We start from the raw sequence: 224,455 nt of genomic DNA, 5'->3' as shown, positions 1-224,455 counted from the left end.
GGTTTGGCGAGGCGATCTATCATGACATGTCCGGAGAGAGCCTGGCGGGATCGTCAGAACCGATGCTCTATCTGACGCTGGCGACGGTTCACAGCGCCACGGAACATGGAGAGATCACCTATTACCGCGCGCCGCTGAGCTGGACAGACATTCTGGCGGGCGACGACGTGGTTTCCTTGATCTACCGCTATGAGGCGATGGAGCAGATCGGCTTTTCAGTCTTCGCCGACGGCTCGCGGTCTCACAGCGAAAGCGCGGGCGGGGTCATGGACGCCAGCTTTCCATGCGCTGACCCTCAGCAGGCGGTCGAAATCTTGCGCGCGGTCTCCGCGGGCTAGCTCTGTGTCTCCCGCATCAGCTTGAGCGCGATGCGCGGGGCGTCCCACAGTGAGGGCAGCAGCATCAACGATACCGGCGCGCCGGTGATGACGATGAATTGCTGCAGCTTGCCCACGGCGCCCCCGCCATTGCCCGCGCTCACCAGCACGATGGCCATGGCCGCCATCACGAGACCCCAGAAGGCGCGCATGCCGCCTGACGGCTCGCCCTCTTTGCTGAGCGCGCTGGAGATGGCGAAGGTCATGGAATCGCCCGTTGTGGCGACGAACACCGTGGTCAGGATCAGAAACAGGATCGAGACCGGCAGGGCCAATGGCAGGCTCTGGGTGATGGCGAGCAGGGCGGCGGGCAGGTCAAAGCCTTCAAACGCGCCTGACACCGATCCCGGCTCCGCCAGTTCGAACGCCAGCCCGCTGCCGCCCAGAATGGTGAACCAGAAATGGGTGGCCAGAGGGGCGACCACCGACAGGGTCAGGATGATCGAGCGGATCGAGCGGCCGCGCGAGATGCGCGCGATGAAGATCGCCATCATCGGCCCATAGCCGATGAACCAGGCCCAGAAGAACAGGGTCCAGCCGTTCAGCCAGCCGCTCTCGCCAAACAGGCCCGCCCCGTCGCGTTGCAGGGCGATGGGGAAGAAGTTCAGCAGGTAATGCGCCATCCCCGACAGGAAGTGCCGGATGATGAAGCCGGTCGGGCCCGCCGCCAGAATGAAGACCAGCAAGAGGCCGGTCAGGATGATGTTGAATCGGCTGAGGATCTGGATGCCGCGAGACAGGCCCGTCAGGGCGGAGGTGATGTAGATTGACGCCAGGGCGATGATCACGCCGATCTGGGTCGGCAAACCTTCGGGAAAGCCGAACAGGTTGGACAGGCCGGCGCTGACCTGAAGCCCCAGAAAGCCGATCGGCCCGACGGTGCCCGCGATCACGCCGATCAGCGCGAAGGTGTCGGCCACACCGCCCAGCGGACCGACGGTGAGTTTACGGCCCAATACCGGGTAAAGCAGCGTCCGCGGCGCCAACGGCAAGCCCTTGGCTTGCTCGTAATACATCAGAAGGATCGCGCTCAGCGCGCCGAGGCTCGCCCAGGCGGGAAAGCCCCAGTGCAGGAAGCTTTGCGCCAGCGCCACATCCACCGCGGCTTCAGCGCTGGCGGATACATCGGCGTTCGGCGGCGGGGTCAGGAAATGCGCCAGCGGTTCCGCCGCCGCCCAGAACACGCCGCCCGCGCCCAAAAGCGTGCAGGCGATCATCGCTGACCATTGGAAATAGGGAAATTCGGGCGTGTCCCGACCGCCCAGCCGGATCTTGCCCGCAGGCGACAGGGCGATCGCCAAAGCAATCAGGAAGATCGCGGGCAGCAGGATCTGCCAGTACAGGCCGAAACCGCGGGCGACGAGGCTTGATCCCGCATCCACCCAGTTTGACAACGCGCCGAGGTCAAACACCGCCAGCGCGCAGAACCCGAGGCAAAATCCGGCGGTGGTGAAGAAGACGCCAAGGCGCGTCCCGCGCCAGGCGCGAGCCAGTTGATCGGTCATGGGAGAGCTCCTCGGGTTGCGTCGGCTTTGTAGGTCTTCGCGAATGCCCAAGGCCCGTCTGGCCCTCGACCGATTCTGGCTCGCGCCTTTCAGCGCGGTTGAGTTAGTCTTCGATGTCCGGCACGGCCACGGCGTGGAAGCCCGCGTCCACGTGCAGGATTTCACCGGTGCACGACTTGCCCAGATCACTGAGCAGGTACAGCGCGGAACCGGCGACGCCTTCCATGGTGGTGTCTTCCTTGAGCATGGACCAGTCCTTGCCGGTCTTCATCAAGGTGCGGCCGCCGGAAATGCCGGCCATGGCGAGGGTCCGCATCGGACCGGCGGAAATGGCGTTCACCCGAATGCCCTGCGGGCCGAGATCGCGGGCGATATAGCGGGTGGAGGCTTCCAGAGCGGCCTTGGCGACGCCCATCACATTGTAGTTCGGAACGACGCGTTCCGAGCCCAGATAGGTCAGCGACACCATGGCGCCGCCGCCTTCTTCCTTGGACGGCATCAAGGCGCTGGCGCGCTTGGCGGCGTCCACGAAGGAAAAGGCGGAAATGTCCATGGCGCGCTGGAAGCCCAGACGCGTGGTGTTGTGGGTGAAGCTGCCCTGAAGCTCGTCCTTGCCGGCGAAAGCGATGGCGTGAACGAGGAAGTCGAGCTTGCCCCATTTGTCTTCAAGTGTCTTGAAGCAGGCGTCCATGGACGCGTCATCACTGACGTCGGCGGTGACCATGAAGGGCTCGTCGCCGAGGCTCTCCACCAGCGGACGCACGCGCTTTTCGAGCGCTTCATCCTGATAGGAGAAGGCGAGCTCGGCGCCCTGGGCGTGCAATTGCTGGGCGATGCCCCAGGCGATGGAGTTCTTGTTGGCCACGCCCATGATCAGGCCGCGCTTGCCCTTCATCAACGTGCCGGTCGGAAACTCGGTCTCGGCCATGGCCGTCCCCTTCTTTGTGCGGTGGCGCCAGTGAATCAGGCGCAAACTGGATGGACGGCGCAGCGCATATCGGTGCGGTGCGCCCGGTGTCAGGGCTCGCTGATAGCGCACACCGGGCGGGGGTGTCGAGATTGACTGAAGCGTGATCGCCGTCACAGCGTTTTGGCGTTGGTTAAACTTTTGCCTTCATGTCAGACTATCAAAGGGTCGGCGATCAAGCGCCGAACGGGCGCCGATTGCGGATCAGGACTATTGAGGACACGTATGAAAGCCACTCCGACGCCACGCTCCGTGGCGATCCAGAAGCGCTGGAGCACTCTGGACTGGGCGAGCGTTTTCGCCGCCATCATCTACCCCGCCCTGGGCGTATTGGGTCTCATCACCGCCTTCACGCTCGGACTGGCTCTGAACGGGCTGACCCTGCACTGGTGGTATCCGGTTCTGGCGTTGTTCGTCGGCGCCGTGACGCTGGTGATCTGTAATTTCGGCATCGGCGTTCTGCACCGGGTCTGGCAGCACAAGGCGGGCGAGCTGAAAGCCCCCGCCCAGATCCTTACCGCGCTCAATTGCGTCATCGCCATGCAGGGGCGGCTGAAGGACTGGGTGAATTATCACAGCCAGCATCACCGCCTGTCCGACAAGGCCGGTGATCCGCACAACCCCCATGAAAGCAAGATGTGGGCGTGGATGGGCTGGTTGATCTTCCGCGATCCCAACGATCTTCAGCGCCCGACCGCCATGTGGCTCAAGGATCTCAAGACCGTGCAGATCCTCGACCGGCATTATTCGCTGATCACGCTTCTGGTGCACCTGGTGCTGCCGGCGGCCATTTATCTGACCGTCTGGGCGCTGGGCGGCTCGCTTCTGCTGACCTTCATCCTGCATGCGGCGGCGGTGACGGCGCGGGCGATCCAGTTCCACGCGACAATCCTCGGCGTGAACGTGTTTGGTCACCTCAAGACCCCGCGCTGGGCGGATTATCTGCTGGCGATCCTCACGGGCGGCGAAGCGTTTCACGATCACCACCATGACGAGCCGGTCAGTGCGCTGCACCTGCCCCGTCGTGGCCTGATGAACCGCCTGCTCGATTATAACGGCACGGTGTTGCTGGTGTTTGAGAAGTTGCGCTGGGCTAGCGATCTCAAGATTGCGCCGCAATTCAGCGTTCCGGCGCGGATTACCGCCGCCTGAGGCGGTCGTTAACGTCAGCTTCACGGGGAACACGGTCTGCTGATGCCTGCGGGTGCGGGGCGACCCTGCCCGCAGCGTCAGGAGGGGACAATGTCGCGCGAAACATCCATACTGTTTGTGTGCACGGGCAATATCTGTCGCTCACCCACAGCTGAAGCGGTCGCGAAGACGCTGGCGCAAAAGGCCGAGAAGAGTCTGGTGCTGGATTCCGCCGGCACGGGCGACTGGCATGTGGGCGAACGTCCAGACCCGCGCGCCGTTCAGGCGGCGCAAGCGCGCGGTTATGACCTGTCAGGCATGTCCGCACGGGCCGTCACCGATGATGATTTCATCCGCTTTGACCATCTGGTGGCCATGGATGAGGGCCATCGGCGCTGGCTGGCCGAGGCGCGCAGCAGCCGGCAACTCCCCGAAACCAAGATTTCCCTGCTGATGGACTGGTCGGTGGGTCTGGCGCGCACCTCCATCCCCGACCCCTATTACGGGGACGAAGCGGATTTCGAGCGCGTGCTCGACCTCATCGAAAAAGGCTGTCAGGGGCTGGTGTCGCGGGTTTAGCCCCCTAAAGCCCCATTTGCTTGACGGCGAGATCGCGCATGATCTCTTCGGAGCCGCCGCCAATGGCCATCACCTTCACTTCGCGATAGATACGCTCGATCGCGCAGCCGCGCAGATAGCCCGAGCCGCCCAGGATCTGCATGGCCTCATTGGCGCAGAACTCCGCGGTTTTCGACGCGAACACCTTGATTTTCGCCAGCTCCGAAGCGGGCATGGCGGCGCCGTTGTCGGTCGCCTCGTTCACCCGCCAGGCGAGCATTTGCAAGTAAGCGTCCAGCGCGTCGATCTTGCCTGACATGTCCGCGATCTTGTGGCGGATCGCCTGGTGCTTGATCAGCGGCTTGCCGAAGGTTTCGCGCTGTTGCGCATAGGTGATGGCGTCATCGAGGCACCGCTTCGCCATCCCCAGGCACCCCGCCGACAGGGTCAGGCGCTCATAGTTGAAATTGTCCATGATCGCCAGCAGACACAGGCCTTCCTGACCCAGCTGATAGCGTTCGGGGATGCGGCAGTCGTCAAAATGCAAGGTCGCGGTGTCCGAACACCACCAGCCCATCTTGTTGGTGATGGCGGTGCGGGTGAAGCCCGGCGCGTCTGCGGGGACGAGAAACAGCGAAATGCCGCCAAAGCCCTCGCCGCCCGTGCGCGCGCCGACCACGAACCAGCTCGCTTTCATGCCGCCGGTGATGAAGGTCTTCTCGCCATTGATCAGCCAGTCGTCGCCGTCCTTGCGGGCCTTGGTCTGAATACGAGAGAGGTCCGAGCCGCCTGAAGGCTCGGTCATGCCCAGCGCGCCGCCGGTTTTGCCCGAGATGATGCCGGGCAAGACTTCCGCTTTGATCTCGTCAGAGGCGAGGGTGTGGATCGGGCCGGTCATGATGCCGCGAGAGCCCAGCGAAGCGTTCACCCCGCCCACGCCCGCATAGCCCATCGCGATCCCCGCATCGACGCGCATCAGCGCATCTTCAAACCCGTTCCCGCCATAGGCTTCATCAATGCCGAAGCCGAACAGGCCCAGCGCGCCAGCCTTTTCATGCAACTCCCAGGGAAAATCGCCCGCCTCGTCCCAGGCATCGCCATAGGGTTCGATCTCGCGATTGATGAAGCCCTCAACGCTCTCGCGGAACGCCTTGCGTTCGGGCGTGTCAAAGGGCCGGGCGAGGGCGGATGTGGGGGCGCTGGACATGAGGATCTCCCGAACGTCTATTTTCCCCAATGGTAATATAGATGACGTATACGTCAAACATGATTGAAGCGTGCATCTTGGCGCTTTCCCTGAGGTGAGTTCCGCGTTACCTCCCGCGCCCATGAGCCTGATCACCCTGGCCGCGTTCGCCGGCGCCATCTTCATCCTGTTTCTCACCCCCGGACCGGGCAATATCGCCATGGTGGGCCGGACGCTGGATGCCGGGCCGGTCCATGGGGTGACCTATGGTCTGGGCATTCTGACGGGTGACATCTTCTGGCTGACGCTGGCGGTGTTCGGTCTCGCCGCCGCCGCAGAGGTCGCGGGCGAGTACGCGCAGTTTTTCTGGATCGCCAAGATCGTCGGCGCCGGCATCTTGCTGTGGTTCGCCTGGGGCGCCTTTCAGGGCTGGCGAAACCCGGCGCCGGCGGATGCGCCCCTGGCGCCGGTCAGCAAGCGGGGTCTGGCGATGACCTATGCGGCGGGCGTCGCTATGCCGCTCACGAACCCCAAGCCGATCATCTTCTATCTTACTTTCCTACCTGCGTTTTTTGACCTGACAGTCGTCGGCCCGCTCAGCTATCTGGCGATGATTGGCGTGATGGGCGCAATGTTCGTGCTGTTCGCGCTCGTCTATGTGGGGCTGGCGCACAAAGCCCGCGGCTGGCTCAAGGCGAAGGGCGTCAAACGCTGGGCGGACCTCGTCACGGCGGTGATCATGGCGGCTGTGGCGGTCTTGCTGCTGGTCCGGTAGAGCGGTCCTCAAAAAAGTCCACACCTGCAGTGCGTTCAGACATGGTGACAACGCCGCGAACGCGGTAAAAGTATGTCATGTCAGAGACACCGAATCAGGAATACGGCGCGGAGTCGATCAAGGTCCTCAAGGGCCTCGACGCCGTGCGCAAACGCCCCGGCATGTATATCGGCGACACCGATGACGGCTCGGGTCTGCATCACATGGTCTATGAGGTGGTGGATAACGCCATCGACGAGGCGCTGGCCGGGCATTGCTCGCAAGTGACCGTTTGCCTGCACGCCGACGGCTCCGCCAGCGTGACCGATGACGGCCGCGGCATTCCCACCCAGATCCACGCCGAAGAAGGCGTGTCCGCAGCCCAGGTCATCATGACCCAGCTGCACGCGGGCGGGAAATTCGACCAGAACTCCTACAAGGTCTCCGGCGGTCTGCACGGCGTGGGCGTGTCTGTGGTGAACGCGCTGTCGGACTGGCTCGACCTGACGATCTGGCGCAATGGCCGCGAGCACACCATGCGCTTTCGCCGCGGCGATCCTGAAAACGGTCAGGATCTGCGCGAAGTGGGCGATGCGGGCGGTAAAAAAGGCACCCAGGTGCGCTTCATGCCGTCTGAAGAGACCTTCTCCAATATTGATTTTGAGCGAAACCGGCTGCTGCATCGCTTGCGCGAGCTGGCCTTCCTCAATTCCGGCGTGAAAATCGTGCTGCGTGACGAACGCGACGCCGAACCGTTTGAAGAAGTGCTGGAATATGAGGGCGGCGTGGCCGCTTTCGTCAAACACCTCGACCGCACCAAGACCGCGATCTTCCCCGACCCGGTTCTGATCACCGGCGAGCGTGAAGGCGTCACCGTCGAGGCCGCGCTGGAGTGGAATGACAGCTATCACGAGAACGTTCTGTGCTTCACCAACAACATCCCCCAGCGCGATGGCGGCACGCACCTGGCGGGCTTCCGCGGCGCGCTGACGCGTGTGGTGAACCAGTATGCGGGCAATTCGGGCATTGCGACCAAAGCCAAGGTGTCCATCACCGGCGATGATGCGCGCGAGGGCCTGACCTGCGTTCTGTCGGTGAAAGTGCCGGATCCGAAATTCTCCTCGCAAACCAAGGACAAGCTGGTCTCGTCTGAAGTGCGTCCGGCGGTCGAAAGCGCGGTCTATGACACGCTGACCGAATGGTTTGAGGAACACCCCGCCGAAGCGCGCCAGATCGTGACGAAAATCGTCGAGGCCGCCTCCGCCCGTGAAGCCGCCCGCAAGGCGCGCGAGCTGACCCGGCGCAAATCCGCGCTCGACATCACGTCCTTGCCCGGAAAGCTGGCCGATTGCTCGCAAAAGGACCCGGCGAAATCCGAGCTGTTCATCGTGGAGGGGGATTCCGCCGGCGGCTCCGCCAAACAGGGCCGTCACCGCGAGAACCAGGCCGTGCTGCCGCTGCGCGGCAAGATCCTCAATGTGGAGCGCGCCCGCTTTGACAAGATGCTGTCATCTGATCAGGTCGGCACGCTGATCACGGCGCTGGGCACCGGCATCGGCCGCGACCAGATCGACTATGACAAGCTGCGCTACCACAAGGTCATCATCATGACCGACGCCGACGTGGACGGCGCACACATCCGGACGCTTTTGCTGACCTTCTTCTACCGGCAGATGCCAGAGCTGATCGAACGCGGTCATCTCTTCATCGCCCAGCCGCCGCTCTACAAGGTGATGCGCGGCAAGTCCGAACGCTACCTCACCGACCAGGCTGAAATGGACGCCTTCCTGATCGAGGAAGGCAGCTCCGAAGCGGTTCTGGAGCTGGCGACCGGCGAAAAAGTCTATGGTCAGGATCTGGCCGAACGGGTGAAGGCCGCGCGCGGCATCGCCCTGTCGCTTGATCGTCTCGCGGCGCGGGCGCCGAAATTCGCGTTGGAAGCCGCCGCCCTCACCGGCGCGCTGCATCCCGACGCCACGCAAGAGCAGGTGGACGCCGCCGCGCAACGTCTCGCCGCGCAGTCTGATGAAGGCGAAGACGGCTGGGTCGGCCAGCTTCTGCCCGAAGGCGGCATGGTGTTCAAACGCACCGTGCGTGATGTGGTGGAATCCATCACGCTGGACGACAAGATCCTCGCCAGCCCCGACGCCAAGCGCCTGTCTGATCGCGCCGACGCGATCGCGGCCGATTATCAGGGCCTCGCCATCTTCCGCCGCAAGGGCGAGGAGACCGAGATCTTCTCCCCGAACGCGCTCGTCAGCGCGGTGCAAGCCGCCGGCGCCAAGGGCCTGAAAATCCAGCGCTATAAAGGGCTGGGCGAGATGAACCCCGACCAGCTGTGGGAAACCACCCTCGACCCCGAAGCGCGCTCCCTGCTGCGCGTGTCCGTGACAGAGGCCGATGTGGCCGACGAGCTGTTCTCCAAGCTGATGGGCGACGTGGTCGAACCCCGCCGCGACTTCATCCAGGAATTCGCCCTGGAAGCAGAGGTGGATGCCTAGGCGTCTGCGTTCTACGATCTGATCAGAACCCCGGCCAGGCGCCCGCTTGGCCGGGGTTTTTGTTTTTGGGGCAGGGGTTCATGGGTCCCCGGGTCAAGCCCGAGGACCGAGAGGACGTCTCCGCTCACCCCAGCCCCTGCACCCACTCCGGCACGACCTCTGTTGCGGGGCCGTAATGGCGTTCGGAGAAGAAGTCGCTGATCTCGCCGGGCTCCAGCGTCAGCTCGACGGTGTGGGCGCCGTTGCGGCGGGCTTCACTGACAAAACCGGCGGCGGGATAGACCGTGCCCGACGTGCCGATGGCGACGAACAGGTCGCAGCGGGAAAGCGCCGCGTAAATCTGATCAAGGCCCAGCGGCATCTCGCCGAACCAGACCACATGGGGGCGCAGCCCGCCCGCCTTGGTGCAGGCGGGGCACAGGCGGTCGATCGCCATGTCCTCACGGTCGTAAAACAGGTGATCACACAGGCTGCAGCGGGTTCTGAGAAGTTCGCCATGCATGTGCAGCAGGCTCGCTGACCCCGCCTGCTCGTGCAGATCGTCGATATTCTGGGTGACCAGCAGGAAATCGGACCGCCCGTCCATCATCCAGTTCTGCTCAAGCTCGGCCAGCGCATGATGGGCGGCGTTGGCCTTTGCGTCAGACAGGTTTGCGCGGCGGGCGTTATAAAAGCCCAGCACGGTTTCAGGGTCGTCGGCGAAGGCTTCGGGGGTGGCGAGCTTCATGGGGTCGAACTTGGCCCACAGCCCGCCTTCATCGCGGAAAGTGCCAAGCCCGCTTTCCGCCGAAACGCCGGCGCCGGTGAGGATGACGATACGGTCAGAACGCGCCATTCGCGCCTCAAACGCTGGGGAAACGGTGTGTGAGCCAGCCCAGCATCAGCTCTGTGAGTTCCTGCGGGGCTTCATACTGGGTCCAGTGCCCGATCCCTTCGATCACATTCATGTCGAGATCCGAGCACAGCATGGGCATCCAGGCGGCGAGCTTGGGCGGCAGCATGTAATCGCACTCCGCCGCGATCATCTGGCAGGGCATCGACAGGCGGTGATCCACGCCGCCCAGGCGCTCCCAGTTCGCATCGAAATTGCGATACCAGTTCATCCCGCCGCGGAAGCCGGATCTGGCGTAGGCGTCCGCATAGATCTTGCGGGTCTCGGGCGGGACGACGCAATCGTCTTCGCTCTTGAGGCCGCCGCGCTCGACGAATTTATCAAAGCGTTTGGGCAGATGGGTGATGGAGGCGGGCAGTTTGTCGAGATCGGCGACCGGGGCCGGCGCACCGAAACTGAAGGCGAAGAAGTCCGCCTCGCGGCCCTTGAAATAGTCGTCCATCGCCTCGTCCTGAAAGGCGACGATGTAATGGTCTTCCCCGCCGCGCTCCTTGAAGACTTCGGAGGGCGGGACCGATCCGCGCGGCAGATGCGGCGTGTTCACGCCGATGGCGCCCAGAAAGCGTTCGGGGACGAGACAGGCCGCGTGCCACATCAGAATGCCGCCCCAGTCATGGCCGACCCAGACGGCCTTATCGATCCCCAGCGCATCCAGAAGCCCGGTGAAATCGCCCACCAGATGATCCACGCCATAGGCCTCGACCGGATGGGGGGCGTCGGACGCGCCGAACCCGCGATTATCCGCGGCGATGACGCGATAGCCGGCGTTCGCCAGATCCTCGATCTGCTGCGCCCAGCTCAGCGCCAGCTCCGGCCAGCCATGCATCAACAGCACCGGCACGCCGTCCTCGGGACCGGCCAGATGCACCGAGAGGTTCACCTCGCCCACATTGATCTTTTGCGCAGGCGGCATGGGCGGGTGAGTCATGATGTCCTCCGGGGCGAACTAGGCGGGCCGTATCCCCGCACGTTTTTGTTTTCGCTCGAAGTGTAAAAGGTCGAACAGGAAGACGGCCAGCCCCGACCAGATGAAAATGAAGGTGAACAGATAGGCGATGCTGAACGGCTCGCCATACACCAGCCCGACGATGAATTGCAGGGTGGGGGCGATGAATTGCAACACGCCGATGGTGGCGAAGGTCAGCCCGCGCGCCCCCAGCAGGAACAGGAGCAAGGGCGCCACGGTCATCGGGCCGGTCATCATCAGCAGAATCGTTTCATACGGACCGTCGAGGAAATGCCCGGCATTGGCCCCGCCCTGGATTTCAAGAAAGCTCAACACGAACACGGACGGGATGGCGATGATCACCGTTTCCCAGAACAGGCCGATGCGGGCGTCCACCTGGATCGTCTTGCGCACATAGCCATAGGCGGTGAACGAGCCCGCGAGCACCAGCGCCAGCCAGGGCAGCTCGCCCACGGTGATAACCTGATTGATGACGCCCAGCACTGCGAGCCCCACCGCCACGGCGCGCAAGGGTCCAAAGCGTTCGCGCGCCACGAAGACGCCCACCGCGACCACCATCAGGGGGTTGATAAAATAGCCCAGCGACACCTCCAGCACCCGGCCGGAATTGACCGCAAAGATAAAGAGCCACCAGTTCGCCGCGATCAGCAGCGAGGTCGCCAGCATGACCAGCAAGGTCTTGCGATCATTGAGCACCGCGAAGGCCGGCCCGATCCGCCGTCCCATATACAAGAGCAAGAGCAGGACCGGCGCCGACCAGATGGCCCGCCACAGCACGATCTCGCTGGGATTGGCGAAGGCCAGAAACTTGTAAAAGATCGGCGAGAGACCCCAGATGAAATAGCCCGACAGGGCCGCCGCGCCCGCGCGTTTGGGATCCAGGCGATCAGGGGTGAGGGGCGGAATGGACATCGTCTCTGTCTAGAGCCGCGCCTGCGCCCTGTCATTCCACTTCCTGCTCAGTTGTTGTTTCAGTCAGCAGGCTGCCGTGTCCGGGCCAGGGCATGGCCCAGCCGCCAGGCGACCCAGACGGCGCTCCACACATTGCCAAGGACCGGCAGCGGCAGGATGAAGGCCAGCGCGATCAGCTTGTTGGGTTCAAACACCCATATCAGGATCGCCAGCAGCACAAAGCCCAGATAGAGATCGATCAGGCTGACCACGCCCCAGGGCTCAGAGACCAGCCATCCAACCGCTTCTGACAGCGATTGTCCCGCCGTCATCGACGCCCAGACGATGGAGACGGCGAGCGCGATCGCGCCCAAAGCTGCGATAATCCGAAAGCCTGTGGTCATGTCCCGCTCCTGTGAATGCGTCACAAGGTAATACGGGACGGCGGGCGTTCTGGATTACCCGTCCACCTCGCAGCTGTTCACGCGTTCACGATGATTTTGCGGGAAGGCTCCGATCCAGCACTGGTCGAAGACCGAGCAATAACAGACCTGAATATCGGTCTGCCATCGGGCGGCGTTCAGCCGCTCCCAATACGCGCGATCGGGCGTGTCTTCGGGCGGCCGGGTGAAGGAGATGAATGTGTTCTCATCATTGGGCGCCAGCAATTGCGGCGCGACGGGACTGGTGAGCACCTGATTGGTATCAAAAATGCGCTGCATGATCTCGTTTCGACCCTCGGGATCATCGTCATGGCCGTCGACAAGGCTGGCGAAATAGGATTCGGGGCCGGGATAGGTCACGCCCTCATGGATGAAGTGCATCCAACGGATATCGACGGGACCGAGACCGCGATTTCCGATGATGAAGCTCAGCCGGTAGGCCTGCTCATCGCTGTCGTAATTGCCGTGGGCGACGGTGGGGATGGGCAGTACGCTGGCTTCCAGCTGGCGCTGCATGATCACGCCCTGGAACACGGCCACAAACAGCGAGGCGACCGAGATCATCGTGACGGCGATCGCCACGATGATCTCGATCACACGGATGCGGCTTGAGCGCATCGAAGCCTATTCCCGGTCGGCGTCGGCGATGTCGGGTTTGACCTTCGGCTCATAGGGGACATCGGCCGGGTGACGATAGATGTCCTCGTCCAGTTCGCCTTCCCATTTGGCCACCGCCGTCGCCACGGTGGCGTCGCCGGTGACGTTGAGCGCCGTGCGGGCCATGTCCATGATCCGGTCCACCGGCAGGATGAAGCCGACAATGATCGCCACCTGCTCGGGGCTGACGCCGAAGGTGTCGAGCACGATCGCCAGCAGGAAGAGAGACGCCGACGGGATGCCGGCCGCGCCGATGGAGACGATGGCGGCGGTGAAGGCGATCAGGATGTAATTGGCCAGCGTCAGGTCATAGCCGAAGGCCTGGGCGGTGAAGAGCGCCAAGATGCCCAGGTACAGCGCCGTGCCGTCCATATTGATGGTCGCGCCCAAGGGCAGGACCGAGCCCGCGATGGAGCGTTTGACGCCGAGGTTTTCGGTGGCGTTCGTGATGGTCACCGGCAGGGTCGCGCTGGAGGAGGCGGTGGAATAGGCCACCGCTATGGCGTCCAGCATGCCGCGCAGGAAGTTCATCACCGGCAGGTTCAGCACGAATCGGATAATGCCGCCATAGATCAGCACCGCATGGGTGAGAAGGCCCAGATAAACCGCCGCGATCAGGATCGCGATGGAGGCGAGGGCCTCAAGGCCTTGCGAGGCGACGGTGTGGCTGACGAGCGCAAACACGCCGAACGGCGCCACTTCCATCACCAGATGGGTGACTTTCAGGACCACATTGGCGGCCTGGGTGAACAGGTCGCCCACCAGCTTGCCGTCACGGCCGGCCATCAGGATGCCGATGCCGAGCAGCACGGCGAAGAAGATGATCGCCAGAACATCGCCGTCCGCCAGCGCGGCGACCGGGTTTTCCGGCACGATGCCCAGAAGGCGCTCGACCAGAGTCGGCGCTTCTCCGGACACCGGAACCGCGTCGGCGCCGCCCAGGTCCACGCCCTCGCCGGGCTTGAAGAGCAGGCCGAAGATGATGCCGATAATGTTGGCGAAGAAGGTAGTGGCGAAATAGAGCGCCATGGTCTTCAGACCGATGGAGCCCAGCTTTTTGGGATCGCCCAGCGCCACCACGCCCGACACCAGCGTGGTCAGGATCAGCGGAACGATGAGCATCCGGATCAGGCTGATGAACAGATCACCCACCGGCTTGACGAAAGTCTCCAGCCAAGAGGCGGCTGCAGGGCCGCCCATCACCTGGCTCAGAACGCCGCCGAAGATCACGCCGATCACCAACGCGCCAAGCACGCGCTGCCATAGCGCGATCTTAAACCAACCTCTCATACAGGCCCCTCCCCGGCGGCTCTCATATCAGAACCGCGCCAGCCTAAGCCCGGATGCGAACAGGTCAACGATCTGAGGCCGTAGGGTCTTCGATTGGTGTCAGGATTTGGGATGTGAAGCGGCCTGGCCGATGGCCTTGAGCCCGCCCATGCGCACGCCGTACACCAGCCAGATCACGCCGATGATCAAGAGCCAGGGCGAGACGGCGAAGGTCGGATTGATGCGCGAGACAATGACCAGAACAGCCGCCAGCACGATATGGCCGATCACCACCCGCCAACGCAGGTCGCGATAGCTTTCAGCCGTCCGGATGGTGGCTTCTGAAAACCAGCGCCAGGCCCGGTTCACGCCGCCGGAATCGCGGGCGCGGCGGGTGCTTTCTGACTGGTCGGGTTGATAGCTCATATTTTCAGGATACGGACTTGTTCGGGGTGTGTCAAAAGACCGCGATCGCCTGCGCTCCATAAAAAAACCCGCCGGCACGGCCTGTGACAGGCCGCCCGACGGGCTCAGGAGAGATCGTGAGTCTGGGACTTAGCCCAGCGCGCTTTCCGCGCGGATGATCGCGGCGGCGGCGTTGACCACGGACCCGATGCGGACGGCGGCCTGGATTTGTTCGGCGGTCAGGCCGGCCTTGCGCAGTTCATGTTCGTGCGCGTCGATGCACATGCCGCAGCCATTGATGGCGGACACAGCGAGCGACCACAGTTCGAAATCGGCTTTGTCGACGCCCGGATTGCCGATCACATTCATGCGCAGCTTGGCCGGCATGGTTTTGTAATCGCTGGCGGAAACCAGATGGTTGAAGCGGTAGAACACATTGTTCATGCCCATGATCGAGGCGGCGGCCTTGGCGGCGGTGACCGCCTCGGGCGACAGCTTGTCCTCGATCTCGCCAACAATGTCGGTCAGGGTTTCGCGCTCGCCCACGGCGTAGGCGGACGCCAGGAAGCAGCCATATTTTTTCTGGTCGTCGAGCACGGTTTCGCGGGCCAGGGAGCTGAGGTTCAGCTTGATGTCCTTGGCGTGTTCGGGCATGCGATTTTTCAGGGCGTCAAGGCTCATGGCGCGTCCTTTCATGATGAATGGCGGGTTTGGACCGGTCGTCCAGCAGGACGAAAGATCGCCCGGCGTTTGAAGGGGGGGACGAACGCAGGGCGGGGGACATTGGGACGACCGGTCCGGCTTTAGCCATGGCGGACCATGGATAAAGCAGGGCGGGCCGCCGTCGGACGGCTCCCCGAAGAGAGCCGTCCTTGAGCGATTTGATTACGCTGCGAGCGTGTCGCCGCCGGCCTGGCGGTTGCACGGGCACAGTTCGTCGGTCTGCAGGGCGTCCAGAACACGCAAGGTGTCTTCCGGGTTGCGGCCCACATTCAGGTTGGTCGCATACACGTGCTGGATCACGCCGTCCGGGTCGACGATGTAGGTGTAGCGGAACGCCACGCCTTCAGGCGAACGCACGCCCAGGCCGTCAACCAGAGAACCGGTGGTGTCAGCAAACTGCCACTGGTTCAGACCGTTCAGGTCCGGGTGCTCGCGGCGCCAGCCCAGCTTGGAGAATTCGTTGTCGGTGGAGCCGGTCATCACGACGGCGTCACGATCCGCAAATTCGTCTTCGAGGTTGGCGAAGGCCACAATCTCGGTCGGGCAGACGAAGGTGAAATCCTTCGGATAGAAGACGATGACTTTCCACTTGCCCGGGAAGGACTCCTGGTTGATCGCCTCGAAAGCCGACTCGCCGTTTTGCTCGTGCTCGTTGAATTTCGGCTTGACGCCGGTGACTTCGAATTCGGGGAGCTTGTCGCCAATGCCCAGCATAATTTCTCTCCTGCAGGTTTGAATCTTTTGGGTCGAGGGCGAATGATTGAGGGGGGCCGCCCTTCGACAAAACTGGATATGGACCTGAGCTATTGATAAATCCAATGGATTGTTCCTGTCGCTCCCATAGGATTTATCAATACAGCATCGCCTGATGCCTGTTTCATGCTGTTTTTCAGTGATTGATCGCTCTTTCAAATCCGAGCGCTTCAGGCGGGCCAGACCCTGCGCAAACCCGCAGAGATATTAGTATTATTGGTATTTCCTATGTCTCACCGTAATTAAATTGATTTGATATATGCCTCATCCTGGCGTGATACTGTGCTCAATCTAAGCGTTCTGATCCGGGAGGACATGACCATGGACGGACACGATATGAAAAATGCGGGCGGTTGCCCGTTCCACCACGGCGGCAACACCGCCATGGACAAGCCGGTCACCAAATGGTGGCCGAACGCGCTCAATCTCGACATTCTTCATCAGCGCGGCGCACGCACCAATCCGATGGACCCCGATTTCGAGTACAAGTCGGAAGTGGCGAAACTCGATTTCGATGCGGTGAAAGCCGACGTCAAAGCCCTGCTGCATGACAGTCAGGACTGGTGGCCGGCCGATTGGGGCCATTATGGCGGCCTGATGATCCGCCTCGCCTGGCACTCGGCGGGCTCTTACCGCCTGGCGGACGGCCGCGGCGGCGCCGGGTCTGGCAATATCCGTTTCGCCCCGCTCAATTCCTGGCCGGACAACGCCAGCCTCGACAAGGCGCGCCGCCTGTTATGGCCGGTGAAAAAGAAATACGGCAACAAGCTGTCCTGGGCTGACCTGATTATTCTGTCGGGCACCGTGGCCTATGAGGATATGGGGCTGAAGACCTTTGGCTTCGGCTATGGCCGTGAAGACATCTGGGGCCCCGAGACGGACGTCTATTGGGGTTCTGAGTCGCAGTTTCTCGCCAACAGCGAAGAGCGCTATGGCGATCTCGACGACACCTCCACGCTCGAAAACCCCCTTGCGGCGACGCATATGGGCCTGATCTACGTCAATCCGGAAGGCGTGAACGGTCAACCCGATCCGCTGAAAACCGCCGCCCAGGTGCGCGAGACCTTCAAGCGCATGGCGATGAATGACGAAGAGACCGCGGCTCTCACCTGCGGCGGCCACACTGTGGGCAAAGCGCATGGTCGCGGCGCGGTCGATCAGATCGGCGCAGAGCCTGAAGCCTGCGGCGTGGACTCCCAGGGCTTCGGCTGGGCCAATCCCGGCCTTGAAGGCAAGGCGACGAACGCCTTCACGTCAGGCATTGAAGGCGCCTGGACCCAGCATCCCACCCAGTGGGACATGGGCTATTTCGAGTATCTGTTTGACTATGACTGGGAACTGAAGAAATCCCCGGCCGGCGCCTGGCAATGGGAGCCGGTGAACATGCCGGAGGATATCAAGCCGGTCGACGCGTCCGACCCCTCCATTCGCCATAACCCCATTATGACCGATGCGGATATGGGCATGAAAATGGACCCGGTCTATAACGAGATCTGCCAGCGTTTCCGCAAGGATCCGGAGTATTTCGCCGACACGTTCGCGCGCGCCTGGTTCAAGCTGACCCACCGCGATATGGGACCCAAGGCGAATTATGTGGGCCCGGACGTGCCCGGCGAAGACCTGATCTGGCAGGACCCGATCCCCGAAGGGTCAACCGATTACGATGTGGACGCGGTGAAAGCGAAGATCGCCGCCAGTGACCTGACCCCGGCCGAGCTGATCGCCACGGCCTGGGACAGCGCCCGCACCTTCCGCGGCTCTGACAAGCGCGGCGGCGCCAATGGCGCCCGCATCCGGCTGGCGCCCCAGAAGGACTGGGACGGCAATGAGCCCCTGCGTCTGGCGCGGGTCCTCGCGGTGCTGGAGCCGATCGCGGCCCAGAGCGGCGCCTCCGTGGCCGATGTCATCGTGCTGGGCGGCGTTGTGGGTCTGGAAGCGGCGATCAAGCAGGCGGGCTCTGATGTTTCAGTGCCGTTCTCGCCGGGACGCGGCGATGCGGCCGATGAGATGACGGATGCGGAATCCTTTGAACCGCTCGAGCCGCTGGCGGACGGGTTCCGCAACTGGATGAAGGACCGCTACTCGGTCAGCGCCGAAGAGCTGTTGCTGGATCGCGCCCAGCTTCTGGGTCTGACAGCCAATGAAATGACGGTTCTGGTCGGCGGCTTGCGCGTGCTGGGCGTCAATCATGGCGGCTCGCGCCTCGGAGTCTTCACCGACCGGATCGGCGCGTTGACGACGGATTTCTTCGTCAATCTGACCGATATGAACCTCAGCTGGCATCCGGCGGAAGACGGGCTCTATGAGATCCGCAACCGCAAGACCGGGGAAGTCAAATGGGGCGCCACCAGCGCGGATCTGGTGTTCGGATCAAACTCGGTCCTGCGCGCCTATGCCGAGGTCTACGCCCAGGACGACAATAAGGAGAAGTTCGTCAAGGACTTCGTCGCCGCCTGGACCAAGGTCATGAACGCAGATCGTTTTGATCTGACCTGAGCCTTGATGGAGCGCTCCCTGAACCCAGGGGGCGCTCCAACTCTATCCCCGCATCCTCCCACATCGCTTTTAGACGATCAGGACGCCTTATGGTTGGCCATCTGCCTACGTTGCGACAACTCACCTTCCTGTCGGCGCTCGCCGAGCACGGCTCATTTTCCCGCGCCGCCGAAGCCGCCCATGTGACCCAGCCCACCCTGTCCGCCGGGATCAAGGAGCTGGAGACGATCCTGGGCGCGACCCTGGTCGAGCGCGGCGCGCGCGGCGCGGTGCTGACCCCGGCGGGCGAGGCGGCGGTGGCGCGGGCGCGCATTGTGCTGACCGAAGCGGAAGACCTGGTCCATGTGGCGCGGGCGGCGGGCGAGCCCTTGAGCGGGCCGTTCCGTCTGGGGGTGATCCCCACAATCGCGCCCTTCTTGCTGCCCAAGGTCCTGCCTAGCCTTCGCAAAGACTATCCCAAACTTGAACTTTTCCTGCGCGAAGACCTGACACACCGGCTGGTGGATGCGCTGAAAGACCGGCGTCTGGATGCGGCGCTGATCGCGCTGCCCTATGACGCGCCCGGCATCGAGACCACAGGCGTTCTGGAAGACGAGTTTCTGTTCGCTGCAACGCCGGACCATCCGCTGGCCCAGCGCGACACGCTCAGCCCCGAAATGCTGGCGGATGAACAGCTCTTGCTGCTCGAAGACGGTCATTGCCTGCGCGATCATGCGCTGGCGGTCTGCTCGGCCAGCCGTCCCGACACGAACGACGCCCGGTCTGACTTCGCAGCCACCTCGCTTCATACGCTCGTGCAGATGGTGAAATCGGGCCTAGGGGCCACGCTTCTGCCCAAGCTCGCGATTGATGCGGGGCTCGCGGACCGGCTCGACCTCGCCATCCGTCCCTTTGATCCGCCTGTCGCAGGGCGCGAGATCGGCGTCGCCTGGCGCAAGGGCAGCGCCCGCGAGCATGAAGCGCGCATGCTGGCCGATGCGGTGCGCGAGGCGCTGAAGGGTTAGGGAGAAAGCGCTGAATTCCCGGGCGAGCGAAGCGAAGACCCGGGACCTCCCTCCGCGTAAAGCGCCATATCCTGATGGAGGCCCCGGCTCGGCGCTGCGCTTGGCCGGGGTTTCAGCCTCTCAGGCATGGCATTCACCGGTTTATCGGGGGATGAGAGGGTTTGAATATTGTTTCTCCCTCTTCCCCGGCCTTCGCCGGGGAAGAGGGAATGGGAAGACAACAAAAAACCCCGGCGTTTCCGCCGGGGTTTTCGCATCCTCGCTCTGAAGCTGACCCTAATCCGGACGGCCCAGAATGATGGTGCCGTTGGTGCCGCCAAACCCGAAGGAATTGGACAGGACCGTGTTGAGCTCGGTCTGCTGCGTCTCGGTGACGATGGGCAGGTCGGCCAGCTCGGGATCCATCTCGTCGATATTGATGGAGGGGGCGATGAAGCCCTCTTTCATCATCAGAAGCGAATAGATGGCTTCCTGAACGCCCGCGGCGCCCAGCGAGTGACCGGTCATGGATTTGGTCGCCGACAGGGCCGGGACATCCTTCCCGAACACGCCGCGCAGACCTTCGGCCTCTTTCACGTCGCCGACGGGCGTCGAGGTGGCGTGCGGGTTGATGTAGTCGATCTTGCGACCCTTGGCCTCTTCCAGCGCGATCTGCATGCAGCGCGCCGCGCCTTCGCCAGACGGCTGGACCATGTCATGGCCGTCAGAAGTGGCGCCATAGCCGAGCACTTCGGCGTAGATGGTCGCGCCGCGCGCTTTCGCCCGCTCGTACTCTTCCAGCACCACAATGCCCGCGCCGCCTGCGATGACGAAGCCGTCGCGGTTCTTGTCAAAGGCGCGAGAGGCCACAGCCGGTGTGTCGTTATAGTTCGAGCTCATGGCGCCCATGGCGTCAAACAGGTTTGAAAGCGCCCAGTGCAGCTCTTCGCCGCCGCCGGCGAACATCACATCCTGCTTGCCCCATTGGATCTGCTCGGCGGCCGCGCCCATGCAGTGCAGCGACGTCGTGCAGGCCGAGCTGATCGAATAGTTCAGCCCTTTGATCTTGAACGGAGTGGCGAGCGTCGCCGAGCCGGTGGAGCACATGGCTTTGGGCACCGCGAACGGGCCGATGCGCTTGGGGCCCTTTTCGCGAGTGATGTCGGCGGCCTTCACGATCGCCTCAACAGAAGGGCCGCCGGTGCCCACGATCAGGCCGGTGCGCGGGTTGGAGACATCGCTGTCTTCGAGCCCCGCGTCCTCGATCGCCTGTTGCATGGACATGTACGCCCAGCCCGCGCCTTCGCCCATGAAGCGATAGGCGCGCTTATCCACATGCTCGGCCGGATTGGCGTTCGGGCGGGCATGGACCTGGCATTTGAAGTTCAGATCGGCGTATTCAGGGGCCGCAATGACGCCGCTCTTGCCCGCTTTCAGGCTGGCGGCGACTTCTGCGGCGTTGTCGCCGATGGATGAAACGATGCCGATACCGGTGACGACGACACGCCTCATGCTTTTTCTCCGCCGTTATTAAGCTCTTCAGGTCGGAACAGACCCACGCGCAGATCCTTTGCCGTGTAGATGGTCTGACCGTCCGCCTCTACGTGGCCATCGGCGATGCCCAGCACAAGGCGACGATTTATCACACGCTTGAGATCAATGACGTAACGCACATTCTTGACGCTGGGGGGGACCTGGCCGGTGAATTTCACCTCGCCCACGCCCAGGGCGCGGCCTTTGCCCGGCGCGCCGGTCCAGCCCAGGAAAAAGCCCACGAGCTGCCACATGGCGTCCAGACCCAGGCAGCCCGGCATCACCGGGTCGCCCTGGAAGTGGCAATCGAAGAACCACAGATCGGGGGTCACATCGAGCTCGGCCACCAAAAGGCCTTTGCCATGGGCGCCGCCATCGGAGGTGATCTCGGTGATGCGATCAAACATCAACATGGGCGGCAGCGGCAATTGCGCATTGCCCGGACCGAAGAGATCGCCTTTGCCGCAGGCGATCAGGTCATCATATGTGTAGCTGTTTTTCTGGTCTGTCATGGGGTCCGTCGTGCCGGCCCGGCGACGCATGCCGGGGGTCGGAAGTTGCGGCGAACGCGCCAGCGCTACGCGTGAAATGCGACGCGCCAGGCTGTCATCCTGGGTTCAGATCCGTCAGTCGGCCGAGGCGGGGTTTTCGAGATCCGCCGTCCGTCCGTCTGGTTCAGGCGAAGAGCGGTAGCATGACGCTTGCCCCCCCTCAAGCGCGGGGGTCGGCTCGGTCTCTTCAGGATAGACGCCCCAGAACGCCGCTGCAGGCGCCCATCCGCGGTGATCCTCGGCTTCCAGGCGGCACCAGCCAGCCCGGCACCGCTCCAGCCATAACACAGCCCCTGCTTCCACATCCGCGATCAGGGCGGAGCTTGAATCCGGGCGGGCCAGCAATTGCGTCGCGTCTTGCGCCCAGACCGAGCGTCGCCCGGTCAGGGTGCGGCGGTGCATCCAGACGTCTTCCCCTTCTGGATCGCGCACCCGCCGCCAGTCCGGCGTTTCGGCGACCACTTCCATGGGCAGTCCCTGGCGCTGATAGAGCCAGGCGACCGGATGGGCGAAGGACGGGCCGGCGCGGCCGCGCGTTTCATTGTATTTCAGCGATACGAAGCGCGGGACGGGAAGCCCCGAAAACGTGTCGCAGGTCTGCGCTCGGGCCGGGCCAGATCCCAAGCCTGCGCAAACAATGATGATCAAAGCAAAGAGCGTCCGCATGGGCGCGCCACATCCCAGCCAGAGTGAATCCGGGGTTAAATGTGAAGGCTCAGGATTAAGATTGTTTTTCAGTCGGGCTGGATATGGGCGTTCATCACACCCATTTGGCCAACAGACCGCAGCCATCGGAGATTCGCCATGATCCGCACCGCTCTCATCGCCAGCCTTGCGCTCGGCGCCAGCGCCCACGCGCAAAATGACAATCAGGTTTATGTGGAGACCAGCGATCTGGGATCGGGGATCTACATGCTCGCCACCAATCGCGCGGGCAATGTGGGCGTCAGCGTCGGCGAAGACGGCGTGTTCATGATCGACACCCAGATGCCGCAATTCGCCCCCGCGATCGACGCCGCGCAGCGCGCCGTATCCGGCGACCGGGCGGTGGATCTGGTGCTCAACACGCACCTTCACGGCGACCACGTGCTGGGCAACGCCTATTTCGCGGAACAGGGCGCGACCATCATGGCCCACCCCAGCGTGCGTGACGCGCTGATGAATCCGGTGACCGCCCAGCTGACGGGCGCGACGCCGGAGCCGCTGTCCGGCGCTTTCCTGCCGACGGTGGGCGTCAATGACGGTGATGTGGTCACGATCAACGGCCTGAGCGCGCGCTTGCACCACACCCCCGACGCCCATACCAATGGCGACATCTTCGTGGTGTTTGAGGATGCGAACGTCATCCATGCCGGCGATCTGCTGTTCTCGGGCTGGTTCCCCTATATCGACCTCGACAATGGCGGCACGGTGGACGGGTTCATCGCCGGCATGCAGGCCATTGTGGACGTGGCGGATACCGACACCCAGATCATTCCCGGCCATGGCCCGCTGTCGACGGAAGCCGATCTTGAAGCCAGCATCACCATGCTGACCCAAGCAAAGGCTGAAGTGGCGGCGCTGGTCGAGCAAGGCATGAATTTGCAGCAGGTTCAGGCCGCAGAGCCGCTGGCGGCCTTCCATGACGAGTGGAATTGGGCTTTCATCACCACCGAACGCATGGTCTGGACGCTGTACCGGGATATCACGGGTGAAACAGAGTAAAACTAGCACGGTCTGGATGCCTGAACCGCGCATCCTGACGCTCATCGTGATGATCGCCGGGGTGATGGGGCTGACCTTCGCCGCCTTGCTGGGGAGCTGGCTCTCCGGCATGGCGGTCGGGCTCGTTTTTGCGGGTGGCATCTATCTGTTTGTCGTGGTCAACGCGCGCCGCGCCGCCAAGACCCTGGCCCAGCATCATTCCGGCAAGCATCGCGGCCGACTGTGACGACTTGCCGCGCCTGCCCGGCATAGGGTAGGACAGAGGCAGAGTGTCTCAGGTACGTAGTCACGATGCTGATCAATCATGCTTCCACCCCCCGGCGCAGAGCCGATCTGACCCTGCTCAGCTTTCTGGCGGTCGGGGTTGTGGTTACGCTTTTGGTCGGGGTTCTGGGCCGCAGCGTCTGGCTGGCGATGCTGGTGGGCGTCGCGCCGAGCGTGCTTCTGGGCGCGCTCGCCTGGTTCCGGATCAGACGGGGCCGGTGCGGGGGGTGTCAGTTCTGCCCGATGCGCAAGCCGGGCAGCTGCGGGATGCCGGCAGAGTAACCGTCCGGGCCCGACCCGACAGACCATCATAGACGCAAATCCTCCCGATCAGCGGCTCGCCAGCCCCGGTGATCAGTTTGATCGCCTCCATCGCCATCATGGACCCGATCACCCCGGTCAGCGCGCCCACGACGCCCATCACCGCGCAATCCTCGGCGTCGGGCGGCGTTTCCGGCACCCAGCACTGATAGCACGGCGCGTCGGGTTTCTGATGCGGCGCGAAAACAGCGACCTGCCCCTCCCAGCGACCCACAGCGCCTGATACCAGCGGAATTCCGGCCGCGATCGCAGCTGTGTTGACGACGAATCGGGTGGCGAAGTCGTCGCAGCCGTCCAGCACCAGATCAGCGCCCTCCAGCAGGTCCGGCAGCGTGTTGACGGTTGCGCGTTCGCAGACCGCTTCCACGCTTACGCCGGGATCCAGCGCCGTCAGCACGTCGCGGGCGCGCTCGGCCTTCGCAGCGTCCACATCGTCTGTGCGAAACAGGATTTGTCGTTGCAGATTGCTCAGCGACACGGTGTCGGGATCGACTACCCGCAGATGACCGACGCCCGCCGCGGCCAGATAGAGCAAGGCTGGCGCGCCCAACCCGCCTGCGCCGATCACGGTGATGCGGGCGCGGGACAGCTTCTGCTGGCCCGGGCCGCCCAGTTCTTTCAGGACAATGTGTCGGGCATGTCGTTTGACGTCCACGGCCATGTCGGTCGACCTTGCTTGCAGGCGGCGGGCAGACCCTGTCTGCTCAGCTTGCGTTCACGAAGATGAGTGTAGCTCAGTGTGAACCGCCAACCATGGGGATGCACAGATGAAATACCAGATCGCCGCCGCCCTGGCCCTGATCGTGGCCGCCTGCGCCACCTCTGAAGGCTATCGCCAGCAGATGACCCAGCTGGTGGGGCGGACCCAGGATGTCTTGCTGGTGGAGTTCGGCTCCCCCGACAGCGTGGACAGCTTGAGCGATGGGGGCGAGGTGTGGAGCTATATGCGTGAAGAACAGCGCACCGATCCGGGCGGCTATCGCACCATCCCCAATGAACGCCGCGTGACATATATTGACGAGTATGGCGAACGCCGGACCCGTATCGAACGCTATGACGAGACTGAGTACGAGCCCGCCCGCAGCTGGTGGGTGGAGTGCGAAACCCGTTTCGTGATCGACCCTGAAGGCGTGGTGCGTGATTTCCGCTTTGTCGGCGATGCTTGCGTGGCCGAAGAGCTGTACTAGGCGGAGTCGTTTTCTCCTTTTCGGGGAAAATGTTGTAAGACTTCATGTCGGGGCGTACGCTTGTCTCTTCTGAGAGGAGACAAGATCATGATCAAGACACTGACGCCGGTGGCGGTCGCCCTGTGCGCGCTGGGAAGCGCCCAGGCCCAGCAGGTCGAGCGACCGTCCAGCTTTGAGGGCGCTTCGCTCAGCCAGATGATCGCAGCCTATGGCGATCCGGTCGCCGGCGGTCCTGTCGGCGATGGACGGGTCGCATTGACCTTTGAAGTGCTCTCTCTTGAAACACCTGGGGCCGTCTCGCGCATGCTTCGCGAAGAGCCTGCAGATCAGATGCGCGTCGCGCTTCACCTGGACGAGACCCTGGAATGGACCCGGGTTGGGCCGGACACGTCTGTCGTTCGCACCGCCTCTGTCATCCAAGCGCCGAGACACAGCGCCGGGTCGCGCCCTGCGTCAGACGGCAGCCGGGCTGCGGGCGGCGTGACCGGCGCCGCGCTCATGCGGACTTCGGGATCAACGCGGGCGCGCTTTATTGAAGTGCCTTGCGAAGTGAACGCGGTCGTCGATGCGCAGGGCCGTGTGGAAAGTGTCAGTACGCCTTACCAGCCGTGTGAATCCATCTGGCGGCGCTGAGGCGCGTCACTGGCGTTCATAGTCAAAGCAGGCCAAGGTCAAGCTCCCTTGAAGGAGCCTGACCGTGCTGACCCCTCGCCCCTCATTCACTCTCTCGCCGGACCAGCAAGCGGTCGTGGATTACGCCATCAATGGCGGCGCTCATCTGTTTCTGACGGGCCGGGCCGGCACGGGTAAAACCACCGTTACGCGCGCGATCCTGCAACGCCTCGGGCCGCAGGCCGCCGTGGTGGCGCCGACGGGCGTCGCGGCGATGAATGCGGGCGGGCAGACCCTTCACAGCTTCTTCCGCCTGCCGCCGCGCCTGATCACGCCGGGCGATATTCGCCGCCTGCGCAATGCACGCACGGTGAAAGCGCTGACCACTCTGGTGATCGACGAGATCTCCATGGTGCGCTCGGACATGATGCAGGCGGTGGATTTCTCGCTGCGTCTCAATCGCGACAGCGCCGAACCCTTTGGCGGGGTGCGCATCATCCTGGTGGGCGATCTGGCGCAATTGCCGCCGATTGCACAGGGCGAGGAAGGGGCGTTTCTGGAAGACACCTATGGCGGGCCGTTTTTCTTTCACGCGCCCGCTTTCCGCGACGCCGGCTTCACCATGGTGGAGCTGACCGAGGTCCATCGTCAGGCGGACCCAGAGTTTGTCGAAGTGCTCAATGCTGTGCGGGACGGCGAGCTGACCCCTGACCTGGCCGAGATTCTGAACGCGCGCGTGACGGGCCGGATCGGCCTTGAAGCGTCTGGCACCCATGTGGTGCTGACCCCGACCAATCAGGCCGCTTCCTCGATCAATCAGGCCCGGCTTGAGGGCTTGCGCGGCGAACCGCGGGGCTTTTCGGGCAAGGTGGAGGGTGAGTTTGATCCGCGCCTCTTCCCCACCGACGATCCGCTGGTTCTGAAAGTCGGCGCGCGCGTCATGATGATCCGCAATGATCCCGGCGGGCGGTATGTGAACGGCTCCATCGGTGAAGTGGTGGGCTTTTCGTCAGATGGCGTCAAAGTGCATGTGAACGACCAGTTCGTCACCATCGAGCCTGTGAGCTGGGAGCGGATCCGCTACGCTGCGGACGGCCAGTCCAGCAAGCTCAAGCGCGAAACCATCGGGTCTTATGTGCAGTATCCGCTCAGGCTCGCCTGGGCGATGACCATTCACAAGGCGCAGGGCCTGACGCTCGACAAGGTCTATCTCGACGTCTCGCGCCGCCTCTTCGCCCATGGGCAGGCCTATGTGGCGCTGTCGCGCGCGCGGACCCTTGAAGGGTTGGAATTGTCTCGGCCCTTGCAGCCTTCTGACATCATTACGGATCAGCGCCTGTTTGACGTCAAAGCCTTCTGTGATCCCGCCCCGCTGGGGATTGGCGGATGACGCCTGAGGCTGCGCAGCGCGCACTGGGCGTGGACGCCTGGGGCCTGAACCAACTTGTCGCGCAGGGCGAGTTCGCCGAAGCGCTGGATGATCGCAGCGCCAAACGCCTCGCCGAGCAGCGGGATCGGGTCCGGGCGCAGGCGCTCAAGGATCTGGCGCGCATGGACGGCCCGCATCTGGCGCCGTCCGGTTCGGACGCTCCGGTGATCACGGCGCCGGACGCGGTCGCCCTTCCCGAAGACTTTGATCGGCCTGCGGTGTTTCTGGACGCCTGCGTGCTCGCCAGCGCGGTGCGGCGGCATCTGGTCCTGGCGTTGGCGGAGGCCGGGTTTTTCTATCCGCGCTGGTCTGAAAAAGTGCTGTTTGAAACCGGTCACGCCCATGCGCGCATCGTGGACGGCAAGCCGGACCGCGACGGACCCGGCGAAGCGTCGCAACTGGTCATGGCGCTAGAGCATGCCTGGCCTGAAGCGATGGTCCCGACCGAAGAAGCGGATTTGATCAAGGTGACCGGCAAACTGCCCGACCCGGACGACGCCCATGTGATGCAGGCCGCCGCGGCCGGGCAGGCGCGGGTGATCCTGACGGAAAATATGAAGGACTTCCCCCGCGCGACCTTGAAACCGCTGGGGCTGTATGCCCGTCCGTCTGGTGAATTCATCGCCAGCCGGTTGGGACTCGCGCCCGAGGCGGCGACAGCTGCCGTATTGGGCGCGGCGCACCGGCTTGGGCTCAGCGCGCCGCGTTTCGGGCTGGCCTTGCAACGCGCAAGGCTAGGGTCGTTGGCGAAAAAGCTGGGCTTTTAGACGCCGGTCGAGCCGAACCCGCCGGCGCCACGAGCGGTTTCATCCAGCGTTTCGACCGGGTTCCAGCGGATCTGGGTGAACTGGCCGATCACCATTTGCGCGATGCGCTCGCCGCGCTGGACGATGAACGGCTCCTTGCCGTGATTGATCAGGTTGACGTGCAGTTCGCCGCGATAATCGGCGTCCACCGTGCCGGGCGTGTTGACGCAGGAAATGCCCTTCTTGGCCGCCAGGCCCGACCGGGGCCGGATCTGGGCTTCATAGCCCTCGGGCAAGGCGATGCAGATGCCGGTGGGGATGAGTTTCCACTCGCCAGGCTCGATCACCACGGGCGCGTCTGCGGGCACGGCGGCGGGCAGGTCGAGACCCGCGGAGCCGGAAGTCTGGTAGGCTGGCAGGTCCAGACCTTCAAAATGTTCCAGCGTTTTGACATTCAGCTTCATGACGACGCGCCTTGCTACACGATTAGTCCAGAACCTGACCCTGCTGGGCCATTTCCTCCAGGAGGGCGGCTTCGCGCTGCTCGATTGAGGACATGGACGCGTTGATGGCGTCTGCTTCTGCCTGTGTCACTTCCCCCTGGGGCAATTGGGCGATGTATTGAGCCGGGACGATTTCGCCATCGGCGGATTCTTGCTCGCCGATGTACGCCATGATGAGCAGGGCAGGCGGACGTCCATCCTGATCCAGGCGGATCATCAATGGAATCTGGTGATACCGCACCAATTCAAAATCATTGGGCTCGGGTACGATGCTCTCACGAAAGCAAACGATGGCGTCAGCGCCTTCAGGCATGTCAGGCCGCGCCATGAGTCCTGGCTGACTCGCGGCTTCAACGAGGTCAAACCCCTCCAGAAGGACGGGCGTATCGGACGGTTGGGCTGTGTTGACGGCAGAACAGTCCGCAAGGGCCTGAGGCGATGCGGCGAGCGCCAGTGCGACGGCTAGGACAGCTTTCATCTCATATCCCCTCTGACTTGGTTTTCGCGACCCTAGAGAGGATTATCAGCGGTATCAAATATAGTCTTCAGGCACAGCCGCGCTCACGCTGGCGCAGAGCTCCGGCGTGAGCGCGGGAGGCCTGAAGTCAGCTGTCTTGTTCGGCCTGGGCGCTTAAGAACGCATCCAGCGCTTGCTCGCTTTCGGCGAAGCCTTCAAGGGCGCCGATAATGCCGGTGCGCTCGTCATCGTTGAGCCCGCCCTGGGCCATCTGGACCCGGTATTGCGGCTCGGTCATCTCGCCGTTCTCGTCTTCCATGGCCGGCTGGAAACCGAGAATCAGCATTTGGGTCTCTTCGCCTTCCCCGTTGGAGATGAGAAGCGGCGTGGAATGATAGCGCACCAGCTCGAAATCATTGGGGCGAGGCACGATGCTGTCACGCTCGCAGGCGATGGCGTTTGCGCCCTCCGCCAGCGGCGGCGGATCCATCAAGCCGTCCAGGTCGGCGGCTTCGGTCACGGTGTAGCCGGCCATCGGAGCCGGCGGCTGGCCCGAGCCTTGCGGATAGATCGAGTAACAATCCGCCTGGGCGGCGGCGGCGCTGAACCCGGCAAGGGCGAGGGCGGTCAGTGCGGTTTTCATATCAGGTCCTGAGTTTGCTAAACGCCCCGACCCTAACAATCTGAGGGGGGCGATTTCAAACCCAGTCTGAAGTCTATGAAAGTGCTTGGTGAATTCTCTCAGCCAGTTTTTGGGCCAGCGCCGATTTGGCCGCCCGGGCGAAGGGTTCCTCTCCCTCCGGCGTGATCAGAAGGGCGGCGTTCTCTGCTCCGCCCATCACATCGCCTGACACGTCATTGGCGACAATCCAGTCACATCCTTTGCGCAGTCGCTTGGCGCGGGCGTGCTCGATGACGTCATGGGTTTCAGCCGCAAATCCCACCACCAGGCGCGGGCGTTGGTCCGGGCCGTATCGGGAGATGGTCTTCAGGATGTCCGGATTTTCGGCAAGCGGCAGGCTCGCCAGTGCGCCCTTGTCGAGTTTGAGCTTCTTGTCGGCGGCTTCCGCCGGACGCCAGTCCGCAACGGCGGCCACGGAGACGAACACGTCTGCGGGCAGATGCTCGTTCACCGCCGCGAGCATGTCGCGCGCGGTTTCGATGCGGACGGTCTGAAGGCCTGCGGGATCATTGAGCGCTGTCGGGCCCGAAATCAGCACCACCTCGAAGCCCTGATCACGCAGCGCCTCGGCGATGGCGTAGCCCTGCTGGCCGGAGGAGCGATTGGAGAGGAAGCGGACCGGGTCGATCGGCTCCAGCGTCGGGCCGGCGGTGACGATGGCCTTCATGATTTCAGCGCGGCCTCGATGGCGTCCGCGATCCGCACCGGTTCGGGCAGGCGGCCGGGACCAAATTCGCCACACGCCATTTCGCCGTCATCAGGCTCCATCACGGTGACGCCATAGCTCTCGAGGGTTTTGAGGTTGGCTTGCGTGGCGGGATGGGTCCACATGCGCACATTCATCGCCGGCGCCATCAGAACCGCCTTGTCGGTGGCCAGAAGCGTGGTGGTGGCTAGGTCATCAGCGATGCCCTGGGCGGCTTTGGCCATCAGATTGGCGGTGGCCGGGCAGACGACCACAAGATCAGCCGAGCGCGACAGCTCGATATGGCCCATCTCGGCCTCATCGGTCAGCGAGAACAGATCGCTATAGACCTTGTCCGCCGTCAGCGCGCCCACGCTCATCGGGGTGACGAACTGCTTGCCGGCTTCGGTCAGGATGGCGCGCGTCCTGATCGAGCGCCGCGCCAGCTCGCGGATCAGCTCGAGCGATTTATAGGCCGCGATGCCGCCGCCGATGATCAGAAGAATGCGTTTATCCGCCATGACATGCCTCGCGGGTGTTTCAGCTCAGGCTTACCCCGAACGGGCCGCCACGTCACCTTGGCTCAGATCACATCACCGCCAGCAGCACCGCAATCGCGGTTGAAGCCCCGGCGACGACGCTGAGCGCGGCAATCAGCCAGGTCGGGTTTGAGGGGCTTTGGGTGTCGCGTTCACGCAGGACCTTGGCGGTCTCGGTCAGCTCGTCCAGCGTGTCGGGCAGGCGCTTGAGGATGGTCTTGGCGCGGTCAAAGGATTCCATCAGATCCTCGATGCGGCCTTGCGGCCCCAGCTCGCGGCGCATGAAGCGCTCTACCGCGGGGCCAGAGGCCTGCCACATATTATGGTCGTCTGTCAGAAGACGACAGACGCCCTCGGCCTGCACCATGGTCTTTTGCAGCAGGACCAGCTGGGGCTGAAGGTGCATGTCATAAAGGTCGGTAACCTCGAACAATTGCATCAGCACCCGGCTCATCGGTGTTTCGCCGGCGCTCTTGCCGAAAATGGGTTCCGCCACAGCGCGCAGGGCGCTGGCGAAGTCATCGCGGGAATGATGGTCGGGCACATAGCCGGCGTCAAAATGCGCTTGCGCCGCGCCGTCATAGTCGCGCGTCAGGAAGCCGTGAAGGATGCGCGCCAGATAGCGCCGCTCGCCGCGCCCCAGCCGTCCGATTATGCCGAAATCCACCGCCCACAGAAGGCCGTCTTGGGTGACGAACAGGTTGCCGGCGTGCAGGTCGGCGTGAAACACGCCTTGCTCCAGCGCAGTGGACAGGAAGGCGTCAGTCAGATCGCCCGCCAGTTTCACCGTGTCCACCCCCGCCGCGCGCACCGCGTCCATATCGGTCAGCGGTATGGCGTCAATCCACTGGGTCGTCAGCACTTTCTTGGCGGTCAGCGGCCAGACCACTTCGGGGATGAAGAAATTCTGCGCCGCCACAGCCGCTTCGCTCAATTCATTGGCGGAGGCCGCTTCAAGCCGCAAATCCAGCTCGAGCACCAAAGAGCGCGCCACCGTCTCCACGAAAGCGCGCGGCTCCATGCGTTTGGACGCCGGGAACAGGCCTTCGGCGAGCTTGGAGCCCAGGCGCATGGCGGCGATGTCGCGCTTGATGCGCTCTGCGACGTCCGGGCGGAGGATTTTCACCGCCACATCGCGGCCCTCTATCGTTTTCGCCCTATGGACCTGCGCGATGGACGCGGCGGCGACGGGCTCGCCGAATTCCGAGAACAGCGCTTCGACGGGCTTGCCGAACTCGGCTTCCACCGTGGCGCGCGCCTGCTCAAGGCCGAACGGCTCCATCCGGTCTTGCAGCCGTGACAGGCCGCGCGCGAACTCCGCCCCGATCACATCCGCGCGGGTGGCGAGCACCTGCCCGAATTTCACATAGGACGGGCCCAGCTTTTCCAGCGCATGGGCCAGGCGTTCACCGGGATTTTTCGCCCGGTCGCGAATGGCGATCAGGCGTGCAAACTTTCCCAGCACCCGCGCAGGGGCTGGAAACGCCGACTGGTATTCAGCCGGAAAAATCGCGTCATGACGGGCCAAAGTCCAGGCGGCGCGCGTCAGGCGGAAGATATTTGAGAGCGTACCAAACACGGAAGTGAGGTTTAGGGCGATGAAGGGGGTTTGGCGAGGGGAAGCGGCGCCTTGCGCGCTGCGTCAAAGTGCTTGGGCGCGTTCAAACAGGTATTGGCGCACCGCCGGATCAGCGCTCAGCGCCATGGCGCGCTCATAGGCGCTCGCCGCCTCATGTCCGCGCCCGGCCTGCGCCAGCCAGTGCGCCTGCGCCGCCCAGAAAGGCTGATAGTCCGCCGTCTGATCCTTGAGTTCAAACAGCAAATCGAGTGCTCGCTCGGCGCCGAACGCCTCGCCATGAGCGCAAGCGCGCGCCGTCAGAGCGCCCAGGCTGGGTGTCTGGCTGATCAATCCGTCATAGAGCGCAGCGGCGGCCAACCAGTTCGTCTCTCCAGTCCAGCGGCGTTCGGCATGCACGGACTGGATCGAGGCCTCCAGCGCATAGCGGCCGGGCGAGGCCAGTTTGAGCGAGCGACGCAGGGCGGTTTCCGCTTGGGTGATTGAGCTTTCACACCAAAGCTGTGCGTTTTGTTCATAGAGGGCAATGAAGCGGCCTTCAGCATCTCGCCTCGCCTTGGAGCGCGCCTCGCAATGGGCGATCAGCGCATAGAGCCCCCAGACCTCGGCGACCTCCGGCGCCAGCTCAGTCAGCAGCTGGCTGAGATAGAGCGCCTCACCCGCGAGACCCCGGACCCGGCTTTCGCTCGCCCCGATTTCGTCCCAGCCGGTTCCATAGGCCGCGTAGATCGCGTTCAGCACGGGCGTGATGTGTTCGGTCAGCTGGTCCGCGCCGGGCTGTTCAAACCGGGCGCCGCGTTCCCGCAGCCTCGCCTTGCCGCGCGACAGGCGCTGACCCATGGCGGCGGGGCTGACGAGAAACGCTGCGCCGATCCGGGCCGCATCGAGACCCAGCACCGCTTGCAGCATCAGCGGCGTGTGAAGGGCGGGGTCAAGATCTCGGTGCGCGCAGGCCAGCATCAGCCCCAGGCGATCATCGGGCAGGGCGTCGGGATCCGCGCGTTCGGAGACCTCTTCAAGCAGGCGCTGGAGTTCGGGCTCGGCCCGGGCCTGAACGCCGCTTTGGCGGGCGCCGTCGATCAGTCGGCGATGGGCGGTTGTCAGGAGCCAGGCTTCAGGATGGTCCGGCAGGCCCGTGTCTGGCCAGGTGCGCAAGGCGCGCTCGAAGGCGTCAGACAGCGCGTCTTCGGCTCGGCCCAGATCGGCCCATCGCCGGGCGAGACGGGCCACAAGACGTCCATAGGAAGCACGCGCGACAGCGTCCGCCGTCGCGCGTGCTTCGTCATGCTCGATCCGCTGATCAGGCGTCGCCATAGGCCGGGACGGGACGAACCTCGATCTGGTCGCCGGGCAGGCGCGGGCATTTCGCCGCCCAGTCCAGCGCCGTCTCAAGGCTGTCCGCTTCGATCACATAGAACCCGCCCAGCTGCTCCTTGGTGTCGGCATAGGGACCGTCCTGCACGCCGTCATCGGTGATGCGTTTGGCGGTTTCAGCCACATCCAGCGGTTCGCCCGACACCATCAGGCCGGCTTGGACCAGCGCTTCAGAATACGCGCCATGCTTTTCAAACATGACCATTTGCTCGGCTTCGCTCAGCGCGTTCCACTGGCTTTCCGCGCCATAAATCAAAAGGGCGTATTTCATGACGGGGTCTCCGTGTTGTCGCTGATCAGTTGAAGGGGACGCACCTCGACGGCGCCATTGCGGGCCGCCGGGCAGCGTTCGGCCCAGCTAAGCGCATCCTCGACACTGTTCATATCGATCATAATGACGCCGCCCAGCTGTTCGGGCGAGTCTGAATAGGGGCCGTCGCTCAGTCGTCGGTGTTCGCCGGCGCGCCGCAACACGACGCCGGTCTCCGGCGCCTGCAGGCAGGCGCCCAGATGCGTATGGGGGTTGAGCGCGCCTGAATACGCTGTCCAGCTCGACCAGTAGGCCGCAGCCCCCGATCCCTGCCTGCGAGCGAAATCGCGCGCGGTTTCATAAATGAGGAGTGCAAACTGCATCGCTCCCTCCCTGTTCTCCCTGCCGACATGACAGGGATGATCCAAGGACGGTTGAGCCGTGCCCGTTTCGACAGGACGCGTGAAAAAAGTTGGAAAGGTCCGCCTAGACTTTCCAGCCCATATGGATCGCGGCGATGCCGCCGGACAGGTTCGTCACGCTGACGCGGGCGAACCCGGCCTCTTCCAGCTCGGCCGCGAAGGCGTCCTGATGGGGAAATTTGCGGATGGACTCCACCAGATACTGATAGCTGTCGCGGTCTTTCGCGATCCATTCGCCGATCTGTGGAATGGCGCCGAAGGACCAGGCGTCATAAAGCTTCTCGAGCGGGCGCGTGGTGGGGCGCGAAAATTCCAGACAGACAAAGCGTCCGCCGGGCTTGAGCACGCGGCGCATGTCTTTGAGCGCCTTGATCCGGTCGGTGACGTTGCGAATGCCGAAGCCGATGGTGACGGCGTCCGCGACACCGCTCTCAAAAGGCAGGCATTCCGCGTTCGCGGTGCACCAGTCGAGCCGGGCGCGGTCGCCGCGCTTGAGGCCCGCCAGCAGCATCTGTTCGTTGATGTCGGCGACTACGGCTTCGGCGTATTGGTCACTGCCGCGGCGTTCAGTCAGCGCGTCGGCGCGATCGAGCCAGGCGCGGGCGATGTCGCCGGTTCCGCCCGCCACATCGATCAGGCGCGCGCCGGGACGCGGTCCGGCCTTGGTCACGGTGATGTCTTTCCAGACCCGGTGAACCCCCAGGCTCATCAGATCATTCATCAGGTCGTATTTGCGCGCCGAACGGTCAAACACGTTGCGGACAAGGCCCTGCTTTTCGGTGCGGGCCACATCCTTGAAACCAAAGGAGACGGTGTCGTGATCTGAAGTCTGGGTCATGACGGGCAAGCTAGTGCGCACGGGCGCGGAACGCCAGTCTGAGATGCCGCGCCGTTTCGCCTCAACCCGGGGCGAGCGGCGTCACGGCCTGCTCTCCGGTCTTGTAGCTGTAAAGCGAGAAGCCGGCCTGACTGCGCCAGCCGCCCTCGGGCGCATAAAACGCCAGCAGCACGGGTTCGCGCGGCGGGGCGAAGGCTGAGATCCTGTAGGCGCAAGCGGTGGCGAGGGTCAGGCCGTCCACATCCCTGTCGGGGTCCGCCTGGGTCGCCAACACGCGCAGGCTGGCGCGAGTCTGGGCCAGATCATCACAGGCGCGGCTCAGATGCGGCCAGGCGCCGCGCCATTGGCTGTGCAGGGCCACAGGTTGCTCCAACAACGCGCTGTCATCGGGGGCGTAAATGCGCCAGCGGATGGTGTGGGGCAGACCCTGAACGAGCCGCACCTTCATCTCCGGGGCGTCCCGCGCCACCCGGCGAAAGGCGGTGGAGACTTCCTGCATCGGTTGCAGCTCGCCCCCGGTCTGGGCGGCGTCGATCTGCAGCGCCAGCTCAAACGCCAGGTCATCCGTCCAGGGGTGCGCGACGCGCCGGACATACTCGACCGGGGCGTCAATGGACGCCCGGCGTCGGACAAGCGCATCAAGCGCCGCCGTGACGATGGTGATCGCGTTTTCGACAGGCACAAGGCTCGCGCGCGCTGGGCTCATGGCCTATGTCCTCCCCCTCGAGGATTGTCTGTGCGGAAGAGTGTGATGCCGGAATTGCCTGAAGTCGAGACAGTGCGACGCGGCCTGACCCCCGCGATGGAGGGTCGCCGGATTCTGCGGGCCGAAGCGCGGCGCCCGGACTTGCGGTTCCCGTTTCCCGAACGCTTTGCAGAGCGCCTGACCGGAACTGTGGTGGAAAGGCTGGATCGGCGGTCAAAATATCTGCTGGCGCGGCTGGGCTCGGGCGAGACCTTGCTGATGCATCTGGGGATGTCGGGCCGGTTCTCGGTGACGGCAGACGATCTGAGCCGGCAGCCGGGTGATTTCGTCTACGCCGCGCCCGCCAATCCGACCCATGATCATGTGGTGTTTCACATCGAGGGCGGCGTGACGGTCACGTAAAACGATCCGCGCCGCTTCGGCTTCATGACGCTCTATGAAACCGACCAGGAAGACATCCAGCCCTATCTGAAGGACCTGGGGCCGGAGCCCTTGTCGAACGGGTTTTCAGAAGACCGGCTCAATGAAGCCTTCAAGACCCGGCGCAGCCCGGTCAAGGCGGGGCTTCTGGATCAGAGCGTCGTGGCGGGCCTGGGCAATATCTATGTCTGCGAGGCGTTGTGGCGGGCGAAGATCAGCCCCAGGCGGCTATGCAACTCCATACCCGGCGCCCGGGCCGCCCGTCTGGCGCCGGCGGTGCGCGACGTCATCGCCGAAGCGATCGAGGCGGGCGGCTCCACCTTGCGCGACTATGCCGGTGCCGACGGCGCCATGGGGTATTTCCAGCACCGGTTTGACGTCTATGGGCGCGAAGGCGAACCCTGTCATCGCTGTGAGGACAGCCGTGTCGAGCGCATCGTTCAGTCGGGCCGGTCGAGCTTTTTCTGTCCGTCCTGCCAGCGCTAGCCAGACCTGTTCTCAACATGAACTTTTGTTAACCATACCGGTTTGGGTTGAACCCCGTCCCCGGGCGTTTATCCCTTTGCGTCACGATCTGAATTAAAGAGAGGCATTTTATGCTGGACCGTATTCTCTGGGCGCTTCTGGCCCTGACTGTGTTCGCCACGCCGGCGGTTGCTCAAACCATGGACGTGGAGGAGGCCGAGCTCGGGCCGAGCATGTGGATGCTCGAGGATGAGGATAATGTCGCTTACATCATCGGCACCATTCACCTGCTCAAGCCTGAAACCGAATGGCGGACCACCTATTTCGAAGAGCTTCTGGCGAGCGTGGACCAGGTCTGGTTCGAAGCGGATGTGCACAGCGCTGAAGCGCAGGCCCAGATCCAGGCGCTTGTCCCGCAATTGGGCCTGAACCCCCAGGGCCAGACGCTGTCGTCCATGCTGAGTGATGAGGGCAAGGCCAATCTGGCGACCCTCGCCCAGCGGATGGGCGTGCCGGCGGAAGCCATGATGGCCTCACTGGATCCGTTGCAGCCTTGGCTCGCGAGCGTGTCTCTGGCGTCCTCCATGGCCATGGCTCAGGGGTATGATCCGCAATACGGCGTTGAAGTCGCGCTTCAGGCCATGATCGAGCCGATCACCGATGATGTGCGGTATTTCGAAACGGCGGAGCAGCAACTCGGCTTCCTGGCGGGTCTGCCGCAGGCCGTTCAGCTGCGCGATCTGGAAAGCTCGCTCGAGCAATCTGTCGAAGAGCCGTATTTGCTCGATGAGCTGGCCATGGCCTGGGAAGTCGGGGATATCGAGGCGATTGATCACATGATCAATGATCGCATGAAGTCGGACTCTCCTGAAATGTATCAAGCCCTGATCGTGAACCGGAATTACGATTGGGCAGAGCAGATCGACCAGATCATGATGGGCGATGAAGATGTCATGATCGCGGTCGGCGTCGGGCATTTGCCTGGCCCTGAGGGGTTGGCGGAAGTGCTGCGCAATCTGGGATATGGTGTCTGGCAAATCCAGTAAGCGGATGACGGCGCGGGGGTGACCCGCGCCTTGGCTTCCGCTAAGAGGGCGCCCGTTTTGCCGCATACCCTGCGCTGAAGAGCGTGTAACTGCATCGGAGGGCCGCATGGCCTACAATACGATCCAAGTAAAAACCGAAGGCCGTGTGGGCGTTATCACCCTGGACCGTCCGTCCGCCCTGAACGCGCTGTGTGACGAGCTGACCAATGAGCTCAAGGATGCGCTGGCTGCGTTCGAGCGCGATGAGGACATCGGTTGCGTGATCCTGACCGGCTCGGCCAAGGCGTTCGCCGCCGGCGCCGACATCAAGGAGCTGCAGGAGAAGGATTTCATCTCCCTGTACAAGCACGACCCCTTCGCAGAGTCGTGGGAGAGCGTGGCGCGCTTCAGAAAACCGATCATCGCGGCGGTGTCCGGCTATGCGCTGGGCGGCGGCTGCGAGATCGCGATGATGTGTGATTTCATCATCGCCTCTGAAACCGCCAAGTTCGGCCAGCCCGAGATCAATCTCGGCGTCATGCCGGGCGCGGGCGGCACCCAGCGTCTGCCGCGCGCCGTGGGCAAGGCCAAGGCCATGGACATGTGCCTGACCGGGCGCATGATGCCGGCCAAGGAAGCCGAGCGCGCGGGGCTGGTCAGCCGCGTCGTGCCGGCCGAAGAGCTGCTGGACGTGGCGATGGAGGCGGCCACCACGATCGCATCCAAATCCCTGCCTATCGCCATGATGACCAAAGAGGCCGTCAATACGGCGTTTGAAATGGGTCTGGCCGAAGGCGTTCGCTTTGAACGCCGCGTGTTCCAGTCCCAATTCGCCACCGAGGATCAGACCGAGGGCATGGCTGCGTTTGCTGACAAACGCGCTGCGCATTTCAAACACCGGTGATGAATTTTGGCGTATACCTGTTGACCGCACCTGCGGGGACCGGTATACGCCGCGCCTCATAGTTTTACCCGGCGGCCGGCTCTGGCCAGGCGCCCTTGATCATACGGATCTGGAGATCTTATGGCGAACACGTCCTCCGCCAAGAAAATGGCGCGCAAGATTGAGCGCCGCACCGCTCTGAACAAAGCCCGCCGCACTCGCATGCGCACGTATGTGAAGAAGCTGGACCTGGCCATCGCCACCGGCGACCAGGATCAGGCGCGCGCCGCGCTTCGCACGGCTGAGTCCGAACTGATGAAAGCGGTCAGCAAAGGCGTCATCCACAAGAACACCGGCGCTCGCAAGGTCTCGCGCCTTTCGGCTCGCGTGAAGTCTATGGCGGCGTCGTAAAACACGCTCCATACCCGGACTAAAAAAGAACGCTCGCACGAACCCGTGCGGGCGTTCTTTTTTGTTCTGCGTCATTTTGGTGCATCTGAAAACCTCCATATCTTTCAGTGAGGTAATTGCGATATTCCTGAGGCTGGCCTGTCTGTCGCTAGATCATGAAATCGCTGCGACGCAAGCCCTGAAAACAGCGAAATTTTTTTCAGATCGCCAAACGCCCGACCTGCTTTAGGAATCAACCTGTCAAGCGCGGAATCCGGAAAATGCGTGGGTTAATCATGTTGATTCGCTCGCTCGTGACGGTAACCTGAGGGTCTCGACGGAGCAGTCCCCACACGGACCAAAGGATGGTCGCTGAGCGCAGAAAGATGCGCGCTCGGTGCGGGAAAGCTGCGTTCAAAATTAAAGCCGTGACCCTGGGATTACCAGGGCGCGCAGAGTGAAATGAAGGTTGGGGCATATGGGGTATTCTCAAGATGCGACGGCACGACGTGACGGTGCGGCCATGATGGATTCCAGCTCGATCGTCGCCGTCTGGCGCGCAGTCCGCGCCCGCTTGCGTGAAGAGTGCGGAGATCTTGTCTACGCCGCCGAGATCGCGCGTCTTCGCGTGGAGCTGGATGCTGCGGGACGCGTCTGCGTGATCTGTCCGAACGAGTTCGGCCGTTCCTGGGTGGAAGACAATGTCGGCATGCGTCTGCGCGCCCTGTGGGCGACCGTAGCCGAGCAGGCCTGCGATATTCTGATCTGCACGGAAAAAACGCTCGCCACGCAGAAGTCGAATACCGTCAGCGTGGCCGCCCTGTCGGCGGGCGGCATGTCGGAAACCGCAGCCCTGCCGCTTGTGGAAGACACGGTGGAAGACAGCGACGCCAAACGCGAAGCGCGCTTCACCTTCGACACTTTCATGGTCGGTTCGGCGAACATGATGGCGGCGACCGCGGCCCGCGCCGTGGCCAGCGCCGATGCTCCGCCGTTCAATCCGGTCTTTTTCCATGGCGATTACGGGGTGGGCAAATCCCACCTTCTGGCTGCGATCGCGCACGCCGCCTCGCTGAGCGGCAAACGCAAGAAGGTGCTCTACCTGACAGCGGAAGAGTTCCTGAACGGCTTCCAGTCCGCGCTTCGGGCGCGTGATGTCCAGCCGTTCAAGGATCTGGTGCGTGATTGCGACATGCTGCTGATCGACGACGTGCACTTCATTTGCGGCAAGCCTCGCACCGAAGACGAGTTCCTGCAGACGGTCACATCCCTCATCAGCGCGGAAAAGCAGGTGGTGCTCGCCTCTCATTGCGCACCGTCCCAGCTCAGCGTGTCCGATGATCGTCTGCGCAATGTGATGGCGGGGGGATTCAATTGCCCGCTCCAGGGCCCGGATCTCGATCTGCGTCGCAAGATCCTCGATTGCAAGATCGCCCAGGCGCGCAATCATTGTCCGGATCTGGAAGTGCCGGAGACCGTGCGGGATTTCCTGGCGGCCCGGGTCACCAGTTCCGCGCGAGAGCTTGAAGGCGTTCTGAACAACATCATCGTGCGCACCGCCTATATGAACCGTCCCGTCACCATGGAGACGGTGGAGGAGGCGCTGGGCGAGCTGCCGGTGAAGGCCGAGCGCCGCATTACGGTGGACGACATCCAGAAAATGGCGGCGAGCTATTTCTCCATCACGGTGGATGACCTGATCTCCAAGCGCCGCACAAAAGCCGTGGTGCGCCCGCGCCATATCGCCATGTATCTGGCGAAAACCATGACGACGCGGTCGCTGCCGGACATTGGTCGGCGCTTTGGCGGGCGTGACCATTCCACCGTTATTCATGCGGTGAACAAGATCACCGAGACCCTCACATCGGACGCTGTTCTGGCTGAAGATGTCGAGGCGTTGCGGCGACGCCTGCGCGGTTAAGCAGTTCAATTGAAAAAACGACCGCAAGACCCCTTCTTGCGGTCGTTTTTTTTAGGCTATTGTGCTGCACCCAAATCAGGCGATTCTCGCCATGTGTTTTGAATTTTCTGTTCGAGGCGACATATGAAGCTCACCATCGAGCGCGCGATCCTGCTCAAGGCCCTTGGCCATGTTCAGGCCGTCGTTGAGCGCCGCAACACCATTCCGATCCTGTCCAACGTTCTGATCAACGCTTCTGACGGATTTGCCCGGTTCACCGCCACCGATCTTGATATGGAGATCGTGGAGGAAGCGGAAGCGCAGGTGGAGCGTGAAGGCTTGATCACTGCGCCAGCGCACACGCTTTATGAGATCGCCCGCAAATTGCCTGAAGGCAGTCAGGTGACCCTGGAGCTGGGCGGCGATGATCCGCGCATCCTGCTGTCAGCGGGACGGTCGCGCTTTAACCTGCCGATCCTGCCGCCGGGCGACTTCCCGGTGATGCCCAGCGAGGATCTGGCGGTCAGCTTCACCGCGCCCGCCAGCGAGATCGCCCGTCTGATCGACAAGACTCGGTTTGCGATCTCCACCGAAGAAACGCGGTATTACCTGAACGGCATCCATCTGCACGCCGCCGAGCGTGACGGTCGCAAGACCCTGCGCGCCGTGGCCACCGATGGCCATCGTCTGGCGCTGGCGGAAACCGATCTGCCGGACGGCGCCGCGGGCATGCCTGCCGTGATCGTGCCGCGCAAACCGATCCAGGAATTGCGCCGTCTGCTCGAGGATCTCGACGGTGATGTGGACGTGTCTGTCTCTGACGGCAAAATCCGCTTCCAGCTCGGCGCAGCGGTTCTGACCTCGAAACTGATCGACGGCACCTTCCCCGATTACGAGCGGGTGATCCCGCGCGGCAATGACAAAATCATGCGCGTGGACCGGGGGCCCTTCGCCCAGGCGGTGGACCGTGTGGCGACCATCAGCCAGGAAAAATCGCGGTCGGTGAAGCTTTCGCTCGCGCCCGGTCAGGTCACGCTCACGGTGAACAACCCTGAAAGCGGCGCCGCCAGTGAAGAACTGGTCGCCGACTATAGTGCGGATGAGATGACGATCGGCTTTAACGCCCGCTATCTGCTGGACGTGGCCAGCCAGATCGAAGGCGATGAAGCGATCTTCGAGCTGGCCGACTCCGGCTCGCCGACGCGCGTGACGGACTCTGGCGATACAGATGCGGAATATGTGCTGATGCCGCTGCGGGTGTGACCCTGGGCGGTTCTGACACCGGTGGGCCGGCCGTCACCCGGCTCAAGCTCACCGGATTTCGCAATTACGCCCGGCTCGATCTGAGCTTGGATGCGCGCCCGGTCGCCCTGTTCGGAGAGAACGGGTCTGGCAAGACCAATCTGGTTGAAGCGGTGTCCTTTCTGGGGCCGGGGCGCGGTTTGCGCGCCGCCGGGGCGGACGCCGTGCGCCGACGCACCACTGAAGGCGTCGATCCGCTTTGGGCGGTCTATGCCGAGGCGGTGACGCCGGAAGGTCCTGTGAGCCTGGCCACGGGCGCGGATCCCAACCAGCCGAGCCGTCGCCGGACCAGGCTCGACGGCGCGGCTGCGACCCAGACCGAGTTGGCGCGTTTGATCCCGATGCTGTGGCTGACCCCGCGCGAAGACCGGCTCTGGGCCGGGGCGCGATCTGACAGGCTGCGGTTTTTTGATCGGCTGGTGCTGGCTGCGGCGCCAGATCACGCCAGTTCGGCCAGCGCCTATGAGAAGTCCATGAAAGAGCGTCAGCGGCTTCTGGACCGCATGGCGGAGGGCGGTCGCGCCGATCCTGACTGGCTGAACGCGCTGGAAGCGGAAATGGCCGCCTCCGGCGTGGCGCTGGCGGCGGCGCGTCTGGATGCGCTGGCGCGGCTTCAGGACGAGATCGACACAAGGCCTGAGAGCCAATTTCCAAAAGCGGATCTGGCGCTCGACGGCGCGGTGGAGGCCCAGCTTGCTGAGGGGATGAAAGCCGGCGAGGCGGAAGACTGGTTCATGGCCGAATTGTCTCGGGTGCGTCCGCGCGACAGCGCGGCGGGCCGGGCGCTGACCGGTCCGCACCGCACTGAGCTGGAAGCCCGTCACCGCGCCAAGGATCAGCCCGCGTCCGATTGCTCGACGGGCGAACAAAAATCCATGGTTCTGGGTCTGGCCCTGGCGCAAGCGGCGGCGATCCGCCGGTTGTCAGGACGTGGTCCGGTGCTGATCTTTGACGAAGCCTGCGCGCATCTGGACGCCGCGCGCCGTGAAGGGCTGGCGGAGACTGTGCTCGATCTGGGCGTGCAGGCTTTCATGACCGGGGTGGAGCGCTCGTTGTTCTCCGCCTTTGGGAAAGGCGTTCAGGCGATTGAAGTGTCAGACGGCCACGCAGTTTGCGTGGATTGACTTGTCATCACGGCTGGATCGGAGTTCAACCTCTCTCATGAAAGGCGCAAAACCCGCACTCCAAACTCGGTCCCAGCAGACGCGCGACAAGCTGGTCGCTGCGCTTGAGCGATTATTGCGCGACAAGGCGTTTGAGAACATTTCCGTCGCCGAGATCGCCCGCGAGGCGGGCGTGTCCGTGGGCGCGGTCTACACAAGGTTTGAGAACAAGGACGCCTTCATCCCCGTCCTGTTCGAGCTCTACAAGGCGCGCCTCGACGATCACAAGTCGGAACAGTACGCCGAAGCGCAAAGCGATGATGATGAGAGCCTGCGCGGCGTGTTGCGCCGGACCTTGCGGGTGGGCGCGCAGTTCATGGCGCGCGAAGCGCATCTGATGCGGGCCGCGCATCTCTATGCGCATACACGCCCGGATCTGATCGGAGATGGCTGGGAGGCGATTTCCGAGGCGGGGCGCCAGTCTGTCGGCGCCTTGTATGATCATTTTGCATCCGAGATCACCCAGTCAGACCGGACGATAGCGGTTGAAACCCTGACCTATTTTCTCAATACGGCGTTGATCGAGGCGGGGCTCTATCCTGATCTCGGTCCGCCCGCGCCGCGGGGCCTGAGCCTTGAGGCGCTGGCGGAAGAGTTGGCGGATTTCGCCTGGGGGTATCTTACGGCGCCGCGCGACTGAGACGCTCGGCGGAGGGTTGGCTGAGATAGAGATACAGCCCGCCGACCACATCCGCCGCCACATGCACGACAATAGCCGGCCAGAGCGAGCCGGACAGCACGACCAGACCTGTCATGCCGATGGTGATGGGAATGATGCGGATCATCCCCGAGACGCCCTGATAGGTATGAAAGCCGATAAAGATGATCATGGAGGCGAGGGCGGCGATCCACAGCGGCAGGTAGAGCGCCAGCGCCCCCATCAGAAACCCGCGAAAGATGATCTCTTCATTCCAGCCCGCGCTGAAGGCCATCAGCTGGAACCGCCGGTGTTCGACCGGCGTGCGGGGCTGGATCATGTCGACGCCCTCCATGCCGGACAGGGCTTTGGCCATGGCTTCGCGACCTTCCTGAGTGCGCAGGGGGAGGAGCTGGCTCAGGAGAAACAGCGTCAGGGCGATCGCCGCCGCCCAGCTCAGCCAGCCGCGCCAGGCTTCAGGGCCGCTGAGGTTAGGCAAGATCAGGCCCAGTCCTGCCAGATCCCGACCCGACGCCATCCAGCACACAAGGCAGACACTGCCGAGCATCCACAGCATCAGGATGGTTTCAGTCATGGTCTTCAGCGTGTTCCGCGTTGCGCCGGCTTCGGTGCGACGTCGAGCGGCGCGTGTGCTGATTTCGGCGTAAATGAACGCGATCAGGATGGCTGCAAAGCCCGCACTCAGGGCGGGCTCCGCCGATATGGCCTCCCAGATTCCAGTCGTGGAGGGGAAAGGGGAAGACGGGGATGGCATGAGCATTCTCCAAACTGAATATGAATTCATATTCATATCTGACATGCTGACATGATTGTCAACTCAGAGCGTCCGAGTTGGGCAGGGATAGGGAGACTTTTACGAAATCAGCGAAGGCGCACGGCTAGCACTGCTAAGCGATCAGCGGATACTCGGTCTCGATCCGATAGAGATTGGGCGTATGGGGTTTGCGCGCCCAGCTTGAATACAAATGGAAGCGGTCCGCGGTGAAGGGTTCGGACTTGAACAGGCCCAGCCTTTGCTCAAAGCGCTGGATGCGGCCCACCTCAACATCCTTGTTGAGATAAGCGAGGGTCACATGGGGCAGATAGGCGCGCGTCTCCATCTTGATCCCGAGCGACAGGGCGGCTTTTCGGCAACGCCGAGCGAGATCGCTGAGGGCGGGATTTGGCGCGACGCCGAGCCAGAGTGCGCTGGGATCGCCGCCGCCAAACCGGCCTGCGCCCTGCAGGCGGAGCTCGAACGGCGCCAGATGGATTGTCCCGAGGGCGAGATCGAGCTCTTCAATGACGGGCTCGTCCAGCTCGCCATAATAGGCGAGGGTGATGTGCAGGTTTTCTCGCGGCCGCCAATTGGCGCCGGGCACGCCGGTCATCTCGGCGCAGGCTTGATCCAGGACGGTGTCAGGCAAGGGCAGGGCGGCGAAGATGCGAAGCGACATGGTCGCAGGGGGCATGGCCGAGCCGGATTCGTCAAGCATCTGCCCTGCATCAGGGATGAAATCCCTTTTAGAATAAGGGGTATTGGCGCATGTTCGCATCCGGTTTCACTTGAAACCTGAGCGCAAAACTCCGATATTCACACCGGACAGCGCGCAAAGGCGCGCAATAGTATCTCTGGTTGAGAAGGACATCATGAACCAGTTCTCGCACCCTGCTTACGGCGCACAGACGCTCGACACCTCTGTGGATGCCGGCCTGCGCAGCTTCATGCTGGGCGTTTACAACAAGATGGGCCTCGGCCTGCTGCTCTCTGCGGTCCTCGCCTTTGTGGCGGGCACGGTGGATCCGGTGACGGCGCTTGTGTTCAACTCGCCGCTGCGCCTGGTCGTGCAGTTCGGCCCGATCGCTTTGCTGTTCGGCTCCATGTTCTTCATGCGCAACCCCTCGCCCCTGGGCGCGGCGGTCCTCTACTGGGCTGTGGTCTCGCTGATCGGTACAGGCCTTGGCGTCTGGGTTCTGATGGCGACCTCGGGCATGACGGCGGAGACGCTGACCGGCTCCATCAACATCACCTTCGGCACGATCGCGCAGGCCTTCGTCATCACGGCGGCGGCCTTCTTCGGCCTGTCGCTTTATGGCTACACCACCAAGACGAACCTGCAGCCCATCGGCACCTTCCTGGTGATGGCGATGATCGGCGTGGTGCTGATCTCGCTGCTGAACGTGTTCTTCATGGAAAGCTCGGCCCTGCAATGGATCATCCAGTTCGCCATTCTGGGCCTGATGGCCGGCGTGGTGGCCTGGCAGACCCAGTCGCTGAAGCTGACCTATGTGGAAGCGCGCGGCGACCAGCGGTCCTTGAGCGTGCTGACCTATTACGGTGCTCTGAACCTCTACATCGCCTTCATCAACATGTTCCAGATCGTGCTGATGATGCTGGGCAACCGCGAATAAGCGGACCGGCGGATCGGACAGAGAAAAACCCCGGAGCCCTGCTCCGGGGTTTTTTGTGCCTGGTCCTCAGGAGCCGCTCCAGCTGAGCTTTTTGAGCTGGTTGTCGAACACCTTCAGCACGCTGGTCAGCTCATGGCCGCGCTTGAGAATGGCGCCGCCTGGCGCCACCACTTTCCACGCGCCCTGTTTGCGGGCGTCCGCGGGGGTTTTCACGATGCGGTAGATCGGGACCTCGGCGGCGTTCCTGAAAATCGAGAACTCCGCGCGATCCTTCAGCCCGTCAATCGCGTAGTCGCGCCATTCGCCGCCCGCCACCATCATCCCGTAAACTCTCAGGATCTGGTCCAGTTCAATGCGATGAAACATCACCCGGTCATCGCGGGGGCGGGGCGTGGGAAGGGGAGTTAATGCCATGTCTGCTCTGAATTACCCTTTAGTCCGGACCTTACGAAGTTTTCACAGTGCGCCGCAATCTCGCCTCATTTTCGTCCTTGCGCAGCCTAACCCCGTCAGCACTTTAAAGCTGTCGGCTGGCGCACACAAAGCCGCCTGATCTGGATTCACAGCCCCCCCAGCCCCCCGGGTCTGGAGGCTCGCGCCGGTCGACACCTTTCCCGTCTTGTTTGCGACTTGGAAATCTTCAGGCTTTGGTCACGGGAGCCTTGTAGAACACTGGTGTCAGGCGCTGAGGTAAGCTACGCCTGATACGCTCTTTTCCGCCGCCGCCGGGATGATAGTCCGCCCATGATCCGCGCCGATCGCCTGATCAAACGCTTTGCCGGCCATCTGGCCGTGGACGAGGTGTCGTTTCAGGTCGAGCGCGGCGAGGTGGTCGCGTTTCTCGGCCCTAACGGCGCCGGCAAATCCACAACCATGCGCATGCTGGCAGGCTGCCTGGAGCCTGACTCCGGTCAGGCGCTGATCGCCGATTTCGATTGTCATCTGAACCGGCGCACGGCGCAGAGCCATCTGGGTTATCTGCCTGAAGGCGCGCCTGCGTATCCGTCCATGACGGCGCGCGGCTTTGTCCGCTTCGGGTTGCGGGCGCGCGGCTATTCGGGCGCCAATCTCGACGAGGCGACCCGGGTTGCGCTGGACCGGGCGCGCCTGGGCGCCATGGCGGACAAACCGATCGGCGCCTTGTCCAAGGGCTATAAGCGCCGCGCTGCGCTGGCGGCGGCCATCGCCCATGATCCGCCCGTTCTGATCCTGGATGAACCCACCGACGGGCTCGACCCCAACCAGAAGGACGGCGTGCGCGCCCTGATCTCCGAGATGGCGCCCAAGAAGGCCATTCTGATCTCCACGCACCTGCTGGATGAGGTGGAGGCGATGTGTTCACGCGCCGTGGTGATCGCCGACGGCCGCATCAAGATGGATGGAACGCCCGCCGAGGTCGCGCGGATGGCGGGCGGCAGTCTCGAAAGCGCGTTCCGCGTGCTCACCCGCCCCCTGACAGACCCTGTGATCAGCGACGCTGCGGAGCCTCGCTCATGACGGGTCTGATCGCGGTCTATCGGCGTGAAGTGGCGGCGTATTTCGAGACGCCTCTGGCTTACGTGTTCCTGTCGGTCTTCGCCTTCGCGGCCCCCGCCTTCGCCTGGCGGGTGGGACGCTTGTTTGACACCGGCCGCGCCGATCTCAGCCCGCTTTTTGATTACATGCCCTGGCTGTTGCTTGTGTTGATGCCGGCGCTCGCCATGCGCGCCTGGGCGGAAGAACGTGACCGGGGCACGCTCGAGGTGCTGCTCGCCAGCCCGATCGCGCTTTATGAAATGGTGCTGGGCAAGTTTCTCGCCGCGCTCAGCGTCGCCTGTCTGGCCCTGATCCTGACCTTCCCCATGTGGGGAGCGATGAATTATCTCGGCAGTCCCGATAACGCCGCCATCGCCACCGCCTATCTGGGCGCGCTCTTGCTGGCGGGCGGGTATCTGGCGCTGGGACAGGCCCTTTCCGCCTCCACGCCCAATCAGGTGATCGCGTTCGTTCTGGGCGCCGGCGCGTGTTTTCTGGTGACGGTTTCGGGCGCGCCCTTCGTGCTGGACGCATTGTCCGCGCACCTGCCCGGCGCCGTGGCTGAGGCGCTGGCGGATCTGTCGGCGCTTGCGCGGTTTGACAGCCTGCGCCGGGGCGTGATCAGCCTGGCGGACATTCTCTACTTTCTCTCCCTGATGGGCCTTGGGCTCGGGCTCGCCATGGCGCTGATTGATGCGCGCCGGGGAGGCGGGCGATGAACCGCACGCGCTTCCTCTGGGCCATGATCGTCAGCCTGATCCTGGGCTTCGCCGGGTTGAACATGGCCTCTCGCATTCTGCTGGACGGCGCCCGGATCGACCTTACCGAACGCGGTCTCTATCAGCTCTCGGAAGGGACGCAGGACGTTCTCGACCGGCTGGACGAGCCGATGAGCCTTGATTTTTACTATTCGCGCGCGGACGCCGCGGGCTATCCCGAAGTGCGCGCTTATGGCGCGCGGGTGCGCGAGCTTTTGCGAACCCTGGCCGCACGCTCGGGCGGGGCCCTGCGCCTTGAAGAGATTGATCCCGCCCCGTTCTCGCCGGATGAAGACGCGGCCATCGCGTCCGGCTTGCAGCCGGTTCCGGTTGAGGGCGGCGGGCAGATCTTTTTTGGCCTGGTGGGCCGCAACGCGGTGGATGATGCGCGCATCATCGCTTTCTTCGACCCCCAGGACGAAGCCCGGCTGGAATACGAGATCGTGCGCCTGATCGCCGAGCTGGAACGCGCGCGCACGCCCCATCTGGCGATCATTTCCGACCTGCCCTTTGCGCCGGATCGCGAGGGTCGCAGCGGTAACCGCATCATCGACGAGCTGGGCGCGACCTATCAGCTGAGCTGGCTCGAGCCTGATTTTGACGCCATTCCAGACGACGCCGACGCCCTGTTGGTGATCCATCCGCCGATGATGAGCGAGACCCAGCTTTATCTGGTCGACCAGTTCATTCTGGCGCGGGGGCGGGCTCTGGTCGCGGTGGACCCGATGGCGCATCTGGCGCTCAAACCGGGGCCTGACGGCTTGCCTCCGCTGAACGCCCAGCGGGCGACCGATCTGGGGCGCCTGTTCGCCAGCTGGGGTGTGCTTTACGACCGCAACGCCGTGGCGATGGACGCTGAAACCGGGCTGCCCGTGCAGATCATAGAAGGCGGTCGCACGCGTATGCGCGCCTATCCGTTGTGGTTTTCGGTTCCGCCCTCGGGGCTGAACCAGACCTTGCCGAGCCTTGCGGGCTTGTCGCGCTCGGTCAATCTGGGCGCGCCGGGGGTCTTGGGTTTTGACGGCCAGTCCGAATTGAGCGCGACGCCGCTTCTGACCACCAGCGCCCAAGGAGCGCGTCTGGATGCGGACATCGCCGCGTCCAGCCCGTCGCCGGAAGAGCTGATGCGCGGTTTCGAGGCGGATCCGGATGCGCCCTTGCGGCTGGGCTTGCTGCTGGACGGAGTTTTGGCGACCGCATTTTCGGACGGGCCGCCCGCCGAAGACGGCGCACCGCTTAATCGAGCCCATCTTGATGAAAGCACGGGCCCCGGCGAAGTGATCGTGCTGGCCGATGTGGATCTGTTTGATCCCGCCTTTTTCCTGCGCGCCGATCCGGTGCAGGGCGAACAGGTGGTGGCGGACAATCTGGCGCTGGTGCTCAATCTGGTGGATCGGTTGGCGGGCGACCGCGCGCTGGTCTCGCTGCGGTCCCGGTCCAGTTCGAACCGTCCCATGACCCGGGTGGATGATCTGCGCACCCGGGCCGAGGCGCGCTATCTGACGCTTCAGGACACGCTTCAAGCCGAGCTGAGCGAGGCGGAAGGCCGGCTGGACGAGCTGACCCGTCTGGGTCGGGCTTCGGCGCTGGGCGGCGCAGGCAGCGATGACGCGGCCGAGGCGGACGCCCTACGCCTGCAGATTCTGGATGCGCGGGAACGCCTGCGGGAGATCGAGCGCGGGTTCCGGGTAGAGATCGATGCGCTGGAAAACCGGCTCTTGCTGTGGACCCTGTGGCTGCCGCCGCTGGTCGTTCTGGCGTTTGGCGTCATCGCGGCGCTCGTGCGCAGGAGGCGTCGCGCATGAGCGGTCACACCCCCCATAAACGCCGCGGCCTTCAGGCCCTGATCGCGCTGGTGCTGGCCTTGTCCTTACTGGGGCTGGGCGGCGTGGTAGTCTGGCGCGACGCTCGCATCGGACAGACGCCGGAGGTGTCCGGCCCGGTCGTTGAAGGCTGGGCTGCGCAAGCGAGCGCAGCGGCGCGTATCCAGATTGAAACCGCGGGCGCAAATTTCGTGATGGAAAAGCGCGGCGCGAGCTGGGTGATGGCGAGCCGCGGGGATTATCCCGTCCGCGCCGAACGCATCGCCGAGCTGGACGCCATGCTGCAAGGCTTGAGCTTTACCGAAGCCATGACCCGCGATGCGGACAAGTTTGACCGGCTTGGGCTGGGCGATCCTGAAACCGGCGGCGCCGGGGTGCGGATTACCGTCTCTGACGCTGAGGGGGGGCTGATCGCTGATCTGATCACCGGGCGCTTGCGCGACGAGGGCGGCGTTTATGTGCGGCGGCCCGGCGGCGCGCGCGCCTATGCGGCGTCCGGCCCGGTGATTGACCCGGCGCTGTTGGGTGATCCGGGGCGCTGGATGGGGCTTGAGTTCTGGAGCCATGAGGCGTCAGCGATTGCGCGCGCCGAGATCCAGCCTGAGTTCGGCTCGAGCTGGCGGGTGATGCGAGCCGGCGAGGCGCAGCGCTATTACGAGCTGCGCGAGCCGACAGGCTGGCGTCTGGTGACCGCCGGGGCCGCCAATGGCGTGGCGACGGCGGGCGCGCAATTGCGCTTTCGCGACGTCAAACCCGATCAGGAACTGGTGGGCGCCTATGTCTCCCGCCACGCCGCGGTGACGTTTTCGGGCCTCGCCTATGAAATGCTGTTCTTTGCCGAGGGTGAGGCGCGCTGGGTGACCATCGAGCTGGCGGCTTTGGCGGATGATGCCGCGCCGCGCGCCGATCATTTCAATGCGCAGGTCCAGGGTTGGGCGTTTCTGGTCAGCGAAGACGCCTATGAGCGCCTGACCCGCGGCCTTGATCAGGTGGCGGAGCCCACGAATTAACCCCTATTAACTTTTGACCGCTTCAGGCCTGCGCCACAGTGACCGCAGGACAATCGGTCGGGAGGCGTTGATGGGGTTCAAATACAGTCTGTTGGGGGCCGCCTTGTGCGTGCTGAGCGCGGGCGCGCAGGCGCAGGATGGCGTCTCTGACCGTCAGATCGAGGCGATGGCGCGGCTCGCGCCTTTGGCCGGCGATTGGGTGGTGACCGGACAAGTCATGGGCCCGGATGGCATGCAGGCGCTTGATCCAGGCGAGGCCCAAACCCGGTTCGTGTTCAATGATCGCGGCCTGGAGGAGAACGCCCATATCGATCTGGGCGCCGACGGATCCACCCATCTGCGCACCCTGTTCAGCTATGATCCCTATCGCGAGCTCTACCGTTTGAGCGTCATGGATGACGCCTACGGGCTGCTGGACATCTATGAGGGTGATTTCGATGACGAGGGGCGGCTGGTCGCCACCAATCTGCGACCCGACACGTCCTATCCCATTGAGGGCGGACAGCTTCATTTCAAGCTGGTCTATGATTTCACCCATGCGGACGGGCATGAATTCGACATTTATATGAGCGCGGATCGCGGCGAGAGCTGGTCGCTCTATTTCGATCAGGACTACGCCCCCGCCAACTAGGCGTCAGGGCAGCCGGGCGGCGGTGAGGATGCGGCCGCCCGGGCCATCCTGCACGAGCACCACGGCGTTGAGGCCCTCAGCGGGTTCAGGCAGCCCATAGGCTGCGTCTCCCCCGGTCCAGTCCGCCAGCTTCTCAACCGAGCGCACCATGTTGAAATGGGTCATGCGCAGGCCGGCGTTGCGGCCGCTTTCGATCTGGCGCTCTTCAATGCCCGGCATGTACTGCACCAGCCAGAGTTCGGCGGGCGTCGTGCGCGCGCCCTCAAGGGACAGGCTGTATGCGCCGTCTTCGGTTTCGCGGATCTCCGCTGTGGGCAGCGGCGCGCTGTCTTCAAGCGCCGCGGTGATGCGCGCGGGATCAAAGCGGAGCTGTTCGGGCGCGCCATTGATGACGAAGTGCGGGGTGTAGACCCGCATGGCCTCGCCGGCGTCCACATAGGCCTTCTGACGATCAACAAACTCCGGCATGGCGAACTGGTCCGCCCAGCCATAGGCGTCCCAGTAATTCACCCCCCAGGCCAGGGCGATCACGTCCTCGCGAGCGCCGAAATCCGCCAGCAGCTGATTGGCGGCGGGGCAGAGCGGGCAGCCTTGCGAGGTAAAGAGCTCCACCACGATCACCGCGTCCGGCGCCGCACGCACGGATGCGTCCGCCGCCGGTGCGGGCGGGGTGGAATGGGCCTGAAACAGAAGGGCCAGAACGGAGAACCAGGTCAGCATAAATGCTTACTACCCCATATCCCGCTCAGGTGATAATCACAGGGCCGTTATGGCCTGTTTCAGGCGTCCTGCTTTTCAGCTTCGCTGTCGCCGTCCTCGTCGGTCGCCTTGGCGTATTTCAGCGTCATGGGCACATTGGCCAGCACGAACAGGAAGAAGAGCGGGAAGGTGCCGAAGAAGCGGAAATTGACCCAGAAGCCTTCGGTCAGCTCCAGCCCCGCAAACCAGCGCATGGTTTCAGGCACGTCTGCGTCCACGATATGCCGCCACATCACTTCGTTCAGCAGCGCCAGGAAGGCGAAGAACAGCGCCCAGCGAATGCCCAGCATGACCCAGGCGTGGTCGGGCATGGAATAGATCGAGCCGAACAGGCGCTTCCAGACGTTAAAGCCGAGCGCGAAGCTGAACAGGATGGCGAAGCAGAAGATCAAGTTGATGATGGTGGGCTTGATGAAGATGAAGATCGGGTCTTGCAGATAGATCGTCATGCCGCCGAACAGGGTGACGATGACGAAGGTAACCGCCAGCATGGGCGGGAAGCGCTTTTGCGTGATCACCGCGTAGACCACGGCGGCGGCGGTCGCGATCATGAAAATGCCCGTCGCCCAGTAAATCGCCTGATCTTCTGCGAGGCGCTTGGCCACATTGTAGCTGATCATGAAGATCGCGGCGGGCCCCACATCCACCAGAAGCTTGGAGCCCTGGCCGATGGTCTTGCTGGAGGAGGTGTCGGGCGTGGCGTCTGACATGAAAATCTGTGTCCGCAATGGCGAGGGTGGAACTCTCTTACTGCCCTAATACGACGGTCAGTGAAAGTCGGATCGACTTAACCCAGCTGAATGGCGGCGAGCCCGAGCGCCAGAACGCCCGCCAGCACGATGCGTCGCCGTCCCAGCGGCTCTTTCAGGATCACCGCCGCCACGATGGCGCCGAACACTACGGATGTCTCCCGCAGCGCCGCCATCGGCGCGACCGGGGCGTTGGCGTAGGCGTAAAGCGCGAGGCCGTATGTGGTGATGTTGAAAAAGGACGCGAAAAATCCGCGCCGCAGCTCGGCGCGCGCGACGCCTAACACCTGATCGCCGCGCCGCACCCAGGCGGTCAGGCCCAGCGACAGGGCGCTGAGCACGAAGAACCAGGCCGCGTAGATCAGCGCGGACCCCGCCGCGCGCACGCCCGAGGCGTCATTGACCGTATAGCTCGCCGTCATCACGGCAGCCGAGAGCGCAAAGCCCAGCGCAGCCGCCTTGGGCGCGCCGCCCTTTTCAGGCCAGGCGAAGGCGATGATGGCGGCGGAGGCGACCGACAGGCCCAAAATCGCCAGCGGGCTCAAGGGCTCGCCCAGGATGAAAAACGCGAACAGGCCGGCGATGGCGGGCGCGGCGCCGCGCATGACCGGATAGACCAGATTCATCGATCCGCGTTGGAAGGCGGCGATCATCAGCATGTTGAACGCCCAGATGAGGCCTGCGCCCATCAGCAGGAACCGCCAGACCTCCCAGCCGGGAACCGGGAACAGAAACAGGACCGGGCTGAGCCAGAGCGCGGAAAACACCATCGAGACTGCCCGGAAGGTGAGCGTGTCGTCAGCTTGCTTGGTGAACAGCGCCATGCCGGCATGGGCCATGGCCGAGACAAGCGCAGCGAGCGCGGCGAGGGGCGGGATCGTCTCCATCACCCTCCGCTCATAGCGAGATCAGTCCGCGGCGTCCTCTATGGCGTGCATGTCATCATCGGACAGGCCGAAATGATGCCCGATCTCATGGACCAGCACATGGGTGATGATCTCTGACAGGGTCACATCGCCCCGCTCGCACCACTCAAACAGGATCGGCAGGCGATACAGGAAGACATAGTCAGGCCCGCCCACAGGGTCGAGCAGGGATTTCTGGGTCAGCTCCACCCCGTGATAGAGCCCGGTCAGCTCATACGGGCTCTCCATCGAAAAATGCTTCAGCGTCGCTGCGTCCGCAAAGTCTGGCGTCTGGATCACCACATTGCCGCACAGGGCCCGAAACTGTGCGGGCAAGCCGTCCCAGGCGCTCTGGGCGATCTCGAGGAAGAGGCTTTCATCGGGCGCGGTGAGGCGTGAGAGGTCGGCGGGTTTGAACATGGATGACAAATAGGATGATCGAGACCGGGTCGCCAGTGGCCGCAGGGCTTGTCATTGGAACATAAGTTGAACAAAATGCGCTGATGGCTGTTTCAGATCCCCTCCCGACCGCCCGCGCCAGCAATCCCGCAATCGATGACGCGCGCCTTCTGATGCGCGGCACGGCGCGTTTGCTGCTGGATCTCGGGATCACGGCCATCGCCGAGTTCACCCTGCCGTGCGGGCGCCGCGCGGATCTGGCGGGTCTTGGCCCCAAGGGCGAGATGGTGATCGTCGAGGTGAAATCCGGCGTGCAAGACTTTCGCACCGATGAAAAATGGCCTGATTATTTCGCCTGGTGCGACCGGTTCTACTTCGCGGTGTCTGAGCGTTTCCCTGCCGAGATGCTGCCCGAACAGACGGGCCTGATCATCGCTGATGGATTTGGCGGCGCCGTGGTGCGTGAAAGCCCGGTCGCCAAGCTCGCCCCCGCCCGGCGCAAGGCGTTGACCCTGAAATTCGCCCGCAACGCGGCTGAACGCGCGCTCAGGGCGATTTGAGCTGATCGCACCGCCAAGGCGCGCTAGCGTGCCCATTGGATGCGGGGGCGAAGCTATGGGTGTGATCTGGCTGGCGGGGCTGAGCGCGGGACTGGCGGTCGCTGGCGGGATGCTGGCGCACTGGGCTTGGCGCGTCTTGCTGGGCATGAAGCCAAAGATCATTCCGCGCCCGGTGTCTCCGCCGCCCGCTCTGGGTTTGCCGGCCTTTTCTGGCGTTCGGGCCCATGATTTTGTCTCTTCAAACGACCAGGGCGCGTTCGGCGAAGCGCTGACCACCCTGATGATGGCCTCGCAAGGCTGGACGGTATTGAACGGCAAGCCCGGCGCCGGACCCCAGGGGATAGATGGGATTTTCGTGCGTCCAGAGGGATCGCTCTGGCGCGCCTGCCTGATCGAGACCAAGACCAATCAGAGCCAGTATGCGACGCGCCAGATGGAGCGCAGCAAGCTGATGGGCAATCTCGACAGCCTGTATGTCACCAATTCCGACCCGGCTCTGGCGGCGCTGTATGAAGCGATCCATGACGGCTTGCGCGATAATGCGCCTTGGGTGTCGCTGGCGCTGTGGCGTCATCAATTGGGATCGGGGCTGACCCAGATCACGCCGCTGGACGGATCCGGCGCTCCGAACGGGCCGGTGCGCACCGTGAAATCCGATCTGATGATGCAGGGGCTTGCCTCTGGCTTGTCTGATATCGATCGCAAACGGCTCTATTGGGCAGGCGGGTCTAGCCGTTCGGCAGATCCAGCGACTCCAGAACAGTCTTGAACGCTTCCAGCCTTGGCCCCATCCGCGATTCGACCGCGTCACGAACCTGTGCGGAGGCCAGTTCGGGGCGGCCCGCTTGCAGAGGCGGAGCGGGATCGTATTCTAGGCTCAACTGTACCGCGCTGGCGTGGTCTTCGCCTGCGATTTCGCGCACCAGGCTCAGCGCGAAATCAATGCCCGCCGTCACGCCGCCGCCCGTGATGATGCGGCCGTCATGGACGACGCGGTCTTTCACAGGGATCGCGCCGAAGGCTTTGAGATGGTCGTGATAGCGCCAGTGCGTCGTGGCGCGCACACCGCGCAACAGACCCGCGGCGCCCAGAATGAAGGCGCCGGTGCAGACCGAGGTGACGTATTGCGCCTGCGCGGCCTGGCGACGGACAAAGTCCAGCATGGCGGCGTCCTGCATCACCGCGTCGACGCCATACCCGCCGGGAACGCACAACAGATCGAGATCGGGGGCGGTTTCGAGCGTGTGATTGGGCAGGATGAAGGGGCCGCAATCCGTGCGCACCGGCCCCTCGGACTTGGCGATCAAGGCGATCTCGGCATCCGGCAATCGGTTCAGGACCTGCAACGGCCCGGTGAAGTCGAGCTGGGTCAGATCGTCAAAAAGCAAGAACCCGACGGTCAGTCCCATGATCGACCTCCATCGCCGCTCGCCGTCGCGCTAGCGGGGCGCGCGTTTGGCGAGAATGCGCTGCAGGGTGCGGCGATGCATGTTCAGCCGACGCGCGGTCTCCGACACATTGTGATTGCACAGCTCGAAGACGCGCTGGATGTGCTCCCAGCGGACGCGATCCGCGCTCATGGGATTTTCCGGCGGGGCCGGCTTGGCGTCGGGCCGGGCGAGCAGGGCTTTCATGACGTCATCGGCGTCGGCGGGTTTGGCTAGATAATCCACGGCGCCTGATTTCACCGCCGCGACGGCGGTGGCGATATTGCCATATCCGGTCAGCATGATGACGCGGCAATCCTCGCGGGTTTCGTGCAGCGCCCGCACCACGTCCAGCCCGTCCCCGTCATCCAGACGCAAATCCACGACCGCGAAGGCGGGCGGATTATTGCGGGCGATGCTCATCGCCTCCGCCACGGTGCCGACGGCGTCGATCACGTCAAAACCGCGGCTCGACATCGCGCGCGCCAGGCGATTGCGAAGCGGCTCGTCATCGTCGACCAGCAGCAAGGTCTTGTCTTCGGGCAGGTCCAGTTCAGTGTGTTCGGTCACGGCCGAGGGGCTCCTTTAACCGGGTCGAGAAATCAGGCCCATGATTTAGCCCCATTCGCCCCCTGTCTGCAAAGGGCGCAATGAGATCAGAGCAGCTTTTACGGATCAGATTTAGGGCGATAAATCGGATGCGCCCACATCGCTCATCGGTTCGGCCTCCAGCGCTGCGCGCGGCAGGGTGAGAGACACGCGTGCGCCGCCGTCCATGGCATTGGTCAGGTCGACCGTGCCGCCAATGCGTTCGATCAAGGTGACGGCGATGAAGACCCCCAGCCCCAGCCCGCCATAGCCGGGCTGGCTGCGCCGCGTGGTCACATAGGGCTCGCCCAGCTTGGCGAGGATGTCGGGCGGAAAGCCCGGCCCGTCATCCTGAACGATGATATTGAGCTGGGTGTCGCTCCAGGCGCCGATGATCTGGACTTCGGTTTGGGCAAAATCCACAGCGTTTTCAATGAAGTTGCCAAGTCCGTATAACAGCTCGGTCTGACGTTTCAGGACGGGGGCGTCGGGATGCTCGGGGGTGGGCGCGAGCTTCACCACCACATGGGCGTCCAGCCCTTTGAGCGGTGCGGCGGCTTCCTCCATCAATTCACGCAAGCCGATGCGCTCGTGCATTTTGTCGGCGGTGTTGTGAGACGATTGCGACAGGCGTTGCAGGATGTCCCGGCACCGTTGCGCCTGGGAGATGATCAGGTCCGCATCCTCGCGCGAGAGATCATCCTGGGCGGCGCGCAGCATTTCTTTTGCGGTCAGCTGGATGGTGGCGAGCGGGGTGCCCAGCTCGTGCGCTGCGGCGGCGGCGAGCGCGCCCAGGGCCGACAAACGCTGTTCACGCGCCAGAACGCTCTGGGTGGCGGCGAGGGCGGCGCCCATGCGCTGGGCTTCAAACCCGACGCGCCAGGCGTAGACGGCGGTGAAGGCGATGGCGATCGCCAGCGCCACCCAGATCCCGGCCCGGTATGTGGAGGGCAGCACCACGGCCTCGGCGTCCGACCAGGGCAGAGGCAAATGCCAGATGCTCAGCGAGATCGAGCCGACGATGGCGATGGCGGCCAGCGTCAGCCACCAGCGACCGGGCAGGGCGGCGACGGCGATGACCACCGGCCCGACCAGCATGACCGAGAACGGATTGGTCAGACCGCCGGTCAGGGCCAGCAGGACCATCAGCTGGATCACGTCATAGGCCAGCTGCAGGAAAGCTTCCCAATCCTTGGCGAAGCGCTGGGTCGGCATGGCCAGCGACAACCAGGCGTTCACCCAGGCGCTGGCCGCGATCACGCCCAGACAGGCGCCCAGCGGCAAGTCAAACCCCAGCCCGTAATACACCACGATGACGGCCATGGTCTGGCCTGTCACCGCCAGCCAGCGCAGCAGGATCAAGGTCCGCAAGCGCACACGCCCGAACACCGGCGTCAGGTTCGGGTCAGCGTCAAGCTCTGACCAGTCAGGCTCAGTATTGGTGTCGCGCACGGTGTTGTTCTTCCCCAGATCGTCAGCCAAGCAGCTGATCCATGACCGCCCAACCCGTCAACGGGACGTTCTGACGCGCTGCGGCTCCGCCATCTCGCGGAAGGCGGGGTGTTCGCCCGCTTAGGCTGTATTCGGTCATCACTTATGCTGCACCGCCATAGCCAGGGCTCGCATCTGACACAAGAATGTCGTAGATCAATGGGATGGTTCGCGCTGCGCCAGCGCACAGCCACACACAGGATTCTTCATGGACTTGAAAAATCGACCGATCTGGCTTTTCCCGGTGATCGCCGCTGTTCTGGCCGGGCTGGCTGCGATTCTTCTTTTGACGCTCTCAGGCCAGAACCCGGCGCGATCCGGGTCGCCGGGCGCAGCGCCCGTGCGCATGTCTGGGGAAGCGGATATCGGCGGCGCGTTCACCCTGGTCGACCAGACCGGACAGACCGTGACCGACGCCGATTTCGCCGGTCGCCCGATGCTGATCTATTTTGGCTTCACCTATTGCCCGGACATCTGTCCGACCTCGCTGCAGGTCATGGCGGCGGCGCTGGACCGTTTGCCAGAGGCGCAGCGGGCGCAGTTTCAACCGCTTCTGATTACCGTCGATCCCGAACGCGATACGCCTGAAGCGCTGGCCTCCTACGTGGATTCGCCCGCCTTTCCCGAAGGGTTGACGGGGTTGACCGGCAGTGAAGACCAGGTCCGTGAAGCGGCGCGCGCCTACCGCGTTTATTATCGCCGTGTGGAAGATGACGGCACGCTGGCGGAGTACACCATGGACCATTCCTCGCTCATCTACTTGATGGGGCGCGAGGGAGAATTTGTTGAAGTCTTTCCACATCAAGCGACGCCGGATCAGATCGCGTCACGACTTCAACAGTTTTTAGAGAATAACCCGGCATAATTGCGATGAGCTGACAACGCTGCGGGCTCTGCCGAGCTCCCGGCGTGGAGGATAATGGCTATGCTTTACTCTTTTCTGGAAATGAGCCGGGCGGCGATGATGCCCTGGCGCGCCGCCGCCAATATGACCCGGCAGTCGCTGCGCTCTCCGCTCCATCCGGCCTTCGACACCCTGGCGGGCCGCACCACGGCCGCCGCTGCGGACCTGTTTGAAAGCCTGACGCGCTATTACGGCAAGCCCGAATGGGAGCTGAGCCCGGTTCTGGTCAATGACCAGCCTGTGGACGTCGTGACCGACACCGTCTGGAGCAAACCGTTTTGTTCGCTGCTTCATTTTAAGCGCGACCGGGCGGCGCTCGCGAAGGCGCGCGGCGTGAAGGTGACAGAACTCAAGGATCGCTCCGTCCTGATCGTGGCGCCCATGTCGGGCCATCACGCGACCTTGCTGCGCGGCACGGTCGAGGCCTTTTTGCCTGATCACGAGGTCTACATCACCGACTGGACGGATGCGCGCAGGGTTGCGGTCAATGACGGACGCTTCGATCTCGGTGATTACGTGCTCTATGTGCGCGAGATGATCACGGCGCTGGGCGACAACCCCCATGTGGTGGCGGTCTGTCAGCCTGGCCCGCCGACCCTGGCGGCGATTGCGCTGATGGCTGAGGATGAGGACCCGAAACGTCCGTCCTCGATGACCTTCATGGGCTCGCCCATTGATGCGCGAAAATCCCCCACCGTGCCCAATAAACTGGCTGAAGAGCGTCCGTATGAATGGTTCCGGGACAATCTGATCCAGACGGTGCCGGCCGTGTATCCGGGCGCGATGCGCCGGGTGTATCCGGGCTTCCTGCAGCTGACCGGCTTCATCAACATGAATTTCGAACGCCATGTGGACGCCCATTGGGACTTCTTCCAACACATGGTGGAGGGCGACGGCGACAGCGCCGACCGTCATCGTCAGTTCTATGATGAATACCTGTCCGTGATGGACCTGACCGAGGAATTCTACCTTCAGACCATCCACGAGGTCTTCCAGGCGCATACGCTGGCGCGGGGTGAGATGCATGTGGGCGAGCGTCTGGTGCGACCGGAAACGATCACCGATGTCGCGCTTCTGACGGTCGAGGGCGAGAACGACGATATTTCCGGCATCGGCCAGACCCAGGCGGCGCACACCCTGTGCTCGAACCTGCCTGAATCGCTGCGTCTGGACCATGTCCAGCCCGGCGTCGGTCATTACGGCGTCTTCAATGGCCGCCGGTTCCGCGAAGAGATCGCGCCGAAAATGAAAGCCTTCATGGCCGAGCATGACAAAGGGGCGTAACGCCCCTTTGTCCGCCTGAGGTTATTTCGGAGCCGGCGCGTCGCCGCCCTCATGGGTGATGCGCAAACCCAGGGTCTGCGCATCCGGAGCCGGATACGCCGCGAACGCCGCCGCGGACACGGGGGCTTCGGGGTTCATTTCAAGGGTCAGCACGCCGCCCGAGCTGATGAAGCGGTCCAGCGCCGGTCCAGCCTGATCCACAAGACCCGCGGGCAGTTGCGCGCCTGCGAACGCCAGTCCCATCCGTGACATCGCGCCAAGCTGAACGCGGGCCTGTTGCTCGCTGACGCCGGAGCTCTGGGCGATCTGGCTGGTGATGCGCTCCATCAGGGATTCGTCAGTCAGCTGCAGCCTGAATCGATGGATCATCAAGGGCGCCATCAGTTGAGCGGGATCCGGCGTCGCGCCGGGTTTGTCAGCCGTCAGACCCTCGGCTTGTTCCGCATAGGCGCTCAGGCCCGACACGTCCTGCTCAAAGCTGAGGGTGAGGCCGTCCACGAGGCGAATGATATTTTCGTCTTCCGTCCAGGCGCGGTCCGTCTCAGGGTCGTAACGGCTTTCCCCTGACGCGCTAAGCTCAAGCTGATCATAGCCCAGCATGTCAAAGCTACGGACGATATCAGCGCTTTGCGGATGACCGGGGGCCGGGCTCAGGGTCAGTGAAGGCAGGTTCAACTGCGAGGACAACACGCCGCTTCCCAGCGACTCCACGCTGGCGGTCAATTCGGGCAGGGTGATGGCGATCCCGCCCACTGAAACCAGCAGATCATTCAGGGTCAGCGTCTCATAAGGAGCCTGATCGGGCGACATCAGGCTGGCGCCGAAGGGCGAGCCCTCATCAAGACCGTCCAGTTTCACGCCCGAAACCTGCATCTCGCCCAGGCGCAGGGACAGGGGGCCGCCTTGTTCGTCACGACCATCCAGCGTCAGCGCGCTCAGCTGACCCGTTTGCAGGGTTTCACCCTCTTCAAAGCCTTCAAGCACCACCGCTCCAAGCGTCAGGGACAACGCGCTGGACGGCGTATCTTCAAATTGCATCGCCAGTTCGGCCATTTCGAACCGGGCGAAGCCGAACCCCGAGCGGTCTTCGTCCAGATCCCCAAGGCTGTCCTCACCGCGGAGCAGGTCTGCGATCTTGCGCGCCAGAGTTTCAGACGGTTCGACCAAGCTCAGAACGTGAGTGCTCAGTTCGCCGTCAGGCGCTTCGATCACGGCGTTTTGCAGTTCCAGGGCGGTGAAAAAGGGCTGGTCTTCCAGCCTTTGCGGACCGGTCAAAATCAGTTCGCTCGCCGTCAGGCGGCCATCTTCCAGCGTCATGGCGAAATCTGTGAAGATGTAGGCGCCGCGTTCAAACCGGCGTTCGGACCAGCTGGCGCGACCTTGCTCCTCGAGCCCGAAATCGGCCAGCGCGGACTGGGCCTGGGCTTCGCTGACGGGGCGCGTACGCGTTTCAGCGCGGTCGCCCTGACCCGCCTCGGGAGCGCAGGCCGCGAGGCCCAATCCCAGAGCGAGCACGACAGCGAGCGGGGCGCGGTGGGTCTGTAGGGCCATGATCCATCCTTTGGCGAAGCTTTGGTCCGGCGAGCCTATCGCAAGACCCGGCGCAAACCCAGAGACGTTGATGGCCGTGTCAGGTGGGAGCGTCAGAGGATTATTGTGCGCCGCCCAGACGGCCCAACAGGTCCGCAATCGGGTCACCATCTTCAGACGGCGTTTCTTCCGCCTCGTCTGGCTGAGGTGCGGCGTCTCCTGTCGGCTGGGTTTGCACAGGCGGGCTGAGCAGGTTGGCGATGGGGTCATCACGGCGCGGCGCATCCGCCAGCACGGCGTCCAGCCCCCGCGGCGGCACGGGCGCGGCGCTCATGAAGGCGGCGAAAACCCGGGCGGGTCCGGCGCCGCCCACGGCGTCCGTCGTGGCGGAATAATCGTCATTGCCCATCCAGACGACCGCGGTCAGTCCATCCATCCAGCCGGCGAACCAGGCGTCGCGATTGTCGTTGGTGGTGCCGGTCTTGCCGCGCACAAGCCGTCCGTCCACACGGGCGCTGCGGGCGGTGCCATAGCTGACTGCGGCGTCAAACAGCTGATCCATCTGTCGTAAAATACGATCCGCCAGCACCCTCTCGCCCTGCTGGGGTTGATGCTCGAACAGGATGTCGCCCTCAGCCGTGCGCACCGATAAAATCGCATAGGCGTCGGCGCTGCGGCCGCCATTCATGAAGGGCAGATAGGCCTGGCCCAGCTCCAGCGGCGTGACTTCATACGCGCCCAGCGACAGGGCGTGGGTGTTTTCAAGCGGGCTGTGAATGCCCATGCGGCGCGCGGTGCGCATCACCCAGCCCCGCCCCGTGGCTTCAGCCACCTGCACGGCGACGGCGTTGGACGAGCGGGCGAAGGCGCGCTCGAGGCTCATCTCGCCTTCATAGCGATCGCCATAGTTCTGGGGCGCCCAGTCGCCATAGGAGATGGGCGCATCGACAAAGACGTCTTCGGGGCTCAGACCGCCTTCAAAGGCGGCGGCGTAGACAAAGGGTTTAAAGGCGGAGCCGGGCTGACGCCGGGCGTTCACGGCGCGATTGAACGGCGCTTGCGCATAATCATGCCCGCCCACCATGGCGCGCACCCCGCCCTGGCTATCAAGCGCGATCAGCGCGCCTTCACTTGCGCCGCGGGCCCAATCGGGGTTTTCAAGCCCTTGCGTCAACGCGGTTTCAGCGGCGCGCTGGGCGTCTACATCCAGCGTGGTGCGGACGATCAGATCGCCCTGATGCCCCGGCGCCAGCTCGCGCACCTGGGTCATCACCCAGTCGGCGAACCAGCCCGCGCCGGGGCTGGAGCTGCCGCGCGAGACCCGGATCGGGGTGGAGGCGGCGTCGATGCGTTCGCTCTGGCTGATCCGTCCAGTGGCGTACATCAGATCCAGAACCACCGTGGCGCGCACCGATGCGCGTCGGGAATCGTTGGTCGGCGCGTACCGGGACGGCGCTTTCAGAAGCCCGGCCAGCAAGGCGGCTTCGCCAATGCTCAGATCGTCGGCGGGCTTGCTGAAGTAACGCCGGGATGCAGCCTCCGCCCCCCAGGCGCCAGCGCCGAAATAGACGCGGTTGAGATAGAGGGCGAGGATTTCGTCCTTGGTGAAACGATGCTCCAGCCAGAGCGCCAGCAGCACTTCCTGCGCCTTGCGCTCATAGGTGCGCTCGGAGCTGAGAAACAGGTTCTTGGCCAATTGCTGGGTGATGGTGGAGCCGCCCTGAACCACGCGGCCTGCGCGGATATTGGCCATAAGGGCGCGCGCCGTGCCGATCAGGTCTATGCCGAAATGGCTGTAAAAGCGCCGGTCCTCGACCGCCAGCACCGCGTCAGCGAGGTTTTGCGGCAAGGCGTCGGCGGTGATCACGGCGCTGGTGGACTGACCCCGGCGCGCAATGGTGCGGCCATCGCGATCCAGCAGAACGGTTTCACCCGTGTGCGGCGCGGGTTCTATGGCGCTGAGATCGGGCAGGGTGCGCGCCAGATGCACGACGACGCCTGTGGTCAGCAATCCGCCGGCGATCACCAGTATGGCGAGCACGCGCAACCAGACCGGCATGCGGCCTTTGCGGGATCGGGCGGGGCGGTGTGTGCGAGCCATGACAGCGTCCAGACTTGAGACCCCGCCTTGATGCCCGATGCGGCGTTAAGGCTGCGTGAACTATAAAAGCGCGAGGGCCGGGTTGCGTCTGCTTGGAAGGCGGGGGAAGCTTGTCATGCCCGGATCAGGCCGGGCGTGGAGGGGTTTCATCATGTCTATTCGCCGTCTTGTGAGTCTGAGCGCGTCGCTGGCCGTTCTGCTGGCCGTTTCGGGCTGCGCCATGATCCCGGAAGGCGATTCCGTGTGTACGGGCCAGGGCCCCAATTCAGGCAGCTGGCCCTATTGCGCGCCGTCAGAGCCCGGCGGACCGGGCCCGGCCGATGACCCGATTGACCCCACAGGGCGCGGCGTGCGCGGCTAAGCGCCGTCACGAAAACATCACTCTGAATTTGTGCGGCGCGGATTACAGTCCGCCTCCTGTGTTGGACATGGCGAGGGGATGACCATGAACCGTATTGCCGCTCTTGTGATCGCGCCGCTGCTGGCGAGCGCCTGTTCCCAATCGGATGCGCCGCAGACGGGCGCCGGGCCGGAAGCTGGAACCTCAGCCTGGACCACGCTGGACGGTCAGCCCCCGCAGGTGATCGCCCATCGCGGCGCGTCGGGTTTGCGTCCTGAACACAGCCAGGCCGCCTATCAGCTGGCGCTTGAACAGGGCGCGGATGTGATCGAGCCGGATCTGGTCATGTCGTCGGACGGCGTTCTGATCGTGCGCCATGATCCGTATCTGTCGCACTCCACCGATATCGCCAATCGGCCTGAATTCGCGGATCGCCGCAGCGTGATCCTGGGGCGCGAGGATTGGTGGGTTCCGACCTTCACCGCAGCGGAGCTCCGCACCCTGACGGCAAGCCAGACCATGGACGATCGCGACCAGTCCTATAACGGACAATACCCGGTTATGACGTTTGAGGATTTCCTGGACTTTGTGGCCGCCGAGCAAGAGCGTTGCGCCTGCGAGATCGCCATTGAGCCCGAGGTGAAACTGCCGGCGGAATTCACGGCGATGGGTCTTGATCCGCTCCCGGCATTGCTGGCGGCGCTCGAGGCGCATGATCTGAACCGGGCGGATGCGCCGGTGGTCATCCAGTCCTTTGACGCCCCGTTCCTGCAGCGCCTCAACGCTGTGTCAGAGCTTCCGCTCGCCATGCTGTATGCGGGTCCGGATGCGGAGGGCGCAAACGCCGGCGGGCTGAGCCTGGAGGAGATCGCCCAGTTCGCGGACGGCATTGGCGCCTACAAAACCCTGTTGCTCACGCCGACGGGCGACAGCACGGGCTTTGTCGAGCAGGCGCATGATCTGGGGCTTGAGGTCCATGTGTGGACCGTGCGCGATGATCGCGAGCCGCTGACCGGCGACACCGTGCAGGACGAGTTGCGTGCGCTGTATTCAGTCGGTGTCGACGGCGTCTTCACCGACTTCCCCGCAACGGCGGTCGCGGTGCGCGAAGAGATGGCGAACGAATAGCTGATCTGAAGCAGGTCCAGGCTCTGCGCCCCGGCCCGTCAGGGCCGCAAGGCCAAAGGCCGTTCGCAGCGTCAGCGAGGATAACAGCCCGCAGGGCTTGAGAAACAAACAGCCCGTCAGGGCCGCAAGCGCAAAGCGCGCCCGCAGCGAAGCGAGGATCAAAAGCCCGCAGGGCCTCGTAAAACTTCACAACAAAAAGCGCCCGCCGGATTGCTCCGGCGGGCGTTATCTTGTCGCTCAAGAAGAGGGGTAAGGCCTTAGCCTTGTTTCTTCTTGCCGCGCGGCTCGATGCCGCGACCGGTGGTGCGCTCGGCGATACGCGCGGACTTGCCGCGGCGATCACGCAGATAATACAGCTTGGCGCGACGCACTTTACCCTTGCGCTTGATCTCGATGGACTCGATCAGCGGAGAGTGCACCGGCCAGACGCGTTCCACGCCTTCGCCGAAGCTGATTTTACGCACGGTGAAGTTCTCGTTCAGACCGCCGCCGGAGCGCGCGATGCAGACGCCTTCGAAACGCTGAACCCGCTGGCGGTCGCCTTCGCGGATCCACACGTTCACGGTCAGCGTGTCACCCGGAGAGAACTCGGGGATTTTCTTGTCGCCGAGCACGCGGACGGCTTCTTCCTGCTCGAGCTGTTGGATCAGGTTCATGGCTCTTCTCCTTGACGCCGCTGATATCTCTTCCAGAGATCGGGTCGGCGCAGTCGCGTTATATCTTCGGCCTGTTCCTTACGCCACCGGGCGATCCGGCCATGATCGCCTGACAGCAAAACGTCGGGTATTTCACGCTCTTCCCATTCACGCGGTCGCGTATAATGGGGGTATTCGAGCAGATCACCCTCAAAACTCTCGTCTTCGGTGCTCTCGATCTTGCCAAGCACGCCGGGGATCAGCCGCACACAGGCCTCGATGAGGACCATGGCGGGGGCTTCCCCCCCGGCGAGCACGGCGTCGCCGACACTCACCTCGTCCATGCCGCGCGCTTCGATGACCCGTTGGTCGAGACCTTCGAAGCGGCCGCAAAAGACAATAACGCCCGGACCCGCCGACCACTCTCGCACCATGGCTTGAGTGAGCGGCTTGCCCCGAGGCGTCAGATAGATCAACGGCCGTCCCTCTCTGGGCAGACTGTCGATCGCCGCCGCCGATACGTCAGGGCGCAGCACCATTCCTGGGCCGCCGCCAGCCGGCGTGTCGTCAACGGAGGCGTGCTTATGACGGGAAAACGACCGGATGTCCACCGTCTCAAGCGCCCAGAGTCCGTTCTTTCTTGCAGTCTCGAGCAATGAGACCCCAAGCGGACCCGGAAAAGCGTCCGGATAGAGGGTGAGAACCGAAGCGTTAAACGTCATGGCGCGCGCTTATGGGGCGCCAAACCCTGTGACGCAAGGAGAGAAGGGAGTCAGGGGCAGGGATAGCCGCAAACTTATCCGCCCCCTCCCAAAGCTGAGCCATACTCTCATCCGTTCCTCCCATGACGGGCGGCCGGCGCGTTCAGGCTGGGAGGGGCGGGATGTCCCGAGGACAAGGCGTTTAACGCACGCTCTGGCCGAAAAGGCGGATCATCACCGAGCGGTCCAGGGCAGCGGCGTCTGATGAGACGGTGACTGCACCGGCGGCGCGACAGCGCAGAAGTCTCCGCGCGGTGATCCCGATAAAACATCTCCAGCGCGGGAGCCGGGTTTGGCTTCCAAGACTTATCGTTCACCTTCAAACGGCCCGCTCCCGCGCCACCCGTCATTTGGCTCACCCTTGCGTTTGCGCGCGGGGCTGGCGGTTTATGGGTCCCCGGGTCAAGCCCGAGGACCGAGATGTAGAGTAGAACCCTCTCGGCCTTCGGACTTGATCCGGAGGCCCATGCGGCGTTTCAGACCATGCCTTACTGCAGATCCGTGCGCCGGGCGCTGATCACGCGCCAGCTGCCGTCGGTTCGGGGATTGAGCAGCCAGACCGTGCCGGTGACGCGCGCGCCGTCGCCGGGGTTCAGTTCAGGATAGACGGTGCGCGCGGCGATCAGGGCGCGGTCGCCATTGGCGCTGAACACAGGGCGGCTCGGTTCGATGCGGACGGCTTTGGCTGCGCGCGGGGCTGAGGCGCGCACCCGTTCCGCCCCATACTGCTCGGCGAGCGCTTGGGCGCAGGGCGTGGCGCGTCGGGATTGATTGTCGGCGAGAAACGCTGACCACAACGCCGCATCGGCGTAGAGCCGGTCATCGCCGACTTCTTCATAGGCCGCCTCCCAGGCGCGCATTTCGCGTTCGGCTTGGCTCAGGCCGACATCGCGCTGCAGGGGGCTGTAGGCTCGCCAATAGGCGCTGCGCAGGGCCTGATCTGTCGCGCTAGAGCGCCAGGTCGGCGAAAATCCCATCTGCCGCACATAGGCCCACCGGTCAGAGCCCGCTTCGGGCCAAAGCCCGGTGCGCTGCGCCAGCTCGGCGCTGTCGCCGCTTTCAGCAGCCGCCCCCAGAATCGGACTCAGCACCGCTGTCGTCACCGCACAGTCGCGATCCGCCCGCCGATCCGGCGCGCTGGCGCAGGCTGTGAGGAACAGAAGTGTGAGGAGGGCGATCAGGCGGGGCATGGGGGCTTAGTCCTCGCCCTCGCGGCACAAAACAGGCAGGCGGGCCGGGTCAGGCATCTGAGTTGCGGGTTGCGCCCCTGAAGGTGAGAAGATCTGTGCACCCACATAAAGTTGCTCATTCATGCAGTATTCGTAGGGCGCCGGCGCCAGGCGCCAGTTTTGCAGCTCCTGATGCAATGCATGACTCAAGGTGCGCTCTGCGCGATCAACATCGGATAGGCAAGCTACATCGGGGTCATTGAGCGCCCCGTTACTGGTCGGGCGCGCTGCAAAGGTGCAGACCATGTGCGTTGCGCCATGCTCGGCTGCGCGCATGGGAAAGAGGATGTCCGTTTTCAGGAGCCATTGGCCCGGAAGGGCCTGCCAGCCCGCGCCATCTCGCTGGAAGGCTAGCCTGTCGGCGAGGTTATAGCTGGAAAATCTGGCTAGTCGTCGTGACGGCAAGTCAATCTGGGCCAATACTCTGTCGGCTTCAGCCTGCAATCCGTCATGACCTTCCGGGCATTGAGCCGTGATCTGCTCTGGCGCGCGTCTGGGATCATCGCGTTCGGAGACGCCGCGCAGGCCGCACTCAACGCTTTGTGGGTCCTGCGCAGCCAATGCCAGCGCGGCGAGCCAGATCATGGATATCCCCCTCTTTTAAAGAGAGGGTGCCCCAGCCTTTCTCGCTCATCAAGCGAGTTCGCGCTTATTGGTCTTTGTCTTCATCGCCTTCAATGGTTTCCGGCGGGTTGGCGACGAGTTTGCCGGCGGCGAGGTCCATATGCGGGACCGCCGCCTTGGTGAAGGGCAGAAACCAGACGCCGTCAGGGCCTGAGATTTCCAGAAGATCACCGGCGCCGAAATCCTGCACCGACTTCACCTTGCCAAGCGCTTCTCCCTCAAGGTCTTCCACATTCAGCCCGATCAGGTCTGAATAATAGAACTCGTCTTCCTCAAGCTCCGGCAGGGCGCTGCGCGGGGCGTGCAGGAGCGTGCCCTTCATCGCCTGCACCTGCTCGCGGGTGAGGTTTTCCTTCAGCCGGATCGTCACGGTGCCGTTGGGGCCGGGTTTGGCTTGCGTCGGGGTCAGGATCACCGCGCCGGATTTATCCAGGAACGGGCCATAGCTGCAGACTTGGGCAGCGTCGCCGAAGGGCTTGATCTTCACATCCCCGCGCACCCCATGGGCGCCCGCGACAGCGGCGATGACGACAAGCTCTTCTTCAGGTGCGGGCATGGCGGGATCCTTTTCTGGCGCTCTGTCTGCCCTGAAGAGCGCTCCAGCTCAAGACGGGCGCTGCGCGCGCTCTCTTTTCGGTTTAGCTGAAACCCCGGCCAAGCGCAGCGCAGAGCCGGGGTCTCCATCAGGATAAGGCGCTTTACGCGGAGGGAGGTCCCGGGTCTTCGCGATGCTCGCCCGGGAATTCAAACTCCCTACGGCATGCCGCCCTGAAAGGCTTCGGTCTCGCCCGAGCTGGCTTCATAGAGCGCGACAGCCCCGCCACAGCCGGGCTGAACGCATCGAAGCGCGGTCTCCACCTGATCAAGATGGGCGTGCTGGAGGGCGCGGCGGGCCAGCAATTCCTGCGCGGTGTAATAGCGCGCCGCGCTGCAGGTCTTGCAAAACGCCTCCAGCCGACTCTGCGGCGGCAGATCGTCAAGGCGAAGTTCGGTTTTCCAGGTCATCACCAGAAGTCCTCGGCATAGGGAATACGTGTGAAGGCGATCTTGCCGCCCGCATAGCCGCCCGGCGGCGGGGTCCAGACCCCTTGGGTGACAAGCGACTTGGCGTAGCGGCTGTTAAGCGAGTCGATGGCGTCCTGCAGCGCGTTGCGGCGGGCGCGGTCTTCAGCGTTATCCTCCACCAACCAGTCGGTCTGAGTGACGCCGGGATCATCGAGATCGCACAGATACATGCCCGCCCGCATGGGCCGCGCGCGGGGGTCAGAGCGTTGCGCCGCCGCCCAGAGCGCATCCAGCGCTTTCAGACAGTCGCGGTCGGTGCGGGCGCTGTGCAGGGGAAGCTCGCCGCTCCAGCCGCCGTCAATGTGGCGCAGCCACAGCCCCATGCGCCCGGCGGTGCGGCCATCGCGGCGCATGCGGCGGGCGGCCTTAACCGTCAAAAGCCGCGCGCAGTCATAGGCGCTGGGCCAGCTGCGATGGCTGGGCGGCAGGACGCGGCCATGGCCATACATGCGGCGCTGGGCGGCTTCGGCGTGGATGTCGTAACCGTGCAGCGCGTACCAGAAGCGCTCGCCCGCCACATTGCGCCACAGGGCGCGCATCTGTTTGGGCTGCAGCGCCCACAGCGCTTTCATGTCCGCCACGCCCGCCTTCAGAAGGCGCTTGCGCATGGACGAGCCGATGCCGGGCGCTTCCTCGATCGGGCGCTTGAGCAAGGGCCCCGGCAGGTCTTCAGGGCGCCAGATGGTCAAGCCGTCGGGCTTGCCCAGCTTGCAGGCCATTTTGGCGAGGAAGCGGTTGGGCGCCATGCCGATGGAGGCGGTGACCACGCCGTCGGTTTCCGCCGCGATGCGCGCCTTGATCGCGTCCGACACGCCTTCGGGGTCGGCGATGGCGCGGGCGTCGAGCTTGCAGGTCAACTCGTCGATGGATTTCACCGCCCCGATGGGCAGCACGGCCCGGATCTCGGCGAGCATCACGGCGTGCATGCGGCGATAGAGGTCGGGCTTTTGATCCACCAGGATCATGTCGGGCACGGCCTCGCGCGCCTCGCGCACGGTCATGACAGAGCTTGCGCCCTTCGCCTTGGCTTCTTTCGAGGCGGCGATGATGCAGGTATTGCGCGCGCCCTTCATGGGGATCACCCCGACGGGGCGCCCCCGCAGGCGCGGATCGGCGTATTGCTCGACGCTGGCGAAGAAGCTGTCAAAGTCGAGATAGAGCTGCTCGATGGTGTCGGGTTTGCGCATGTGTCTGTTCCGCAGGCGGCTGTCCGCTTTGGAACAAAGATAGAACAAATGCATTCAGGGAAAAACCCGAAAGAGTCACACCGGCGTCGAATGCGCTGACTCCAGATGTGAAAAACCCCGCCGCGTTTCCACGGCGGGGTTGATCAAATGCCTGGAAAAGAAAGTCCTATTCGGACTTTTCTTCTTCAGCCGGAGCGGCGGCGGCAGCGGCTTTGGCTTCTTCAGCTTCAGCGGCGGCGGCCTTCTTGGCTTCTTCCTTTTCGAGACGCTCGGCAGCGCGCTCTTTGGCTTTTTCGCCCGGCTCGGCTTTTTTCGGGTTGTTGCCGTGGGTCCACTCATAGACGCCGGCGTCTTTCAGGAAGCGCGCCACGCGATCGGTCGGCTGGGCGCCTTTCTTGATCCACTCGGCGGCTTTCTCGGTGTCCACAGCCACGCGGTTGTCGTGGTCTTTCGGGAGCATCGGGTTGTAGTGACCGATTTTCTCGATGAAGCGGCCATCGCGCGGCATGCGCGAGTCGGTGACGACGATGCGGTAGTACGGACGCTTCTTGGCGCCGCCACGGGCGAGACGAATTTTAACAGACATGGATGTGGTCCTTTAAGGTCATTTTTTCTTCGAGAGGCCGAGCGGAAGGCCGTCTGGCCCCAGTGGTCCGCCGATACCCGGCAATCCCTGGTCGCCTGGGCCGCCCAGCCCCGGCAGGTCGGCGCCCTTGGGCGCGTGTCCTTTGAGAAGATCAGAGGCCGCATCGCCGAGACCGGGGGGCATTCCGCCGCCCATGCCCGGCATGCCGCCGCCCATTCCGGGCATTCCAGGCATTCCGGGCATGCCGCCCTTTTTGCCCTTCTTGCCCATCTTCTTCATCATGTCCGCCATCTGGCGGTGCATTTTCAAAAGCTTGTTCACCTCCGGCACAGCGACGCCGGCGCCCATGGCGATGCGGCGCTTGCGGCTGGCTTTGAGGAGGTCAGGCTTGGCGCGCTCCTCGCGGGTCATCGACAGGATGATCGCTTCCTGGCGCTTCAGCGCCTTGTCGTCGAACCCGGCATTGGCCATCTGGGCCTTCGCCGCCTTGTTCATGCCCGGCAGGAAACCCATCATGCCGGAAATGCCGCCCATTTTCTGAAGCTGGCGCAGCTGGTCGGCCATGTCTTCAAGGTCGAACTTGCCCTTCGCCATTTTCTTGGCGAGGCGCTCGGCTTTCTCGTGATCGACCTCGGCGGCGGCTTTTTCCACCAGCGAGACGATGTCGCCGCGCCCCAAAATACGGCCCGCCAGGCGTTTCGCGTCGAACGCGTCCAGCCCGTCGACCTTTTCAGAGACGCCCAGGAACTTGATCGGCAGGCCGGTGACCCAGCGCATGGACAGCGCAGCGCCGCCGCGGCCATCGCCATCCATCCGGGTCAGCACCAGGCCGGTCAGCTTCAGACGCTCGTCAAAGCGCTTGGCGGTCTCCACCGCATCCTGACCGGTCAGGCTGTCAGCCACCAGAAGGGTTTCACGCGGCCGCGCCACATCGGCGATCTTGGCGGCTTCGCCCATCATCTCTTCATCGATGGAGGTGCGGCCCGCGGTATCCAGGATCACCACGTCATAGCCTTGCAGGCGACCCGCGCTCATGGCGCGCTTGGCGATCTCGACGGCGGACTGACCCTTGACGATGGGCAGGCAGGCAACGCCGGCCTTTTCCGCCATCTGCGCCAGCTGCTCCATCGCCGCCGGGCGGCGGGTGTCGAGCGAGGCGACGAGGACTTTTTTCTTCTCGCGCTCGGAAATGCGTTTGGCGAGCTTGGCGGTGGTGGTGGTTTTACCCGAGCCCTGAAGACCCGCCATCAGAATCGCCACGGGCGGCTCGCCGGTGAGGTTCAGGCCCTCGGGCTCGCCTTCGCCGCCAAGCAGCTCCACCAGACCGTCATGGACGATCTTGATGACTTGCTGGCCGGGGCTGACCGAGCGGATGACGTCTTCGCCGATCGCCTTTTCGCGGACCTTGGACGTGAAGTCCTTCACCGCAGGCAGGGCGACATCGGCTTCCAGAAGGGCGACGCGGATCTCGCGCAGGGCGGCGTCCACATCCTTTTCCGACAGCGCGCCGCGCCCGGTCAGGCTGTCAAAGACGCCGGAAAGCCGTTCTGAAAGTGAGTCGAACATGTGTTCGCCTGCCTCGTTTCGCTTCTGGTCACACCGATAAGGTGTGGATCAAGCGCGCACGCCGCAACCATCCCACTGGACGAGCCTTCGTCGAGCGGGAGACCTCGCCCGCCTCCGGGCGTTTTATCCTGATCATTGCAGGACGCCGTGTGCGGGTAAGGCAAGCGAGTGGCGCTTGCACTGAAGCGTGGGCGTTTACGCGGGGGGCGGGGAAGAGTCAAGGGAAAGCGGGATTCGCTGGCTTACTGGTTACTTTGTCGTCTCCAAGATTTCACTGCGCTCTCCGTATCAGACTCTGGGACTTCCCCACGCCAATGGTCCCAAAAATCGATAGTTGCGCTACTGGGCTTAAAGCGAGGCTCTGAGACCATAACCCTCGTAGGTAACAAGCTTGCATCCCCAACCACTAGAGCCTCGCCAATGTCGAGGACAGGCAAGAGGTCACCGAAACCTCCAAGGCTATCTGGCAGCAGTCTTCTGATGACAGACTGATCGTCTCCATTGGTTAGCCGCATAGCGATAACATTGTTGCACTGGCTAAGGACGGTTCGGTTAACCTCAGAGGGCCGCTGACTAATGACCACAAGGCCTACACCGTACTTGCGACCTTCCTTGGCAATACGCTCAAAAATACCGACAGAAATTTCGTCCACTGAGTCAGAGGAGGTTCGTTCGGGGATGTAGAGGTGTGCTTCGTCACAGAACAATGCAATTGGGTGGCGCTTTTCGGGACGGGTCCATTGACTGACTGTGAAGATCAGCCTTGCAACTAGGCTTACCATTAATGGCAGTATGTCGGACGGAACCTCAGAAAAATCGATAATTTTTATTCCCCCCTTATTGTCGGCTTGCGAGCCACGGCCGCCGACTAAGAGGTGCGTAACTTCAGTTAACCACGACAATTCCATGCAAGCTGCTGGGGGTTGAAAAAGGAACCCTAAGCGCCGGTCGCTTCGTTTGGCTTCGAACCTAGCAATAAGGCGACTTAGTTTGTCGAAGTATGGTCCTTGCTTTTCTTTGGTGCCGGCCCCTGGAACCATCTTCGTATTAAGATCAATCAGCGCTTGATGAACTGTATCGATGTCAAACGGAACTGGGCTATCGATCGTGAAGTTCGCTAAAATATCCGCATGATCTGTTGCGTCTAGGTTAGCCCTCTTCGCATCCGTGATGCAGCGAGTCATAAGCATCGATTGATTAGGCGCATTTTGGTCGGATCTATCTACGAATAATGAGACAAGCGCTTCATACCCAAGGAGCCAGTACGGCAAATGCAGCACACCATCAGCTAGTCCCCGATCTTGGCCAATGTCTCCTGGCCCAGCGATCCGAAAATGCCGAAATTCGTCGCTGGTTAGGGTTTGATATTCGCCGTGGATGTCAAACACGATCACATTAGCCTGCGGCAACTCTGCAATTTGGTCCAAGAGCCGTGCAGTTGTGTAAGACTTTCCCGATCCCGTGCTGCCAACGACAATGGCGTGTCGCTGAAACAATCGATTTCCGTTCAGATACGCTTGCGCACCCTCATCAAGAGCATATCGGCCAAGATCAAGTTGCGGGCCATCCCCAGAGACCTGTGAGATGACCTTCATGAAGTTCGTGAGGCGTTCTCCTTCAAGAGCAAAGCAATCAGCGTCAATTTCGGGAACGGTTTCGAGCGTTCGCTTAAAGACGTTTTCTTTAAGGCCGTCTTTGTCCGCTAGCGTCCCTATTAGAGCTACACGGACTAAATTGTTTTCTGGAGGCGCTGTGTCCGGATCATCAACTTGTTCAGTCTCTTCGAGTTCAAGGCCGGGTTTGCGTGTAATTTTTGAAACGATACCGATGAGGTGCTGGCCAGCTTTTGAGCTTCGGAGTGCTGCGAGTCGATTGACCTGAATTCTTTTTAGTCTTTCCAGCTCATCAACGCGCACCGTTACAGTCGCTGTGTCGACGGCTATGATCTTGCCGAGGCTCTCGTCATCATTGAAATCCAGAATGCTCATAAGTACCCCCTAGAAACCGACTAATTGATTGAGTTCGTATAAATCCCAATAATTTCCGCCGGACACTATGACCCCATCTGGATGGTCTCGATTATAGACTTTTGTTCCATCAACATCGTGTTCAAGCGCGAGATAATGCCGTCCAGCGTTGTTTCGGAGGAAATTCTTAGCTTCTGGCGTCAGAGTCCGCGCGGCCACCAGTATCGGCGCATCATGTACGCGGCATCGATTCTCCAGCTTCGGGTGTATGTGACTATCCCGGAATCCATACCCCAAACAAACAAATGCCGAGGCAGATTGAAGAACGCGATCCGCACCCTGGATGGCGCTACGGAAAGGCTCGTCGTGAGTCCGTTGGTACTTGCTTACGCCAGGAGTCACGATGAGTGGGGTGAGGCCTTCTGGGAGTTCACTCGTCATCGGGAGCGACAGAACGCCACCACTTGGGTCAATAAACCAATCTAACGAACCATGAACCTTCCAAATTGACACCGTTCGAGCTGGCTGGTTGCCCTGTTTGAATAGTAGGTTTTCAGCACCATCCGCCCGTCGAAGGTATCCTGGGAGGAAGCCTGTACTGTGGATGTACCCACCAGAATCAGAAGCGTATTCTGCCACTCGGTCATAATTGGTGGTTACTACGTGAATATTGCGATTAGTACTTCGAAAGAGGCCACGAAACAATGATCGAAGGGGGAAGATAGTTTCTGACTTGATGGCGGATTTCAATAGCTCATAGTCGTCTTGTGCAATGAAGTCCCACGTCGAACGGACGATCTTTACCACCAAAGATGGGGGAAGTTGTTTGCCATCAAGTGCGGCTTCCAAATGGTCTCCGTTGGCGAGTGCCGTTCTGACAAGCAGCCACGCGTCTCTCTCCTCGTCCCCCTCCGTGATTACAGAATCGCGAAGCCATGTAGCGAGGTCGCCCATACCGCGAATGCCATGGGGGATAGAAGCCCCACTGCCGAGTACGATCACTGGATTTTTCTGTACGCAATCTTGGCAGAGCCGAGCAAGAGTTTCTAGTTCCATGCGATCTCTCATTGGGGAAAGCGTGTGGAGGAATATTCTTTATAGGGGATTTCAAAGCAAGAGAGAGGAACTGGCACTCGATGAGTGGAAGGCCTCTTTTTATTCTTCCTGCCCTAAACGCGCACGCGCCGCCGCCTGACCTAACCGAAGGGATGGTCCCGCACCGCGCTCTCGCACGCCGCCAAGTCCGGATGGGGCTGGGCGGCGCGATAGAGCTGGTCCATGCGGGGCGGGCGCAGGAAACAGCCGTTTTTGTCAAAAAGCCCTGAATAGGACTGCCCCGTCTTGATCAGATACTGATCATAGTGAATGGTCAGACGATTGATCAGATAGAACTGGTCGCAGAGGGCGGCGAGTTCGAGAATGTCGTCGGGCTGCTCGCCTGTCACGATCCAGCGCAGATAGCGGAAGGTCACGCTGAACAGGGCATCGGGCGGGTCATCATACGGCCCCATGAAAACGCCGTCGGCGATGGCGATCTCACAATCAATGGCGGCGAGCTTGCCGCGATAGGCGGCCTGACGCGTGGCGTCAAAATCTGGATCTAGCGTCCCGCACGCCTCCAGTATGCGCTGCTCATGGGGTTCAAGACGGCTGCAGCCCGTCAGAACGAGAGCCAGAGCCATGCAGACGAGGATCATACGCATCTTTCCAGCCTTTCCTGCCCTCTAGCCAAACGGATGGTCCCGCACGGCGGTCTCGCACGCCGCCATGTCAGGGTGCGGCTGGGCGCGTTGGTAGAGCTGATCCATGCGCGGCGGGCGCAGGAAGCACCCCGCCGCGTCATAGCGTCCGGCATAAAGCTGGCCGGTCGCTTCCAGATGATGGGTGAAAATCAGCGACAGGTTGGCTTCGAGGGCTTGCTGGTCGAGAAGCCCGGCCAGTTCGGCGATGTCTGCGGGCTGTTCACCTGTGACGATCCAGCGAAGATAGCGATAGCTGACGCTGGTGATGGCGTTGGGCGGGTCGTCCGGCCCCATGAACACGCCATCGGCGACCGCAATCTCGCAGTCTATCGCGGCGAGGTCTCCGCGTTCTGCCGCCTGGACAGACCGCGTGTAATCGCGCTCCAGCGTGCCGCAGGCGTCCAGTATGCGCTGTTGATGCGGCTCCAGCGGGGCGCAGGCGACCAGAGCCAGCAGACCAAGCAGAGGTGAGAAAAACTCGCGCATTGGGCGAGTTTATGGGGCGCGCAAAATCCCGGCAAGGAGAAAGCTCTATTGCTGGAAAGCGGCGAATGCATCGCCGATGAAGGGCTCAAACCGTCGCCAGGCCTGCGAGCTCCCTGTGTAGATGGGAGCCCTGACCTGACGGAATGAGGCGGTTGCGACGCTGCGCCTGTTCTCTTCTGGCGTCAGGCACGCCGGCTCCCACGGCAGGTCGAGACTGTCCAGCAGACCGCGGATCAGCTTCTCAGGATTTTCGGTCAGCTGGTCATAATCCAGCTCATGAATTCTGCCGGGGAACAAGGCGCCCATCTGATCCATGAATGTCCGGTACAGCCGGTAATAGGCGACCGTATCCTCCAGATCATTACTGTAGCCTGTATGTTTTGACGTGAAGTATCGGGTGAAGTTCGACCAGCAAACGGCTTCGGCCTTGCGCCGGGTGTGAACAATCCTGGCGTGCGGCAGCGCGCTGCAAATCAGCGCGGTGAGAAGGAAGTTGTGGGGCGTTTTGTCTGTGACGCAGGCCAGACCCTGATCGTGTTCGCCAACAGCTTCGAGATACTGGGTTTGGAAGTCCAGCAACGCGTCCGGGCTTGCCGGGACCTGTCCTCTGGCCAGCTGCAACCCGAACTCAAGAGCATAGGGAAGTTCGCCGCCGTCGCTGACAGCTGAATGCGACGCCAGAATCTGCTCAACCAGGGTCGTGCCCGAGCGTGGCATTCCCAGAATGAATATGGGGGTCGGCTTGAGCGTCGTGTCGCGCGTAGCCGGCGCGAGCGCCGCCAGGTGTTTGGCCGCAGCGGTCAGCGCTTCAAACAGCGCCTGATCTTCAGCGATGTCATAGTTCGTGATGTCGCTGCGTGTCGCATTGCCTTTCACGTAATGGTCGAACGCCAGATTGTCCTTGCGCTGGTCGTCATAGGCTTTCGCCAGAGTGAAGTGCAGCTGACACCGACTGTCCAGGGAGAGGTCTGGCCGCCCCTCCAGCGTTTCAAGTCGGCTCAGCATTGGGTCATCCGCCGCGTATGCGCGCATCAGGCCGAGTGATCTGTAGGCGTCCACGAAATCGGGTTTCGCCGAAATGGCCTTCCGGAAGGCGGCCTCGGCAGCCTCGAAATCACCCAGCTTGAGATGAGCGTCGCCGAGCAGCTTGAATGCTCGGTGGTGTCGGGGCGCCAGTCTGACAGCCTGTTCGAGACTCTCCGCTGCTTCGCGCCACAGGCTGAGTTCATAGAGACTACTGCCCAGATTGAAGTGCGCTTCGCTCAAACCGGGGTTGATGCGGATCGCCTGGCGAAAGGTCTCTACGGACAGGGCGTATTCGCGCCGGGAGGCCTGAATGACGCCCAGATTGTTCAGCGCAGGGGCGTGTGGCGGCGTCAGGGTCAGGGCGTGCTGGTAAACAGGCTCCGCCTCATCGAAACGTTCAAGGTCAAACAAGGTGTTCGCCAGATTATACTGTGCAGGCGCAAAATCGGGATTCAGGCGAACGGCCTTGCGAAAGCTGTCCAGCGCCGCGTCCAACTGCCGGAGACGTTTCTGCGCATCCGCAAGCAAGACCCAGTAGAGGGGCGTTTTTGCGTATCGCGCTTGTTGCGCCAAGGCCCGTTTGACGACGTCCGCCGCCTGACCGGACGCCACCCCCGAAAAAAGGTCTGACAGTCCCGCGTCAGGTGCTTGAGATTGGTCAGGGGCTGGAGCCTCCTTCAGTTTTTGAAGGGCCCGCCGTGCGCGCGCATTGCCAGGATGAGAGTCCAGAATGGATTCATATATGCGCGCAGCGGTTTGCACATCGCCGCGTTTTTCGAAGGCTCGCGCTTGAGATATGGACCGGTTTACAGTCATCAAGACAACCATCTCAGATTGCGGCTTTCGCCATGGTCTATGAACACAACCAGATCGTGTGTGGTCTGTGAAGTCTTGGCGCCCATCTTCCATTCCGCCCCGTGATCCCCTACCTGTCTGCGCAGTGACCCCGCCATTGCCCGAAAGGCCTTTCATGCTGACGATTGCTTTCCAGATGGACCCGATCACCGGTGTCGATGTGAACGCGGACTCCACCTTCGACATTGCGCTGGAGGCGTTCGGGCGCGGCCATGAAATCTGGGTGTATGAGCCGAAGGATCTCAGCCTTGAGAACGGCAAGGTCCGCGCCATGGCGCAGCGGGTGAAAACGCTGGAGCGGGTGCAAGGCGCGCATGTGACTCTGTCAGAGCCTGAAGGGCTGGATCTGCATGGGGTGGACGCGATCTTCCTGCGTCAGGACCCGCCTTTTGACATGAGCTATATCACCACCACCCACATGCTTGAGCATGTCATGGACCAGGTGCTGGTGGTCAATGATCCGCGTCATGTGCGCGATGCGCCGGAAAAACTCTTCGTCACCCATTTTGAAGGTGTCATGCCGCCCACCCTGATCACGTCCTCGGAAAAGGATATCCGCGACTTCTTCGAGCGCCATAATCGCGACATCGTGGTCAAGCCGCTGTTCGGCAATGGCGGGGCGGGAGTGTTCCGCATTCGCGAGACGGCGGAGAACCTCGCCTCGCTGGTGGAATTGTTCCAGCAACTCAGCCGCGACCCCTTGATGGTCCAGGCCTTTGTTCCCGATGTCCGCAATGGCGACAAGCGCGTCATCCTGGTGGATGGCGAACCGGTGGGCGCGATCAACCGCGTGCCGGCCGAGGGCGAGGTGCGCGCCAACATGCATGTGGGCGGCAAGGCGGTGAAGTCCGACCTCACCGAGCGCGATCTTGAGATTTGCCGCATCATCGGCCCGGAGCTGAAACGCCGCGGCCTGGTCTTTGTCGGCATTGACGTGATCGGCGATTATCTGACCGAGATCAACGTCACCTCGCCGACCGGCATCCAGGAATTGCGCCGCTTTTCCGGCGTCGACGTGTCAGCGCTTTTGATCGACTGGGTGGAAGCCAAGCGGGCATGACGCCCGCTTCACTCAGATCAGTCGCGGCAGGGCGTCCGCCAGCGCGCGCACATCGTCTGGTGATGTGAAGACGCCCGGCGTCACGCGCACGCACGCCCCTTGGGCGACGCCTGTGCGATGGACGGTGAAGATCCGGTGCTCCTCCAGCAGGCGGCGCGCCAGGGTGATATTGTCTTCAGGGCTTGTTTGGCCGGGCGCTCTGAACGAGGTGATGGCGGCGTGCAGCCCCGGCTCATCAGGGGTGAGCACCTCAAACCCCGCCTCCCGCGCGGCGTCCACCCAGAGGCTGCGCAGATATCTCAGACGCGCCGCCTTGCGCGCCGGGCCAATGGCGGCGTGCAGATCGAGGGCTGCAGGAATGGCGAGAATGGCGGCGAAATTGGTCGTTCCGGTGTGGACGCGCGCCGACAGGTCGCCGGGGCCGCGCACGGCTTCGCCCATGAACGGATCAATATCCTCGATCCGGTCTTTGCGCACATACATCAGGCCGACGCCCAGCGGCGCGCCGATCCATTTGTGCAGGTTGAAGCCGATGAAATCAGCGCCAAGATCAGCGGCCTGAAAGTCGATCTGCCCCCAGGAATGGGCCGCATCCACAATCACATCCACCTGCCGGGCGCGCGCCATGGCGCAAATCTCAGACACCGGCAGGACCAGCCCGGTGCGATGGCTGAGATGGGTGAGCAGCATCAGGCGAACGTGCGGATTGGCGATCAGCGCCTGTTCATAGGCGTCGATCAGGCCCTGGCGCGTGGCGGGTTCGGGCAGGTTGATAGTCACAAGATCCGCGCCGCGCCGCTCGCGCAGCCAGCCCATGGCGGTCTGCATGGAGCCGTAATCGAGATCCGCGTACAGCACGCCATCGCCCGATGAGAGTTTGTTATAGCCGCCGATCAACGCTTGCAGCGCTTCGGTGGCGTTGCGAGTCAGGACGATTTCGTCCGCGTCACAGCCCAGAGTCCAGGCGATCTGGTCCTTGATGGCGCGCGCCTCGGCCCAGAATTCGCGCCGCGCATAATAGGAATTGCGGCGGTTCACGGTCTCCACATGCGCGAGATAGGCGCTTTGCACCGGCCGCGCCATCATCCCCCAATTGCCGTGTTCCAGGTGAATGATCTCATCAGTGACATCGTAGAGCCCGGATACTTCAGCCCAGAATGTTTCATCTTGCGCGGCGTCAAGCGGGTTGGCGCTGACAGCGGGCAAAGCGCGAGCTGCTCCGGTCAGAGACAAGCCGGCGGCGGCGGAGAAGATTGATCGGCGGGTCATAAGCGGCATCGGGAACTCGTCTCAGCTGGGAAACGCAACAGGGGCGCCGCATCAACGGCGCCCCTGTGCCTGTGCAGATTTGCAGTCCTAGAAATTGGCTTCCAGGCGCAGATAGTACTTGCCGCCGTCGGTGTCGTACGGGGCGTTGCGTGAGTAGATCAGGCCGCGATTGGCCTGGCGGCGCGATTCATCGGGATAGGCGTCGAAGATGTTTTCGGCCCCGACGCGCATGGCGAAGTTTTCGTTCAGCTCGACGCGAAGACCGAGATCCACGAAGATTTCCGCCCCGAAGTCCTGATAGATGACGTTGGCGCTGTCATCGGTGTCCGTCCATTCGCCATAATATCGGGCGCGAGCGTTCACGCTGTACCGGCCCAGAGCGTAATCGGCGCTGAGAACGGCGTTGTGCTGAGGCAGACCCTGCTCGAACACGGTGCGCGACACATCGTTGAACACGCCGCTGGCGGCTTCACCGGTGACCTCGGTCTCGTTGTAGTTATACGCGCCCGTCAGCGTGACGGCGCCTTCGCCCAGATCAAAGCCATAGCTCGCCACCAGATCGAGACCGCGGGTGCGGGTGTCAAACTGGTTCTGGAAGAAGGAGACGCGGGTGATGCTCTCTCCGCCCGGAACCCCGAGCGCCGCCAGCTGGGCCCGTTCGGCATCGGTCAGGGTGAAGCTGCCAAGCGTCGAAAAGCGGTCTTCCACGTCGATCTGATACAGATCGGCTGTCAGGGTGAAACCGCTGGCATGCTGGTAGGTCAGACCCAGCGAATAGTTCTGGGAGGTTTCAGCGTCCAGCGCCGTGATCTCAGGACCGGTTGCGCGGGCGTTGATGATGTCCGCCACCGGACCGACTGGGCTGAAACGCCCTGAGGTGACAAGGTTCAGCGTCGTGCTGTCCAGCCCTTGCGAGGTGCGTTCAGAGCGCAGCTGACCGGGGGTCGGGGCGCGGAAGCCGGTGGAGGTGGTGGCGCGGATCGCCAGAGCCTCGGTCAGCTCATACCGGCCTGACAGCTTGTAGTCAGTGGTGGAGCCGAACTCCGAGAAGTCTTCAAAACGCAGCGCCGCAGCCAGCGTCAGACGATCCGTGACAGGCGCTTCCAGATCGACATAACCGGCATAGCTGTCCTGAGAGAAGCTTCCCGCCTGCCGATCAGAATAACCCGGAAACCCGTTGGAGCCTGACGGCAGGCCGTCAACAGCGAGCGGACCGACGGCGTAGGACGCTTCGTCGCCGGCTTCGATTTCATACGTCTCTTCACGCGCTTCCACGCCGAAAGCGACGTTGACGGGTGCTGCGAAGGCGTCGACCGCCCAGCCATAGACGAAGTCGAGATTGAAATTGGTTTCCTGCTGGGCCAGCACGCCGGCGTTGAAGCTGGTCGGGCTTTGCGAACCCAGCGAAGCGTTGATGGTGTTGTAGATGAAGTAATCGACTTCATTGCGGCCGCGAGACGCGCTGAAATCCCAGCTCAGCCCGAAATCCAGGTCGCCGCGCAGACCGGCCACAACCTCATAGTCTTGATCCTCGGACCCGAACTGCGGGGAGAAACCGGCCGGGAAAATGGCGCTCAGATCATAAGCGGGGTCCAGCGGGCTGGTGCGGTAGGCGCTGGTGAAAGCCGGGTTGCGCCAGTTGAAGTCGCTGACGCCCTGGCCTTGAGTGAAGGTGGCGTGGCTGTAGCCTTCAACAAAGTCGGTGATCGGAGCGGCGGCGTTCAGGGCGAAGCGCACGACCTCACGTTCAGGCTGACCCCAGTTCTGCACCGGGTCGGCGACCTGAATGCCGGTCGCTTGTTCGAACGCGATGGCGTCCGGGCGCTGGCGCGACCGCGAGGTGCGCTCGGCGGTCACATGCTCAAGCGTCGCCGTGGCGAAGCCGCCGTCTCCCAGTTCAAAGCCCAGCTGGGCGCCGATCTGATATTCTTCGCCGTCCCCTTCGTAATACTGGGAGGCCTGGGCGAAGGCGCGCAGTCCAACCGTCTCGTCCAGGATCACATTGATCACGCCGGCGATCGCGTCAGAGCCATATTGCGCCGAGGCGCCGTCGCGCAGAACTTCAACCCGGCTCACCGCGAACGCAGGCAACGCGGCCATGTCTGTGGACTGGGCGCCGCGCGAGCCGAGCAAAGCCGCCCGGTGGCGACGCTTGCCATTGACCAGAACCAGGGTCTGGTCAGGTGACAGGGTGCGCAGACGCGCCGGGCGAATGAAAATGGCGCCGTCCGCCATCGGCAGGCGCTGGATGGAGAAGGCCGGGTTCAGAACGGCTAGGGAATCCATCAGTTCATCAGACACCACGCTGTCGAGGGCCACGCCGGAGATCACGTCTACGGGCGCCAGAGAATCCAGAGCTGTCCGGCCTTCACGGCGCGTGCCGGTCACGACGATGATGTCATCGCGTGCGGCGGCGCTGGTGTCCGCTTCGGATTGTGTCTGGGCGAAGGCTGGATGAGCCAGAGCTGCGGCGGCAGCGCCGGCAAGAAGCAGGATGCGCATGAATTGTCCCTCCAAAAACGCGTCGATGACGCTGCGGGACCCCATGCACCGCAACGCGTCCGCTCAAATGTGGTGGCGGCGTCGACCGTGAATGGTTAGGGGCGGCGTGTGACGGAACAGCGATGCTTCGGCGACAGATTGAAAAATTTATGTAATTATTTTATGCACTTATAGTCCGAGCTCGGATCAATCCCGCTATAATGAGCGATGGGGTTTTGACACCGGATTCATGATAGTAAGACACCACGTCAAGGAGGCGCGCCGCGATGATCGACACCGACACCCTGCACCTGCAATGGGCGCTCAGCTATCCGTTCCCGCGTCCGCAAACGCCCTTCATCTTTCTCGACGGCGCAACCTGGCCCTTGATGCAGACGAGCGGCGGGTTTGGCGACTGGATCATTGATCACGCCAAGGGACCTGTGCGCATGGCCGATGCGCTGGGCGAACAACGGCTCGCCGAGTTCGACCGCGGCGCCTATCACGCCGTTGCGGCGGTCGGTTCAAACGCCGCGCCGGCCCAGCTGCGCCGCAAGTTCCGCGATCATCTCGATGACGTCGCCATTCCCGTCATTCAGATCAACGTGCCGGACCATGTGGTCGCCTACGCCAACCGCATCGCGGTCTATGGCTCGATCCCGGCGACTTTGGTGGAGCGCCCCGGCGGCTCGGTTCGGGTCTGGGCGACGCTTCTGACGACGCGCGACTACGCCATCATGAACGGCACCGAAGACCGCGGCGAGATCTATGACGGCGTGCCGATCAGCCCGATCCATGTGCCCGAAGCGGTCGAGAATGCGTTTGAAGCCTATGCCTGCCTGACGGGCTCTCTGCCCTTGCGAGTCTCGGCTTTCCCGTCCGAAGGCTGCGGCTGGCCCGTGGGCGGCCAGTGGGAAGCGCAATCCGCCGCCATCCGCGCGCTGGGGCTGGATCTCAGCGTCGATCATTTCGTGCTGGAAAACACCGCGGATCCGGAATTGCGAGCGGCGCGTGATCTGGCGCTGTCCAAGGTGCGGTAGGAAGCGCCTGATGTCTTCCCCTCTTTCCCGGCCTCAAGCCGGGATCCAGAGTCGCCAACGCAGTGCTCCATGATCACTGGGTCCCCGCCTGCGCGGGGAAAGAGCGACCAACGTTTTACCTCACATGTCATTTCCCGGATAAACCGGTGAATGACAATCAGAGAGGATGAAAGCTGAAACCCGACCTCTCCCCCTGGAAAGGGGGAGAGGGATAAGATTGCTCGCCTACCTCTTCAGCCAGCCCTTGTTGACCACCACTTCGGCGATCTGGACGGCGTTGAGCGCTGCGCCCTTGCGCAGATTGTCGGACACGATCCACATGGCCAGGCCGTTCTCGACGGTGGGGTCGTTGCGGATGCGGCTGACGAAAGTGGCGAACTCGCCGACGCTTTCCACCGGGGTGACGAATTGCGGCTCGTCCTCGTCGGCGCGGTCGATCACCATCAGGCCCGGCGCTTCACGCAGCAGGTTGCGGGCGTCTTCTGCGCTGAGCTCGCGTTCCAGCTCCAGGTGGGCGGCGACGCAATGGCCGACAAAGACCGGCACGCGGGCGCAGGTGGCGAAGAGCTTGATCTTGGGATCAAGGATCTTCTTGGTCTCCACCGTCATCTTCCACTCTTCCTTGGTGGCGCCGTCCTCCATGAAGACGTCGATCTTCGGAATGACGTTGAAGGCGATCTGCTTGGGGAAGATCTCAGGCTCGATGGGGTCGTTGACGTAGATCGCCTTGGTCTGGTTCCACAGCTCGTCCATCGCCTCGCGGCCGCCGCCCGACGTGGACTGATAGGTCGAGCAATTGGCCCGGATGATCCCCGCCGCATCATGGATGGGTTTCAGCGCCACCACGGTCTGGATGGTGGAGCAGTTGGGATTGGCGATGATGTTCTTCTTCGGGCGCTCATTGAGCGTGTCCGGGTTCACTTCCGGCACCACCAGCGGCACATCCGGGTCCATGCGCCAGGCGCTGGAATTATCAATCACCAGCGCGCCGGCCTTGGCGATCTTGGGCGACATCTCGCGTGAGACATCTCCGCCCGCGCTCATCAACACGATATCCACGGTGGAAAAATCAAACGTGTCGGCGTCCTTGATGACGAGGGTCTTGTCGCCATAAGAGACTTCGCGGCCGACCGATTTACGGCTGGCCAGGGCATAGACGGTTTCGGCGGGGAAGAGGCGTTCTTCCAGAATGGTCAGCATTTCCTGACCGACAGCGCCCGTAGCGCCCAGAACGGCGACGTTGAGACCCATAATGCTTCCTCGATTTCAGCTGACGGTTGATTTATGTTTGGCTACATTCCCCTGATGGGTGGTTTTGCAGCTATTCTTGCTCTTGTTCAGACCGGTTTTACGGCGATCATGCTGGGTGTGCTGGTGTCCGTCGCCATCAGGTTCTGCATGGTGATGGACCGGTATGACCGGTCTGATGAAGAGCCTTAAAGAAAAACCCCCGGGGCCAGTCTGGCCCCGGGGGTTTTCACACCGGATAGACCAGACGTTTAGCCCAGGCTGGGGTCAATCTTCTTGCAGGCTTCCACAAGGCCCTTCACCGAATCCACCGAATGGTCGAACATCTCCTGCTCGTCCTTGTTCAGGGTGATTTCGACGATCTTCTCAACGCCATTGGCGCCGATCTGGATCGGCACGCCCACATACAGGCCGTCCACGCCGAACTGGCCGGTCAGGTGCGCGGCGCAGGGCAGGATGCGCTTTTTGTCGTTGAGATAGGATTTCGCCATGGCGATGGCGCTTTCCGCCGGGGCGTAGAAGGCCGAGCCATTGCCCAGAAGGCCGACGATCTCGCCGCCGCCCTTGCGGGTGCGGTCGACGATGGCGTCGATCTTCTCGTCGGTGGACCAGCCCATCTTGACCATGTCGGGAACCGGAACGCCGGCGATGGTGGAATAGCGGGTCAGCGGCACCATGGTGTCGCCATGTCCGCCCATCACGAAGGCGGTGACGTCTTCCACGGACACGTCAAACTCTTCGGCCAGGAACCAGCGGAAGCGCGCGGCGTCCAGAACGCCCGCCATGCCGACCACTTTGTTGTGCGGCAGGCCGGAGAACTCGCGCAGCGCCCAGACCATGGCGTCCAGCGGGTTGGTGATGCAGATCACGAAGGCGTTCGGGGCATGCTTCTTGATGCCTTCGCCGACCGATTTCATGACCTTGAGGTTGATTTCCAGCAGGTCGTCGCGGGACATGCCCGGCTTGCGCGGCACGCCGGCGGTGACGATGCACACATCCGCGCCTGCGATCGGGGTGTAGTCCTCAACCGAACCGCCGGTCAGATGGCTGTCCTTGCCGAAGACGGGGCTCGCCTCACACAGATCCAGCGCCTTGCCTTTGGCGGTGCCTTCGTTGAGGTCCATCAGGACCACGTCGCCCAGCTCTTCACGAGCAGCGATATGGGCCAGGGTGCCGCCGATCATGCCGGCGCCGATAAGGGCGATCTTTTTGCGAGCCATGGAAATACTCCTCAAGCCTTGCGAGGGGGCGCGCCTTTTGATGCAGGCGCGAAGACGGGTGTGCCTGATCTACTCCGCTCAGCGGCGAAGTGCAATGCACAGACGGGAGAAGACCGCTCACACGACCGTCAATCGCCCAGCCAGTGCATGAAACTGACATTGCGAATGCGGTCTCCGCCGATCTCTGCGCCGCCGATAAGGGCGGGCGCGTCCGGTTGCGGCGAGACGCTCGTGTGCAGATAGTCTGGCTGGATCTGACCTGAAATCAGGATCAGGCCGAGGATTTCATCCTGGGCGCGGAACTCAAACGCTCCGTCTGTCAGGGTCAGGCTGCTCGGGCGGATGCGGCGATTATCAAGCCAGTAGGTCTGGCCCAGCTCGTTCACGGCCGTTTCGCCATCAACCGGGTTCAGGCTCAGCCAGACCGGAATGTTGTCCGCCGCGGCGCCGGACTCCCGCCAGGCGTCAAAATCCATCCGGTGTCCGACAAACAGATGGTCCACATCCCATCCGCCGGCCGTCAGCCCGCCATTGGGCAGAAAGTAACCGCCAGGCTCAAAACTGACACTGACGTCAAACGAGGCCGTTTGGGCTGTTTCGGCGTCTGTGTCGGTGTTTGACGCAGCGGGCATGCGGGCTTCAGAGCATCCCGTCACCATTAGCGCGCTGGCGCTCAGGGCAAGCAATTCACGGATCATCATACGTCTCCCCAGACAATAATGACCAGTGTGCCCTGTTAACTGTGATGCGTCATTCAGATTGCGTATCCGTGTCTCCCGTCCGGCGTTCAGCGGCCAGATAGGCGTGCCCGCTCATCTCGAACAGACGCGAGACGGTGCGCTGGAACTCAAACGCGAAATCCCCTTCAGGATAGAGGTTCGCCGCTTCCACCGCCGCGCTCATGACCAGCTTGGTTTTGACCTCGTAGAGCGCGTCGATCAAGGTGACGAAACGCTTGGCCTGATCGCGTTTGTCCGGGGTCAGAAGCGGCGCCCGGTCGATCATCACCGTGTGGAAGGTTTCCGCCACCATCAGGTAATCCGCCGGGCCCAGCGGTTTGGCGCATAATTCTTCAAAGCTGAAGCGCGCCACGCCGGCGGCCTGGCGCGGGACCACCAATTCGCGACCCTGAACATCAAGAATGCAGGTCTGCACCTTGGCGCCGCGGGTCAGGCGCTTGAAGGCGGTGTCCATCGCTGAATCCGCTTCCGATCCCAGCGGGTGATAATAAACCGGCGCAGCTTCCAGCTGCTCCAGGCGATAATCGCGGCCGGAATCCAGCTCCTGAACGTCGAGCGTGTCCTTGATCAGGTCTATGAAAGGCTCAAACAGCTGACGGTTCAGACCGTTTTTATACAGATCGTCAGGGTGACGGTTTGAGGTGGCGACCATCACCACCCCTTCCGCGAACAGGCCTTCGAACAGACGGCCCAAGATCATCGCGTCGCCCACATCAGTGACCTGCAGTTCGTCAAAGCATAACAGCCGCGTCTGCTTGGCGAGCGCCTTGGCGACACGCGGCAAAGGATCGGAATCCTTTTTCTCGCGCTCATGGGTGATGCGCGCCTGGATCTCTTGCAGGAACTGGTGAAAGTGCACGCGGCGCTTTTTCGACACCGGGGCGGCGTCAAAAAACAGATCCATCATCAGGGATTTGCCGGTTCCCACGCCGCCATACAGGTACATCCCCTTGGGCGCGGGTTTGGATTTGCTGAAAAAGCTCGACTTGCCTTCATTCCACTCGGCCAGCGCCTCGCAGAGCGCTTGCAGGTGCTCAGCGATTTCGGCCTGGCCAGGGTCGGGTTGCAGTCGGCCTTCAGCCACCGCCTGTTTCAGGCTGTCCACAGGACCCATGGGTTAAAGGCTCCAGACCAAAGCCGCCGCGGCGATCAGCGCAAAGCTGATTGCGGCGGCGAGCCAGACACAAGCGGGACGTTTGAGGGTGCGCATGGGCGCTTCGATACCCCGATGCGCCCGTCCCGCCAAGATGGTCGCGGTCATAGCATTATGAGGTTGCAGAAGGATTGCGAGGCGATGACGGCGTGTTGTCAGCCGGTTTGCTGACCCCTCCAGCCTTCAAGCTCCGCCCGCCACGCATCGGGCAGCGGCTTCGGCCTGCGCGTCTGCCGGTCCACATAGACATGGACAAAGAAGCCTTCGGCGGCGGCGCTGTCCTCGCCGTGCTTGAAGATGGCGATTTCATAGCGCACCGAGCTGGAGCCGATGCGCGCCACGCGCACGCCCGCTTCCAGCTGATCGGGGAAGGCGGTGGCGGCGTGATAGCGGCAGCCGGTCTCCACCACCAGGCCAATGGTCTCGCCGTGCTCGATGTCCAACAGGCCCGCCCTCGCAAGCCGACGGTTCACCGCCGTATCAAAGAAGCCATAATAGACGACATTGTTGACGTGACCGTAGACGTCGTTGTCCGCCCACCGGGTCTCGATGGGTTCGAACTGGTTGAACTCCGCCCGCGTCGCCGGGGCCTGACGCTCTGCGCTCACAGGATTTCCTCATACATCGCCACGATGGAGGCGTAGGTCATCTCGCGCGGATTGTTGGGCAGCAGGCGATCATTGGCGGCCACGTCCTCGGCCATGGTCGGCACGTCATTATGGCTGATGCCGAGTTGCGAGAGGCGACGCTCAATGCCCACGGCCTCGGCGATGCGGTCCATCTCGTCGATCAGGCCGGTCGAGCCCGGCTTCAGGCCCAGATGCGCGGAAATCTCCGCATACTGATCCTCGGCGGAGGGTGCGTTATAGCGTAGCACCGGCGGCAGCACGACGGCGTTTGAAAGCCCGTGCGGCACATGGAACATGCCGCCCAGCGGATAGGCCATGGCGTGCACCCCGGCGCAGGGCGAGTTGGAGAAGGCCTGACCCGCCAGCATGGCGCCCAGTAGCATGTCGCCGCGCGCTTCGCGATCCGAGCCATCTTCACACGCGCGCAGGATCGAGCCGTGCAAGAGCTTGAGCGCGGTCAGCGCCAGCGCGTCCGACATCGGGTTTTTAGAGCGGCGATTGGTGAAAGCCTCGATCGCATGGACCATAGCGTCGATGCCGGTATAGGCGGTGGGGTGCTTGGGCAGGCCCAGCGTCAGATCGGGGTCCAGGATCGCCATGTCCGCATACAGAGGATCGGCTGCGATCCCACGTTTGGAGGTCGCGCCCGTGGTCAGAACCGCCACATTGGTCACTTCCGAACCGGTCCCGGCGGTGGTGGGCAGCAGGATCAGCGGCGGGCGAGACGCGCGCACCTGTTGCACGCCATACATGCCCGACAGCGATTGTTCGCCTGACAGCAGGACTGCGACGACTTTCGCCGTGTCCATCGGGCTGCCGCCGCCAAAGCCGATCACGGCCTCGGCGCCGAATTCCTGGCCTTCCTGCACCGCTTCAAACACCGTGCTTTCAGGCGGGTCGGCGACCACCTTGTCATAGACATGCACCTTGAGCCCGGCGTCTTTGAGCCCCGCCAGCGCCGCATCCGCCAGCCCGGCCTTCAAAACGCCCTGATCGGTGACGAACAGGATGCGTTTCGCGCCTTTCAGCGCCGGGGCGGCGGTTTCGGCCAGGCGCGCGCTTGAACCTGCTTCAAACAGGGTTTTGGGGACCGTGGTGAAGGTGAAAGCGGTGGTCATGGCGGTCGGCTCCTCCCGTATGCGGGCTCGGACTGCGCGGATGCGTCGCGTGTGATATGAACAGGGTCTCTTTCAGCAGACCCTTGAAACAGGCACAGTATGCCTGTTCTTTGCGCGCAGACCAGCCTGACCGGCCAGCCAGAGGAGGCGACGATGCTCGACGAAGTTTCCACATCGATACCGGATATGGGGCGCGCCTATTATGACCCCCTCGTGCAGGATTCAGGCAATGGCCTGACCGGGCCGGGCGGGGCGCTGCACCGCTACGCGATCCGTCCTGAAGGCTATCGTCTGGGCGATGAGGATTTCATCTCCGAGAGCTGGCAGCTCAAGCGCCAGCCTGACTACACTCCGGCCGAACACGCCCGCTGGCGGCTCCTGTTTGAGAACCAGCGCAAGATGCTGCCCGGTCGGGCCTGCAAGGACTTCATGGAGGGGTTCGAGCAACTAGAGCATCTGTTCAAGGACGGCATCCCGAGCTTTGACGACATCAACGCCATCCTGAAACCGGCCACGGGCTGGACGGTGGTGCCGGTGCCCGAGCTGATCCCGGACAATATCTTCTTCTGGCATCTGGAAAACCGCCGCTTCCCGGCGGGCGTCTTCATTCGCGGCGGTAATCCCAAGACCAAGAAGGTCAAGGACGCCAATCAGGGCCGTGCGCCGGAATTTGTCGAATACACCGCGGTGGAGGACGACCTCTTCTACCTGCAGGAGCCGGACACCTTCCACGACATCTTCGGCCATGTGCCGATGCTGATGAACCCGTTTTTCGCCGATTACATCCAGGCCTATGGCGCGGGCGGCCGTCGGGCGATCGAGTATAACCGGCTGAAGAATTTCGGCTCGGTCTACTGGTACACCGTCGAGTTCGGCCTGATCATGGAAGAGGGCGAATTGCGCGTTTACGGCGCCGGCATCTTGTCGAGCCCGGACGAGACCCTGTTCTCGCTGTACTCAGACAGCCCGCACCGGATCAAGATGGTGCCTGAGCGCGTCATGCGGACGGACTATGTGATCAGCGATTTTCAGGAAACCTACTTCGTCGTGGATTCCATCAAGGCGCTGTATGAAAGCACCGCCGGGCGCGACTTCACGCCAATCTACAAGAAGCTGCCCGCGGGCTTCACCTACGCGACCACTGCCGCCCTCGACACCGATGTGATCGTCACCGAAGGCACGCAGGAATACAAATTCTGCGGCGGCAAGGGCAAACCCCGCGCGGTGGCGCACATGGAAGCCATTCGTGAGGCGCATAAGCGGTAGGTAGTTTTCTGAATTCCCGGGCGAGCATGACGAGACCCGGGACCTCCCTCCGCTATAGGCGCCACATCGTGATGGAGGCCCCGGCTCTGCGCTTCGCTTGGCCGGGGTTTCAGCTTTTGCAGTCATGTCATTCACCGGTTCATCCGGGGGATGACAGGCATGAGAGGTTTAGACGTCTTTCTCTTTCCCGGCGCAGGCCGGGATCCAGAGATCATCAAGCGCTACGCATCCGGCTCTGGGCCCCGGCTTTCGCCGGGGAAGAGATGCGGGTTGAGCCGTGACCACAAGAAAGCCCCGGCGTTTTCACCGGGGCTTTCTTGTGGTCACGGCTGGCAGGCCCTACTCCATCGTCGGGATGATGAAGGCCTGGTCAGACACTTCGCCGGTGGGCCAGCGCTGGGTCACCGTCTTGATCTTGGTGAAGAAGCGCACGCCTTCCATGCCGTGCTGGTTGGCGTCGCCGAAGGAGGACCGCTTCCAGCCGCCGAAGGTGTGATAGGCCACCGGCACCGGGATCGGCACGTTCACGCCCACCATGCCCACATTGACCTTGGAGGCGAATTCCCGCGCCGCCAGGCCGTTGCGGGTGAAGATCGCCACGCCATTGCCGTACTGGTGTTCGCTGGGCAGCTTGGCGGCTTCCTCGAGGTCCTTGGCGCGCACGATCTGCAGCACCGGGCCGAAGATTTCTTCGCGATAGGTCTTCATGTCGGCGGTGACATGGTCAAACAGGGACGGGCCGATGAAATAGCCCTTCTCATGGCCTTGCAGTTTGAAGTTCCGGCCGTCGATGAGGAGCTTCGCGCCTTCGTCGACGCCCATCTGGATATAGCCTTCGACCTTGTCCTTGTGCGCCTGCGACACGACCGGGCCGTACTGGGCGTCGGGATCCGTGGAAGCGCCGGGGGTCAGCTTCTCGATCTCGGGGATCAGCTTTTCCAGCAAGCGATCGGCGGTGTCATCGCCCACGGGAACCGCGACGGGCAGCGCCATGCAACGCTCGCCGGCCGAGCCATAGGCTGAGCCCACAAGGTCTTGCACGACCTGATCCAGATCAGCGTCGGGCAGGATGATGCCGTGGTTCTTGGCGCCGCCCATGGCCTGCACGCGCTTGGCGTTAGCGGTGCCGCGCGAATAGACATACTGGGCGATATCGGAAGAGCCCACAAAGCTGACCGCCTTGATGTCGGGGTGATCGAGGATGGCGTCCACCGCTTCCTTGTCGCCATGGACCACATTCAGGATGCCGTCGGGCAGGCCCGCTTCGGTCATCAGTTCAGCCAGGCGCACCGGAACGGAGGGGTCTTTCTCGGACGGCTTGAGGATGAAGGCGTTGCCGCAGGCGATGGCTACGCCGAACATCCACATCGGGATCATGGCGGGGAAGTTGAACGGGGTGATCCCCGCCACCACGCCCAAAGCCTGACGCATGGAATAGACGTCGATGCCGGGGCCGGCGCCTTCGGTGTACTCGCCCTTCATCAGATGCGGCACGCCGCAGGCGAATTCGATCACTTCCAGGCCGCGCTGAATGTCGCCCTTGGCGTCGGCGACGACCTTGCCGTGTTCGGTGGACAGCAGGACCGCGAGCTCCTCCATGTTCTCTTCAAGCAGTTGCTTGAACTTGAACATGACGCGGGCGCGGCGCTGGGGGTTCACCGCAGCCCAGGCCGGTTGCGCCGCCTTGGCGATGGCGACCGCCTCGTCCATTTCCTTGACGCTGGCGAGCGCGACCTTGGCCTGGATCTCGCCTGTATTGGGATCATAGACATCGCCAAAGCGGTTTGAGCCGCCGGGCGCGGCCTTGCCATTGATGAAATGGTGAATATCGCGGTGTGCGGACATGAGGCTTCCTCCATCGGCCGGTCTTGGGTGGACGCCGGCGCGTGTGGTTATGATCTGGGCTGGGTTTAACGCCCGGCAGGGCGGCTTGTCGAGCGTCCAGCAGAGGATGTGAGCGCTAGCGGGTCGACAGGCTGGCGGGTTGTCCCTGGGCGGTCTCTCCACTCCAGCCCTCTTCGGCGAAAACGCCGGAGAACACTGTCGCGCCGCTCGGGTCGAACAGGCTCAGCGTGTGCGCCGTGTCAGAATAGCTCCAGAACGCCGTGGCGGACACGCCAGACGGGCAATTGGGCATGGCGGTCGCAAAGCCTGAAGCGTCACGTTGATCAAGATTGGTTTCCGGCAGGGGCGCGGCGGTCGCGTCCAGCAAGATCTCGCAGCTTTGCGACGCTGTTGACAGCGTATAGACGCCGCCCTCGGGCGGGGCCGCTTGCAGGAGCAGGCTGAGACTGATGAAGGCGAACAGCATGAAACGCTCCTGGTGCACAAAATCTGGCCGGATGGCTTGTGAATTCATCGTATCAGAGCCGCTGCCAGAGTCACCCGACAGGACCATAAAGGCGATGCGGGCCTGGAAGGTCCGTACCCGGATTACCTGGAGCTGGGGAACCAGGCCTGTGTGCGATTGGCCAGGGCGACCAGCGACAGCATGACCGGAACCTCCACCAGTACGCCCACGACGGTCGCCAGCGCCGCGCCGGAGTTCAGCCCGAAGAGCGAGATCGCCACCGCCACGGCGAGCTCAAAGAAGTTTGACGTGCCGATCAGCGCGCAGGGGGCGGCGATGTTGAACGGCACCCGCGCGACATAGGCCGCAGCGTAGGCCAGCGCGAAAATTCCATAAGACTGGATCAGCAATGGAACCGCGATCATGGCGATCACGACGGGTTGCGCGAGCAAGGTCTGTCCCTGAAAACCGAACAGGATCACCATTGTGGCGATCAGCCCTGAAATGGAGAGCGGCTTGACGCGGGCTGTGAAAGCGCGGACCGCCGCATCGCCTTCCATGGGCGGACGCTTTCGGGTCAGGACGTATCGCACCAGCGCGCCTGCGGTCAGGGGCGCGACCACATAAAGCCCGACGGAAAGCAGCAGCGTGCTCCAGGGCACGCTCACCTCGGTCACACCCAGCAACAGCGCGACGAGGGGGGCGAAGGCGAACACCATGATGACGTCATTGGCCGCGACCTGAACCAGGGTGTAGTTCGCGTCGCCTTTGGTCAGTTGCGACCAGACAAAGACCATCGCCGTGCAGGGCGCCGCGCCGAGAATGATCAGCCCGGCGATATAGGCCTGGGCGTCAGCAGGGTTGAGGAAGGGGGCGAACACAAACTCAAAGAACACCACTGCGAGGCCCGCCATGGTGAAGGGCTTGATCAGCCAGTTCACGACCAGCGTGATGGCGAGGCCTTTGGGGCGGTCGCCGATCTGACGCAAGCTCGCCAGATCAATATTCACCATCATCGGAAAGACCATCAGCCAGATCAGAACCGCCACCGGCAGATTCACATTGGCGATCTGGAGGCTGGCGAGCCAGGCGAATCCTTGCGGAAACACGACGCCGAGACTGACGCCGCACACGATGGCGCCGCCGACCCAGACTGACAGCCAGGCTTCGAAAAACCCGATACCGCCCGGTGCGGTCTCTGCCGGTGTCTGATCCATGCTCATGACGACGCGCCTTCATGAGCGGCGCACAGTATGGCGAGCCGGTCTTTGGGGTCAGCTGTCATGAGTCCGGCGGCCAGACAGGCCTGGATGCGGGATTTGAGCGCCTGGAACGTCGCTTCGAAGGCGGCTTCCGCCTGTGGACCATCCGGGGCGGTTGCGGGATCCGGCAAGCCCCAATGCGCTCTCACTGGCGCGCCGGGCCAGATCGGGCAGGCTTCAGAAGCGGCGCTGTCGCAAACCGTGATCACCACATCAATTTCGGGTGCATCTTCACCCTCAAATTCAGACCAGCTTTTGGAGCGCAATCCTTCAGCTTTGAGGCCGTGGCGGCGCAAGGTCGACAGCGCGTACGCGTTGGGGCTTCCCGTGGGTTTTGAGCCAGCGGAATACGCGGTAAGCTGTTCGCCGCTCAGTGACTCCCAGAGCGCCTCCGCCAGGATTGAGCGAGCGGAATTGCCGGTGCAGAGGACGAGAAGGTTCATCGCAGGATCCCGATTTGCGCGAAGCAGGAGAGGGTTTATGATCGATCCTCTTATATTTCAGGAATAGTTGAAGTGAAAGAGTCGACCTTGGCCTCAGAGATCGCCGCCAGCCAGTTCGCCGCCCTGGCGCATGAAACGCGCCTGATAGTCTTCCGTACCGTGATGAATGCGGGTCCAGAGGGCGTGTCAGCGGGTGATCTGGCGGTCAAGGCGCAAGTGACGCCCAGCAATCTGTCCGCCCATTTGACGGTTCTGGTATCTGCGGGCTTGCTGGATGTGCGTCGGGATGGACGGCGGCGATACTATTTCGCGGCGCTGTCGGCGGTGCGCGGTCTGCTCAATTTCCTGATCATGGAATGCTGCGACGGCAATCCGGACGTGTGCGACTTGCAGGTGTCTGAACTGACGGGCTTGCATAAAGAGGCCTGCTAGGCGTCCATGCCCAGATGACCGGGACGGACCTGACCCAAAGCCATGTGGTGGACCAGCTGATTGAAGAGCGGGCGGTGCGCCTGTCCGCCAATCCCTGGGCGTGGCCGCTGATCAAACGCGTCTTCTATCCCTTGCTGGGGTATCAAAGGGCGCGCTCGATCGCCGACGCCCTGGTCGAGAAATCGGGTCGCGAGGCGATGGACTGGGCGCAGGATTTCCTCAGCATGAGCGCCAGTGTGGACGGTCTCGATCATGTGCCCGAGACCGGCCCCTGCGTGATCACGGCGAACCATCCCGGCGGTATTTCAGATGGGATCGCCGTGTGGCAGGCGCTGAAAGCCCGCCGTCCGGACATGGTGTTTTTCGCCAACCGCGACGCGATCCGGGTCTGCGAAGGTCTGGCGGATGTGGTGATCCCGGTGGAGTGGCGCGAAGGCCACCGCAACCGCGAGAAGACCCGCGATACGCTCAAACGCGCCATCACCGCCTTTCAGGACGGGCGGTGCGTGGTGGTGTTTCCGGCGGGGCGGATGTCGATGTGGGATTGGCGCACCCTGTCGCTGCGCGATGATAGCTGGCAGCCCACCGCCGTTAGCCTGGCGCGCAAATTCAAGGCGCCGATCATCTCGCTGGGGGTGAAACAGCGCATGTCGCTGTGGTTTTACGGCCTGGGTCTGATCCACGAAGAACTGCGCCATATGACCGTGTTTCACGAACTTCTGGCCAAGAAAGGCGCGCACTACCGGTTGAATTTCGGAGCGCCGCTGGATCCGCTGACTCTGGCCGGTGACGAACAGGTGGCGAGCGAGACCTTGCGGCTGTGCAGCCAGGGGCTCGCCCGCACCGCCTGAAAATCCGTTCTCTTTTGGTCCAGTTGATCTAAACTCCCCCGCGAGGGAGACAGTCATGCGTGCAGATAGCTATCTCAAGCGTTTGATGGCGGACCTTGATCGTTGGGTTCAGGATGGGCTCATTGATGCGCAGACTGCGAAAGCGCTCGGTGATCATGCCCGTGCGCAATCCCCATCGACTCCGTCCTCTCCCATACTGGCCAGTCTGGCCGGGCTGGTCATCGGACTGGGCGTCATCACCGTAATAGCTGCGAACTGGTCTGCACTGACCGGTATCATACGGCTTGGGCTGGCCGCTTTTCTGATCAGCGCCGCCATGCTTGCAGCCGGTTACCTGCGCGATCGCGCACTGTATCTGGCGTCCAACATCACCGCCGCCATCGCCGTTTTGCTGGCGGGTGGGGGCGTGATTGTCATCGGCCAGCTCTATCACGCCAGTTCCACCAGCTCGGCGTTCCTGAGTCTGTGGACCCTGATCGGCCTGTTGATCACAGTGATGCTGCGCTCGCCCCTGGCGGGCGCGGGGACAGCGCTTCTGGCCTTGCTGTGGAGCCTGTTTCACTTTGGTGAAGCCGGTGAACTCACGCGCCTGCCTGAACCGATCTGGGTGATCCCCGTGCTGGTCGGTCTAGGCGCGCTGGGATGGACATGGCGATCCTTGGGTCTGCTCAATGTTGTGTTCCTGACGGTGATCGTCTGGGTCAGCTGGAATGTCGTTGAGCTGTTTCTGGATGAGTTCAGAGCAGAAGACGATATCCGGGTGGCCTATGCCCTGGCGGCTCTGTGGGCGGGTCTCGCCCTTGTTTCAGAGGCGCTCGCCCGCTCTAAAACGGTCTTCGCCTTGAGGAGTTTTGCGGGCTGGGCAAGCTGGGCCGCCATGGGGTTCTTGCTGGCCGGGCTGGGAACTGAGCGGGTGCTCAATAGTGACATCATGATGGTGATCGCTGCGTTCAGCCTGGCGATTTTCGCGGGTCTGACCGCGTACGGCGCGGCGCCCGGCCGACGCTGGCTACGCGGCGCCGGCGTGTTCGGTTTCATCGGCGCCGCGATCATCATCTTCACCTATTCCACAAACCTGGTCACGGCCGGTTTGACCCTGATTGTGTTCGGCGGCGCGTTGACCGCATTGTTGATCGTGACCAACCGAATGCTGGCGAAAGCCCGGGAGCCTGGATCATGATCAAGGTCTCTTTCCTTGCGCGCGCCGCGATTGGTCTGGCTGTGATCCTGGGGGGTCTGGGCTGGATGACCCTTACCCATGAAACGGCTCGGTCATCAGGGCGTGAAGTCATCCTGCAGACCAATCCGGTGGATCCGCGCGACGTGTTCTTTGGCCATTACGCCATCTTGAACTATCGCGACTTTGGTGATCGGGACGTGTCCGTGCCTAGGCGAGACCCGCGAGACTTTCAGACCGGCGAAACCGTTTATGTGGCGCTCAATCCCTCAGAGTTGTTCGCGATGCCCGGCGCTGTCTTCGCAACACGCGAAGCGGCGGCAGCGGCCGGCGCGCCGTTCCTGAAAGCGGAACTGGTCGAAGCCTACGCCCCTGAAGGCGAAGAGCCTGAGGTCTTTTGGGTCCGTTTTGACCTGCCTAGCCAGTATTTCGCCGACCCCGAAACGGCGATCGCTCTGCAGACCGACTTTCAAACGGCGAACGCGATGCAAGGTCGGCGGGATCGGTGGGAAACCTGCCGGGACCTCCAGCAAACCGCGCCTGACCGGTTCGAACAGTCCTGGATGTGCGAGGATTTTGACCTTGCCGATGAACCTCGGGCGGACATTCCAGAGTACGGGGTAATCCTGTCCGTCTCTGAAACGGGTGAGGCCGTGATCAAGGGGCTCTATCTGGATGGTCAGCGTCTGTATGACAGCCTGACCGGGCCCCGACTGACATTAGAGCGCGACGCCTAGATAAAAAAACGCCCCGATCATCAGACCGGGGCGTTTGATCATCAGCGATGGCGCAGGCCTTAGGCCTGACGTTCGACCATCAATTCCTTGATCTTGCCAATGGCCTTGGCCGGATTCAGGCCTTTCGGGCAGACATTGGTGCAGTTCATGATGGTGTGGCAGCGATAGAGCTTGAAGGGATCTTCAAGATCATCGAGACGCTCGCCGGTCGCTTCATCGCGGCTGTCGGCGATCCAGCGATAGGCCTGCAGCAAGGCGGCCGGTCCCAGATACTTGTCCGAGTTCCACCAGTAGGACGGGCAGGAAGTCGAGCATGAGGCGCACAGAATGCACTCATACAGACCATCAAGCTCTTCGCGGTCTTCCTGGCTCTGCTTCCATTCCTTCTCAGGTTCCGGCGTATCGGTCTTGAGGTAGGGATTGATGGATTCAAGCTGGGCGTAGAATTGCGTCAGATCCGGGATCAGGTCGCGGACCACCGGCTGGTGCGGCAGCGGGGCGATGGTGATGGCGCCCTTGTGCTCGTCGATGCCGTTGGTGCAGGCGATGGTGTTGCGCCCGCCGATATTCATGGCGCAGGAGCCGCAAATGCCCTCGCGGCAGGAGCGCCGGAAGGCCAAAGTGGTGTCGATCTCGTTCTTGATGAAGAACAAGGCGTCCAGGATCATCGGTCCGCACTTGGAGGTGTCGACGTAATACGTGTCCCAGGACGGATTTTCACCGGTCTCGGGATCGTAGCGATACACCTTGAAGGCGCGCAGGTTCTTCGGGTCGGCGTCGTCGGGCTTCGGCCACACCTTGCCCTTTTTCACCTGAGAATTTTTCGGCAGCGTCAGTTGGACCATGGGGTCGTTCCCGCTTTCTTGAAGCCTGTGAGCGTTGGCGGGGTCTTAGTAGACCCGCGCCTTCGGCTCGATATAGGCGATGTCGTTGGACAGGGTGTGTTCGTGAACCGGACGGTCATCAAGTTTGACCGAGCCGTCTTCATTGATCCACGCCAGGGTGTGCTTCATCCAGTTCTCATCGTCGCGATCCGGGAAGTCCTCTCGCGCATGGGCGCCGCGGCTTTCCGGACGCGCCGCCGCGGAATTCACCGTGACGGACGCCTGGGCGATGAGGTTTTCAAACTCCAGCGCTTCAACGAGATCGGTGTTCCAGATCATGGAGCGGTCATTGATGCGGATGTCGCTTGCGCCCTGATAGACGTCGGCGATGCGCTTGACGCCCTCATCCAGGATGTCCTGGGTGCGGAACACGGCGCAGTTTTCCTGCATGGCGCGCTGCATGTCGAGGCGCAGGGTCGCGGTCTTGGTGCCGCCATCGGCGTGACGCATCTTGTCAAAGCGCGCGAGCGTGTCGGCGCCGGCGTTTTCAGACAGCTCAGGCTGGCTGGCGCCGGCCTCCACCGTCTCGCCGCAGCGCAGACCGGCGGCGCGGCCGAACACCACGAGGTCGATCAGCGAGTTCGAGCCCAGACGGTTGGCGCCGTGAACGGACACGCAGGCCGCTTCGCCCACCGCCATCAGGCCTTTGACGACCTTGTCGGGATCGCCGCCGACCTTGGTCAGCACTTCGCCGTGATAATTGGTCGGGATGCCGCCCATATTATAGTGGACGGTCGGGATCACCGGGATCGGCTCCTTGGTCACGTCCACGCCTGCGAAGATCTTCGCGCTTTCTGAAATGCCCGGCAGACGCTGGGCCAGAATGGCGGGATCAAGGTGATCGAGGTGCAGGTGGATATGGTCGCCATGCTCGCCCACGCCGCGGCCTTCGCGGATCTCCATGGTCATGGAGCGCGAAACCACGTCACGGCTGGCGAGATCCTTGGCGCTGGGCGCATACCGCTCCATGAAGCGCTCGCCCTTGGAGTTGGTCAGATAGCCGCCCTCGCCGCGTGCGCCTTCGGTGATCAGGCAGCCCGCGCCGTAAATGCCGGTGGGGTGGAACTGGACGAACTCCATGTCCTGCAGCGGCAGGCCCGCGCGCAGGACCATGGCGTTGCCGTCGCCCGTGCAGGTGTGCGCGGAGGTGGCGGAGAAATAGGCCCGGCCATAACCGCCCGTCGCCAGAATGGTTTTCTGGGCGCGGAAGCGGTGCAGCGTGCCGTCGTCAAGTTTCCAGGCGGTGACGCCGACGCAGGCGCCGTCATCATCCATGATCAGGTCGAGCACGAAATACTCGATGAAGAACTCGGTCGCGTGGCGCAGGGACTGACCATACAGCGTGTGCAGGATGGCGTGACCGGTGCGGTCGGCGGCGGCGCAGGTGCGCTGCACCGGGCCTTCGCCGAAATTCTTGGTCATGCCGCCAAAGGCGCGCTGATAGATCTTGCCGTCTTCGGTGCGCGAGAAGGGCACGCCCCAGTGCTCAAGCTCGTACACGGCTTTCGGCGCGTGGCGGCACAGATATTCGATGGAATCCTGATCGCCCAGCCAGTCTGACCCCTTGACGGTGTCATACATGTGCCAGCGCCAGTCATCTTCACCCATATTGCCGAGCGAGGCGGAGATGCCGCCCTGGGCCGCAACGGTGTGCGAGCGGGTGGGAAACACTTTCGAGATGCAGGCGGTCTTCAGACCTTCCTGCGCCGCGCCGAGCGCCGCACGCAGGCCGGACCCGCCTGCGCCGACCACGACGACGTCGAAAGTGTGATCAATCCATTCATATGCGGACATTGATTATCGTCCTTCTTAACTTGCGATCGCCAGCACGGCGTAAAGGGCGGCGATCCACAGGCCGGCTGCGATCAGCGTGTTCGCGCTCAGCAGAAGGGCCTTGGTCACCGGTTTATGGATGTAGTCCTCGATCAACGTCTGGAGACCCAGGCGCATGTGATAGAATGTCGCAGTCAGGGTCAGAAGCGTCAGGATGGCGCCGAGGGGCGAGCCGATCCAGGCGCGAGCGGTTTCATAATCAGCGCTGGGCAGGCTGGCGATGGACCAGACGAACAGCGGGATCAGAACCACCAGCGCCAGGGCGGAGACGCGTTGGGCGATGAAGTGGCCGACGCCGGATTTGGCGGAGCCGAGACCGCGAGCGCGGGCGAGCGGGGTGCGAAAATCGCTCATCAGATAATCCCTCCAGCCAGGATCCAGATGCCCACCGTCACCACGATGGCGGCGACGATGATGATCATTGAGCGCTGATTGGAGCCTTTGGGGTCGAAACCCTTGCCCAGATCCCAGACCAGATGCCGGACGCCGTTAAACAGGTGATAGACCAGCGACAGGGTGAAGCCGAACAGGGCCAGCTTGACCAGAAGACCCACAGGGCCGGCCATCAGGTTTTCAAACACAGCGTAGGCGTCAGGCCCGGCGGCCAGAAGCACCAGCCAGACGGTGATCAGAATGGCGCCGATATAATTGATGGAGCCGCTGGCGCGGTGAAAAATCGAGGACGCCATGGTGGCGTGCCAGCGCCAGACTTGAAGATGCGGCGACAAGGGTCGTGGATCGACGGATTGATTGGCCATGGAAGGGCCCCCACTAATTTAAATCATTAGCCCCGTCAGCTCGGAACTCGGGCGTGACAATAATCCGCACCGGGTTAACGTCAACGCACACCAAAGTGTGGAATGCTGCTGTGTTTGCAAACGGTTCTTAGTTGCGCGCCCTGTGCGCGAACTGGACTTGCCCTGCAGGCCCGGCGATTGGGGAGAGAGCATGTCTGAAAACCACAGCGTTCTGATTACAGGCGCTTCCACTGGCATCGGTTATGCCAGCGCTAAATACTTGTCAGACAAGGGGTGGCGCGTTTTTGCAGGCGTGCGCAAGGCCGAAGACGCCGCGCGACTGAGCGCGGAACTGGGCGACAACGTGCATCCGGTGATCTGTGACGTCACCGATGCAGACATAATAAAATCAGCCGCTGAGCAGGTGCGGCAAGATTTGGCGGGGCAGACGCTCACCGGTCTCGTCAATAATGCCGGAATCGCGGTCGCCGGTCCGCTGCTGCATTTGCCGCCTGAAGAGATGACGCGCCAGATGGACGTCAACCTGACCGGGCAATTACGGGTCACCCAGGCCTTCGCACCGCTTCTCGGCGCTGAGAGGGGTTTCACCGGACAGCCGGGCCGGATCGTGAACATATCCTCGGTGGCGGGGTTTCACGCCATGCCGATCCTGACGCCCTACGCCTGCTCGAAGTTCGCGCTGGAAGCTTTCACCGAAGGCCTGCGCCGGGAGATGATGCTGTACGGGATCGACGTGGTCGCGATCAATCCAGGCCCCATCAAGACGCCGATCTGGGACAAGGCGCAGGAGCTGGATCCCGAGCAATATGGCCAGACCGATTTTATCAAGGCGATCCACCGGCTTTTGAAGTTCACGCTCAACAGCGCCGAGAACGGCCTGCCGCCCGAGCGGGTGGCCCAGGCGATCCATGCCGCGCTGACCGATAAAAAGCCCAAGCTCAACACGGTTGTGACCCCGACGCCGCTTCAAGGCCTGATGCTGAAGCTGATGCCCAGACGCATGGCGGACAAGATGATCACCTCGCAATTGGGCCTGAAGCGCTTGAACTGATCGCCAAGGAGCGACACTCTCCCTGTAACACTTCGGGGAGAGGTTTCACTCATGCGCCTTGTTTTAGCGTCTATCGCAGCGTTGGCCCTGGCCGCGCCGGCCTTCGCCACGCCGACAGAAGATTTCCGAGAGCTGATCGCGGACTATGAGGCGTTCACCGCCGAGCGTGATCTGGGCGCTCGGGCGCGGCAGGGTGATCTGGAGGCCGCCGCCTCCTGGCCGGATATGAGCCTTGAGGCGATTGAAGCCTGGGATTCGGGCATGGCCGGGTTCGATGAGCGGATCGACGCCATCGACCCTGCGGACCTGCCTGCGGACGAGCAGGCGAATTATGCTGTGCTCTCTTATGAGCTGGATAGTGCGGTCGCGGTTCCCTGGGCCACCACGGCGATGATCCCGTTCACCAATGATAGCGGGTTTCATACCAACGCCAGTTTTGCAGCGCTGACCACGCGCGTGCGCTCAGTGGAAGAAGCCGAAGCCTGGATCGCCAAGCTCAATGCCTTGCCCGACTATCTGGGCGAGCAGCAGGCCTGGCTCACGCGCGGGATCGAGACCGGCTTCACCCAGCCGCGCGCCATTCTGCAAGGCGTTGCGGACCAGATCGAGGCTCAGATCACGCCTGTCGGCGAGAGCGAGCTTCTGACGCCGATCCGCAATCTGCCTGAGACAATTCCGGCGTCTGAGCGCGAGCGCCTGATGGCGGAAGCGACCGAGGCGGTTGAAACCTCCGCCCTGCCGGCTCAACGCGATTTGCACGCCTTCTTCACCGAAACCTAGATGCCCGCCGCCCGCGACAGCCTGGGCGCGCGTGATCTGCCGGGCGGTGAAGACCTTTATCGGGCGCTTGTCCAACAGCACACCACGCTCGATCTGACGCCGGAAGAGGTGCATGCCCGCGGTCAGGCCGAAGTGGCCCGCATTCGCGCCGAGATGGATGCGGTGATCGCCGAGACAGGGTTTGAAGGCGACTTCGCCGAATTTCTCGACTTTCTGCGCACCGATCCGCAGTTTTACGCCCAGTCCGAGCGTGAGCTGATGATGGCGGCGTCCTATCTGGCCAAAAAGGCCGATGACGCCATGCCGGCCTTTTTCCACCATCTCCCGCGTCTGAGCTATGGCGTGCGGCCCGTCCCCGCAGCCATCGCGCCCAATTACACCACGGGCCGGTATTGGCCCGGGGATGCGGAGAGCGGCCAGGCGGGCGGCTATATGGTCAACACCTATCGGCTGGATCAGCGCCCGCTCTATGAATTGCCGGCTTTGACCGTGCACGAAGCTGTGCCGGGTCATCACCACCAGATCGCCATCGCGCAAGAACTTGAAAACGTGCCCGAGTTTCGAAAGCAGGGCTATATCACCGCGTTTGGTGAAGGCTGGGGACTCTACACCGAGTTTCTGGGCGTCGATATGGGCATGTATGAAACGCCCTATGAGCATTTCGGTCGTCTGACCTATGAGATGTGGCGCGCTTGCCGGCTCGTCGCTGACACCGGCATCCATTGGTATGGCTGGAGCCGGGATGAGGCTGAGGCGTGCTTTCTTGAGAACTCGGCGCTCGCACCGCTCAACATTACCAATGAAGTCAGCCGCTATATCAGCTGGCCCGGACAGGCTCTGGCCTACAAGACCGGCGAATTGCTGATCCGCGAACTGCGCTCGGACGCTGAAAGCCAGCTGGGCGAAGCCTTCGATCTTGCCGCCTTCCATGACCGCATTCTGGATGAAGGCGGCGTGCCGCTGGGCTATCTCGAAGACAAGATGCGCACCTGGATCTCGGATCAGGGGGCCTAGTCCGCCTCAGGGGGCGTTGTCGCTCGGGTCACCGGGCGCAACGCCCCTTACGCTTCCGGTTCATTCCGGATCTGGAGGCGGCCATGCATCACCCCAAAACCCATCCCCTGAAGGCGTCTGTCATCGAGGTGACGGACGCGTCCGAGTATGTCTCCGCGATCAAGACCGTGAACCGGGGCGAGGGATCGGCCATCGATGTGGTGGAGTCCTTTGCGCTGACGGCGTCCGCGCCGTCATTCACGCGGTCGGCCAAGCTCTATTCCAGCACGGGCGCCAGCATTGACGCCAAGGGCTATAGCGCTGTCGAAGTGGTGGGGGAGGGCGTCATTCTCACCCTCAGCCTGACCATCGAAGGGACTGGCTTCACCCAGGTTTTTCAAGGGCAGCTGACCGGCCTTGAGGGCGGACAGATCCATGACGCCCTGCTGGTCCAGGGCGGCGCTCTGAACGTGCCCAGCGGAGAAAGCTTCACCGTCACCGGGCAATTGGAGGCCGTCTCCAAGGGTGCGGTCGGGGTCGGCGGCGTGCTGAACGCGACGAACCCGCTGACAATCTCGAACGGCGGACTGGTCATCACCCAGACGGGTCAGCAGCCGTGCGCCATCACTCAGACCATCGTCGCCGATCAAGGCACGATCGTGGGCCTGAACCCGAACTCCACCCTGACCGTGGACGGACTCAGCCTCAGCGACGATTGTGTGATCGAAGCCGTGGACGCCAGCTCCACCATATTGTCGGCGACGCCGGTTCTGCTGGCGCCGGACAATCCTTCAAAAGTCGCACGCATGGTCGCGGTGAACGCCTCGAAGGTGACCTTGAAACCGGGCGGGGTCTATCAAGGCTGCGGCGTGACGCCAGGCGGCGGCGGTCAGGCGGTGCGCGTGGACACGCTCTCCAATGAGGGCGGGGTCGTCGAGCTGGGCGGGCATGGCGCGCTGAAATGCACGCAATTTGACCAGACGGACGGCCTGATTTCCATGACGCTGACCGATTGTCAGAGCGAGGGACCGACCCTGGTCGTGGATGAGGGCGGCGCTGTCACCGGCGGCGCGTTCATCATCAAGGGGCCGGGCGCGCGGGCGGACCCGCCGACCCAGACCGTCAAGCTGCCGCTCGTGGTGACCGTTTCGGGCAATAGCCTGCCTGACCAGCTTAACGCCATCGCCCAGCTCAAGGCCTTCCCCGCCAGCGTGACCGCGTCTTTGTCAGTTGAAGCTGAAAACGCGCTGGTGCTGACCCTGACGCCGACTTGATCCGCCAGTCTTTTGGGCGATCGCGCGGGCATTGCTAGGGCTGAAATTCCGTCAGCGCAGACTCATCCAGCGGGCCGCGTCCCAACCAGGCCAGCGCCTCTTCCACCGTGTGAAAAAAGCGGATGGAGAGACTGTCCTGTGACGCTGGAAAGAAGAGCGGCCAAAGCTCAAGCATCGGTTTGAGGCCGTCCGGGACACCGGCGAAGGCGGACTTGATCGCGTGTTCGGGCGAGCGTTCCTGCAAGGTGCGCTGACGCTCAATGGCATGATCCACCAGCGCGGTATGATCGATATCCATGGTCACATCAGGCTCAAACAGGGTCAGCAAGTCATAGCTGACAGGGAATTTGGGATTTCGGAATAGTCCCACCACCTTGTCCATATCCCCGCGAACCAGTCGCCCAGTGTTGTGAAACACGACCAGGCGCTGGGAGTGATCTATGCACGTCGAAAAAGGCATGGTCGTCTCGTCTGCTAGGGAGCGGCTCAATTGAACGCGTATAATTATATAACCTGAAGCGAGCAGGTTTGTATGCGGCGGCAACAAAAAACCCCGGCGGATCGCTCCGCCGGGGTTTGTCGTGCTCGCGATGTAAGATCGCTTACGCCATGGCGCGCTGGCGCAGGACGTAGTGCAGGATGCCGCCATTATTGACGTAATCGAGCTCGTTCTCGGTATCGATCCGGGCCAGCAGCTCGGTGGTTTTCTTCGACCCGTCAGCAAACGTGATCTCGAGGGTCACCTGGCTGCGCGGTTTGATGCCTTCAATGCCCTTCAGCGAGATGGTCTCCTTGCCGGTCAAGCCGAGGGACGACCAGCTTTCGCCGTTCTGGAACTGCAGCGGAACCACGCCCATGCCGACGAGGTTGGAGCGGTGGATGCGCTCGAAGCTCTCGCAGATCACGGCCTTGACGCCCAGAAGGCGGGTGCCTTTGGCCGCCCAGTCGCGCGACGAACCGGTGCCGTATTCCTTGCCGCCGAAGACCACCAGCGGGGTGTCCGCCTCGGCGTACTTCATGGCTGCGTCATAGATCGGCATTTCTTCGCCGGACGGCTGCAGCTTGGTGACGCCGCCTTCCACGCCCGGAACCATCTGGTTCTTGATGCGGATATTGGCGAAGGTGCCGCGCATCATCACATCGTGATTGCCGCGGCGCGCGCCATAGGAGTTGAATTCGCGCGGTTCGACGCCTTTTTCCTGCAGGTAGAGACCCGCCGGGCTATCGGCCTTGATCGAGCCGGCCGGGGAAATGTGGTCGGTGGTGATCGAGTCGCCGAACAGGCCCAGAATGCGGGCGCCGTCGATGTCTTTCGGCGGGGTCACTTCGGTGGTCATGCCGGTGAAGAAGGGCGGGTTGGCCACATAAGTGGATTCCGGCCAGTCATAGGTCAGGCCGCCAGACGTCTCGATGCCCTGCCACATGGCGTCGCCCTTGAAGACGTCGGCATAGCGCTTGGCGAACATGTCCGGGGTCACGGCAGAGCGCACCACGTCGGCGATCTCGGCGGAGGTCGGCCAGATGTCCTTGAGGTAGACCGGATTGCCGTCGGCGTCTTCGCCCAGCGGATCGGTCGCCACATTGATGTTCATGGTGCCGGCGATGGCGTAGGCGACCACCAGCGGCGGGCTGGCCAGATAGTTGGCGCGGACATCCGGGCTGACGCGGCCTTCAAAGTTGCGGTTGCCTGACAATACCGACGTGGCCACCAGATCGCCGTCCTTGATGGCTTTGGAGATCGGCGCCGGCAGCGGGCCGGAATTGCCGATGCAGGTGGTGCAGCCATAGCCCACCAGGTTAAAGCCCAGCGCGTCCAGATCGTCCTGGAGGTTGGCTTTCTCCAGATAGTCGGTGACGACCTGGGAGCCCGGCGCCAGCGAGGTTTTCACCCACGGCTTGACCTTCAGGCCCTTCTTGAGAGCGTTGCGCGCCACAAGACCGGCGCCCAGCATCACGGACGGGTTGGACGTGTTGGTGCACGAGGTGATTGCGGCGATCACCACATCGCCATGACCGATGGAGAAGTCTTCGCCTTCGACATTGACGCGCTTGGCGGCTTCATCAGCCTTCTTGAACTCGTCCTTGAGGACATTGGCGAAGGCGTCAGCCGCGACGTCGAGCGCCACGCGGTCCTGCGGACGCTTGGGGCCGGCCAGCGACGGCACGACGCTGGACAGGTCCAGCTCCAGCGTGTCGGTGTAGACCGGCTCGTCCTTGCGCTCGGGGCGGAACATGCCCTGCGCCTTGGAGTATTGCTCGACCAGCTGGACGCGGTCTTCGTCGCGGCCGGTGGCGCGCAGATAGTCCAGCGCCTCGTTGTCGACCGGGAAGAAGCCGCAGGTCGCGCCGTATTCGGGCGCCATGTTGGCGATGGTCGCAGCGTCTTCCAGCGACAGGGTGTCGATGCCGGCGCCGAAGAATTCCACGAACTTGCCGACCACGCCTTTTTTGCGGAGCATTTCCACAACGGTCAGCACCAGGTCGGTGGCGGTCGCGCCTTCCGGCAGTTTGCCGGTCAGCTTGAAGCCGACGACTTCGGGGATCAGCATGGAGATCGGCTGGCCGAGCATGGCGGCTTCGGCCTCGATGCCGCCGACGCCCCAGCCCAGAACGGCCAGGCCGTTGACCATGGTGGTGTGGCTGTCGGTGCCGACCAGCGTGTCGGGATAGGCGTAGGTGACGCCGTCTTCATCCTTGGTCCAGACGGTCTGGGCCAGGTTTTCCAGGTTCACCTGGTGGCAGATGCCGGTGCCCGGCGGGACGACGCGGAAATTGTCAAACGCGCTGGAGCCCCATTTCAGGAATTCATAGCGCTCGCCATTGCGCTCGTATTCGCGCGAGACGTTTTTCTCAAAGCTGTCGTCATGGCCGAAATAATCCACCATCACAGAGTGGTCGATCACCAGATCCACCGGAACCAGCGGGTTCACCGATTTCGGATCGCCGCCCAGAGAGGTGGTGGCGTCGCGCATGGCGGCGAGGTCCACAACAGCCGGAACGCCGGTGAAGTCCTGCATCAGCACGCGGGCCGGGCGATAGGCGATTTCATGGCTGGACTTGCCGGTCTTGGTCCAGGCCGCGACGGCTTCGATGTCGGCTTTGGTGACGGTGCGACCGTCTTCAAAACGCAGCAGGTTTTCCAAGAGGACCTTCAGCGTGTAGGGCAGCTTGGAGGCGCCGTCGAGGCCGTTCTTCTCGGCCTCTTTCAGATCGAAATAGGTGTAGGTCTTGCCTGCGACCGTCATTTCGCGACGGCACTTGAAGCTGTCCAATGAAGCCATGTTTGGTCCTCGTTGTCGGGCCTGGCCGCCGCGGCTGAGAGAGGGTGCGGGCGGTCCTGGCGGAGTGTCATGCGCGATCACATGACGGAAAGGGTTTCGCGCGGGTTTTAATACTGTCTGCGCTGCGCTGCAATGCGGGCGAATGTCGGAGATGCGTCTATCTGCTTTATCGCAACGCATTCGCAATTCGTGACAGGCTAGGAATGAGTGCGATAGGAGGTCTGTGAAGACCTGCGACATCTCAGCCTTGGACCCGTGGTCCAAGTGAGGCTAAGTCATCAGGTGATGACCCCCGCCGCTTTCCATCCTGAACCGATCATCGTCTCTGATCTGCGCCTTGAGCGCGGGGGGAAAGCCGTGCTGACCGGGTTTTCGCTGACGGTCGAGCCGGGCGAGGCGCTGGTGCTTCTGGGGCCGAACGGGTCGGGCAAGACGACGCTTTTGCGCGCCCTGGGCGGGCTGGTGCGGCCCTTGAGCGGCGAGATCAGGCTGGACCCGCAAACGGTCGCCTTTCTCGGCCATGCGGACGCGCTCAAGCCCTCTGAAACCGTCGAGCAATCGCTACAGTTCTGGGCGGGGCTTTATGGCGGCGACGCCAGCCAGCTAGACGCCGTCATGGTGCGAATGGCGCTGGCGCATCTGGCGCGGCGGACCTGCGGGACATTGTCGGCGGGGCAGAAACGACGCACGGCGCTGGCGCGGATCGCGCTGTCAAATCGCTCGGTCTGGCTTCTGGATGAACCTGCCGCGCCGCTGGATGCGCGGTCGCGCGAACGGCTCGCGGCTCTTGTGAAGTCCCATTGCGCCGCGGGCGGGATCGTCATCGCCGCCACCCATGTGGATCTGGGCTGGGAGGGCGCACGGGTCGAGGATTTGCGCGCCGCCCCCACAAAAACCGGGGCGGGTGTGGGATGAGCGCGATGATGGCGATCTTCAGCCGCGAGCTGCGTCTGGCGTTCGCCGGCGGCGGCGGGCCGGCAGGACCGGCGGCGTTTAATCTCGCCGCTCTGGCGTTGGCGCCTCTGGCCATCGGTCCGGATGCAGAGACCCTGCGGGCGGCCGGGCCGGGCGTCATCGCCTTTGCAGCCTTGCTGGCCACCTTGCAGCCCGCCGAGCGGATATTCAGCGAAGACGCTTCAGACGGCACGCTCGAGCTTTATGCCTTGTCGCCGGTCGGACTGGCCCTGGCGGTGTTCATGAAGACGCTCGCTTTCATCATCGCGGTGTTCTGGACCATGCCGTTTCTGGCGTTCATCGGGGGGCTCGCCTACGGACTCGACGTTTCTTCAGCCTTCGTGCTGGCGTTGGGCCTGGCGATCGCGGCGCCGGGACTGGCGTTCATCGCCGCCTTTGCGGGCGCGCTGGCGGCGGGATTGAAGCGCGCGGGGCTGTTGATCGCACTGATCGCCGCGCCCTTGCAGGTGCCGCTTCTGGTGTTTGCGTCGGGCGCTGGGCGGGCGGCGATGGACGGGACGGGGCTTGCGGGCCCCAATCTGATGATGGCGCTGGCGGGTTCGCTCGCCGCTCTGGCGCTGGCGCCGCTTGGCGCTGCGGCGGCGTTGAAAGCCCGTCTGGAATGATATTGCTTGCGGCTCAGCGCCGCATCGGCTTGCCCGACCGGGCCGGCCCGGCTAGGTGATCGGATCATGTGGAGCTATTTCGCCAATCCTGAGCGGTTTGACCGTCTCGCGCGCGCTGTCCTGCCCTGGTGCTGGGGGATGACGGCGGTGCTGTTCGCCATCGGCCTGCCCTGGGCGCTGTATTTCTCGCCTGAGGATTATCAGCAGTCCGACACCGTGCGGATCATGTATGTGCATGTGCCCGCCGCCTGGCTCGCCATGTTCGCCTATGCAGGCCTGGGTGGCGCCAGCTTCGTCTACTTCATCTGGCGGCATAACCTGGCTGATCTCGCCGCTCGCGCGATTGCGCCGGCGGGCGCGGTCTTCGCCTTTGTGTGTCTGGCCACCGGTGCGCTCTGGGGTCGACCGATGTGGGGCGCCTGGTGGGTCTGGGACGCGAGACTCACCTCGATGCTGGTGCTGTTCTTGCTCTATCTGGGCTATATGGCGCTGCGCGCCGCGATTGAAGACGAAAAGCTCTCGGCCCGCGCGGGCGCGATCCTCGCCATGGCGGGCCTGATCAACCTGCCCATCATCAAGTTCTCGGTGGACTGGTGGAACACCTTGCATCAGCCCGCGAGCGTTTTTCGTTTTGACGGGCCGACGATTGATCCGTCCCAGCTCTGGCCACTGGCGATCATGGCGCTGGCCTTCACCGTCCTGTACCTCGCCCTCATCCTCACCCAGATGCGCGCCATGCTGATGGAGCGTCGCGCTGACGCGCTGGAGCGCCGCCGTGAGCGGCGTCTGGAACTGGAGGCGGAGCTATGAGCGCGCTCACTGAGTTTTTCGCCATGGACGGATACGCCGTCTATGTCTGGGTGTCGTATGGGTTGAGTTTGCTGGGCAGCGCCGGGTTGGTCTGGCTGTCGGTCGCGCGTCGCCACGCGGCCGCCGCGCGTCTCAAACGTCTTGAAGCGCTCGAAGCGACGTCGGCCGAGGCGTCGGTTGCGGCGCAAACGGATGAGGATGCGGCATGAAAAACCTGATGACCTGGTTCCCGGTGATCGGGGTGGGTCTGCTTCTGGCCATTTTCGCGATTGCGCTGCTTCGTCCCAGCGAGGGCGGCGGCGATCCGATCCTGGGTCAGCGCGTCAGTGACCTGAACCTGCCGCTAGAGCCTGTGAGCTTCGCGGAGACCGGATATGAGCCCAATTCTATTGAAGGCCCGTATCTGCTGAATGTCTGGGCGTCCTGGTGCCCGCCCTGCCGGGTGGAGCATCCATACTTTGAAGCGTTGGCGGCGCAAGGCGTGCCGATTTACGGCGTGCTGTATAAAGACGAAGAGTCAGACGCCGCCCGGTTTCTGAACCAGCTGGGCGATCCGTTCGCAGGGTTGGCGGCGGATCCGGAAGGCCGCGCCGGGTTTGAGCTTGGGGTCACCGGCCCGCCTGAAACCTTCATCGTGGATGGCGAGGGCGTCATTCGCGCGCGATGGCGGGGGGCGGTGACGGATATTGTCTGGATACAGCGTTTCGCCGAGCCTTGGGCTGAAGCGGGCGGACAGCCGATAAGCTGGACGGACGCTCAGTAATACGCCGGAAATCTGCCGCCGGGCTATTCAGCGGCCGCGGCGGCTTTTTTCTTCTTCTTCTTTTTCTTCTTGTCGCCGCTTTTGGATTTGGCCTTGGCGGCCTTCTCGGCAAGTTTGGCTTTCTTGGCTTCTTCGCGAGCAGCTTCAGCGCCCAGCTCGGAGGCGCGAGCGATGCGATTGAGCGCTTCGACGAAGCTGGCGCGCTTGTTTTTGGGCAAGGCCATCAAAATAGCGTCGTCGGCGGCCTTGGCCCCGGCGATCACGGTGGCGTGCAGCTTTCTGCCTTCATCCGTGAAACGGACAGAATTGGCGCGCGCGTCGCCCGGAGCCTTGTCGCGCACCAGCAATCCCTTGGAGGCCATGCGAGAGACCAGCTCCGCCAGTGTGGAGCGGTCTATGCCGGTCGCGGCGACAAGTTGGGTCTGGGTCAAGCCTTCAGCGTCATGCACCGCGCAGAGTACGGCGAACTGTCGCTGTGTGATCTGGACGCCGCCGGTCGCTTCTGAAAACTGCTCCGCAGCAAACTGCTGCGCGCGGTGCATCAAATGACCGGGCGAGACATTGAGGTCGAAATCCAGTGCGTCAGCCATATTTCACCCTCCGGCGACGGAACAAAGCAACCATACCCCGGTTTAGCGACGTTTCAATAACAAGTCCTTCTTGATACGGAATGACCTCAATAAAATCTAATGCTGCAAGGGTTTTGACATGGACGCGCAAGAGCCTGATTTCCTTCATGCCACACCTGAGGGTGAGGATCGCGAACGCCGGATTTGCAGGACTTGCGGCTTCATCGATTACGTGAACCCCAAGATTGTTGCTGGCGTTGTCGCGACCCATTCTGACGGGCGTGTGCTGATGTGCCGGCGGGCCATCGAGCCACGCTCCGGTTATTGGACCTTGCCTGCGGGATACATGGAGGAAGGTGAAAGCGTAGAGCAGGCGGCCTTGCGCGAAGCGCGCGAAGAGGCCTGCGCCAGACTTGAGCTTGAAGGCCTCCTGGGTGTTTATTCAGTGCCGCGCATCTCGCAGGTCCAGATCTTCTTCCGGGCCCGTTTTGCGGCGCCGGATATCGCCGCCGGACCTGAAAGCGAAGAGGTGGCCTTGTTTGAGTGGAGCAACCTGCCGCTCAGCGACCTGGCCTTTCCAAGCGTCAAATGGGCGCTGGATGATTATCAGGCCGGGCATGGACGTACGCTGCCGCCCTCCATGCGCACACAGACGCCAGAAGTAAAACCCTATTAGGTTTGCCCGGTGTTGGCGCTGCACAAAGTAATTTGGTCAAGCGTTTCGCCGAGCTCATTGAGATTGATGGGCTTGGCGAAATAGCCAGAGGCGCCTTTCTCGCGCAAACGCTGGGATGTGCCGCTTGTTGCGTCAGCTGTGACGATGATGACCGGCGACTCCGGATATGCATTGCGCAACATGGAAAGCAGCTCTTCTCCGGATAGTCCGGGCATGTGCAAATCGAGCAATACCACATCGGGATCCTGTTCGGTGAGATCGAGGACTTCCAGCGCATGCTCCGCGCTGACAGCCTGAAAGACGGACCAGCCGGCGCTTTCCAGAAAGTCAGCTAGAAGTTTGCGGTTGATGGTGTTGTTCTCAACAACCAGAGCCGTGCGGGTGCGCGCTGGCGCCGGAGCTTCTGCACGCGCAGGCATAGACGGCTGCATGTGAGCTGGGACGGCGCCTGGCTTGGCGGCGGTATGAGGCAAGCGCACCCAGAATCGGCTTCCAGCGCCCAGTTCGCTCTCGACGCCGATTTCACCGCCCGCCAGATTGGCGATTTCCTGCGCGATGGTCAGACCGAGCCCGGTTCCCTCATGGCGGCGGCCGGGGCTGTCATCAAGCTGGTGGAAGCGATCGAAAATAACCGAGAGCGCGTCAGGCGCGATGCCCGGCCCGGTGTCGGAGACGCTCAACTCCATCCATCCCGGCTCGATCATGCGGCCGCTGATGGCGATGGCGCCGGCCTCGGTGAATTTGACGGCGTTTCCTGCGAAGTTTGTCACAATCTGCAATGTGCGGGTTGCATCACCCATGGCCAGAGTTTCGAGGACAGGAGCAATGTCGAGTTCCAGAGCCAGGCCCTTTTGTGTCGTCTGACTGCTGATGGTGTCAGCCGCAGCTCGCAGAAGGTCTGCAGGCGTATAGGGAACGGATTCAAGCACCAGTTCGCCCGCTTCGATCCGAGAAATGTCCAGAACATCATCTATGAGCCCACGCAAGGCGTATCCGGATGAATTCAAGGTGCGCAGGTAATCGCGCTGTATTGACGTCAGGTCTGTGTGTTCCAGGAGCTGGGCCATCCCCATCACGCCGTTCAGGGGCGTGCGGATTTCGTGGCTCATATTGGACAAAAATCGCGTCTTTGCGGCATTGGCGAGCTCAGCCTTGTGTTGTGCATCGCGAATGCGGAGGCTGGCGTCGCCGAACCGTCGCGCCGCTACGATGAAATGCATCAAGAACAAGAGCCCCGCGATCAGGACCAGGCCGTACTCCATATGTGGGCCGTCAGGGCCGAACATCGCCATCAATGGCAGACTGATCAGATAAGCGGCATGGGGAAGCCCGCCCGACAAGGTGAGCGCCATGTCCTGATTGGAATGAACGGCGATGTGAAAAAGCGCGCCGCACAGGAAGAGGAGCGCGACCGCTTCGCCTGTCGCGCCCCAGGAATTCCACAACCCGACGCTGACCAGCGAATAGATCGCCGTGGCCTGAAGCATGGAGAGGTTTGCGGCCAGTTTCTCGCCATTCGAGATCGGGCGGGTTCGCGTGGCTGAAGCGAAACGCGAGAACACCCAGCGATCAAGGAGTTGAGTACTCAGCGCCAGCAGCGCGTAGACCAGCGCGAAGACAGGCATGCCGCCCAGATACAGAACCGCCGAGCCGAGCAGTGACAAGCCGATCCGGGTGGGCAACTCTTTGGCGCGACTTAACGCGACGGTCCGATAAGCGTCCAAAGTGGCGGCAGACTGCAACATGCAAGCTCCGAAAGCGTGAAGAGGTCAATCTGGGTGTTAAAGCGTTTCCATATGGTGAGACGTCTCGACGGTCAGGGTTCAGACCGCGTCCAGAATCCGTTCAACCGGACGCCCCAGCGCGGCTCGTTCGTCATGGATCAGCACCGGGCGCTCTATCAGCTTGGGATTGTCAGCCATGGCCTTGATCAGCTGATCTTCATCGCTGACGTCTTTCAGACCGAGCTCTTTGTAAATCGCTTCCTTGGTGCGCATCAGGTCGCGGGCGCTGGACAGGCGCAGCTTTGAGACGACGGACCTGATTTCGTCAGCACTGGGCGCATCCTTGAGATAGTCTCGGATCGTCGGGCGATAGCCATGCTGTTCCAGCAGGGCGAGGGCTTCGCGCGATTTCGAGCAGCGCGGATTATGCCAGTATTCCATGACGTCTCTCCTTATTCAGTCGTCTGCACAGCGGCCAGCAGGGCTTTGGCGGTGCGCAAATGCATGTGTTCGACCATTCGCCCCTGTACCGGCACCGCGCCCTTGCCCGCATGGGCGGGATCATCAAACGCATCCACCACGCTCCGAGCCCAGTCCAGTTCAGACGCGCTTGGGGCGAAAGCCTTATGAACAGGGTAGATCTGGCTGGGATGAATCAAGGTCTTGCCGTCAAATCCGAGCTGGCGACCCTGCCATGCTTCGCTCTCAAGACCAGCCTCGTCAGTATAGGCGTTGTAGACGGCGTCCAGAACCGCCAGCCCCATGGCGCGCGCCGCCAGCACCATGCGCGCCAGATGCGGCTCGAGCGCCCGGCGGCGCAATTCGCCTTCGGGCAGACACAGCCCTTCCGCCAGGTCATTGGCGCCGGCGACTAAGGCTTCAAGCCGGTTCAGGGGTGCGGCGCGGGCGATCGCCTCGACATTGAAGACGCCGCGCGGCGTTTCGATCATCGCCCAGACCGGCCCGTCATAGCCCGCCTCATCAAGGCGCTTGCGCACCGCGCTCAGCTGTTCGGCGTCTTCGAGCTTGGCGATCAGGACCGCGTCCGGACGGCTCTGGGCTGCGATCATCATGTCCGCCGACAGATCAGGCGATCCGGGTTCGGCGATCCTTAACACCGTGAACAGATGATGGCTTCTGAAGCGCGTGACGGCGTCCAGCGCATTACGCCGGGCTTCGGCTTTGCGTTCGGTCGCGACCGCGTCTTCAAGATCGATGATCAAGGCGTCCGCGCCCAGGCCTTGCGCCTTGTCCAGCGCGCGCGGCTTATCGCCGGGCACGAACAGAACCGAGCGCAAAAGGCGTGCGTTTGCCTGTAAGAGTGAGGAATCGTCAGTCATGGTGGAAAGGCTTACATAAGGCGCATGTCCAACACCACACCTCAGACGTCGGTTCTGGTGATCAGTTCCTTGGTGGCCTCCAGCCAGGTCGGCGGTTTAGTCACCCACCAGGTGCTGAGCGCGGCCTCGATCCGCCCCTATTTCTTGCCGACGGTGGTTATGGGGCGGCATCCGGGTCTGGGCGCGCCCGGCGGCGGACCCGCGCCGATGGATCTGATGGCGTCTGCGCTTGAGGGCATGAAGGCCAATGGCGCGCTTGATCAGGCGGACGCTGTCTTCACCGGTTATTTCAAGAACCCTGACCAGGTGCGGCTCGCAGCAGGCCTGATCGCCGAAGCGCGCGTCCAGCGCCCTGAACTTCTGGTGATGGTGGATCCGATCATCGGCGATGGAGCGGCGGATGGCGGCGATGGGGGGCTTTATGTGAGCGCGGAAACCGCCCGCGCCATCCGCGATGACCTGATGCCGTTCGCAAGCGTCATCACGCCGAACCGGTTCGAGCTCGCCTGGCTCAGCGGCCGCGAACTCACGACGCCTGAAGACGTCGTCGCGGCGGCGCGGACGCTTGCGCCCGTGGTTCTGTGCACCTCGGCGCCTGCGGGATTGAACGAGGTGTCGGTGATCAGCGTCACACCAGACGATGCGTTCAGCGCGCAAATGCCCCGGATCGAGCCTGCGCCGTTTGGAACAGGAGATGTGTTCGCCGCCAGCGCCTTGGCGGAACGACTCGCCGGCGCGCGTTGGCGAGACGCTGCGGCACGGGCGATGGCGCGCATCTCTCACGTTCTGGACGAAACGCGGATGGCTGGCGATCCAGCAGACTTGTTGCTGACCACTCAGACTTTGCAGACGCCTGTGCGTGCGCCGTTATTGCGACGGGTTGGCGCAAACCGCCCCGCCTGGGTGATGGGGCTGGACGGCTGCAAGGCGGGCTGGGCGGCCGTGATGGTCGATCTGAACGGGATCGAGGCGCCGCGTCGGGCTGTCTTCGAGCAATTCCAGGACGCTTATGACTGGGGCGCGCAAGTGATTGCCGTGGATATGCCCATCGGGTTTGAAGCGGCGCCTTCAGACCCGCCGGGGCGCGCCTGTGAACGGCTGGCGCGGCAGCGCCTGGGCAAACGCCGCAGCAGCATCTTTCCCTCGCCCCTGCGCATCGCCCTGTCGGCGTCAGACTATGAACACGCCAATCAGCTCAATCGCGCTGCGGGCGGGCCGGGCCTGTCCAAGCAGGCCTATCATCTGTTTGAGAAAATCCGTGAGATTGATGCGGTCATGACCCCGGACCTGTCACGCGGCGTGGTGTTTGAAACCCATCCGGAGCTGACCTTTGCAGAGCTTTCCGGCGAACCGGCTGTGCATCGCAAGAAAACCCGCGAGGGCCGTGAAGAGCGTCTGGCGCTGCTGGTCGCGCAGGGGCTGCCTGAAGCGCTGTTCGAGCCCCACCCATTCAAGGCCGGGCTGTGCGCGCCAGACGATCTCATTGACGCCGGGCTCTGTGTCGTGACCGCGATGCGGATTGCGGGCGGCGAGGCGTTGCGTCTGCCTGAAGACCCGCCGGAAGATGGGCAAGGCTTGCTCATGGCGCTTCATGCCTGATCGCGCTCGATGGTGCTTGAAACCGCTCACGCGGCCCTGTACCTGAACAAGCATGAGCATTGATATCCAGGGACATCTCGCATCGGGTTTCGAACCGGTGGCCGAGGCATTTGAGCAAAATTTCACCGAGCGAGAAGAGCTGGGCGCAGCCTTCACCTTGATCCGGAACGGTGAGGTTCTCGTCGACATTCACGGCGGGCATGCGGACCGCAAGGCGAGCCGTCCGTGGACGGCGGAAACGATCGCCCCGGTCTTCTCGACCGGCAAGGCGGTCACAGCGCTGGTCGTCGCCTGGCTGGTCGATCAGGGGCGGCTCGACTATGACGCGCCCATCGCGGATGTCTGGCCCGAATTTGCGCAAGCAGGCAAAGACTCGGTGACGCTGGCCCAGGCGCTGTCACATCAGGCGGGACTGTCGGGATATCCTGACGAGATGGAGCCGTCTGACTGGTTTGACCGCGACCTGATGGAAAGCCGGTTCGCCGCCATGGCGCCGATCTGGCCGCTGGGCGAGGGGTCCGGGTATCACCCGATCAGTTATGGGGTGATCGCGGACGCCGTGGTGCGCCGTGCAGACGTCAAACACCGCACGGTCGGCGCAATCTTGCGCGATGAGATCTGTGGTCCGCGCGGCATTGATTTTCACATCGGCGTGCCGGAGAGCGAGCATGATCGCGCGGCCGAGCATGTTCTGCCGCCGCGCCCCCCGCATCTGGGCGCGATGACGCCTGAAAAGGCTGCAGCCTTCCTCAAGCCCTGGTCCTCGCCCGGACGGCGCGGCACGGCGACCTGGCGCTCGGCGGAGCTGCCGGCGGCGAACGGACACGGCACGGCGAAAGCCATCGCCCGCCTGATGGCGCCCTTCGCGACGCAAGGGCGTCTGGAGGGGGAGGCGTTCGTGTCCGCTGACGTCATCGCGGAGGCGCTGAAAGAACGCGTGCATGGTCCTGACCGGGTCCTGCCCTTTGACCTGGCGTTTGCGGCCGGCGTGATGATCAACCGCGACTCCGAAGCCTTCGGGCCCGAACCTCAGGCCGTGGGCCATTACGGCTTTGGCGGGTCTTGCGGGTTCGCGGATCCTGAGCGCGGCGTATCGGGCGCTTATGTGATGAACCGGCAGATGGATGTGCTGGTGGGCGACGCCCGCGCCAAGGCGCTGATCGAGGCGTCGTATCGCTGTCTGTAAGAACAGCGGCCGCGTCCTGAAACAAAAACGCCGCACGAGGGCTGTCGTGCGGCGTTTCATGTCAGGCGTGATGAGCGTGTTTAGTCGATCGCCTTGAGGTTTACAGCTTTCGGGCCTTTGCCGCGGCGATCCGGTTCAGTTTCGAACTCGATGCGTTGGCCGTCGCGCAGATCTTCCAGGCCGGCGTCTTTCACAGCGGTGATGTGCACGAACACATCCTTGTCGCCTTCATCAGGGGTGATGAAGCCGAAACCTTTTTCGGTGTTAAAGAATTTAACGGTACCCGTAGTCATGGGTAGAAGTCCTTTCCCGTCCGTCCGCGCGGCGTCCCACGCCAATGGAATGTGTGCGAGGCGTCCCGCGCACAGCATGCGGATTGCGGTCGGGGAAGGCAAAGGCAGAGGCGTTAGGCGCTCGGGTCTTCCATACTCTTCACCGGGCCTTGTTCAAGCCGCTCGTGCAAGGAATACTATGCCTGAAAATTCTATACTCCACAAGCAAAGCTCAGACGTACGCGCGCAAGTTCAAGGGACCTGACAAGTGAGTCGACGAACTCGAAGATTCTTAAGCGCAAAGTCCCGCGAACCGCGCTCTGGCGGCGCCGATCCGGGGGGATTGATGCGGTTGTCGGGCTTCGGTGCGGCGCTGTTGGTTTTTGTGGCTGTGGGAGCAGGATTTCACGGCGAGCGCATGACCAGTGCGGTCGCCCGCGCCCTGTCCGGGCTTGCGCCGCTGGTTGAGCCGGTCCTCTGGGGCGTCAGCCTGCTCGAATTCGGGGCCGCATTGCTCGTGCTGGGCGTTTTCGGATTTACGGTGTGGCGCGGGTTCAGGCGTTAAGCCGCCAGGTGCTCCAGGAGAGCGCCAGAGCGAAGCCGAGCCAACCGACCAGCGGAAACAACAGCACGCCGGCCATGCGAGAGGCTCGAAAGGCCAGCGCTGTGACGGGCAAGGACAGAACAAGCGCTGCCACGGTGACATAAAACCCGTTGGCGACGTTCTGCAGACCGAAATAACCCCAGGTCCAGCCCATGCAAACGAGATACTGGGCGATGACTGCGAACCGGGCGATATCCTTGTGACGGTCATCGCCATAGCGGTCGATGCTCCACGCGGCGATCGCCATCAGGGTGAACAGACCGACCCAGACGGCGCCGATGAGACCGCCGGAGGGCGCCCAGCCGGGGTTGTCCAGCGTACGCGACCATTGAATGGCGGGGCCGCTGAAGATCCAGGCGTTCAACGCCAGTGCGGCGCCGACAAAAATGAGAAGATACAGGGCCAGGCGGCCAAAGGCGGGGCGGGACTTGCGGAAGATGTTCGTCGCCACGGATCGACTCCTCTACGCCAGGCTCTTAAGGCCCTCGCCGGACATTAACACGGATTGCGCGTCCGACCAGAGCGCCCCTCGCGAGGCGGGTTTCCGGGTCACAATCGCTTGAGCGAGCGGCTTTTCGGGCGGCCAGCGCTTTCCCGGCGCGCCTCAAATGGTCATTGTCACGCTTTGCAGCCTGCAGTCAGGCGCTGCTTCAAGGATATTCGTTATGCTGCGCACATTCCTCGTCACTCTGGCGGTTTTCACGCTCGCCTCTCTGGGCGCGTCCGCCCATGCGCAAGGCGCGCTCGAGACGGCGGCGGATGCTGCGAGCCGCTTTGGTCCCGTGGTCGGGCAGGCTGCGCCAGAGCTGACGGTGACAGAGGCGGGCGGCGCTCCCCGCACGCTCGACAGCCTGATGGGGGAAGAGGGGCTGGTGCTCTATTTCAACCGCTCGCTGGACTGGTGTCCGATCTGCCTGCGGCAGACGCTGGAGCTTGAACCCTATGCTGACGCGTTCGCCGAAGCCGGCTGGCCGGTCGCCGTGTTGACCTATGACGACGCCGACACTCTGGGTCAGATCGCCGAGCGGCGTGATTTGAGCCTGACCTTGCTCTCTGACGCGGGCAGCCGGACCATCGATGCGTTTGGCGTGCGCGATCCGATCTATTCGGACCCCGATCATCTGGCGTACGGCGTGCCGTATCCGATCACCTTCGTGATTGATCGCGAGGGCGTTGTGGTCGCCAAGTTCTGGCATGAGGCGGGGCTGGGCGATCAGCGTGGTTACGCAACGCGGATTTCCGCCGAAGACGTTCTGGCGGCTGTGCAGTCGCGCTAGCCCTTGTTTGTTGAACCGGTTTGACTGACCTTCAGCTGCTGAGGGGAGGATCGCCCATGCGTGATGGACCTGTGCTGGAAACCGAACGTCTGCTTCTGCGTTTGCCTGAAGAGCGAGACCTGGACGGTTTTATCGGTCTGATGAGCGATGAGGTCGCCGCTCGGCATATTGGCGGTGTGATGGATGCGCCCCTCGTCTGGCGTCAGCTCTGCACCATTCTCGGCCATTGGAGCGTGCGCGGTTACGGCTTCTTCTCGGTCGAGGATAAAGCCAGCGGCGACTGGATAGGCCGGGTCGGCCCCTGGGCGCCTCATGGCTGGCCGCAGCCGGAAGTGGGCTGGTCGATCACTCGCGCGCATTGGGGCAAGGGCTATGGTCCGGAAGCCGCCGCCGCAACGATGGATTTCGCGTTCGAAGCGCTGGGCTGGGAGAGCGTGGTTCACATGATCGCGGCGGAGAACGTCAATTCCCAGGCCCTGGCGCGCAAGCTGGGATCGGTCGATCTGGGCTGGGACGCCGAACTGCCGGGCCTCGGCGTGACGGTGGATGTCTGGGGACAGTCCAAAGCTGACTGGGCGCGCAATCGCGAGCGCTTCAAGCGCTAGAACCAGCCCGCTTCGCGCAATGCGGGGTAGGAGCTGCGGCTGACCGGGGCGGTGATCCCGCCCTTCAGCTCCGCCTGCCCTGACCCGCGCGAATACGCGATTGCGGATATGGCGTCGGCCGCCGCCCACCAGGACCGGTGCAGGCGGTGTCCGGGTCGAGTGGTTTCCGCCAGCGCGATCGCATCCGCAAACCGCATCAGCAATAGATGGGACCCGGCGTTGGTGTGGATCCGCACATAATGGTCTTCGGCCTGGAGAGCGACAATGTCAGCGCTGCGTAGCTGGGCCGGCAGGTGCTGCGCTAGCAGATCAGGCTCCGCCGCTTCGCCGCTCGGTTCCGGTACGGCATTGGCGGGACGCGACAGGGCCGTCCGGGTCAGAAGCATGACGCTGAGCGCCGCGACGCTGATCACGAAAACGGCGGGCAACAGGCGTGCGTATAACAGTAGAGAGACAGCGTTGTTGAACACCAGCGCTTCCGCCGCAATGACGACGCCGGTTTGAGGCGCGGTGACAACCGCCGCCGTCGCCAGCGCCCGCCGCCAGAGCGCCATTCGCGGCAGCAGATGAGAGAAGAGCCGTTCGGCTACAGCCAGCAATCCGCCGCCGACGACCATCACTCCGATCCAGTAGACCAGCCTCAAGGGAAGACTTTCCTGGATGGTGGCGAACGGGCCGACCAAAGCCAGAAACAGCCCGGCCAGCGCCATGACGCCCAGATCGACAACGATCTGATAGCCTTGGGCGTTGAGCATGCGAATGGGCGAAGCCGTGTCGGTCATGCCGAACTCTATCCGCATCCGGTCGCACGGTGTCAATTCCGGCGCCGTTCGCGCATCGCCAATGGTGCGGGCGGCGCCAGTGACGTAGCCGCAGGACGGCTGGCGAAACGGCGTCTGGTCGGGGCGCGCTGACCGCGATTGAACTCCAATTCGTTCATTTCGCGGAGGTCGCCATGTCATCTTTATCGTCATCAGCCCTGAGCCGCACCAGCCATGTGATCATGGCGGTGCTGACCTTGCCGGTCGCAGCCTACGCCTCGCTCTACGTGTTTCCTGATATGCCCGGCTTGCCTGAAAACATCCTGGCAAATCGGTGGGGCGCATACGGCTTGCCCCTTCATGCCGGTCTGGGGGCGGTGGCGCTGTTGATCGGCCCGCTTCAGTTCATGCAAAGCCTCCGGTCCAGGGCGCCGGGCGTTCATCGCGCCATGGGCATGACTTATGTGACAGCGTGTCTGGTGTCGGCGCTGGCGGGGTTCGTCCTGGCGACCGGTACGACCAACGGGGTTGTGGCCGGAGTGGGCTTTGCGCTGGCCGCCATCGTCTGGACGCTGTGCACGGCGCGGGGGCTGAGCTGCGTGGTCACCGGGCAGTACGCCGCGCATCGCCGCTGGATGATCCGCAGTTATGCGATGACCTTTTCCGCCGTGACCCTGCGCATCCAACTGGGGCTGGGCACAGCGGCGGGACTAGATTTCGCCGAGTTCTATCCGATCCTGGCCTTCAGCGCCTGGATCCCCAATCTGATCGTCGCCGAGCTGTGGCTTCTGCTGCGCAATCCCTCCCGTGGCGCTCAGAACCAGCCGGCGTCCCTGAGCGCAGGGTAATAGGTGCGGCTGACCGGGGCTTCTACGCCGTCTTTCAGGACCAGAACGCCCCGGCCATCGCTTTTCCGGATGTCTTCAACGGCGTCTCTAGCGACCCACCACGACCGGTGGGTCCGCGCGCCGTCCAGTCCGTCACAGGCGGCGACCGCGTCAGACAGGCGCATGAGGATCAGGGCTTCGCCCCGGTCTGTGCGGACGCGCAGATAATGATCCTCTGCGCTCATCGAACGGATCCGGGCGGTCTTGAGTTTGACAGGGAGCTTGTCGATCAAGGCGGCGCCCGCCTGTGCGGGACGGGCGCCTTCGCCCGCTGCGTCCTCGGTCAGCCGGTCGACCACATAGACGACCGAGGTCACGAAGCCCGAAATCACCAGCACCAGGCCATAGACAAACGCGACATTCACAGGAGCGCCCTGGTCGCTGGCCATGACATTGACCCAGGACACGGCCGCTGTGATCGGAATCGAAACCACCATCGCACTGGCCACATAGACGAGCCATCGGGGGGCTTGAGGCAGCCATAGAGGCATGAAGTGTCCGACGGCGTATCCGATCAGGCCGCCCAGCGCGACGAACCCGGTCCAGTAAAGCCACACCATCGGCCAGCCGAACATATAGCTGCCAAACGGTCCAAGAACCGCCAGGAACGTGCCGATTCCCAGCACCATTCCGACAGGTCGAGCGCAATTGCGGGCCAGTGTCAGGATGGTCTGCATCATAGAGCTTGCCTTGATCCCCCGTTCGCGAAGCGTGAACGGCAGGGTGGCTGCAACTCACGTACAGGTCCAGTCCGATCGCGCAGAGCCGCTTTTCCACCCTCAACGTGGCGGGCAGTGGTGTTTCGGCGATCCCGCGCCGCCAGAGGGGCGGAGAGCGGATCGCCAGACACCGGGAGATGACGACATGCAAGACCGTTCCTTCAAAGCCGCTGCTCTCGCGAGCGCCGCACTGTTCGCTTTGGCCTTCATGCCTGTGGCGGAAAGCCAGGACGCCGTGGCCGCCGCCGCGCTTGAGATCACGATTGATGGGCTGCGCACCAATGAGGGGCGAGTCTGGGTCGGGCTTTACGCCTCGGAAGACGATTGGGACGAACAGATCGAGTCGGCGCAAGGCTGGGCGGACGTGGACGACGGCGTGGCGCGCGTGCGGCTCGCCGAGCTGTCATCGGGCGCGGTCGCGATCCAGGTCTTTCACGACGCTAACGGCAATAACGACTTTGACACCAACTTCATGGGCATTCCGTCAGAACGCTATGGTTTTTCCAATAATCCACGTCCGAAATTTCGGGGTGCGAATTGGGATGAAGCCGTGTTTGAGTTGAGCCCCGGCGAAACCCAGGAACTGACGATCACCTTGCATGGAGCGCGGGGATGAATATCGACGCCTTCCTGCAAGCGCCCTTGCACATCCAGGTGCATGCGATCGCAGCACTCAGCGCGCTGGGGCTCGGCGTCGTCCAGTTCGCCGCCCCCAAAGGCACGATCCCGCACCGTACGCTGGGCTATGTCTGGGTCGGCTTGATGCTGCTGGTGGCGGGGACGGCCTATTTCATCCGCACCCATGAGGGTCAGTTCAGCTGGATCCACCTTCTGATCCCCGTCACGCTCGTCGGCGTTGTCTGGCTGAGCGTCCTGGCGAGGGTCGGCAATGTGAAGCGTCACCGGTCTGCTGCGTTCGTGCTGTTCATGGCGGCGCTGGTGACGCCCGGCCTTTTCACGCTCGTGCCCGGGCGTTTGATGAATGCCGTGGTTTTTGGCGGATGAGGGGTGAGATCGCGGCCTGTCATTGACCTGACGCAAGGCCGCGCTAAACCTGCCCGTCTGATGTCCGGGGTTTACCGGAACGCTGTATCAGGGGGTTCTGATGACGATGCCATGGTTCAAACTTGCAGCGGTCGGGTTCAGCCTCGCCGCGCTGAACGCTTGCTCCGAACCTGTCCCGGCGGACGTGACCGAGCCTGTGGCCCAGCCCAGTCTTGTATCCACCGATGCGCCGCGCACTCCGGTGCAGGCGCTGGCGCCGTATTACGCCCAGCTTGATTATGCCGTTCCGGTGGCGCCTGAAGGTCCGGCCTTGCCGGGAAGCGAAACCGTGCTCACCTCGATCGCGTTTGGATCCTGCAACACAGCCCAGCGGGAGATTCCCATCCTCGCGACCATCGCGAACGAGCCCCATGACCTCTTCATGTATGTGGGCGATAATGTGTATGGCGATGCGCGCGCCTATAACGCAGACCTGCCGGAGCTGCGGGAGAACTACGCAGCCCTCGCCGCCCGTCCCGAATTCCGCCTGTTGCGGTCTGCGCTGCCGATGCTCGCGACCTGGGATGACCATGATTACGGCATGAATGATATGGGCCGTGATTTCCCGTTCAAAGGCTTCGCCGAACAGCTCTTCCTCGATTTCTGGCGGGCGTCTGACACCGATCCGCGGCGTCAGCGCGAGGGGATTTACGACTCCCATGTCTACGGCCCGGAGGGCCAGCGTGTGCAGATCATCATGCTGGACACCCGCTATTTCCGCTCCGAGCTGACCCCGACCGATGACCGTGGCGCCGTGGGGCGTGAACGCTATGTTCCCAGCGATAATCCTGATCAGGACATGCTGGGCGCCGCGCAATGGGCCTGGCTGGCGGATCAATTGCGTGAGCCGGCGGATTTGCGCCTGATCGTCTCGTCCATTCAGGTCCTGGCGGACGGGCATGGCTGGGAAGCCTGGCGCACCATGCCGATGGAGCGTGATCGTTTGTTCCGCCTGATCAACGATACCGGCGCTCAAGGCGTGGTGTTCGTGTCCGGCGACCGGCATTCCGCCGGGCTTTACCGGCGCGACAATGTGGCGAGCTACCCGCTTTACGAGATCACCTCGTCGGCGCTGAACATGTCCTATGCTGACGAGAACAACGAACCCGGACCCAATCGCCTGGGCGCCATGTACGCTCCGGAAAATTACGGCGTTATCGGCATTGACTGGGATGCCGGACAGCTCAGCCTGCAAATCAAGGACATGGAAGGCGATCCTGTCCGGGAGCAACGTATCCGCCTGGCCGAGATCGGCGTGCGCTGACACCGTGTCCTGGCAGTCACGCCTGTCAGTGTCTGCACCGCCTGCAAGCATTGATGAATTGCTTGCGGGTGGTCGGACGTGAAGGATGGCGTCGGGGGACGATATGAAAGACGCAAGCGCATTCGAACGGTTGTTCACAGGCGAAACCGAGGTTGAGGCCGGGACTGAAACGCCAGGGGCCTCAAGGGCTCTGGTGCAACGCGCGGGCGCGGGCCTGATCGATTCAGGCCTGGGGTTGGCGGTCCGCTTCGTGCTGATCGTTCAGGTCTGGAGCTGGTCGCGCGCGAACGCCGCCGCCGTGGACGATCCCTTGTCGTGGCGGTCCTGGGTCACGCCCACGGACGGGCTTGAGAGTGCAGCCCGGTTATGGACCATGGGGCGGGTGGATGCAGGCTTGGCGGCCGCCCTATTGCTGACGGTCGCCAGCCTTGTCAGCCTTAGCCTGGCTGCTGGCTTCATGACCCGGCTAACAGGCCTGGCGGTGATGCTGGGCGCTTTATGGCACATGATGTTCATTTTGCCTGAAGCCTTCACCTCGACAGTGGCCTATGTGGCGTTGGGGCTGTATTTGCTGGCGCGCGGCGCCGGACCTCTGTCCCTTGACTGGGCGCTCGCCCGTCTGGCGCGGCTGGCCTGATACGGAGATCGTGGTGACGCGCTGAGACGCACAGGTTGCTTTGCGCCGCCCCGCGTGATGATTTCGCAATTAATTGCTCACCCCGATCTGTAAGGGCCGCTCCATGCTGATCTACCGCAATGTCGCCATGGTGATGGTGGCCACCTTGTTCCTGCAGGCCGCCATGGGCGCGCTGGGCGTCGCCCTGCCGTTGGCGATGAGCGGCGCAGGCTGGGGGCGTCCGGCCATCGGCGCCGTGATCGCGGCGTTCGGCGCAGGCTTCGCCATCGGCGCCTGGCTGTCTCCGAACATGATCCGGTCTGTGGGTCATATCCGCGCCTATGCCGGCTATGCCGGCGGCGCGGCTGCGCTGACGCTGCTCCTGGCGCTGGGCGATCATTTCATCTGGTGGCTGATCACCCGCTTCGGCTTCGGCATGTGCGCGGCGGGCCTGTTTGCGGTGGCGGAAAGCTGGATCGCGGACGCCACGCCCAGCGAACGCCGCGGCGCCGTGATTTCGGTCTATCAGATCGTCGGACGCGCCGGCCTGATCGCAGGACCGTTCCTGATCGCCTTGCCCGGCTTTGACGCGCGCGACGGTTTCATCATGGCGGGCGCCGCCATGGCGTTGGCCCTGACCCCCATCGTGTTCACCAAGCGCGCGCAGCCCAGCCTGCCCACGGGGGAGACCGTCCCTGTCACCCGGTTGTTCTCGATTGCGCCTGCGGCGGCGGCGGCGGCGTTTACGGCCGGGCTTCTCAATTCCGGCGTTCTGGGCTTCATGCCGATCTGGGCGCAATCGCTCGATCCTGAATATGGCGCAGGCAGCGCTGCGCTGTTGATGGCGGTGATCTACGCCGGCTCGATGCTCACCCAATGGCCTGCCGGGATGATTTCTGACCAGATGGACCGGCGCCTGGTCATCGCGGCCCTGTCGATTGTCGGCGGGCTCTTCGCTCTGATCCTGGTGGTGATGCCCAGCCCGTCTCTGGGCCTCGCAGCGCTTCTGGTGGGTCTGTGGGGGGCGGCCAGCCTGTCGTATTTCGCCGTCGCGGTCGCGCACGCCGCCGACCGGTCGCGGGTGGAGGAGTTGCCCGCCATCGCGTCAGGCATGTTGCTTGTCTGGGCGATCGGCTCGACTCTGGGTCCGATTGTGGCGGGCGTCGCTTATTCGGGGCCTCTGGGGCCGCGCGGATTATTTTTATTCGCTGCTGTCGCCAGCTGCATTCTGGCGGCCGGCATGTTCTGGCGACGCCGCGCCCGCGAGGCCGTGAAAGAAGATGAGCGATCGCATTTCGTCAACCTGCAGGCCACGTCCGCCGAGCTGGCGGAAATCGAGGCGCCGGAAGACGAGCTGGATCGAGTCTGATGTTGGCGTTGATCGTCGCTGTGCCCGCCCTGCTCGGGGCTTTGGCCGCTTTCGCCTTGCGCGGCAGGCTGCGCAAGCTGGGCCTTATGGCCTGGCTGGGCTGGCTGATGATCGGGACCGGCGCGCCGGTGCTTTTGGGGCAGCTCGTCGCGTTGGGCCTTACAGACGTCGCGGCGTCCATGGCGGAGGGGTGTCGGCAAGGCGGCCCGGACGCGTGTCACCGCGCCGGATTATACCTGGTTCTGCCCTTGGCGGCGGGTTTGTGCGGAGGGCTGGGATGGATCGCCGGCGCCCTGACCACGCGCTTTGCTAAGGTAAAAGACACGAACTCCCCCCTATGATAGGGGAATGGCGCGTTGCACCGGCCTCAACGGGTGTTATAACGCGCGCTGTCCGCCTAGGTGCGGGTGTTTCTCGCCCGTACTCCCCTCAGCTCTGTGCGAGAGATATTGCTCCATGAACATTCACGAGCACCAGGCGAAAGCCCTGTTGAAGTCTTACGGCGCTCCGGTCGCCGAAGGTATCGCCGTGTTTTCCGTCGAAGAAGCTTCCAAAGCCGCTGACCAGCTGCCCGGTCCGCTCTGGGTTGTGAAATCCCAGATCCATGCCGGCGGCCGCGGCAAGGGCAAGTTCAAGGAACTGCCCGCCGACGCCAAAGGCGGCGTGCGCCTCGCCTTCTCCAAGGAAGACGTGGCCAAGCACGCCAAGGAAATGCTGGGCAATACGCTGGTGACCCACCAGACCGGCCCTGAAGGCAAACAGGTCAACCGCCTGTATATCGAAGACGGCGCGGATATCGAATCCGAGCTCTATCTGTCGCTGCTGGTGAACCGCGAAACCGGCCAGGTGGCCTTCGTGGTCTCCACCGAAGGCGGCATGGATATCGAGCAGGTCGCCGAAGACACGCCCGAGAAGATCCTGACCGTCAATATCGACCCGCTGACCGGCGTCACCGCCGACGATGCGTCCGAGATCGCGAAAGCGCTCAAGCTGGAAGGTCAGGCCCGTGACGACATGCTGTCGCTGGCGCCGATCCTCTACAAGGCGTTCACCGAGAAGGATATGGCCCTTCTGGAAGTGAACCCGCTGATCGTCATGGAAAACGGCCGCCTGCGCGTGCTGGACGCCAAGGTGTCCTTCGACGGCAACGCCCTGTTCCGTCACGACGATGTGCGCGAGCTGCGCGATCTGTCGGAAGAAGACGAAAAAGAGATCGAGGCGTCCAAATACGACCTCGCCTATATCGCGCTCGACGGTGATATCGGCTGCATGGTGAACGGCGCGGGCCTGGCGATGGCCACCATGGACATCATCAAGCTCTACGGCGCGGAACCGGCGAACTTCCTGGATGTGGGCGGCGGCGCTTCGAAAGAGAAAGTGACGGCGGCGTTCAAGATCATCACCGCTGATCCGAACGTCAAAGGCATCCTCGTGAACATCTTCGGCGGCATCATGCGCTGCGACGTCATCGCCGAGGGCGTGGTCGCTGCGGTGAAGGAAGTCGGCCTGAAGGTTCCGCTGGTGGTCCGTCTTGAGGGCACCAATGTGGACCTCGGCAAGAAGATCCTCAACGAAAGTGGTCTCGACATCACCTCGGCTGACGATCTCGACGACGCCGCGAAGAAAATCACCGCTGCTGTGAAAAAGGCCTAAGCCATGTCTGTACTCGTCAATAAAGACACCAAAGTCATCGTTCAGGGCCTGACCGGCAAGACCGGCACCTTTCACACCGAACAGGCGCTGAACTATTACGGCACCAAGATGGTCGCCGGCGTGCACCCCAAGAAGGGCGGCGAAAGCTGGACGTCAGGCTTGGATGGCTCGGCCACCCTGCCGATCTTCGCCTCCGTGGGTGAGGCCAAGGAAGCCACCGGCGCCACCGCGTCCGTGATCTACGTGCCGCCGGCCGGCGCCGGCGCCGCGATCATCGAGGCGATTGATGCGGGCATCGAGCTGATCACCTGCATCACCGAAGGCATTCCGGTGATGGACATGGTCAAGGTGAAAGCCCGCCTTGAGAAGTCCAATTCGCGTCTTCTGGGCCCGAACTGCCCCGGCGTCCTGACCCCGGAAGAGTGCAAGATCGGCATCATGCCGGGCTCCATCTTCAAGAAGGGCTCCGTCGGCGTCGTCTCTCGCTCCGGCACCCTGACCTATGAAGCCGTGTTCCAGACCTCCAATGCGGGCCTGGGTCAGACCACGGCTGTGGGGATTGGCGGCGACCCGGTCAAAGGCACCGAGTTCATCGACGTGCTGGAGATGTTCCTCGCAGACGACGAGACCAAGTCGATCATCATGATCGGCGAGATCGGCGGCTCTGCGGAAGAAGAAGCGGCGCAGTTCCTGAAAGACGAAGCCAAGAAGGGCCGCAAGAAGCCGATGGTCGGCTTCATCGCAGGCCGCACCGCGCCTCCGGGCCGCACCATGGGCCATGCCGGCGCCATCGTGTCCGGCGGCAAGGGCGGCGCTGAAGACAAGATCGACGCCATGAAGGCGGCGGGCATCACTGTCTCTGACAGCCCGGCGCGTCTCGGCGACACCCTGGTCGAAGTCCTCAAGGGCTAAGGCTTGCGCCAGATCTGACAGAACCCCCGTCCGGTGATCCGGGCGGGGGTTTTTGTATCGGTGTGGAAATCGGCGCGGCTCAGCCTAAAGTCTGATGAGACGGGGCGGTCGCCCCTGAATGTCTGAACCGCAAGGACTGAAATGCTCTGATTGCAGTAAAAAGCGGACGCTTTTTCCGATTTGCGGCGCTTCGGTCTTCTATTTCTTAACTAACAGGCATAAATGTCGGGTCAAACCACATGCGCGCGTCCGAGACGGCGCGCGTCCCCTCAGATGCCGATTGAATGGCGCCATGGCTGACGAACGCTCCTCCCAAAATCAGACTTTCCTGGACACCTCGTTCCTGTTTGGCGGCAACGCCGTCTATCTTGAGCAAATGGCGGCGAAATACGCCGCGGACCCGGCCTCTGTGCCAGACAGCTGGCGGGCCTTCTTCGCCGAGGTCGGCGATGCGCCGGCGGACGCCAGCCAGGCCGCCAAGGGCCCGGCGTGGAAACGCAAGGACTGGCCGCGTCCCGCCAATGGCGAACTGGTGACCGCGCTCGGTGATATTGAAAGCGCGACCATGGCGCTGCCAGACGCCGTGGCTGAGCACAAAGGCGCCGGCGCCTCTGCCGAGGACGTGCACAAGGCGGTCAAGGATTCCATCGCTGCGATCATGCTGATCCGCGCCTACCGCATGCGCGGCCATTTGGCGGCGGATCTGGACCCGCTCAAGCTCATAAGCTTTGGCGAGCAGCCCGAGCTGAGCCCGGCGACCTATGGCTTTACAGATGATGACCTGGATCGCGAGATCTTCATCAACGGCTATCTGGGCCTTGAGACGGCGACCGTGCGCCAGATGCTCGACATCTTGAAGCGCACCTATTGCTCCACCTTCGGCGTGGAGTTCCAGCACATCTCCAACCCCGAAGAGAAAGCCTGGCTGCAAGAGCGCATCGAGGGTCCGGACAAGGAGATCGCCTTCTCCAAGGAAGGCAAGATCGCCATCCTCAAGAAGATCATCGAGACCGGCGCGTTCGAGAACTTCCTGCACAAGCGCTATCCGGGCACCAAACGCTTCGGCATTGATGGCGGCGAGAGCCTGATCCCGGCGCTGGAGCAGATCATCAAGCGCGGTGGCGCGCTGGGCGTCAAAGACATCATTCTGGGCATGCCGCACCGGGGCCGCCTGAATGTTCTGGCGGCGGTGATGGGCAAGCCCTATCACGTGATCTTCCACGAGTTTCAGGGCGGCGACACGCTCGGTCAGGTGGATTACGCGTCAGGCGATGTGAAATACCATCTGGGCTCGTCGTCTGATCGCGAATTTGACGGCAACAAGGTCCATCTGTCGCTCACCCCCAACCCGTCGCACCTGGAAGCGGTGAACCCGGTAGTGCTGGGCAAGGCGCGCGCCAAGCAGACCCAGTTCCGTCGTGACGAGGGCGATGAGTCCAATTACGTCGAAAAAGTCCTGCCGCTCCTGCTGCACGGCGACGCCGCCTTCGCAGGTCAGGGCGTTGTGACGGAATGTTTCGGTCTGTCGGGCCTGCGCGGTCACCGCACCGGCGGCGCGATCCATTTTGTGGTGAACAACCAGATCGGCTTCACCACCGATCCCAAGGACAGCCGCTCTTCGCCTTACCCGTCGGACGTGGCGCTGATGGTTCAGTCGCCGATCTTCCACGTGAACGGCGATGATCCGGAAGCTGTGACCTTCGCCACCAAAGTCGCGGCGGAATATCGCCAGCGCTTTGGCAAGGACGTGGTCGTGGACATGTTCTGCTACCGTCGCTACGGCCATAACGAGGGTGATGATCCCAGCTTCACCCAGCCGATCATGTACAAGACGATCGCCAAGCACCCCACTACGCTGGAGCTTTATACCCAACGCCTGATCAACGAAGGCGTGACCACCCAGAAAGAGGTCGACGGCTGGGTCGAGGAGTTTGCGCAATTCCTCGATGACGAGTTTGAAAAGGCCAAGTCCTACAGCCCCAATCGGGCGGACTGGCTGGACGGTGTCTGGCAGGGCCTGGGCCTGCCAGAAGAGGATGATCGTCGCGGTCAGACCGCTGTCGAGGCGAGCGTGCTCACCGACATCGCTGACAAGATGACGACGGTGCCGGAAGACATCGCCATCCACAAAACCCTCAAGCGTGTGATCGCAGGTCGTCGCAAGGCGGTTCTGGACGATCAGAACGGCATTGACTGGGCGACGGCGGAGCATCTCGCCTTCGGGTCGCTTCTCAAGGAAGGCTTCCCGGTGCGTCTGTCCGGTCAGGATTGCGGCCGCGGGACATTCTCCCAGCGTCACTCCCATGTGATCGATCAGAACACGGAAGAGCGCTATACGCCGCTCAACAATCTGGGCGGCGATCAGGCGCGCTATGAAGTCATCGACTCCATGCTGTCTGAGGAAGCGGTGCTCGGTTATGAGTATGGCTACACCCTGTCCGCCCCCAATTCGCTGGTGATGTGGGAAGCCCAGTTCGGCGACTTCACCAACGGCGCGCAGGTGATCATCGACCAGTTCATCTCCTCGTCAGAGCGCAAATGGCTGCGCATGTCGGGTCTGGTGATGCTGTTGCCGCACGGCTATGAGGGCCAGGGGCCGGAGCACTCCTCCGCCCGCCTCGAGCGCTATCTGCAGCAATGCGCCGAAGACAATATGCAGGTCGCCAACTGTTCGACGCCGGCCAACTATTTCCACATTCTGCGTCGCCAGATCCATCGCGGTTTCCGTAAACCGCTGGTGATCATGACGCCGAAATCGCTGCTGCGTCACAAGCGCTGCATCAGCCCGCTCGCTGAATTCGCGGAAGGCTCAAGCTTCCACCGCGTGCTGTGGGATGATGCGGACATGACCGTGCGCGAAGGCCGCTCGGACGTGGCCACCGGCCGTGCAGAAATCCCGCTGACCTCTGACGACAAGATCCGCCGCGTGGTCCTGTGCTCGGGTAAGGTTTATTACGACCTGCTGGAAGCGCGCGAAGAGCGTAAGATCGATGATGTCTACCTGCTGCGGGTCGAGCAGTTCTACCCCTTCCCGGCCAAATCGGTGATTGATGAGCTCAAGCGCTTTGACAACGCCGATGTGGTCTGGTGTCAGGAAGAGCCCAAGAATATGGGCGCCTGGAGCTTTGTGGAGCCGTATCTGGAATTCTGTCTTGAGAAGTCCAATACGAAAAGTGCGCGCGCCCGCTATGTCGGCCGCGCGGCCTCGGCCTCCACGGCGACGGGCCTTCTGTCCAAGCACCAGGCCCAGCAAGCCGCCCTCATTGACGAAGCCCTCTCGTAAGCTGTCGCCCGCACGAAGACCTTTCTAGGAAAGAGCTAAAAATGACCGAGATCACCGTCCCCACCCTCGGCGAATCCGTGACCGAAGCCACTGTCGGCGAATGGCAGGTTTCCGAAGGCGACGCCGTGAAGAAAGACGACATCCTGGTGGAGCTGGAAACCGACAAGGTGTCGGTGGAAGTGCGCGCCGAGGAAGATGGCGTTCTCTCCAAGATCGTCGCCCAGGAAGGCGACACCGTGGAGATCGGCGCGACGTTGGCTGAGCTGGGCGCAGGCGGCGGGGCATCCGCCTCCAAAGCCTCTGACGACAAGCCGGCGAAAAAGTCCGAAGACAAGTCCGACGCCAAATCCGGTGGTTCTGGCGGCGGCGATCTGATCGACGCCAAAGTCCCGGTGATGGGCGAAAGCGTCGCCGAAGGCCAGGTCGGCCAGTGGCTGGTGCAGCCCGGCGAGGCCGTCGAGCAGGACCAGGCGCTTTTAGAGATCGAAACCGACAAGGTGGCCGTGGAAGTGCCGGCTCCGGCGGCGGGCGTTCTGGAAGAACAGCTTGTGGCTGAAGGCGACACCGTCACGCCCGATCAGGTGATCGGCAAGATCCGCGCGGGCGCGTCCGCGTCTGCCGCGCCGAAGTCCGAGGATGCGCCGAAAGCGGCGGCGTCTTCGTCTTCTTCGGGCGGTGACGCCAAGGCCATGCCGTCCGCCAATCGCGTGGCGTCAGAAAACAATCTCGACCTGTCCAAGGTCGAAGGCACTGGCAAGGATGGCCGCGTCACCAAGGGTGATGCGCTGAAAGCCGTGCAGTCTGGCGGAACCGCATCCGCCCCGGCTGCGGAGAAATCCTCCAAGCCGCGTGACACCGGCCCGCGCGAAGAGCGCGTGAAGATGACCCGCCTGCGTCAGACCATCGCCCGCCGTCTGAAGGACGCGCAGAACTCTGCAGCGATGCTGACCACCTATAACGAAGCGGATATGAGCGCGATCATGTCCCTGCGTAAGGAAATCCAGGACGATTTCGTCGCCAAGCACGGCGTCAAGCTGGGCTTCATGAGCTTCTTCGTGAAGGCTTGCGTCGCGGCGCTGAAAGACGTCCCGGCGGTCAACGCCGAGATCGACGGCACGGACATCATCTACAAGAACTATTACGACATGGGCGTGGCCGTCGGCACCGATCGCGGCCTTGTGGTGCCGGTTGTCCGTGATGCGGACGACCTGTCGCTGGCCGGCGTCGAGAAGTCCATCATGGACCTCGGCAAGCGCGCCCGCGACGGCAAGCTCGGCATTGACGACATGCAGGGCGCCAGCTTCACCATCTCCAATGGCGGCGTGTACGGCTCGCTGCTGTCGAGCCCGATCCTGAACGCGCCGCAGTCGGGCATTCTGGGCATGCACAAGATCCAGGAGCGCCCGGTCGCCATCAATGGCGAAGTGAAGATCCGTCCGATGATGTATCTGGCGCTCTCCTACGATCACCGCATCGTGGACGGCAAGGAAGCGGTGACCTTCCTCGTCCGCGTCAAGGAAAGCCTTGAGAACCCGCAGCGCCTGCTGCTCGACATCTAGTCGATCTCACAGGTTTCAAGCGATCAGCCCCGGCCGGACACGGCCGGGGCTTTTTGTTTGGGGCTGGGCGTGGGGGCGATTGTTAGCTTAGAATACGGCCATAACCTTGGGGGAGGCACTCTGATGGCCGATGACATTGAGACTGCAGCCGGGCGTCCGAAGACGCCGCTCTGGTTCTGGATCGTGGGCGTTGTGGCGCTGATCTGGAACGGCTTCGGGGCGATGGATTACACCCTGACACAAATGGGCAATGAGGCGTATCTGTCCGCCTTCACCGAGGAACAGCTCGCCTTCTATCTCGGTTTCCCGCTCTGGTATGAGGCGGTCTGGGCCCTTGCGGTCTGGAGCGCGGTGGTCGCCAGCATCGCTATGCTTATCCGGTCCAAACTTGCCGCGCCGCTGTTTCTGGTCTCCATCGCTTTCTACATCATCAGCGCAGCCTATCTGTTCGGCTTCACCGCCGCCTATGACCTGATGGGCGGGATCGGCGGAGTGATCTTCTCGCTCGTGATCTTCTTAAGCCTGGTCGCGTTCTGGCGGGTCGCGGCCTGGGGCGTGAAAGCGGGCGTGCTTCGGTAACGGGGTTGAAAGCGTTCGGGGCTACACCGACCTGTAAACGCATAGCCGCCCTGCATCCTTCGCCGCATTGACGCGGGGGAGGGCAGGAGTAGGGTGCGGCTAACCCCTCCTTAGCGCGCTTGTCGGCGCGCGTTTACCGATGACGGTGTACCCCATGGCAGATCAATATGATGTGGTGATTATCGGCGGCGGCCCCGGCGGCTATAACTGCGCCATCCGCGCAGGCCAGCTGGGTCTGAAGACGGCCTGTATCGAGTCGCGCAAGACGCTGGGCGGCACCTGCCTGAATGTGGGCTGCATTCCGTCCAAGGCGATGCTGCACGCGTCCGAGCTTTATGAAGAAGCCAACAAGAATTTCGCCGATATGGGCATCGAGGTCGGCAAGCTGTCGCTGAACCTCAAGAAAATGATGGGTCAGAAGGATGACGCCGTCGACGGCCTGACCAAGGGCGTGGAATTCCTGTTCAAGAAGAACAAGGTCGATCATGTCCGCGGCAAGGGCCGCATCGCCGGCAAGGGCAAGGTGATCGTCACCGGCGAGGACGGCAAGGAAACCGAGCTCTCCGCCAAGAACATCGTCATCGCGACAGGCTCTGAGGTCACCCCGCTGCCGGGTGTCGAGATCGACGAGGAGCGCATTGTCTCCTCCACCGGCGCTCTGGAGCTCAAGGACGTCCCCAAAAAGCTGATCGTGATCGGCGCAGGCGTGATCGGGCTCGAGCTCGGCTCTGTCTGGCGCCGCCTGGGCGCGGACGTGACCGTGGTGGAATTCCTCGATCGCGCGCTGCCGGGCATGGATGGCGAGGTCTCCAAACAGGCCAAGCGTCTGTTTGAAAAGCAGGGCATGAGCTTCAAGCTGTCGCGCAAGGTGACCGGCATCGAAAAGCTCAAGACCAAGCTCAAGGTCACCACCGAAGCGGCCAAGGGCGGCTCTGAAGAGGTGCTGGATGCGGACGTGGTGCTGGTCTGCATCGGCCGCCGTCCGTACACGGAAGGCCTGGGGCTCGAGACGGTCGGGATCGAGGTCGACAAGCGCGGCATGATCGCAAACGACCACTTCAAGACCGCCGCTGAAGGCGTCTGGGTGGTCGGCGATGTGACCTCGGGTCCGATGCTCGCGCACAAGGCGGAAGATGAGGGCACGGCGGTGGCCGAGCTGATCGCCGGCAAGGCCGGGCACGTCAATTATGACGCCATCCCCAATGTGGTGTACACTTATCCCGAAATCGCTTCGGTCGGTCAGACCGAGGAACAGCTCAAGGAAGCGGGCCGCAAATACAAGTCCGGCGCCTTCCCGTTCATGGCGAACTCGCGCGGCCGCACCAACCACACGACCGACGGCTTCGTGAAAATCCTGGCGGACGCCGAGACCGATGAAATCCTCGGCGCGCATATCGTCGGCCCGAACGCCGGCGAGTTGATCGCAGAACTGACTGTGGCCATGGAATTCCGGGCGGCGTCCGAAGACATCGCGCGCACCTGCCACGCCCACCCGACCCTGTCTGAAGCCGTGCGTCAGGCGGCCATGGGGGTCGAGGGCTGGACCATGCAGATGTAAGCCGTCCCAGACTGTCTTCGGGTGCGTTTGGGACTATGTCACGAAAATGTCTGACGACATTTGCGGGGCGGTGCGCCATAACGCGCCCGAACAGGTCTCGGGAGGTTTGCCGGTGACGATTTCGACTCAACAGCAGTCCAGTTCAACGCTGGAAATCCGCGGCCCACGCTTGCGGCTGGTGGCGATTGATGCGGAATTGGCCCGCCTGCAGGTGACCGATAAGGACGGCTTTTTCGCCGCTCTGGGCGCGCAGCGCGAACCCGCCTGGCCGCCGATCGCTGATGATGAGCCCAAGCTGGCGGACAAACTCGAGATTCTCAATCGCACCCCGGAAGAAGCCGGCTGGCGCGGCTGGGTCTTTCTGATGGGCTGGACGCCGGACGGCCTCGACCGTGCGGTGGGCGTGGGCGGGTTCCACGGCCCGCCTGATGAACAGGGCTGCGTTGAAATCGGCTATGCGATGCAGCCCAGCTTCCGCGAGCAGGGCCTCGCCACCGAAGCGGTGGAAGGCCTTGTGGGCTGGGCGTTCGACCATCCCGACGTCAGCTGTGTGCGCGCCCAGACCCTGCCGCACCTGACCGCTTCGATCCGGGTGCTTGAGAAAACAGGCTTCACCTTCGTTAGGAAATTGACCGACGAGAGCGGCGAAACCCTGTGCCTGTTTGAGCGCAAGCGCGACTAGCCGCTGCGCTTGCGGGCTCTGGGGTGGGTGGCGGCGTGGATCGTCATGAGCCGGCTTGATTCGATGTCGGCATAGACCTGGGTCGTGCTCAGCGAGGCGTGGCCCAGAAGATCCTGGATCGCCCGCAGATCGCCGCCATGCGCCAGAAGATGGGTTGCGAAGGCGTGCCGCAGGGCGTGCGGCGTGGCGCTGGCAGGCAATCCCAACCGGGATCTCAGCGTCTGCATCGCGGCCTGCATGGCGCGCGGCTGCAAGGCGCCGCCGCGGCTGGCCCGAAACAGGGGCTCATCGCGCTCGATCTGATGGGGACAGGCGTCCACATACGCGCCCACCGCCTGACGCACCGCGGGCAGAACCGGGACGATCCGGCTTTTGCCGCCCTTGCCCGTCACGCGCAGCACATCGGGCAAGGGGTGGTCCCGGCCTGTCAGGGCCAGCGCTTCGGAGATCCGCAGTCCGCACCCATACAGCAGGCTGAGAACGGCGGCGTCACGCTGACCGATCCAGTCTTCAGTCGCGCCGAGCCGGGCTTCCTTCAGCAGGGATTTCGCCGCGCTTTCGCTGACCGGGCGCGGCTGGCGCCGGGGCGCCTTGGGCGACTCCACAAGACCGAGCGCAGGATTGTCCAGCCCCCAGCGGCGACGGCCATAACCGTAAAAGGTGCGTGCCGCGGACAGGCCGCGTTGCAGGGTGCGCGGACCGACCCCGTCCCGCCGCCGATCCGCCAGCCAGGCGCGCCAGTCGGCGCTGGTAAGCTGTGAGAGCGCCTTCAGGGTCAAAGCCCCGCCCAGATGCCCGGTCAGAAACTCAAACAGGCCTGTCAGGTCGCGGTTATAAGCCTCGACCGTGCGCGGACTCAGTCGCCGCTCGCCCTCAAGATGGGATAAAAAGGCGGTGAGGGCGGCGTCCGCGCCCAGATTCGGTTCGCCTAGCTGCGCAGCCATGGCGCGATCCGGCGTTCAAGCGCCCGGGCGAGGAAATGGATGAGGTCTGCGCCCTGATCCGCCGTGAAAGCTCGTGCATCCCGACTGGCCAGGCACAAGACGCCGGGATGGCCGCCGATTTCGATGCGGGCGATGGCTTCAGAGCGCATGTTCGGGCCGAGCGGGCCGTAGAGCGCATCAGCGAACCGCCCGTTCACAAGCCCCAGGCGTTCGCTGTCATCGCCGAGCAGCCCGTCTGCCAGTTCGGGCGAGCAGCCCAGAATCGCGTCTGCGTCTTTCAGCGGGGAATGACCTTCTAGAAACACTCTGACAGCGTCCACGCTCAAGGCGCCGGCGACGCGGCCCGCGAGCTTGTGATCAAGCGCGCTGAGGTCTTCGGCCTCCAGAATCGCCAGAACAGCGGCGTGGGTCTGGGCCTGGGCGGCCATATTGGCCTTGGCGAGCGCGATCAAAGCGTCGCTGGTGGCGCGCGCCTTGCGCAGATCCTTTTCCAGCTTTTTCTGACGGCGCTGGCCCAGATCGACAACACTGTCACCTGAGTCTGCGGCGCGAATCGCGGCCATCAGCTCAGGATCCCCGGTGATCACTTCCGGACGCGCCCGCAAGGCGGTGCGCAGGGTTTCCAGATCCAGCGTGTCCAGGGCGCTCATCATTCGATCTCCATGCTGACCCGTCTTCAGTGCCAGAGCAGGCTTGTGAATGCGTTAACCCTGAGGCGTTCGGCCTGCGCTTTGTTAGACTGAGCCAGAATCAAACCCTGTGAGGATCAGCCTGCCGGTGAGCGACGCCGCCCCATCCCCGCAACGCGCCTCGGTCCTGTTTCCGATGCCTTTGCCCGAACCGTTTGATTATGCGGTGCCAGAGGGCGTGCGCGTGAAACCCGGCGATCATGTGCTGGCGCCGCTGGGCAAGCGCAGCGCGCCGGGCGTGGTGTGGGATGTGGGCCCTGATGACGGCAAGCGCTCGTTGAAACCTCTCGATGATCTGCGCGGCGGTCCGCCCCTCAGCGCCTCCATGCGCGAGTTTATCGACTGGGCGGCGCGCTATCTGGTGGAGCCGCCCGGCGTCGTTTTGCGCGCGGTGCTCCGAAGCCCTGGCGCGCTCAAACCCTCACCCACTGAAACGCTCTATCATTCCACCGGCCAGACCCTCATTCGGCTCACTGCGGCGAGGCGTGCCGTTCTGGACGCTGTGCAGCAGGGCCCCGCCAGCGCCGCCGAGCTGGGGCGTCGTGCGGGCGTGTCCGCCTCCGTCGTGAAGGGCCTCGCCGAAGCGGGCGCCTTGCGCGCCGAGGAGGCGCCGGTTGATCCGCCGTTCGAGGCGCCTGATCCGTATAAGGAGGGCATCGAGCTCAACCCGGTGCAGGCGGAGGCGGCATCGACCTTGCGCCGTCTGGTGGCGGCGGGCGGATTTCAGGCGGCGCTGCTCGATGGCGTGACCGGGTCGGGCAAGACCGAGGTGTATTTCGAGGCCATCGCCGAGCTGATGCGGCGCGAGCCCGAGGCCCAAATCCTGGTGCTGCTACCCGAGATCGCACTGACCCAGGCGGTCACCAAACGGTTCAAGGACCGATTCGGGGTGGAGCCTGCGCTCTGGCACTCAGGGCTTGCGGACAAGGAGCGCCGCCGCACCTGGCGTGAAGTGGCGTCTGGCCAAGCGCGAATCGTCGCCGGGGCGCGGTCCTCGATCTTCCTGCCGTTCACCAATCTGCGCGGCGTGATCGTCGATGAAGAACACGATCCGACCTACAAGCAGGATGAAAACCTCACCTATAACGCCCGCGATCTGGCGGTGGCGCGCGCCAAGCTGCAGGGCGCGGTCTGCGTGCTCGCCAGCGCCACGCCCTCGCTTGAAAGCCTCGTGAACGCCGAGGCCGGGCGGTATGTGCATGTGGTGCTGCCCAGCCGGGCCGGCGGTGCGGTGCTGCCCGATATCGAGCTTCTGGACCTGCGTGAAAACCCGCCCGAGAAGGGCGAATGGCTGTCGCCGCCGCTGCACAAAGCCGTGGCTGAGACGCTCGCGCGTGGTGAGCAGGCCATGCTCTATCTCAACCGTCGCGGCTTCGCCCCGCTGGTTCTGTGCAAGGCCTGCGGGCACAAGATGAAAAGCCCGGAAGCGGACCGCTGGCTGGTGGAGCACCGCTATACCGGGCGGCTGGTCTGCCATGTCACCGGCTTTTCCATGCCCAAGCCCAAGGCCTGCCCGGAATGCGGTGAGCCTGATTCGCTGATCGGCGTGGGGCCGGGCGTCGAGCGCGTGGCCGAAGAAGCGCGTCAGCGATTCCCCGAAGCGCGGGTGGAGGTGTTTTCCTCCGACACCGCCCAGAACGGCGATGATGTGCGCTCCATCGTCCAGCGCATGGAAGATGGTGAGATCGACATTCTGGTCGGCACCCAGATCGCCGCGAAAGGTCATAACTTCCCCCATCTGACGCTGGTGGGCGTGGTGGACGCTGATCTGGGGCTCGCAGGCGGGGATTTGCGCGCCGGCGAACGCACCTATCAGACTTTGGTGCAGGCGGCGGGGCGCGCCGGACGGGCAGACCGACCGGGCCGGGCGATCCTGCAGACCTGGAACCCTGAACACGAAGCGCTGCAGGCGCTGGCGAATGGCGACCGGGACGGCTTCCTCGCCGCAGAGCGGATGATGCGCGAAATGCTGGGCCTGCCGCCCTTTGGTCGGCTCGCGGCGCTCATCGTCTCTGGTCCCGACCCGGCGCAGCTTGATGAGGCCTGCCAGGCAATCGCCCGCGCCGCGCCGGTGTCTGACGGGGTGCAGGTGTTCGGCCCCGCCGAAGCCCCCCTGGGCGTGGTGCGCGGGCGCTGGCGGCGGCGGTTTCTGGTGCAGGCGCCGCGGAATGTGGACGTCTCCGCCTTCATGCGCGCCTGGATGGGCCGCATGAAGCCGCCGTCTGCGGTCAGAGTCGTGCTCGATATCGAGCCCTATTCGTTTCTTTAACGCGTTTATGGGCGCCTCGAGTCATGAACCGGTGTTGCCGGGCGCGCACCCCTGTGCTAGTTCGGCGCCGGGCTGTGAGACATGCGTGGCGTTAACTCTCGTGTGTCTGACAAGAAGCCAAGTTCCTTCAAGCGTTTGGGCAATGCCGCACTGGTGGGGTCTGGACGCACATCACGAGAAGAAAGCGGCGCAGAACGGTGACCACCGTCGATAATGCGATCATGAGCGAGGCTGGCGAGCGCTATGCGCGCGCCTTGTTCGACCTGGCCGAAGAGGCGGGCGTGCAAGAAGCTGTCGAGACCGATGTGGACGCGCTTGGCGCGGTGCTGTCGGAGTCGGCTGATCTTCGCGACGCCCTGAACAGCCCGCTGTACGGCGCGGCTGAAAAAGCAGCTGTGCTCTCTGCTCTGGCTGAAAAGCTGGACGCCCAGGACCTGACCAAGAAATTCATCGCCGTCACGGCCGGTAATGGCCGTGCGGGCGATATCAAAGACATGCTGCGCGCCTTCAAGGTGCTTGCGGCGCGTAAACGCGGGGCGACTTCGGCTGAAGTCACCACCGCTGATGAGCTGACCGCAACGCAGCTGAAAGAACTGACCGCGGCCTTAAAAACCGCATTGGGCCAGGATGTGGACATTCGCACAGACGTGCGGCCCGACATCCTGGGCGGACTGATCGTGAAGGTCGGTTCGCGCATGTTTGACTCCTCCCTCCGTACAAAGCTGGAGGGGCTGCGCAACACGATGAAAGAGGCGTAGGCCATGGATATCCGGGCGGCGGAAATCTCCGCGATCCTGAAAGAGCAGATCAAGAACTTCGGCGCAGAGGCTAACGTTTCCGACGTTGGTCAGGTGCTGAGCGTGGGCGACGGCATCGCTCGTGTTTACGGTCTTGACGAAGTGCAAGCCGGCGAACTCGTGGAGTTCCCGGGCGGCGTGAAGGGCATGGCCCTGAACCTCGAGCGCGATAATGTCGGCTGCGTGATCTTCGGCGACGACCGGGGCATCAAGGAAGGCGACACCGTCAAGCGTCTGGGCTCCATCGTGGACACCCCGGTCGGCAAAGGCCTTCTGGGCCGCGTCGTGAACGCGCTGGGCGAGCCGATTGACGGCAAGGGCCCGATCGACGCCGCCGAGCGTCGCATCGTCGACGTGAAAGCGCCGGGCATCCTGCCGCGTAAATCGGTTCACGAACCGATGGCCACCGGCATCAAGGCGATCGACTCCATGATCCCCGTCGGCCGCGGCCAGCGCGAACTGATCATCGGCGACCGCCAGACCGGCAAGACCGCCATCGCCATCGACACCATCCTGAACCAGAAACAACTGAACCAGGGTGATGACGAGAGCCAGAAGCTGTACTGCGTCTATGTCGTGGTCGGCCAGAAGCGCTCCACCGTGGCCCAGGTTGTCAAGACGCTCGAGGAAAACGGCGCGATGGAATACTCCATCGTGGTGGCCGCGACCGCGTCCGACCCGGCGCCGATGCAGTTCCTGGCGCCGTTCACCGGCTGCGCCATGGGCGAATATTTCCGCGATAACGGCATGCACGGCCTGATCATCTATGATGACCTGTCCAAGCAGGCTGTAGCGTACCGCCAGATGTCGCTGCTGCTGCGCCGCCCGCCGGGCCGCGAAGCGTATCCGGGCGACGTGTTCTACCTGCACTCCCGTCTGCTGGAGCGCGCGGCGAAGCTCAACGAAAACCATGGCTCCGGCTCGCTGACGGCTCTGCCGATCATCGAAACCCAGGCCAATGACGTGTCCGCCTACATTCCGACCAACGTGATCTCGATCACCGACGGTCAGATCTTCCTGGAAACCGACCTGTTCTACCAGGGCATCCGCCCGGCTGTGAACGTGGGTCTGTCGGTGTCCCGCGTGGGCTCCGCCGCTCAGACCAAGGCCACCAAGGTCGCGGCCGGCAAGATCAAGGGCGAACTCGCTCAGTATCGCGAAATGGCGGCCTTCGCCCAGTTCGGTTCCGACCTGGACGCGGCCACCCAGCAACTGCTCGCCCGCGGCGCGCGCCTGACCGAGCTGCTCAAGCAGCCTCAGTTCAGCCCGCTGTCCATGGAAGAGCAGGCCTGCGTCATGTACGCCGGCACCCGCGGTTATCTGGACAAGATCAAAGTGTCCGCGATCGGTCGTTATGAAGAAGAGCTGCTGCGTCACCTGCACGCAGAGAAAGCCGATCTTCTGGCGGCGATCCGCGACACCAAAAAGCTGTCTGACGAGTCCGAAGCGGCGCTGAAAGCGACGCTGCAGACTTTCACGGCGAACTTCGCATAAGGGCGGGCGCGCTTCGGCGCGCCCAACCTGTCCCACGTCCTGGAAGGTTTAATCTGTCAGGACCACGCGTTTGGGCTGAGGACGAATAATGGCCAGCCTTAAAGAGCTGAAAAACCGGATCAACTCGGTCGAATCGACCAAGAAGATCACCAAGGCGATGCAAATGGTCGCCGCGGCCAAGCTGCGCAAGGCGCAGGAGGCGGCGGAAGCTGCACGTCCGTACGCCGAGCGTATGGCGGCGGTGATGGCCAATCTGTCATCGGCCATGGAAGGCCCGGACGCGCCGCGTCTGCTGGTCGGCACGGGCAAGGACGATGTCCATCTGCTCGTCGTCGCCTCGGCGGACCGCGGCCTGTGCGGCGGCTTCAACACCAATATTGCGCGCCTGGCGCGTGAGCGCATTTCGGCGCTGATCAGCGCAGGCAAGACGGTCAAGGTCCTGACCGTCGGCAAGAAGGGCTATGAAGCCCTCAAGCGCCTGCACGCCGACAAGATCGTTGATCGCATCGAGCTTAAAGATGTGAAGAAGATCGACGGCTCCACGGCGGCGATGGTCGGCGACAAGATCCGCACCCTGTTCGAGGCGGGCGAGTTTGATGTCTGTGAAGTCATCAGCTCTGAATTCGTTTCGGTGATCAGCCAGAAGCCCCGCGCTCAGGTCCTGATCCCGGCGCGTGACGCCATTGACGACACTGTTGAACGTCCTGATCTCAAAGGCGCGATCTACAGCTATGAGCCCGACGAGGAAAGCATCCTCGAGGTTCTGCTGCCGCGTTATGTGGACACGGTCATTCTCTCGGCGCTGCTGGAAAACGCCGCGGGTGAAATGGGCGCCAAGATGGCGGCCATGGATTCTGCGACCCGCAACGCCGGCGAGCTGATCGACAAGCTTAATCTGCAATACAACCGCTCCCGCCAGGCGAAAATCACCAAGGAGTTGATCGAGATCATCTCCGGCGCCGAGGCGGTGTAGCGCACCACGGTTTAAACGACAGGCGACCGGGCGCGGCGCCTTGCAAGGTTTGGAAAAGAGGCTGAGACGATGAGCAAGCTCAAAGGCCGTATCGCGCAGGTGACCGGCGCCGTCGTGGACGTAGAGTTCGAAGGCGGTCTTCCGGAAATCCTGAACGCTCTGGAAACCAAAAATGGTGACCAGAAGCTGGTTCTGGAAGTGGCGGCCCATCTGGGCGAGAACGTGGTGCGTACGATCGCCATGGACGCCACCGAGGGTCTGAAGCGCGGTTCGGAAGTCACCGACACCGGCTCCCCGATCATGGTTCCGGTTGGTCCGGGCACGCTGGGCCGCATCATGAGCGTCACCGGTGAGCCGATCGACGAAGCCGGCGCTGTGGACGCCGCCATGATGGCGCCGATCCACCGTTCGGCTCCGGCGTTTGAAGAGCAGTCCACCGAGGCTGAAATCCTGCCGACCGGCATCAAGGTCGTCGACCTGCTGTGCCCCTACGCCAAGGGCGGCAAGATCGGCCTGTTCGGCGGCGCAGGCGTCGGCAAGACGGTGCTGATCCAGGAACTGATCAACAACATCGCCAAGCTGTTCGGCGGCTATTCCGTGTTCGCCGGCGTCGGCGAGCGGACCCGCGAAGGCAACGATCTGTATTACGAGATGATCGAATCCGGCGTGAACGTGGATCCGAAGGAAAACAACGGCTCTGCAGAAGGCTCGCGTTGCGCGCTGGTCTTCGGCCAGATGAATGAACCGCCGGGCGCACGTGCGCGCGTGGCGCTGTCCGGCCTCGCTCAGGCGGAATATTTCCGCGATGAGGAAGGCAAGGACGTGCTGTTCTTCGTGGACAACATCTTCCGCTTCACCCAGGCCGGCGCTGAAGTGTCCGCGCTGCTGGGCCGCATTCCGTCCGCCGTGGGCTATCAGCCGACCCTGTCCACCGACATGGGCGCGCTGCAGGAACGCATCACCTCCACCAAGAAGGGGTCCATCACCTCGGTGCAGGCTGTGTACGTGCCGGCCGATGACCTGACTGACCCGGCTCCGGCCACCACCTTCGCCCACCTGGACGCGACCACGGTTCTGAACCGCTCGATCGCTGAAAAGGGCATCTACCCGGCTGTGGACCCGCTGGACTCCACCTCGCGGATCCTCGAGCCGCGCATCGTCGGCGAAGAGCACTATCAGACCGCTCGCCGCGTGCAGGAAATCCTGCAGCGCTACAAGGCTCTGCAAGACATCATCGCCATCCTGGGCATGGACGAGCTGTCTGAAGAGGACAAGCTGGTCGTGGCGCGCGCGCGTAAGATCGAGCGCTTCCTGTCCCAGCCGTTCGACGTGGCTGAAGTCTTCACCGGCTCCCCGGGCATCCAGGTGCCGATCGAAGACACCGTCAAAGGCTTCAAAGGCCTGTGCGACGGCGATTACGATCACCTGCCGGAACCGGCCTTCTACATGGTCGGCACCATCGAAGACGCCGTCAAAAAGGCCGAGAAACTGGCCGCTGACGCCGCGTAAGACTGTTCAGCTGGCGCGTCGTCTTGGATGCGCCAGCGACCAGCTCGCTTTCGGGCGAGCGTATTTGACGCAAGGATCGGCCCATGGCTGACAAGCTGCACTTTGACCTGGTGTCCCCTGAACGCCGCGTGTTCGCGGGCGAGGTGGACATGGTCGTGGTTCCGGGAACCGAAGGCGACTTTGGCGTGCTGGCGAACCACGCGCCCTTCATGTCGACCATCCGCACCGGCGCGATCGCGGTCCATTCCGGGTCTGACGTCACCCGCACCTTCATCCGCGGCGGTTTTGCGGAAGTCACCGCGAACGGCCTGACCATTCTGGCCGAAGAAGCGATCGACCTCGCCGACGTAAATGCCGAGGACGTCTCCAAATCGCTGACCGAAGCGCGGGAAGATCTGGGCCAGGCGCGCAATGACGAAGAGCGTCACGAGGCCGAAGCCCGCATCGAGAAGTTCCAGGCGCTGCTGAGCGAGCTGTCTCACTAAAGAGTGAAGCCTTGTCATTAGAGGCTTTGGGAACCCTGTGCACACTGTGCGCAGGGTTTTTTCTTTTAGAGGACTGATGATGACGCGTTCTGCTTGCCTGTCTTTCGCTGCACTGGCGCTCACTGCGTTCAGCGCGCCGGCCTGGGCGATCCAGGATGCAGACCCGAATGCACTGTCTAACCAGATGATCGCGCTGTGTGAGACCGCGTTGGGCCCTCAGGGTCTTGAGGGCGCCGCCGAAGAGATCGGCGTGACGCTGGCGGGCTTTGATTTCCCTGTGGACGGGCGGGACATCACGGTGTCCGAGCAAGCCTTGGTCCTGCCTCACGCCGAGGGCCTGTCTCTCTGGACGGGCCGGCGTGATGGCGAGACGGTCTGCGTCATGGGCGCCTGGAACGACAATCTGCGCGTGGTGCGAGAGGCAGAGGCGCGCTTGCGGGCCGAGGGCCGCACTGTGGTCCACAACACCGTCAACGTCTCGTTCGGTCTGTTCCGGCGCGGGAATTCCGTGCGTGTCGTGGAACTGGCGGCGGAGCGCTAGGCGCTGAATGCGGCGAACGCGTCCGCCACCCGCTCATAGACTTCCCGTTTCCAGGGTATGATCAGCTGAGGCGTGGTTTCGAGCGAAACCCAGCGAAATTCGGAGAATTCCTGCGGCGGGACGGCCTTCAGATCAAACTCGGCGTCCGTTCCCAGATAGCGATAGGCGAACCAGCGCTGTTTCTGCCCCCGCCATCGGTTCTTTTTACGCTGCGCCAGAACCTCGGGCGGGAAGTCATAGGTGAGCCAGTCATCGATGTTGCCCAGCGGCTCTATGAGGTCGGTGGTGACCCCCGTCTCTTCATAAAGCTCGCGCAAACCGGCTTCTTCGGCGGTCTCGCCCTCATCCATGCCGCCCTGGGGAAATTGCCAGCACCAGGGCTCGTCCGCGCCATAGCGCTTGCCCAGCCAGACCTTGCCCTCAGCATTGAACAGGACGAGGCCCACATTGGGGCGGTGCTCGGGATAAGCGGCGCTCATGATCAGTGCGTGTCCCCGTGCGGGTCTGCATGTTCGGTCGCCGCGCCGTTGGCTTCGGTGGGAGCCGGGCTGCTGGCCTCGACCGGATTGCGGATCTGCATCAGAAAGCTCGCGGGGGCCAGCTGATAGCCGCGGCCTTCAAGCCCCTCGGCCCAGGCCGCCACCGTGTCCACTGTGGCGGGATAGGCGAAGCCTGATCCCAGGGCGGTCCCGTTTTGCAGGGCGAGCGCTTCAAGCTCCAGAAGGCGTCCGTCTATGGCGCGCGGGGTCGGGTCTGAGTCCACCACCCGGTCCGCAAGGGTCAGACGCGCTCGAGCTAGCTGGCCCGCCTGGTTCAGGATGGCGCGGCGTCCTGCGCCGTCATGGAAAATGCTGAGGCCTCGGTCTTCCAGCGCTGTGAAGACCTCTGTCAGAGGCCCTTCTGCGGCCCCGAGACGCGCGCCGAGATAATTGGCGACACCCACATAACCCGCCGTGCGAGACAAGAGCCAGGTCAGGCGGCGGGAATTCTCTGTGGGGCTCGCCTCCACCAACAGCGTGTGGGGGCCGGGATCGTTATTGGGATAGTCGAACGGCTCCATGGGCAGTTCGAGCAACACTTCATGACCATCGGCGCGGGCGCGATTGATCCAGGTTTGAAGATTGTCGGCATAGGGCGCGAAGCTGAGCGTCACCTCGGCGGGCAGCTCCTCGATAGCGCGCGCGGTCAGGTTTTCAGACAGGCCCAGCCCGCCCACGATGATCGAGACCGTGGGAATGTCTGCTGCGCCGTCAAAATCCATGGCGTAGGCCTGATCTGGGCGAACGCCGCTGGCGCTGATGACCGGCAGGGGACCGCCTGGGCCGTTCTCATAGAAACCTTCAAGCGGAGCCGGGGGCGCAACGGGCTCGGCAGGGCGGGACGCGTTGGCGGACTCTTGCGTGCTCAGGGCGTCCGCGGTGTCTCGCACGCCTGGCAGGCTGACGTCTTCAGTCTGGGCGTTGCTGAAGGGGACAGGACCATCCCCATGCCCGCCTTCAATTTCGGCAGACGCCAGAACGGCGGGTTGTCCGTTGATGTCGGTGCTGGCGCTGACGGTCGGGGCGGGGCCGCCGGCCAGCCAGGTCAGGGCGGCGACGCCTGCGATCAGCGCAGCCGCAACCCCGAGCCCCGCCAGGAGCGGGGCTTTGAGAGGAAAGCGATCAGATTGCAGTCGGGCCATATGCGCGTGCCGCTTGCTCAACGCCGGTACGGGGCGATTCGCCCCGACCCTGCGTGAGGTTGCGGTAAAGAAGCGTTAACGAAGCCGCTCTGAGGCTGCGTTGATTATTGCAGCTGGGCCTGATCGCGGCTCATCATGGCGTTCAGGATCTCGATGGCGCGATACAGCTGGTAATCTTCGCCGGCTTCCCAGTCTTCGGGCGGCATTTCGGTGTGAGACAGCTCGTTTTCCAGCTCTTCACGCTCGGCGCCGGTCTCGTTTTCCAGTGCGTTGCGAAGACTGGCTTCAGCGTAGGTGTTCACACCCTCCACCTCTTCCTGCTCCACACGGCGCGGCGCGATGGCGATGTCGGGTGCGATGCCGGTCGCCTGAATGGTGCGACCCGCCGGCGTGTAATAGCGCGCGGTGGTCAGGCGCAAGGCGCCGTCACGGCCGCCACGCAGAGGCACCACGGTCTGCATCGAGCCTTTGCCGAAGCTGGTCATGCCGACGATTGTCGCGCGCTCACGGTCCTGCAGCGCGCCGGTGACGATTTCAGAGGCCGAGGCGGAGCCTGAATTGATCAGCACAACGATCGGCGCGCCGTTGAGCATGTCGCCCAGCTCGGCGTTATAGCGGCGGGTGTCGCGCGGATCGCGGCCACGGGTGGAGACCACTTCGCCGCCATCCAGAAACAATGAGGACACCGTCACCGACTGATCCAGCAGGCCGCCCGGATTGGAGCGCAGATCCAGGATCAGGCCCGGCAGCGGACCGCCATAGGCTTCGGTCAGATCGTTGAGCCCGGCGATGGCGTTGGCGGTCGTGTTCTCGTTAAACGTGGTGATGCGCAGATAGGGCGTGTCGCCTTCTTCCATCCGCCAGTAAGCAGCGCGGACCTCAATGAGGTCACGGACGACCGTCACGTCAAACGGGTCCTCTTCCCCTTCGCGCAGGATGGTCAGCACGACCGGATCACCGGCCAGGCCGCGCATGCGCTCGACCGCGTCATCCATGCTCGCGCCGATCATGCTCTCGCCGTCCACAGCGATGATCTGATCGTTGGGCTCAAGACCAGCGCGTTCGCCCGGCGTCTCGGCGATGGGAGAGATGATGGTGATCAGGTCGTCGCGAATGGTGACCTCGATGCCGACGCCGCCATATTCGCCGCTCGTGGTGACCTGCATGTCCTGAAAGTCGTCGGGAGACAGATAGCTCGAATGCGGGTCGAGCGCCTGCATCATGCCGTCAATCGCGCTCTCGATCAGTTCGGCCTTGTCAGGCTCGGTCACATAATCGGCTTCGATCCGGCTCAGCACATCGCCAAACAATTCCAGCTGCCGGAAGGTGGCTTCGCGGCTGTTGGTGTCTTCGCCTTCGGCGGACACGGCCAGGGTGGCGGCGCCGATGCCGAACAGAACAGCTGAAGCAATAATGTGCAGACGCATGGTGGTCTTCCTTAGAGCGCGGCGGTCGAGGTGTTAGCCTCTGCGAAATTCGGGCCGAAGCCAATCCTCAGGGTCAGCAGCTTCGTCAGTGCTGCGTCTTATCTCCAGATAGAGCATTGGCGGCGGATTTGCACGGTCTGACATGGCGCCGACAGGCTCACCCGCCAATAAAGACTGTCCCTCTACGGCGTAAATAAGACCCAAACCGCCTAAAATAAGGGTGTAGCCATCGGGCGTGTTGATCATAAAAACACCGTCAAACCCCTGAAATGGCCCGGCATAGACCACCACGCCATCAAAAAGTGCGGTCACTTGCGCGCGTTGTGCGGTCTCAAACCAGACGCCCTCGCGGCGCACGCCGTCCGGGCCGCGATCGCCGGCGCTGACGGTCAGCTCGCCTCGAACCGGCGGGCTCAACCGGCCCCGAGTATCGCTGAAACGCAAGGTCTCCAGCGGACCGGAGACAGGGCGCGCGTCCACCAGAGAGGCCATGGCGAGGGCCGGCGTCTGTTCCGGTCTGAGACGCGGCACAGGGATGCCGGGCGCCGGTTCGGGACGGGGCTCGGGGCGCGGGGCCAGTCTGGGATCGGCGGCGGCGAAACGACGGATGTCGGCGAGCAGTTCACGCAATGAGCCTGCCTGCTCCGCAATCCTTGCGGCCCGTTGAGACAAGTCGTCGGCCTGGGCGCGCAGGGCGGCTTCCGCAGCCCGGCGTTCCTCGATCAGGGCGGTGACTTCCTCGCGCGTGACCCCGAGCGCTTCACGCGCCTGGATCAGCGCGCGGGTTTGATCTTGCAAAAGCAGGCGCAGGGCTTCGAGCTCCGCCAGCCGCTCGCGCACCGCCAGAACGCGCGCTTCAAGTTGTGGAGCGATCTGCGCCAGCAGACCCGCGGCGCGGGCCGCCGAGGCGGCGTCGTCCGGCGTCACGGCGAGGGCGGGGGGATCTGACATCTCGATGCGCTGAAGCGCGGCCAGCACACGCGCCAGATCGGCCCGCTCGGCCCGCAGACGGGCCAGCAGGTCCGCTTCTTCGCGTTCCAGAGCACGTAGGCGCTCGGTTGCAGCCTCCACCTCGGCCTCGCGGGTTTCAACCCGGCCGGCGGCTTCCACAAGGCGTTGCTGCAGGCGTGCGATGGCGATCTGCGCCGCTTCAGCCTCTTCAGCGCGCGCCTGGGCCTGCTCGCGCAGCTCGGCCGCTTCTTGCTCAAGCGTGTCCACCTCGCCCGGTTCAGGCGCGGTCTGCGCCTGCAGGGCGAGGCTCAGGGCCAGAAAGAGCAGGGAGGAGGCCATCACCCTTCCCGATGATAGGGCGCGCCCGCCAGGACGGAGGCGGCGCGATAGATCTGTTCCGCCAGCATCACCCGGACCAGCTTGTGCGGCCAGGTGGCTTTGCCGAAGCTGAGCATGCGGGCGCCGTGCGGCAGGGCCGGACGGTCATGGCCGTCCGCCCCGCCGATCAGGAAGACCAGATCGCGCGCGCCATCGTCGCGCGCAGTTTCCACCACGCGCGCGAAATCGAGCGAACTCATCGGTTTGCCGGTTTCATCCAGGGCGAAGACCAGCGCGCTGGCGGGGATATCCGCGATCAGCGCCTGGGTTTCTGCGGCCTTGTCCTTGAGCGTTCGCGGATCAAGCTCGCGCTCACAGACCGGACCCAGACTGACAGATCGTCCCACGCCGTTGGCGCGGTCCAGATACTGGTCCATAAGCTCGCGCTCTGGCCCGGCCTTGATCCGGCCGATCGCACGAATCTCAACGCGCATGGGACGCTCTCAGATTGGGAGAGATTAAGACGCCCCGTCTGGCGAGACAGACCACATCTTTTCCAGATCGTAGAAGCTGCGTACTTCGGGGCGGAACAGGTGAACGATGACGTCGCCTGCGTCGATCAACACCCAGTCGCACGTCTTCAGGCCCTCAATGGCGACATTGCCATGGCCGGAATCCTTGAGTTTGCGGACCAGATGGTCGGCCATCGCGCCCACATGGCGGTTGGACCGGCCCGTGGCGATGACCATCACATCAGTGACGGAGGATTTGCCCGTGAGATCGATGGCGACGACATCTTCAGCCTTGTCATCATCCAGCGCGTTCAACACCAGCGCTTCAAGATCCTGCGTGCTCTGGGCGAGTTCGCCAGAGTCGCTGTCAGCGTCGCCATGGGGGCGGCTGTGCAATTCGGTGGACAGAGTCCTTGCTCCCTTAATTGACCAATCCGCACTCTAGCACGTTTCGCCGCTACGTTCGAGCCAGTGAATGGAGAAGGCGCAGGCGCCGTTTTCGGTCCACACATGAGCGGGGACAAGGCCGGCTTTGACCGCAAGGTCCTGGAAGGTCTCAACAGTGAATTTATGAGAGTTTTCCGTGTGGATGGTCTCGTGTTCACGCAGCACGAAAGCCTCTCCGGCCACAGTGAAGTGCAAGTCTCGCAGAGCCTGAAGATACATCTCCACCCGCGAGCGGTACGGATTCCAGAAGGCGCGATAAGCCAGCGCAGACGGGTCTATATCGCCGTCCAGCTCGGTATTGATGCGCTGGATCAGATTGAAATTGAAATCCGCGGTGGCGCCGCCGGCATCGTCATAGGCGGCTTCGAGAACGGCCGGGTCCTTGCGCAGATCCACGCCGATCAGCAGGGCGTCGCCGGGCCTTAGCCAGTCGCGCAGGGTCTTGAGCAGCTGGAGCGCGTCAATCAGCTCGAAATTGCCGATCGTGGAGCCGGGGAAGAAGACGATCCGTCGCCCCTCGGGGATGCTCAGCGCGCTCAGGTCCAGCGTCTGGGTGAAGTCATGACAGACGGCGCCGACCGTGAGGTCGGGATGGTCCGAGGCTATATCGGCGCAGGCGGCTTTGACATGGTCGCCTGATATGTCCATGCCGACGAAGCCTGCAGGACGGTCGAGCGCATCCAGCAGCTGACGGATCTTGACGCTGGACCCCGCGCCGGGCTCCAGAACCACTGCACCGGAACCGGCGAGCGCGTTCAGCTCCGGGCCGATCCGCTCCAGCAAGGCCAGCTCGGTGCGGGTGGGATAGTATTCGGGCGCTTGCGTGATCCGGTCAAAGATCGCCGATCCCGCCGCGTCATAGAAGTATTTTGGCGAAATCGCCTTCTGGGGCTTGCGCAGACCGGCGAGCACATCCGCGCGAAAATCAGAGGCGGAAGGCTGCAAGTCTTTGAAAAACGCCAAGGCGCCAGCCTCGACTAGGGTCTCGTTCGACATGGTCTCTAGGCGTGGCGGCTGCGGGTCAGGATGAAGCTTTTGCACGCATGACGCGTGAAGCCTCAGGATGTAATGGCTCCGTTAAGTATGTCCACCCCGGAGCATTACCTAGGACCAGAGTTTTCGCCTGATTGTCATGCTTGCGGGCGGGCGCCAGAAACCGCGCTGCGGGGGAGAGACGCGCCCGGATCGCATCGCCCGGGCGGGCGACCACGCAGATGGGAATACGACGCGCTATGGCCTTCCAGTCTTTCCAGTGATGAAAGTCCCTGAGCCCGTCCGCGCCCATGATCCAGACGAAATGCACCCGCGGATACCGCGCTTGTAACTGCGTGATCAGGTCGATCGTGGTGCGGGTGTGCAGTCGCGCCTCAAGCGTCGATATGACGTGTCGGGGCTCGGGCATGGCCTGCTCGACAGCGGTGACGCGTGTTTCAAGGCTGGCGGGCGCATGGGTCTTTAAGGGATTGCCGGGGCTGACCATCCACCAGACGCGATCCAGATTGAGCCGTTTGAGCGCGGTGCGCGCCACATGGCGGTGCGCCCTGTGAACGGGATCAAAGCTGCCGCCGTAAATCCCGACGCGCATGCCGTCATGCAGCAGTTCGGATTTTAGCGCCCGGCTCACGCTGGCGATCCATCTGCAGGGTCAGGGACAAGGTCCGTCGCATGGACCAGAGCCACCCCGCGGCGATAGCCCAGAATGGTGATGATGTCTTCAGACTGGCGACCCGCGATCTGGCGCGCTTCATGATCGTCATAGCCAATCACGCCGACGCCAAGACGCTGCCCAGACTGTGTGACCAGGCGCACCGCCGCGCCACGCTCAAACCGGCCCTGCACGTCCACGACGCCGGCGGGTAGAAGGCTGCGACCCTTGGCGATGGCGGCGGCGGCGCCGTCATCCAGCACCAAGGCGCCCTCGCGCGCCAGACTGCCCAGAATCCAGGCGCGGCGCGCGCTTTCAGGATTGCCATGGGCGTGAAACCAGCTGGCGCGGGCTCCGTTCGCAATTGCCTGAACCGGGTAGGGATGATCGCCGCGGCAGATGATCATGTCGCAGCCTGCGGCGTTGGCGATGCGGGCGGCGGCGATCTTGCTGGCCATGCCCCCCGTGCCGGCGCCCTCGCTGCGCGCAGGGCCAGCCAAGGCTTCGATAGCGGGCGTAATGGCGGTGATTTCTGGGATGTGCGCGGCGTTCGGCTCTCGTGGATCGCGGTCATACAGCCCGTCCACATCCGACAGGATGATCAAGAGCTGCGCGCCCACCAGCTGGGCCGTCCGTGCGGCCAGCCGGTCATTATCGCCAAAGCGGAGTTCTTCGGTGGCGACGGTGTCGTTCTCATTGATGACGGGAACCGCGCCCAGCTTGAGCAAGGTTTCAAGCGTGTTGCGGGCGTTCAGCCAGCGCGGGCGCGATTCAATGTCGGCAGGCGAGACCAGGGCTTGTGCGGCCGGAAAGCCGTGCCGAGCGAACGCCCGGTCCCAATGCTGGATCAGCAAAGCCTGCCCTGCGGCGGCGGCGGCCTGCTTTTCTTCCAAAGTCAGGGTCTGGCCCGGTTTCAGACCCAGGCGCGGGCGGCCCAGCGCCACGGCCGCCGAGCTGACCAGAACCACATCCTGACCCGCCTGGCGCAGGCGGGCGATGTCGTCGGCCAGCGCGTCAAACCGGTCTTCACGCGGCGCAAGGCTGGCGGGGTCGATCAGTTGGGCCGACCCCACCTTGATGACGACCCGTCGGGCCGCCGCCATGCGCGCGCTCAGGCTCAAGGCGTCCAGCCGCTTTCGCCGCGGGCTTCGCGTTCCGCCTCGTCCTTGAGGCGTTTTTCTTCCTCGCGACGGGCGTGGACCGCATCCCAGATGGCTTTGAGCACCTCTTTGAGGCCTTCACGCGTGGCGCCGGACAGGTGGTAAGGCGTCACGCCGATCTTCTCCTTGAAGGCGGCGTCCAGCTCGGCGACGGTGTCCGCATCGGCGGCGTCGAGCTTGTTGAGCACCACGATCTCGCGCTTGTCGGTGATTCCGGCGCCATAGGCGTCCAGCTCGTGCCGCACGGTGTCATAGGCGCCAATCGGATCTTCGCCGGTGGCGTCAATCAGGTGCACCAGCAGCGCGCAACGCTCGATATGGCCCAGGAAGCGGTCGCCGATCCCGGCGCCTTCATGGGCGCCTTCGATCAGGCCGGGAATATCAGCCAGCACAAAGCGATTGCCGGTGCCCATCTCCACCACGCCCAGATTGGGGTGCAGCGTGGTGAACGGATAAGACGCGATCTTGGGGTGGGCCTTGCTGGCCACCGACAGAAGCGTGGACTTGCCCGCATTGGGCAGACCCACAAGGCCGGCGTCCGCGATCAGCTTCAGGCGCAGCCAGATGGCGCGCTCCTCGCCCGGTTCGCCGGGTTGGGAGATGCGCGGGGCCTGGTTGCGGCTTGATTTGAAATGGGCGTTGCCCTTGCCGCCAATGCCGCCCTTGGCCAGGAGCGCGCGCTGGCCCGGCACGGTCATGTCCGCGAGCAGCGTCTCCTTGTCCTCGTCAAACACCTGGGTGCCCACCGGCACGCGCAGAACGACGTCTTCGCCGCCCCGGCCCGTGCGGTTGCGCCCGGCGCCGTTAAGGCCGCGCTCGGCCTTGAAGTGCTGCTGGTAGCGATAGTCGATCAGGGTGTTCAGCCCTTCCACGGCCTCCACCCATACATCGCCGCCATCGCCGCCATCGCCGCCGTCAGGGCCGCCGAACTCGACATAGGCTTCACGGCGGAATGACACGCATCCCGGGCCGCCCCAGCCGGACTTCACATACACTTTGGCTTGATCAAGGAACTTCATGGCTTGCTTTTTATCTTTGTCTTGAGGGCTCTGCTAGCCCGCCATTTCCATCTGGCGGACACGGCCCGTGGCCATGCGGCCGAAAGAGAAGGCGTCGAAGGTCTCGCCGGTATAGGCGAAGCCGATTTTTTCCAGCACCCGGCCCGACGCCGGATTGTCGTCAAAGTGTCCGGCGGTGACCGGCGTCAGCGCGTGTCGGGTCGCCCAGTCGCACATTCCCTGCGCCGCTTCCGTCGCATAGCCCTGCCCCCAGGCGGCGGGCATCAGCCAATAACCCAGCTCCCAACCCGCATCATGCTGGTTCAGGCCGATCACGCCCACCGCGCTGCCGGTTTCAGCTTCGCAGATAGCGCGCACAAGGTCGCCCATGACCTGTTCACGCGCGCGCAGGATCAGGATGAACGCCTCCGCGAACAGAGGCGGGTTCTGCGCCGGGATGCGGCTCGTCATGCGGCACACGTCTGGGTGGGCGCTTTCGGGGCCGACCCAGGCGGCGTCTTCGATCTTGAGCGGACGCAGAACAAGGCGCTCGGTGCGGATGTCCGCAAAGGCCGCCGGTGTGTTCACTGCGCCCGCTTCATGCTCGGGCGTCTCTTCAGGGTCTGGCTGCATGTCTCTCATATCGGCCTCCTCGGGCGCGAATGCTGGGCGGGGAGAGACGTCAAACGTAAAAAGGGGAGACGGCGATCCGTCTCCCCTTGAAACTTGGCCGTCCGGCCCGGATCGCCCCTCATCGGGATGGGCGATCACGAGGTCGGTGTCGCCCTATTCAGCTGCGTCCGCGAGCGGAGCAACGGACACGAAGGTCCGGTTGAGCTTTTTCTTCTGGAAGGTCACGCGACCTTCGGTCAGCGCGAACAGGGTGTGATCCTTGCCCATGCCGACATTCTCGCCCGGATAATACTTGGTGCCGCGCTGGCGGATGATGATGTTGCCCGGAATCACGGCTTGGCCGCCGGATTTCTTGACGCCGAGGCGCCGGCCTTCACTGTCGCGACCGTTACGTGACGAACCGCCTGCCTTTTTGTGAGCCATGGTGCTCTCCTTCTCAGGTTCTGTTGTCGCGTGGCTTAGCCAGCGAATCCTTTGGCTTCAGCGACCCAGTCGCCTTTTTCTGCTTTGGTCTTCAGACCAGAGATCTCGCCATCAAGGCGCTCGATCTCGGCGTCGGTCCAGGCTGCGATCTGGGCGAAGCTGGTCACGCCGGCTTCGTTCAGCTTGGTGGCGTAGGCCGGACCCACACCGGTCAGCTGGGTCAGGTCGTCGGAAGCGGCGGCCGCAGCCTTGGCTTTCGGCGCAGCTTTCTCAGCTTTCGGAGCCGCTTTCTTGGCCGGAGCGGGCGCTTCGTCAGCCGCCACTTTGGCCGGCTTGGCGTCCAGCTTGGATTTCGTGCCCGGCTTCAGGATCTCTGCAACCGAGATGACCGCGATCCACTGGCGGTGGCCCTTGGTGCGGCGATAGTTCTGACGGCGGCGCTTCTTGAAGACCTTGATCTTCTTGTCCTTGCGGATGTCCAGCACGTTCGCGGTCACCGAGGCGCCGTCCACGGCCGGCGCGCCGACCAGGGAATCGCCTTCGCCGCCAATCATCAGCACTTCGTCAAACGCGACGACATCGCCGGTTTCCGCGCTGAGTTTCTCGACGCGCAGGATGTCGCCTTCGGAGACGCGGTATTGCTTACCGCCGGTCTTGATCACTGCATACATGATCGTGTTCCTTTGTTTCGGAGCCGTATCCGCGAAAGCCGCGAGACCGGAGCCCTTTTTCTTCGCCGGTTCTTGGTGCGAGCCAGCGTTGTTTCACAAGCAAAGCCCCGCATCGGACAGGTCCGTGCGGGAGCAGAGCGCGCGATATAGACAAAAGAGGGCGCGTGAGTCAACGCAGCAAGGCGCTGCGCCGGGTCTGAAACTGCATGCAGGCGCTCTTAGGGTTCAGGTCCCGGCGCCCAAGAGACTTGATTTTACCCCCAGCCTTTGCGACACCGCGCATCCCTGAGTTCGGAGAGGTGCCGGAGTGGTTGAACGGGGCGGTCTCGAAAACCGTTGAGCGCGCAAGCGTTCCGAGGGTTCGAATCCCTCTCTCTCCGCCAGTTTCCTTGTGGCGAAAAAGTTATAAGTCGCCCGTTGGGGCTTTATTAGTGGCGCGCGGTCTTCAGAACACCGACAGATTGGTTTCGCTCGCGAACACTTCGAGCGCGCGGGTGCCGGCCAGAGAGTTGCCCAGCTCATCAAGCTCGGGCGACCACACGCAGATCGCATACTGGCCGGGGATGACCGCGGCGATGCCGCCGCCGACCCCCGATTTGGCCGGAATGCCGACCCGAAACGCGAAGTTTCCGACCCCGTCATAAAGCCCGCAGGTCAGAAGCAGGGAGTTGATGCGTTTCGCCCGCAGGGCGGGCATCACGGTTTCACCTGTCAGCGGATGTTGACCGCCCGCCGCCAGCGGCAGGAATGCGCGCGCGACGTCGCGGCAGCTCATGGCGATGGAGCATTGGCGATAATAGGCCGCCAGCACGTCCTCGACGCTCGCTTCCAGATTGCCCTGGCTTTTCAGCAGGTGCGCGATCGCCGCATTGCGATGCCCGCTTTCCGCTTCGGACCGCGCCACCTCTTCATCGATATAGATCTGCTCGCAGTTCGCGTATTTGCGGACCAGTCCCAGGATCTGCAGTACGGGGCTGACGAAATGACTGGTGATCACATCGGTGATCACGATCGCCCCGGCATTGATGAAGGGATTGCGCGGCAAGCCTTGTTCGGCTTCGAGCTGAAAGAGCGAGTTGAACGCCGTGCCGGAGGGCTCGCGTCCGACCCGGTCCCAGACCCCCGCCGCGCCGGGTGACTGAAGGGCGAGCGCAAGCGTGAAGACCTTGGAGATGCTCTGGATCGAAAATGGCGTGTCGCTGTCCCCAATGGACCATTCCGTCCCGTCGACGCCGCACACCGCCATGCCGAACTGGTGCGGATTTATACGCTCAAGGGCGGGTATGTAGTCGGCGACGTGACCCTGGCCGATCTGCTTTCGGGCTTCGCTCGCGCACTTTTCAAGAATGGACGCGAGATCAAGATCGGATTGGGTCATGTGGGATCGCTCTTGCGGCGTGGCTCCAGAGGGTTTTGCGATAGTCGATCGACAGGGATCTCACAACACGGCGCCGGGATCATCGCGCCCTGTCCGGTTTAGCGTGCGCCTGTCCCGACCCGGCCGCTGAAGGGAGTCAGAATTTGTAATCGGGCAAGGCCTTGATGGAAGCCTTGATGGAGTCCGACCAGGCTTCTGCGATGGCCTGGAAGTATGTATCGTCGCTGGTGATGCGGCGTTCCTGACCCAGGGTCAGACTGTCCGCTTCATAGGTCAGCAGATCCAGCGGCATGCCGACGGAGAGATTGGCGCGCAGCGTGGATTCAAACGACAGCATGAGCAGTTTCACGGTGTCGGTGAAGTCCATCTGAGGCTCGTAACCGCGCAGCAGGATCGGGCGGCCGTATTTGGTTTCGCCAATCTGGAAATAGGGGGTCTCATCGGAAGCTTCGATGAAATTGCCTTCCGGGTAGACCAGAAAGAGGCGCGGTTCGGAGCCGGCGATCTGACCGCCGATAATGATTGTCGCGCTGAAGGCGGAATCCGCCACGGGGCCCTGCCCGGACTGCGCCGCCACAACTTCCTTGAGCGTGTCGCCCACAAGTTTCGCGACCTGAAACATGGTGGGAACTTCAAGAATGCCCGGATTGCGATCCGCCGGGGCTTTCATCCGCTCTTCAAGCAGGCTGATGACGGCTTGCGTGGTCGCCAGATTGCCCGCTGTCTGGATCACGATGACCCGTTCGCCGGGCGTTGACCAGGCGAACATCTTCTTGAACGTCGAGACGTTGTCGATGCCCGCGTTGGTGCGGGTGTCCGACATGAAAACAAGGCCCTTATCGATGCGCATACCCACGCAATAGGTCATGTTGATTCGGTTCCTGAGAGGAGATTGCTCACTTGGGTTACTGCTGAACCTGTACGCTTACAATCATGAATTCTTCGCTGCCCCCGTAGACGAAACCGGCGATGGGCGCGGCCTCCATGGAATCCAGTCCGGTCGCGATGCGAACATATTTGTCATCGGGCGAAATCTGGTTGGAGACGTCAAATCCAACCCAGCCCAGCCCGTCCACATGCACTTCCGCCCAGGCGTGGCTGGCCTCTTGCTGGGTGCGATCCGTCATCAGCAAATAGCCGCTGACATATCGCGCCGGGAAGCCCAGCGCTCGGGCGACGGCGATGAAGATCTGGGCGTGGTCCTGACAGACGCCACTGCCGGTGCTGACCGCGATTTCGGCGGTCGTGCCTGCATGCGTTGAACTTGTATCATAGGCCACATGCTCGCCGATAAAGCCCAGCAAGTCATGAAACCGCGTCAGCGCGTCCGTCCCGGACGGGGTGAAGTCGGCGATCAGTTGCGACAGGGCCGGACCGGGGCGGGTCCGCTCGGTCTGAGTGAGGTAATACCAAAGCGGAACATGGCCGGTATGTGGTCCGAACACGCCCGAAGTATTGATCGTCTCGACTTCGCCCGTGCTGATGATTTCCACGAATTCCGTGTTTCTTTCCACGCTGAGCAGCCGCACGTCATTGCCATGCTGGTCTGAAAAACACGCTTCTGTCGATGCCCCTCCGAGGTCCAGAGACCAGTCGAGCACGGTCTGGGTCGGCCCTGAATGCGGGGTCAGTCGAATCTGCTGCAGGGCGTAAGGCACCGGGCGGCTGTATTCGTATCGCGTCGTATGATTGATCTTCAATCGCATGGGTTACTCGTTAAATCTGAAATCGATTTCAATCTGACGACCGATCGCGTTGTTCTTGTTTATGAACTCGCCCAGGAACTCGTGGAGACCGCTTTTGAAGATGGAGTTGATCTCTTCGGCCTGAAGAGACTCAAGCAGTGGGCGCGCCAGACTCTGGGCCGTGTTGGGCTCGCCATACATGCGCGACAGATCATCGAGAATGCGCACGCTGTCCCAGCAGCAATACAAAAGTGAGCGCGGCAATTGCTGATTGAAGATCAGAAACTCGGCGATCTTGCTAGGCGACGTCTCCCCGCCATAGAGCAGGTTGAACGCGCGTGCGGCCGAAGCTGAGCGCAGAATGGTCTCCCATTGCACATTGTCCAGCGACGAGCCGACCGCCGCTGAAGAGGGCAGGAGCACGAAGTATTTCACGTCGAGAATCCGGGCGGTGTTGTCTGCACGCTCGATGCGTGTGCCCAGCCGGGCGAACAGGAACACGTCGTTTCTCAGCGCCGTGCCGTGCCAGGCGCCGCGGACCAGCGCGCTCGATTTGCGAATGGCGCCCAGAACATTGGGCAATTCGCTCATGTCCACTGGTTGGGCGAGCAGCTCTTGCAAGGCCAGCCAGGCTTCGTTCGTGCTTTCCCAGACTTCGCGCGTCAGGGCGGTACGGACCGAGCGGGCATTGGTTCTCGCAGCCTTGAAGAGCGACAGAACGCTGCCGGGATTGCCCGGATCACGCAGCAGGAAATCGATCACGTTTTCAGCGTTGAAGGCGTTGTGACGGTCTTGAAACGCAGCCTCGCACCCTGCGGTCCGGACAACCGAAGCCCACTCATTCTGCCCGGACGCCTGCCGGGTCAACGCCATCCGGAATCCGGTCTCGATCAGTCGAGCGGTGTTTTCGCTGCGTTCAAGCTGGCGAAACATCCAGAACAGGCCGTTTGCGGTCGATCCCAGCATGGGCCTAGTCCTCCAGTATCCAGGTGTCTTTTGTGCCGCCGCCCTGGCTGGAATTGACCACAAGGGACCCTTCCTGCATGGCCACGCGCGTCAGTCCGCCCGGCGTGATGTCGACCCCGTTCGGCGAGACCAGCACAAAGGGGCGCAAATCCACATGGCGGGGCGCCAGCCCCGCTTCGGTCAGGATCGGCACGGTGGACAAGGCGAGCGTCGGTTGGGCGATATAGCCTGAAGGGTTCGCCTTGAGCTTGTCTCTGAAAGCTGCAATTTCAGCCTTGCTCGCCGCTGGCCCGACCAGCATGCCGTATCCGCCCGAGCCGTGAACTTCCTTGACCACCAGCTCTTCAAGATTGTCGAGGACATGGGCCAGAGAGTCAGGTTCTGAGCAGCGCCAGGTGGGCACGTTGTTGAGCAAGGGGCTCGCGCCTGTATAAAACTCAATGATGTCAGGCATGTAGGAATAGAGCGCCTTGTCATCGGAAATGCCGGTGCCGGGCGCGTTGGCGATGGTGATCCCGCCGGCGCGATAAATGTCGAAAATGCCCGGAACGCCGAGCATGGAGTCGGGATTGAAATTCAGCGGATCCAGAAACTCGTCATCGACCCGGCGATAGATCACGTCGATGGGCGTGTAACCGCGTGTGGTGCGCATGGTCACCCGACCGTCGACCACCCGCAAATCATGGCCCTCCACCAGCTCCACCCCCATCTGGTCAGCCAGAAAGGCGTGTTCGTAATAGGCGGAGTTGTGGATGCCGGGGGTGAGGACGGCGATGACCGGCTGACCCTGGCAGGCTGCGGGCGCGCACCGGGACAAAGAGCGGCGCAGATTGCGCGGATAATCGCTGATCGAGGCTACATTGATGTTGGAGAACAACTCGGGAAACATGTGCAGCATGGTTTCCCGGTTTTCCAGCATGTAGGAGACGCCGGAGGGCGTCCGCGCATTGTCTTCCAGGACGTAGAACTCGTCCTTTCCCGTCCGGACCAGGTCGACGCCTACGATATGAGTGTAGACGCCGCCAGCGGGCTCAACGCCCATCATCTTGGGCAGAAACGCTTCATTATTGGCGATCAGGCTTTCCGGAAGCCGTCCGGCCTTGAGGATCTCCTGATCGTGATAAATGTCGTGAAGAAAGGCGTTGAGCGCGATGACGCGCTGCTCGATGCCTTTTGAGAGCCGCGTCCACTCCTTGGCCGAGATGATCCGGGGCACTTGATCAAAGGGGATAAGACGCTCATCCGCCTTTTCTTCGGAGTAGACGTTGAATGTGATCCCGGTTCTTCGAAAAAACTCGTCCGCTTCTTTTGACTTGTCCCTCAGTGAATCGAGATTTCGGGTCTTCATCCATTTGATGTAATCTTCATAAGGTTCCCGGGGTTCGCCAGCGTCAGACTGAAGTTCGTTGAAAAACACGGCGTCTCCTTCGAAGAATCCAAACCCTTACTAAAACCCCTAAAACTGATTTTTGTTCCTTATAGAGATTTCTAAGTCGCGATTTATTGTAGCAAAATTTTAATTGATATGGCCAGAGCGCGCTTGCGACCAAGAGTGCTCTATATCAACCAAGTGCGTTTGCATTGCGCTTTGAGGGGGTTAATTCTGCCCGCGCCAGCACTGAAGGCGCCTTGCCTCAGTCTGGGCATGAGCCGATCATCCGCGATCTGAGGATAGACGGGCATGATGGCGGAACCTGCTGGCCTTGGCGCGCAGACGGGGCCGGTCTAGCTTGCTCTCCAATATGGCCTGAACAGGCCAGCAGGGGAGAGATCATTATGCGGATTGTCATGGGTCTGGTTATGGCGGCGGGCTTGACCGCTGCGTCTGGCGCACAGGTCGCGCCACCCTCGGAAGTGCTCGACGTGCATGATCATGTGGCGGCGGTTTCGGCGGACCGCATTGAAGCGGACATCACCACGCTCGTGAGCTTCGGCACGCGTCATACGGCGTCGGAGACCGAAAGCGAAACGCAAGGGATCGGCGCGGCGCGGCGCTGGATTTATGACGAGTTCCAACGCATTTCTGCAGACTGCGGCGGATGCCTGGATGTGATGTATGTCTCCGAGACGATCAGCGGTGAGCGCCGTATCCCCGATCCGGTGGAGGTGGTCTCCGTGATCGCCATTCAGCGCGGCGTGTCAGACCCGGACCGCATGGTGGTGATGTCGGGCGATATCGACAGCCGGGTGTCGGATGTCATGGACGCGACGAGCATCAGCCCGGGCGCCAATGACAACGCCTCCGGCGTAGCCGGCGCGCTGGAAGCGGCGCGGGTGCTCAGCCAGGACCGGTTTGCCGGCTCCATCATGTACGCTGCGCTCGCCGGCGAGGAGCAGGGGCTGTTCGGCGGGCGGATCGTGGCTGATTACGCACTGGAACAGGGCTGGCGGATCAAGGCCGTGCTCAATAACGACATGATCGGCAATATCTCCGGCATCAATGGCGTCATCGACAATTCCACCGCGCGGGTTTTCTCTGAAGGCACGCGCGCGACCGAGACGCCCGAGGAAGCCCGCATCCGGCGCTTTACCGGCGGCGAGGTGGATTCGCCCTCACGCAATCTGGCGCGCTATATCGACCGCACGGCGGACCAGTATGTGCCGAACCTTGATGTGATGATGGTCTATCGTCTCGACCGGTTCGGACGCGGCGGTCATCACCGTCCGTTCAATGATGCGGGCATGCCGGGCGTGCGCATCATGGAGACCTATGAGGACTATAACCGCCAGCATCAGGATATCCGCGTCGAGGACGGCGTTGAGTATGGCGACGTGCTCGAAGCGGTGGATTTCGATTACGCCGCCAAGCTCACGGGTCTGAACATCGCCACTTTGGCGCAACTGGCCGGCGCGCCGCCCTTCCCGGCGGACGTGACGATTTCCGGCGCGGTGCAGCCCTCCACCACGCTGAGCTGGGTCCGTCCTTCGGGCGCGCAGGCCGAGAACCTGATGGGTTACCGCGTGTACTGGCGCCTCACCGATGCGCCGCAATGGACCCATAGCCGCTATGTGGGCGATGTGACCGAGTTCACGCTCGAGAACATTGTCATCGACAATTACTATTTCGGCGTGTCGTCGGTGGCGGCGGACGGGTCCGAAAGCCCGGTCGTTTTCCCCGGCCCTGCGGGATCGTTCGGCGGGTATTGACGCTCAAGGCGCGGGGCGCGCCGTGAAGGGCGCGGCCCGGCTTTCACTCCGCTGAGACAGTCTGCGCTTCGTCCAGATACCGCGCGAGCGCCCGCGCCGCGGTTTGCGACAGGGCGGTGATGCGGTCGCGGTCGGTGTCGTCGCCATATTCCACCGTCACGCCCGGCGCGGCGTAGGTGTCCGCAAACCAGGTCTTGGAGGTGGGCATGCCCACATTGTGGCTGGGGCCGCGATCAAAGGCGGGTTCGGTCCCGCTCCATTCCTCTTCGATCAGGGCGATCCAGTCCTCGCTGAACGCAAACGGAGTCAACTCGGCCGCGTCCGGCGGGGTGTAGAGCACATCACGCCGCGTGGCGTGAAAGTCCAGAAGCAGGTAGGGCGCATGCCCGTTCGCGATCTGAGCCTGGATCGCGGCGAAGGCGGCGGCGGTTTCCGGCTGGGTGAACGGGCCCCAGTCCCGGTTCAGGTCCAGTCCGCCGGCATTGTGACGCCAGTGACCGTGCTCGACGCCATCGGGATTGAGGTCGGGGAGGATCAGCCATTGATAACCGTCGAGGACGGAGGTGTTGGCCTCAGCTCCGAAAAGCGCGTCCAGAAACGCCCGCAGGCCCAGAACGCCCGGCACTTCAGGCGGATGCTGGCCGCCCAGAATGATGATCAGGGGTGCGCCGGGTGAAGCCGCAGGACGCGACAGCGCCTCGATGGGGCGACCTTGTCGGCTTTCACCGATCACGCGGCGGGTCATCCCGGTCCGGTCCGCGAAGGCGGTGCGCCACATCGCCCGGTCGGCAAGCGAGATCACTTCCTGTGCGCCGATCCGGGTCGCGCCGGGGCCAATCTCAAGGCTCAGCACGGCGTTTTGACGGTCTTCGGACACCATGACGGCGTCGTCTGGCAGGGCGACCCAATGCCCGTCCTCGATCTCGATGCGCGGCTGATAGCGATGGCGGTAGTCAGGATAGTCGAGCGCGACCTGCGCTTCGCTTGCTCGCTCGGTATGAAGATCGAACGCGTACCACGGGCTGGGATTGATGTCGGGGTCCTCAGGGAGGACCGTCAGTTTGAATGCGGCGTCGTCCGTGCGTTCACACGCATAATCAGGCGCGGTGGAGAAGTCCTGGGTCAGGCGCACCGCGCCGCTCTCGCAGCTGGCGCTCTGGGGGCCAGAGGGCGCGACCGGGGTGGCGCACCCCGCCGCGGTCAGGGCCGCGCCGAGCATCAGGAGGCGGAGCAGGGGCTTGGGGGTCATGGGGTCTCCGTTCGGACCGGATCGGTCTCTCTGGCGGCGCGGGCCTGGGCGATCACTTCATCCACCAGTTCAGCATCAAGGCCGAGATAGGTGCGCGGGTTCAGAAGCTCATCAAGCTCGCCCTGGGTAAACAGGGCCGACAGTTCAGGGTCGCTTTCAATGGCCTCGCGCAGGCTGGCGCCGGTCCCGGTTGAGGCGGTCGCCAGATCGCGTAAACGGTGTTCGGCGCCGTCACGGCCCAGATCATCCTGAACGGCGAAGACGATGCGCTGGGTCAGGATCCAGCCCCGACTCAGTTCGAGGTTTTCCGCCATCCGCGCTTCGTTGACCCGCAGGCGCGAGATCAGACGACTCGTATCGCCGAGCATGTCTTCCGTGGCGAGCGCGATGTCAGCGACGGCCCTGTTGGGGCGTGAGGTGTTGTCGCGCTCGAAGACATTGATCATGTCGTCTTGCACGATCTCGGCGAGGCGCGGAATGCTCCGGCCGTGCTGGATCAGCGCCTCAGACAGGGACGGGTTCACCTTGTGCGGCATGGTGGACGAGCCCACGGCGCCGCCGGGGCGCTCTTCCACCAGTGCGCCGATATCGGTCATCTGAAGCAGGAATACCTCCTGCCCGAGCCGCGCCCAGGTGTGAGCCATCATGGACTGGACGAGGGCGAATTCCGCGAAGACGTCCCGGCTGGCGTGCCAGTCATCGGGATAGGGGGCGGGCAGGCCCAGCTCAGACGCCAGGCGCGCCTCGACACGCTGGCCTTCGGGGCCGAGCCCCAGATAACTGCCCACCGCGCCCTTCATGATGATGGAGCGCTCGATCCGGTCGAGCAGGTCGCTCAGCCGGTCGATATGGCGCCGGTTCTCGCCGATATAGCCGCTGACCTTCTTGCCAAAGGTGATCGGCAATGCGTGCTGGCCGAGCGTGCGCCCGATCATCGGGGTGGTCTTGTACTGATCGGCCAGCTCGATGAGCTGCAGCTCGATGACGCGCAAATCCTCGATCAGGGCGTAGACCGCCTCGCGCATCTGCAGCATGGCGGCGCTGTCATAAAGGTCCACGGTCGTCGCGCCGTAATGCAGAGAGTTCGCGCTGTCTTCATCCAGAGACCGGCGCAGCACGTTCAACAGCGCCACCATGCGATGGCGCACAATGGCGTATTCGGCGTCGATGGCGTCCTGGGGAATGTTCTCGGGAATGGCGGCGGCGGTGATGGCGTCTGCAGCGCTTTGGGGAATGACGCCTTCCGCCGCCTGGGCGCGCGCCAGCGCGGCTTCCAGGCGCAAGACTTGCGCGTTCAGGGCTGCGGTTGAGAAGACCGCTTCAATTTCGCGATTGGGCGAGAGCACCGGGCTTTGGGGGACGAAGCTCGGGGCGGCCGCCTCACGCTGGCGCTCTGTGAGGGTCGCGCTGACGTCTGCATCGGCCGAAGCATGGGTGTCCGCCTCCGGCTCGGAGCAGGCGGCCAGCACCAAAACTAAGAGAAGTGGAAGCCGCCTCTTCATGGGCGCGCCGCCAGTCCGTACAGCAGGACATGCAGGAAGTCATTGGTCGCCGAGAGGGGGCTCTGGCTCATGCGCCAGTCATTCATGGTGCTGGAAGCGGCGAGGGTGAAGCCGCTATTGATGAACATCACGCCCGTCAGAAGGGATTCAACGACCGAGGCGTCGTGCGGGCGGGCCTCGCCTGCGCTGACCGCAGCGTCATAGGTGTCGCCCAGTCTTCGGATGATGTTGCGCAAGCGGGCCTGGTGGCGGTTGCGCCGTGCTGTGGGCAGGGCGGCCATCAATTCCAGCCGGATGATCGGCGACATGCCGCTGGCCTGCATGTAAATCAGATCAAAGGCGGCGCGGCGTATGAAGGCCAGCCCTTCCGCGTTCTCAGCGGCGGCGTCCAGCGTGGTCTCCACCGTGTGCAAGGAGTGCTCCAGGCACTGGTCCAGAAAGCTCTCCTTGTCCGGAATATGATAATAGAACGCCCCGCGTGTGACCCCGAGCGAGCCTGCGACCTCGGCCAGGGAGACGCCTTCAACGCCATACAGGTTGAAAAAGCGGATGCCGGCCTTGAGGAAGGCTTCCCGCTTCATGCGGTTGCGGGCCTTGCGGTCAAAGATCTGCGGCAGCTCTCCAGTGGAGACAAAGTGCGGTGCGATCTCAGTGGAGACGGGACCCGGCGCCGTCAGTCCTTGTAGCAGGATGTCGTGCAGGGCGTCGGCGGAATTGGTAAATTGCGCGCCGGTCTCCTCGCCCGCGCGCACGGTCAGCCAGTCCAGCAAACCGAACAGGCAATAGGTGACCGGCTCGGCCCGGCGCGAGGTCTGACCGGACTGGCTCAGCCAGTCGCCCGTCATGGCGTTGACGCGGTTGACCGCTTCTCCCAGCCGTGTGGTGATCCGCGCCTGCACCTCTTCAGACAGGGTTTCGAGCTCTTGAAGGCGCGCCGGGAAAGGGCGTTGCTCTGCAATGGCGTCAGACAATTGCTCGGCATAGGCTTGAAATAGCGCCAGCACCTTAAGTCCGGGCGCGTCGTTCGCCGCCTCGGCGTGCTTCACCGCCTCCAGCAAAAAGTCGACCGAGGAGAGAAAGACCGCTTCCGCGAGCTCTTCCTTGGACGCGTAATAGTATGAAATGCTGGTCTTTGTGAGGCCGAGATCGGCGGTGATGTCTTCGAGCCGCGCCCCCAGAACTCCGTGCGCATTGAAGCGGCGCGACGCGGCGGAGCGGATCGCGGCGGTCTTGCGATCGCGCTCCTGGCTGCGGGAGAAGGGGGAGCTGTGATCAGGGAAGTCCGGTCTGAGTACGGTCATGAGCGCATTCCCCATCAGGTCAGTCAGGTCGCCGAAGACCGGCGATAGTAGCTTCGGCGCCACGGCTGACAAATTCCAGCAGGCAGTCCGTACGGAATTTGAACCGAGTGTATAATTTTCATTGACAGTGTCCAGAACCATTGCTCTCGTCGGGAAAACAAAAACGCATGGGAGGGACACATGACTTTCAAAACGATTCTCCGTTCCGGAATCGCATTTGGCGCTCTGGCGCTGGGCGAAGCCGCGCTCGCGCAAGCTGTTGAGACGACGCAGCAAGAACAAGAGGCGGCTGCACGGCCCGCCACCTCGGACGTGATCATCGTCACCGGCACCAATATCCAGGGCGCCCGCGTCAACGAAGCCCTGCCGGTCACCATTGTCACTCAAGAAGATCTGGCGGCGATTGGCGGCGTGGATGGTGAAGACCTGATCCGCGCATTGCCGGCCCAGGGCGGGGTTGCGTTCCGGACCGATAACAACACCACCAACAATAATGCGCGCGGCGATGTGGCCTCAATCAATCTGCGCTCCATCGGATCGAGCGGTACGCTGGTGCTGCTCAACGGTCGCCGTGTGGTCAACCACCCCTCCACCCAGGCCGAGCTCTCCACTCCGGTCACCACCACGAACGTCAACTCGCTGCCGGTCGCCGGGATTTCCCGCGTCGAGGTGCTGAATGACGGTGCGTCCGCGATTTACGGCACCGACGCCGTCGCCGGCGTTTTCAACACCATTCTTGACGATGACTTCGTAGGCTTTGATGTGCGCGCGCGGCACCTTTACGCCACCGGCAACGGTCTGAATGAGCAGACCGTGACGATCCGGGGCGGGCAGGATTTCAATGAAGGCCGCACCAACGCGTCTCTGGCGGTGCAGTATTCGCGTCGTGAGGGGCTGATGGCCTCCGAGATCGACGTTGCGGCCAGTGAAGACCGCCGCCCTTTCCTGGAAGGGACCAGCTTTGAAGGCGATGTCTCCTTTGACAACCGCGCCACCCAATCCCCCTGGGGGCAGTGGACGCTGAACACCACGTCCGCCACGCGTGTCCGTCAGAATGGCAACATCCTGACCAATTCGTCAGGACGCTTCCACTTCCAGCCAGACAGCTTTCCGGGGTGCCGGGCGGATGTCCTGTCTACGCCGGGGCTGTGTATTGATGACAGCACGCAGGATCGGGATTTGAGGTTTGACGGCGCTTATGAGCGCTCGATCATTTCTGACCGGGATCGCTTCAACGCCTTCGGATTCTTCAACCACGACATGGACAATGGCGTGGAGCTGTATGGTGAGCTGGGCGTGTATTACGCCGAGACGCGGTCCACGAACGAGCCGCGCAACGGCATTTCCGCAACGGGCATCTCGGTGCCGGCGAGCTATTACTACAACCCGTTCGGTCCGGTCACGTTCTCGGATGGTTCGATCAATCCCAATCGTTTGCCGGGTCTGTCCAATGTGCCGGTCGAAGGCCTGCCAGTCTTCACCGATGCTGGCCGTTATCGTTTTGTGGATGTGGGGTTCCGCGACATTGAGGTCGTCAACACCCAGTACCGTATCCTGGGCGGCGCCCGTGGCGAGTTCGGCGAGTCCGGTTGGGAATGGGACTCCGCCGCGCTCTATAACCGCGGCTATGCTCGGGACACCGCCAACAACTCGATCTCGCGCACCTTGTTCCAGCAAGAGCTCTTCAAGGAAGGGCCGGACGTCTACAATCTTTTCAATGGCGGTGATCCCAATAATCCCTCCATCGGCGACGCCACGGCCAACCCGCGCAACCTCATCGAGCCCTTCCTGATCGATGTTGAGCGTGAAAGCACGTCCGAACTCGCCCTGATCGATTTCAAGGTCAGCAATGGTGATGTCTTCCAGCTGCCGGGCGGACCGATCGGTCTCGCCGCCGGTGTTGAAGCGCGCTACGAAGCCTATGACGAGAACCGGGATGACCGGCTGGACGGCACCATCACCTTCACCGATATGGTGACGGGCGAGGTCAGCCAGAGCGACGTCTACGGCACCAGCCCGACCCCGGATTCCAGCGGCTCGCGTTCCGTGTATGGCGTGTTCGCCGAAGCGTCCGTGCCGCTCGTCAGCCCGGAGATGAACATTCCGCTCGTTGAAACCTTCGACGTTCAGCTTGCAGCACGTTACGAGGACTATTCCGATTTCGGCGGCAGCGGCGTGAAACCGCGTGTGGCTGCGGCCTGGATCCCGTTTGATGGCATCAAACTGCGCGGCGCGTATTCCGAGGGCTTCCGGGCGCCGAACCTGATCGTGGTCAACGAAGGGGTTGACCGCTCGAACTCCCGCCGTGACGGCTATGCCTGTGAAGCAGGCGTTCGGAATGGCACGTTCGCGACTTTCGCTGATTGTACGGGCTTCACGGAGGGCCGCACCGAGCGACGCTCCGTGGCTGACGACATTGGTCCGGAAGATGACACCAACATCACCTATGGCTTCGTGTTCGAACCCCGGGGCCTGGACGGTCCGTTGAGCTTCCTGAATGGTCTGACGGTCACCGTCGACCGCTGGGAGATCGAACGTACGGATGTGGTCGGCGTGTTCGGCGCGGCCAACCATATCAGCCTGGACTATCTGTTGCGCCTGCAGGGGTCGTCGAACCCGAATGTGGTGCGAGCCGATCCCAACCAGGACGATATTGATTTCTACAATGCGGCGGGCCTGACCCCGGCCGGAGAAATCCTGTTCATTCGCGATACCTACGACAATAACGAGGATATCGACGTCGAAGGTACGGATTATGCGGTCTATTATTCGCTTGATGACACGCCGATCGGCGATTTCGACTTCAAGGTGAACGCGTCATATCTCGACACCTACTTCATCGCTCTGTCGCCGGGTGCGCAACAGATCGCTGACGCGGTTGAGAGCGGCCTGATTTCTGACGAGATCACCGTCTCCCAGGAAGGCGACATCATCTTGCAGAATGGTCAGCCGGAATGGCGGATCGCCGCGTCTGTCACCTGGCGCCACCACAGTGGTTGGGGCGCAGGCGCCCGGGCGAACTATACCAGTGAATTCATCGACACTGGCGCCGGGCTCGACCCGAACGGGGACCCGTTCTTCGTCGACGCCTGGACCCAGACCAACGCCTATGTCCAGTATGACATTGACGCAGAAGGCCTTCTGGACGGCATGCGGATCCGCGTAGGCGCGAACAACATCTTTGATGAAGATCCGCCCCTGGCTGATGAAACCAACGGCTATGACGCCGCGTACCACAGCATTCGCGGACGTCAGGTCTATTTCGACGTTCGCAAGCGCTTCTAGGCAGAGGCAGGCCGGGCGCCATCCACACGATGGCGCCCGGACGCTCTTATGATGCGATTTCTTGTTTCTCTGATCGTCCTTTTGACGACGTGCTTCAGCACGGCCCGGGCCGAGGACTGGCAGGTCGGCCAGTTCGTCTTTTCGGACTGGGCGGGACCGCCGCTCCGCGTGTTCTATCTTGAGCCGCCGACGGGTGCTCTTCCTGAAGCGCCTGTGGTGATCGTCATGCATGGCGTGAACCGCAATGCGGACGATTATCGCGACAATTGGCGAGACTTGGCGCAGCGCTATGGCTTGCGGGTCTATGCGCCGGAATTTTCCGCGGCGGATTTCCCCGGCGCGGCCCTGTATAATCTGGGCGGCGTGGGGCGGGACGGACCGTCCGCCTATGCGGCTCTGGAGCCTCTGTTCAGCGCCATCGCCCGGCCCGGCGGTGAAGCTCAGGGGTATTATCTGTTCGGGCATTCCGCCGGAGCGCAGTTTGTCCACCGGGCGCTCTTGTTTGAAGATCTGCCGCATCTGAACACGGCCTATAGCGCTAATGCGGGCTGGTACACGCTGCCGGACGCCAGCCAGGCCTGGCCATACGGGACGGGCGGCACACCGGCGAGTGAAGATGATATCCGTCGCTGGGTGGGGATGCCGCTGACCATTTTGCTGGGGGAGAGGGATGTCGACCCCCGTCACCAGCATCTGCGCCATACGCCTGAGGCTGAGGCGCAAGGCCCGCATCGCTATGCGCGCGGCTTGTATTTCGCCAACGCCGCTCGCGCCCGAGCGGACGCGCTGGGCGTGACCTATGGCTGGCGCGTGGGCAGCGTGTCCGGCGTGGCGCATGACAACGCCGGCATGGCGGAGGCCGCGGCGTGGATGATCGCGGCGGACGTGCGCGAGCGGGCGGGAGAGGCTGAATGACGAGCACACGCCCCGTTATCGCAGCCTTGCGCCTATTCAAATGACCGCACTCGTGGCGCGGCGACCCTCAGACAGCCGCTTGTATGCGGGGCGGGTCTGTATCGCGCGCTTCTGAAACGACGAAACACAAGACAGGCGGACGCAATGATCGCACAAGAAACTTCCGGTCCGGCGCTGTATCAGCGCGTTGGCCTCGTGCTGGGGCCAATCGCCGCCCTGATCACGGCCCTGACCTTTTCGCCTGACGGTTTGCCGCAACAAGCGACCATCGTCGCCGCCATTGGCGTTCTGATGGCCATCTGGTGGGCGACCGAAGCCATTCCGGTGGCCATTACGGCCTTCCTGCCACTGGTCGCGCTGCCTATCTTGGGCGTGGTGTCCACGCGTGAGATTGCAGCGCCTTATGCTCACCCCATCATCTATCTGTTCTTTGGCGGGTTCGTGGTGGCGCTCGCGATCGAGCGATGCGGCCTGCACCGGCGTATCGCTTTGGGCGTGTTCGCCATCGCCGGCGCCGACGCCCGGGCTCTGGTCGCCGGTTTCATGGGCGCCGCGGCGTTTGTGAGCATGTGGATCTCCAACACCTCGACGACGCTGATGCTGCTGCCCATCGCGGTTTCGGTCTTCACGGTGATCAACGAGACCATGCCGACACTGGCGCCGCGCCAGCGTGAGAATTTTGGCGTCTCCTTGCTGCTGGGCCTGGCTTATGGCGCAACGCTGGGCGGGGTCGCCACTTTGGTGGGCACGCCGCCGAACGCCTTCATGGTCGGCTTCATGGCGGACAATTATGACGTCCAGATCGACTTTGCGCGCTGGATGATGGTCGGCGTGCCGGTCACTCTGGTGATGCTGCCTCTGGCCTGGCTGGTGCTGACGCGCTTCATCTATCCGATCAATTTCAAGGCCTCGGACGAAGCCGTCCAGCATATCCGCGCCATGCGCGAAGGGCTCGGCGCGATGAGCAAGGCGGAGGTGCGCACCGCGCTTCTGTTCGGGTTTCTGGTGTTCGGATGGCTGTCGCGCAGCTGGCTGAGCAGCCTGCCTTTCCTGGGCGAGCTGACCGATACCGGCGTCGCGATGACGGCCGCGGTCGCCGCCTTCCTGATCCCCTCGGGCCAGAAAGGCCAGGCGTTGATGACCTGGGACGCCATGTCCCGACTGCCTTGGGGCGTTTTGGCGCTGTTTGGCGGAGGGTTGGCGCTGGCGACCGCCGTCACCAGCTCAGGGCTGGCCTTGTGGATGGGACAACAGCTGGTCGGCGTCGGGACGATCAACGCCATCCTGCTCGTGGTCACGGCGACGGCGTTGGTGATCTTCATCACCGAATTGACCAGTAATCTTGCGACCACGGCGACCTTCTTGCCGGTGATCGCGGCCATCGGGGTGGAGACCGGCCAGGACCCGCTGATCTATGTCATCCCCGTCACGCTGGCTGCCAGCTGCGCCTTTATGCTGCCGGTGGCCACGCCGCCCAACGCCGTGGTGTTCAGTTCGGGACTGGTCGCGATCCCGGCCATGGCCCGGGTGGGGCTGGTGCTGAACATCATCGCTGTCGCAGTGTTGAGCGTGGTCGCCTTGTTGCTGGCGCCTGTCGTGTTTCCAACCTGAGCGCATAGAAAAAGCCCGCCGGAGACCGGCGGGCTTTTTAGTCGTCTCATAGCTTGAGCGTTAAGCGGCTTTCTTGAGCGCTTTTTTCGCTTTCTTCAGCTTGGTTTCGTGAGTTTCGATCTTCTTCTTGCGGGTTTTGATTTCTTTTTTCAGGTCTTTGACTTTTTTCGACGCCATGTCGGGTCTCCTTGATAAGTGAGGCGCGTCTTTTGAGGTCATGCGCTCTCTTCAGATGTGTGGCGGGCGATGAAGCCCTTGATGAAGAGGCGCAATTCCCGGGCGGCGCTGGTGTCCAGTTCATCGCAAAGCTGAACGAATTGATCGCGCTGGTCCTTGTTCAGGCGAATGACAAGCTGGCTGTCTTTTTTCTTCTTCGCCTTTTTGTCGTCAGCCATGGACCGGATCCAATCTCGCATCTGCTATGCAACAGATATGCAATGTATATACATTTTGAGGGAAGTCCAGAGTTTACGACGGATTTGTGACGTTGCCCGCGAGGCGCCCTGGCGCGCGTATGCTGCACCGCACAGCGGCTTTTCATTGCGCCGCGCGCTGTGAGGGTTACACCGCCCCCATGCTTACGATCTCAAATCTCGATTACCGTATCGGCGCCCGCTCGCTGTTTGAAAACGCCTCGGCGCAAATCTCCAGCGGCTGGAAGGTCGGTCTGGTGGGCCGCAACGGCACGGGCAAGTCCACCTTGCTCAAGCTGATCCGCGAGGAGATCGATCAGCCGTCGCCCGATTCCGCGATCCGCCTGATCAAGGGCGCGCGCATGGGCTGGGTGGCGCAGGAGGTTGAAGCCTCAGACGACACCATTCTCGATGTCGTGCTCGCTACCGACGAAGAACGTCACGCCCTGATGCAGGAAGCGGAAACCGCGCAAGACCCGGACCGCATTGGTGAGATCCATATGCGGCTGGCGGATATCGACGCCTGGTCGGCGGAATCGCGCGCGGCGGAAGTCCTGATGGGCTTGGGCTTCAGCGATGCGGACCTCTACCGGTCGACGAAAGAGTTTTCGGGGGGCTGGCGCATGCGCGCCGCCATCGCCGGGGTGTTGTTCTCCGAGCCCGACCTGTTGCTGCTCGATGAGCCAACCAACTATCTCGATCTGGAAGGTGCGGCCTGGCTTGAGAGCTATCTGAAGAAATACCCCCACACCGTGCTGATCGTCAGCCACGACCGCGAAATGCTGAACCGTTGCGTCACCCATACGATGGCGCTGGAGCATCAACAGCTTTCGGTGTCGCCCGGCGGGTATGACGCCTGGCTGAAACTGCGGGCGGCGAAGACCGCGCTCTTGGAAAGCCAGCGCGCCAAGCAAGAGGCCGACCGCGCGCACCTTCAGTCTTTCATCGACCGGTTCGGCGCCAAGGCCTCCAAGGCCAGCCAGGCGCAATCGCGGGTGAAGCGGCTTGAGAAGATGCAGGAGATCACCGTCCCGATCGCCGAGCGCACCACGCCCTTCTCCTTCCCCAGCTCCGCTGACACGCTGTCCCCGCCCTTGCTGCAATTGCGCGACGCAAAAGTGGGCTATGGCGAAGAGGCCGTGATCCTTCGCGGCGTCGATTTGCGGCTGGACCCTGAAGACCGCATCGCCATTGTCGGCGCCAATGGCCAGGGCAAGACGACCTTGGTGAAATCCATCGCCGAACGCCTGCCGCTGCTGGCCGGCGATCGCACCGCGCCGCGCGCCCTGCGCATCGGCTATTTCTCGCAAGACCAGATGGACGAATTGCGTCCGGGCGAGACGGTGCTGCAGCACGTGCAGGACGCCCTGCCTGCGGGCTCGCCTGAATCAAAGCAGCGCGCCGCCGCGGCTGCCATGGGTTTCGCCCATGAAAAGGTCGGCACGAATATCGAGAAACTGTCGGGGGGCGAGAAAGTCCGGCTGTTGCTGGGCCTGATGGCGATGGAAAAGCCTCATGTGCTGATCCTCGACGAGCCGACCTCGCACCTGGATATCGACAGCCGCGAAGCGCTGATCTACGCGCTCAATGATTATAAGGGCGCCGTCATCCTGATCACCCACGACGTTTATCTCGCCGAAGGCACCGCCGATCAGCTCTGGCTGGTGAATGACGGCAAGGCCACGCGCTATGACGGCGATCTCAATGATTACCGCAAGCTGATCCTGCAGGCGGATCGCGGCACGATCAAACTCTAGGGGCGGCGTCGCGCGCGGCTTTGATCCTGGCGTGCTTGCTGGCCCGGCCCGACACCCGCTTGCGCCAGAGCCGGAAGCTTGATGGCTTTAACGACCGGCGCATGATCGCGATGACCTCGGGCTCGCTAAGCCCTGTGTCTTTTTCGATGGCCTCAAAGCTCACATCGTCCGCCCAGGCCAGGGCGATGATTTCGCTTATCTCTTCGGGCGCCATGGTTCACTCGTCCTGTTCGCGTCAGGCCGTGAGCTAGGGCGGGCGTCGAGCCTGACGAGGGGCGAAGCGCGCCTCAGTCTTGAGCGGCGGCAGACACGAACAGGTCGTGTTTGGCCATGATCCGAGCGAAGCGCTCCGAAGCCAGATGCCCCGCCAGCCAGGCTTGCAGGTTCGGCCAGCTCTGAGCGTCAAACCAGTCCCGGTCGGTATTGGCGAACTGGCGGATGAACGGGAAGATCGCGATATCGGCCAGGGTGGGCGCGTCGCCAAACAGCTGTGACGATGTGGTGAGCCGTTCTTCCAGCTGATCAACAATCTGGGCCGCGGCGGCGCGATGGTCTTCGGAGACCGCGCCTTCATAGCGATTGGCGTATTTGTAGCGATCGAGATGATGCTTGAAGTCGCCATCATTGCGCGCGATCAGGGCCTGGATGTCTGACCGCAGACCGGCGTCGTTCGGCCACCAGTTTTCGGGATCGTTCTGCGATAAGGCCCAATGCATCACATCGAGGCTTTCCTCGATCACCTGGCCGTCAGCGAGCACCACCACCGGGACTGTGCCCTTGGGCGACGCCTCCAGCATTTCCGCGGGCTTGTCCTTGAGAAGGATTTCGCGGTGCTCGACCTTGATCTGCGCGGCGTCCAGCGCCATCCGCCCGCGCATGGCGTAGGGGCAGCGCCGGAAGGAGTACAGGACGGGCAGGGCCTCAGTCATTGTCGGCATCGACATCCAGAACCGCGCCCAAATGGCGTTCGCCCCGCGCGGCGGCGCGCGCTTCCTGGCGCTGACGCTCGGCATAGCGCTGGCGCTGCTCCTCGCTGCGGGCCTCATGGCAATGCGGGCAACTGACGCCGGCGACGAAGTGCGGGGATTTCAGATCTTCCGGTCCCAGCGGTTCGCGGCAGGCATGGCAGGTCGTGTAATCACCCAGCTCGAGCCCGTGGCGCACGGCGACGCGGCGATCAAAGACGAAGCAATCGCCTTCCCACAGGCTGTCTTCCTCGGGCACGGTTTCGAGATATTTCAGAATGCCGCCCTTGAGGTGATAGACCTCATCGAGCCCTTCGGTCAGGGCGAAGGCGGTGGATTTCTCGCAGCGTATGCCGCCGGTGCAATACATGGCGATGCGGGCGTTGGGGCGGCTTTCGCGAAATTTTCTGAACCAGTCGGGGAATTCGCGAAAGCTCGTGGTTTCGGGGTTCACCGCGCCCTTGAACTGGCCGATGCGCACTTCGTAATCATTGCGCGTATCGATGGTGACCACGTCCGGCGCTGAAATCAGCTCATTCCAGTCTTCCGGCGCCACATAGGATCCGACGGCTTTTTGAGGGTCCACGCCGGGCACGCCCAGCGTCACGATTTCCTTTTTCAGCCGCACTTTCATGCGCAGGAAGGGCTGTTCCTCGGCGAAGGACTCCTTGTGTTCGATGTCCGCGCAGCCAGGCAGGGACCGGATAACGTTCAGAACGGCCTCGATGGCGTCGGGCGCGCCGGCGATGGTGCCGTTGATCCCCTCGCTGGCGATCAGCAAAGTTCCGTAGACGTCCTGCTCGCGGCAGGCGGTCAGAAGCCGGTCCTGCAGCGCCTTATCGGCGACGAGCGGCGTGAATTTATAAAGTGCGGCGACGCGAAACTGGGTCATGACGCCCTTATGCCAAAACCAGCGCGCCAAAAACACCATCAGATCGCAGGCCGGGGCGCGGTGAAACGCCCCGGCCCTTGAGGTCTAGTTCAGCCCCAGACGATCCCCGCTATCGCAATGGAAACACCCATCCGCCCCGATCGGGCTGCCCGGCGGGATGTCCGTGCTGGGTATCGACAGGGTGCGGCCCTCGTCAATCGCCTGGAGCCCGGCTTCGATTTGCGCTCTCAGAGCGACCGCCTGACTGTCACTCACGCGAGCGCGGCGTCCAGTAAGTTCAGTCATCAGATCAGACAATGCTGACCGCGCCAGCCTGGCGGCGCTGGGCGTCGACCCGCCGGCCACGCGCAGGAGCTGACGAACATACTCGTCCTGCAGCGCCTCGCGCAGCGGAACCAGCCGCGCCGGCTCGTCACGCGGCGCGTCCAACACAACGCTCTCGATCCGGGCCAGAACCGTTTCAGGGTTCAACGCATCACGATTGCGGGCGGTCTGGTCTTCCAGACGCGCCAGGCGAGCCGGGGCGAGCATGGCCGACAGTGTAATCCGGCCCGCCGCCGCGGCCGCATTGGCGCGGCTGAAGGCGGGATACTGGTCGGTTTCAAACTGTTCGCGCTGGGCGATGGCGTCGTAGTCTGAAAAGGGCGAGGGTGTGAGCAGCCGCAGCGTCTCGTCAGAAATGTCCAGGCGCGCCGGCTCCAGCGTTTGCGCCAGAGCCTCCAGCGCCCGCCTTTGCTGGTCGGGGTCGTAATCAGTGACGCCGGACACGTCCGGGCCGTTGACCTCATAGGCGAACATCACGCCGCCCAGCGCCTTGGCGGCGGCCTCCACCTGATAGCGATGATAGAGATAGATCGGCGGGAACACATTGCGGATCTCGCTCAGCGGCAGGCCCTGGGCCAGCACATCGGTCCCGAAGCGGTTCAGCGCCGCTGCGCGCACCACCAGCGTGTCATTAAGCGCATCCACCGGGTCTGATCCGTTATCCCACAGATTGGCCAGCGGGTGGCCGGCATTGTTGCCGCGGGCGTGCCGGTCGGAAATGTACAGAAGGCCGTCTTCGCGGGCTTGTTGCAGGATCGCTTCCAGCCCGGCGGCCTCGGCGGCGGCGTCCGGATACTGGCTATAGAGCCAGGAGATCGAGGCGATATCCCATTCGCCGATTCCCACATCATAAGCCTGCGACGCGTCAAAGCCCGTGGCGTCGTCAAAGCGGATCAGCGGCGCGGGATAATCCATCACCGAGGCGCGATCATTGGTGCTGGCGGCGAAGTTGTGCATCAGCCCCAAAGTATGGCCGATCTCGTGGGCGGAGAGCTGGCGCACGCGCGCCAACGCCAGCTCGAGCGGGTCGTCCGCCGCGCCGGTTCCGGTCTGCTCAACGCCCATCAGGCCTTCAAAGATCAGCCGGTCATGGCGCACGCGCTGGCTGCCCAGGATCACATGGCCTTTCAGGATTTCGCCTGTGCGCGGATCTGTGACGGACGCGCCATAGGACCAGCCGCGAGTCTGGCGGTGCACCCATTGAATGACATTGTAGCGCGCATCCAGCGGATGCACGCCCTCGGGCAAAAGCTCCACGCGATAGGCGTCTTCAAAGCCGGCAGCCTCAAACGCTTCCGCCCACCAATTGCCGCCCTCGATCAGGGCTTGCTGGATCAGCTCGGGCGCGCCACGGTCCACGTAATAGACGATGGGTTCGACCACGGGGCCGGACGCGGCGTCCGGATCAATCCGCTCGAGCCGGTGCCGGCGCGCATAGCCGCGCTGCAAGGGCTCATCCAGCGGCGTCGCCATGTCGTAGCGCGTGAGCTCAAAGGCGCCGCTGCGCGGATCAGACGCGCGGGTTTCATATCCGTCTTCGGGCAGGGCGATGAAGGAGTGATGCACCGTCAGGGTCACAGCCTCCGCATAGGGCGCGGTGGCGCGCACTTCTGCGCCGGGATCCTCTGCACTCAGGGTCAGAAGCGTGTCGATCTCGATGTTCTCCGGAAAGCTCAGAACGCTATCGGCCAGAGGCGCGCTGCGCTCGGCGTCGACGGAGAACGAGCCTTGTCCAGCGTTCTTGAGCGAGCCGACCGCGTCGATCGGATCGCGGGTGAGAAAGCCGGACAGATCGATCAGCACTTCGCCGTCCGCGCTTTCAGACAGGATGTCGGTGCGCCAGATAACAGACCGGGCGAAGGATTGCGCCGTGGCGGCGCTTTCATCCGCGCCCGCGCCCAGAGCCGCGTAGCGGGTGTTTTCAAACTCGGCGAAGACCGCGTCGCCAACCCGGCTGAAGCGCAGGATCCAGGTGTCGGTCCCCAGGCCCCGGTCAAGCCCCACCGGGTTTGATCCCAGACCCGAGGTCAGGCGCGCCGTGTAGATCATCCGGCCCAGCACGCCGTCGTCAGAGGGCGATAGCGCAGCGAGCACCCGGCCTTCGGCGGGGTCGGGGTAGAGCGTAATCAGCCCGTCCTGACGGTTCAGCCCTTCGACGGTTTCGGTAAAGCTGGCTTCGTCCTCGGCCAGGGCCTGGACACCGGACAGGGTCAGGCACAGCGCCAGGGCGCCGGTGATCGCTCGCAACATGGTCAGTCTCCCCTTGGCGCGTTTCACGCTCTTGTGGGAAGGCTAGCCAGACCTGGCGGATTTGAACAGGGGCGGACAGCAAACGGGCGGCCGCAATGCGACCGCCCGTTCGTCGTCCGGTAAGGGCGGGGGGAGACCCTTACGCTGCAAGGGGAGGGGAAGCCCTTAGAGCTCGGACGCTGCGGTGTGTTCGATCTGGGTCCAGTTGGTTTCGGCGCGGGCCAGAGTGCCAGCCTCGTCATTGAGGAAGTTGCGCAGGATTTCCTCGTTCACGAAGACATAGAGCTGGCCGTCGCGCACGGCGGAGAAGCGCGGATCGCCGTCCAGTTTCTTGCCCAGAGACACGCCCAGAGCGCAGAAGCCGCCATAGGCCGGGATGTAAGCTTCGGGGTTGCGGCGGAAGGTGCGCAGATTGGCGCGGGTGTTGAAGTAATAGGCGACGCCTTCATGGACGTGCGCGAACTCGGCGCTGCCATCCAGGCGAATGCCGGTCTCGATCAGCGCGACCGGGTCAGAGCCGTGCAGGCCCAGCGGCGCGCCGGCCAGGGTGTAACCGGATGTGACGTTGTTTTCGTCTTCGGCCAGGGCGATCGGGGCGGTGGTCGCGACCAGCGCGATGCCGATCAGAGCGGTGGAAATCAGGGCTTTCATGGTCTCTCTCCGAGTTGGCGCGCTGGAGGTCAGCGAGCGGAAGTGAAGGCGCAGCGCCTTCGGTCAGCTCAGGTAAAAGAGACAAATCAGAGACCAGTTTGTAGACGGAATTGTCCTTAATGGGTTTTACGGTCGGGGAAGTCCCGTATGGGGTCAGGCGGGCGTGGCCGTCTTTTCATCAAGCTGGTTGAGATACTCAAACAGCTTGCCGACTGCTGTGGGCGCGCTCTTTCGCATGCCCTGCAAAAGCGCGGTCTTCTCGGCGTCGTCAGGGGGCACATCGCTGATGAGTTTGCTGAACCCGTCCAGCCGGTTGGCTCTCAGCCAGGCGCGCAATTCGGGGATCTGGCTCCAGTTATACTGGTTCATCATGAAAGCGGCGGTGAAGCGGATGAAATCGGTGTCGTGATTGGGGAGCGGCACCACGCCGCACAGCCGGTTCTGCTCGGTTTCATCCTCATAGGCGGCCTCGATATGGGCGATGAAGGCGGCGCTGAACACGGGCTGATAGGAGCGCACCATCTGCAGCACGATCTTGTCGCCCTGAAACACCGGTGCGATGGCGTCATTGCTGACTGCGCGGGCTGAACAATCGATCAACACATGATCGGCGGTGATGGCGATCTCACCCTCATCCAGCACGAGTGTCTCGGCGGTGATGGTCTTCACGCGGCCTTTGCGGACGACGCGTCTGATCGACTGCAACGCCTCCAGCTCCATGCGCGAGACGGTCGCCCCGTGAAACATGGAGGGCCGGACATCGGGGTCGATCCGCAGGAAATAGCCCGCCGCTTCCAGCCGGTCGAACATGTCTTCAATGCTGGTGGAGTTGGCGATGGCGTCGAACTGGCGCGCCTGGGCGCCGATGGTGTCAAAGAAGAATTCAGGATCGGTCTGGGTGTTGCGCCGGTCCAGCAGCCAGCCGTCGCGCGGCATGATCCACTGGATGAGATCGGGATCGACGCCCTGCTCCAGCAGCCAGAGACAGGAATCAATCGCGGTCTTTCCCGCCCCGATGACCACAAAGCCTTTGGGCGTGCGGTCGATCCTGGGCAAGTCATTGGGCGGCATGAACCAGACGTCTGGCGAGACCTCAAAGCTGGGCGTGTGCGTGGAGGGAACCGAGGTTTTCAGATGCGTCGCGTCCACGGTCTTGCGCCGGACGCTCACTTCAAACACTTCACCGGTCAGGATGCGTTCGAACCGTCCGTCTCCGAGCCAGCGGCACATCGGAAAGAACCGCACGCGGCCCGAGGGCAGGAAGGTGTGGTTCATCACCTGCTCGTAATAGGCCAGCACTTCGTTTCCGCTGGCGAGATCACCCATCCCCTTGTTAAGCCCCACCTGATCGCGCTGCCCGCGGCTGAGCTCTTTTGAAGACACGCCGTAAAAGCTCGACGGCTGGTGCAGCGTCACGAACGGATAGGCGTGGTTCCAGTGCCCGCCGGGCTTGGCGTTCTGATCAACGATGATGATGTCAGCGTCGGTTTCAGACAGGATCGTATCGGTGAAGGCCAGGCCCATGGCGCCGCCGCCAATGACCAGATAATCAGTCTCAAGTGATGTGCTCGCCATGAGTCGCCTCCCTGCGACGGCCCGCCCGTTTATGTTTCCGTGTGGGTTGAGCCTGATCATAACAGTGTTATAGGAGTGTCAGGGTCAGAGACCGACCCGTCAAGGCTCAAACCATGAGTGACGCGAAAACAAAGATCATGCAGGCGGCGTCGAAGCTGTTTCTGCAAGCGGGCTCAAAAGGGTTGAGCGTGCGGGCCATTGCGCGCGAGGCCGGGGTCTCGACCATCGGGATTTACAGCCATTTCGACGGCAAGCAGGGCATTCTGGACGCGCTCTATATCGAAGGGTTCGAACAGGTCGAAGCCACGACCGTATTGCCCGAAGGCGTGACGGATCGCGATGCGGCGATTGAGACTGTGGTGCGCCAGTATCTGCGCAGCGTTCAGGCCCATGAAGCGCACTACCGGCTGATCTTCGGCGAGCAAGCGCCGGATTTCACGCCCTCGGACGCAGCACGGCAGGCGGCGGGGCGCGCATTTGCGAGCTTGTTGAAAGTGGCGGCGGATTTCCTGCCCGATCATACCCCGCCTCAGACCCGAGACGCCGCGCTGCAGATCTGGGCGCTGATCCATGGCTTTGTCAGCCTGCGCCATCATGTGGCGATGCTCAAACAGGATGACGAGGCGTGGGAGGATCAGGTGGTCCGCGCCGTGATTGTTCACATCAAGGCGCTGGACGAACCTGAATCCTGATCCGTGCTTTAATCGAACGGGAAGCTTGTCACCGCGCCGTCCGAGGCAGAATGAACAAGCTTGGCGTATTTGGCGTAGGCGCCATGGCGATATTTGGGTTCGGGCGGGGTGAAGCCCTTGGCCATGCGCGCCTTGAGGTCGGCCTTCACATCGATGCGGCGGTTTTCGATGTCGATGGTGATGACGTCGCCGGTTTCAATAAAGGCGATGGGCCCGCCATGGGCGGCTTCGGGAGCCACATGACCCACCATGAAGCCATAGGTCGCGCCGGAAAAGCGGCCATCGGTCATCAACGCCACATCATCGCCGAGGCCTGCGCCCTGAATCGCGGCGGTCACCGCCAGCATTTCGCGCATGCCCGGACCGCCGGCAGGGCCTTCATTGCGGATGACGACGATGTCGCCTTTCTCGATCTGGCCTGCATTCACAGCGGCGAAGCAGTCTTCCTCGCAGTCATAGACCTTGGCGGGACCTTCAAAGAACAACCGATCATGCCCGGCGAGCTTGGCCACACAGCCATCCGGCGCCAGATCGCCATAGAGCACGCCGAAGCCGCCGCGTGATTTGAGCGGCTTGTCGGCCGACAGGATCACATCCTGGCCCGGGGTTTCGGTGGCGAGCCCGGCTTCTTCAAACAGGGATTTGCCGGTGACGGTGGGCGCATCCTCGATCAGCTTCGCGGCCTGCAAGCGTTGCAGCAGCAGGCGCGCCCCGCCCGCGGCCGCCATATCCGGCGCCATATAGCGTCCGCCGGGCTTGAGGTCGGCGATGACGGGCGTTTTGCGGCTGACCGCGTCAAACACGTCGATATCAAACTGGTCCTGGCTGATCCCGGCCTCGCGCGCGATGGCCAGAAGATGCAGCACGGCGTTGGTCGAGCCCGCGGTCGCGGTGACGGCGGCGGCGGCGTTCTTCAGGCTTGTCGGCGTGATGATGTCGCGCGGACGGCGGTTCGCTTTCAGCGCGTCCACGACCGCTTCCCCCGCCTTGCGGGCGGCGCCGGGTTTGTCGGGATGGACGGCGGGAATGTCATTGAGCCCCATGGGCGACAGACCGAGCGCGGACAGCGCCAGCGCCATGGTGTTGGCGGTGAATTGCCCGCCGCAGGCGCCCGCGCCTGGACAGGCGGCTTTTTCAACTTCAACCAGCTCGTCTTCGCTGATCTTGCCCGCGGCGCACGCGCCCACCGCCTCGAACACGTCCTGAATGGTGACCGCCTTGTCGTGCAGCTTTCCGGGCATGATCGAGCCGCCATAGAGCACGACGCTGGGCAGGTTCATCCGCGCCGCCGCCATGGCCGCGCCGGGCAGGGTCTTGTCGCAGCCGACCAGAAACAGGACCGCGTCCAGGCTGTGACCGCGCACCGCCAACTCGGCGGAATCGGCCACGCAATCACGGCTCATCAGGCTGGCGCGCATGCCTTCGGTGCCCATGGAGATGCCGTCGGTGACCACGATGGTGTTGAAATCCACCGCCGTGCCGCCGGCCGCTTCAATGCCGGCGCGGGCATGATCGGCCAGACCCTGAAGATGCATGTTGCACGGGGTGACGCTGGTCCAGGTGTTGACGATGGCGATCATGGGCTTGGCCATGCGTTCGTCATCATAGCCGGCGGCGCGCAACATGGCGCGGGCGGGGGCGCGGGCCGGCCCCTGGATCAGTGTGTGCGAGGGGCGTTTGTTATCGGTCATGTCAAATCAGGCCGTTTCGTTCAGGGCGTTCAAATGATGTCGCAAGGCGTCGAGGTCCGCGCCGCAGGGTTCTGACCGTGTGGGCCGGTCCAGCACCTCGGCGAGGGCTTCAGAGGGGTCAAGGGTTTGACCGATCAGCGGCTCGACCACATCGGCGAATTTGTAGGGATGGGCGGTCGCCGCAATCACCCAGGGCCGCGCATGCAGGTCAAACTCACGCATCCGGGCCAGCGCTTCTGCGGCGACAGCAGAATGCGGACACCACACATAACCCGAGCGCGCAAAATCAGCCTTGATTCGCGCGCGGATGGCCCGGTCCTCCACCAGTTCCACGCTCAGGCGCGCCGCGTCATCGGGCAGGGCGTTCAGGCGCTCGAAATTGCTGGGCGCGCCCACATCCATGGCGTTCGCCAGCGTGGCGATGGAGGCGCGGGGCTCATACCGGCCCGAGATCGACCAGTCCGCGAGGGTCCGGTTGGCGTTGGTGGCCAGCACGATCGGTCCCCAGGGCGCGCCCATATGACGGGCCCAGATCGCCGCGACGCCATGGCCCAGATTGCCCGTGGGGATGATCAGGCCGGGTTTGACGCCATTCTTCTCATAGGCTTGCCGCGCCGCCCAGGCCATATAGGCCGCCTGGGGCAAGAGCCGGGCGATATTGATGGAATTGGCGCTGGTGAGGTTATGCCGCTCGCTCAGCGCCCGGTCCGCGAACGCAGCCTTGACCATGCGCTGGCATGCGTCGAAATCGCCATCCACTTCCAGCGCGGTCACAGGTGCGTTCCAGCAGGTCAGCTGGCGTTCCTGAAACGCGGAGATTCGGCCTTTGGCGTACAGGATCACCGCCCGCACGCCCTTGCGGCCTTCCGCGGCGCAGCCAACCGCGCCGCCGGTATCGCCAGAGGTGGCGGCGAGCACGGTGAAGGGGGCGTTCGGGTCGCCCAGCTTGTCCAGACAGCGCAGCAAAAAGCGCGCGCCCACATCCTTGAACGCGCCGGTGGGGCCGTGAAACAGCTCGAGCGCGAACACGCCCGGTCGCCCCGAAAAGGGGTTCACCAGCGGGATGTCAAAATCATAGGTCTCTTCAACAAGCTCTGGCAAAACGCTTTCAAGCTGATCGCCCTTGAAGAAGGGCTCGAAGAGCGTCAGCGCCGTCTCTTTGAGGCTGGTTTGCGCGGTCAGCCCGCTGAGCTGCCCTTCAGGAAACTCATCAGGAATGAACAGGCCGCCATCCCCCGCCAGTCCCACACGGATCGCTTCGGAGATGGAGCTGGCGCTGGCGCCGTTTCGCGTGGAGATCAGGCGCATGCTTCTTGCTCCTCGAGGGGTTCGAGACGCACGCCGGCGCTCTCAAGCGGGGCGCGATAGACGCGCGTTCCCCGGCCTGCGGATTTGAAGGCGTCCGCCATCGCTTGCTGGACGGCGTCGGCGTCTTCATCGCTCGCCCAGGCGAAGATGGAGGGCCCAGAGCCCGAGAACGAGCAACCCAACGCATTCGCCCCGAGGGCTGCGGCTTTGACGTCGCGCATTTCCGGCAACAGGAAAGCGCGCTGGGGCTCGATCAGAATATCATCGAGCCCCGCCCGGATCAGGTCGAGATCGGAAACCGCGCATCCCAGCGTGAAGGCGCCGAGCCGACGGGCGTGCTCGACAGCCGTGTTCAGCGGCGTTTCGGGTTTGAGCACATCGCGCGCGGCCTGGGTTTCGGTCTTGGCGTCAGGATGGAACAGAATGGCGGTGACGCCCTTGGGGACGGGCATCGGTTTGACCAGTGCGGGATCGAGTTGCGCGGCGATTACCAGCCCGCCCAGGAGCGAGGCCATGACATTGTCCCAGGGGGGCGGGTCAGCGCTGGCGCGTTCGCCTTCCAGGGCGAAGGCCAGCAAGTCCGGCGTTGAAAACGGTTTGTCCAGCAAGGCGTTGACCGCAGCGGCGGCGGCTACGGCGCTGGCGGCGGAGCCGCCCATGCCAGCACTGATCGGCACGCCCTTGATGACGTCCAGACGCACGCCGAAGGGTGCGTTCACAGCCTTCAGCACCGCTTGCGCCGCGCGCAGGGCGGTATTGCGCATGGGATTTTCCGGAAGCTGCGTCATCAGTCCGGAAACCTGGCCCAGACGCACGCCTGTCCTCTCTTCCTTATGAGCGACGACCTCATCTCGGACAGCGTCAAACGCCTGTCCCAATACATCAAATCCAACCCCGACATTGCCAATGCTGGCCGGGGCGCTGGCGCGCGCGGATGCAGTCATGAGAAATACTCGTCCTTTCCGTCAGGCGCTGCGCAACGCATCGTCCGCCCGAAGGGGGGAGCGAACGGACGATGCGTGCGCTGGGGCGGCGCCATCACACGCCCAAGCCCGTCGGATGTCCATCATGTCGCCGAAAACGGCTGCAGCGGTCGGCCAGCGTCCGGCGCCCTTGCCTTGCAGGGTGCAGACGTCGCCATTGGACAAGGTCAGCAGAAAACGGTTCTCCTCATTGCGCGCGCCAGCGAGCGGGTGGTCTTGGGGGACGGCGCGGACCTGAACTTCCGCATCCACAACCCCGCCTGCGCCCAGCTTGCACTGACCGATCTGTTTGTAGATTTTCCCGTTCGCCAGCGCGTCCTGCGCCTGCTCGGCGGACACCTCGCTCAGCGATTGCTTGGCGATCTTTTCGGGCGGCAAGTTCACGCCGAACGCTTCGCGGATCAGAATGGACAACTTGTCCGCGGCGTCATGCCCGTCCACATCCGCGCTGGGATCGGCTTCGGCGAAGCCCATGCGCTGGGCGGCGGCGACCGCCTCCTGGAACGCGACGCCCTGACCGAGCTGGTCGAGGATGAAATTGCCGGTGCCGTTCATGACGCCTTCCACCGCGACCACGCCTTGCCCCTTGAGGTCGGACAAGCGCTCGAGCACAACGACGCCGCCGCCGACGGAGGCCGAGAACATCAGCTGCGATCCGCCTTTCCGGGCGGCGTCATGCAGGGCGTCATAATGCTTGGCGACGGCGGCCTTGTTGGCGGTGACCACATGCTGGCCGTTGCGCAGGGGCGGTAGCATCAATTCAGCGGGGCCGTCGGCGCCGCCGGTCATCTCCACCACAAGGTCAGGGTCTCCCGCGAGCGCCGCATGAGGGTCAGAGGTGAAGACCGCGCGACGGTCATCGGCGCGGGAGCCGGCATTGCGCACCAGCACCGGGTTCAGCTCGAAAAGCTCAGGATGGCTCAGCACATGGTCGAGCACGCCCGACCCTACAGCGCCGCAGCCCAGAAGCGCCACTTTCATCGGCCCGCGATGGCGCGGACGACCGATGACTGAGGGGCCCGAAGCGATGCGGGTGGCTTCGCGCGCGCCCATGGCGGCGACTTCCACCACAAGGTTCGCAGCCTTGGCCGCTTCGATGGCCTTGGGCTGGATCAGACCGCGACTGGCGTCCATCGCCTGATCGTAATCGAGCGCGTCATAGCGCTGGGCGTGAGGGTCTTTGGCCGGATCGTCGGTGTAGACGCCGTCCACATCCTTGATCAGCCGCACCCGGTTTGCGCCGGCCTTCACAGCGAAAAACACTGCCGTCAGATCCGTGCCGCCCCGGCCCAGCGTGGCGGCGCCATGGTCTGCATGACAGGCGGTGAAACCGGGGAGAACAACCGCATCGGCCTCTTCCAGCGCGGCGGCCATGGCGTCCTTGTCGAGCTCGCTGAGGTTGGAATCCATGGGGTCGCCCTCCGCCATCAGCCCGATCTCGTGAGGGTCCAGCACTTTGGCGCGCAAGCCCAGCCGCGAGAGCGCCAGCCCCATCAGGGCCGCAGACCGGAACTCGCCCAGTCGCGCCAGTCGCGCGGTGATGTGGGGGAAGGCGTCGCCGCCATTGGCGTCGGCCTGGGCCAGCAGCGTGTCGGTCTCCCCTTTGAGCGCAGAGACGATCACGATGGTTTTCTCCCCCGCCCGGACATGACGGTAGATCTCTGCGCCGGCGGCGGCGTAGTCAGCTTCCGAAGTCAGCACGGAGCCGCCAAATTTGAGGACGCACAGGCCTTTCGAGGCGGAGGAGGCGTTAAGCTGGGGATCCATCGGATCAGTCCTTTTTCGTTCGTTAGGGCATGGCGGCTGGGTTGAGGCATGAAAAAACCCGCTCGCCGGTTTCGGGGAGCGGGTTGGTGTGGGGTTGAATGTTTCGCGTGTCTCGCGCTCAGCCCGTACCGTCCCGCCCTCGAGTAAGGGTGGTGGTAATGGTGGTAATGGTGGTGGTGAGCGCGGTGGAGGTGACGCACGAAGCCATGATCGCGGCGGTCGCCACGGTCATTCCGGTTTCGTGCTGGACCTGCGAAGAGCGGGTCATGATCATCTCCTGGACGTGCTGCAAGTGCGCAGCGTCGACTTTACCGTGACCGGGTTTTCCACACTCCGTCAACCGGGCCTCTGTGGCTGAAAAACCACAAACCCTGTCCAGCATTGGAAAAATCACCTGCTAATGCTCTGATATAGCTTAGGAAATATTTTTTCTGAGTTGTTCGGACATTTTAGTGTTGCGCGATGCAGCATTTCCGCCTTACGGTTTTTGCACAGCCCGGCGAGACCTCGACAGTCATATCGCCGGTCATTGTTCGCGTGTCGTTTCACCCTTGCGCAAGAGGGGCGGCATCAGGTTGAAACCGGGAGACAGCGCCATGCGCGACGCCAAGACCCAGACCCTGACCCAGGACGCCCAGCGTATCGCTGCGCTGACCGGCTCGGTCGTACTTGTCGTTGTCGTACTCCTTATTACCACCCACGGTGGAGCGGCGGCGCCTGTCTGACGGAATTTCAAACCTCAGACCCAAGCAAACCCCCGCTCCACACCGGAGCGGGGGTTTTTCTTTGCCTCAACCTCAAACGCCACACTCGAGCCAGCCTCAAACGCCACGGAAAGATCCAGGACCATGACCCGCATCTACACTGACGACGACGCCAACGCAGACGCTTTGAAGCCCGGCTTCATCGCCATTATCGGCTATGGCAGCCAGGGCCGCGCCCATGCCCGAAACTTGCGCGATTCCGGCCAGCAGGTGATCGTCGGGGCACGCCCGGGCGGCAAGGCCGAGGCCAAGGCCAAGGATGACGGGTTTGAGGTTTTCACGCCCGCTGAAGCCGCCAAGAAAGCCAGTTTCGTGGCGCTCCTCACCCCGGATATGAGCCACAAGGACGTGTATGAGTGCGATATCGCCGCGCAGCTTTCGCCCGGCGATACGCTGATGGTGGCGCACGGCTTCTCGATCCATTACGGCCAGATCCGTCCGCGCACCGATATCGACGTGGTGCTGGTCGCGCCGAAAGGTCCGGGCGATCTGGTGCGCCGGGAGTTCGAGATCGGGCGCGGCGTGCCCTCCCTGTTCGCCATCCACCAGGATGCGTCGGGCAAGGCGCGCGACAAGGCGCTGGCCTATTGCAAGAGCAATGGCGGCACGGCCGGCGGCGCGATCGAGACCACTTTGGCCGAGGAGACCGAAACCGATCTGTTCGGCGAGCAGGCGGTGTTGTGCGGCGGCGCGTCCGAGCTGGTCGCCGCGGGGTATCAGACCCTGGTGGATGCCGGTTATCAGCCTGAAATCGCTTACTTTGAATGCCTGCACGAGCTCAAGCTGATCGTGGACCTGATGTATGAGGGCGGCATTTCGCGCATGCATGACTTCATCTCGGAAACCGCCAAATACGGCGATCTGGTCTCCGGTCCCCGCGTCATAAATGACGAGACCAAAGCGCGGATGCGCGAGGTGCTGACCGACATCCAGACCGGCAAGTTCGCCCGCGACTGGATCCTGGAGAACCAGGCCGGCAAGCCGCAATACGACGCCTTGCTGCGGGCCGATCTGGAACAGGACATCGAGAAAACCGGCGCCCGTTTGCGCGCTCGCATGGCCTGGCTGCAACCCGGCGCCAACGCCGGCCAAGCCTAGCGCGGATCGCAGGAGCACGCTCATGACCGCCCAGCCTCAAACCGCACCCGCCTCCAATCTGCACCGCACCGGCGCCCATCTGGTCGTCGAGGCGTTGCGCGCGGAAGGCGTCACCAAGGTGTTCGGCTATCCCGGCGGCGCGATCATGCCCGTTTATGACGCCCTGCCGGGCTCGGGGCTGGAGCATATTCTGGTGCGTCATGAGCAGGCGGCGGCGCTGGCGGCGGACGCTTACGCCCGGGTGTCGGGCGAGGTGGGCGTGTGTCTGGCCACGTCCGGCCCCGGCGCGACCAATCTGGTGACCGGCATCGCCAATGCGTTTCTGGATTCAGTGCCCCTGGTCGCGATCACCGGCCAGGTGGCGACGCCGTTGATGGGGACTGACGCGTTTCAGGAGATCGACGTCTTTGGCGTCACCCTGCCCATTGTCAAACACTCTTTCCTGGTGCGGGATGCGGCCGACATCCCCAAAATCTTCGCCGAGGCTTTCGAGCTGGCGAAGCGCGGGCGGCCCGGACCGGTTCTGATTGACTTGCCAAAAGACGTCACACAGGCGTCCGCGGCGTTCCCCTCGGTGGATCAGACGGTTCGGGCCCCTGCTAGAGGCGTCCCTTCAGATTCGGCAAGCATGGCGCAGGCCGAAGCGCTCATCGCCCAGGCTGAGCGGCCGGTGCTCTATATTGGCGGCGGCGTGACCCTGGCCAAGGCGGAAGACGCCTTGCGGCGGTTTTTCGCGCGCACGCAAATCCCGGCGGTGGCGACTCTGAAGGGTCTGGGCGCTCTGCCCACGGAAACGCCGGGCTTTCTGGGCATGCTGGGCATGCACGGCACCAAAGCGGCGAATTTGGCGGTGAATGAAAGCGATCTGCTGATCTGCGTCGGCGCCCGCTTCGACGACCGTGCGACCGGCAAGCTCGACACCTTCGCGCCCCAGGCCCGGATCGTGCACTTTGACGCCGACCCGTCAGAAATCTCCAAACTGCGCGATGCGGATGTGGGGCTGACCGGCGATCTGGCTGAAACGCTGGATCGGATGGAGCCTGGCGTTCTGAGCATTGCCCCCTGGCGGCGCCGCTGTTCAGAAGCCGCCGAGCGCTGGGCCATGCGCTATGACGCGCCCGGTTCTGGCATCTATGCGCCGAAGCTCTTGAAAGACATCTCCGAACAGGCGGGCGACAAGGCCATCATCACCTGTGATGTGGGTCAGCACCAGATGTGGGTGGCCCAGCATTGCCGGTTCTCGCGTCCGCAAGCGCATCTGACGAGCGCAGGACTGGGAACCATGGGGTACGGCTTGCCCGCCGGTATCGGCGCTTTGATGGCGGAACCGGACGCCACGGTGATCACCGTGTCGGGCGATGGCTCGATCATGATGAACATCCATGAGCTGGCGACCCTGCGTCGCTACCGCCTGCCGCTGAAGATCGTGCTGCTGGACAACTCCCAGCTGGGCATGGTGCGGCAGTGGCAGGAGCTGTTTTACGACGAGAACTTCTCCGAGGTGGATCTGTTCGACAATCCCGATTTCGCCGCCGTGGCGCGCGCCTTCGGGGTCGAAGCCTTCACCCTGGACCGCCGCGAGGACGCGCCCGCCGCGATCGAGCGGCTGCTGAACACGAACGGGCCGATCCTGTGCCATGTGCGCATCGACCCGCGTGAAAATGTCTGGCCGCTGGTGCCGCCAGGCAAATCCAATGCTGACATGATGGAGGCCTGATCCATGACAGACCGGATCGAGATCGAATTTCGCCCCAGTGAAGGCGCGATCCTGCGTCTGATCGGGCTCGTCGAACGTCGCGGCTTTGAAGTCCGTGGCGTCGATCTGCCTCAGATGCCGACCGCTGGCGAGGCGCGCATGGATTTGACTGTCCAGCCGCGCGACGCCGGTCGGCGCATGGGCACGTTGTGCGCGCAAATCTCCAAGATCTACGGCGTCAGCGCGGTGCGAGCGGCGTCCCTGGCGCCCGCGTTCGAGGCCGTGTCATGACCCGCCAGATCACGATTTTCGACACCACGTTGAGAGACGGCGAACAGGCGCCGGGCTTCTCCATGTCCGAGGCGGGCAAGCTGAGCGTCGCCCGGGCCTTGCAGGCCTTGAAGGTGGACGTGATCGAAGCGGGGTTCGCCGCGGCCAGCCCGGGCGATTTCAAGTCGGTGGAACGGATTGGCCAGGAGATTGAAGGCCCGGCGATCTGTTCCTTGGCGCGCACGACGCCGGGCGATATCGACGCTGCGGCGCGGGCGCTAAAAGCTGCTCCGAACAAACGCCTGCATGTGTTTCTGGGCACCAGCCCGCTGCATCGCGAGTTCAAGCTGAACATGACCCCGGACGAGGTGCTGACCCGCATCAAGGACATGGTCGAGCTGGCGCGGACGCATTTTGACGATGTGGAGTTTTCCGCCGAGGACGCCATCCGCACCGAGCGGGGCTTCCTGGTCGAAGCGCTCTCCATCGCTGCGGAAGCCGGCGCGAAGACGCTGAACGTGCCTGATACGGTCGGCTATTCCACGCCGGACGAGATCTATCAGCTGTTCAAGCATCTGACCGAGAAGGTCTCCAAGGCGAACGAGGTGATCTTCTCCGCCCATTGCCATGATGATCTGGGCATGGCGGTCGCCAATTCGCTGGCGGCCGTGCGCGGCGGCGCGCGGCAGATCGAGTGCACGGTGAACGGCATCGGCGAGCGCGCGGGCAATTGCGCGTTGGAAGACGCCGTCATGGCGGTTCGCACCCGCCGCGATGTCTTCAACCTGACCACGAATATCGACACGCGCCAGATCATGGCCGCAAGCCGCGCGCTGAGCAAAGCCACCAACACCCATCCGCCGCGAAACAAGGCCATCGTCGGCGCGAACGCCTTCGCCCATGAATCCGGCATTCATCAGCATGGCGTTCTGAAAAACCGTGAAACCTACGAGATCATGAAACCTGAAGATGTGGGGCTCAGCTCCAACCAGATCGTGCTCGGAAAGCACTCTGGCAAACACGCTCTGGCCGCCCGGGCGAAAGAGCTCGGCTGGAGCCTGGAGGGTGACCATCTGCAAGCTGCGTTCGACGCCTTCAAGGCGCTGGCGGACGAGATTGGGCTGGTGGATTCCGGCCAGCTGTCTGCGCTGCTGGAGCGGCTGGAGAGCGGGACGCAAGGAGATGCTGAATTGTGGACTTTGAAACGGATCGATATCCGCTCGCCCCTGTCGCCGAAGGATCATCCGGTCGCCCGCATTGAAATGGACCATGGCCGCCGCGGTCAGGTGACCGACATCGCCAGCGCGCCTGGCGCTCTGGACGCGGCCTATCGCGCCGTCAGCCAGATCATGGAAATCCCGGCGCGGGTCGAGGACATCGAGATGCAGTACGTGGCCGCCGACGCCCATGACGCTGGCGAAGACGGGCAGGGCGCCGATGTGCTGGTTGATCTCAAGGCCAATGTGGAGGGCGAGGTGTTTTCAGGCCGCGCCCGCGCCCGCGACATCATTCCCGCCTGCGTCTCCGCCTATATCGACGCGCTCAACAACGCCTGCGCCGTGCGTCGCCGACGCAACGCCAAAGCTCATGCTGCCTGAAGGACTTAAATACCATGTCGATCCAACAAGTTGATCATATCTGGCGCAATGGCGCGCTTATTCCGTGGGCGGACGCGCAGGTTCATGTTCTGTCGCACGCCCTGCATTACGGCACCTCGTTTTTCGAAGGCATCCGCAGCTATGATACGCCGTCCGGCCCTGTGGTGTTTCGCCTGACCGATCATGTGAAACGCCTGGTGGATTCCGCCCGGATCTATTCCGTTGATCTGCCCTACAGCCCCGCCGAGTTGGCCGACGCCTGCAAAGAGGTGCTGCGCGCCAACAAGCTGGGCTCGGCCTATCTGCGGCCGGTCAGCTTTATCGGCTATGGCTCAATCGGCGTCGTGCCAGCTGCGGATACGCCGATCGACACCTATATCGCGGCCTTCCCCTGGGGCGCGTATCTGGGTGAAGAGGCCCGCACCAAGGGCGTGGACGTGTGCGTGTCGAGCTGGAACCGCATGGCGCCGAACACCGCGCCGACGGCGGCCAAGGCCGGCGGCAATTATCTGTCGAGCTATCTGATCAGCCGCGAAGCCAAATCGCGCGGTTACGCCGAAGGCATCGGGCTCGATGTGGACGGTCGCCTGTCGGAAGGCGCGGGCGAGAACCTGTTCCTGGTCAAGGACGGCAAGTTGATGACGCCGCCCGCCAGCTCCTCGATCCTGCAAGGCATCACCCGCGACAGCGTCATCCGGCTGGCGAAACGCGAAGGGCTCGAAGTGGTCGAGCAGGCGCTGCCGCGCGAGATGCTCTATCTGTGCGACGAGGCGTTTTTCACCGGCACCGCCGCTGAAGTCACCCCGATCCGCTCGATCGATGACAAGACCACCCGCGCCGCCGGCGCCGGGCCGATCACGCGCCTGATCATGGATCGCTTTTTCGGATTGTTTGAAGGCCGCACCCAGGATGACTGGGGCTGGCTGGAGCCTGTACACGCTCACGTTGAGGAGACTGGTCATGAAAACGCCGTCGCCGTCTGACGCTTCCCCCAAAACCCTGTTCGAGAAGGTCTGGGAGACCCACCAGATCCAGGCTGAGACCGATGCGGCGCCCGCGCTGGTGTATATCGACCTGCACCTCATCCATGAAGTGACAAGCCCGCAGGCCTTCACCGCGCTCGAACAGCGCGGGCTGAAAGTCCGCCGACCGGACCGGGTGTTCGGCACGCTGGATCATTCCACGCCCACAACGCCGCGCACGCCCGGCTCCAAGCCGATCTATATCAATGCGGCGGCGAAAAAGCAGGTGGAGACGCTCGAGGATAACTGCCGCCGCCATGGCATTCGCCTGGCGGGGTGGGACAGCCCCGATCGCGGCATCGTGCATGTGATCGGCCCTGAGCTGGGTCTGACCCAGCCGGGCATGACCATTGTCTGCGGCGACAGCCACACCTCCACCCATGGCGCGTTCGGCGCTTTGGCCTTCGGCATCGGCACCACGGAAGTGGGCCATGTGCTGGCGACGCAGGCGCTGTTGCAGTCCAAGCCCAAGACCATGCGCGTCACCGTGGATGGACGCTTGCCCCATGGGGTGGGCGGCAAGGATCTGATCCTCGCCATCATCGCCGAGCTGGGCGCCGGCGGCGCGTCCGGTCATGTGATCGAATATGCCGGCGAAGCGATTGAAGCGCTGTCGATGGAAGAGCGGATGACAGTCTGCAACATGTCCATCGAGGCGGGCGCCCGCGCAGGCATGATCGCGCCGGACGCCACCACATTCGCCTGGCTGGAAGGCCGGAAATACGCGCCCAAGGGCGCAGCCTGGGAGGCGGCGAAGCAGCGCTGGGCGCGGCTGAAATCTGATCCGGACGCACGCTTTGACGCCGAAGTGCATCTGGACGGATCGAAACTGGCGCCCATGGTGACCTGGGGCGACAGCCCGGACATGGCCGCGCCCATCGACGCGTCCGTACCCCGCGCGCCTGAAGGCCCCGCCGCCGAAGCGCTCGCCTATATGGGGTTCAAGGCGGGCGAAGCGCTGATGGGCGAGACCATCGACGCGGTCTTTATTGGCTCGTGCACGAATGCGCGTTTGTCAGATCTGCGCGAGGCGGCGGCGGTGATCGCTGGTCGTCATGTGAAACCGGGCGTGCGCATGCTGGTCGTGCCGGGGTCCGAAGCCGTGAAACGCCAGGCGGAAGCGGAAGGGCTCGACGCCATCTTCCGCACCGCAGGCGCGGAATGGCGCGAGCCGGGCTGCTCGATGTGCATCGCCATGAATGGCGATAGCGGGCTCGCGGGCGAGCGCATCGTCTCCACCTCCAATCGCAATTTCGCCGGCCGTCAGGGCCGCGGCGTGCGCACCGTTCTGGCGAGCCCGGCCACGGCGGCGGCGTCCGCCATCGCCGGCGCCATCGCTGATCCGCGCCGTATTCTGGAGGCGTCTCATGCTCAATGAACCCATCACAAAGGTCACCTCCCGCAGTTTCGTGATCAAGGACGCCAATATCGACACCGACCAGATCATTCCGGCGCGGTTCCTGACCACCACCGAGCGCGGCGCGCTGGGCGAGGCGTGTTTTCATGACTGGCGCTTCACCCCCGACGGCGCCCCGACCGCGCATCCGCTCAATCAGGTGAACCGCTATGAGCAGCGCATCCTGATCGCGGGCGATAATTTCGGCTGCGGCTCGTCGCGCGAACACGCGCCCTGGGCGCTCAGGGATTTTGGCGTCGAAGCCGTCATCACCTCGCGCGCGGCGGACATCTTCAAGTCCAATGCGCTCAAGAACGGCCTTGTGGTGTGCGAGATCGACGAGGCGGCCCATGCCGCTTTGCTCGACCGCGAGGACCTTGAAGTGACCGTCGACGTGGTCAACCAGACCGTGACGGCGGGCAATATCACCGCCAGCTTCAAGCTTGATCCGTTCGCGCGCACCTGTCTGATCGAGGGCGTGGATCCCTTGGGCTTCATCCTCAACCAGTCTGACGCCATCACCCGGTTTGAGAGCGAGACCGCGGCATGAGCCAGTCCATCCTGATCCTGCCTGGCGACGGCATCGGGCCTGAGGTCGCGCGCGCGGCGAAGGCGTGTCTTCAGGCGGTCGCCCAGCTGGAAGGGCTGGAATTCACCTTCTCCGAAGCCGCGTTTGGCGGGGCGGGGATCGATGCCAGCGGCGAGCCCTTGCCCGAAGACACGCTGAAAGCGGCTGAGGCGGCGGATGCGATCTTCCTGGGCGCCGTGGGCGGACCGCAATGGGACCACGCGCCGAAACGGCCTGAGCAGGGCCTTCTAGGTTTGCGCAAGGCGCTGGGCCTGTTCGCCAATCTGCGTCCGGTCAAGGTCTTCAAGGGGCTGGAGCATCTCTCGCCCCTGAAGGAGGACCGGGTTGCGGGCGCGGACGTGCTGATCGTGCGCGAGCTGACGGGCGGGCTGTATTTTGGTGAGAAGCGCGAGGGCGAGGACGAAGCCTTTGACGGCTGCACTTATTCGCGCGCGGAAGTCAGCCGCATCGCCGAGATCGGTTTCAAGGCCGCGCAAGGCCGCAAAGGCAAGCTCACCAGCGTGGACAAGGCCAATGTGCTCGCCACGTCGCGGCTGTGGCGCAAGACGGTGAATGATCTTTCCAGTCAGTACCCTGATGTGACGGTCGACCATCTGTATGTGGACGCCGCCGCCATGGCGCTGGTGACCCATCCCGCACGCTTTGACGTCATCGTCACCGAAAACCTGTTTGGCGATATTCTGTCTGATGAAGCCGCTGTGGTGGCGGGCTCGATCGGGCTTCTGGGGTCAGCGTCTCTGGGCGCCTCGGGGCCGGGCCTGTTTGAACCCATCCATGGCAGCGCACCGGACATCGCCGGGCAGGACAAGGCGAACCCGTCCGGCGCCATCGCCAGCGCGGCGATGCTCCTTCGTTATGGCCTGAATCAGCCCAAAGCCGCCGACCGTCTGGAGGCGGCGCTGGAAGCGGCCTTGCTGCACGAGGAGCGCACGGCGGATCTGGGCGGGACGGCCAAAGGCTCAGCCTTTGCGCACTCCGTCCTCGCTCATATCCAGAAGGAACAGGTGATGGAGCCGGCGCAATAAGCCGGCTCTAGTCCGCCTCGCGGCGTGCGACCTTTTTCTTGATGAAGTCCCAATACTTGATCGGGAAGACCCGTTCCATGATCGCGAGCGTGTGCGCGTCGCGGCCCACCAGCACGCGCGGGCGGCGGCGCTCGACGCCGCGCAGGATGATCTCGGCGGCTTCAGGCGGCGGCATGACCAGGCCCTCCTTGGCCATCTTCTTCACCGCTTTGAGTTCGGCCTCGGTCATGTCGGCGGGCTTTTTCGCATCCTCGGCGATGCGGGTGTTCACCCCGCCAGGATGGATGGTCGTCACCCCGATGGAGGTGCCTTCAAGCTCGTGCATCAAGGCGTTTGAAAATCCGCGCACGGCGAACTTGGCCGAGGAATAGGCGGTCTGACCCGCGGGCGCGACAATGCCGAAAATCGACGAGACATTGACCAGCTGGGCGGTGTCCGCCTGCTGCATCAGGGGCAGGAAGGCGCGGGTCATGCGCACCACGCCATAGAAATTGATGTCGATCAGCCATTCAAAATCATCGTCGGTGACCCGGTCGAACGTCCCGCCCAGCGCCACGCCGGCATTGTTGAACAGGGCGTGCACCGCGCCATGCTCGGCCTCGACGGTTTTGGCGAAGGCGCCAATCTGGTCCTTGTCGGCCACATCCACCTTATGGGTGGTCACCTTGATCTCATTGCTTTTCAGGGCGTCCGCCACCTCAGCAAGGCGATCCTCCTGAATATCGGCCAGCGCCAGATTGGCGCCGCGTGCGGCCAGAGCTGCGGCGAGGGCCGCGCCAATGCCGCTGCCGGCGCCGGTGATGACCGCCGTGCGGCCTTTGAAATCGAGCTGTTGGGTCATGCGCTCCCCTCTGGATTTTCTTGCCGGATGAGATGTGAACGCTGTTCACTCCGGAGTTTGCCGCAGAGTTTCAGAGTTTCTCGCTTCTGTCCATTGCGTCGGCGCGGGGTGCGGCGCTGAGTCTGACTTGTCACCGAAATCAAATGCGATCACAGTTGCAATACACACAATAATTATAGGGAGGAGTTCGCATGGTTACGCTGGAAAAAGTGCGTCGTGATGCGCCCTGGGCCTGGATCAAGGGCGCGATCGACGACATGGCCGCCGCCCCCTTCCTGTCCATTGGTTATGGCGTCGTGTTCACTGTGATCGGCCTCGCCATCACGGTCGGGCTCTGGTCCTTGGGTCAGGGCGCGGTCGTCCCGGTGATGATGGGCGGTTTTGCGCTGGTGGCGCCCGCCTCGGCCATTGGCATTTACCGGATCAGCCAGATGCGCGATCAGGGCAAGACGCCGGGGCTGTGGGATTTCTGGTCGATCCCCAAGGGGCGCTTCACCCAACTCGCTCTGCTCAGCGTTCTGATGCTGGTCTTCTTCCTGACCTGGGCGCGGCTGGCGCAGATGATGTTCGCGCTGTTCACTCATGAGGCCGATTTCCGCCTCGACAGCTTCCTGCCCTTCCTGTTCACCGATGTGCAGGGCGTGATGCTGATGGTGATCGGAACCCTGGTCGGCGCCGCTCTGGCGCTGGTGGCGTTCATGGTCTCCGCGCTCTCCTTCCCCATGATGGTGGATCAGGATGTGGACGCTGTGACCGCGGTCGTCGCCTCGATCAAGGCGGTGAAGGACCAGCCTGACGTGATGCTGGTCTGGGCGTGGCTCATCGCCTTTGCGACCGGGGCGGGGCTCGCCCTGTTCGGCATCGGCATCGCCATCACCTTCCCGCTGATCGCCCACGCCAGCTGGCGCGCCTACAAGGACTTCAATCCGCGACCCTCGCCAAGCGCCAAGGAAGTGGAAGCGCGACTGGCGGAGAAGAATAACGCCTGACCGCACACGGGTAACGCTGATACAGAAGCCCCGGTTCACTCGCCGGGGCTTTTTTGTGCGCTGTATGGGCGCCTAACGCTCGTCGTCGTCATCCACGATGGGGCCGTCATCATCAATGAGGATGCGTTCGGCGGCGCCGTCGAGGTCATCGTACTGACCCGACTTCATCGCCCAGAAGAAGCCAAGCAGGCCCATGGCGCCGAGCACCAGGGCGGCGGGGATCAGCCAGAGTAAAGCGGTCATGCGCGCCAGAGCCTCAATGCGTTGGCCATCACCACGAGCGAGCTGGCGGACATGGCGATGGCGGCCACAAGCGGCGTGACCAGACCAAAGACCGCCAGCGGCACGGCGATGACGTTGTAGATGTTGGCGAGGGCGAAGTTTTCCATCATCCGCGCCCGCGCTGATTTGGCGATGTCGATGGCGCGCGGCAGCGCCGCCAGGCGGTCGCCCTGGATGACCAGATCCGCCGCCGAGCGGGAGATATCCGCCGCCGAACCCATGGAGACCGACACATGCGCCGCAGCGAGCGCGGGGGCGTCATTGATGCCGTCACCCACCATGATCGGGTTTTCGCCCGCCTCCTTCAGCGCGTTGATCCGGTCGATCTTGCCCTGGGGTTTCAGCCCCGCCTGATACCGGTCAAGGCCCAGCGCCCTGGCGGCGGCGGCCACGGGCGCGTCGCGGTCGCCGGACAACAGCTCGATCGGCAGACCCTGCGCTTTCAGACCCTCAACTGCTTCGGGGGCATCCGCGCGCAAGCTGTCAGAAAAGACAAAGCGAACCGGCGCTTCGCCCTCCACAAGAAGCCAAGCTTCCAGAACGGACGGATCTGAGTCCTGGCCCTGTTGTTCAAGGCCAAGCCAGGCGGCGGAGCCAAACTGGATCACCGCGCCATCGGCCGTGCCCGTCAGTCCGCCGCCCGCGATTTCCTGAAGGTCATCCGCCAGCGGTCCGGGCCCGGCGGCGTCCGCCAGCGCGCGCGAGATCGGATGGCGCGAGCCGCGCGCCAGACGGGCGGCGAGAGTGAGCGCGCGAGGCGAAATATCCTCTGAATTGATCAAGGCGGGGCGACCCAGCGTCAGCGTGCCGGTCTTGTCAAAGACCACCGATTTCGCTTCGGCCAGCCGTTCCAGCGCATCGCCGGATTTGAGCAGGACGCCTTCGCCATAAAGACGGCCTGACGCCACCACCTGCACCGCCGGGGTCACCAGCGCCAGCGCGCACGGGCAGGTGATGATCAGCACCGCGATGGAATTCATCACCGCGTCATGGACATCACCGGTGATCGCCAGCCAGCCGACCAGCGTGATCAGCGCCATGGCGAACACGCCCGGCACATAGGCGCGGGCGGCCTTGTCGGCATAGCGCACATAGCGCGAGCGACCCTGTTCGCCCGCTTCGACCAGGCGTGAGATTTCCGCCAGCAGGGAATCGTCGCGTGCGGCGCGGGCCTTCACTGTCAGCGGCGCGTTGAGATTGATCATGCCTGAATAGACCAGCGCGCCAGGCTCCAGCATCTGAGGCTGGGTCTCTCCGGTGACGAGGGCCGCGTCCACATCGCCGCGGCCTTCAATCACTTCGCCATCCACCGGCAGGCGGTCGCCGGGCGCAATGCGCAGCAGATCGCCGGGACGCACGTCGCGGGCGGGAATGGCCTTGATGGCGCCGCCCGGCTCGATCCGGTGCGCGATGCGGGCCTGCAGCGCCGCCAGATCGCGCGCAGCCTGTCCGGCGCGAGCGCGCAGGCGCACATCCAGAAACCGGCCGATCAGAAGGAAGAACAGCAGCATGACCGCGGCGTCGAAATACGCGGCGCCATGCCCAAGCGCCGTCTCGTAGATGGATAATCCGCAGGCCAGCAGCACCGCCAGCGAGATCGGCAGATCCATGTTCACGCTGCGGGCGCGCAGTCCTGTGAGGGCGTTCTTGAAGAACGGCCAGCCTGCATAGGCGACGGCGGGCAGGGCGATCAGGCCTGAGATCCAGTGCATCAGGGTGATGGTGGGAAGGCTCATCTCGCCTTCGCCCGCCCAGACCGAGATCGACAGCAGCATCACATTGGCGGAGGCGAAGCCCGCCACGCCCAAAGCGCGCAGCAGGCGCTTTTCCTCGTCTGATCTGGGGTCGTCCGCCGTTTCAGGCTGATAGGGCTTGGCGCCATAGCCGAGATATTCGAGCCGGTGGACGATCTCCTCGGCTGTGCTGTCCGGGCCTGTGAAACTCACCGCCAATCGTCCGGTCGAGAGGTTCAGCCGGGCGCGCTTGACGCCGTCCATCTTTTGCAGCCCGTCCTCGATCTTGACGATGCAGGCCGCGCAATGGGCGCCCTCGACGGCGAGGTCGATGGCTTTGCTGTCCTCGGTCTGGCGCACGAAGGCGGTGATCTCGTCGCCTGATGCGGAAGACGCGTCGCCGAACGGCGGACTTGGGGCGTTGATAGCCGGCTCTAGCGACGCCACAGCTCGCGCTCCAGCACGAACGGGGCGTCCGCATCGACGGCTTCGGCGTGCAGCGTCCAGCTTCCCAGCGGCAAATCCTCGACCGGCGCGGAATACACGCCCGGCCGGGCTTCGGTGAACACCAAAACATGATCGAGATCAGTGCTGGCGGGATGGCGCAGAACACCGTCCAGCGTCAGCCCCATGACGGGCGCGTCCTCAGCGTCGGTCACACGGACCAGCACCCGGTCCTCGGCCAGATTGACCGCCGCCGTCCAGCCGAGCTCCGCCTGGGCGCGGCGCTGGGCGATGATGTCGTTGTATTCCAAGCCTTGCACATAGGAGCGGCGCTGGTCTTCTCCGGGGAAGGAGCGCATGGCGAGGGTGATGAACACCGTGTTCACGGCGATGATGACGGAGAAGAACATGATCATCCCCGCCAGCACGTGCCAGCCCTTGATGCGGAAACCCGGAGCGGCGTCGGTCGCGGAAAGGTCGGTCATCGGGTTTCTCCGGTCTGGAAGGCGGAGCGGGTCTGCGCCTGCTCGCCGGTCTCGTTATCTGTGACGATAAAGGTCAATGCTTCAGACGGCGCATCCACCGCGTCGCGCGGCAAGGTCACATAGAGCCTGAAATCCTGCGTCTGGTCCGCGCCGACTTCAAGCTGACGCGATGTCTCATCCGCGCCCAGCACCCGCACGCTCATGGCGGGATCGCCTTCTATGGTCAGCTCGTAAACGCGCGGCTGGCTCGACTTGTTCAGAACCGTCAGCGTATAGCCGTTGCGCACCGATCCGTCAGACAGACGCACATAATTGGGGTTGCGATCGCGCGAGGCGTTCAGCTCCAGAACCGAGCGGTTCATCAGGCCGAACAGCATGATGCCGCTCACCGCCGCCAGCAGAACAGCGTACAGCACGGTGCGGGGACGGATGAAGCGATAGCGCGGCTTCTCCTCCCGCGCGCGACGGTCCACATTGTCCTGGCTGTCATAGGAGATCAGGCCTTTCGGGCGTCCGATCTTGCCCATGATGTCGTCGCAGGCGTCGATGCACAGCGCGCAATTGATGCATTCCAGCTGGTCGCCGTCGCGAATGTCGATGCCCATGGGGCAGGCGGCGACGCAGGCCTTGCAGTCGATGCAATCGCCGCGGCCTTCCCAGCTCTCGCCTTTCTTGTGACGGCCGCGCGGCTCGCCGCGATCCACCCGATAGGTCACGCTCAGCGCTTCCTTGTCGATCAGGGCGCCCTGAATGCGCGGCCAGGGGCACATATAGGTGCAGACCTGCTCGCGCATGGAGCCGGCGAGGATATAGGTGGTGAAGGTCAGCACCGCGAAGAAGATATAGCTCGTCAGAGCCGCCTGGCCGGTGACGAAATTGTTCACGACCGCAAAGGCGTCGTGGAAATACAGGATCCACGCGCCGCCGGTGGCCGCTGCGATCAGGATCCACACCGCGTGCTTGCCGATCTTGCGCCAGGCCTTGTTCAGGCTCCAGTCGGCGCGGTTGAGCATGATGCGTTTGTTGCGGTCGCCTTCAAACAGGCGCTCGACGGCGATGAACAGATCGGTCCAGACGGTCTGCGGGCAGGCATAGCCGCACCAGACCCGTCCAAACAGCGCGGTCACCAGGAACAGGGCCAGCGCCGACAGGATCAGCAAACCCGTGATGTAATAGACTTCCTGGGGCCAGATCTCGATGAAGAAGAAGTAGAAGCGGGCGTTGGCGAAATCCACCAGAACGGCCTGATCGGGGGCGTCCGGGCCGCGGTCCCAGCGCAGGAAGGGCGTGATGTAGTACACAGCCAGCGCCAGGGCCATGAAGACCCATTTGCTGAAGCGGAACTTGCCGTGCACCAGCTTGGGGTGGATGGGCTCGCGTTTCTTGTAGAGCTCGCGCGAATGGGCGGCGTTGACCGCGACCGCATCATGGGTTTCCACCCCTTCTGCGGCCTGTTCCCGGTCTGCGGGACGGTTTTTAATTAGATTCATAGCCTTTTCCGGCTTTCAGCCGTTGTTCGGACTATTGCGCCACCTGGCTCGCCCCAGTGTAGCCAGATGGCGCAATATCGTCAGACTTATGGCGCGTTGGACCGTCCTAGCGGCCCGCCGCGTCCAGCGTACCCATGGCGTCGGCCGCACTGGCCTCGGTGTAAGCCCCATCGCTTTCACCACCGCCCAGAAGATAGACATAGGCGGCCAGCGCCGTGATCACTTCTTCATCCAGACGCCCTTCCCAGGCCGGCATCATGCCATAGGGACCGCGCCAGATCGTGTTGGAGATCTGCTCACGCGTCCCGCCATAAAGCCACTCCTGGTCGGTCAGGTTGGGCGCACCCTGCATGCGGTCGCCCATGCCGTTCGGGCCGTGACAGGCCGAGCACTGGAATTCGTAGATTTCAGCGCCTGTGGTCTGGCCCGCCTCGGTGGGTTCGATCATGTCAGACAGGGTCATGACGTAATCGGTGACCGCCGAGATTTCCTCGCGGCTGAGAAGCTCATCGCGGCCATAGGCCGGCATTTGCGAGAAACGGGTGTCGGGATTGTTCTCCCAGCGAATGCCCACATGCAGGGTGTGACGGATATCGTCAAACGAGCCGCCCCACAGCCACACATCGTCATTGAGGTTGGGATAGCCGATAAAGCCCTGACCGCCCGCGCCGTGACAGGTGGCGCAGTTGTCGCCGAATGCGGACGAACCCGCGGCCAGCGCAAAGTTCAACAGGTCCGGATCCGCTTCAATGGCGCTGATGCCGCCCGTGTCCGCCGCCTCGGTGAGGCGGGTGAACATGGGGGCCCGGCTTTCTTCAAGCTCGGCGATCGCGACGGCCACATTGGCGCGTTCGGAGTGATCGCGCACGCCGCGCAGATGGCCGTCCATGCCGGGCAGAGCTGGCCAGGACGGCATGAAGACCCAATAGATCACTGACCAGACGATGGAGGCGTAAAACACCCACACCCACCAACGCGGCAGCGGGTTGTTGAGCTCCTTGATGCCATCCCATTCATGGCCCGTCGTGTCCACGCCGCTATAGGCGTCGACGTCTTTCTTGTGCTCGTCAGACATGAGTGTCCTCCGTGTCCGAGGCGGCGTCCGGATGATCATCGTCTTCCAGCGGCACGCGCGCGGCGTCGTCAAATTTATCCTGGTTTTTCGGCCAGAGGGCGTAGACCAGGACCGTGGCGAAAATCACCACGAACCCGATCAGCCCCCAAGTCTGTGCGAAGCTTGACAGCGTTTCGTACATGACGACCTACCTCAGGTTCTCGTCAGCGTCGGCCTGATAGGTGGAGAAGTCCACCATCGTGCCGAGCACCTGCAGATACGCGATCAGGGCGTCCAGCTCGGAGATCATCTCCGGATTGCCGTCGAAATCGCGGATCGGCGCGCCCGGATACCGGGCCACGAAGGCGTCATAACTGGCCGAATAGGGATCGAGCTGGGCCTCCAGATCAGACTCAGCATTTTCGATCATCTCGTCGGTGTAAGGCACGCCCAGCCGGCGCAGCGCCCGCAAACGACCTTCCACCACTTCGGTTTCCAGCTCGGTGGTCTCCAGGAACGCATAGGGCGGCATGATGGATTCAGGCACCACCGAACGCGGATCGCGCATATGGTCGCGGTGCCATTCATCAGAATACTTGTTCCCCAGCCGGGCCAGGTCCGGCCCGGTGCGTTTGGAGCCCCATTGGAAGGGGTGGTCGTACATGCTCTCGGCCGCCAGCGAGTAATGGCCGTAGCGCTCCACCTCGTCACGCAGCGGGCGGACCATCTGGGAGTGGCAGTTGTAACAGCCCTCCCGGATGTAGATGTCACGGCCCATCAGCGCCAGCGGTGAATGGGGACGCACGCCTTCCACTTCCTCGATGGTCTCATCAAGATAGAAGAGCGGAGCGATCTCCACGAGGCCGCCAATGGAGACGACAGCCAGCACGCCCACGGTCAGCACCAGCGAGTTCTGCTCGAGAACCTTCTTGTGCCAGCCCCAGATCGGATTTTCTTTTTTCGCCATATCCGCCTCCCTATTCGGCCGGTTGGATAGCGGCGGACTGCGGGTTCACCGCGTCCTCGGTATCTTCGACGTCGCCCTTGATGGTCTTGTAGACGTTCCACACCATCAACAGAGCGCCCGCCAGGTACATCAGCCCGCCCACGGCGCGAATGATGTAGGACGGATGCATGGCTTCAACGGTCTCGACGAACGAGTATTCCAGGAAGCCCAGCGAGTCATAAGAGCGCCACATCAGGCCTTGCATGATGCCCGACACCCACATCGAGGTGATGTACAGAAGGATGCCCAGGGTCGCGATCCAGAAGTGCCACTCAATGAGGGCGCGCGAGAACATGCCCTTGCGCTTCCACAGCCAGGGAACCAGGCAGTAGATCGCGCCGAAGGAGATGAAGCCCACCCAGCCCAGAGCGCCGGAATGCACGTGGCCGATTGTCCAGTCGGTATAGTGCGACAGCGAGTTCACGGCGCGCACCGACATGACCGGGCCTTCAAAGGTCGACATGCCGTAGAAGGCGACCGAGACCACCAGCATGCGGATCACCGGGTCGGTGCGCAGCTTGTCCCACGCCCCTGACAGGGTCATCAGGCCGTTGATCATCCCGCCCCAGGACGGCATCCACAACATGATCGAGAAGGTCATGCCCAGCGTCTGCGCCCATTCCGGCAGAGCCGTATAGTGCAAGTGGTGCGGGCCCGCCCAGATATAGATGAAGATCAGGGACCAGAAGTGGATGATCGACAGGCGGTAGGAATAGACCGGTCGCTCAGCCCGCTTGGGGATGAAATAGTACATGATCCCCAGGAAGCCGGCGGTCAGGAAGAAGCCCACGGCGTTGTGGCCGTACCACCACTGGGTCAGCGCGTCCTGAACGCCCGAGAAGGCGGAATAGGAGCGCGAGCCCAGCAAAGACGCCGGCATGGCCAGATTGTTGACCACGTGCAGCATCGCCACGGTGACGATGAAGGCGAGATAGAACCAGTTCGCCACATAGATGTGGGGCTCTTTGCGCTTGGCCAGCGTGCCCAGGAACACCAGCAGGTAGACGACCCAGACCAGGGTCAGCCAGATATCGGCGTACCATTCAGGCTCGGCGTATTCTTTCGACTGGGTGATGCCCAGCAGATAGCCCGTGGCCGCGACCACGATGAACAGCTGATAGCCCCAGAACACGAACCAGGGCCACACGCCGCCAGCGAGGCGGGCGCGCGTGGTGCGCTGGACCACATAAAAGCTCGTGGCGATCAGCACATTGCCCCCAAAGGCGAAGATCACCGCGCTGGTGTGGACCGGACGCAGACGCCCGAAATTCAGCTGAGGAAGCGCATCCCAGGAGAGGAAAGCGGGCCAGGCCAGTTGCGAGGCGATGATGACGCCGACCAGAAGGCCCGCAATCGCCCAGAACATGGAGGCGATGACGCCGTATTTGACGATGTTTTCGTTGTACTGGGTGGGGTCGCGCTCGACCCCGCCGTTTGAGTACACGCCCACCATGCCGAACAGGCCCAGCACGAAGCCGGCCCCGATCACCCAGGCGTGAAGTCTCATATTGGCGTCTGCGCCATTGGCTGCTGCAAACAGCGACCAAAGGGCGCCAAGCAGCAGTATGCCGCCGATTATCATAGCGTTGGCGTCTAAGCCGGTTTTGGGTCGGTCCGCGTGCGCGGTCATTTCGCCCCTCCCTGATGAAGGCAATGTCCGTGACTGTCTTGGCTGGGAAAGGAGCAAGATGAAACTATGGCAATATGCCTCAGCACCCTTTCCATACGGGCGGCCATACAGTCCGATGCGCCGAGATCACCTGTGTTCCCACAGAATTTCAAGGGTTTTGCGGCGCATTGAGAGACAAGGCCTGAAGGAGGCGACACGTTGACACACCCCGGAATGGATGTGGGGCCGCTTCTGGGCGGCCGCGTGGAGATCGATTTTCTCGCCGGATTGATCGCCGGCCTGTCCACCAGCGCCCATTGCCTGGCCATGTGCGGCGGCATCGCCGCAATGCTGGCGCTGGGCGGGGCCGACGGGTCGCCGATGCGGCGCGCCTCGCGTTTGTTTCAGGCTCAGCTGGCGCGGATCGCGCTCTATGTGGGGCTGGGCGTGATCGCAGGCTTTATCGGGTGGGGGTTACAGGACCAACGTCCGCCCGCCGCGTTTCATGACGTTGCGCGCTATCTTTCCGCACTCGTGCTGATGGCGGCCGGGTTCTCGATCATGGAGATCCCGATTTTCGGCGGACAGGCTGGACGGTTGGGGGCGCGTCTGTCGGCGCCGATCACCAAGCGCTTGCATCACTTGCACCGTTTCGGTCCGGTCGGTCTGGGTCTTGTCTGGGGGCTGATGCCCTGTGCGCTGATTTATCTGATGACGTTCTACGCCGGGCTGACCGGATCACCTGTGCAGGGCGGGTTGGTGATGGCCGGGTTCGGTCTCGGGACGCTGCCCGCCCTGATGGCGGTGGGGCTGGGCGTGGGCGCCTTGCAGGCTCTGGCGCGCCAGCTCTGGCTGCGGCTTCTGGCCGGCGGCGCCCTGATCGCGCTCGCGGTGTGGACGGTGCTTGATCACGGCATGTGAGAAAGCGCTAGACAAGATATAAACATATCCTTATATCCATATTTGCGCCGATTTGAGCTTCAGCTTGCGGGCGCGGAATAAGTGCGGCTAAAGCGAAGCGTCGAGTTTGTCTGGTCCTGACCTCCCTCAGTCCGTTTCGGACGCACTCGACGCACCGCTCTCTTGTTCCGCCCGGTTGCCCAGACCGGCGCGTGTGAAAACCAAGGAGAGCATCATGACCTATCCGGCCTTGCTGGATCACCCCGCACAGTCCTCACCGTCCCATCCGCCGGTTCGCCGCATGCGCGCGATCATGCTGGGCTGCGGCGTTGTGGGCGGCGGCGTGATCGAGCGCCTGCCGGACGGCATTGAGCTCCTGGGCATTCTCACTCGTACGCCGCGCCCTGAAGGCGTTTCGGGCTTTCCTGTCTTCACAGATGCGGACGCTGTTTTTGCGCTCAAGCCGGAGCTGGTGATTGAAGCGCTGCCCGGCGGGGCTGAGGCTGAAGCCCTGGTCGAGCGCGCGGTGCGTGAAGGCTGCCATGTGGTGACCGCCAACAAGGATGTGGCCGCCCGCCGTCCTGATCTGGTCGCCAGAACTTATGCGGCGCGGCGCACCTTTGCCTGTTCGTCGGCCGTCGGAGGCGGCGCGCCGGTTCTGGAAACCGTGGCGCGTTTGCGTGATAGCGGCGTCAAGGTGGGACGGGTGAGGGGCGTGCTGAACGGCACCTCCAATTTCGTCCTCGACCGTCTGGCTTCAGGCCGCAGTCTCTCGGCGTCGGTCCAAGAGGCGCAAGACGCCGGCTTCGCCGAGGCGGACCCCAGCGCAGACCTCGATGGTCTGGATGCGGCGAACAAGCTCGCCTTGATCGCACGAGAGGCCTGGGGCGTCGTTCTTGATCCCGCCGCCATCCCCACAGCCTCGATCCGGGACCTGCCCGCCCATGTGCTGGAGGCGGCGCGTCTGGATGGCCGTCGCATCCGCCAGATCGGGTGTCTGTCGCGCACGGTGTCAGGCGTGAGCGCACAGGTGCGCCTGGAGGCTCTGCCGCTCAATGATCCGCTGTCGCGGGCGCGGGCGGAAGGCAATGTGGTCGTGCTGCTGCCTGAGCGTGGCGCAGAAGTGATCGTGGCGGGCAAAGGCGCGGGACGCTTGCCGACGGCGGGCAGCCTGATCGGCGATCTCAACCGTCTTGTGAAAGCTCAACGCTCATGACGGCGCTGGCGTCAGACACTGGCCGATGTCGCCCCTCTCATTGGCGTGTGCAGGAGTATAGCTGCGGCTTTGAACGCCCGAATGGCGGCGGCTGGTCAGATGTGCGCGGCCGCGTCGTCGGACCTGACGACGGCGCCGCGACCCTGGTGCTGGGCGGCATTTCGGCGGATCGCAGACTGGTCGCGGATGAAGACGGGCCGGGCTGGTGGCCGGGAGTCGCCGGTGCGGACGGCGCGCTTGACCCGAGCCGTCGCCGCCTGGTGTCGATGGATTTTCTGGACGACGCCGCAGAACCGTTTCCGACCGTCGAGGACCAGGCGGCGGCGGTGTTGATGCTGGCGGATGCGGCTGGAATTGAGCGTTTCACATTGGTGGGCGCCAGTTATGGCGGCACTGTGGGGCTGACGCTGGCGACCCTGGCGCCGGATCGGGTCACACGGCTCGATCTTTTGTGCGCGAGTGCGGGCGTGCATCCGATGACTCAAGGGTTGCGGTCGATCCAGCGCGAAATCCTGAAACTGGCGATTGACGCGGGTCAGGGCGCGCGCGGGGTCGATCTCGCCCGCCGCCTGGCTATGACCACGTATCGCACCGCTGACGAATTTGCTGAACGCTTCGGTCCGGACGGCGAGCCGGGCGGGATTGAAGCCTATCTGGCGGCGCGTGGGGCAGAGTATGCGGGCGCCGTCACGCCCGAGCGTTTCCTGTCACGCTTGGCGTCGATGGAGGCCGCCGCCCCGGACCTGTCGAAAATCCGCTGTCCGGTGCGCCTTCTGGCCTTCGCCTCTGACACGCTGACGCCGCTGGCTCAAATTCAGGCCACGCGCGACGCCCTGACCGGATGTGAGGCGCGGCTGGTCGTCCGCGACAGCCTTTACGGGCATGACGGATTTCTCAAGGAGACAGCGTTGGTGAACGCGTTTCTGGAGGGGCGAGATGACTGAGTTTCGCACGCGCGCGGTTCGCGCCGGGATCAATTGCGATCCCGGTCATGGCGCGGTTGTCGCGCCCATTCAGGTTTCGAGCGCCTATCGGCGGGCCGATCCGGCCCAGCCTGGCGCGTTTGACTATGCCCGTACTGGCCAACCCGGTCGGGCGGAACTGGCCGCCGCCCTTGCAGCGCTGGAAGGGGCCTCCGGCGCGGTGGTGGCCAGTTCGGGAATGGCGGCGATTGATCTGGTGCTCAATCTGCTGCCCAACGGCGCGCGCATCGTCTGCGCCCATGATTGCTATGGCGGCACGCGGCGCCTGATGGATGCGCGCAGCCAGCAGCGCGGCTTTGACCTCGTCTATGTGGACTGCACGGATGACGCCGCGCTGGAAGAGGCGTTGTGGGACGGGGCGGATCTGGTCTTTTTCGAGACTCCCTCCAATCCGCGCCTGCGTCTGACCGATCTTCAGACGGCTTGCGTGCGGGCGAAGGCGGCGGGGGCGCTGGCGGTGGTGGACAACACCGTGCTGTCGCCCGCCCTCCAGCGCCCGATCGCGCTGGGCGCGGATCTGGTGGTCAGCTCGCTCACCAAGATGATCAACGGGCATTCCGACATGGTGGGCGGCGTGGTTTGCGCCCGGGATCCTGACCATGTGGAGCGTCTCAGCTGGTGGGCGAACGCGGCGGGCGCCGTGGGCGGGGCGTTTGACGCCTTCCTCGCCATGCGTGGGCTGCGCACCCTGCCGGTGCGGGCGAAAGCCCAGTCAGACTCCGCGCTTGAGATCGCCCGGCGCCTCAAGGTCAGCCCAAAGGTGGTGCGGGTGGACTATCCCGGCCTTGAGGATCATCCCGGTCACGCCATCGCCAAATCCCAGCAAGACGGGTTCGGCCCGCTGATGAGCCTGGAGCTGACAGGCGGTGAAGCGGCGGCGCGCCAGTTCGTTCAATCGCTTGAGCTGTTCATCCTGGCCCAGTCGCTGGGCGGGGTGGAAAGCCTGTGCGCCATCCCCGCAACTATGACCCATGCCGCCATGACGCCAGACGCGCGGCAAGAGGCGGGCGTGACGGACGGTCTGGTGCGTTTGTCGGTCGGTCTCGAAGCGCCGGACGATCTCTGGGCGGATCTGGAACAGGCGCTCAGCGCGCTTTAGCGCCCCTGCGTCTTGACCCCTGAGCATACAGGGGGTACCGCCGCATGTTGACTGTACTTATCTGGTGCAGGCTTTCCTCCGTGAATGGCATTGTCATGTGACGCGCCAGTTAAAGGCGTGGGGAAGCCGTCAGAAACATGTGAGACGAGGATTGATATGGCCGACGCGACCAAGAGCGACGCCAATACGGCTGAAGGCGCATCCGAGCGCCGTTTTCCTACGGTTCCCGGACCGTCGGAGCTGCCCAAGATCGATTCAGACATTCTCGCCTTCTGGAAACAGGACGGCACCTTCCAGGCCTCGATTGATGAGCGCCCCGAAGACGACCAGTTCGTGTTCTATGACGGCCCGCCCTTCGCCAATGGCTTGCCGCACTACGGGCATTTGCTGACCGGCTTCGCCAAGGACGTCATCCCGCGCTTTCAGACCATGAAGGGCAAGCGCGTCGAACGCCGTTTTGGTTGGGACACCCATGGCCTGCCTGCGGAGCTGTCCGCGGAGAAGGATCTGGGCATTTCCGGGCGCAAGGCCGTGCTGGAAATGGGCATCGACAAGTTCAACGCCGCCGCGCGCGCGGGCGTGATGAAATATGCCGGCGAGTGGGAAGACTATGTCACGCGTTCGGCGCGCTGGGTTGATTTCGAGAACGATTACAAGACGCTCGACACCAGCTTCATGGAAAGCGCGCTGTGGGCGTTCAAACAGCTCTGGGACAAGGGCCTGGTCTATAAGGACTATCGGGTCGTGCCGTATTCCTGGGCCGTGGAATCCCCGCTGTCGAATTTCGAGACCCGTCTCGACAATTCGTATCGCAACCGTACCGATCCGGCCGTCACCGTCGGCTTTGAGCTGAAAGCCGGTCAGGGCGAGTTGTCAGGCGCAAAAATCCTGATCTGGACCACCACGCCCTGGACCCTGCCCTCCAACCTCGCCTGCGCGGCGGGCGCGGACATCACCTACGCCATTATGCAAAAGGGCGAGGAGCGCTTCATTCTGTCCGTGAACGGACTGGAGAAATACAAGAAGCAGCTCGACGGCGCTGAACAAATTGGAACGGTGAAGGGTTCAGAGCTTGCGGGCCTGACATATCACCCGCCGTTTGACTATTTCGTCGGCCGCGAAAACGCGCACCAGATCCTTCTGGAAGACTTCGTCGTCGATGAGGACGGCACCGGCATCGTTCACATGGCGCCGGGCTTTGGCGAGGATGACCTCAACGCCTGCCGCAAGGCGGGCATCGGCGTGGTCGTGCCGGTTGATCAGGCGGGCCGCTACACGAGCGAAATTCCTGATTATGAAGGCCTGTTGGTGTTTGACGCCAACAAGCCGATCATCCAGCGCATGAAGGAAGAGGGCAAACTCTTCCGCCATGACACCTATGATCACAACTATCCCCATTGCTGGCGCACCGACGAGCCGCTGATCTACAAGGCGGTGGATAGCTGGTATCTGAAAGTGTCCGACTTCCGCGAGCGGATGGTCGAGCTCAATCAGGAGATCAACTGGTCGCCGGGACACGTCAAGGACGGCATTTTCGGCAACTGGCTGGCCGGCGCGCAGGACTGGAACATCTCCCGCTCGCGCTTCTGGGGCACGCCGATCCCGGTCTGGGTGTCGGATGATCCCAACTATCCGCGCGTTGACGTCTACGGCTCCATCGAGGAGCTGGAGGCGGAGTTCGGCGTCAAGGTCACCGATCTGCACCGCCCTTACATTGACGAGCTGACCCGTCCGAACCCGGATGACCCCACCGGCAAGTCCACCATGCGCCGCGTTGAGGATGTCTTCGACGTCTGGTTTGATTCCGGTTCCATGCCTTACGCCCAGGTCCATTATCCCTTTGAAAACAAGGAATGGTTTGAGGCGAACTTCCCGGCAGACTTCATCGTTGAATATGTCGCCCAGACGCGTGGCTGGTTCTATACGCTGATGGTGCTGTCGACGATGCTGTTTGACCGGCCGCCGTTCAAGAACGCGATCTGTCACGGCGTGGTGCTCGACGAGAACCGCCAGAAGCTCTCCAAGCGCCTGCGCAATTACCCCGACCCGATGGAATTCTTTGACCAGTACGGTTCGGACGTGATGCGCTGGTTCCTGATCTCCTCGCCGGTGCTCACCGGCGGTGACCTGTTGGTGCCGAAAGAAGGCCGCGAGATCGCCAGTGTGCAGCGCGAAGCGATTGCGCCGCTTCTGAACGCGTATTCCTTCTTCTCGCTTTACGCCAATCTGGAAGACCGCCAGCCGCAGATCATCACCTCGGCGGACGATCCGCTGGACCGTTATATCCTGACCAAGACCGGTGAGCTGGCGAGCGCGGTCGAGGCGGCGCTTGACGGCTATGACGTGCCGCGCGCCTGCAAGGAAGCGACGGCCTTTTTCGACGCCCTGACCAATTGGTATATCCGCCGCTCGCGCGCGCGGTTCTGGGGTTCTGAAGACGAGGCCGCCAAGAACGCCGCCTTTGACACGCTCTATACGGTGCTGGTGAAGGTCTGCCGCGTCCTCGCGCCGCTGCTGCCGATCGTGTCCGAGAAAGTCTACAAGGCGCTGACGGGCGACCGCTCCGTGCATCTGACGCTATGGCCCAAGGCGGACGAGTTCCCGTCTGACCACGCGCTGGTGCGGTCGATGGATCTGGTGCGTGACGCCTGTTCGGCGGCTTTGGCCGTGCGCGAGCGCTCGCGCTTGCGGGTGCGCCTGCCGCTCAAGACCCTCACCATCGTGCATGCCGACAGTGCAGCGCTGGAGCCGTTTTCGGATCTGATCCGGGATGAGGTGAATGTGCGCGCCGTGGCGACCTCCACAGATCTCGACGCCTATGGCCGTGTGGAGCTGAAACCCGATCCGCGCATCGGCAAGCGTCTGGGCAAGGCCATGAAAGACGTGATGGCGGCCTCGCGGTCTGGCGATTTCACCCTCAATGATGACGGCACCGCAAGCGTGGCGGGCCAGACGCTGGCCGCGGAAGAGTTCACCATGCGCGTCGTCACCGATGAAGGCTCGGACGCCGAGCCGTTCGCAGGGACCGGCGCCATCGTGCTCGACACGTCTGTGGATGAAGATCAGGCGCGTGAAGGCCTGGCGCGCGATCTCATCCGCGCCATCCAGACCGCGCGCAAGGATGCGGGGCTCGACGTGTCGGACCGGATCGCGCTGGGCATTTCCGGCGGCGACGCCGTGGCGGCGGCGATTGCGGCGCATGGCGACTTCATTCGCGATGAGACCCTCGCTGTCAGCCTGTCGACCGAGGCGGGCGCAGGCTTTGTCAGCGAGACCGATATTCAGGGCGATGCGGTGCGCATCAGTGTAGAGAAAGCGGCGGCGTAAGCCGTCCGGGACGATAGTCGATGACCGAACAGACCGCATACGAGTTCAACGCCCTTGAGAAGAAGTGGCGCGCGTACTGGACCCAGGCGAAGACGAACGCAACGCCGGACCCCAAGCCGGGCGACAAGACGTTTTACGTGCTCGACATGTTTCCTTACCCGTCCGGGGCGGGTCTGCATGTGGGTCACCCGGTTGGTTATCTGTCTACGGACATTGTCGCCCGCTATAAGCGTATGGCCGGTTACAAGGTGCTGCACCCGATGGGCTGGGACAGCTTCGGCCTGCCGGCCGAACGCTACGCCATGAAGACGGGCGTGCATCCGGAAGTCTCCACCCAGGCCAACATCGCCAACTACAAGCGCCAGATGGACCTTCTGGGTCTGGGCTATGACTGGGATCGCGAGATCCAGACCTCGAGTCCGGACTATTATCACTGGACCCAGTTCATCTTCACCCGGCTCTATAACGCCTTCTATGATGCGGAGGCCGATGCCGCGCGCCCGATCAGCGAGTTGCCGATCCCCGCGGACGTTGAAGCTCAGGGCAAGCTGGCGGTTCAGGAGTATCAGGACGCGCGTCGGCTTGTATATTACGAGACCGCGCCGGTGAACTGGTGCGCGGAGCTGGGCACGATCCTCGCCAATGAAGAGGTCTTTGACGGCAAGTCCGAGCAGGGCTATGAGGTGATCCGCGTTCCGCTCAAACAGGTGAAGATGCGCATCACCGCCTATGCCGAGCGCCTGATCGCTGATCTGGACGCGCTCGACTGGCCTGAAGGCATCAAGGATTCCCAACGCAACTGGATTGGCCGTTCTGAAGGCGTGCAATTGCGCTTCAAGGTGCAGGGCTCGGATCTGGACGTTGAGACCTTCACCACCCGCGTGGATACGCTGGGCGGCGTGACCTTCCTGGCCGTCGCGCCCGAGCATGAACTGCTCGATCAGTTGACGGCGGCTGAGCAGAAGGCGGCAGTCGACGCCTATCGCGACGAGGCTGCGCGCAAATCTGATCTGGATCGCACCAAGGACGCCGAGAAAACCGGCGCGCCCACGGGCAGTTATGCGATCAACCCGGTGACGGGACGCGCCGTGCCGATCTTCGTCGCCGATTATGTTCTGCCTGATTACGGCACCGGCGCGGTGATGGGCGTGCCGGCCCATGACGAACGCGATTTCGCCTTCGCCAACACCTATGGTCTCGACATCGTCCCGGTGATCGACCCCGGCGCCGATGCGCCTGAGCGCGCGGCTGTGTTGGCGGGCCAGAAGTGCTGGACCGAGGACGGCGTCATGTTGGCGGCGCCCGATGAGAGCGGGCTGTATCAGGCCGGCGTGCGCTGGCGCGAGGCGCGCGAGGCGGTGGCCGATCATCTTGAAGCGCAAGGCGTCGGCCAGCGGGTGATCAGCTATAATCTGCGCGACTGGATTTTCGCCCGTCAGCGCTATTGGGGCGAGCCGATTCCGATCATTCACTGGGAGGACGGCACCCGCACCACCGTGCCTGAAGACCAGCTGCCGCTGACCTTGCCGCATATCGACAATTACAAGCCGACCGGGCACGCCGAGTCTCCTGTGGCGCGCGCCGAGGACTGGGTCGAGGTCACCGATCCCGAAACCGGGATGAAGGGGCGCCGCGACACCAACACCATGCCGCAATGGGCGGGCTCTTGCTGGTATTATCTGCGCTTCAAGGATCCCAGGAACGACACGGCCATGGTCGACCCCGCGCTCGAAAAGGCCTGGGGCATGGTCGATCTGTATGTGGGTGGCGCGGAGCATGCGACGCTGCACCTGCTCTATGCCCGCTTCTGGCACAAAGTGCTGTTTGATCTGGGTCTGGTCTCCACCAAGGAGCCGTTCCAGAAGCTGGTGAACCAGGGTCTTCTGACCAGCCACGCCTTCAAGAACGCCCGCGGCATCATCCTGCCGGTCGACGAAGTGGTCGAGCGTCCGGATGGGACGTTCGTCCATGAGCCGTCCGGCGATGTGGTCGAACGCGTGGGCGCGAAAATGTCCAAATCGCTGCACAACGTCGTCACGCCAGATGACGTGGTGGAACGCTTCGGGGCGGACGCCTTCCGCGTGCACATGATGTTCATGGGGCCGGTGGAGGCGATGCGCGAATGGGAGACCGAGAAGGTCTCGAGCGCATTGAAATTCCTGCGCCGTGTCTGGCGGTTTGCGACCGAAGGCCTCGCCAATCCGTCTTCTGAGGAGAGCAAGCCTGTCAGTCTGGCGCTGACCAAGCTGGTGCTCGCGGTCACCGAAGACCTCGATAATCTGCGCCTGAACACCGGCATCGCCGAGCTGATGAAATTCCTCAACGCGGTGGAAGGTCAGCCGGTCTCAAAAGCCGTGCTGGATCAGTTCATCACCGTGCTCGCGCCGTTTGCGCCCTTCATGGCGGAAGAGCTGTGGGAGAAGGCCGGTCACAATCCGTCTGTCTTCGACGCCCAATGGCCGACTGCGAACGAAGCCGATCTGGACGCCGCGATCGAAGAGATCGAAGTGGTGATCCAGGAAGGCGGCAAGCGCCGCGCCACGATCACCCTTGCTCCGGATGCAGATGACCAGACCGTGCGCGACGCGTCGCTGGCGCGTCTCGCCGAGATGGGCAAACCGATCGACGGAGTCGACATGAACCGCGTCATCGTGGTGCGCGACAAGAAATCGGGCCGCGTGAAGCTCGTGAACGTGCCCAAGCTGGGCTAATCCCCAGCGCATGAATGAAGAAAGCCCCGGCGTCACCGCCGGGGCTTTTTTGTATCTAGTCCCCTCTTTCCCGGACTTGGTCCGGGATCCAGAGACCATGAAGCGCTGCGTTTCCGGCTCTGGGCCCCGGCCTGCGCCGGGGAAGAGGGTGGGAGAAACTGAACCCCCGGGTCTCGCTCTCGCTCGCCCGGGAATTCAGCGTTCAGGCCCCTACTCCACGTTCAGTGGAGCGCCGTCTACCGTGATCTGCGCTTCCATCACCTCTGCAGCATGGCTGAAAGCGGTGTCCGCGTCCTGTTCGCCATCAAGCAGGGCCTGTCCTTCGTTCAGGACCGGCATGTAGAGCATGGAGCCTTCCGCATCGTCTGCGGCGGTGAAGCGATCTGCGGTTTCCAGAATCTCGTCCCAGACCGCACGCACATCCGCCCAGTAGTCTTCAGTGCCGTCCCAATAGGCCTGGGCGGCGTGATCGCCTTCAAGGTCATAACGGCGATAGGTGTTGATGCCGTGCTCGCGCACCAGCTCGCGTGTCTGCCCGTCGCGCAGCACGACTTTTGAATTGTCCTGCTCGTGGGTCCAGCCCCAGCTCAGGATCGTGTGCCGGTTCACTGCGTCGATGACGTCGTAATCATCACGCGTGGTCGCGTCGCGGCGAGGCAGCGGGCGCCAGCTGCGCGCCGGCTCCCAGGTGGAGGCTTCCTCTGCATGCTCCCAGCGGGCGATCCCGG

219 protein-coding genes, 1 tRNA gene and 4 pseudogenes (2 of these 224 cut by a window edge) are annotated in these 224,455 nt (G+C 63.2%); 99 read left to right on the top strand and 125 right to left on the bottom strand.

Annotation, left to right across the window (positions count from 1 at the left end):
• Positions 1–338, top strand: partial view of a hypothetical protein gene (locus G405_RS0106900; RefSeq protein WP_028284598.1) — the end only. Its footprint begins 730 nt before the window's first position; only the last 338 of its 1,068 coding nucleotides appear in the window; the start codon falls outside the window, past its left edge; its stop codon occupies positions 336–338.
• On the opposite strand, the gene G405_RS0106895 is transcribed toward G405_RS0106900, so the two are convergent.
• Together G405_RS0106895 and G405_RS0106890 are read right to left on the bottom strand one after the other, a co-directional pair.
• Positions 335–1,882, bottom strand: a complete 1,548-nt coding sequence (locus tag G405_RS0106895; RefSeq protein WP_022700780.1) for a BCCT family transporter — start codon at positions 1,880–1,882, stop codon at positions 335–337. The two genes, G405_RS0106900 and G405_RS0106895, sit on opposite strands and share 4 nt — an antisense overlap.
• Positions 1,883–1,985: 103 nt before the next feature.
• On the bottom strand, positions 1,986–2,810 hold the full coding sequence (locus G405_RS0106890; protein WP_022700779.1) for an enoyl-ACP reductase FabI: 825 nt from the start codon (positions 2,808–2,810) through the stop codon (positions 1,986–1,988).
• A gap of 264 nt (positions 2,811–3,074) precedes the next feature.
• On the opposite strand from G405_RS0106890, the gene G405_RS0106885 reads away from it, so the two are divergent.
• Together G405_RS0106885 and G405_RS0106880 are read left to right on the top strand one after the other, a co-directional pair.
• Positions 3,075–4,001, top strand: a complete 927-nt coding sequence (locus tag G405_RS0106885) for an acyl-CoA desaturase (RefSeq protein ID WP_022700778.1) — start codon at positions 3,075–3,077, stop codon at positions 3,999–4,001.
• A gap of 90 nt (positions 4,002–4,091) precedes the next feature.
• The gene (locus tag G405_RS0106880) at positions 4,092–4,559 is read left to right on the top strand and encodes a low molecular weight protein-tyrosine-phosphatase (RefSeq protein WP_022700777.1); all 468 of its coding nucleotides are present in this window, start codon (positions 4,092–4,094) and stop codon (positions 4,557–4,559) included.
• Between the two features lie 4 nt (positions 4,560–4,563).
• On the opposite strand, the gene G405_RS0106875 is transcribed toward G405_RS0106880, so the two are convergent.
• A complete protein-coding gene (locus tag G405_RS0106875) occupies positions 4,564–5,745 on the bottom strand; it encodes an acyl-CoA dehydrogenase family protein (protein WP_022700776.1) in 1,182 nt (393 codons plus the stop codon).
• A 121-nt stretch (positions 5,746–5,866) separates the two neighbouring features.
• On the opposite strand from G405_RS0106875, the gene G405_RS0106870 reads away from it, so the two are divergent.
• Together G405_RS0106870 and gyrB are read left to right on the top strand one after the other, a co-directional pair.
• Positions 5,867–6,499 (top strand): LysE family translocator, encoded by a 633-nt coding sequence (locus G405_RS0106870; RefSeq protein WP_022700775.1) that lies wholly within the window; start codon positions 5,867–5,869, stop codon positions 6,497–6,499.
• Positions 6,500–6,576: 77 nt separating this feature from the next.
• Entirely contained in the window at positions 6,577–8,979 is a 2,403-nt protein-coding gene (gene gyrB / locus G405_RS0106865) for a DNA topoisomerase (ATP-hydrolyzing) subunit B (protein WP_022700774.1), read from the top strand.
• 124 nt (positions 8,980–9,103) lie between these two features.
• Here gyrB and G405_RS0106860 read toward each other — a convergent pair whose 3' ends face one another.
• The 9 genes from G405_RS0106860 to G405_RS0106820 all read right to left on the bottom strand — a co-directional run bounded on the left by G405_RS0106860 (position 9,104) and on the right by G405_RS0106820 (position 15,940).
• Entirely contained in the window at positions 9,104–9,814 is a 711-nt protein-coding gene (locus tag G405_RS0106860) for an NAD-dependent deacylase (protein WP_022700773.1), read from the bottom strand.
• A gap of 7 nt (positions 9,815–9,821) precedes the next feature.
• Positions 9,822–10,799 (bottom strand): alpha/beta fold hydrolase, encoded by a 978-nt coding sequence (locus G405_RS0106855; protein ID WP_233346006.1) that lies wholly within the window; start codon positions 10,797–10,799, stop codon positions 9,822–9,824.
• Between the two features lie 18 nt (positions 10,800–10,817).
• Positions 10,818–11,750, bottom strand: a complete 933-nt coding sequence (gene rarD, locus G405_RS15265) for an EamA family transporter RarD (RefSeq protein WP_022700771.1) — start codon at positions 11,748–11,750, stop codon at positions 10,818–10,820.
• 59 nt (positions 11,751–11,809) lie between these two features.
• Positions 11,810–12,133, bottom strand: a complete 324-nt coding sequence (locus G405_RS15260) for a hypothetical protein (protein ID WP_022700770.1) — start codon at positions 12,131–12,133, stop codon at positions 11,810–11,812.
• Positions 12,134–12,187: 54 nt separating this feature from the next.
• On the bottom strand, positions 12,188–12,790 hold the full coding sequence (locus G405_RS0106840) for a hypothetical protein (protein ID WP_156861406.1): 603 nt from the start codon (positions 12,788–12,790) through the stop codon (positions 12,188–12,190).
• Positions 12,791–12,796: 6 nt separating this feature from the next.
• Positions 12,797–14,119, bottom strand: coding sequence for a dicarboxylate/amino acid:cation symporter (locus G405_RS0106835; protein WP_022700768.1), 1,323 nt, complete (start codon positions 14,117–14,119; stop codon positions 12,797–12,799).
• Between the two features lie 99 nt (positions 14,120–14,218).
• Positions 14,219–14,524 carry a hypothetical protein gene (locus G405_RS0106830; RefSeq protein ID WP_022700767.1) on the bottom strand — a complete coding sequence of 102 codons (306 nt, stop codon included), beginning with the start codon at positions 14,522–14,524 and terminating at the stop codon, positions 14,219–14,221.
• Between the two features lie 129 nt (positions 14,525–14,653).
• On the bottom strand, positions 14,654–15,184 hold the full coding sequence (locus tag G405_RS0106825; RefSeq protein WP_022700766.1) for a carboxymuconolactone decarboxylase family protein: 531 nt from the start codon (positions 15,182–15,184) through the stop codon (positions 14,654–14,656).
• A 204-nt stretch (positions 15,185–15,388) separates the two neighbouring features.
• Positions 15,389–15,940 carry a peroxiredoxin gene (locus tag G405_RS0106820; RefSeq protein ID WP_022700765.1) on the bottom strand — a complete coding sequence of 184 codons (552 nt, stop codon included), beginning with the start codon at positions 15,938–15,940 and terminating at the stop codon, positions 15,389–15,391.
• Between the two features lie 360 nt (positions 15,941–16,300).
• On the opposite strand from G405_RS0106820, the gene katG reads away from it, so the two are divergent.
• Together katG and G405_RS0106810 are read left to right on the top strand one after the other, a co-directional pair.
• Entirely contained in the window at positions 16,301–18,475 is a 2,175-nt protein-coding gene (katG, locus tag G405_RS0106815) for a catalase/peroxidase HPI (RefSeq protein WP_028284596.1), read from the top strand.
• Between the two features lie 89 nt (positions 18,476–18,564).
• Positions 18,565–19,479: a hydrogen peroxide-inducible genes activator gene (locus G405_RS0106810; RefSeq protein WP_022700763.1), complete on the top strand. Its 915-nt coding sequence runs from the start codon at positions 18,565–18,567 to the stop codon at positions 19,477–19,479.
• A gap of 276 nt (positions 19,480–19,755) precedes the next feature.
• Here the strand turns inward: G405_RS0106810 and fabB are convergent, their stop codons facing one another.
• The 3 genes from fabB to G405_RS0106795 form a co-directional block, all read right to left on the bottom strand.
• Entirely contained in the window at positions 19,756–20,970 is a 1,215-nt protein-coding gene (fabB, locus tag G405_RS0106805; protein ID WP_022700762.1) for a beta-ketoacyl-ACP synthase I, read from the bottom strand.
• Positions 20,967–21,503 (bottom strand): 3-hydroxyacyl-[acyl-carrier-protein] dehydratase FabA, encoded by a 537-nt coding sequence (gene fabA, locus G405_RS0106800; RefSeq protein WP_022700761.1) that lies wholly within the window; start codon positions 21,501–21,503, stop codon positions 20,967–20,969. The genes fabB and fabA overlap by 4 nt, the downstream gene beginning before the upstream one ends.
• A gap of 114 nt (positions 21,504–21,617) precedes the next feature.
• Positions 21,618–22,208 carry an SH3 domain-containing protein gene (locus tag G405_RS0106795; RefSeq protein WP_022700760.1) on the bottom strand — a complete coding sequence of 197 codons (591 nt, stop codon included), beginning with the start codon at positions 22,206–22,208 and terminating at the stop codon, positions 21,618–21,620.
• Between the two features lie 138 nt (positions 22,209–22,346).
• Here G405_RS0106795 and G405_RS0106790 point away from each other — a divergent pair, with 138 nt between their 5' ends.
• Positions 22,347–23,246, top strand: coding sequence for an MBL fold metallo-hydrolase (locus G405_RS0106790; RefSeq protein ID WP_022700759.1), 900 nt, complete (start codon positions 22,347–22,349; stop codon positions 23,244–23,246).
• Positions 23,247–23,262: 16 nt separating this feature from the next.
• Positions 23,263–23,472: a hypothetical protein gene (locus G405_RS0106785; protein ID WP_022700758.1), complete on the top strand. Its 210-nt coding sequence runs from the start codon at positions 23,263–23,265 to the stop codon at positions 23,470–23,472.
• 243 nt (positions 23,473–23,715) lie between these two features.
• Here the strand turns inward: G405_RS0106785 and G405_RS15255 are convergent, their stop codons facing one another.
• Positions 23,716–24,492 (bottom strand): HesA/MoeB/ThiF family protein, encoded by a 777-nt coding sequence (locus tag G405_RS15255; protein ID WP_022700757.1) that lies wholly within the window; start codon positions 24,490–24,492, stop codon positions 23,716–23,718.
• A 106-nt stretch (positions 24,493–24,598) separates the two neighbouring features.
• Between G405_RS15255 and G405_RS0106775 the strand changes: the two genes are divergently transcribed.
• The 4 genes from G405_RS0106775 (at position 24,599) to G405_RS16445 (ending at position 27,826) form a co-directional block, all read left to right on the top strand.
• The gene (locus G405_RS0106775; protein ID WP_022700756.1) at positions 24,599–25,018 is read left to right on the top strand and encodes a hypothetical protein; all 420 of its coding nucleotides are present in this window, start codon (positions 24,599–24,601) and stop codon (positions 25,016–25,018) included.
• An 87-nt stretch (positions 25,019–25,105) separates the two neighbouring features.
• The gene (locus G405_RS0106770) at positions 25,106–25,651 is read left to right on the top strand and encodes a hypothetical protein (RefSeq protein WP_022700755.1); all 546 of its coding nucleotides are present in this window, start codon (positions 25,106–25,108) and stop codon (positions 25,649–25,651) included.
• 64 nt (positions 25,652–25,715) lie between these two features.
• Positions 25,716–27,020, top strand: a complete 1,305-nt coding sequence (locus G405_RS17270) for an ATP-dependent DNA helicase (RefSeq protein ID WP_022700754.1) — start codon at positions 25,716–25,718, stop codon at positions 27,018–27,020.
• On the top strand, positions 27,017–27,826 hold the full coding sequence (locus G405_RS16445) for a PIN domain-containing protein (RefSeq protein ID WP_022700753.1): 810 nt from the start codon (positions 27,017–27,019) through the stop codon (positions 27,824–27,826). Before G405_RS17270 ends, G405_RS16445 begins: the two co-directional genes overlap by 4 nt.
• Here the strand turns inward: G405_RS16445 and dut are convergent.
• The 10 genes and pseudogenes from dut to G405_RS0106710 all read right to left on the bottom strand — a co-directional run bounded on the left by dut (position 27,823) and on the right by G405_RS0106710 (position 35,837).
• On the bottom strand, positions 27,823–28,269 hold the full coding sequence (gene dut, locus G405_RS0106755) for a dUTP diphosphatase (RefSeq protein WP_022700752.1): 447 nt from the start codon (positions 28,267–28,269) through the stop codon (positions 27,823–27,825). The genes G405_RS16445 and dut overlap by 4 nt on opposite strands.
• A gap of 22 nt (positions 28,270–28,291) precedes the next feature.
• Entirely contained in the window at positions 28,292–28,786 is a 495-nt protein-coding gene (locus tag G405_RS0106750; protein WP_022700751.1) for a hypothetical protein, read from the bottom strand.
• Positions 28,787–28,913: 127 nt separating this feature from the next.
• Entirely contained in the window at positions 28,914–29,408 is a 495-nt protein-coding gene (locus G405_RS0106745) for a hypothetical protein (protein WP_022700750.1), read from the bottom strand.
• A gap of 73 nt (positions 29,409–29,481) precedes the next feature.
• Positions 29,482–30,653: pseudogene (gene coaBC / locus G405_RS17310) on the bottom strand (bifunctional phosphopantothenoylcysteine decarboxylase/phosphopantothenate--cysteine ligase CoaBC).
• 67 nt (positions 30,654–30,720) lie between these two features.
• Positions 30,721–32,250: a 2-polyprenylphenol 6-hydroxylase gene (ubiB, locus tag G405_RS15240; RefSeq protein ID WP_022700749.1), complete on the bottom strand. Its 1,530-nt coding sequence runs from the start codon at positions 32,248–32,250 to the stop codon at positions 30,721–30,723.
• A 63-nt stretch (positions 32,251–32,313) separates the two neighbouring features.
• A complete protein-coding gene (locus G405_RS0106730; protein WP_022700748.1) occupies positions 32,314–33,561 on the bottom strand; it encodes an RNA polymerase sigma factor in 1,248 nt (415 codons plus the stop codon).
• Entirely contained in the window at positions 33,548–33,892 is a 345-nt protein-coding gene (locus G405_RS0106725; RefSeq protein ID WP_022700747.1) for a YciI family protein, read from the bottom strand. The genes G405_RS0106730 and G405_RS0106725 overlap by 14 nt, the downstream gene beginning before the upstream one ends.
• The gene (locus G405_RS0106720) at positions 33,889–34,254 is read right to left on the bottom strand and encodes a YciI family protein (RefSeq protein ID WP_022700746.1); all 366 of its coding nucleotides are present in this window, start codon (positions 34,252–34,254) and stop codon (positions 33,889–33,891) included. Before G405_RS0106720 ends, G405_RS0106725 begins: the two co-directional genes overlap by 4 nt.
• 103 nt (positions 34,255–34,357) lie before the next feature.
• Positions 34,358–35,131: a class I SAM-dependent methyltransferase gene (locus G405_RS0106715; protein ID WP_028284593.1), complete on the bottom strand. Its 774-nt coding sequence runs from the start codon at positions 35,129–35,131 to the stop codon at positions 34,358–34,360.
• 61 nt (positions 35,132–35,192) lie between these two features.
• Positions 35,193–35,837, bottom strand: a complete 645-nt coding sequence (locus G405_RS0106710) for a hypothetical protein (RefSeq protein WP_022700744.1) — start codon at positions 35,835–35,837, stop codon at positions 35,193–35,195.
• Positions 35,838–35,882: 45 nt separating this feature from the next.
• Between G405_RS0106710 and mutM the strand changes: the two are divergent.
• The 8 genes and pseudogenes from mutM (at position 35,883) to G405_RS0106670 (ending at position 44,025) form a co-directional block, all read left to right on the top strand.
• Positions 35,883–36,743: pseudogene (mutM, locus tag G405_RS17305) on the top strand (bifunctional DNA-formamidopyrimidine glycosylase/DNA-(apurinic or apyrimidinic site) lyase).
• 110 nt (positions 36,744–36,853) lie between these two features.
• Positions 36,854–37,768, top strand: a complete 915-nt coding sequence (locus tag G405_RS0106700) for a TraB/GumN family protein (RefSeq protein ID WP_022700743.1) — start codon at positions 36,854–36,856, stop codon at positions 37,766–37,768.
• Between the two features lie 106 nt (positions 37,769–37,874).
• Positions 37,875–38,651 (top strand): enoyl-CoA hydratase, encoded by a 777-nt coding sequence (locus G405_RS0106695; RefSeq protein WP_022700742.1) that lies wholly within the window; start codon positions 37,875–37,877, stop codon positions 38,649–38,651.
• 120 nt (positions 38,652–38,771) lie between these two features.
• Positions 38,772–39,041 (top strand): 30S ribosomal protein S20, encoded by a 270-nt coding sequence (rpsT, locus tag G405_RS0106690; RefSeq protein ID WP_022700741.1) that lies wholly within the window; start codon positions 38,772–38,774, stop codon positions 39,039–39,041.
• 457 nt (positions 39,042–39,498) lie between these two features.
• On the top strand, positions 39,499–40,941 hold the full coding sequence (gene dnaA, locus G405_RS0106685; protein ID WP_022700740.1) for a chromosomal replication initiator protein DnaA: 1,443 nt from the start codon (positions 39,499–39,501) through the stop codon (positions 40,939–40,941).
• Positions 40,942–41,064: 123 nt separating this feature from the next.
• Positions 41,065–42,183 carry a DNA polymerase III subunit beta gene (dnaN, locus tag G405_RS0106680; RefSeq protein WP_022700739.1) on the top strand — a complete coding sequence of 373 codons (1,119 nt, stop codon included), beginning with the start codon at positions 41,065–41,067 and terminating at the stop codon, positions 42,181–42,183.
• The gene (recF, locus tag G405_RS0106675) at positions 42,180–43,346 is read left to right on the top strand and encodes a DNA replication/repair protein RecF (RefSeq protein WP_022700738.1); all 1,167 of its coding nucleotides are present in this window, start codon (positions 42,180–42,182) and stop codon (positions 43,344–43,346) included. Before dnaN ends, recF begins: the two co-directional genes overlap by 4 nt.
• 37 nt (positions 43,347–43,383) lie before the next feature.
• Complete coding sequence (locus tag G405_RS0106670; RefSeq protein WP_022700737.1) at positions 43,384–44,025, top strand: TetR/AcrR family transcriptional regulator; 642 nt, start codon at positions 43,384–43,386, stop codon at positions 44,023–44,025.
• Here G405_RS0106670 and G405_RS0106665 read toward each other — a convergent pair.
• On the bottom strand, positions 44,006–44,797 hold the full coding sequence (locus G405_RS0106665; RefSeq protein ID WP_169447501.1) for a CPBP family intramembrane glutamic endopeptidase: 792 nt from the start codon (positions 44,795–44,797) through the stop codon (positions 44,006–44,008). The two genes, G405_RS0106670 and G405_RS0106665, sit on opposite strands and share 20 nt — an antisense overlap.
• 133 nt (positions 44,798–44,930) lie before the next feature.
• Complete coding sequence (gene thpR / locus G405_RS0106655) at positions 44,931–45,518, bottom strand: RNA 2',3'-cyclic phosphodiesterase (protein WP_022700734.1); 588 nt, start codon at positions 45,516–45,518, stop codon at positions 44,931–44,933.
• 154 nt (positions 45,519–45,672) lie between these two features.
• Here thpR and G405_RS0106650 point away from each other — a divergent pair, with 154 nt between their 5' ends.
• On the top strand, positions 45,673–46,434 hold the full coding sequence (locus G405_RS0106650; RefSeq protein WP_022700733.1) for a Bax inhibitor-1/YccA family protein: 762 nt from the start codon (positions 45,673–45,675) through the stop codon (positions 46,432–46,434).
• A 66-nt stretch (positions 46,435–46,500) separates the two neighbouring features.
• Here G405_RS0106650 and G405_RS15230 read toward each other — a convergent pair whose 3' ends face one another.
• Positions 46,501–46,848 (bottom strand): DUF2794 domain-containing protein, encoded by a 348-nt coding sequence (locus G405_RS15230; RefSeq protein WP_022700732.1) that lies wholly within the window; start codon positions 46,846–46,848, stop codon positions 46,501–46,503.
• Positions 46,849–47,178: 330 nt separating this feature from the next.
• On the opposite strand from G405_RS15230, the gene G405_RS0106640 reads away from it, so the two are divergent.
• The 5 genes from G405_RS0106640 (at position 47,179) to G405_RS0106620 (ending at position 52,171) form a co-directional block, all read left to right on the top strand.
• Positions 47,179–47,931 (top strand): ABC transporter ATP-binding protein, encoded by a 753-nt coding sequence (locus G405_RS0106640; RefSeq protein WP_022700731.1) that lies wholly within the window; start codon positions 47,179–47,181, stop codon positions 47,929–47,931.
• Positions 47,928–48,668: an ABC transporter permease gene (locus tag G405_RS0106635; RefSeq protein ID WP_022700730.1), complete on the top strand. Its 741-nt coding sequence runs from the start codon at positions 47,928–47,930 to the stop codon at positions 48,666–48,668. The genes G405_RS0106640 and G405_RS0106635 overlap by 4 nt, the downstream gene beginning before the upstream one ends.
• On the top strand, positions 48,665–50,512 hold the full coding sequence (locus G405_RS0106630; protein ID WP_022700729.1) for a GldG family protein: 1,848 nt from the start codon (positions 48,665–48,667) through the stop codon (positions 50,510–50,512). The genes G405_RS0106635 and G405_RS0106630 overlap by 4 nt, the downstream gene beginning before the upstream one ends.
• On the top strand, positions 50,509–51,540 hold the full coding sequence (locus tag G405_RS0106625) for a DUF4340 domain-containing protein (RefSeq protein ID WP_022700728.1): 1,032 nt from the start codon (positions 50,509–50,511) through the stop codon (positions 51,538–51,540). Before G405_RS0106630 ends, G405_RS0106625 begins: the two co-directional genes overlap by 4 nt.
• Before the next feature lie 70 nt (positions 51,541–51,610).
• Positions 51,611–52,171, top strand: coding sequence for a DUF1579 family protein (locus G405_RS0106620; RefSeq protein ID WP_022700727.1), 561 nt, complete (start codon positions 51,611–51,613; stop codon positions 52,169–52,171).
• 3 nt (positions 52,172–52,174) lie between these two features.
• On the opposite strand, the gene G405_RS15225 is transcribed toward G405_RS0106620, so the two are convergent.
• From G405_RS15225 to G405_RS0106600, 4 genes are all read right to left on the bottom strand, one after another.
• Complete coding sequence (locus tag G405_RS15225) at positions 52,175–52,891, bottom strand: DUF1223 domain-containing protein (RefSeq protein ID WP_022700726.1); 717 nt, start codon at positions 52,889–52,891, stop codon at positions 52,175–52,177.
• Positions 52,892–52,950: 59 nt separating this feature from the next.
• Positions 52,951–53,640, bottom strand: a complete 690-nt coding sequence (locus tag G405_RS0106610; RefSeq protein ID WP_022700725.1) for an inner membrane-spanning protein YciB — start codon at positions 53,638–53,640, stop codon at positions 52,951–52,953.
• Positions 53,641–53,717: 77 nt separating this feature from the next.
• Positions 53,718–54,566 (bottom strand): DMT family transporter, encoded by an 849-nt coding sequence (locus G405_RS0106605; protein ID WP_022700724.1) that lies wholly within the window; start codon positions 54,564–54,566, stop codon positions 53,718–53,720.
• A 21-nt stretch (positions 54,567–54,587) separates the two neighbouring features.
• Complete coding sequence (locus tag G405_RS0106600) at positions 54,588–55,004, bottom strand: metallopeptidase family protein (protein WP_022700723.1); 417 nt, start codon at positions 55,002–55,004, stop codon at positions 54,588–54,590.
• Between the two features lie 83 nt (positions 55,005–55,087).
• Here G405_RS0106600 and mmcB point away from each other — a divergent pair, with 83 nt between their 5' ends.
• Positions 55,088–55,543, top strand: coding sequence for a DNA repair putative endonuclease MmcB (gene mmcB / locus G405_RS0106595; RefSeq protein ID WP_022700722.1), 456 nt, complete (start codon positions 55,088–55,090; stop codon positions 55,541–55,543).
• A gap of 55 nt (positions 55,544–55,598) precedes the next feature.
• Positions 55,599–56,312 (top strand): hypothetical protein, encoded by a 714-nt coding sequence (locus G405_RS0106590; protein ID WP_022700721.1) that lies wholly within the window; start codon positions 55,599–55,601, stop codon positions 56,310–56,312.
• Here the strand turns inward: G405_RS0106590 and G405_RS0106585 are convergent.
• The 3 genes from G405_RS0106585 to G405_RS0106575 form a co-directional block, all read right to left on the bottom strand.
• Positions 56,272–56,952, bottom strand: a complete 681-nt coding sequence (locus G405_RS0106585; RefSeq protein ID WP_022700720.1) for a DJ-1/PfpI family protein — start codon at positions 56,950–56,952, stop codon at positions 56,272–56,274. The genes G405_RS0106590 and G405_RS0106585 overlap by 41 nt on opposite strands.
• A gap of 30 nt (positions 56,953–56,982) precedes the next feature.
• Positions 56,983–57,540 (bottom strand): ActR/PrrA/RegA family redox response regulator transcription factor, encoded by a 558-nt coding sequence (locus G405_RS0106580; RefSeq protein WP_022700719.1) that lies wholly within the window; start codon positions 57,538–57,540, stop codon positions 56,983–56,985.
• Between the two features lie 111 nt (positions 57,541–57,651).
• Positions 57,652–59,040 (bottom strand): ActS/PrrB/RegB family redox-sensitive histidine kinase, encoded by a 1,389-nt coding sequence (locus tag G405_RS0106575; RefSeq protein ID WP_022700718.1) that lies wholly within the window; start codon positions 59,038–59,040, stop codon positions 57,652–57,654.
• A gap of 217 nt (positions 59,041–59,257) precedes the next feature.
• Here G405_RS0106575 and G405_RS0106570 point away from each other — a divergent pair, with 217 nt between their 5' ends.
• Both G405_RS0106570 and G405_RS0106565 read left to right on the top strand, forming a co-directional pair.
• A complete protein-coding gene (locus G405_RS0106570; protein WP_022700717.1) occupies positions 59,258–59,914 on the top strand; it encodes an SCO family protein in 657 nt (218 codons plus the stop codon).
• A 60-nt stretch (positions 59,915–59,974) separates the two neighbouring features.
• Positions 59,975–61,237: a polyhydroxyalkanoate depolymerase gene (locus tag G405_RS0106565; protein WP_022700716.1), complete on the top strand. Its 1,263-nt coding sequence runs from the start codon at positions 59,975–59,977 to the stop codon at positions 61,235–61,237.
• 21 nt (positions 61,238–61,258) lie between these two features.
• Here G405_RS0106565 and G405_RS0106560 read toward each other — a convergent pair whose 3' ends face one another.
• Both G405_RS0106560 and G405_RS0106555 read right to left on the bottom strand, forming a co-directional pair.
• On the bottom strand, positions 61,259–62,788 hold the full coding sequence (locus tag G405_RS0106560; RefSeq protein ID WP_156861402.1) for a hypothetical protein: 1,530 nt from the start codon (positions 62,786–62,788) through the stop codon (positions 61,259–61,261).
• 100 nt (positions 62,789–62,888) lie between these two features.
• Positions 62,889–64,868 carry a transglycosylase domain-containing protein gene (locus tag G405_RS0106555; protein ID WP_022700714.1) on the bottom strand — a complete coding sequence of 660 codons (1,980 nt, stop codon included), beginning with the start codon at positions 64,866–64,868 and terminating at the stop codon, positions 62,889–62,891.
• 151 nt (positions 64,869–65,019) lie between these two features.
• Between G405_RS0106555 and G405_RS0106550 the strand changes: the two genes are divergently transcribed.
• Both G405_RS0106550 and G405_RS0106545 read left to right on the top strand, forming a co-directional pair.
• On the top strand, positions 65,020–65,229 hold the full coding sequence (locus tag G405_RS0106550) for a hypothetical protein (RefSeq protein ID WP_022700713.1): 210 nt from the start codon (positions 65,020–65,022) through the stop codon (positions 65,227–65,229).
• A gap of 84 nt (positions 65,230–65,313) precedes the next feature.
• A complete protein-coding gene (locus G405_RS0106545) occupies positions 65,314–66,336 on the top strand; it encodes a glycerophosphodiester phosphodiesterase family protein (protein ID WP_028284589.1) in 1,023 nt (340 codons plus the stop codon).
• A gap of 257 nt (positions 66,337–66,593) precedes the next feature.
• On the opposite strand, the gene rplS is transcribed toward G405_RS0106545, so the two are convergent.
• The 15 genes and pseudogenes from rplS to G405_RS17295 form a co-directional block, all read right to left on the bottom strand.
• Positions 66,594–66,992, bottom strand: a complete 399-nt coding sequence (gene rplS, locus G405_RS0106540; RefSeq protein WP_022700711.1) for a 50S ribosomal protein L19 — start codon at positions 66,990–66,992, stop codon at positions 66,594–66,596.
• Positions 66,989–67,693 carry a tRNA (guanosine(37)-N1)-methyltransferase TrmD gene (gene trmD / locus G405_RS0106535; RefSeq protein ID WP_022700710.1) on the bottom strand — a complete coding sequence of 235 codons (705 nt, stop codon included), beginning with the start codon at positions 67,691–67,693 and terminating at the stop codon, positions 66,989–66,991. The genes rplS and trmD overlap by 4 nt, the downstream gene beginning before the upstream one ends.
• A 527-nt stretch (positions 67,694–68,220) precedes the next feature.
• Complete coding sequence (locus tag G405_RS0106530) at positions 68,221–68,922, bottom strand: hypothetical protein (RefSeq protein WP_022700709.1); 702 nt, start codon at positions 68,920–68,922, stop codon at positions 68,221–68,223.
• Positions 68,923–68,928: 6 nt separating this feature from the next.
• Positions 68,929–69,546: a hypothetical protein gene (locus G405_RS0106525; RefSeq protein ID WP_022700708.1), complete on the bottom strand. Its 618-nt coding sequence runs from the start codon at positions 69,544–69,546 to the stop codon at positions 68,929–68,931.
• Positions 69,547–69,610: 64 nt separating this feature from the next.
• On the bottom strand, positions 69,611–70,141 hold the full coding sequence (rimM, locus tag G405_RS0106520; RefSeq protein ID WP_022700707.1) for a ribosome maturation factor RimM: 531 nt from the start codon (positions 70,139–70,141) through the stop codon (positions 69,611–69,613).
• Between the two features lie 197 nt (positions 70,142–70,338).
• On the bottom strand, positions 70,339–70,590 hold the full coding sequence (locus tag G405_RS0106515) for a hypothetical protein (protein ID WP_022700706.1): 252 nt from the start codon (positions 70,588–70,590) through the stop codon (positions 70,339–70,341).
• Positions 70,590–71,837 (bottom strand): Y-family DNA polymerase, encoded by a 1,248-nt coding sequence (locus G405_RS0106510; protein WP_022700705.1) that lies wholly within the window; start codon positions 71,835–71,837, stop codon positions 70,590–70,592. Before G405_RS0106510 ends, G405_RS0106515 begins: the two co-directional genes overlap by 1 nt.
• A gap of 166 nt (positions 71,838–72,003) precedes the next feature.
• A complete protein-coding gene (rpsP, locus tag G405_RS17300) occupies positions 72,004–72,423 on the bottom strand; it encodes a 30S ribosomal protein S16 (protein WP_022700704.1) in 420 nt (139 codons plus the stop codon).
• 18 nt (positions 72,424–72,441) lie between these two features.
• Positions 72,442–73,989, bottom strand: a complete 1,548-nt coding sequence (ffh, locus tag G405_RS0106500) for a signal recognition particle protein (RefSeq protein WP_022700703.1) — start codon at positions 73,987–73,989, stop codon at positions 72,442–72,444.
• A gap of 242 nt (positions 73,990–74,231) precedes the next feature.
• Positions 74,232–75,977, bottom strand: coding sequence for an ATP-binding protein (locus tag G405_RS0106495; protein ID WP_022700702.1), 1,746 nt, complete (start codon positions 75,975–75,977; stop codon positions 74,232–74,234).
• A 9-nt stretch (positions 75,978–75,986) separates the two neighbouring features.
• Positions 75,987–77,012: an SIR2 family protein gene (locus G405_RS16775; RefSeq protein WP_169447500.1), complete on the bottom strand. Its 1,026-nt coding sequence runs from the start codon at positions 77,010–77,012 to the stop codon at positions 75,987–75,989.
• 140 nt (positions 77,013–77,152) lie between these two features.
• Entirely contained in the window at positions 77,153–77,659 is a 507-nt protein-coding gene (locus G405_RS0106480; RefSeq protein WP_156861400.1) for a hypothetical protein, read from the bottom strand.
• Positions 77,660–77,680: 21 nt separating this feature from the next.
• Positions 77,681–78,184 (bottom strand): hypothetical protein, encoded by a 504-nt coding sequence (locus tag G405_RS0106475; protein WP_022700698.1) that lies wholly within the window; start codon positions 78,182–78,184, stop codon positions 77,681–77,683.
• 45 nt (positions 78,185–78,229) lie between these two features.
• Positions 78,230–79,822 carry a tetratricopeptide repeat-containing sulfotransferase family protein gene (locus G405_RS0106470; RefSeq protein ID WP_233346000.1) on the bottom strand — a complete coding sequence of 531 codons (1,593 nt, stop codon included), beginning with the start codon at positions 79,820–79,822 and terminating at the stop codon, positions 78,230–78,232.
• 87 nt (positions 79,823–79,909) lie between these two features.
• Positions 79,910–80,026: pseudogene (locus tag G405_RS17295) on the bottom strand (hypothetical protein); the annotation flags it as partial.
• Positions 80,027–80,180: 154 nt separating this feature from the next.
• Here G405_RS17295 and gshB point away from each other — a divergent pair.
• Positions 80,181–81,125 (top strand): glutathione synthase, encoded by a 945-nt coding sequence (gene gshB / locus G405_RS0106465; RefSeq protein WP_022700696.1) that lies wholly within the window; start codon positions 80,181–80,183, stop codon positions 81,123–81,125.
• Between the two features lie 12 nt (positions 81,126–81,137).
• On the opposite strand, the gene G405_RS0106460 is transcribed toward gshB, so the two are convergent.
• Both G405_RS0106460 and G405_RS0106455 read right to left on the bottom strand, forming a co-directional pair.
• Complete coding sequence (locus G405_RS0106460) at positions 81,138–82,394, bottom strand: aminotransferase class V-fold PLP-dependent enzyme (protein WP_233345999.1); 1,257 nt, start codon at positions 82,392–82,394, stop codon at positions 81,138–81,140.
• A gap of 87 nt (positions 82,395–82,481) precedes the next feature.
• Positions 82,482–84,896, bottom strand: a complete 2,415-nt coding sequence (locus G405_RS0106455) for a TonB-dependent receptor plug domain-containing protein (protein WP_028284587.1) — start codon at positions 84,894–84,896, stop codon at positions 82,482–82,484.
• A gap of 266 nt (positions 84,897–85,162) precedes the next feature.
• Here G405_RS0106455 and G405_RS0106450 point away from each other — a divergent pair, with 266 nt between their 5' ends.
• Entirely contained in the window at positions 85,163–85,915 is a 753-nt protein-coding gene (locus tag G405_RS0106450) for a hypothetical protein (RefSeq protein WP_022700693.1), read from the top strand.
• Between the two features lie 225 nt (positions 85,916–86,140).
• Here the strand turns inward: G405_RS0106450 and G405_RS0106445 are convergent, their stop codons facing one another.
• The gene (locus G405_RS0106445) at positions 86,141–87,166 is read right to left on the bottom strand and encodes an aspartate-semialdehyde dehydrogenase (protein ID WP_022700692.1); all 1,026 of its coding nucleotides are present in this window, start codon (positions 87,164–87,166) and stop codon (positions 86,141–86,143) included.
• A 33-nt stretch (positions 87,167–87,199) separates the two neighbouring features.
• On the opposite strand from G405_RS0106445, the gene G405_RS16950 reads away from it, so the two are divergent.
• The gene (locus G405_RS16950) at positions 87,200–87,355 is read left to right on the top strand and encodes a hypothetical protein (protein ID WP_022700691.1); all 156 of its coding nucleotides are present in this window, start codon (positions 87,200–87,202) and stop codon (positions 87,353–87,355) included.
• Positions 87,356–87,414: 59 nt separating this feature from the next.
• On the opposite strand, the gene mdh is transcribed toward G405_RS16950, so the two are convergent.
• The 6 genes from mdh to G405_RS0106410 all read right to left on the bottom strand — a co-directional run bounded on the left by mdh (position 87,415) and on the right by G405_RS0106410 (position 92,023).
• Positions 87,415–88,383, bottom strand: a complete 969-nt coding sequence (gene mdh, locus G405_RS0106435) for a malate dehydrogenase (RefSeq protein ID WP_022700690.1) — start codon at positions 88,381–88,383, stop codon at positions 87,415–87,417.
• 128 nt (positions 88,384–88,511) lie between these two features.
• Positions 88,512–89,081 carry a hypothetical protein gene (locus tag G405_RS0106430; protein WP_156861398.1) on the bottom strand — a complete coding sequence of 190 codons (570 nt, stop codon included), beginning with the start codon at positions 89,079–89,081 and terminating at the stop codon, positions 88,512–88,514.
• A 52-nt stretch (positions 89,082–89,133) separates the two neighbouring features.
• On the bottom strand, positions 89,134–90,237 hold the full coding sequence (gene zapE, locus G405_RS15220; protein WP_022700688.1) for a cell division protein ZapE: 1,104 nt from the start codon (positions 90,235–90,237) through the stop codon (positions 89,134–89,136).
• A gap of 3 nt (positions 90,238–90,240) precedes the next feature.
• Positions 90,241–90,384 (bottom strand): hypothetical protein, encoded by a 144-nt coding sequence (locus G405_RS16945; protein ID WP_022700687.1) that lies wholly within the window; start codon positions 90,382–90,384, stop codon positions 90,241–90,243.
• Positions 90,385–90,431: 47 nt separating this feature from the next.
• Positions 90,432–90,884, bottom strand: a complete 453-nt coding sequence (locus G405_RS0106415; RefSeq protein ID WP_022700686.1) for an acyl-CoA thioesterase — start codon at positions 90,882–90,884, stop codon at positions 90,432–90,434.
• Positions 90,881–92,023 (bottom strand): iron-containing alcohol dehydrogenase, encoded by a 1,143-nt coding sequence (locus G405_RS0106410; protein WP_022700685.1) that lies wholly within the window; start codon positions 92,021–92,023, stop codon positions 90,881–90,883. The genes G405_RS0106415 and G405_RS0106410 overlap by 4 nt, the downstream gene beginning before the upstream one ends.
• Positions 92,024–92,176: 153 nt before the next feature.
• Between G405_RS0106410 and G405_RS0106405 the strand changes: the two genes are divergently transcribed.
• Entirely contained in the window at positions 92,177–93,289 is a 1,113-nt protein-coding gene (locus G405_RS0106405; protein ID WP_028284586.1) for a hypothetical protein, read from the top strand.
• A gap of 339 nt (positions 93,290–93,628) precedes the next feature.
• Here the strand turns inward: G405_RS0106405 and G405_RS0106400 are convergent, their stop codons facing one another.
• The 4 genes from G405_RS0106400 to G405_RS0106385 all read right to left on the bottom strand — a co-directional run bounded on the left by G405_RS0106400 (position 93,629) and on the right by G405_RS0106385 (position 97,284).
• A complete protein-coding gene (locus G405_RS0106400; protein ID WP_022700683.1) occupies positions 93,629–95,134 on the bottom strand; it encodes a CoA-acylating methylmalonate-semialdehyde dehydrogenase in 1,506 nt (501 codons plus the stop codon).
• A gap of 115 nt (positions 95,135–95,249) precedes the next feature.
• Positions 95,250–95,600, bottom strand: a complete 351-nt coding sequence (locus G405_RS0106395) for a hypothetical protein (protein ID WP_156861396.1) — start codon at positions 95,598–95,600, stop codon at positions 95,250–95,252.
• Positions 95,601–95,722: 122 nt separating this feature from the next.
• On the bottom strand, positions 95,723–96,796 hold the full coding sequence (arsB, locus tag G405_RS0106390) for an ACR3 family arsenite efflux transporter (RefSeq protein ID WP_233345998.1): 1,074 nt from the start codon (positions 96,794–96,796) through the stop codon (positions 95,723–95,725).
• A 2-nt stretch (positions 96,797–96,798) separates the two neighbouring features.
• A complete protein-coding gene (locus G405_RS0106385; RefSeq protein WP_022700680.1) occupies positions 96,799–97,284 on the bottom strand; it encodes an arsenate reductase ArsC in 486 nt (161 codons plus the stop codon).
• A gap of 87 nt (positions 97,285–97,371) precedes the next feature.
• Between G405_RS0106385 and G405_RS0106380 the strand changes: the two genes are divergently transcribed.
• Genes G405_RS0106380 through G405_RS0106365 form a run of 4 tightly spaced genes read left to right on the top strand, consistent with a single transcriptional unit; the run spans position 97,372 to position 100,481 of the window.
• Positions 97,372–97,716 (top strand): ArsR/SmtB family transcription factor, encoded by a 345-nt coding sequence (locus G405_RS0106380; protein WP_040705328.1) that lies wholly within the window; start codon positions 97,372–97,374, stop codon positions 97,714–97,716.
• Positions 97,717–97,730: 14 nt separating this feature from the next.
• Entirely contained in the window at positions 97,731–98,567 is an 837-nt protein-coding gene (locus tag G405_RS0106375) for a 1-acyl-sn-glycerol-3-phosphate acyltransferase (RefSeq protein WP_022700678.1), read from the top strand.
• A 55-nt stretch (positions 98,568–98,622) separates the two neighbouring features.
• Positions 98,623–99,747: a DUF2157 domain-containing protein gene (locus tag G405_RS0106370; RefSeq protein ID WP_028284585.1), complete on the top strand. Its 1,125-nt coding sequence runs from the start codon at positions 98,623–98,625 to the stop codon at positions 99,745–99,747.
• A complete protein-coding gene (locus G405_RS0106365; RefSeq protein WP_022700676.1) occupies positions 99,744–100,481 on the top strand; it encodes a GDYXXLXY domain-containing protein in 738 nt (245 codons plus the stop codon). The genes G405_RS0106370 and G405_RS0106365 overlap by 4 nt, the downstream gene beginning before the upstream one ends.
• A 59-nt stretch (positions 100,482–100,540) precedes the next feature.
• On the opposite strand, the gene G405_RS0106360 is transcribed toward G405_RS0106365, so the two are convergent.
• The 4 genes from G405_RS0106360 to sdhC are packed head-to-tail and all read right to left on the bottom strand — an operon-like array spanning position 100,541 to position 103,956.
• Positions 100,541–101,326, bottom strand: a complete 786-nt coding sequence (locus G405_RS0106360) for a succinate dehydrogenase iron-sulfur subunit (protein ID WP_022700675.1) — start codon at positions 101,324–101,326, stop codon at positions 100,541–100,543.
• A 45-nt stretch (positions 101,327–101,371) separates the two neighbouring features.
• Complete coding sequence (gene sdhA / locus G405_RS0106355) at positions 101,372–103,159, bottom strand: succinate dehydrogenase flavoprotein subunit (RefSeq protein ID WP_022700674.1); 1,788 nt, start codon at positions 103,157–103,159, stop codon at positions 101,372–101,374.
• A gap of 15 nt (positions 103,160–103,174) precedes the next feature.
• Positions 103,175–103,552 carry a succinate dehydrogenase, hydrophobic membrane anchor protein gene (gene sdhD / locus G405_RS0106350; RefSeq protein WP_022700673.1) on the bottom strand — a complete coding sequence of 126 codons (378 nt, stop codon included), beginning with the start codon at positions 103,550–103,552 and terminating at the stop codon, positions 103,175–103,177.
• Positions 103,552–103,956: a succinate dehydrogenase, cytochrome b556 subunit gene (gene sdhC, locus G405_RS0106345; RefSeq protein WP_022700672.1), complete on the bottom strand. Its 405-nt coding sequence runs from the start codon at positions 103,954–103,956 to the stop codon at positions 103,552–103,554. The genes sdhD and sdhC overlap by 1 nt, the downstream gene beginning before the upstream one ends.
• Positions 103,957–104,146: 190 nt before the next feature.
• Here sdhC and G405_RS0106340 point away from each other — a divergent pair, with 190 nt between their 5' ends.
• From G405_RS0106340 to G405_RS0106330, 3 genes and pseudogenes are all read left to right on the top strand, one after another.
• Positions 104,147–105,007 carry an SDR family oxidoreductase gene (locus G405_RS0106340; protein WP_022700671.1) on the top strand — a complete coding sequence of 287 codons (861 nt, stop codon included), beginning with the start codon at positions 104,147–104,149 and terminating at the stop codon, positions 105,005–105,007.
• Between the two features lie 51 nt (positions 105,008–105,058).
• Positions 105,059–106,801, top strand: a pseudogene (locus G405_RS15215) (DUF885 domain-containing protein).
• Between the two features lie 83 nt (positions 106,802–106,884).
• Positions 106,885–108,054, top strand: coding sequence for a hypothetical protein (locus tag G405_RS0106330; protein WP_022700670.1), 1,170 nt, complete (start codon positions 106,885–106,887; stop codon positions 108,052–108,054).
• 34 nt (positions 108,055–108,088) lie between these two features.
• On the opposite strand, the gene G405_RS0106325 is transcribed toward G405_RS0106330, so the two are convergent.
• Together G405_RS0106325 and acnA are read right to left on the bottom strand one after the other, a co-directional pair.
• Complete coding sequence (locus G405_RS0106325; protein WP_022700669.1) at positions 108,089–108,514, bottom strand: hypothetical protein; 426 nt, start codon at positions 108,512–108,514, stop codon at positions 108,089–108,091.
• Between the two features lie 142 nt (positions 108,515–108,656).
• On the bottom strand, positions 108,657–111,335 hold the full coding sequence (gene acnA, locus G405_RS0106320) for an aconitate hydratase AcnA (RefSeq protein WP_022700668.1): 2,679 nt from the start codon (positions 111,333–111,335) through the stop codon (positions 108,657–108,659).
• A 285-nt stretch (positions 111,336–111,620) separates the two neighbouring features.
• Between acnA and ccmA the strand changes: the two genes are divergently transcribed.
• From ccmA to G405_RS0106295, 5 genes are all read left to right on the top strand, one after another.
• Entirely contained in the window at positions 111,621–112,250 is a 630-nt protein-coding gene (gene ccmA / locus G405_RS0106315) for a heme ABC exporter ATP-binding protein CcmA (protein ID WP_022700667.1), read from the top strand.
• Positions 112,251–112,258: 8 nt separating this feature from the next.
• Positions 112,259–112,915, top strand: a complete 657-nt coding sequence (locus tag G405_RS0106310; protein WP_233345997.1) for a heme exporter protein CcmB — start codon at positions 112,259–112,261, stop codon at positions 112,913–112,915.
• Positions 112,916–112,981: 66 nt separating this feature from the next.
• On the top strand, positions 112,982–113,725 hold the full coding sequence (locus tag G405_RS0106305) for a heme ABC transporter permease (protein ID WP_022700665.1): 744 nt from the start codon (positions 112,982–112,984) through the stop codon (positions 113,723–113,725).
• The gene (gene ccmD / locus G405_RS15210) at positions 113,722–113,934 is read left to right on the top strand and encodes a heme exporter protein CcmD (protein ID WP_022700664.1); all 213 of its coding nucleotides are present in this window, start codon (positions 113,722–113,724) and stop codon (positions 113,932–113,934) included. Before G405_RS0106305 ends, ccmD begins: the two co-directional genes overlap by 4 nt.
• Positions 113,931–114,488: a DsbE family thiol:disulfide interchange protein gene (locus G405_RS0106295; RefSeq protein WP_022700663.1), complete on the top strand. Its 558-nt coding sequence runs from the start codon at positions 113,931–113,933 to the stop codon at positions 114,486–114,488. The genes ccmD and G405_RS0106295 overlap by 4 nt, the downstream gene beginning before the upstream one ends.
• Before the next feature lie 23 nt (positions 114,489–114,511).
• Here G405_RS0106295 and G405_RS0106290 read toward each other — a convergent pair whose 3' ends face one another.
• On the bottom strand, positions 114,512–115,078 hold the full coding sequence (locus G405_RS0106290) for a MarR family winged helix-turn-helix transcriptional regulator (RefSeq protein WP_022700662.1): 567 nt from the start codon (positions 115,076–115,078) through the stop codon (positions 114,512–114,514).
• A gap of 118 nt (positions 115,079–115,196) precedes the next feature.
• On the opposite strand from G405_RS0106290, the gene G405_RS0106285 reads away from it, so the two are divergent.
• On the top strand, positions 115,197–115,733 hold the full coding sequence (locus G405_RS0106285) for an NUDIX hydrolase (protein WP_022700661.1): 537 nt from the start codon (positions 115,197–115,199) through the stop codon (positions 115,731–115,733).
• Here the strand turns inward: G405_RS0106285 and G405_RS16440 are convergent.
• From G405_RS16440 to G405_RS0106270, 3 genes are all read right to left on the bottom strand, one after another.
• Positions 115,730–117,478 (bottom strand): ATP-binding protein, encoded by a 1,749-nt coding sequence (locus G405_RS16440; protein WP_022700660.1) that lies wholly within the window; start codon positions 117,476–117,478, stop codon positions 115,730–115,732. The genes G405_RS0106285 and G405_RS16440 overlap by 4 nt on opposite strands.
• Positions 117,479–117,556: 78 nt before the next feature.
• Entirely contained in the window at positions 117,557–117,898 is a 342-nt protein-coding gene (gene arsC / locus G405_RS0106275) for an arsenate reductase (glutaredoxin) (RefSeq protein WP_022700659.1), read from the bottom strand.
• 11 nt (positions 117,899–117,909) lie between these two features.
• On the bottom strand, positions 117,910–118,797 hold the full coding sequence (locus G405_RS0106270) for an HpcH/HpaI aldolase/citrate lyase family protein (RefSeq protein ID WP_022700658.1): 888 nt from the start codon (positions 118,795–118,797) through the stop codon (positions 117,910–117,912).
• Between the two features lie 24 nt (positions 118,798–118,821).
• On the opposite strand from G405_RS0106270, the gene G405_RS16435 reads away from it, so the two are divergent.
• Together G405_RS16435 and G405_RS0106255 are read left to right on the top strand one after the other, a co-directional pair.
• Positions 118,822–120,396 (top strand): PfkB family carbohydrate kinase, encoded by a 1,575-nt coding sequence (locus G405_RS16435; protein ID WP_022700657.1) that lies wholly within the window; start codon positions 118,822–118,824, stop codon positions 120,394–120,396.
• Between the two features lie 52 nt (positions 120,397–120,448).
• Entirely contained in the window at positions 120,449–121,582 is a 1,134-nt protein-coding gene (locus tag G405_RS0106255; RefSeq protein ID WP_022700656.1) for a serine hydrolase domain-containing protein, read from the top strand.
• A gap of 80 nt (positions 121,583–121,662) precedes the next feature.
• On the opposite strand, the gene G405_RS0106250 is transcribed toward G405_RS0106255, so the two are convergent.
• Positions 121,663–121,875 carry a cold-shock protein gene (locus G405_RS0106250; protein ID WP_022700655.1) on the bottom strand — a complete coding sequence of 71 codons (213 nt, stop codon included), beginning with the start codon at positions 121,873–121,875 and terminating at the stop codon, positions 121,663–121,665.
• Between the two features lie 325 nt (positions 121,876–122,200).
• On the opposite strand from G405_RS0106250, the gene G405_RS0106245 reads away from it, so the two are divergent.
• Entirely contained in the window at positions 122,201–122,419 is a 219-nt protein-coding gene (locus G405_RS0106245; protein ID WP_022700654.1) for a hypothetical protein, read from the top strand.
• Here the strand turns inward: G405_RS0106245 and G405_RS0106240 are convergent.
• Positions 122,409–122,909 carry a TspO/MBR family protein gene (locus G405_RS0106240; RefSeq protein ID WP_022700653.1) on the bottom strand — a complete coding sequence of 167 codons (501 nt, stop codon included), beginning with the start codon at positions 122,907–122,909 and terminating at the stop codon, positions 122,409–122,411. The genes G405_RS0106245 and G405_RS0106240 overlap by 11 nt on opposite strands.
• A gap of 214 nt (positions 122,910–123,123) precedes the next feature.
• Here G405_RS0106240 and G405_RS15195 point away from each other — a divergent pair, with 214 nt between their 5' ends.
• Entirely contained in the window at positions 123,124–123,735 is a 612-nt protein-coding gene (locus G405_RS15195) for a peroxiredoxin family protein (protein ID WP_022700652.1), read from the top strand.
• A 56-nt stretch (positions 123,736–123,791) separates the two neighbouring features.
• Positions 123,792–124,340 carry a GNAT family N-acetyltransferase gene (locus G405_RS0106230; RefSeq protein ID WP_022700651.1) on the top strand — a complete coding sequence of 183 codons (549 nt, stop codon included), beginning with the start codon at positions 123,792–123,794 and terminating at the stop codon, positions 124,338–124,340.
• On the opposite strand, the gene G405_RS0106225 is transcribed toward G405_RS0106230, so the two are convergent.
• Entirely contained in the window at positions 124,337–125,122 is a 786-nt protein-coding gene (locus G405_RS0106225; protein ID WP_022700650.1) for a LytTR family DNA-binding domain-containing protein, read from the bottom strand. The two genes, G405_RS0106230 and G405_RS0106225, sit on opposite strands and share 4 nt — an antisense overlap.
• A gap of 173 nt (positions 125,123–125,295) precedes the next feature.
• Between G405_RS0106225 and G405_RS15190 the strand changes: the two genes are divergently transcribed.
• Positions 125,296–125,949 (top strand): DUF2306 domain-containing protein, encoded by a 654-nt coding sequence (locus tag G405_RS15190; protein ID WP_022700649.1) that lies wholly within the window; start codon positions 125,296–125,298, stop codon positions 125,947–125,949.
• Here the strand turns inward: G405_RS15190 and G405_RS0106215 are convergent.
• Positions 125,916–126,668, bottom strand: coding sequence for a LytTR family DNA-binding domain-containing protein (locus tag G405_RS0106215; RefSeq protein WP_022700648.1), 753 nt, complete (start codon positions 126,666–126,668; stop codon positions 125,916–125,918). The genes G405_RS15190 and G405_RS0106215 overlap by 34 nt on opposite strands.
• Before the next feature lie 184 nt (positions 126,669–126,852).
• Between G405_RS0106215 and G405_RS15185 the strand changes: the two genes are divergently transcribed.
• From G405_RS15185 to G405_RS0106150, 13 genes are all read left to right on the top strand, one after another.
• Positions 126,853–127,323 (top strand): DUF2141 domain-containing protein, encoded by a 471-nt coding sequence (locus G405_RS15185; RefSeq protein WP_022700647.1) that lies wholly within the window; start codon positions 126,853–126,855, stop codon positions 127,321–127,323.
• Positions 127,320–127,712, top strand: coding sequence for a DUF2306 domain-containing protein (locus G405_RS0106205; protein ID WP_022700646.1), 393 nt, complete (start codon positions 127,320–127,322; stop codon positions 127,710–127,712). Before G405_RS15185 ends, G405_RS0106205 begins: the two co-directional genes overlap by 4 nt.
• A gap of 100 nt (positions 127,713–127,812) precedes the next feature.
• Complete coding sequence (locus G405_RS15180; protein ID WP_022700645.1) at positions 127,813–129,015, top strand: alkaline phosphatase D family protein; 1,203 nt, start codon at positions 127,813–127,815, stop codon at positions 129,013–129,015.
• 103 nt (positions 129,016–129,118) lie between these two features.
• Entirely contained in the window at positions 129,119–129,652 is a 534-nt protein-coding gene (locus G405_RS16430) for a hypothetical protein (protein ID WP_156861394.1), read from the top strand.
• Between the two features lie 103 nt (positions 129,653–129,755).
• Positions 129,756–131,000, top strand: coding sequence for an MFS transporter (locus tag G405_RS0106190; protein ID WP_022700643.1), 1,245 nt, complete (start codon positions 129,756–129,758; stop codon positions 130,998–131,000).
• On the top strand, positions 131,000–131,341 hold the full coding sequence (locus tag G405_RS0106185) for a hypothetical protein (protein WP_022700642.1): 342 nt from the start codon (positions 131,000–131,002) through the stop codon (positions 131,339–131,341). The genes G405_RS0106190 and G405_RS0106185 overlap by 1 nt, the downstream gene beginning before the upstream one ends.
• A 115-nt stretch (positions 131,342–131,456) precedes the next feature.
• Entirely contained in the window at positions 131,457–132,653 is a 1,197-nt protein-coding gene (sucC, locus tag G405_RS0106180; RefSeq protein ID WP_022700641.1) for an ADP-forming succinate--CoA ligase subunit beta, read from the top strand.
• A 3-nt stretch (positions 132,654–132,656) separates the two neighbouring features.
• Positions 132,657–133,565, top strand: coding sequence for a succinate--CoA ligase subunit alpha (gene sucD / locus G405_RS0106175; protein WP_022700640.1), 909 nt, complete (start codon positions 132,657–132,659; stop codon positions 133,563–133,565).
• A gap of 292 nt (positions 133,566–133,857) precedes the next feature.
• Complete coding sequence (locus G405_RS0106170) at positions 133,858–136,848, top strand: 2-oxoglutarate dehydrogenase E1 component (protein WP_028284580.1); 2,991 nt, start codon at positions 133,858–133,860, stop codon at positions 136,846–136,848.
• 41 nt (positions 136,849–136,889) lie between these two features.
• Positions 136,890–138,407, top strand: coding sequence for a 2-oxoglutarate dehydrogenase complex dihydrolipoyllysine-residue succinyltransferase (odhB, locus tag G405_RS0106165; RefSeq protein WP_022700638.1), 1,518 nt, complete (start codon positions 136,890–136,892; stop codon positions 138,405–138,407).
• 123 nt (positions 138,408–138,530) lie between these two features.
• Positions 138,531–138,986, top strand: coding sequence for a hypothetical protein (locus G405_RS0106160; protein ID WP_022700637.1), 456 nt, complete (start codon positions 138,531–138,533; stop codon positions 138,984–138,986).
• A 154-nt stretch (positions 138,987–139,140) separates the two neighbouring features.
• Positions 139,141–140,544, top strand: coding sequence for a dihydrolipoyl dehydrogenase (lpdA, locus tag G405_RS0106155; protein WP_022700636.1), 1,404 nt, complete (start codon positions 139,141–139,143; stop codon positions 140,542–140,544).
• Positions 140,545–140,590: 46 nt separating this feature from the next.
• Complete coding sequence (locus G405_RS0106150) at positions 140,591–141,226, top strand: GNAT family N-acetyltransferase (protein WP_022700635.1); 636 nt, start codon at positions 140,591–140,593, stop codon at positions 141,224–141,226.
• Here the strand turns inward: G405_RS0106150 and G405_RS0106145 are convergent.
• Positions 141,223–142,170 carry a tyrosine recombinase XerC gene (locus G405_RS0106145; protein WP_022700634.1) on the bottom strand — a complete coding sequence of 316 codons (948 nt, stop codon included), beginning with the start codon at positions 142,168–142,170 and terminating at the stop codon, positions 141,223–141,225. The genes G405_RS0106150 and G405_RS0106145 overlap by 4 nt on opposite strands.
• Complete coding sequence (locus tag G405_RS0106140; protein WP_022700633.1) at positions 142,155–142,823, bottom strand: DUF484 family protein; 669 nt, start codon at positions 142,821–142,823, stop codon at positions 142,155–142,157. The genes G405_RS0106145 and G405_RS0106140 overlap by 16 nt, the downstream gene beginning before the upstream one ends.
• A 124-nt stretch (positions 142,824–142,947) precedes the next feature.
• Between G405_RS0106140 and G405_RS0106135 the strand changes: the two genes are divergently transcribed.
• From G405_RS0106135 to G405_RS0106105, 7 genes are all read left to right on the top strand, one after another.
• Positions 142,948–145,128: a primosomal protein N' gene (locus G405_RS0106135; RefSeq protein WP_022700632.1), complete on the top strand. Its 2,181-nt coding sequence runs from the start codon at positions 142,948–142,950 to the stop codon at positions 145,126–145,128.
• A gap of 197 nt (positions 145,129–145,325) precedes the next feature.
• Positions 145,326–145,886, top strand: coding sequence for a F0F1 ATP synthase subunit delta (locus G405_RS0106130; protein ID WP_022700631.1), 561 nt, complete (start codon positions 145,326–145,328; stop codon positions 145,884–145,886).
• Between the two features lie 3 nt (positions 145,887–145,889).
• Positions 145,890–147,419, top strand: coding sequence for a F0F1 ATP synthase subunit alpha (gene atpA, locus G405_RS0106125; RefSeq protein ID WP_022700630.1), 1,530 nt, complete (start codon positions 145,890–145,892; stop codon positions 147,417–147,419).
• 88 nt (positions 147,420–147,507) lie between these two features.
• The gene (locus G405_RS0106120; protein WP_022700629.1) at positions 147,508–148,392 is read left to right on the top strand and encodes a F0F1 ATP synthase subunit gamma; all 885 of its coding nucleotides are present in this window, start codon (positions 147,508–147,510) and stop codon (positions 148,390–148,392) included.
• 69 nt (positions 148,393–148,461) lie between these two features.
• Complete coding sequence (gene atpD, locus G405_RS0106115) at positions 148,462–149,901, top strand: F0F1 ATP synthase subunit beta (RefSeq protein ID WP_022700628.1); 1,440 nt, start codon at positions 148,462–148,464, stop codon at positions 149,899–149,901.
• Between the two features lie 83 nt (positions 149,902–149,984).
• Positions 149,985–150,386, top strand: coding sequence for a F0F1 ATP synthase subunit epsilon (locus tag G405_RS0106110; RefSeq protein ID WP_022700627.1), 402 nt, complete (start codon positions 149,985–149,987; stop codon positions 150,384–150,386).
• Positions 150,387–150,465: 79 nt separating this feature from the next.
• The gene (locus G405_RS0106105; RefSeq protein WP_156861392.1) at positions 150,466–150,927 is read left to right on the top strand and encodes a hypothetical protein; all 462 of its coding nucleotides are present in this window, start codon (positions 150,466–150,468) and stop codon (positions 150,925–150,927) included.
• Here G405_RS0106105 and G405_RS0106100 read toward each other — a convergent pair.
• From G405_RS0106100 to G405_RS0106040, 13 genes are all read right to left on the bottom strand, one after another.
• The gene (locus tag G405_RS0106100) at positions 150,924–151,409 is read right to left on the bottom strand and encodes an RNA pyrophosphohydrolase (RefSeq protein ID WP_407667930.1); all 486 of its coding nucleotides are present in this window, start codon (positions 151,407–151,409) and stop codon (positions 150,924–150,926) included. The genes G405_RS0106105 and G405_RS0106100 overlap by 4 nt on opposite strands.
• Positions 151,409–152,608 carry a divergent polysaccharide deacetylase family protein gene (locus G405_RS15170; protein WP_022700624.1) on the bottom strand — a complete coding sequence of 400 codons (1,200 nt, stop codon included), beginning with the start codon at positions 152,606–152,608 and terminating at the stop codon, positions 151,409–151,411. The genes G405_RS0106100 and G405_RS15170 overlap by 1 nt, the downstream gene beginning before the upstream one ends.
• A gap of 104 nt (positions 152,609–152,712) precedes the next feature.
• The gene (locus G405_RS0106090; protein WP_022700623.1) at positions 152,713–154,035 is read right to left on the bottom strand and encodes a S41 family peptidase; all 1,323 of its coding nucleotides are present in this window, start codon (positions 154,033–154,035) and stop codon (positions 152,713–152,715) included.
• Positions 154,036–154,068: 33 nt separating this feature from the next.
• Positions 154,069–155,325: a murein hydrolase activator EnvC family protein gene (locus G405_RS16425; protein WP_022700622.1), complete on the bottom strand. Its 1,257-nt coding sequence runs from the start codon at positions 155,323–155,325 to the stop codon at positions 154,069–154,071.
• Positions 155,325–155,798: a 23S rRNA (pseudouridine(1915)-N(3))-methyltransferase RlmH gene (gene rlmH, locus G405_RS0106080; RefSeq protein ID WP_022700621.1), complete on the bottom strand. Its 474-nt coding sequence runs from the start codon at positions 155,796–155,798 to the stop codon at positions 155,325–155,327. The genes G405_RS16425 and rlmH overlap by 1 nt, the downstream gene beginning before the upstream one ends.
• A gap of 24 nt (positions 155,799–155,822) precedes the next feature.
• A complete protein-coding gene (gene rsfS, locus G405_RS0106075) occupies positions 155,823–156,212 on the bottom strand; it encodes a ribosome silencing factor (protein WP_022700620.1) in 390 nt (129 codons plus the stop codon).
• A gap of 45 nt (positions 156,213–156,257) precedes the next feature.
• Positions 156,258–157,259, bottom strand: coding sequence for an L-histidine N(alpha)-methyltransferase (gene egtD, locus G405_RS0106070; protein ID WP_022700619.1), 1,002 nt, complete (start codon positions 157,257–157,259; stop codon positions 156,258–156,260).
• A gap of 25 nt (positions 157,260–157,284) precedes the next feature.
• Positions 157,285–157,887 carry a nicotinate-nucleotide adenylyltransferase gene (locus G405_RS0106065; RefSeq protein ID WP_022700618.1) on the bottom strand — a complete coding sequence of 201 codons (603 nt, stop codon included), beginning with the start codon at positions 157,885–157,887 and terminating at the stop codon, positions 157,285–157,287.
• Complete coding sequence (gene proB, locus G405_RS0106060) at positions 157,884–159,011, bottom strand: glutamate 5-kinase (protein WP_040704945.1); 1,128 nt, start codon at positions 159,009–159,011, stop codon at positions 157,884–157,886. The genes G405_RS0106065 and proB overlap by 4 nt, the downstream gene beginning before the upstream one ends.
• Before the next feature lie 14 nt (positions 159,012–159,025).
• On the bottom strand, positions 159,026–160,087 hold the full coding sequence (obgE, locus tag G405_RS0106055) for a GTPase ObgE (RefSeq protein ID WP_022700616.1): 1,062 nt from the start codon (positions 160,085–160,087) through the stop codon (positions 159,026–159,028).
• A 33-nt stretch (positions 160,088–160,120) separates the two neighbouring features.
• Positions 160,121–160,708 (bottom strand): GNAT family N-acetyltransferase, encoded by a 588-nt coding sequence (locus G405_RS15155; protein WP_233345996.1) that lies wholly within the window; start codon positions 160,706–160,708, stop codon positions 160,121–160,123.
• Positions 160,709–160,852: 144 nt separating this feature from the next.
• Positions 160,853–161,122, bottom strand: a complete 270-nt coding sequence (rpmA, locus tag G405_RS0106045; RefSeq protein ID WP_022700614.1) for a 50S ribosomal protein L27 — start codon at positions 161,120–161,122, stop codon at positions 160,853–160,855.
• Positions 161,123–161,157: 35 nt separating this feature from the next.
• A complete protein-coding gene (locus G405_RS0106040) occupies positions 161,158–161,793 on the bottom strand; it encodes a 50S ribosomal protein L21 (protein WP_022700613.1) in 636 nt (211 codons plus the stop codon).
• Positions 161,794–162,086: 293 nt separating this feature from the next.
• On the opposite strand from G405_RS0106040, the gene G405_RS0106035 reads away from it, so the two are divergent.
• Positions 162,087–162,176, top strand: a tRNA-Ser gene (locus G405_RS0106035).
• 62 nt (positions 162,177–162,238) lie between these two features.
• Here G405_RS0106035 and G405_RS0106030 read toward each other — a convergent pair.
• From G405_RS0106030 to G405_RS0106010, 5 genes are all read right to left on the bottom strand, one after another.
• A complete protein-coding gene (locus G405_RS0106030; RefSeq protein ID WP_022700612.1) occupies positions 162,239–163,171 on the bottom strand; it encodes a glutaminase in 933 nt (310 codons plus the stop codon).
• Between the two features lie 136 nt (positions 163,172–163,307).
• On the bottom strand, positions 163,308–164,039 hold the full coding sequence (locus G405_RS0106025) for a proteasome-type protease (RefSeq protein ID WP_022700611.1): 732 nt from the start codon (positions 164,037–164,039) through the stop codon (positions 163,308–163,310).
• A 37-nt stretch (positions 164,040–164,076) separates the two neighbouring features.
• On the bottom strand, positions 164,077–164,877 hold the full coding sequence (locus G405_RS0106020; RefSeq protein WP_022700610.1) for a transglutaminase family protein: 801 nt from the start codon (positions 164,875–164,877) through the stop codon (positions 164,077–164,079).
• A 3-nt stretch (positions 164,878–164,880) separates the two neighbouring features.
• The gene (locus tag G405_RS0106015) at positions 164,881–165,822 is read right to left on the bottom strand and encodes an alpha-E domain-containing protein (protein WP_022700609.1); all 942 of its coding nucleotides are present in this window, start codon (positions 165,820–165,822) and stop codon (positions 164,881–164,883) included.
• A gap of 4 nt (positions 165,823–165,826) precedes the next feature.
• Positions 165,827–167,179, bottom strand: coding sequence for a circularly permuted type 2 ATP-grasp protein (locus tag G405_RS0106010; RefSeq protein WP_407667929.1), 1,353 nt, complete (start codon positions 167,177–167,179; stop codon positions 165,827–165,829).
• A gap of 419 nt (positions 167,180–167,598) precedes the next feature.
• Between G405_RS0106010 and G405_RS0106005 the strand changes: the two genes are divergently transcribed.
• Positions 167,599–168,969, top strand: a complete 1,371-nt coding sequence (locus tag G405_RS0106005) for a M28 family metallopeptidase (protein WP_022700607.1) — start codon at positions 167,599–167,601, stop codon at positions 168,967–168,969.
• A 43-nt stretch (positions 168,970–169,012) separates the two neighbouring features.
• Here the strand turns inward: G405_RS0106005 and G405_RS0106000 are convergent, their stop codons facing one another.
• Genes G405_RS0106000 through G405_RS0105990 form a run of 3 tightly spaced genes read right to left on the bottom strand, consistent with a single transcriptional unit; the run spans position 169,013 to position 173,021 of the window.
• Positions 169,013–170,218 (bottom strand): M14 family metallopeptidase, encoded by a 1,206-nt coding sequence (locus tag G405_RS0106000; RefSeq protein ID WP_022700606.1) that lies wholly within the window; start codon positions 170,216–170,218, stop codon positions 169,013–169,015.
• Positions 170,215–171,720: a lyase family protein gene (locus G405_RS0105995; RefSeq protein WP_084683419.1), complete on the bottom strand. Its 1,506-nt coding sequence runs from the start codon at positions 171,718–171,720 to the stop codon at positions 170,215–170,217. Before G405_RS0105995 ends, G405_RS0106000 begins: the two co-directional genes overlap by 4 nt.
• A complete protein-coding gene (locus tag G405_RS0105990; RefSeq protein ID WP_169447498.1) occupies positions 171,717–173,021 on the bottom strand; it encodes a TetR/AcrR family transcriptional regulator in 1,305 nt (434 codons plus the stop codon). The genes G405_RS0105995 and G405_RS0105990 overlap by 4 nt, the downstream gene beginning before the upstream one ends.
• Before the next feature lie 180 nt (positions 173,022–173,201).
• Between G405_RS0105990 and G405_RS0105985 the strand changes: the two genes are divergently transcribed.
• The 3 genes from G405_RS0105985 (at position 173,202) to G405_RS0105975 (ending at position 178,832) form a co-directional block, all read left to right on the top strand.
• Entirely contained in the window at positions 173,202–176,306 is a 3,105-nt protein-coding gene (locus tag G405_RS0105985; protein ID WP_022700603.1) for a TonB-dependent receptor domain-containing protein, read from the top strand.
• Positions 176,307–176,354: 48 nt separating this feature from the next.
• Positions 176,355–177,221: a PHB depolymerase family esterase gene (locus G405_RS15150; protein ID WP_022700602.1), complete on the top strand. Its 867-nt coding sequence runs from the start codon at positions 176,355–176,357 to the stop codon at positions 177,219–177,221.
• Between the two features lie 144 nt (positions 177,222–177,365).
• Positions 177,366–178,832 (top strand): SLC13 family permease, encoded by a 1,467-nt coding sequence (locus G405_RS0105975; RefSeq protein WP_022700601.1) that lies wholly within the window; start codon positions 177,366–177,368, stop codon positions 178,830–178,832.
• A 215-nt stretch (positions 178,833–179,047) separates the two neighbouring features.
• On the opposite strand, the gene G405_RS0105965 is transcribed toward G405_RS0105975, so the two are convergent.
• Positions 179,048–179,227, bottom strand: a complete 180-nt coding sequence (locus G405_RS0105965; RefSeq protein WP_028284573.1) for a hypothetical protein — start codon at positions 179,225–179,227, stop codon at positions 179,048–179,050.
• Between the two features lie 179 nt (positions 179,228–179,406).
• On the opposite strand from G405_RS0105965, the gene G405_RS17245 reads away from it, so the two are divergent.
• On the top strand, positions 179,407–181,002 hold the full coding sequence (locus G405_RS17245) for an ABC-F family ATP-binding cassette domain-containing protein (protein ID WP_022700598.1): 1,596 nt from the start codon (positions 179,407–179,409) through the stop codon (positions 181,000–181,002).
• On the opposite strand, the gene G405_RS0105955 is transcribed toward G405_RS17245, so the two are convergent.
• The 6 genes from G405_RS0105955 to G405_RS0105930 form a co-directional block, all read right to left on the bottom strand.
• A complete protein-coding gene (locus tag G405_RS0105955) occupies positions 180,992–181,216 on the bottom strand; it encodes a TIGR03643 family protein (RefSeq protein ID WP_022700597.1) in 225 nt (74 codons plus the stop codon). The two genes, G405_RS17245 and G405_RS0105955, sit on opposite strands and share 11 nt — an antisense overlap.
• Positions 181,217–181,289: 73 nt before the next feature.
• On the bottom strand, positions 181,290–181,931 hold the full coding sequence (locus G405_RS0105950; protein ID WP_022700596.1) for a glutathione S-transferase: 642 nt from the start codon (positions 181,929–181,931) through the stop codon (positions 181,290–181,292).
• Entirely contained in the window at positions 181,924–182,859 is a 936-nt protein-coding gene (gene trhO / locus G405_RS0105945) for an oxygen-dependent tRNA uridine(34) hydroxylase TrhO (protein WP_028284572.1), read from the bottom strand. Before trhO ends, G405_RS0105950 begins: the two co-directional genes overlap by 8 nt.
• A gap of 84 nt (positions 182,860–182,943) precedes the next feature.
• Positions 182,944–185,433: a zinc-dependent metalloprotease gene (locus G405_RS0105940; RefSeq protein ID WP_022700594.1), complete on the bottom strand. Its 2,490-nt coding sequence runs from the start codon at positions 185,431–185,433 to the stop codon at positions 182,944–182,946.
• A 165-nt stretch (positions 185,434–185,598) separates the two neighbouring features.
• Positions 185,599–186,084 (bottom strand): YHS domain-containing (seleno)protein, encoded by a 486-nt coding sequence (locus tag G405_RS0105935; protein WP_022700593.1) that lies wholly within the window; start codon positions 186,082–186,084, stop codon positions 185,599–185,601.
• Between the two features lie 153 nt (positions 186,085–186,237).
• Complete coding sequence (locus G405_RS0105930; RefSeq protein WP_022700592.1) at positions 186,238–187,659, bottom strand: NAD(P)/FAD-dependent oxidoreductase; 1,422 nt, start codon at positions 187,657–187,659, stop codon at positions 186,238–186,240.
• Positions 187,660–187,772: 113 nt separating this feature from the next.
• Here G405_RS0105930 and G405_RS0105925 point away from each other — a divergent pair, with 113 nt between their 5' ends.
• On the top strand, positions 187,773–188,351 hold the full coding sequence (locus G405_RS0105925) for a TetR/AcrR family transcriptional regulator (protein WP_022700591.1): 579 nt from the start codon (positions 187,773–187,775) through the stop codon (positions 188,349–188,351).
• 8 nt (positions 188,352–188,359) lie between these two features.
• Here G405_RS0105925 and ilvD read toward each other — a convergent pair whose 3' ends face one another.
• The 5 genes from ilvD to G405_RS16940 all read right to left on the bottom strand — a co-directional run bounded on the left by ilvD (position 188,360) and on the right by G405_RS16940 (position 194,368).
• Positions 188,360–190,042, bottom strand: coding sequence for a dihydroxy-acid dehydratase (gene ilvD, locus G405_RS0105920; protein ID WP_022700590.1), 1,683 nt, complete (start codon positions 190,040–190,042; stop codon positions 188,360–188,362).
• A 6-nt stretch (positions 190,043–190,048) separates the two neighbouring features.
• Complete coding sequence (gene thrC, locus G405_RS0105915; RefSeq protein WP_022700589.1) at positions 190,049–191,350, bottom strand: threonine synthase; 1,302 nt, start codon at positions 191,348–191,350, stop codon at positions 190,049–190,051.
• Positions 191,341–192,294 carry a homoserine kinase gene (locus G405_RS0105910; protein WP_022700588.1) on the bottom strand — a complete coding sequence of 318 codons (954 nt, stop codon included), beginning with the start codon at positions 192,292–192,294 and terminating at the stop codon, positions 191,341–191,343. The genes thrC and G405_RS0105910 overlap by 10 nt, the downstream gene beginning before the upstream one ends.
• Before the next feature lie 21 nt (positions 192,295–192,315).
• Positions 192,316–194,100, bottom strand: coding sequence for a homoserine dehydrogenase (locus G405_RS0105905; RefSeq protein ID WP_022700587.1), 1,785 nt, complete (start codon positions 194,098–194,100; stop codon positions 192,316–192,318).
• 118 nt (positions 194,101–194,218) lie between these two features.
• Positions 194,219–194,368: a hypothetical protein gene (locus G405_RS16940; RefSeq protein ID WP_156861390.1), complete on the bottom strand. Its 150-nt coding sequence runs from the start codon at positions 194,366–194,368 to the stop codon at positions 194,219–194,221.
• Between the two features lie 307 nt (positions 194,369–194,675).
• Between G405_RS16940 and G405_RS16935 the strand changes: the two genes are divergently transcribed.
• The 9 genes from G405_RS16935 (at position 194,676) to leuB (ending at position 203,558) form a co-directional block, all read left to right on the top strand.
• Positions 194,676–194,825, top strand: a complete 150-nt coding sequence (locus G405_RS16935; RefSeq protein ID WP_156861388.1) for a hypothetical protein — start codon at positions 194,676–194,678, stop codon at positions 194,823–194,825.
• A 123-nt stretch (positions 194,826–194,948) separates the two neighbouring features.
• Positions 194,949–195,962, top strand: coding sequence for a ketol-acid reductoisomerase (ilvC, locus tag G405_RS0105890; protein WP_022700584.1), 1,014 nt, complete (start codon positions 194,949–194,951; stop codon positions 195,960–195,962).
• 22 nt (positions 195,963–195,984) lie between these two features.
• The gene (gene ilvG / locus G405_RS0105885) at positions 195,985–197,679 is read left to right on the top strand and encodes an acetolactate synthase 2 catalytic subunit (RefSeq protein WP_022700583.1); all 1,695 of its coding nucleotides are present in this window, start codon (positions 195,985–195,987) and stop codon (positions 197,677–197,679) included.
• Positions 197,680–197,682: 3 nt separating this feature from the next.
• On the top strand, positions 197,683–197,949 hold the full coding sequence (locus G405_RS0105880; RefSeq protein ID WP_022700582.1) for an ACT domain-containing protein: 267 nt from the start codon (positions 197,683–197,685) through the stop codon (positions 197,947–197,949).
• Positions 197,946–199,526 carry a 2-isopropylmalate synthase gene (locus G405_RS0105875; RefSeq protein WP_022700581.1) on the top strand — a complete coding sequence of 527 codons (1,581 nt, stop codon included), beginning with the start codon at positions 197,946–197,948 and terminating at the stop codon, positions 199,524–199,526. The genes G405_RS0105880 and G405_RS0105875 overlap by 4 nt, the downstream gene beginning before the upstream one ends.
• Before the next feature lie 14 nt (positions 199,527–199,540).
• Positions 199,541–200,509, top strand: coding sequence for a branched-chain amino acid transaminase (locus G405_RS0105870; RefSeq protein ID WP_022700580.1), 969 nt, complete (start codon positions 199,541–199,543; stop codon positions 200,507–200,509).
• The gene (leuC, locus tag G405_RS0105865) at positions 200,487–201,926 is read left to right on the top strand and encodes a 3-isopropylmalate dehydratase large subunit (RefSeq protein WP_022700579.1); all 1,440 of its coding nucleotides are present in this window, start codon (positions 200,487–200,489) and stop codon (positions 201,924–201,926) included. Before G405_RS0105870 ends, leuC begins: the two co-directional genes overlap by 23 nt.
• On the top strand, positions 201,916–202,494 hold the full coding sequence (gene leuD, locus G405_RS0105860; protein WP_022700578.1) for a 3-isopropylmalate dehydratase small subunit: 579 nt from the start codon (positions 201,916–201,918) through the stop codon (positions 202,492–202,494). Before leuC ends, leuD begins: the two co-directional genes overlap by 11 nt.
• A complete protein-coding gene (gene leuB, locus G405_RS0105855) occupies positions 202,491–203,558 on the top strand; it encodes a 3-isopropylmalate dehydrogenase (RefSeq protein WP_022700577.1) in 1,068 nt (355 codons plus the stop codon). The genes leuD and leuB overlap by 4 nt, the downstream gene beginning before the upstream one ends.
• A 7-nt stretch (positions 203,559–203,565) precedes the next feature.
• On the opposite strand, the gene G405_RS0105850 is transcribed toward leuB, so the two are convergent.
• Positions 203,566–204,399, bottom strand: coding sequence for an SDR family NAD(P)-dependent oxidoreductase (locus tag G405_RS0105850; RefSeq protein WP_022700576.1), 834 nt, complete (start codon positions 204,397–204,399; stop codon positions 203,566–203,568).
• Between the two features lie 191 nt (positions 204,400–204,590).
• Here G405_RS0105850 and G405_RS0105845 point away from each other — a divergent pair, with 191 nt between their 5' ends.
• Positions 204,591–205,388, top strand: coding sequence for a DUF2189 domain-containing protein (locus tag G405_RS0105845; RefSeq protein ID WP_022700575.1), 798 nt, complete (start codon positions 204,591–204,593; stop codon positions 205,386–205,388).
• A 72-nt stretch (positions 205,389–205,460) separates the two neighbouring features.
• Here the strand turns inward: G405_RS0105845 and ccoS are convergent, their stop codons facing one another.
• The 8 genes from ccoS to ccoN form a co-directional block, all read right to left on the bottom strand.
• Entirely contained in the window at positions 205,461–205,631 is a 171-nt protein-coding gene (gene ccoS, locus G405_RS0105840; protein ID WP_022700574.1) for a cbb3-type cytochrome oxidase assembly protein CcoS, read from the bottom strand.
• Positions 205,628–207,850 (bottom strand): heavy metal translocating P-type ATPase, encoded by a 2,223-nt coding sequence (locus G405_RS0105835; protein ID WP_022700573.1) that lies wholly within the window; start codon positions 207,848–207,850, stop codon positions 205,628–205,630. Before G405_RS0105835 ends, ccoS begins: the two co-directional genes overlap by 4 nt.
• Complete coding sequence (locus tag G405_RS15145; protein ID WP_022700572.1) at positions 207,838–208,332, bottom strand: FixH family protein; 495 nt, start codon at positions 208,330–208,332, stop codon at positions 207,838–207,840. The genes G405_RS0105835 and G405_RS15145 overlap by 13 nt, the downstream gene beginning before the upstream one ends.
• Positions 208,329–209,822 carry a cytochrome c oxidase accessory protein CcoG gene (gene ccoG, locus G405_RS0105825; protein WP_022700571.1) on the bottom strand — a complete coding sequence of 498 codons (1,494 nt, stop codon included), beginning with the start codon at positions 209,820–209,822 and terminating at the stop codon, positions 208,329–208,331. The genes G405_RS15145 and ccoG overlap by 4 nt, the downstream gene beginning before the upstream one ends.
• A gap of 106 nt (positions 209,823–209,928) precedes the next feature.
• Positions 209,929–210,897 carry a cytochrome-c oxidase, cbb3-type subunit III gene (gene ccoP / locus G405_RS0105820; RefSeq protein WP_022700570.1) on the bottom strand — a complete coding sequence of 323 codons (969 nt, stop codon included), beginning with the start codon at positions 210,895–210,897 and terminating at the stop codon, positions 209,929–209,931.
• Positions 210,890–211,078: a cbb3-type cytochrome c oxidase subunit 3 gene (locus G405_RS15140; RefSeq protein WP_022700569.1), complete on the bottom strand. Its 189-nt coding sequence runs from the start codon at positions 211,076–211,078 to the stop codon at positions 210,890–210,892. The genes ccoP and G405_RS15140 overlap by 8 nt, the downstream gene beginning before the upstream one ends.
• Positions 211,079–211,084: 6 nt before the next feature.
• A complete protein-coding gene (gene ccoO / locus G405_RS0105810; RefSeq protein ID WP_022700568.1) occupies positions 211,085–211,843 on the bottom strand; it encodes a cytochrome-c oxidase, cbb3-type subunit II in 759 nt (252 codons plus the stop codon).
• A gap of 10 nt (positions 211,844–211,853) precedes the next feature.
• Positions 211,854–213,335, bottom strand: a complete 1,482-nt coding sequence (gene ccoN, locus G405_RS0105805; protein ID WP_273019789.1) for a cytochrome-c oxidase, cbb3-type subunit I — start codon at positions 213,333–213,335, stop codon at positions 211,854–211,856.
• A gap of 375 nt (positions 213,336–213,710) precedes the next feature.
• On the opposite strand from ccoN, the gene G405_RS0105800 reads away from it, so the two are divergent.
• The 6 genes from G405_RS0105800 to leuS all read left to right on the top strand — a co-directional run bounded on the left by G405_RS0105800 (position 213,711) and on the right by leuS (position 223,727).
• Positions 213,711–214,412 carry a sulfite exporter TauE/SafE family protein gene (locus tag G405_RS0105800; RefSeq protein ID WP_156861386.1) on the top strand — a complete coding sequence of 234 codons (702 nt, stop codon included), beginning with the start codon at positions 213,711–213,713 and terminating at the stop codon, positions 214,410–214,412.
• Positions 214,413–214,626: 214 nt separating this feature from the next.
• Positions 214,627–215,607, top strand: a complete 981-nt coding sequence (locus tag G405_RS0105795; RefSeq protein WP_022700565.1) for a homoserine dehydrogenase — start codon at positions 214,627–214,629, stop codon at positions 215,605–215,607.
• A 47-nt stretch (positions 215,608–215,654) separates the two neighbouring features.
• Entirely contained in the window at positions 215,655–216,551 is an 897-nt protein-coding gene (locus G405_RS15135; RefSeq protein WP_169447497.1) for an alpha/beta fold hydrolase, read from the top strand.
• A complete protein-coding gene (locus G405_RS0105785; RefSeq protein WP_022700563.1) occupies positions 216,544–217,689 on the top strand; it encodes a trans-sulfuration enzyme family protein in 1,146 nt (381 codons plus the stop codon). Before G405_RS15135 ends, G405_RS0105785 begins: the two co-directional genes overlap by 8 nt.
• A 156-nt stretch (positions 217,690–217,845) precedes the next feature.
• Positions 217,846–221,016, top strand: a complete 3,171-nt coding sequence (gene ileS, locus G405_RS15130) for an isoleucine--tRNA ligase (protein WP_022700562.1) — start codon at positions 217,846–217,848, stop codon at positions 221,014–221,016.
• Positions 221,017–221,036: 20 nt separating this feature from the next.
• Positions 221,037–223,727, top strand: coding sequence for a leucine--tRNA ligase (gene leuS / locus G405_RS0105775; protein ID WP_022700561.1), 2,691 nt, complete (start codon positions 221,037–221,039; stop codon positions 223,725–223,727).
• Positions 223,728–223,937: 210 nt separating this feature from the next.
• Here leuS and G405_RS0105770 read toward each other — a convergent pair whose 3' ends face one another.
• Positions 223,938–224,455: the 3' portion of a DUF6607 family protein gene (locus G405_RS0105770; RefSeq protein WP_022700560.1), read on the bottom strand. It continues 505 nt past the right edge of the window; only the last 518 of its 1,023 coding nucleotides appear in the window; its start codon lies off the right edge, out of view — the gene reads right to left on this strand; it ends in the stop codon at positions 223,938–223,940.

The sequence above is a fragment of the Oceanicaulis alexandrii DSM 11625 genome (assembly GCF_000420265.1).
GTDB classification, from domain to species: Bacteria; Pseudomonadota; Alphaproteobacteria; order Caulobacterales; family Maricaulaceae; genus Oceanicaulis; species Oceanicaulis alexandrii.
Note: the sequence above shows the minus strand (reverse complement) of the source record. Positions and strands in the feature narration are given on the sequence as shown.

What these genes read in the sequence shown, in the direction of transcription:
- G405_RS0106020 (WP_022700610.1), bottom strand. Translation starts at nt 164,877, where the DNA reads ATGCGATTGAAGATCAATCATACGACGCGATACGAATACAGCCGCCCG.
- G405_RS0105985 (WP_022700603.1), top strand. Translation starts at nt 173,202, where the DNA reads ATGACTTTCAAAACGATTCTCCGTTCCGGAATCGCATTTGGCGCTCTG.
- G405_RS0106030 (WP_022700612.1), bottom strand. Translation starts at nt 163,171, where the DNA reads ATGACCCAATCCGATCTTGATCTCGCGTCCATTCTTGAAAAGTGCGCG.
- fabB (WP_022700762.1), bottom strand. Translation starts at nt 20,970, where the DNA reads ATGAGGCGTGTCGTCGTCACCGGTATCGGCATCGTTTCATCCATCGGC.
- G405_RS0106530 (WP_022700709.1), bottom strand. Translation starts at nt 68,922, where the DNA reads ATGCCCCGCCTGATCGCCCTCCTCACACTTCTGTTCCTCACAGCCTGC.
- G405_RS15230 (WP_022700732.1), bottom strand. Translation starts at nt 46,848, where the DNA reads ATGGCATTAACTCCCCTTCCCACGCCCCGCCCCCGCGATGACCGGGTG.
- rplS (WP_022700711.1), bottom strand. Translation starts at nt 66,992, where the DNA reads ATGAACCTGATCCAACAGCTCGAGCAGGAAGAAGCCGTCCGCGTGCTC.
- G405_RS0105870 (WP_022700580.1), top strand. Translation starts at nt 199,541, where the DNA reads ATGTCGATCCAACAAGTTGATCATATCTGGCGCAATGGCGCGCTTATT.
- obgE (WP_022700616.1), bottom strand. Translation starts at nt 160,087, where the DNA reads ATGAAGTTCCTTGATCAAGCCAAAGTGTATGTGAAGTCCGGCTGGGGC.
- sdhD (WP_022700673.1), bottom strand. Translation starts at nt 103,552, where the DNA reads ATGAGCGATTTTCGCACCCCGCTCGCCCGCGCTCGCGGTCTCGGCTCC.
- G405_RS0105925 (WP_022700591.1), top strand. Translation starts at nt 187,773, where the DNA reads ATGAGTGACGCGAAAACAAAGATCATGCAGGCGGCGTCGAAGCTGTTT.
- rlmH (WP_022700621.1), bottom strand. Translation starts at nt 155,798, where the DNA reads ATGCGCGTTGAGATTCGTGCGATCGGCCGGATCAAGGCCGGGCCAGAG.
- G405_RS0106555 (WP_022700714.1), bottom strand. Translation starts at nt 64,868, where the DNA reads ATGGCTCGCACACACCGCCCCGCCCGATCCCGCAAAGGCCGCATGCCG.
- G405_RS0106225 (WP_022700650.1), bottom strand. Translation starts at nt 125,122, where the DNA reads ATGACCGACACGGCTTCGCCCATTCGCATGCTCAACGCCCAAGGCTAT.
- G405_RS0106720 (WP_022700746.1), bottom strand. Translation starts at nt 34,254, where the DNA reads ATGCAGTTTGCACTCCTCATTTATGAAACCGCGCGCGATTTCGCTCGC.
- G405_RS0106550 (WP_022700713.1), top strand. Translation starts at nt 65,020, where the DNA reads ATGTCTATTCGCCGTCTTGTGAGTCTGAGCGCGTCGCTGGCCGTTCTG.
- G405_RS0106170 (WP_028284580.1), top strand. Translation starts at nt 133,858, where the DNA reads ATGGCTGACGAACGCTCCTCCCAAAATCAGACTTTCCTGGACACCTCG.
- G405_RS15170 (WP_022700624.1), bottom strand. Translation starts at nt 152,608, where the DNA reads ATGGCCCGACTGCAATCTGATCGCTTTCCTCTCAAAGCCCCGCTCCTG.
- G405_RS0106105 (WP_156861392.1), top strand. Translation starts at nt 150,466, where the DNA reads ATGACGCGTTCTGCTTGCCTGTCTTTCGCTGCACTGGCGCTCACTGCG.
- G405_RS0106400 (WP_022700683.1), bottom strand. Translation starts at nt 95,134, where the DNA reads ATGTCCGCACACCGCGATATTCACCATTTCATCAATGGCAAGGCCGCG.
- dnaN (WP_022700739.1), top strand. Translation starts at nt 41,065, where the DNA reads ATGAAGCTCACCATCGAGCGCGCGATCCTGCTCAAGGCCCTTGGCCAT.
- sdhA (WP_022700674.1), bottom strand. Translation starts at nt 103,159, where the DNA reads ATGTCCGCATATGAATGGATTGATCACACTTTCGACGTCGTCGTGGTC.
- G405_RS0105955 (WP_022700597.1), bottom strand. Translation starts at nt 181,216, where the DNA reads ATGGCGCCCGAAGAGATAAGCGAAATCATCGCCCTGGCCTGGGCGGAC.
- G405_RS0106445 (WP_022700692.1), bottom strand. Translation starts at nt 87,166, where the DNA reads ATGGGTCTCAACGTCGCCGTTCTGGGCGCTACGGGCGCTGTCGGTCAG.
- G405_RS16425 (WP_022700622.1), bottom strand. Translation starts at nt 155,325, where the DNA reads ATGGCCTCCTCCCTGCTCTTTCTGGCCCTGAGCCTCGCCCTGCAGGCG.
- trhO (WP_028284572.1), bottom strand. Translation starts at nt 182,859, where the DNA reads ATGACCCAGTTTCGCGTCGCCGCACTTTATAAATTCACGCCGCTCGTC.
- G405_RS16445 (WP_022700753.1), top strand. Translation starts at nt 27,017, where the DNA reads ATGACGCCTGAGGCTGCGCAGCGCGCACTGGGCGTGGACGCCTGGGGC.
- G405_RS0106670 (WP_022700737.1), top strand. Translation starts at nt 43,384, where the DNA reads ATGAAAGGCGCAAAACCCGCACTCCAAACTCGGTCCCAGCAGACGCGC.
- G405_RS0106790 (WP_022700759.1), top strand. Translation starts at nt 22,347, where the DNA reads ATGATCCGCACCGCTCTCATCGCCAGCCTTGCGCTCGGCGCCAGCGCC.
- G405_RS15145 (WP_022700572.1), bottom strand. Translation starts at nt 208,332, where the DNA reads ATGACCGACCTTTCCGCGACCGACGCCGCTCCGGGTTTCCGCATCAAG.
- G405_RS0106405 (WP_028284586.1), top strand. Translation starts at nt 92,177, where the DNA reads ATGCTCGACGAAGTTTCCACATCGATACCGGATATGGGGCGCGCCTAT.
- rpsP (WP_022700704.1), bottom strand. Translation starts at nt 72,423, where the DNA reads ATGTCTGTTAAAATTCGTCTCGCCCGTGGCGGCGCCAAGAAGCGTCCG.
- G405_RS0106770 (WP_022700755.1), top strand. Translation starts at nt 25,106, where the DNA reads ATGATCAAGACACTGACGCCGGTGGCGGTCGCCCTGTGCGCGCTGGGA.
- atpD (WP_022700628.1), top strand. Translation starts at nt 148,462, where the DNA reads ATGAGCAAGCTCAAAGGCCGTATCGCGCAGGTGACCGGCGCCGTCGTG.
- G405_RS0106285 (WP_022700661.1), top strand. Translation starts at nt 115,197, where the DNA reads ATGGACGCGCAAGAGCCTGATTTCCTTCATGCCACACCTGAGGGTGAG.
- G405_RS16435 (WP_022700657.1), top strand. Translation starts at nt 118,822, where the DNA reads ATGTCCAACACCACACCTCAGACGTCGGTTCTGGTGATCAGTTCCTTG.
- G405_RS0106820 (WP_022700765.1), bottom strand. Translation starts at nt 15,940, where the DNA reads ATGCTGGGCATTGGCGACAAGCTCCCCGAATTCGAAGTCACCGGCGTC.
- G405_RS0106330 (WP_022700670.1), top strand. Translation starts at nt 106,885, where the DNA reads ATGCATCACCCCAAAACCCATCCCCTGAAGGCGTCTGTCATCGAGGTG.
- G405_RS0106650 (WP_022700733.1), top strand. Translation starts at nt 45,673, where the DNA reads ATGAACCAGTTCTCGCACCCTGCTTACGGCGCACAGACGCTCGACACC.
- G405_RS15225 (WP_022700726.1), bottom strand. Translation starts at nt 52,891, where the DNA reads ATGCTGACCTGGTTCTCCGTTCTGGCCCTTCTGTTTCAGGCCCATTCC.
- G405_RS0106120 (WP_022700629.1), top strand. Translation starts at nt 147,508, where the DNA reads ATGGCCAGCCTTAAAGAGCTGAAAAACCGGATCAACTCGGTCGAATCG.
- G405_RS0105975 (WP_022700601.1), top strand. Translation starts at nt 177,366, where the DNA reads ATGATCGCACAAGAAACTTCCGGTCCGGCGCTGTATCAGCGCGTTGGC.
- G405_RS0106110 (WP_022700627.1), top strand. Translation starts at nt 149,985, where the DNA reads ATGGCTGACAAGCTGCACTTTGACCTGGTGTCCCCTGAACGCCGCGTG.
- G405_RS0105965 (WP_028284573.1), bottom strand. Translation starts at nt 179,227, where the DNA reads ATGGCTGACGACAAAAAGGCGAAGAAGAAAAAAGACAGCCAGCTTGTC.
- G405_RS0106605 (WP_022700724.1), bottom strand. Translation starts at nt 54,566, where the DNA reads ATGGAGACGATCCCGCCCCTCGCCGCGCTCGCTGCGCTTGTCTCGGCC.
- G405_RS0105905 (WP_022700587.1), bottom strand. Translation starts at nt 194,100, where the DNA reads ATGGATCCCCAGCTTAACGCCTCCTCCGCCTCGAAAGGCCTGTGCGTC.
- G405_RS0106730 (WP_022700748.1), bottom strand. Translation starts at nt 33,561, where the DNA reads ATGGCGACGCCTGATCAGCGGATCGAGCATGACGAAGCACGCGCGACG.
- rimM (WP_022700707.1), bottom strand. Translation starts at nt 70,141, where the DNA reads ATGCCCGCACCTGAAGAAGAGCTTGTCGTCATCGCCGCTGTCGCGGGC.
- G405_RS0106620 (WP_022700727.1), top strand. Translation starts at nt 51,611, where the DNA reads ATGGGGTTCAAATACAGTCTGTTGGGGGCCGCCTTGTGCGTGCTGAGC.
- G405_RS15185 (WP_022700647.1), top strand. Translation starts at nt 126,853, where the DNA reads ATGCAAGACCGTTCCTTCAAAGCCGCTGCTCTCGCGAGCGCCGCACTG.
- G405_RS0106295 (WP_022700663.1), top strand. Translation starts at nt 113,931, where the DNA reads ATGAAAAACCTGATGACCTGGTTCCCGGTGATCGGGGTGGGTCTGCTT.
- odhB (WP_022700638.1), top strand. Translation starts at nt 136,890, where the DNA reads ATGACCGAGATCACCGTCCCCACCCTCGGCGAATCCGTGACCGAAGCC.
- leuC (WP_022700579.1), top strand. Translation starts at nt 200,487, where the DNA reads ATGAAAACGCCGTCGCCGTCTGACGCTTCCCCCAAAACCCTGTTCGAG.
- G405_RS0106835 (WP_022700768.1), bottom strand. Translation starts at nt 14,119, where the DNA reads ATGAGAGGTTGGTTTAAGATCGCGCTATGGCAGCGCGTGCTTGGCGCG.
- G405_RS0106205 (WP_022700646.1), top strand. Translation starts at nt 127,320, where the DNA reads ATGAATATCGACGCCTTCCTGCAAGCGCCCTTGCACATCCAGGTGCAT.
- G405_RS0106640 (WP_022700731.1), top strand. Translation starts at nt 47,179, where the DNA reads ATGATCCGCGCCGATCGCCTGATCAAACGCTTTGCCGGCCATCTGGCC.
- G405_RS0106455 (WP_028284587.1), bottom strand. Translation starts at nt 84,896, where the DNA reads ATGCGCATCCTGCTTCTTGCCGGCGCTGCCGCCGCAGCTCTGGCTCAT.
- G405_RS15255 (WP_022700757.1), bottom strand. Translation starts at nt 24,492, where the DNA reads ATGGCCGTGGACGTCAAACGACATGCCCGACACATTGTCCTGAAAGAA.
- rarD (WP_022700771.1), bottom strand. Translation starts at nt 11,750, where the DNA reads ATGTCCATTCCGCCCCTCACCCCTGATCGCCTGGATCCCAAACGCGCG.
- G405_RS0106160 (WP_022700637.1), top strand. Translation starts at nt 138,531, where the DNA reads ATGGCCGATGACATTGAGACTGCAGCCGGGCGTCCGAAGACGCCGCTC.
- G405_RS0106750 (WP_022700751.1), bottom strand. Translation starts at nt 28,786, where the DNA reads ATGAAAGCTGTCCTAGCCGTCGCACTGGCGCTCGCCGCATCGCCTCAG.
- G405_RS0106560 (WP_156861402.1), bottom strand. Translation starts at nt 62,788, where the DNA reads ATGGCCCTACAGACCCACCGCGCCCCGCTCGCTGTCGTGCTCGCTCTG.
- G405_RS0106370 (WP_028284585.1), top strand. Translation starts at nt 98,623, where the DNA reads ATGCGTGCAGATAGCTATCTCAAGCGTTTGATGGCGGACCTTGATCGT.
- G405_RS0106860 (WP_022700773.1), bottom strand. Translation starts at nt 9,814, where the DNA reads ATGGCGCGTTCTGACCGTATCGTCATCCTCACCGGCGCCGGCGTTTCG.
- katG (WP_028284596.1), top strand. Translation starts at nt 16,301, where the DNA reads ATGGACGGACACGATATGAAAAATGCGGGCGGTTGCCCGTTCCACCAC.
- G405_RS0106430 (WP_156861398.1), bottom strand. Translation starts at nt 89,081, where the DNA reads ATGATCCGTGAATTGCTTGCCCTGAGCGCCAGCGCGCTAATGGTGACG.
- ffh (WP_022700703.1), bottom strand. Translation starts at nt 73,989, where the DNA reads ATGTTCGACTCACTTTCAGAACGGCTTTCCGGCGTCTTTGACAGCCTG.
- ilvC (WP_022700584.1), top strand. Translation starts at nt 194,949, where the DNA reads ATGACCCGCATCTACACTGACGACGACGCCAACGCAGACGCTTTGAAG.
- atpA (WP_022700630.1), top strand. Translation starts at nt 145,890, where the DNA reads ATGGATATCCGGGCGGCGGAAATCTCCGCGATCCTGAAAGAGCAGATC.
- G405_RS0106190 (WP_022700643.1), top strand. Translation starts at nt 129,756, where the DNA reads ATGCTGATCTACCGCAATGTCGCCATGGTGATGGTGGCCACCTTGTTC.
- leuS (WP_022700561.1), top strand. Translation starts at nt 221,037, where the DNA reads ATGACCGAACAGACCGCATACGAGTTCAACGCCCTTGAGAAGAAGTGG.
- G405_RS0106665 (WP_169447501.1), bottom strand. Translation starts at nt 44,797, where the DNA reads ATGCCATCCCCGTCTTCCCCTTTCCCCTCCACGACTGGAATCTGGGAG.
- G405_RS0106245 (WP_022700654.1), top strand. Translation starts at nt 122,201, where the DNA reads ATGCGGTTGTCGGGCTTCGGTGCGGCGCTGTTGGTTTTTGTGGCTGTG.
- G405_RS0105845 (WP_022700575.1), top strand. Translation starts at nt 204,591, where the DNA reads ATGGTTACGCTGGAAAAAGTGCGTCGTGATGCGCCCTGGGCCTGGATC.
- G405_RS0106875 (WP_022700776.1), bottom strand. Translation starts at nt 5,745, where the DNA reads ATGTCCAGCGCCCCCACATCCGCCCTCGCCCGGCCCTTTGACACGCCC.
- G405_RS0106775 (WP_022700756.1), top strand. Translation starts at nt 24,599, where the DNA reads ATGAAATACCAGATCGCCGCCGCCCTGGCCCTGATCGTGGCCGCCTGC.
- sucC (WP_022700641.1), top strand. Translation starts at nt 131,457, where the DNA reads ATGAACATTCACGAGCACCAGGCGAAAGCCCTGTTGAAGTCTTACGGC.
- G405_RS16775 (WP_169447500.1), bottom strand. Translation starts at nt 77,012, where the DNA reads ATGGAACTAGAAACTCTTGCTCGGCTCTGCCAAGATTGCGTACAGAAA.
- G405_RS0105875 (WP_022700581.1), top strand. Translation starts at nt 197,946, where the DNA reads ATGACCCGCCAGATCACGATTTTCGACACCACGTTGAGAGACGGCGAA.
- G405_RS0106570 (WP_022700717.1), top strand. Translation starts at nt 59,258, where the DNA reads ATGGACTTGAAAAATCGACCGATCTGGCTTTTCCCGGTGATCGCCGCT.
- G405_RS0106215 (WP_022700648.1), bottom strand. Translation starts at nt 126,668, where the DNA reads ATGATGCAGACCATCCTGACACTGGCCCGCAATTGCGCTCGACCTGTC.
- G405_RS0105940 (WP_022700594.1), bottom strand. Translation starts at nt 185,433, where the DNA reads ATGTTGCGAGCGATCACCGGCGCCCTGGCGCTGTGCCTGACCCTGTCC.
- leuD (WP_022700578.1), top strand. Translation starts at nt 201,916, where the DNA reads ATGCTCAATGAACCCATCACAAAGGTCACCTCCCGCAGTTTCGTGATC.
- G405_RS0105995 (WP_084683419.1), bottom strand. Translation starts at nt 171,720, where the DNA reads ATGAAGAGGCGGCTTCCACTTCTCTTAGTTTTGGTGCTGGCCGCCTGC.
- G405_RS0105935 (WP_022700593.1), bottom strand. Translation starts at nt 186,084, where the DNA reads ATGAAAGCCCTGATTTCCACCGCTCTGATCGGCATCGCGCTGGTCGCG.
- G405_RS0106590 (WP_022700721.1), top strand. Translation starts at nt 55,599, where the DNA reads ATGGGTGTGATCTGGCTGGCGGGGCTGAGCGCGGGACTGGCGGTCGCT.
- G405_RS0106625 (WP_022700728.1), top strand. Translation starts at nt 50,509, where the DNA reads ATGAGCGGTCACACCCCCCATAAACGCCGCGGCCTTCAGGCCCTGATC.
- ccoN (WP_273019789.1), bottom strand. Translation starts at nt 213,335, where the DNA reads ATGGTGGGCGTGTACTCAAACGGCGGGGTCGAGCGCGACCCCACCCAG.
- mdh (WP_022700690.1), bottom strand. Translation starts at nt 88,383, where the DNA reads ATGGCTCGCAAAAAGATCGCCCTTATCGGCGCCGGCATGATCGGCGGC.
- G405_RS0106040 (WP_022700613.1), bottom strand. Translation starts at nt 161,793, where the DNA reads ATGTATGCAGTGATCAAGACCGGCGGTAAGCAATACCGCGTCTCCGAA.
- dnaA (WP_022700740.1), top strand. Translation starts at nt 39,499, where the DNA reads ATGGGGTATTCTCAAGATGCGACGGCACGACGTGACGGTGCGGCCATG.
- mmcB (WP_022700722.1), top strand. Translation starts at nt 55,088, where the DNA reads ATGGCTGTTTCAGATCCCCTCCCGACCGCCCGCGCCAGCAATCCCGCA.
- G405_RS0106250 (WP_022700655.1), bottom strand. Translation starts at nt 121,875, where the DNA reads ATGACTACGGGTACCGTTAAATTCTTTAACACCGAAAAAGGTTTCGGC.
- ccoO (WP_022700568.1), bottom strand. Translation starts at nt 211,843, where the DNA reads ATGGCGAAAAAAGAAAATCCGATCTGGGGCTGGCACAAGAAGGTTCTC.
- G405_RS0106585 (WP_022700720.1), bottom strand. Translation starts at nt 56,952, where the DNA reads ATGGGACTGACCGTCGGGTTCTTGCTTTTTGACGATCTGACCCAGCTC.
- G405_RS0106515 (WP_022700706.1), bottom strand. Translation starts at nt 70,590, where the DNA reads ATGACCTGGAAAACCGAACTTCGCCTTGACGATCTGCCGCCGCAGAGT.
- ilvD (WP_022700590.1), bottom strand. Translation starts at nt 190,042, where the DNA reads ATGACCGATAACAAACGCCCCTCGCACACACTGATCCAGGGGCCGGCC.
- G405_RS0106480 (WP_156861400.1), bottom strand. Translation starts at nt 77,659, where the DNA reads ATGCGTATGATCCTCGTCTGCATGGCTCTGGCTCTCGTTCTGACGGGC.
- G405_RS15155 (WP_233345996.1), bottom strand. Translation starts at nt 160,708, where the DNA reads ATGAGAGACATGCAGCCAGACCCTGAAGAGACGCCCGAGCATGAAGCG.
- acnA (WP_022700668.1), bottom strand. Translation starts at nt 111,335, where the DNA reads ATGGCTTCATTGGACAGCTTCAAGTGCCGTCGCGAAATGACGGTCGCA.
- G405_RS0106830 (WP_022700767.1), bottom strand. Translation starts at nt 14,524, where the DNA reads ATGAGCTATCAACCCGACCAGTCAGAAAGCACCCGCCGCGCCCGCGAT.
- ileS (WP_022700562.1), top strand. Translation starts at nt 217,846, where the DNA reads ATGGCCGACGCGACCAAGAGCGACGCCAATACGGCTGAAGGCGCATCC.
- G405_RS15180 (WP_022700645.1), top strand. Translation starts at nt 127,813, where the DNA reads ATGACGATGCCATGGTTCAAACTTGCAGCGGTCGGGTTCAGCCTCGCC.
- proB (WP_040704945.1), bottom strand. Translation starts at nt 159,011, where the DNA reads ATGGCGGCGGCCCGACGGGTCGTCATCAAGGTGGGGTCGGCCCAACTG.
- G405_RS0106450 (WP_022700693.1), top strand. Translation starts at nt 85,163, where the DNA reads ATGATCGACACCGACACCCTGCACCTGCAATGGGCGCTCAGCTATCCG.
- G405_RS0106325 (WP_022700669.1), bottom strand. Translation starts at nt 108,514, where the DNA reads ATGCCTTTTTCGACGTGCATAGATCACTCCCAGCGCCTGGTCGTGTTT.
- G405_RS0106600 (WP_022700723.1), bottom strand. Translation starts at nt 55,004, where the DNA reads ATGTTCAAACCCGCCGACCTCTCACGCCTCACCGCGCCCGATGAAAGC.
- G405_RS0106005 (WP_022700607.1), top strand. Translation starts at nt 167,599, where the DNA reads ATGCGGATTGTCATGGGTCTGGTTATGGCGGCGGGCTTGACCGCTGCG.
- G405_RS17245 (WP_022700598.1), top strand. Translation starts at nt 179,407, where the DNA reads ATGCTTACGATCTCAAATCTCGATTACCGTATCGGCGCCCGCTCGCTG.
- G405_RS0106000 (WP_022700606.1), bottom strand. Translation starts at nt 170,218, where the DNA reads ATGACCCCCAAGCCCCTGCTCCGCCTCCTGATGCTCGGCGCGGCCCTG.
- G405_RS0106340 (WP_022700671.1), top strand. Translation starts at nt 104,147, where the DNA reads ATGTCTGAAAACCACAGCGTTCTGATTACAGGCGCTTCCACTGGCATC.
- thpR (WP_022700734.1), bottom strand. Translation starts at nt 45,518, where the DNA reads ATGCTTGACGAATCCGGCTCGGCCATGCCCCCTGCGACCATGTCGCTT.
- G405_RS0106885 (WP_022700778.1), top strand. Translation starts at nt 3,075, where the DNA reads ATGAAAGCCACTCCGACGCCACGCTCCGTGGCGATCCAGAAGCGCTGG.
- G405_RS16950 (WP_022700691.1), top strand. Translation starts at nt 87,200, where the DNA reads ATGTTTGGCTACATTCCCCTGATGGGTGGTTTTGCAGCTATTCTTGCT.
- G405_RS15260 (WP_022700770.1), bottom strand. Translation starts at nt 12,133, where the DNA reads ATGACCACAGGCTTTCGGATTATCGCAGCTTTGGGCGCGATCGCGCTC.
- G405_RS0106795 (WP_022700760.1), bottom strand. Translation starts at nt 22,208, where the DNA reads ATGCGGACGCTCTTTGCTTTGATCATCATTGTTTGCGCAGGCTTGGGA.
- G405_RS0105850 (WP_022700576.1), bottom strand. Translation starts at nt 204,399, where the DNA reads ATGACCCAACAGCTCGATTTCAAAGGCCGCACGGCGGTCATCACCGGC.
- G405_RS0106255 (WP_022700656.1), top strand. Translation starts at nt 120,449, where the DNA reads ATGAGCATTGATATCCAGGGACATCTCGCATCGGGTTTCGAACCGGTG.
- G405_RS0106710 (WP_022700744.1), bottom strand. Translation starts at nt 35,837, where the DNA reads ATGAGCCCAGCGCGCGCGAGCCTTGTGCCTGTCGAAAACGCGATCACC.
- G405_RS15195 (WP_022700652.1), top strand. Translation starts at nt 123,124, where the DNA reads ATGCTGCGCACATTCCTCGTCACTCTGGCGGTTTTCACGCTCGCCTCT.
- G405_RS15190 (WP_022700649.1), top strand. Translation starts at nt 125,296, where the DNA reads ATGTCATCTTTATCGTCATCAGCCCTGAGCCGCACCAGCCATGTGATC.
- ccmD (WP_022700664.1), top strand. Translation starts at nt 113,722, where the DNA reads ATGAGCGCGCTCACTGAGTTTTTCGCCATGGACGGATACGCCGTCTAT.
- G405_RS0106700 (WP_022700743.1), top strand. Translation starts at nt 36,854, where the DNA reads ATGCTGGACCGTATTCTCTGGGCGCTTCTGGCCCTGACTGTGTTCGCC.
- G405_RS0106510 (WP_022700705.1), bottom strand. Translation starts at nt 71,837, where the DNA reads ATGCGCAAACCCGACACCATCGAGCAGCTCTATCTCGACTTTGACAGC.
- G405_RS0106825 (WP_022700766.1), bottom strand. Translation starts at nt 15,184, where the DNA reads ATGAGCCTTGACGCCCTGAAAAATCGCATGCCCGAACACGCCAAGGAC.
- G405_RS15140 (WP_022700569.1), bottom strand. Translation starts at nt 211,078, where the DNA reads ATGTACGAAACGCTGTCAAGCTTCGCACAGACTTGGGGGCTGATCGGG.
- G405_RS0106840 (WP_156861406.1), bottom strand. Translation starts at nt 12,790, where the DNA reads ATGCGCTCAAGCCGCATCCGTGTGATCGAGATCATCGTGGCGATCGCC.
- rpsT (WP_022700741.1), top strand. Translation starts at nt 38,772, where the DNA reads ATGGCGAACACGTCCTCCGCCAAGAAAATGGCGCGCAAGATTGAGCGC.
- G405_RS0106310 (WP_233345997.1), top strand. Translation starts at nt 112,259, where the DNA reads ATGGCGATCTTCAGCCGCGAGCTGCGTCTGGCGTTCGCCGGCGGCGGC.
- G405_RS0106630 (WP_022700729.1), top strand. Translation starts at nt 48,665, where the DNA reads ATGAACCGCACGCGCTTCCTCTGGGCCATGATCGTCAGCCTGATCCTG.
- G405_RS0106895 (WP_022700780.1), bottom strand. Translation starts at nt 1,882, where the DNA reads ATGACCGATCAACTGGCTCGCGCCTGGCGCGGGACGCGCCTTGGCGTC.
- G405_RS0106365 (WP_022700676.1), top strand. Translation starts at nt 99,744, where the DNA reads ATGATCAAGGTCTCTTTCCTTGCGCGCGCCGCGATTGGTCTGGCTGTG.
- dut (WP_022700752.1), bottom strand. Translation starts at nt 28,269, where the DNA reads ATGAAGCTGAATGTCAAAACGCTGGAACATTTTGAAGGTCTGGACCTG.
- ilvG (WP_022700583.1), top strand. Translation starts at nt 195,985, where the DNA reads ATGACCGCCCAGCCTCAAACCGCACCCGCCTCCAATCTGCACCGCACC.
- G405_RS0106305 (WP_022700665.1), top strand. Translation starts at nt 112,982, where the DNA reads ATGTGGAGCTATTTCGCCAATCCTGAGCGGTTTGACCGTCTCGCGCGC.
- G405_RS0105795 (WP_022700565.1), top strand. Translation starts at nt 214,627, where the DNA reads ATGACCTATCCGGCCTTGCTGGATCACCCCGCACAGTCCTCACCGTCC.
- G405_RS0106495 (WP_022700702.1), bottom strand. Translation starts at nt 75,977, where the DNA reads ATGAGCATTCTGGATTTCAATGATGACGAGAGCCTCGGCAAGATCATA.
- G405_RS0106395 (WP_156861396.1), bottom strand. Translation starts at nt 95,600, where the DNA reads ATGCTGTTCGCCTTCATCAGTCTCAGCCTGCTCCTGCAAGCGGCCCCG.
- sucD (WP_022700640.1), top strand. Translation starts at nt 132,657, where the DNA reads ATGTCTGTACTCGTCAATAAAGACACCAAAGTCATCGTTCAGGGCCTG.
- G405_RS0106725 (WP_022700747.1), bottom strand. Translation starts at nt 33,892, where the DNA reads ATGAAATACGCCCTTTTGATTTATGGCGCGGAAAGCCAGTGGAACGCG.
- rpmA (WP_022700614.1), bottom strand. Translation starts at nt 161,122, where the DNA reads ATGGCTCACAAAAAGGCAGGCGGTTCGTCACGTAACGGTCGCGACAGT.
- G405_RS0106145 (WP_022700634.1), bottom strand. Translation starts at nt 142,170, where the DNA reads ATGGCTGCGCAGCTAGGCGAACCGAATCTGGGCGCGGACGCCGCCCTC.
- gshB (WP_022700696.1), top strand. Translation starts at nt 80,181, where the DNA reads ATGCTGACGATTGCTTTCCAGATGGACCCGATCACCGGTGTCGATGTG.
- G405_RS0105990 (WP_169447498.1), bottom strand. Translation starts at nt 173,021, where the DNA reads ATGACCGTACTCAGACCGGACTTCCCTGATCACAGCTCCCCCTTCTCC.
- G405_RS0106185 (WP_022700642.1), top strand. Translation starts at nt 131,000, where the DNA reads ATGTTGGCGTTGATCGTCGCTGTGCCCGCCCTGCTCGGGGCTTTGGCC.
- G405_RS16430 (WP_156861394.1), top strand. Translation starts at nt 129,119, where the DNA reads ATGAAAGACGCAAGCGCATTCGAACGGTTGTTCACAGGCGAAACCGAG.
- G405_RS0105880 (WP_022700582.1), top strand. Translation starts at nt 197,683, where the DNA reads ATGACAGACCGGATCGAGATCGAATTTCGCCCCAGTGAAGGCGCGATC.
- G405_RS0106810 (WP_022700763.1), top strand. Translation starts at nt 18,565, where the DNA reads ATGGTTGGCCATCTGCCTACGTTGCGACAACTCACCTTCCTGTCGGCG.
- G405_RS0106015 (WP_022700609.1), bottom strand. Translation starts at nt 165,822, where the DNA reads ATGCTGGGATCGACCGCAAACGGCCTGTTCTGGATGTTTCGCCAGCTT.
- thrC (WP_022700589.1), bottom strand. Translation starts at nt 191,350, where the DNA reads ATGCGCCTGATCTCCACGCGAAACGGCGCCAGCGCCAGCTCCATCTCC.
- G405_RS0106715 (WP_028284593.1), bottom strand. Translation starts at nt 35,131, where the DNA reads ATGACCCAGACTTCAGATCACGACACCGTCTCCTTTGGTTTCAAGGAT.
- G405_RS0105950 (WP_022700596.1), bottom strand. Translation starts at nt 181,931, where the DNA reads ATGACTGAGGCCCTGCCCGTCCTGTACTCCTTCCGGCGCTGCCCCTAC.
- G405_RS0106375 (WP_022700678.1), top strand. Translation starts at nt 97,731, where the DNA reads ATGACCGGGACGGACCTGACCCAAAGCCATGTGGTGGACCAGCTGATT.
- G405_RS0106460 (WP_233345999.1), bottom strand. Translation starts at nt 82,394, where the DNA reads ATGACCCGCCGATCAATCTTCTCCGCCGCCGCCGGCTTGTCTCTGACC.
- G405_RS0106880 (WP_022700777.1), top strand. Translation starts at nt 4,092, where the DNA reads ATGTCGCGCGAAACATCCATACTGTTTGTGTGCACGGGCAATATCTGT.
- G405_RS0106635 (WP_022700730.1), top strand. Translation starts at nt 47,928, where the DNA reads ATGACGGGTCTGATCGCGGTCTATCGGCGTGAAGTGGCGGCGTATTTC.
- ccoS (WP_022700574.1), bottom strand. Translation starts at nt 205,631, where the DNA reads ATGACCGCTTTACTCTGGCTGATCCCCGCCGCCCTGGTGCTCGGCGCC.
- G405_RS0106545 (WP_028284589.1), top strand. Translation starts at nt 65,314, where the DNA reads ATGAACCGTATTGCCGCTCTTGTGATCGCGCCGCTGCTGGCGAGCGCC.
- G405_RS0106270 (WP_022700658.1), bottom strand. Translation starts at nt 118,797, where the DNA reads ATGACTGACGATTCCTCACTCTTACAGGCAAACGCACGCCTTTTGCGC.
- arsC (WP_022700659.1), bottom strand. Translation starts at nt 117,898, where the DNA reads ATGGAATACTGGCATAATCCGCGCTGCTCGAAATCGCGCGAAGCCCTC.
- lpdA (WP_022700636.1), top strand. Translation starts at nt 139,141, where the DNA reads ATGGCAGATCAATATGATGTGGTGATTATCGGCGGCGGCCCCGGCGGC.
- G405_RS0106870 (WP_022700775.1), top strand. Translation starts at nt 5,867, where the DNA reads ATGAGCCTGATCACCCTGGCCGCGTTCGCCGGCGCCATCTTCATCCTG.
- G405_RS0106360 (WP_022700675.1), bottom strand. Translation starts at nt 101,326, where the DNA reads ATGGTCCAACTGACGCTGCCGAAAAATTCTCAGGTGAAAAAGGGCAAG.
- gyrB (WP_022700774.1), top strand. Translation starts at nt 6,577, where the DNA reads ATGTCAGAGACACCGAATCAGGAATACGGCGCGGAGTCGATCAAGGTC.
- G405_RS16440 (WP_022700660.1), bottom strand. Translation starts at nt 117,478, where the DNA reads ATGTTGCAGTCTGCCGCCACTTTGGACGCTTATCGGACCGTCGCGTTA.
- G405_RS0106475 (WP_022700698.1), bottom strand. Translation starts at nt 78,184, where the DNA reads ATGCGCGAGTTTTTCTCACCTCTGCTTGGTCTGCTGGCTCTGGTCGCC.
- G405_RS0106785 (WP_022700758.1), top strand. Translation starts at nt 23,263, where the DNA reads ATGCCTGAACCGCGCATCCTGACGCTCATCGTGATGATCGCCGGGGTG.
- G405_RS15150 (WP_022700602.1), top strand. Translation starts at nt 176,355, where the DNA reads ATGATGCGATTTCTTGTTTCTCTGATCGTCCTTTTGACGACGTGCTTC.
- sdhC (WP_022700672.1), bottom strand. Translation starts at nt 103,956, where the DNA reads ATGGCCAATCAATCCGTCGATCCACGACCCTTGTCGCCGCATCTTCAA.
- G405_RS0106290 (WP_022700662.1), bottom strand. Translation starts at nt 115,078, where the DNA reads ATGGCTGACGCACTGGATTTCGACCTCAATGTCTCGCCCGGTCATTTG.
- G405_RS0106385 (WP_022700680.1), bottom strand. Translation starts at nt 97,284, where the DNA reads ATGAACCTTCTCGTCCTCTGCACCGGCAATTCCGCTCGCTCAATCCTG.
- G405_RS0106410 (WP_022700685.1), bottom strand. Translation starts at nt 92,023, where the DNA reads ATGACCACCGCTTTCACCTTCACCACGGTCCCCAAAACCCTGTTTGAA.
- egtD (WP_022700619.1), bottom strand. Translation starts at nt 157,259, where the DNA reads ATGTCGAACGAGACCCTAGTCGAGGCTGGCGCCTTGGCGTTTTTCAAA.
- G405_RS0106140 (WP_022700633.1), bottom strand. Translation starts at nt 142,823, where the DNA reads ATGATGAGCGCCCTGGACACGCTGGATCTGGAAACCCTGCGCACCGCC.
- G405_RS0106525 (WP_022700708.1), bottom strand. Translation starts at nt 69,546, where the DNA reads ATGATCTGGCTCGCCGCGCTGGCATTGGCTGCGCAGGACCCACAAAGC.
- leuB (WP_022700577.1), top strand. Translation starts at nt 202,491, where the DNA reads ATGAGCCAGTCCATCCTGATCCTGCCTGGCGACGGCATCGGGCCTGAG.
- ccoP (WP_022700570.1), bottom strand. Translation starts at nt 210,897, where the DNA reads ATGTCTGACGAGCACAAGAAAGACGTCGACGCCTATAGCGGCGTGGAC.
- trmD (WP_022700710.1), bottom strand. Translation starts at nt 67,693, where the DNA reads ATGACGTTTAACGCTTCGGTTCTCACCCTCTATCCGGACGCTTTTCCG.
- G405_RS0106855 (WP_233346006.1), bottom strand. Translation starts at nt 10,799, where the DNA reads ATGACTCACCCGCCCATGCCGCCTGCGCAAAAGATCAATGTGGGCGAG.
- fabA (WP_022700761.1), bottom strand. Translation starts at nt 21,503, where the DNA reads ATGACAGACCAGAAAAACAGCTACACATATGATGACCTGATCGCCTGC.
- G405_RS0105785 (WP_022700563.1), top strand. Translation starts at nt 216,544, where the DNA reads ATGACTGAGTTTCGCACGCGCGCGGTTCGCGCCGGGATCAATTGCGAT.
- G405_RS0106090 (WP_022700623.1), bottom strand. Translation starts at nt 154,035, where the DNA reads ATGCGTCTGCACATTATTGCTTCAGCTGTTCTGTTCGGCATCGGCGCC.
- G405_RS0106695 (WP_022700742.1), top strand. Translation starts at nt 37,875, where the DNA reads ATGGCCTACAATACGATCCAAGTAAAAACCGAAGGCCGTGTGGGCGTT.
- G405_RS0106025 (WP_022700611.1), bottom strand. Translation starts at nt 164,039, where the DNA reads ATGACCTATTGCGTGGGTATGCGCATCGATAAGGGCCTTGTTTTCATG.
- G405_RS0105910 (WP_022700588.1), bottom strand. Translation starts at nt 192,294, where the DNA reads ATGACTGCATCCGCGCGCGCCAGCGCCCCGGCCAGCATTGGCAATGTC.
- G405_RS0106230 (WP_022700651.1), top strand. Translation starts at nt 123,792, where the DNA reads ATGCGTGATGGACCTGTGCTGGAAACCGAACGTCTGCTTCTGCGTTTG.
- G405_RS0106150 (WP_022700635.1), top strand. Translation starts at nt 140,591, where the DNA reads ATGTCTGACGACATTTGCGGGGCGGTGCGCCATAACGCGCCCGAACAG.
- G405_RS0106745 (WP_022700750.1), bottom strand. Translation starts at nt 29,408, where the DNA reads ATGAAAACCGCACTGACCGCCCTCGCCCTTGCCGGGTTCAGCGCCGCC.
- ccoG (WP_022700571.1), bottom strand. Translation starts at nt 209,822, where the DNA reads ATGAATCTAATTAAAAACCGTCCCGCAGACCGGGAACAGGCCGCAGAA.
- ccmA (WP_022700667.1), top strand. Translation starts at nt 111,621, where the DNA reads ATGACCCCCGCCGCTTTCCATCCTGAACCGATCATCGTCTCTGATCTG.
- arsB (WP_233345998.1), bottom strand. Translation starts at nt 96,796, where the DNA reads ATGGATCAGACACCGGCAGAGACCGCACCGGGCGGTATCGGGTTTTTC.
- G405_RS0106610 (WP_022700725.1), bottom strand. Translation starts at nt 53,640, where the DNA reads ATGTCAGACGCCACGCCCGACACCTCCTCCAGCAAGACCATCGGCCAG.
- G405_RS16945 (WP_022700687.1), bottom strand. Translation starts at nt 90,384, where the DNA reads ATGACCGCGACCATCTTGGCGGGACGGGCGCATCGGGGTATCGAAGCG.
- G405_RS0106565 (WP_022700716.1), top strand. Translation starts at nt 59,975, where the DNA reads ATGCTTTACTCTTTTCTGGAAATGAGCCGGGCGGCGATGATGCCCTGG.
- G405_RS16940 (WP_156861390.1), bottom strand. Translation starts at nt 194,368, where the DNA reads ATGACCCGCTCTTCGCAGGTCCAGCACGAAACCGGAATGACCGTGGCG.
- G405_RS0106890 (WP_022700779.1), bottom strand. Translation starts at nt 2,810, where the DNA reads ATGGCCGAGACCGAGTTTCCGACCGGCACGTTGATGAAGGGCAAGCGC.
- zapE (WP_022700688.1), bottom strand. Translation starts at nt 90,237, where the DNA reads ATGGGTCCTGTGGACAGCCTGAAACAGGCGGTGGCTGAAGGCCGACTG.
- G405_RS0105930 (WP_022700592.1), bottom strand. Translation starts at nt 187,659, where the DNA reads ATGGCGAGCACATCACTTGAGACTGATTATCTGGTCATTGGCGGCGGC.